Raw genomic sequence first — 230,686 nt, 5'->3', positions numbered from 1 at the left:
TGGCTGCAACGTACTGACAGGCGAAGGGCTGCTGATGTCTGCTGAAGTGGGAGCCGAGCTGTCGGGCATGGAATTCAGTCGCCAATACGCGCCGAGCTTTGCGGATGGAACCGTAACCCGCGGCCGTATGCTGGCGTGGGCAACGCTTTATGATGCGGACGGTCATCCGCTGCATAAAGGGGATCGGACTTTTGGCAGCATTCCTGAAATGATGCTCAAAGGTCCGGTTTATGCTTCGCTCGATATGGCAGATACAGCGGAGAAACAGGATTTTCTGCGAAAAGCGCATCCGATTTTCTTTATGCCGCTGGAGCGGGCGGGGATTGATGCGTTTAAGCAGAAATTCCCGCTCACCCTGCGCTATGAGGGAACCATGCGCGGTACTGGGGGGTTGCGCCTTACGGGCACGGACTGCCGGACGACCGTGCCCGGACTTTATGCGGCCGGAGATGCCGCATCTCGCGAGAAAGTGACCGGCGCCATCTCCGGCGGCGGGGCTTACAACGCTTCCTGGGCCATATGCAGCGGAAGCTGGGCAGGTCAGGGAGCCGCGCAGCATGCGCGGTCCTGCCGAGGGCAGGCGAACAGCCGCAACCTTACCGCAGCGGGACGCTACGGTCTGGCGGCTGGCGCCGACACCTCGGAGACGCTGGAGGTGAAGCCGCTAGTCGCGGCGATCCAGCGTGAAATCTTACCGCTGCAGATTAATTATTTCCGCAGCGAGCCGGGCATTTCTTCAGCCTTGAAGCGGCTGAATGCCTTGATGCCCTTCTTGAACGGGCGGGTCCCCGCCACCGTACAGGGCATCGTGCAAGCGCGTGAAGCCGCGGCTATGCTCGCGTCCGGCAGGTGGATGTACACCGCCGCACTGGCTCGGAAGGAGACGCGCGGCCTGCAAAAGCTCGCGGAATATCCAGAGCTTGATCCGCGTCAAACCCACCGGCTGATTGTATCCGGTATAGAGCAAATAAGCATCGGTACCGAAGCTGTGCCCCATGCTCATGAACTGAATCTACTAAAGGAGGGGCAGGCGATATGATCGAACTAATCAGCTTGGAACGCTGTGTGGGTTGCAAACTGTGTACGAAAGTATGTCCGACAAACGTATTCGAAATGCAGGGGAAGATTCCGGTTATTGCGCGTCAGGAAGATTGCCAGACTTGTTTTATGTGTGAAGCTTATTGCCCTGTAGATGCACTCTATGTAGCACCGCAGGCAGATCAGCTGATCGGTGTAAATGAGGAGGCGCTAATCCAGACAGGGCTGCTAGGGAGCTGGCGGGCTGAGATCGGCTGGGGACCGGGCGCTAATGGCTCAATGGCTGAAAGGGATACTACCCCTTATTTTGAAGTGTTTACCGAGCAGTACCGTACGTGAAAAAACGAATGTTCTACACTAAAAAGCCGCTCAGACTTACAAGTCTGAGCGGCTTTTTTTAATTCGGTATTGTAGCTACACATCTTCTACTAGAAAAATCTATAGCAGTGCTTCGATCGCTGGCTCAATATCCAGCGGATCCACAGTAGATTCGAATCTTGTAATTACATTGCCTTCGCGATCAATTAGAAATTTAGTAAAGTTCCATTTGATTTCGTCATTGTTCAGTGCTTCCGGATCTTTGCTCTCAAGCATGCTTTGAAGCAGCTTTCCTGAAGAATGGTTCATGTCGAAGCCTTCAAATCCAGCCTGCTCCGTAAGGTGAGTGAAGAGGGGGTGTTTATTTTCGCCCTTTACTTCAACCTTCTCAAAGAGAGGGAACGTAACGCCGTAATTGATTTGGCAAAAGACATTCACTTCTTCATTGCTGCCAGGTTCCTGCTCGCCAAATTGATTGGAAGGGAAACCGAGAATTTGGAAGCCACGATCTTCGTATCGTTCATAGAGCTTTTGCAGGTCGGAATATTGATGGGTAAAGCCACATTTACTTGCTGTATTCACAATCAAAAGTACTTTACCTTTGTATTGTTCTAGTTCGATATCTTTTCCACGAATACTGCGTGCCGTATATGGATAAATGCTCATGCTGCTACATCCCTTCAGTTATGTATTGTAAACCCTAAAGCTGCCAGTGAATAAGAACAGGAAAAATTTTCAATGATTTAATTGTAAACAATGAAAATATCACTGTCAACTTCATACCCAGAAAGGGAGTGGAACCTTTAAAGCAGAACTAGAATAGTATGGATATGGGTTATTTCATATTTCAAAGCAGCTGTTATAGGAATAATTCTACCTCATATTGTTTTAATGCGTTAAAGCTACTCTGCGTTCCATTATTATCTTGCATCGAAAACATTTTTTGATTAAGATAGCAGAAACCAGCGCAAAAGACGCGCTGACATAAACAAGGACTATGACGAAGAGAGTAAGCATTATAGCGGATCTTAACAGGGAAGGCGTGCCGGAGACTGAGAGCACCCTTATGAGACGATTAATGCCGAAGTTCACTTCCGAGTCGGCCCCTGAAGTAGTTTGTCACAGGTCGTGACAGGTATGAGTAGGGAGGCCCGCGCCCCGCGTTACCGGGTTTAAGATAGAGTTAATCTTTAGTCAAAGGAATTCGATATTCTATTCCTTTGTGCTAGTATTCGGGTTAATTCTAAATAAGGGTGGTACCACGGCTCCTCGTCCCTTGCGACGGGGGGCCTTTTTGCGTTTCAAATTATAACAAAGAAGAGGGAGTGGAAGGGTAATGAGTAACGTGGAATTGGATGTTCTTAGAGGTCGTCTGGATGAAATCAATGGGCAATTGCTGGAGCTGATCTCCGAGCGGGCTAAGATTGTGCAGGAGATTGGAGTAGTTAAAGAAAAGCAAGGTGTGCCTAAGTTCGATCCAGAACGTGAAAAGAAAATGTTGGATCAGCTCGTAGCGAGCAACAAAGGACCTTTCACTGACGGGACCATCCGCAGCCTCTTCAAACAAATTTTTTCAGCTTCTCTGGACTTACAATCCGATGAACATAAAAAAACCTTACTAGTAGCACGCAAGGGTCACAAAGAAGATACAGTGATTGTTTTGCCGGGAGATGTTACGGTTGGCGGCTCTTCTTCACTGATGGTAGCTGGCCCTTGCTCCGTGGAGAGCGAACTACAGACCCGCACCGTAGCTGCTGCTCTGCAAAAGGCTGGCGTACGTGTTATGCGTGGCGGTGCCTTCAAGCCCCGGACTTCTCCTTATGACTTCCAAGGTCTAGGTATGGACGGACTAAGAATATTACGTGAAGCTGCAAATGACTATGGTCTGCTGACCATTAGTGAAATCGTAGATCCAAGACATATTGAAGAGTCTTTAGATTATGTAGATATCATCCAGATCGGTGCACGGAACATGCATAATTTCGAGCTGCTCAAGGCAGTCGGAGAAGTTAATAAGCCAGTGCTGCTGAAACGCGGATTGGCTGCCACACTTGATGAATTCATACATGCTGCGGAATACATTATGTCTCGTGGTAACACACAAATCATGTTGATTGAACGCGGAATTCGTACCTATGAAAAAGCGACCCGCAACACGCTCGATATCTCAGCAGTGCCTATTCTCAAGCAGGAGTGCCATTTGCCAGTATTGGTCGATGTTACTCACTCTACAGGACGTAAAGACATTCTCATCCCTTGCGCAAAAGCCGCGCTCGCAGCCGGAGCCGATGGGATTATGGTCGAGGTGCATCCTGATCCTGCAACCGCGCTGTCCGATGCCGCACAGCAGCTGAATATTGATGAGTTCAACACCTTCTTTAACGAAGTGAAAGCATCCGGACTGTACCGAATCTAGAAATATAGAATTTGAATGATATTTCAAGGATTGGCTAGAAAATGAGGTGAATAAGCGCTTACAAGTCTAACTAATCTTTTTGTGAAGGTGAAGGCGGGTCGAGTACAATAAGCAACATTAGCGTTGCACCGGCCCCGGGTCTTTTGGAAAAAGGCCTATATACCTTAATAGTCACAGGAGGAAATTAGATTTTGAAGCAGCTTACCTTAAATAATGGGTGGTTTTCTAACACTCGAACCGATATTTTATCGGGGATGACCGTAGCCGTTGCACTGATTCCTGAAGCGATCGCTTTTTCAATCCTGGCGGGAGTAAGTCCGATGGTTGGTTTATACGCCTCTTTCTGTATTGCGATTGTAACAGCACTTGCCGGAGGCAGACCCGGAATGATTTCGGCGGCTACAGGGGCTATGGCTCTGTTAGTCGGAAGTCTTGTACTAGAACACGGAATAGAGTATCTGTTCGCAGCAACTGTACTGGCTGGTGTGTTTCAGATATTGATGGGGATGCTAAAGCTTGGCCGCTTCATCACGTTTTTGCCACAGCCGGTTATGACGGGGTTTGTCAACGCGCTGGCAATACTGATTTTTATGGCGCAGCTTACCCATTTTAATGGACAGGGCTGGGTGATGTACGCCCTGGTAGCTCTGACATTGCTCATTATCTACACGGTTCCTCGGTTTACCAAAGCCGTACCTTCAGCACTTGTAGCGATTGTTATCGTTTCTGTTCTTAGCATCGCTCTTCATCTGGACGTAAGAACCGTAGGCGATATGGGGAATATTACAGCAACTTTGCCACTATTTCATCTTCCGCAAATCCCGTTCACGCTGGATACTCTGCTTATTATTTTGCCATATTCACTCTCACTGGCCGTAGTTGGGCTATTGGAATCACTGATGACTGCCACCTTAATAGACGATATTACGGGCACAGGTAGTGATAAGAACAGAGAGGCGAAGGGACAGGGGCTTGCGAATGTAGTCACTGGTTTTTTCGGAGGGATGGCAGGCTGTGCGATGATCGGTCAGTCAATGGTTAACATGAAGTCTGGAGGACGCACGCGTCTGTCTACGTTTGTGTCAGGGATCTTTTTATTGTTCCTAATTATTGTACTTGGCGATGTAGTTAAGCAGATCCCGATGGGCGTACTGGTCGGCGTAATGATAATGGTCTGTATCAGCACCTTTGAATGGGGCTCGCTTAGATCACTAACCCGTGTTCCGCTAAGTGATGCGCTGGTTATGATTGTGACGGTGGTCACCGTGGTGGCTACGGACAACCTTTCTATTGGTGTTTTGTTTGGAGTTCTGTTAAGTGCTCTAACGTTTGCTTGGAAAATAGCTTCGATCCGCCTAACTGTTCAGGAAGCTGCCTCTTCCAAAACATATGCGGTTTCCGGCCAGCTGTTCTTCGGCACGACAAGCCACTTCATTCATGAATTCGCCTACGATAGCGATCCGGATCATATTATTATCGATTTCTCACACTCCCATGTGTGGGACCAGTCCGCAGTTCATGCCATAGCGAAGACGATGAGCAAATACGCCGAGCGTGGCAAAAAAGTCACCATTACCGGACTTAATGACCAGAGCTCGCAGCTGGTTCAGCGGGTGGGATTATCATTATGAAAAAAGATTGCGCTATATGCGCGATCTTTTTTTTATAGCAGGGATAATCGTAATAGAAGAAGAGTAAGGTTTTACTTTCGGTGAAAATTGATATAAAGTATAAAGTGGATAATGTTTATCCGCTTTATACGCGGGTGGGTAGTCTATAGTTTGTATTAAGCAATTTATGTAGATCGAGGTGCTGTACATGCATATGAAAACAGGGGTAGAACAGTCAGTATATGCACTGGTTCTACTCAACATGCTGCCGGATAAGGCGGTGCTGTCTGGGGAAGCGATTAGCCAGCAGCTCGGAGCATCGGCGACCTATTTTCAGAAACTGTTAAGAAAGCTGGTTACCGCAGACATCATCACATCTGTTCCCGGCATTAAGGGCGGCTTTAAATTAAAGAAGAGACCTGAGGATATTCGTGTATATGACGTTTACCTCGCGGTGGAGGGACAGCAGTCGCTGTATTCATCCAATGGTATTCTGGTAGACATGTTGGATTTAGAAAAAGAAGATAGCTGCTGCCTGCTAACCAATCTGATGGAAGAAGCTGAATCCTCCTGGAAAGCTGTATTAAAGCGGGAGACTATTGCTTCGTTGTCGGAGGAAATGCGCGGTGAACGGTTTAAAGATAAGATAGCAGCCTTAGAGGAATGGATCCGCAATAAAATGGTCATCTAACCAAAGAAGGGATGTATTCGCATGAGATTAAGCGTATTGGATCAGGCACCCGTGACTAGTGGTAACACAGCGGAAGGTGCTTTGAATAAAGCAGAAGAATTGGCTATTTTAGCAGATGAGTTGGGATATAGCAGAATGTGGATGGCTGAGCACCATGGCGGAAATACATTTGCTAGCTCGGCTCCTGAAGTAACGGCAGCGCGTTTAGCCGCCAAGACCAACCGTATTCGAATCGGCACCGGCGGTGTGATGATGATGCATTATTCTCCACTTAAGCTGGCGGAAGTATTTAAAACGTTAAGTGCTTTTTCCCCGGGGAGAATTGATTTCGGTGTAGGAAGAGCGCCTGGCGGCGATACAAGTGCCATGTACGCTCTGTCTGAAGGCCGCGAGTTAATGCTTCATAACATGTATGATAAGCTTGGGATTACTATGCAGCTGCTTAGCGATCAGATTCCGGAAGATGAGCTGTATGCCAAAAATCTCGCTGCTCCAACGAAGGTGGCTCTCCCAGAAGTATGGTTGTTAGGCTCGAGCGGCAACAGTGCGCGAAAAGCTGCGCAAATGGGAGTTGGATACTCTTTTGCGCAATTTTTTAACGGTGCGATGAGTAATGAGATCTTGGACCATTATCGGAATAACTATCAGCCTTCTATCTTCATGGACAAACCTGAGATCAGTGTATCCTATATGGTGACCACAGCAGAAACGAAGGAAGAAGCTGAGTATGAGGCATTACCGCAGGATATTTTCCGCTTGATGATGAGTAAGGGCAGAATTACGCAGGTGCTGACACCAGAAGAAGCTCAGAACATATCGTTATCAGAAATTGACCGGATGGCAATCAAGGAAGGCCGTAAGATTCATTTGGTCGGTGCGGTTAAAGACATCGCCGTACGCCTGCAAGAAGAACAAGCACAATATGGATTCCAGGAAGCGATGATATGCAGCATTCCGCATTCGCAGGAAAAACGGCTAGAGGTTTACCGGTTACTGGCGCGTGAACTGCTAGGTTCTTGATTCTGTAAAGCTAAGAGTGATTGATTATAATAGTAATTTCCTATCTTAACCCGCATTTGATGCGGGTTTTTTGTATGCCCAATTTAGTTTTTTGATCGACGCCTGCCCTCAAGAGACAATAAATTAACCCTCCCGCCCCCTAAAAGTAACATTTGAATATCTAACTTCATCTATGATTAATGAAAGATTTAATTTTAAAAGAGGATAGGAAGTGATCAAGAGATGTTTCCTTTACATAAATCCGTTACGCTGACAGCTTTGCTTCTAATGAATCTGCTGGCGGGTTGCCAACATCAGGCTGATCCAGCCCCCCTTCAATCGGCCAACGACTACCACACATCAAGACCGAAACCAACAGACACCGCTGCTAACCTCATTAAGCTGGAGTGGAAGCTGGTGGATACAATCCCTGTAGTCTCTCAACTAAGTGCTCCACCTACAGGCGCTACTTTGATTACAGAGAAGAAGCTTGATGATTTCGGAGGACTCAAAGTGAGTGTGTATACGATGGCTAGTGACGAAGACTATGTATATGCCAGAGTTTCTACATCCCAAGGACAATACAGTCTAGGGACGATAGGAACTTATAATTATCGTCAGCCGGAGGATATCAAGGTAGAAGTGGTGCGGATTTTTAGCGAAAAGGTGCTGAAAATCACCGGTGGACTAGGAGCAAATAATTCGCTCACTAACTATTATTTAATCGATGAGAGTGGTAACCCCTCGGGATTGCTGCAGATAGATACCGGACATTCCAAAGAGCTGGATGTTGACGGGGATGGATCTATTGAGGGTGTAGCTGCACATGGAAATCCGATGAGTGCCTACATTTACCGCTGGAATGTTGATCACGCTGAGGTAACTTTCGTTAATGATGCTTTAAAGGCAGACTCCGTGGTGCTAACGGATGAAGGAATATATGAAGCTTTAAATATCGGGGACAAGCAGAGCAAAAGATTCCGGTTGACCTTAGAAGGACTGATCCAAGAGCAATAACGTCATGACCAGTGCTGCTGAAATATTTCCTGCGACCAATTCCCTCAAACCTCCGTATAGACGATTAAGCTTAAATGATTATCCATAATCTAGGAGGGGTATTGGATGAATATGTAAATGAATCCGAAATTGAAACAGCTGCGTCCGGGAAAAATAGTTAGCGGTGTTGCAGCAGTGCTCATTGTATTGTTGATTGGCGCAAACTCTTTTGTATCTGTGGAATATGGGCATGTAGGTTTGTACAAAACCTTTGGTAAATTAAATGACAACACGTTGTCACCCGGCATTCATTTTAAAATTCCATTTATTCAGACGGTAATTCAGGTCAATACGCAGGTAACGAAGGCGGAGACCGATACTTCAGCTTCTTCAAAAGATCTTCAGCCTGTATCCACACATGTAGCAGTGAATTATTCCGTAAACAAGGCTTCCGCCTTTAATCTGATGAACAATATCGGAGGTAATTTTGACAATGTAATTATCAATCCGGCCATTCAGGAAATCGTCAAGGAAGTGACGGCAAAATATCCAGCAGAAGATTTGATTACGCGCCGTGATGTAGTGTCTAGTGAGATCAGTGAGCATTTAACTGCTAGGCTGGCAAAATATGACCTGATCGTCAACGATATTAACATCGTTAACTTTAAATTCTCGGAGGCGTTCAATCAGTCCATTGAAGCGAAGCAGGTTGCTCAGCAGCAGGCGCTAAAAGCGGAGAATGATCTTCGTAGGATTGAAATCGAAGCGAAGCAAAAAATCGCCCAGGCGCAAGCAGAGGCTGAATCTCTAAGACTTAAGAAGCAGGAGGTTACACCTGAGCTGGTGCAGCTGAAGCAAATTGAGGTCCAAGAGAAAGCGTTAGAAAAATGGAACGGCGTGCTGCCGTCAGTAACAGGGGGAGCGACTCCATTTGTGGATATTCAATCCCTGACGAAATAATTCATTGTTGGATTTCTGATTTATTTTTCCAATTGCTGTTCTGTTTGAGTTCGTGGCTGTCTGCTTCAACATCTGCTCCTCTGATGGGAAAGCCCTACTTCTATAGAAGTAGGGCTTTTTATACTATTAATATTGATAAAGCATTGTAGGAATTTGCCAGCCAGCGCCGACTGACCAAAAGAAGACATAATCGCCACGTTTGATTCGTCCGTCTTCGACTCCGCGTTGAAAGGCGATAAAAGGACTGCTTGTTGCTGTATACCCGAACTCGTCACCTACGTAGATGAATTTCTCATCAGTAAGTCCAAGACCCTCTTGGATGAGTTCGATATTTTTGAGAGAGAATTGTGAAAGGCAGAAGGCAGATATATCATCTGTAGTCAGGCCGTTTCTTGAGAGAAGCTCCTTCATGTCTGCAACGGCCGCATCTACACATACTGTACCGTCAAAGGGGGTCCAGCGTATCCGAATTTGCTCCGGTGTAATGTCTTCATGATAAATATTCGAAAGACCGCAAGCAGGGAACATAATGTTCTCAGAGCCCTCAGAATCAGTGTAATAAAGGGAGTCAATGAAGCCAGTTTGCTCGCTCCGTTCCAGAATGACAGCTGCTGCGGCATCTCCGAAGTTAGGGTAAGTAATTTCATCATCTGTATTGCAATTTACCGAGCTATAGTCACTGCCCACGACGAGCGCGTACCGAATGCTAGGATTAGCTTGCATATAACGACTTGTCTGCTCCACGGCGGATACCATTCCTGCGCAGTTGGCATTGGAATCTTGTGTAATGGTCCGGTGTTTGCCTTGCAGCATACGGTGTAGCAGAAGTGCGTTGGTAGGGTAGGTATATTCCGGTGTCTGAGAAGCGAACGTAATCATGTCCATATCTTCCCCATGCAAATTGGCTTCATTTAACACTTTTTGGGCGGCTTTGAATCCCATCGTTAGGGCATTCTCATCCTTTTCTTTTACGATGTATCTCCGGTCACGACCCATGACTTCCAGGAATCGCTTGATGTCCTTGCCCATACTCTGGAAATGCCCCAAATAATAATCATTAGTTACGACATGCTCCGGATGGTAATAAGCAGCTTGGCGGATGGTTATATGTCCCAAATGAAACCTCCTATGCTTCAATAATTTCGTAATTCTCTAATTTCGTTGCCCGGGCTACTCGGCTCAGCTGCATTTTTAGGACAGGGCTTTTGGCAATAATGAAGGTCACTTTTTTAAATCCAGATTCTTTATACAGTATGTAGCATTGTTCAAGCATAGGAAGAGTGTCCGGCGAGGATACGTTTAGTGTCTTGCAATCTAAAATGATCTCAAATTGTGTCGGGTCAAAGGTACTTATGATTTGGTTGTACTCCTGAATGAAACGTCCGGCGTCCTCAGGTGACATAGAACCTTCCACTTGTACATTCAGTTTCTGGGCTGCAGCGTTTGAGGCGAAATTAAAGTTTCCCATTTTAAACAGTCTCCTCCTAAGTAAGTTTGAAGAAAAATTTTAATAAATAGGCTAAAAAACCCATTTATATATAACTATTATCGTATTTTTAAATGGGAAAGTTTAGGGAGATTGTTATTTATATTTTAAAAAATACAAGAAGGTATAAATTTAACTTGAAAAGATAATTAAGTTAATAATGACCTGCTCCAAGTATATTTATAATGAGTTAACCGAGATTGGAGTGGGCTTGATTGCCCTGTCGACTTTGCAAAGCAGAGTTCTATTGGTATGATTACAGAGATGAAAAAAATTTACTATCCAAATCATGGAGGAATGACAGAAATGAGCGAAATTACACTATCGGGGATCATTGATCATACACTGCTTAAAGCAGATGCACGGAAAGCAGATATCATTAAATTGGCAGAAGAAGCAAAAGCCTATAAATTTGCTTCGGTCTGCGTAAACCCTGCCTGGGTAGCTACTGCCCATGAAGTATTGAAGGATACGCCTGAAGTTAAAGTATGTACAGTTATCGGCTTCCCACTCGGATCTTCGACAACAGAGACTAAAGTATTCGAGACTACCAATGCTATTGCGAATGGTGCAGGTGAGGTAGACATGGTTATCAATATCGGAGCGCTGAAAGATGGTAACGATGAACTGGTTAAACATGATATTGCATCAGTTGTAGAAGCAGCTCGCGGCAAAGCGCTGACTAAGGTCATTATCGAGGCTTGTTTATTAACGGAAGAAGAAAAAGTACGTGCTTGCAAGCTTTCTGTTGAAGCTGGAGCAGACTTCGTAAAAACATCCACAGGATTCTCTACAGGTGGAGCAACGAAGGAAGATATCGCTCTGATGCGTGCAACAGTTGGACCTAATGTGGGTGTGAAAGCTTCCGGCGGTGTTCGTAGTGCGGAAGACGCTCATGTAATGGTACAAGCAGGCGCAAGTCGTATTGGTACTAGCGGCGGTGTAGCGATTGCTAAGGGAGAAACAAGCCAAAGCAGTTACTAATCAAAGCAGTTACTAATAGAAGATAAGTAAACCAGTAGCGGTGAGATAAGGTGGACAAGCTTTGTCCGCCGCTATTCTGTTTTTTATGCGTAGAAGCTCTCTACTAGATACATAGGGTATACCTGTTTTTTTAGCTTAAAAACTGTTATTGAAAGCGTTATCTGATTTTTATCGAACAGGCTTTCATTCGCAAAATAAAATTGTAATAATTCACACCGGAATAATAAGATTTTTTTCTTTTCAAATGATGTCGTTTATGAGAGAATGAGTACAATTATTATTTGTTAAAGATTTCTATTCTTATTTATAAAGGGAGGAAATACCTATGTCAGAAGACCGTAAGCTGTCATTTGAAACTTTGACTGTTCATGCAGGCCAGGAAATTGATCCAACTACTTTCGCACGTGCTGTACCGCTTTATCAGACCACGTCTTATGGATTCCGTGATGCTGATCATGCAGCGGATCTGTTTGCGCTCAAAGAATTCGGTAATATTTACACTCGGCTGATGAATCCGACTACAGATGTATTTGAACAGCGTTTGGCAGCACTTGAAGGTGGAGCAGGTGCACTTGCTACAGCTTCCGGGGCAGCGGCTATTTCTTTCTCTATTCTAAATATTGCTGGTGCTGGGGATGAAATTGTATCTGCGGCAAGCCTATACGGTGGAACTTATAATTTATTTTCTACAACGCTGCCTAAGCTCGGCATTAAGGTACATTTTGTGGATTCAGACAATCCAGAGAACTTCCGTGCTGCGATTAATGATAAAACCAAAGCTTTGTATGCAGAAACCATTGGTAACCCACAGGGGAATGTATTAGATATTGAAGCCGTTGCAGCAATTGCGCATGAACACGGAATTCCTCTGATTGTGGATAATACGTTCCCAAGTCCATATTTACTGCGTCCGATTGAGCATGGAGCTGACATCGTTGTTCATTCGGCAACTAAATTCATCGGCGGGCATGGTACATCTATCGGTGGAATTATTGTGGATGGTGGTAAGTTCGATTGGAAGGCAAGCGGTAAGTTCCCAGGACTTACAGAGCCTGATCCAAGTTATCATGGTGTTGTTTATACGGAAGCTGTGGGTCCGATTGCTTATATTATTAAAGCCCGTGTTCAACTGCTTCGTGATCTAGGGGCTTCTATTTCACCATTTAACTCTTGGATGCTGCTGCAAGGGCTCGAAACACTCCATTTGCGGATGGAACGTCACAGCCAGAATGCGCTGAAGGTTGCGCAATATTTGGAGGCACACGCAGATGTAGAATGGGTAAGTTATTCTGGACTTCCTACTCATCCATCTCATGAATTAGCGCAAAAGTATTTACCTAAAGGTCAAGGAGCGATCCTTACCTTCGGTATTAAAGGTGGAAGTGCTGCGGGACGCAAGCTGATTGAAAATGTGAAGCTGTTCTCGCATTTGGCGAATGTCGGTGACTCCAAGTCATTGATTATCCATCCTGCAAGCACAACACATGCACAGCTGTCGGATGAAGAGCAAACCACAGCGGGAGTAACTCCGGAATTACTCCGCTTATCGATTGGTACGGAATCTATTGATGATATTATTTATGATCTGGAGCAGGCCATCGCAGCCAGTCAACAATAGAACAATGAAATTCAAGGAAGGCATTTGCTGCTATGCGGCGATGCCTTTTTTTTGTGATTTAATAAGGCTAAATTATTCACATCATTTGGCAACGCTTGCATATTTCATGGGAGGTTCCCGTATTTATAAGTGTGGTAATAAGATGTCGGTGGCATGAAGTTTATTAACTTGGCGTACCGGCAGCAATCCAAAGATAAAGGGTGGGTGCGAAGATGAAGGGTGAACGTCAGCAGGATGGTTTTCGGAGTAGTGAAGAGCGCCCGTTCAAGTTCATGTATAAGGCCGGTGATCGGGCTGTAGGGATGGAAATGAGCCAAGCCGGATCCGTAGCCTCCGCTGCCGCAGAATTTATTACCGGGGTAGAGCAGAAGGATGTTGTAGAACCTTTGAACCGTTCTTATTTTAAACGACCTGGAGAACAGTCGGCCTTCTTAGTATTGCGTGAAGGACGTGAAGAACGAGAAGAGCGTCCGATTACACGGGAAGGCGCAAGGTCCGTTCAAGCCGGTCCTTGTCTGATACGAAGTGAGGAATGGCTGCTTGAACCTGAACTGTTTTGTCTTTATGAGCATTGGTTATCCAGTGAGGATGAGCTGCAGGCTAATCGAATGCTGCAGCGGATCTATTACCGATTGCAAGCAGCCACCACAGCTCTGCTGGAATCACCGGATGGTGAATGGGCAGCAGTCACCCTGCTGCATCCAGAGGAGCTTGCGGCGCAGCCCGCAAAGCTCGCCGCGCTTCAGGACGCGCAGCTCGAAGCGCTTTTTACTGCGGTGGCGGAGAGCCAGCGTCAAGGCGGCGATTGCCGCCTTGATCTGCTGGTCGCCTACACCGCAAGCGGAGCCGAATTCGCGGCAAAGCGCGAATTCATCGAGTTCGTGGCCGATCAGACACTCGGCCACGCTTATGCGGCGGCGTGCCGCATCGGAGCGCTGATCGCGCCCGATGTGGAGCCCTCCGCCGCCGCGGAAATCGCGCGCATCGCCGATTTCCTAGTGCTCGACGGCGCGGCGAGCGAGCTCGCGCCGGAAGGGGCCGCCGCAGAGGGCTTCGCCCTGGCGGCGGGGGAGATCCTTGCCGCCGTGCGGAGCGTGAAGCCGGCGGCGGTAGTGCTCGCCGCGGGGACTCCGGCGGCGTCGGCTTTGGCCGATCTGTATCAGATCGGCCTCAGCGGGATCTTTTGCAGCGCCGGTCAGCGGACCGAAGCGCTGCTTAGAGCAGCCTGTCTGATCTGGATCGCCAGGCAGCAGGAAACATTGGATACTGCCGCCGGTGGAAGGCAGTAACACAGCAACGAAGTGGCTGTTCCATATGCCACTTGCGATTCTAAATGAGACGACAGAGCAGTGATTCTCCCATTATGGAGGATCACTGCTCTTCATTTTGTACGTTTTGACTGCTTCCTTGAAAAGAATGTTCATCATCGCTTTGGGCACACGGACTCAGATGACCCTATTTGTATGATTTATGCTTTTGGAGCACAGTTTCGGACTCCAGAGACATTATTCAATAGAAGTTGTGTCCGTATCGGCTCGCTCACAGCCTTCCTGCTTTATCAACAATGTCTCTCAAACGTATTTATCTGTAGATCAAGTAAGGTCGTCGCCCTGTGACCAGCACATCATTCATGTTGCTGCCTCCCGTCAGAGGCACGTGGAGTGGTGAACGCACAATTTCTTTCAGCACTCTCATTCATTTTACATAAAAAGGATAATTATATTAGCGGATCGAATCTATTAGCATCCTACTGAAAAGAGGCGCTGCACATGTCCGCAAATTTTAGAGTTGCCCTGAAGAAGGTTGTTGACCACTCCTACGACATTGAGATCGGAGAAACTTTATTTAGCACATTAATAGAGGACTTAAAACGAGGTATCGTAGAAAATGTAAGCAAATTTGCGATAATTACGGATTCCAAAGTTGAAGCACTTTATGGACAAGCCTTGCTGGAACAGTTGATTCAGAATGATTTTCATGCGGAGCTTTTTTCTTTCCCCGCCGGAGAGAAATCCAAAACCCGTGAAACGAAGGCGTTGCTGGAGGATCAGCTATTAAGCCGTTCTTATGGACGAGATTGCTGTATTATTGCGATTGGAGGCGGGGCGGTAACAGATTTGGCAGGTTTTCTGGCAGGGACATTTGGCCGGGGAGTGCCGAGTTTGAACTATGCGACCACCTTATTAGCAGCAGCAGATGCATCCATTGGCGGAAAAACAGGCGTAAATACACCGGTCGCTACCAATCTAATCGGTGTATTTCATCAACCCAGAAAGGTGTACATCGACTTAGCGACATGGAGAACACTTCCGATTCGTGAGTTGCGTAGCGGCTTAGCTGAAACGATCAAACATGCCTGCATGGCGGATGCGGTTTTTTTTGAGTATTTGGAGCAGAATTTGGAACAAGTTGTTTCTTTAGAGGGAGAGCTTATATTAAACCGAGAGGTCTGCGAACGGGTTGCACTTTATAATTGTGAGATCAAGTACGGTGTGGTAGAGAAGGACGAATTGGAGAGCAATCTGCGGCAAATTCTTAATCTAGGGCATACTGCGGGTCGAGCGCTGGAGGCTTTAAGCGGTTATGAATTGTTACATGGTGAGGCTATTGCGATAGGTCTTGCTATTCAGGTGCAGTTAGCAGAGCGCTTGGGATATGTAACTCCGAACCAAACTCAGCGGGTGATTGCATTACTACAGAAGGCGGGTCTGCCTACTGAAATTCCAGCAACCATTACAAACCGAATGCTAATCGATAAAATGTATACAGATAAAAAAGTACGCAAAGGGCGCATACGGTTTGTATTCCAAGAGGGGATCGGTTCGATGAAACGTTTTGAGGATGGATCTTATTCGACTCCAGTCGAGGAACATGTCCTAACAGAACTGTTAGATAAAATCCGCCATTAAGCGAGCAGCTAACATATACTCTGAAATTTAGGGCGGTTAGCTGAACAGATAGGCTTTACTTTTTCATTCCTGGTGGTATGATTAAAATATAAGTTGCACTAAGGAAATATAGTTGTACTATTGCAACAATGATTATCATTCTCACTACCTATAGTTATCAATCATGCTGTCCCGGCTAAGCCGGGGCAGCATGTGTCATTTTAGGGGTCTTAATAATGGCTCTCATTCTCACTTGGCTGAAGTTATTCTCCACAAAACAAAGCGTATGCTTACGAAGCAAGTTTTGTTGCGAAGAAGAGTCACTGAAGGAACGCTACACAAAACTTTAAAGGACGGCGATTATTATGCAAGCAACATCAAAACATTTACCTCAGCAATCATCTATTTCCGGCAGTATGAAGAAGCCAGGCGCTCCAAAGCGCCGGTTTGATCCGCGTGCCATGCTTAGCAATTCCGAAATGCAGGCTGCTCTGGGCAGCGGACTGCTTATGCTTTTAGCATGGTCTGTTGGTGGATGGTCAGAAATTCTATCCATAGCGCTCTATGTCATTTCTTATACGATTGGTGGCTGGAACAAGGCAAAAGAAGGCGTAGAAACGCTCGTCAAAGAACGGGATCTCGATGTGAACCTATTAATGATTGCAGCCGCACTAGGCGCAGCTTCCATTGGATACTGGAATGAAGGCGCCATGCTTATTTTCATTTTTGCACTCAGTGGAGCCTTAGAGAGTTATACGATGGAACGCAGCAAAAAGGATATTTCCTCGCTGATGGCACTCAAGCCGGCAACGGCTATGCGTATTGAACAAGGAAGTATGAATGAGGTCCATATCGACCAGTTGGTGATCGGAGATCTGCTGCTTGTACGCCCGGGAGATTTGATTCCGGCAGACGGTAAGGTATATCGGGGGGAGTCGGCAGTAGATCAGGCTTCCATTACGGGAGAATCGGTACCCGTTGAAAAATATGCCGGTAGCGAAGTTTTTGCAGGCACCGTGAATGGAGAAGGTCCCCTTTATATTGAGGTAACGAAAGCAGCTGAGAACACCCTTTTTGCTAAAATCATCAAAATGGTAGAAGAGGCAGAAACGGAAGTTCCCAATTCGCAGCGTTTTATAAAAAGACTCGAAGCCATCTATGCAAGGGTTGTCGTAGCCTCGACCGTGGCACTGATTCTCCTTCCACCATTTTTGCTGGACTGGAGCTGGAGCGCAACTTTCTATAAAGCGATGGTGTTTCTAGTAGTTGCTTCACCTTGCGCTTTGGTTTCCTCTATTATGCCAGCGATGCTGTCGGCGATCTCTAAAAGTGCGCGAAAAGGGGTTCTTTTTAAAGGCGGGGTCCATCTGGAAAATATGGCACGCACAACGGTTGTGGCGTTCGATAAGACAGGGACGCTTACAGAAGGAACTCCACAAGTAACTGATTTTATTGCAGGAGAAGGCTACAGTCGTCAAGAGTTGCTAACGGTTAGTGCATCCATTGAGAATATGTCCCGTCATCCACTGGCGGAAGCGATTGTACGTAAAGCGGAAGAGGAAGGCCTGGAGCTACGGGGAGTGGAAGACAGTAAAACCATCACAGGCTGGGGGATTGAAGGTCAAATCGATGGACATCTCTGGAAAATCGGGAAGTCTAATTTGCTCGATGAGCTGGCTCAGTCTACTATGAATCCTGAACTGGAGCATTGGAAACTTAAGCGGCAGCAGTTGGCTGAAGAAGGGAAGACCGTCTCCATCATTCTGGACGGCGAGCAAATTGCCGGAATGATTGCTTTGCAGGATACGGTTCGTCCACAAGCAGAAGCCGCAGTGCGGAAGCTACAGGAGCTTGGGATTAAAGTGGCAATGCTTACGGGTGACCGTGACGCTACGGCCCAGGTCATTGCAGCTACAACGGGGGTAGATCTAGTGTTTGCTGACCTTTTACCGGAGGATAAAGTGAAGCATATCAAGGCACTGCGTGAAAAGTATGGTCACGTTGTTATGGTAGGGGATGGTGTGAATGACGCACCTGCTTTGGCGACAGCAACCGTTGGCATGGGTATGGGCATGAAAGGGAGCGGCGCTGCACTCGAAATAGCCGATGTAGTGCTTATGAATGATAATATAGAAGAGATCGCTTCAACGATATCATTGGCGCGTCGTTCACAGCGTATTGTGAAGCAAAATATGATTTTTGCTGTGTCTGTGATTGCAGTGCTTATGATCAGCAACTTTGTGCAAGGGATCGCACTTCCTTTTGGCGTAATAGGTCATGAAGGCAGTACGATATTAGTGATTCTCAATGGACTAAGATTATTACGATAATATTTATCAAAATTAAATTGTTCACAAAATAGTTTTGGGGTGAGGGAGTCTGGCATATTGACATATTTGCTTTCAGTTATCATAATTAACACTACATTATAATTATTTTAATTAAGAAGCGACGTCATTGCCGTCTAGCTCAAGGAGGACATAGATATGTATAAATCAATAATTGTTGGAACTGGACCGGCAGGATTAACCGCCGCTATTTATTTGGCTCGTGCCAATTTGAACCCACTAGTAATCGAAGGACCCCAACCCGGTGGACAATTGACCACTACAACAGAAGTGGAGAATTTTCCTGGATTTCCTGAAGGCATCATGGGTCCTGACTTGATGGATAATATGCGTAAACAAGCTGAACGTTTTGGTGCGGAGTTCCGTACGGGCTGGGTGAACAGTGTAGAACTTGGAGAGCGTCCTTTTAAGTTGAATGTTGAAGGAATGGGCGTTCTTACTACAGATACATTGATCATTTCCACAGGCGCTACGGCAAAATACCTCGGTATCCCAGGGGAGCAAGATAATGTGGGACGCGGTGTAAGCACCTGCGCTACCTGTGACGGATTTTTCTTCCGTAATAAAGAGATCGTGGTTGTTGGTGGCGGAGATTCCGCACTTGAGGAAGCTGGCTTCTTGACTCGTTTTGCTTCCAAAGTAACTTTGGTGCATCGTCGTGGAGAATTGCGTGCTTCGAAGATCATGCAGGATCGCGTTCGTGCTAATGTTAAAGTAGACTGGAACCTAAATCGCACTCCACTGGAAGTGACTTCGAGTGACAGAGGCGTCAATGGTCTAAAAGTGCTTAACAATGAGACCGGAGAAGAAGAAATCATCGAAGCAAGCGGCGTGTTTGTTGCGATTGGTCACCACCCGAACACCTCTTTCTTAGGTGGACAGATCACAACCAATGCGGATGGCTATATCATGACGAACCCAGGCACTTCCGAAACCAATATCCCAGGCGTGTTCGCATGTGGTGATGTGCAGGATACTCGTTACAGACAAGCGATTACTGCAGCAGGTAGTGGATGTATGGCAGCTATGGATGCTGAGAAATATATCGAAAGCTTGGAGCACAGTGCAGTCATTCTATAATTTGGTTTGAAAAAAACTCAATGCTACATTAGATATCTTCACTGTATATCTTTTATAGGAGGAGGTCATACCATGGAGAAGGTTATTGTATTTACCTCAACAAATTGCCCGCATTGCCGTCAGGTTAAGAGCTTTCTTAGCGAAAAAGGCGTTTCCTACGAAGAACGCAACGTCGAGCAGAATGATGATTTTGCGCAGCAAGTATGGGACATGGGAATGAGAGCTATTCCTGTAACTGTTATCGGTGAGCATAAAATTGTGGGCATGAACAAAACTCAGTTCGACAAAGCACTGGCGACTGTTTAAGTAAATAAGATTTCCGCAAGGACATTGTAAGGGGCCGTTTCCGATCAGGAGGCGGTCTTTTTTATGATCTTTAAGTATACAAAAAATAGTCTGACGCTTTAGTGCGCAGACTATTTTTATGAAAGTAGATCTAGAAGTAGAGTTAGGTTTGAGTGAAAGATGTAATGATCTGAAATAGTACGTATACAGCAGCGCCGCTGCCAATAAGAATAAATCCTGATTTCTTTTTAGCTTGAAAAAAACGGAGCACACCGAGGCTGATCAAAGGGGCAATAATGAGCAGAAAAAGCAACACAGTGATGAACATCTGTGCCGAGATATCAGACGTATCAACATAGGTCATGGACTCGCTCTCCATTTCAAAAAAGGGGTTGTAGTGATAAATGTCACACTAGCTTAGCCTTTATTATATAGGATTTCTGTTCCTTTTACTGCACTTTTGATTCACTCAAATGCGTCAATTTTACGTCAATTATTTATCTTATGAATTTTTGCCTATAAAGATGTTCAGTGAATGAACACAATTGATCCATCAAACTAATAATTATAGGGTCACTCGAATGTCGCCTAGGAATTGCATAACGGCAGAGAAACCTGCACCGATCATCGTTCCACGGCTGCCGAGCTTAGAGAATGTGATTTCGAGTTGCTGCTTGTGGTAAGGAAGAGTACGTTCAGCTACAACCCGGCGCAGCGGCTCACCAAGCCATTCTTCAGCCTCAGACAATGCTCCACCGATTACAATAAGCTCTGGATTGAAGCTATTGATTAGATTTGTCACCCCGATACCGAGATATTCGCCCATCGTTGAGAAGTGATGAAGGGCGTCTTCTTGTCCCCCAGCCGCATAACGAACCAGCTCTGGCGTAGTATGGGCAGGTAGGGGGAGGTCGGGATTATCATAGGTTTTCTCAGAGGCATATAACTCCCAGCAGCCACGACTGCCGCAACTGCAAGGCTTGCCTTGTGCTTCAATCGTCATATGTCCGGTTTCACCGGCATATCCTCTTGCACCCTTGTATAGCTCCCCACCAATAATAATTCCTGATCCGATCCCTGATCCCGCACTGATGTAAAGCAGATGCCTTACCTCTCTTGCCGCACCAAAGTTGAGTTCTCCCTGTGCGCCTGCGTTCGCTTCGTTATCAATGGTGACTGGGACAGAAAATTCAGCTTCCAGTATCGCCCGCAGGTCGACCATTTCCCAGCCAAGGTTGGGAGCAAAGAGTACAACACCATTTTCATCCACCATGCCGGGGACACCTACTCCGATGCCGACGATGCCATAAGGCGATTCAGGAGCGCTGACAATCAAGCCGGAGATAAGCTTCTTCATTTGTTCCAGTACGTAAGGGAGATCATGATTGTCTAAGGAGAAATCGCTTTCGTAAAGAATGCCCCCACTCAGATCACATAAGACTGCTGTTAGCTGCTTTACCCGCAGTTCTATGCCAATTACACTGCCAGCCATTGTGTTGAAATGCAGCATTAACGGTTTACGGCCGCCGCTTGATTCCCCAGGTCCGACTTCGGTTACCAATTCTTGCGTGCACAGCTCAGCTACCAGATTAGACACAGTAGCTTTATTCAATCCGGTCATCTCTGAAACCTTCGCGCGAGAGAGTGGAGAGTGTCTTCGAATGGTATGTAGTACGATCGATTTATTTATTTTTTTGACCAGCGCTTGGTCTCCAGTAACCTTCACAAATCACACATCCTTCTTAAATTATAAGAAAGTATAAGCTTCACGGTATACTTTCTCCTTAAAATTCTCGCATAAACGCTTACCGTCTTTAAAGGGACGCTAAAGGCGTTTTAGCTTGGCATAGTTCCCATTTGTTGTATGCCACTTAGTCTAGAGTGATGTGCTGGAAATTGCAATACATAGCGTCTAGAGGAAATTTTCCAAGATAGATCTCCTATAATTGGGAAGCGGAGAGAGGAAGCTAGACAGAGCTCCAAAAAATGGACGAAAAAAACTTAAACAAAACTTTGTTTAACCAATATACAAAGTCCGAAAGATGTGTTAAGATGATCCTGTAAACGCTTGCGGGCGAAGTACAATTTGAGGAGGATTACACAATGGCTTATTTTGAGACAGTGAACAAAATCTCTTACGAGGGAAGCCGTTCCACCAACCCTTTTGCATTTAAATTCTACAATCCTAAAGAAGTCGTAGCCGGCAAAACTATGGAAGAACATCTGAAATTTGCAATGGCTTATTGGCATACATTAACTGCTGGCGGTTCCGATCCGTTTGGCGCTGAAACTGCTATTCGTAGCTGGAACAAATTGAACGGTCTGGACAAAGCTAAGGCTCGCGCTGAAGCAGCTTTTGAATTTATGGATAAGATGGACCTGCCTTACTTCTGCTTCCATGATGTGGACATCGCACCAGAAGGCGCATCTTTGCGTGAATTCTACAGCAACATCGACACCATCGTTGATATCCTTGAACAAGGCATGAAGACTTCCGGCAAGAAATTGCTGTGGAATACAGCTAATATGTTCACTAACCCACGTTATATGCACGGTGCAGGCTCCACTCCAAATGCTGATGTATTCGCACATGCAGCAGCACAAGTGAAGAAAGGTCTGGAAGTGGGTAAACGTCTAGGCGCTAGCAACTATGTATTCTGGGGTGGCCGTGAAGGCTACGAAGAGTTGCTGAATACAGATATGGGCCTTGAACAAGATAACATTGCTCGTCTGTTCAGCATGGCTGTAGATTACGCTAAGGAAATCGGCTTTGATGGTCAATTCCTGATCGAGCCTAAACCAAAAGAGCCTACGAAACATCAATATGATTTCGATGCAGCAACAACGATCTCATTCTTGCAAAAATACAACCTCGACAAGCACTTCAAGCTGAACCTTGAAGCTAACCATGCTACACTTGCTGGTCATACTTTTGAACATGAGCTTCGTGTAGCTCGTATCAACGGCATGCTCGGATCGCTTGATGCTAACCAAGGTGATACATTGCTCGGATGGGATACTGATGAATTCCCAGTTAACATCTACGATGCAACACTCACACTGTATGAAGTACTCAAGAATGATGGTCTTGGCAAAGGCGGAATCAACTTTGACTCTAAAGTACGTCGTCCTTCCTTCGAGCCTGAGGATTTGTTCCTAGCACACATCGCTGGTATGGATACTTATGCAAAAGGCTTGAAAGTAGCTGCTAAATTGATCGAAGATCGCGTATTCGAAGATTTTGTTGAAAAACGTTACAGCAGCTTCAATGAAGGTGTTGGCGCGGATATCGTATCCGGCAAAGCAACACTGGCTTCCTTGGCTGAATATGCTTTGAACAATGAGAACCCACGTCCTAACCAATCCGGACGTCAAGAATACTTGAGAGCTACACTTAACCAATACATTTTGGCTGAGTAGGATTTACAGGGAGCTTGAAGCTTAGGCTTTGATTCCAGTTTGAACAAATGCAACGGGGGTTGCTGAAGAGAGCATTCTTCGGCAGCCCCTTTTTTGTACAAAGAAATTCTAGAAACGCTCACAAAACTAAGCAGGATGCTTACGAAGTAAGTTTTATTGCGAAGAGAATCAAGTAGCTAAGCTCCATAAAACTAAGTGGATGCTTACGAAGTAAGTTTTGCTCGAAGTAATTCAATGAAGCCTATGCTCACAAAACTAAGCAGGATGCTTACGAAGTAAGTTTTATTTCGAAGAGAATCAAGTAGCTAAGCTCCATAAAACTAAGTGGATGCTTACGAAGTAAGTTTTGCTCGAAGTAATTCAATGAAGCCTATGCTCACAAAACTTTTAGGAGGTCAAAAATGAAATACGTTATAGGTGTAGATTTGGGCACTAGCGCAGTGAAGACTGTGCTAGTGGACCCACAGGGCAAGGTTGCTTTTGAGCATTCTGAATCCTACCCGCTAAGCAGACCACAGCCGAACTGGAGCGAACAAAATCCAGAGGACTGGGTAAAAGGAACGCTGGTCAGCCTTCGTCGCCTAATCGAAGTATCGGGCATAGATCCATCGCAAGTTGATGGTCTTAGCTTCTCCGGGCAAATGCACGGATTGGTACTAGTGGATAAGGAAGGTCAAGTGCTTCGTCCGGCCATTCTTTGGAATGATACACGTACTACTGCACAGTGCAGAAGAATAGAGAAGACGCTTGGAGCAACGCTTATTGAGGTCGCTAGAAACCGTGCGTTAGAAGGCTTCACGCTTCCTAAAATTCTATGGGTGCAAGAGAATGAGCCAGAGGTATTATCACAAGCGTACCAGTTCCTTTTACCAAAAGATTATGTGCGTCTCCGGTTGACTGGTGATTATGCGATGGATTATTCTGATGCTGCTGGAACGCTTCTATTGGATGTAGGTTCTAAAACGTGGAGTGCTGAAATTGCTGAAGCTTTTGAACTTCCACTTTCCCTTTGTCCTAGACTGGTAGAGTCCTTTGAACAGACAGGAACGTTATTGCCGGATATTGCTGAAGCATCTGGTCTCTTATCATCAACAAAGGTATTTGCTGGTGGTGCGGATAATGCATGTGGAGCACTTGGAGCAGGGGTTCTAGGTGAAGGCCGGACGATGTGCAGTATTGGTACATCTGGCGTGGTTCTTTCCTATGAGAGCAACAAAGATTTAAATCTCGAAGGTAAAGTCCATTTCTTCAACCATGGTGAAAAGGATGCCTACTATATCATGGGTGTTACTCTAGCTGCGGGTCATAGCCTTACATGGTTCAAAGAAACCTTTGCGGCAGACAAGAGCTTTGATGAATTGCTAAATGGAGTCTCTTCCATTCCAGCGGGTAGCGGCGGACTGCTCTTTACACCTTATATAGTAGGAGAACGTACACCACATCCAGATGCGAATATTCGCGGAAGCTTTATTGGTATGGATTCAGGGCATACGTTGACACATTTTACACGTTCCGTATTAGAAGGCATTACCTTTTCGCTACGTGAATCTATCGAGATTGTACGTGATTCAGGCAAAGAAATTACAGAAATCATTGCGATCGGCGGCGGGGCTAAAAATGAGGCATGGCTCCAGATGCAAGCAGATATTTTCAATGCATCCATCGTGAAGCTTGAAAGTGAGCAAGGTCCGGCCATGGGAGCAGCGATGTTGGCAGCTTACGGTAGTGGCTGGTTCACATCACTTAGTGCATGTGCAGAAGCTTTCATCCGTCCTGCGGATGTATATAAACCGGATCCGAAGCAAGCGGCAATCTATGACGGTTTATTCAACCTCTATCAGGAAGTCTACGGTCAGACTCGTGAACTGAATAACAAGCTGGCTGCATACCGCCAATAAAGTGCCATTGTATTTATAACTGATGATAAAGGTCTTTCGCATATGGCGGAGGACCTTTTTATAACCAGCTTAATTATGGAGGAGTGTGTGGATAGGTAATGTTCAAAATTGTTGCCGTTTTCATTATACTTCTGTAAAGTATGGGATATCATCAGGGCAGAGCTAAGCACTGGATGAGATAGTCAAGGTTTCGGGGGGCGGAAGGCCATGTTCCAATGGATGGTAAAGTTGTTGAATGACATCAAAATCCGCAATAAGCTGTTGCTCGCTTTTTTACTCACTACATTACTTCCTGTGTTACTGGTAGGCGGATATCTTACGATTGAAATGAGGACCATGGCGTTCAAGAGTGCATTGGAGCAAGCTTCAATTAACGTAGACAGGGTAAAGAAAAGAACGGAAGAAGTCATTGGTGTATCTCAAGATATCGCCTATCGTTTAAGTTATGATGCACGGTTGAAAAAACTTGCCGTACGTCAGTATGTTAGCACTTATGATGTGGTGGAAGCATACCGGGATTACTCAGATATGCGTGAATACCTAAGGTTATATAAAGAAATATCCAACATTCGCTTGTACACTGATAATGCTACGCTGCTTAACAACTGGGAGCTAATCAATCCAACGGCGGAGATTAGAGAGAGCCAGTGGTATCAAAGAGCACAGCGGTACGATAGTCTTGTCGGTTGGGAATATATTGAAGATGAGCGTGATAAGCGGAATTATTTAAGCCTTGTTCGCAAAATTGAGCTGGAGGGCTCCAGCAAAATAGGTGTACTCGTTATTAATGTGAACAGTCAGCAGCTTGCATCCATTCTAAGCCAAGAATCTTTTGATACTATGATTGTCGATGATCAGGACAATATCATTGCAGCGAACCGCAAAGAGCGGACAGGCAAAACGCTGGCGGACGTTTCCTTTGACACGACCCTCTTGGGTCAAGGAAGCGGAAGCTATGAAGCGGTAGTAGATGGTGAAGCTTCTAAAATTGTGATAGAGGAGCTTAAACCACAAGCCAGCCGAAATGCACTACGAATTATATCTGTTTTTTCGATTGAAAGTATAGTTAAAGAACCCAATCAAGTCATTAAGCTTTCGATTACTGTCATTGCGATAAGTGTTCTATTGGCCTTTTTAATTATATATAGCTTCTCCTCATTGTTTTCACGACGGTTGCTGCATTTAAGCAGACATATTAACCGAGTCAGTACTGGGGATTTTGATACGACATTGAAGATTGATGGCAAGGATGAAATCGCCCTGTTAGCCCGTCAATTCAATTCCATGGTACGCAGCATTAATGATCTGATGTATGAAGTACAGGAATCCAATGCTCAAAACAGTCTGCTAGAGCAGAAGCAAAATGATATACGATTCAAAATGCTGGCGAGTCAGATTAACCCGCATTTTTTGTTCAATGCACTAGAAGCGATTCGGATGGAAGCACATATGAAGGGACAAGTGGAAATTGCCCGTGTGGTGCGTCTTTTAGGTAAAATGATGCGAAGTGTCTTAGAGGTAGGCCGGAGTAATGTTTTGCTGAGTCAGGAATTAGAGGTGGTACGTTGTTACTTGGATATTCAGCAATTCCGTTATGAAGAAAGATTGAAATATCAATTTATTATAGATCCGGCTGTAGAGTCTATCTATATGCCACCACTCCTTATTCAGCCGCTTGTCGAGAATGCAGTCATCCACGGACTGGATAATAAAATGGAAGGTGCATTTGTGACGGTGGAAGTTGTACAAGCTGGAAATCACGCGAAATTTACGATTACAGATAATGGGGTAGGGATATCTCCCGATAAGCTGGAGGAATTACTGAATACACTTGAGCGCCAAGAAGAGCGTGAAGGCGAGCGGATTGGACTTCGCAATGTCCATGACCGGTTAAAGCTATCCTATGGCGCAGAATATGGGCTAACGATTGAGAGTAAACCTAATGTAGGTACGATAATTTTCTTCTGCATACCAATGGAGGACAACAAACTATGATAAAAGTGATGATTGTCGATGATGAACCGAAGCTGCGGGAAGGGCTACGTAGTCTGATCCCGTGGGAGAAGCTCGGTTATACGGTGGTAGCAACAGCAGCTAATGGCTTGCAAGCCATCGAAAAATATCATACCTTCTACCCGGAGCTTATAGTAGCGGATATCCGCATGCCTGGAATGGATGGTCTGGAAATGATCAGTGAGCTTCGTAATGAAGGTTCAGAGAGCCATGTGCTAATCCTAAGTGGACATGCGGATTTTGAATATGCTAAGCGGGCGATTGGTTTTCGGATTGACGGTTATTTACTGAAGCCAGTCGATGAAGATGAGATGATTGTATGTCTGGAGCAGCTCCGCGAAACGATTGAGCAGGAACAGCGGTTTAGTGACTGGAATGAGGAGGAGCCCGCCCGCAATAGGGAAGCATTACTTCGAACGCTGCTGCAGCCGACTTCGGAGGAGGAAACGGACGCGGACCTCAGCAGACATGCGGAGGCGCTAGGACTGGAACAGGGGGATTATGAAGTCATCCTCATTGAGTTAAGAAAGAAAGCTGGTGCCAATGAGGAGGGTCTCCAGCAAATCAAAACAGTGATGGAGCAGCATTTTAGTAAACATCCTAACGCTTCATTCTTTACGTGGTCACAGTATCTGGGCGTTCTAATGAAGGATCCGGACCCGAGTGCTATTAAACGAGAAGAATTATACAATGAATTATCAGATATGATAGTAAAAATGGAATACGACTTCATTGCAGTAGCGGGGGGAGTAGTATCCCGACCTGAACTGGCGGGAGAATCATTGAGTATAGCACGGGAGCTATCAAGACGCGCTTTCTTCTTCAAGAAGGGGACTATCATCAGTGCAGATGCTTCAGGATTTCTGACGGGAATGAAGGAGGAGACAGAAGAGCTGCAAGATACGGAGAGCCGACTTTTGCTTGCAGTAGAAACCGGAAGTCTGAGCGCGATTCGACCGATCGTGCAGACCATCTGTGCTGAGCTTATAGCCGCGGGCAGTGATGAATTGCGAATTAAAGAGACCTTTGTGAGACTCCTTAGTACTGTTTTGGCTCGTCTGGAGCCTACGTATCCGGAAATTCGTACCTATGCAGCAGAGCACTCCCCACCAATAGGGGAACTCTATCAAAGTTATTATTTGTCCGATTTGCAGGATCAGGCTGTCTCATTTCTCGAAGAAATTGCGGGTCAGATGACCAGTGGGCGCGGAAATGAAATTAAGAAGATCACGGAGATCATCAACCGCCGCTACAATGAGAACCTAAAGCTGGAGACCTTATCCGAATTATTCTGCTACAACAGCGCTTATCTAGGTAAGATGTTTAAGAACACCACAGGAGAATACTTTAATACGTACGTGGACAAAGTGCGGATTGAGAAGGCGAAAGAGTTTCTGACGCAAGGAATGAAAGTATATGAGGTAGCCGAGAAGGTTGGGTATATGAACCCCGATTATTTCAACGCTAAGTTCCGTAAATATGTAGGAATCTCACCAACTTCTTATCGTAAAAGCATTTAAGGTTGGTGTGGTGTTCTTGTCTGTTATACCCGTGGCTGAGTTCAGGCGGTTTTCTGAACTTCAGTCCACGGGTCTTTTTTTTGTTTTCCCTACTCCCACCAATTGTACGTGGTGAAGTATTAATGTAGTTAAATAGACACCTGCTTAAGCTTATGCGGGTGGGTGGCTAATGCATTTTCTTTAGAATCAGGGTTCTAAACATCTGCTGGTAAAGGAGCGAAGAGGAATATTTGGAACTGTAGAAGCGGAGCGTTCGCCCGAAAGCTTTTCGTAGAAAAGCTCGCTTCGAAAGCATATGCTATCCTCGGATTTCTACTGCGAGAAGCGGTTCAAATCAGGAAATCTGAGGATTAACAGCGATCGGAAGTTCAAATATTCCTCGTAGTGACTAATATCCAGCAAGCAAAGTGTTTTTAGGAGTTCAATCCAAAGAATAATGCAGACGTCAGCAGCATTAGCCCCCCCTGTGTCGATGAGCCGAAATGAGAATTCACCCTGGACAAAAATCTCTAATTTTCACCTGATTTTAAGTCGAATTTATAGGGTACTGCAATCGCTTACAAAGATTTAGAATGATGACATAGAGAGGAGGGGCTTTATGAAAGCGGACACAGTAACTGCTCAAATCCCGCCGGACACCCGAATGCGCAACAAAAAGCCTGCTTCAGGAGGACGGTTTTGGAGAAGCTTTAAGAATCAAAAGTATTTGTGGATGATGTCGATACCCTTTGTGATCTGGGCATTCGTCTTCAGTTATCTCCCATTATGGGGCTGGACGATGGCGTTTCAAAAGTACAAGCCCGCACGCGGCTTTTTTGAACAAGAATGGGTAGGCTTCGAACATTTTAAGACACTGTTTAGCGATTCGCAATTCCTACTGGCACTACGGAACACGCTGGCGATGAGCGGAATGGGCCTCATCGCAGGTTTTATCTTTCCGATAACATTTGCAATATTGCTCAATGAATTGCGTCTTGGATTTTTTAAACGATTTGCTCAGACCGTCTCGTATTTGCCTCACTTTGTATCATGGGTGGTTGCAGCGGGAATTGTAACTAAAATGTTATCTAGCGAAAATGGTCTTGTAAACGATCTCTTGTTAACAATTGGATTTATAGACTCGCCAATCCAGTTCATGGCTCAGGGCCATCTCTTCTGGGGAATCGTTACATTATCTGATGTTTGGAAAGAAACCGGATGGAATGCGATCATCTACCTTGCGGCCATCTCGGGTATTGGACCTGAACTGTACGAAGCGGCTCGAGTGGACGGTGCCAGCAGGCTCCGCCAGGTATGGCATATTACTCTTCCTGGTATCCGCCCGACGATTACAGTGCTACTCATTATGTCGATCGGTAATTTGCTAAATATCGGCTTTGAGAAGCAATTCTTGCTTGGAAACAACCTCGTTACCGACTATTCTCAAGTGTTGGATCTGTATTCTCTGAAATATGGACTAGGCATGGCGAGATATTCCTACGGTACCGCGATCAATATATTCAACTCAGTGATCAGTGTAATCCTGCTGTTTACGATTAATGGAATCTTCAAACGTACAACTAAAGAGAGCCTTCTGTAACACAGAGGGCCCTTCTAACAATCGTGGCAGCAAAATTGCCCTTTTCTTGAAAGGAGAGCGTTACAGTGGGAAACACAGCTATCACCGGAAAGTCGTGGTCAGACCGGATCTTTGACTTCATTGTTTACTTTGTAATCCTGTTCGTGGTTGTAATCACGATCTACCCGTTTTTGAACGTGCTTGCGATCTCGCTGAATGATTCAGTGGATAGTGTGCGCGGCGGTATCACCATTTATCCTCGAGAATTTACCTGGGACAATTACTTGAAAATCTTCAGTTTCTCAGGACTGATCACCGGGTTCAAAATTTCCGCTTTGCGGACAATCGTCGGTACTTTGTTCGGGCTGATCAGTGCCTCGATGCTGGCGTTTACGATTAGCCGTCCTGATTTTGCAGGCCGCAAGTTCGTCTCCACATTCTTGGCGATGACCATGTATATCTCTGGAGGAATGATTCCAATATACATGCTGATCAAGGATCTCCATATGATGAACAGCTTTGCAGTCTATGTATTACCTGGACTGGTTAGTGCCTTTAACGTCTTCGTTATCCGCTCCTTCATTGATGGTCTGCCTTATGCACTGCAGGAATCAGCGAAGCTGGATGGAGCGAATGACTTTACTATCTACTGGCGTGTCATCCTTCCGCTGATGAAGCCAGCGCTGGCAACGATCGCGCTGTTCCTAGCGGTAGGTCAATGGAATGCATGGTTTGATACGTATTTGTATAATGGTTCAAGTCCACATTTGACTACACTGCAATATGAACTGATGAAGGTTCTGCAGAGTACAACCAGTGGGAATGGTGGAGATTACCGCTCCAACATTGCTTCTCTAGCATCGAATCAGGTTTCGCCAGAGTCTATCAAAATGGCGATTACGATTGTCGTAACCGTGCCAATATTGCTGGTTTATCCGTTCATTCAGAAGTACTTTGTTCAAGGGATGACACTTGGCGCTGTGAAGAGCTAATCACAGCTTATAGGGGAGCATAGTCTCCCCTAAGTTTTAAGAGTATTATGTATCCGTTTTCTTTATACTTGGTAAGTTTTGTAATGAGTATTAACAGGTTTTATCTGTGATACGATAGATAAACAATTTTAAGGAGGGTTTATTAATGGGGAATAATAGAAAAATAAAAGCTAAAGCAACTGCACTTACACTCACTTCTATTATGATGCTCGGTATGCTCGCAGGTTGTGGTGGCAACAACGGGAATAACGCAGCTGGAGATGCAGCTGGAAATGCAACAAATAAGGGGAATTCGTCCAATGCGGCCAATGCGGTTGAAGATACTTCTCCGCTCACGATGACTTTCTTTAGTGCTGACCCTAACCCAAACTGGACGGGTATGCAAGATGAAGTAGGTAAAGTAATCACAGAAAAAACAGGCGTAACCTTGAATGCTGAGTACGCGGTTGGTGACCCTGCTCAAAAAGTAGCGCTGATCGCAGCGAGCGGTGATTATCCGGATCTGATCAGTGCCAAGACTGACGTGAGTAAGCTGGTAGATGCAGGTGCCATGCTAGATCTTACAGATCTGATTGAAAAATATGCTCCGAACATCAAAAAAGTATTGGGCGAAGAAGGTATGAAACGCTCTCGTTATAGTGATGATGACCATGCCATTTATGCAATTCCTACTTATGCAGGTGTAGATAATAAATATTTTGATGCAGGCGGTGGATTCGAGCTACAGCACCGAGCGGTTAAAGAAGCTGGATACCCAGAAATTAAAACCGTTCAAGATTATGAGAATGTAATCAAGTCATACCTTGAAAAACACCCTACAGATGAAAATGGTAACAAAAACATTGGTTTAACGTTGAATGCAGACGATTGGTACATGTACATCACAGTAACCAACCCAGCGTTTATTACTACGGGTTCCCCTGACGATGGTGAATATGCAATTGATATCGATACACAAGAAGTAACATACCACTTCCGTCGTCCTGCTGAAAAAGAATATTTCCGTTGGCTCAACCATATGAACGATATTGGATTGCTTGATCCAGAAAGCTTCGTTCAAAAGTATGACCAATATAAAGCAAAAATCGCTACCGGCCGTGTTATCGGCCTGATTGACCAAGACTGGGGTTATGGCGATGGAGAAAGAGCTTTAAAAGCGGAAGGTAAGCTGGATCAAGGATATGGACACTATCCAGTAACCTTGTCTGAGGAGTACAAAGAAGCTTCCTTCTGGCCAACAGGCTTCATGGGCGGTAGCGGAGTCGGGATCAGTGTAGATGCTAAAGATCCGGTTCGTGCGATTAAGTTCTTGGACTACCTCGCTTCCGATGAGGGTCAAGTATTGATTAACTGGGGTATTGAAGGCAAGCACTACAACGTTGTAGATGGCAAACGCGTCATTCCTGAAGATGTAAACAACCGTAAATATAATGACACAACCAACTTCCAAAAGGAAACTGGTTTAGGTAATGTCGGATCAAACTACGCATTGCTTAGTGCTCACTATGGCGATGGTGTATTAGACCCTACTGGTAACTACTACACAACCCGTTTCCCTGAACAAGTAACCGTAGGTTACAATGCTGTAGAAAAAGAAACACTTGCAGCTTATAAAGCAACAACATGGAAAGATCTTTTCCCAAGCGAAGATGAATTCAAAGTTAAGCCTTGGGGCGCAGCTTGGAACATCACCATTCCTGGGGATAGCGAAATTGTTGTTCTTGACAACAAGCTGAAAGACATCACTTGGAAACGTATTCCTGAAGCCATCTTGTCCAAACCAGCTGATTTCGATAAAGTTTGGGATACTTACATGGCTGAACTGGATAAAGCCGGTGTAACGAAAGCTGAAGATATGCGTGAAGAGCTGGTTAAACAACGCGTGAAGCTTTGGAATGATTAATTGCTAATTCAAGGCTAATACAATAGAAGCAAGTAGATGGCGGGAAGTCCGAACGAAAGTCCGGGCTTCCCGCCGATTTCTTTTCATCTATAATTATAGGATAGGAGGAATGTACGTGGGAGAGAGCAAAAATACTGGAAGGGATGAGCTTTGGTACAAGCAGCCGGCAGCTGTTTGGGAAGAGGCACTGCCCGTGGGTAACGGGAGACTAGGCGGCATGATCTTTGGCGGAGCGGAAGAAGAGCTAATTCAACTTAATGAGGACACCTTATGGTCGGGCTTTCCGCGGGATACAGCAAATTATGAGGCGCTACGTCATTTGGGTCCGGCTAAGCAATTAGTGGCGGAGGGGAAATACAAGGAAGCAGAAGCGCTGATGGAAGCCAAGATGTTAGGCAGACGGACCGAATCCTATCAACCGCTCGGGGATTTGCGAATGAAGTTCAATCTTGCGGGTCCTGTAGAGAATTACCGGAGGGGGCTTGATTTGGTTCAGGGGCTGGCTACTGTATCCTATACGACAGGGGACGTAAGGATTGTGCGAGAAGTGCTGGCCAGCAGGCCGGATGAACTTATAGCTATTCATATTCGTGCAGAAGGGAGAGAAGGGCGGGGAGTTCTACCTGATTTCTCGGTGGAGCTAACTTCGCCGCATCCTTTCTGCTCGGAGCTAACTTCGGACGGCATGCTGATCATGGCTGGCCGTGCCCCATCGCATGTGGCTGATAATTATGCAGGGGATCATCCACGTGCTGTGTTATACGAAGAAGGCCTTGGCATAAGCTTCGCAGCGGGATTGAAAATCCGTACAGATGGCGGTAATTGTGCAGCAGCGAACGGCATGTTGTCGGTTACAGGTGCTCGCTCCATTACCATCCGTCTGGCTGCAGCAACCGATTTTGCCGGGTATGACCGGAAGCCAGGAAGCGGCGGTAAGCTGCCTTCGGAGATGTGCCTAGAACAACTGGCTATATCCTCTACTGAATATGCAGAGCTGAAGCAGCGCCATCTGGAGGACCATCAGTCCTTATTCCGGCGCGTGGAGTTAACGCTTGCACCAGTTTCCTCCGAAATAGAGCTTCCCACGGATGAGCGACTGACACGGTACCGCGAAGGTCAAGCAGATTCTGCGCTAGAAGCGCTGCTGTTCCAGTATGGCCGCTACCTGATGATTGCTGGCTCACGGCCGGGGACGCAAGCTCTGAATCTGCAAGGGATCTGGAATCCCTATCTCCAGCCGCCATGGAACAGCAATTATACGACCAATATAAACACTGAAATGAATTATTGGCCAGCCGAATTATGTGGTTTGGGTGAATGCCATGAACCCTTAATTGATTTTATTATGGAGCTTAGTGTGGCTGGCAGCCGTACAGCAAATATTCATTATGGCGCACGTGGCTGGACGGTGCATCATAATACAGATTTGTGGCGTATGACGTCTCCGTCAGACGGCAAGGCGATGTGGGCATTTTGGCCAATGGGGGGTGTTTGGCTCTCTCGCCATCTATGGGAGCGTTATGCTTTTCGTCCAGATAAGGAATATTTGCGCAACACAGCTTATCCTTTGTTAAAGGGAGCCGCGTTATTTTGTCTGGATTGGCTGGTAGAGCTGCCTGATGGAAGATGGACAACGGGTCTGTCTACCTCACCGGAAAATGTATTCTTGACTGCTGACGGCACGCCATGCAGTGTCTCGGCTGGCTCAGCCATGGACTTATCGCTCATCGCTGAATTGTTTAAACACTGTATTCAGGCTGCTGAGGTTTTGAATACCGATGATGAACTGCGTCAAGAGCTCATGCAGAAGCAAAAGCTGCTTGCCCACCCGGGGATTGCACCGGACGGACGTATTCGTGAATGGAATGAGGATTTTGCTGAACAAGAGCCTGGGCATCGCCATGTCTCTCATTTGTATGATTTATATCCCGGGAATGTAATTAGTCCTTCCTCCACACCGGAGCTAGCGGAGGCCGCATCGTTATCGCTTAAGAAGCGCTTAGAAGGTGGAGGAGGACACACGGGATGGAGTGCAGCCTGGCTACTTAATCTGTATGCGCGTTTGAAGGATGGAGAGAGTGCGTATAGCTGTTTACGTCGTATTTTGCAAGATTCAAGTCTGCCCAATTTATTCGGTAATCACCCTCCATTTCAGATTGACGGTAACTTCGGAACTACAGCCGGGATTGCTGAGATGCTCTTGCAGAGTCATCAGGAAGGGCTTGAATTATTGCCTGCTCTTCCAGAAGGATGGTCTGACGGTAGTGTGAAAGGGTTGGTAGCCCGAGGCGGCTTTATCACAAATATAGAATGGCGTGAGGGGCGCTTAACGAAGGCAGAACTGACCTCGACTCATGGACAACTGTGCAGGATTTATAGTCATCAGCCTTTGCTCATTCAAAGTTCTGATGGTTCACAAGTAGGGCTAGAGATGGAATTTGAAACCGTAATAGGAGAGAGCTATATTATTACACCGCAAAGCGAATAAAACATATCTTTCTAGCATATAGGCTGTTCTCAGAGTAGAATTATTCTACAGGGAGCAGTCTTTTTTTACCTAAACGCTCATTATCTATTAAATGGTAGGGTTCATTATAAGTCTATAGGAGCCGGAGGAACGGAATATATATGTGGAAAAAACGCTTTACACTAGTAAAGATCATTCTGGGAGGAGTGATTATATTCGCTGCTATTCCACCAATGATTTATTGGGGCTGGGGTCATGCTTATGCGGCTTCGAGTTCACCCACCCTTCGTTCTGTAAACGAAGTAGCGCAGAAGCTAACGGGTGCAATGAACAACCGTAGAGAGACCATTACTTTTACTTATGAGAGCAAAGCTTCAAATTTGAAAACGAAAATACAAGCGGCCCTGGATCAAGCGATGGCTAGTGACCCTTATTTGTATTACATTATAGACAGCTACGGATATACTTATCGAGGAAGCTCAAGCTCTGTAAAAGTTACGGTGGAAGTGAAATATTTGGAGACGTTGGAGCAGACGGCTTTTGTGAACAAAGAAGTGAAGGCTGCGCTGAAGAAGATCATAACGCCGGGCATGAACAATCATCAGAAGGTGAAGGCTATCCACGACTGGGTTGTGCTTCATCTGAAGTATGATACCTCATATCGCAAGTACACAGCTTATGAAGGGTTGAAGAGTGGCAGCGCCGTTTGCCAAGGGTATTCGCTGTTGACCTATAAGCTGTTAAAGGAGGCTGGATTCACGAATAAGATCGTTGAGGGTACAGCCAAACAGCCTGGAGGACGCAGCCAGTTGCATGCCTGGAATCTTGTGCTGTTAGATGGACGGTGGTATCATCTCGACACAACTTGGGATGACCCGACACCTGATAAGGCAGGTGTGGTTAGCACAGCATACTACTTGAGAACGGATGCCCAGATGCGTCAGGACCATAGCTGGACAAAGTCTTATCCGGCAGCTTCTGTAGGTTATCATAAGACCTTGACTGCGCTTGTGGAGCGTGGAGGACAGAATGCGGCTGTCTATAAACAGCTTCAGAAGGATCTCAATTATGAGCTATATGCCGAGGAGCTAATTGTACGTTCGGTAGGAGATCTGACTCGGCTAGCGAATAAGGCAATTGCCTCCGGTGAGGTGTCTATATTATTCCGTTATCAAGGGAGTGGGACCAAGCTTAAGAATGATCTGCAGGAGCTATATAAGCTTGGACTAGAGGATGTATCTTACTCCAGTTCTGCTTTTGACAATACGGGTGATCTCAAAGTGTTTGTGACTTGGGAATAGAAGGATAACAAAAAAAGGACATCCCATAAGCCTAAATGGCTACGGGATATTCCTTGACTTTTAATGGTTCTTGTTTGTAAGTCTCTTTGTGTGATACTTCATTAATGCCTACAAACTGGATTACCACCGATTAACAATTAGGGAAAATGTCCCTGAAATTCAGCGATTTCAGCTCTTAAGACTAATAATCAGGGAATTCCTCCCTGAAATTCATCCTATTTGGTGGTAAATATATATAATTGACTCAATTATTAGGGAGTAATTCCCTAATTGCATTCAATTAAAGAGCTTTCCATCTACTTTTAGGGAGATTTTCCCTAATTCCTCTCACCTAGCTTAGCTGCAGGGAAAGCCAAAAATAAAGGAGCTAGGCGTCTACAGACTGCTTAGCTCCTTTATTTGCATTTTAACAATATTTTACCACTCAGGTTGCCTAAAGTTACTTTTGAGACACCCACTTTTACCGGGTCTATTTATTCTGGGTGAGTACTTAGGTCGCATTTATCCAAAGGAATAATATTACTCTTCCGGAACCAGCGATAGCCGACCCAGATCAAGACAAACAGCGGCAAGCTGATATAGGAAACGGCGATACCATACCAGTCGATATTTCCGCCTGAGAAGGCGCCCATATTCTGACCGAGAATAGCTACAATACAAAGTCCTAAGGCAAAGATAGGTCCGAATGGGAACCATCTAGCTCGGTAAGGTAGTTCATCTAGCGAATGCCCTTGTGCTATAAATGCTCGTCTGAAACGGTAATGGCAGACTGCAATACCCAACCAGTTAATAAATCCGCACATACCAGAGGCATTCAGTAGCCAGTTATATACGGCTCCGTCACCAAAGAATGAAGCGAGAAAGGCGAGCATTCCGACAGCCGTAGTTACTAGCAAAGCGCCAACAGGGACACCACGGCGATTGAGCTTGCCCAGTGCGCGTGGAGCCATGCCATCCTTAGCCATTGCATACAGGACACGGGTAGAGGCGTACATCCCGGAGTTCCCGGCTGATAATACGGAGCTTAGAATGACGGCATTCATTACGGATGCAGCAATTGCAAGCCCTGCCTTATTGAACACGATCGTAAACGGACTGACTCCGATATCATCGATACCCCCGCGTAGAAGATCTGGATTCGTATAAGGAATCAACATTCCGATTACAAATATAGCAAGGATATAAAAGATTAATATACGCCAGAATACTTGGCGGATCGCAATTGGAACGTTGCGGCGTGGGTTCTCGCTCTCACCAGCAGCAACACCGATTAGCTCGGTACCCTGGAACGAGAATCCGGCTGCCATAAAGACCCCGACGAAGGCGAAGAAGCCACCATGGAAGGAGCTGCCCCCGATTTGGAAGTTACTGAAGCCTACGGCTTCTCCACCCATAATGCCGAATATCATGAGGACTCCGACAACGAGGAAGGCGATAACGGTAATGATTTTGATAATGGCAAACCAATATTCTGATTCCCCGTAGCCACGAGCAGATAGGAAATTAAGGCCGAACATCAGCAGTAGGAACACCAGACTCCAGAGAAAGGAAGGACTGTCCGGGAACCAATATTTAATGATGACGGTAGCTGCCGATAGCTCTGCTGCAATCGTAACCGCCCAGTTATACCAGAAGTTCCACCCGATGGCGAAGCCAAAGGCGGGACTGACGAAACGAGTACCGTAGGTACTGAAAGACCCGGAGTCCGGTAAATAGGTGGCAAGCTCCCCAAGACTAGTCATGAGAAAATAAACCATTACACCCACAGCCGTATAAGCTAGAAGCGCTCCACCAGGTCCTGCTGAAGCGATCGCACCGCCACTGGCTAGAAACAGACCCGTACCAATAGATCCGCCAAGCGCGATCATGGTCAAATGTCTTGCTTTGAACGATTTTTTTAGCGCAGGCTGATTAATGTTGCCTTGCGCTGGGTTTTGCTGATTGCCCTGCATGAATATGACACTCCTTATGATCTAATCTTACTGTTCATGAACGGGGAGTGCTGAGCTGCTGACTCCCGCAAAACGGGAGGTATACTTCGTGATTTCCAGAAGGTTATGGATGATTGTACGAAACATACAAATTCTGTAAACGCAAAGAAGCCGCAAACTATGTCTGCGGCCTCCATCTATACAGCTCCGCATCATACTCCCTGTGAAGATAGCGCAACACATTGCAGTCTGCTACTTACGCAGGCTCTACAATGTGACAGTTCCGTGCCTTTCGGCAACGGCCCCAGCCTGCACCGCTGTAAGAGCTACAGCGCAAGCTTCGGCAGATATTCCTTTCGGCGTGATTCATAGACGGCTCTAACGTCTCCACACGCGTACTCTTTATATCCGCGACCTCTACCTCATCCTAGTATGACGAGGCTATCTTTACTTCATTCATTTATAAACAACAGGAATTAGTATAAAGCAAGTTTACATCTCAAAGCAATGACAAAATCAGGTACTTCACTGTTAATTGCGGCGGCGTTCTGACATCTGCTGCCAGACGGTGCCCGCTGCAGCTTCACCTGAGGCGATGCGCTCCAAAGCCATCTTGGCCTGAAGTCCAACCTCGAACTCTGGATCATCCGCAGCAAGCGTGAGCGCATCTTGAGCTTCGGATGTGCCGACTTCATAAAGGAAACGAGCCGCGCGCCAGCGGACAAGCTTGCTCTTATCCGTTAGTGCCGCCGTCATCACTGGCGTGGCGGCAGGATCGCCGATGTCGGACAGGGTATCGCCAGCCGTACGTCTTACGGCTGGCGCACTGTCTGCCATTGCCTCATAGAGCAGCTCCATCGCCTCGGGCGTGCGAAGGTCGCCCAGATACACGACCGCAAGCCTGCGAATATGCAGCTTGGGATCGTGTAGCGCCGCCTTAAGCTCCGGCAGGAGCTCCGCCGTCGGCGAAAGATCCTCTAGCGCGGCGTAGCGCACGCGCCAATCCTCATGCTTCAGGTCTCGCAGCAGCTCATCCTGAGTGCGAGTTCGTCTCTGCTCGACGAACTCGCCTTCGGCTCCGTGCGCAATGGCTTGCTGCACGAGGGAGTCGAGGCGTTCCTGCGGATACGCCGCTTCGATCTCTTGCTCGACCTCGCGCGCAATGTCCGCGGGCTCGCCATAACGCACGCCGTAATCGGTGAGCTTGCGCTCTTTGATCATTACGGCGCTGGCTACATCCATAACCGCTTTCGTGAAGCGGTTAGCTAAGGATATGCGCTCCTCATTCGCGCCTGTTTTTACGCGGATTTGCATCGGTATTCCGCGGAACATTTGGACGAAGACTTGTGCTTCCCCAAAATGCGCACCGGCATCCTCGTCAGCTAGGCTCCAATCTCCAGTCAAGCCGTCACTACTCCCGAAGCGGCTTTGAACTTCTCTTAGAATGGCCGCCCAATCAGCGTTGCCTTTGCGCTCAAGTGCTGCGAAGTCAGCAGCATGATAAATGCTAGTAACGCCCGGTATCGTTAACATTTCACGTGCCCAAGCAGGTGCGGAACGCTCGCTTTCTGGCGTATAGGTTCTGCGAATTCCGGGTTCTAAACTTTCGTCCAAATGAAGCTTCATCGTATTTGGACTAGGAGTCGGTTCAATAAATGTAATCTTCATACGTAGCTCCCCCTTGAACGGTATATGGACCGTCATACTTTATACACATATTATCTCATTTCTGGCGTGAAACACAAAATAACACTTCTATTATTTCGCTAAGTTCTGCAATGCGATGAATAAAAGGGCGAACCTTTCTTATGCTATTTGTATATTTTGCAAAATGCGCTGCTGTTCAATATAGTTGTAGTATATTCGCTAAAGCTAGGATTGCGCGGCAAACTCTGTAGAAGAGGTGCTTTATGCCTAAAACTCGTTACCATAATGTCGACAATGTAAGTACAGATAAAACACTAAAAGAATTTCGCCAGTGGCGTGAGGAGCGTCGTCGCAAGAAGAAGGACTATTCATATGTTGTGCCAAATACGCCGCCCAGATTATCTTATCTGTCGGAGAATAGTTTGGAGTCTACCATTACGTGGATTGGGCATTCAACATTCTTCCTTCAATATGAGGGGATGAATATCATTACAGATCCCATCTGGGCAAGAAGGCTAGGCTTTGAGAAAAGATTGGGACAACCTGGGATTGCGATTAGTGAAGTGCCGCCGATTGATCTGATTCTGATTTCGCACTCTCATTATGATCACTTGCACATAGCCTCTATCCGCAAATTATATCGGGCAGGGACGACGCTTGTAGTTCCTGTAGGTCTGAAGCGAAAAATGCTTCGCAAAGGGTTCCGCAACTGTATGGAAATGGAGTGGTGGCAGGAGATTAAGCTAGGAAAAATCAAGCTTACTTTTGTACCTACCCAGCACTGGACGCGGAGAACGCCTTGGGATACGAATACTTCTCATTGGGGTGGGTATATCTTGGAGCCAGCCGAGTCTGAGAACAAGAGGCTTTCTCCGAACCTTTATTTCGCTGGGGACAGCGGGTATTTTCCAGGTTTTAAGGAGATCGGAAACCGTTATAAGATTGATATCACGCTTATGCCGATTGGGGCCTATGAACCGGAGTGGTTCATGACCTCTCAGCATGTGAATCCAGAGGAGGCGATACAAGCCTTCCTAGATGTAGGAGCGGAGACCATGATTCCGATGCATTATGGTACCTTTAGACTTGCTGATGATACCGCCCGGGAAGCATTGGATCGCATGGAAAGCGCCCGAGTTAAACACGGGATTTCTGAGAACCGAATTCGTACGCTCAGTTATGGAGAAACACTGGTTGTACAATCGGAGAATCGCACATCTGGACAATAATTGAAAAATTTCCTCCTGGAAAGTTGTCGCCTTAAAACAGTTGGAATAAGTTTCGTAGGAGAGAGATCAGCTTAAATGCCTATTTCACGGGATTTTTGCACTGATTTTATGCTATAATGAGCCGAAACCCTAAAGTGAAAAGGATGGTAATGCGTAATGATTAGCACAAGCGGCGTAACACTCCGCTACGGAAAACGCGCTCTCTTCGAAGATGTAAACATAAAATTCACCCCTGGTAACTGCTATGGTTTGATTGGTGCCAATGGTGCTGGTAAATCAACCTTTCTGAAAATTCTGTCCGGGGAGATTGAAGCGAACACGGGTGATGTTCATATAACACCAGGTGAACGCCTTGCAGTTCTGAAGCAAAACCATTTCGAGTACGATGAATTCCCAGTACTTGAAACAGTTATTATGGGTCACACTCGTCTTTATGAAATCATGAAAGAAAAGGACGCGCTTTATGCGAAGTCTGATTTCACGGAAGCAGATGGTCTACGTGCCGGTGAGCTAGAAGGCGAATTTGCAGAACTTAATGGCTGGGATGCAGAGCCTGACGCGGCGGCTATGCTGATCGGTCTAGGTATTATGCGTGAACTGCATGATAAGAAAATGGCCGAACTGAGCGGCAATGAGAAGGTACGGGTACTCTTGGCACAAGCCTTGTTTGGCCGTCCAAATAACCTCCTGCTCGATGAGCCTACCAACCACTTGGATCTCGAATCCATAGGCTGGTTAGAGAACTTCCTCATGGATTATGAAGGTACTGTTATCGTCGTATCCCATGACCGTCACTTCTTAAACAAAGTATGTACGCATATTGCGGATATTGATTTTGGAAAAATCCAGATGTACGTTGGTAACTACGACTTCTGGTACGAGTCCAGTCAGCTTGCTCAAGCTTTGCAGCGTGATTCGAACAAGAAGAAGGAAGACAAGATCAAGGAACTGCAAGCCTTTATTCAGCGTTTCTCGGCCAATGCTTCCAAGTCTAAACAGGCAACTTCTCGTAAGAAACAACTCGAAAAAATTACACTGGATGACATTCGTCCATCCAACCGTAAATATCCGTTCCTCAACTTCAAACCTGAACGTGAAGCAGGTAAGCAGCTGCTGACGATCAGCGGATTGACCAAATCGGTTGAAGGTGAGAAGGTTCTTGATGAAATCAGCTTTGTAGTTAACAAAGGCGATAAGATTGCTTTCGTGGGCCCTTACTCTCAGCCTAAATCACTTCTGTTTGATGTGATCATGGGCGAGCAAGAAGCGGATGCGGGTGAATATGCATGGGGAGTCACTACAACTCAAGCTTATTTCCCGAAAGATAACTCCAGCTATTTCGATGGCGTGGACTTGAATCTCGTAGAATGGCTGCGTCAGTATTCTAAAGATCAAGATGAGACGTTCCTGCGTGGATTCCTTGGACGGATGTTGTTTGCCGGAGAAGAAGCACTGAAGAAAGCAAGTGTACTGTCCGGGGGCGAGAAGGTTCGCTGTATGTTGGCGAAGATGATGCTGAACGGTGCGAACGTGCTTGTATTCGATGAACCTACCAATCACTTGGATCTGGAATCCATTACGGCACTGAACAACGGACTGATCGATTTCGACGGGACTATTCTCTTTACTTCCCATGACCATCAGTTCATCCAAACCATTGCTAACCGTATCATCGAAATCACACCTACAGGTGTAATTGATCGCACGATGACTTACGATGAGTATTTGGAGAATCCTGAAATTAAGGAAATGCGCCAACGCATGTATCCTGTAGAAGTATAATATTTGCTTTCCGCTAAGCGGAAGGAACCCGTTAAGCAGCTACTCTAATCCTTATAGGATTAGGGTAGCTGTCTTTATAATTTCAATTTCGAAAAGTTAACGGTAGGTGAAGGCTGTGGACAGAGCAATTTTTATTATGAGGCATGGGGAGACCGAGTTTAATACGCAAGGTCGTTACCAAGGCCAATTGGATTCACCACTGACTGAGCATGGAGTGGAACAAGTCAGACAAATGGCGAGGCTGCTTCGTTATTCCGTAGATCAATCCTCCGAGTGGAGGGTGATTTCAAGTCCGCTTGGGAGAGCGCTGCAAAGTACACAGATTTTGTGTGAAATCTTAGGTTTCGATTTCAATAAAGTAGAAACGGATTCCAGGCTAAGTGAGGTATCCGTCGGATCATGGTCAGGGTTAACGCTCAAAGAGATTGAACAGGACTGGGCCAATAGACTTACTGGAACTACTATGTATGATTGGTACTTTCACTCTCCAGACGGGGAGAGCTACGAGGCGGTTCAAGAGCGTGTCACAGACTGGCTGGATAGCGTGTCTTCTTCTCCGCAGGTCATTGCGGTTACACATGGATTAACAAGTAGAATTCTACGCGGAGTATACGCGGGGCTTGCAAGACAGGAAGCCTTATCACTTGAGGTTTCCCAAAGCGCATGTTTTCAGTTGGCAAATTGTACAATAAAGAGAATTAGTTATGAATTTGATGAGTTCTAGCCCATCCTTTAAGGCAGACGAACGCATAAAAGGCTGCGTTGTCCCTGAGGGATAGGCAGCCTTTTATGTTTATAAGATAGTACTAGGATCCGCCGGTACGACGGCGTTGGTTGTTAGGCTTTTTGTTATTCTGACTTTTTAGCGGTTTGGCGGAGCCGGCCTGAAAAGTTGATCCAGGTTTGGAGGAAGATTGTTGTTTCTTCTGCTCCAGCTTTTGCCGGATAGCTTCAGCTAAATTGATTTTTCCTTTTTCATTGCTTTCGCTCATTATGATAACCTCCTTCGAAGCAAGTCCTTCACTTTATTCTAATTGTTTTTAAATGCTGCTACAAGGGCAAGAATAATTGAAAGAATTCTTTTCTAACCAAACAGAAAACGAGGAGATAGCCAAGATGGTTGATATTTACGAAGATATACGTAAAGGCGAGCGTGGAGCTTGGGTTAGCATAGCGGCTTACCTCATTTTATCGACATTCAAACTGATTAGCGGTTATCTATTCGCCTCTAATGCATTGGTCGCGGACGGGGTCAATAATTTAACTGACATCGTGGCATCGGCAGCCGTATTGGTTGGTCTGCGGATTTCGAGAAAGCCTCCTGACTCTGACCATGCTTATGGACATTTTCGGGCAGAGACAGTAGCTGCATTGTTGGCCTCTTTTATTATGGCGGTAGTAGGTATTCAGGTCATTGTGGAGGCGGTGCGTTCTTTTTTCGATCGTGCAAAAGAAACGCCGCAGCTATGGTCTGCGGGTGTGGCTTTAGTGTGTGCAGTGGCAATGATGGGAGTATACATATACAACAAAAGGCTGGCTAAGCAGATAAATAGTAGCGCACTAATGGCAGCGGCAAAAGATAATTTTTCGGATGCTATGGTTAGTGTAGGGGCTGCTGTTGGAATTGTGGGTGCTCAGTTCGGACTGCCATGGATTGATTCTGCGGCAGCCGTAGTTGTCGGGCTGATTATCTTAAAGACAGCATGGGATATTTTCCGTGACTCAACTTATCGGCTTACGGATGGCTTTGATGAAGATCGGTTGATGGATCTCCGCAGTACGATCGCTCGTACACCGGGAGTAGAAGGAATTAAAGATGTAAAGGCACGGGTGCATGGGAACCATGTGCACGTGGATGTTGTAGTGGAGGTTGACGCAAATATTACAGTGGTAGAGGGGCATAAAATCAGTGATTCCATCGAAGAGAGAATGAGCAAGCTGCATAATATTATGAATGTGCAGGTGCATGTGGAACCTAAAAATTAAACTTAAAATGCTAATTTAAGGAAGAAACAAACATATTTAAGGAGGATTCAAGACTTTAGTCCTGTATTTTACCATAAAGTGGCATGATTATATGTGCAATTTGGAGCATGTTCCAAATCCCGGGCAAGCCTATAATGAGGGCATAAAGGAATGTAGTACACACCTTTGTTGAAATCTCATCATGGTATTGGGGGAACGTATGATTAAATCACATAAGCAATTAACAGCATCCTTGTTGGTTTCAGCTGCAATTGTTGCAGGTTTAGGAGTATCTGCTCCTGGAAATGCAGCAGCAGCCTCAAGTCCATCAAATTCAGTTATGGCGGCAGCAGCCGGTCAAACCGCGGTCATCGAGGCAAGTGTTCGCCTTCGCAGCACACCTTCTACAAGTGGAGAAGTAGTGAAGTATTTGCAAAAGGGCGATCAAGTGCAGATTGTGGCAAAACCGAATAACTATTGGTATCAAGTGAAGACAGCAGATGGATCCGTAGGTTACACAAGCACGGATGATAAGTATATCAGCGTAAATTCATCTTCAGTAGGTACACCAACTGCACCATCAGCACAAACGGGAACTATTAAGTACGGAGTGAATCTTCGAACTACTCCTTCTACAAGCGGAAAAGTACTGAGACTTCTGAAGAAGGGGGAACAAGTACAACTTCTGGCAGAGCCGAACAGCTACTGGTATCAAATTCAAACCTCTGATGGTAGCATTGGATATATAAGTTCAAGTGATCAATATATTTCGTTTGCTGGTAACGGGGGGACTGGGACGGTAACGCCGACACCAACACCATCGGTACCACCAGCACCACCTATTTCGACACCTGGGGCTTCGGCCCAAATCGAGAGTGTAATCTCAGCAGGGATGGGCTATCTTGGTACACCTTATGAGTTTGGATCTAGCAGAAATGATACAAGTACCTTCGATTGTTCTGATTTTATTCGCCAAATTTTCATGGATGCTCTGAATTTGAAACTACCTGCTGATTCTCGTCAACAGGGAGATTGGGTAAAATCAAACAGTACGGTGGTTACGTCTACCTCAGGTTTAAAACGCGGTGATCTAATGTTCTTCATGGATTATAAAGGGAATTCTGCTTCAGCTTATGCAGGGATTGATAAATCCAAGGCTAGAATATCACATGTTGCTATGTATCTGGGAGATGGACAAATTATTCATACGTATTCCGTAGCTTCAGGCGGGGTAAAAGTAGATCAGTTAAGCGCTTCTTGGACGAATCGTTTCCTCTTTGGGGGATCGGTCATCCGATAATTATATAGGTACACAGAAGCGGCAGCATCGCATGTTTGTGACGGGTGAACAAAGGCGGCGTAAGTGCAAAAGATACCCCCTCAGTAGAATCATATCTACTGAGGGGGTATCTTTTGGTAAATATAAGGATTTATACGTTCCGTGCTATAAATTATCCTTATATTTCTCGCATAAACACTTGCCGTCCTTATAGGGACGCCGAAGGCGTTTATGCTTGTTATCAGCTTTTCGGAGCTAATTACATAATTACATTGGCAGCCACAGGAACCTTAACCCACGCTTTTCCTAGCCAAGTATAAATTTCTCTCCATTCATTGCCCCAAGTATCCGTAATCACTTCACCTGTAGTGTCAAGCATTTGAGGGCTAAGCCAGCCTGCGGGAATCATACTGCCGACTGAAAAGTGGAAGGCTGTTTTTTCGGTCAGAACAATTTGTGGTGTTGCTGGAGTAATATCCGATGGCGTAATGATCGTTTCGAAAGTATTAGTGTAAGTGCTTCCATTAACTGTCGTAGCGTCTGTAGTTGTACCTGTTACCTCAGCGGCTGATGCAGTAGCGGCTATTGAAGCCATAAGTCCTAAGGCTAGTGTAATGCTGGCGAATTTTTTCATGTTTAGTTCCTCCTTATTATGAACCAGATTCATAAATTTTTATTATTTTCTCAAGTGACATCTGTGTGCGAATGACCTATACTTTCTGCATGATGAATAAGATATATGGATACTTATGGGAGGAGGCTACATCGATCGACCTCTGCGTCCCGTGAAGAGGGAAACAACAAACAGAACCAAGAAGACGAAGAATAGTATCTTTGCAAGACCTGCAGCGGCTGCTACAAGATTAAAGAAACCAAATATACCAGCGATTACAGCTACAACTAGTAGAATTGCGGACCATTTTAACATTACATATCACCTATCCTTTTTTTGTATTTGTAGTCATTGTATAAACGGGGACTTTGATTCTGAAACAAAGGGGAGAAGGGAGTTTTGACAACGCTCGACAGAATGTTTCGGCCTATGGTACTAGGGGTAACTATGCAGTATACAAGGCTGAAAAGCCGCTATTTATGAGATTTGGAAGGGGTTATGAATATGATTATTGAACTTAGTGTAGCTCTCGTTGCTATCGCATTTGCAATACTTGTTTTCTTTCTAATTAAGACTTTGCAGTCAGCGAAGCAATCTCTCGACAAAGTAAGCCAGACCTTGGTGGAAGTGCAGAAGACGATGGATGAACTGACTTATGAAGTGAAGACTACAGTCAGACATGCCAATGAAATTACCGCTGATGTACAGAATAAAATTCAGAAGATTGATCCTGTCATAGATTCTGTGAAGAATTTGGGAGAAGTTATGAATGAGTTAACCTTAACCGTTAAGCAAGTCTCAGTAACTGTGATTGAGAGATATCGTAAATCGCATGAACTGAGGGAGAAGCGTAAGGGAGTATCCGTAAAAGAAGTTCCACTGACTGCAGCCGAGGAACGTACGGTTAACTCCTATGATGCTGTTAATGCCGAGAAAGCACCGGGGAAAATAGCTACTGTGTTAAAAGGTGTAGATGTAGCTGCAACTCTTTGGAAAAAATTCCGTCATTAAACTTAAGGCAGCAAGTCTTCTGTAAATGGCGGCTGCAGATAAGAAAGGTGGGATAACAACATGAACATTATCATTCTTTTGTTTAGTCTTCTTTCCCCATACTTTGATGCGTCTCCACAGTTGACACCTATCTCAACATTTATTGAACAGCCTAAGTCTGTTCTGGCCTTTGAGCATATTGCAGAATCCAGCCCTTCTATAAATCGGTTTGATTCACTGCAAGGAGTCTCTTTATATGCCACAAAGGAAGAACTGCTTCTGAGCAAGGGGAATCCCCTTACGGTAACAAATGATCCATTGCAAGGGACAGTGGAGTACCACTACGCAGATGTGACAGTCGGTGTTGGCGAGGGCTTTGTATTATATGTGCATGTCTCACCTTCTCAAGCGCAGCAGTTCGGTCTGCAGGTAGATGGGGTAGGAATTGATCCCGTGAAGGATAATGTGCAATCAACCTTGGGGAAACCGTATTTTATAGCTGAAGATGGTGACGTATATATGAGAGGAAATAATGCGCTCAAAATATATCGAAATTTGGCAGGTGAATTCGAAGGTATTGATTTATTTGATAGTATTTCTTCTTAATGTGTTTCACTTTTGATCATTTTGGTTAATAATCAGGGGCTGTCTTTACCATAGAGTAACCTCCCGAACCACTAGGTGTAGTGGTTCGGGAGGTTACTTTGCTGAACACGTAAATGAACCTATTACTATATTTACATATTATAAAAATAGATATAACGGTTTTAAATAGCGTATGATATAGGTAATGAGTCGCAGAATTTTACGGTCGTAATACAATTTGTGTGAGGTGAAGATGATGAGAATCTTAATCGTAGATGACAATCCGACTAATGTTATCATTATCCGTGAAATCCTGAAAAAAGAAGATTACCGAAATTTCGTAACTGCATCCTCTGCAAAAGAGATGCTTACACGGCTGGGAATCGGTACTGTTAGTGAAGATGGGCGTCCTCGGATGTCAGATATCGATCTGATTTTACTGGATATGATGATGCCGGAAATGGATGGAATCGAGGCATGTCGTGTTGTACAGCAATACGAACATCTTAAGGATATTCCAATAATAATGGTTACAGCAGTTGGTGATTCCAAGAAGCTGGCTGAGGCACTGGATGCAGGTGCAGTAGATTATGTTACGAAACCGATTAACAAAGTGGAGCTCATGGCCCGAATTCGGCTTGCGCTCCGGTTGAAGCGAGAGAAAGATTGGCATAAGGAACGGGATCAGCGTATTCAGGAAGAATTGAGACTGGCCGCACTTGTTCAGAATGCTGTGTTGAGCTTACCGCTTCAGGAAGAGAATTTTGAGGTCAATGCCATCTATCAGCCATCCTCTGAGCTTGCCGGTGATTTATACGCATGGTACCCCCTTGGTGATGGCCGATATGGCGTGATCCTGCTGGACATTATGGGACACGGAATATCGTCATCACTTTTTTGTATGTTTCTTGCATCTGTTTTAAAGGACACGGTAACTACGTATGTAGAACCGGAAAAGGTTATTCAGGAGCTCAATCGAAGGTTTAATCAGCTGTATATTGAAAAAAAGTTGATTCAATACTACTTTACGACTATTTATCTCGTGATAGATACCCGTATGAAACGTATTGACTACGTCAACGCCGGGCATCCACCTGCACTGTTTTTCGAAGGTGTGGCTAAGACTCCAGTCATGCTGGAAAGTAACTGCCACCCGGTAGGTCTGTTTGAACGGATTGATATTCAGCCACAGAGCTTAACCTATGAAGATGAAGGGCATCTAGTTCTTTATACAGATGGTCTATTGGAACTGGTTGAGGGCGAACAAGAAGAGCAGTTGAAGTTTATGATTCAACATTTAAATGTTGAACATGAGTGGAATGAAGAAGCTATTCGAGCTGCTTTTTTCAATGTTGAGGTTCCTAAAGAGCGTGATGATGATAAGTGTATTGTGTGGATCTCACTGAAGAAGGGAACAGATAGAGGATGAAGATAAAGGCTAAACTCTTAATTGGCTTCAGTGCCATGTTAGCGATTATGCTTGCACTTACGATGATAGGATACGACCGCTTAAATTATATGAATAACCAACTGGAAGGATATCAGGATAGATATATGAAGGGGCGGTCTTCTTCGGGGATGCGTGGAGAAGTCAATGATATGGCACGAATATTGACCACGACCATGTTAAGTGCCGATGCATCATCGGTAGAATCTCAAAAGAATGAGATTGGTAAAAAGATTACTAAAGCGAATGAGCACTACGAGAAAATAAAAGCGTCGATGACTAGCGCTGAAGAAATGCAAATGGTCAGTCAAATAGATGGTGCGTACACTACTTATTTAAATTATCAGGAAAAGGTATTGAAACTGCTATCGGCTGGTTATTTTCAGAATGCTAGCACGTATTCCAACACAGAGGGACAAGCGATTCAGAATGCCGTGTTAAACGCTCTGAACAGTCTCTCTGATTATAATGCTTTTATTATGAATGAAGAGAGTACGAAGGCCAACGAAGCTTATAAAAGTTCGACTCAGATGGTAGTTCTAATGATGATTATGGGCTTACTTCTCGGACTTGGAGTAGTTCTATGGATCATCCCAAGCATCACTCGGGGGCTTAATGTCGTTTCGATGATGATTACCAGCTTTGGCAACGGTAAGGTGAGGGCCATACGGCGTATAAAGGTTACTACTAAAGATGAAATTGGTGAGGTTGCTCTTGTCTTTAAAAAGATGGCTTTAGATCTTGAACAGAAGCAGCAAATGGAACAGGCCTATGCGCAAGCGCAGAATGACCAATCCTGGCTGAATGCGAATGTTGCTCGGGTGACGGAACTATTGCGAGGTGTTAGCTCCTTAGACCAGGTCTCACAGACCTTCATCAATGAGTTTACCCCTGTGCTGGGAGCACAGTTCGGAGCTGTATATTTAAAAGATGCCAATCGTCCTGATTTTTTACGAAGCAGTGGATATTATGCAGTAGACAATGATAAGAAACCTAAGGACGGTTTTGTGATTGGAGAAGGGCTCGTAGGTCAAAGTGCGCTCGATATGCACCCGATCAGACTGGAGAAGGCCCCGGAAGACTATTCATCTGTTAAGTCCGGATTCGTGGATGCACAGCCTGGATATATTTCTATCCATCCGCTTATATTTGAAGACGAACTGCTTGGCGTAGTAGAATTTGCTTCATTCCAGCCTTTTAGCAGCTTGGAAAATGATTTGCTGCAACAGCTCGCAAATAATTTAAGTATTATTTTTAATAATATTAGCCGCCGTTTGATCGTGGAGAAATTGTTACGTGATTCCCAAGCACTTACGGAAGAGCTACAGTGTCAATCCGAGGAATTACAGACTCAGCAAGAGGAATTGCGCCGTTCCAATGAGAATTTGGAGGAGCAGACAGATGCGCTTAAACGCTCGGAAGAACTGCTTCAGCGTCAGCAGGAAGAACTGGAGCATTATAATACAGAACTTATTGCCAAGACCCGTGCTTTAGAGGAACAGGTACAAGAGGTAGAAGAGAAGAAAGATGAGATTGAGCATGCAAAAATTCAATTAGAGAAACAGGCTAAGCAATTATCCGTTACTAGTAAATATAAATCTGAGTTCTTGGCGAACATGTCCCATGAATTGCGAACTCCGCTCAACAGTCTCTTGATCCTATCCCAGCTACTTACGGAGAATAAGGATGGCAACTTGTCAGAGAAGCAGGTTGAATTTGCGCATACGATCTATATGTCAGGTGCGGACTTGCTGAAGATGATTGACGAGATTTTGGACTTGTCCAAGGTTGATGCAGGCAAAATGGAACTAAACCAAGAAGAAATTAAATTGACTGAGCTGAAGAGCTTTGTGAAGCAGAATTTTGCTCCGCAAGCACTTAAAAAAGGTCTTTCCTTACGGATTACCTTTAACGAGCCGCTGCCAGATAGCGTTATTGCCGATGGTCATCGGTTGAAGCAGGTGCTAAGAAATCTGCTTTCTAATGCTTTTAAGTTTACTATGGAAGGATTTATTGAGTTCTCTGTTAGCCAAGCAGATGATAATCTTATTCCGCTAGATCTGCCAGGAGAAGCTGACTATATTGCTATTGCTGTGAAGGATAGCGGAATTGGTATTCCGGCGGACAAAACCGATATCGTGTTTGAAGCCTTCCAACAGGTGGATGGAACAACCAGTCGTAAGTTTGGGGGGACAGGCTTAGGCTTGTCCATCAGCCGTGAGTTAGCACGTTTAATGGGCGGAGCCATTGTGCTGGAATCCCGTGAGGGCCAAGGTAGTACCTTTACTATGTATTTGCCGGTTAAAGGAAATTATAGTAGGCAACCTGCAGTGATAGAAGCTGCTGCTTCTGTAGAGGATGCACCCTTTGAGGAATATTTCGGAGATAGGCTTCCAACCCTTGTACCCACGCCGGTCCATGCACCGATCCCACAATTGATGATCGATGATGACCGGGATCATTTGACTGCAAATGATAAGGTTCTGCTTATTATTGAAGACGATGAGAGCTTTGCTAAAATATTGCTGGATATGGCTCATGGCCGCAAATTCAAAGGACTGGTAGCCCTCCAAGGCGATACCGGATTGCAGATGGCGAAGACTTATCTGCCGGATGCGATTATTCTAGATATTCAGCTGCCCGTTATGGACGGTTGGACCATCCTTAGAGAGTTAAAAAGTGCATCACAGACCCGCCACATTCCTGTCCATGTCATCTCTGTGAATGATGAAGTGAAGCAGGGGCTTATGATGGGGGCTATGGCTTATTTAAGAAAACCATCTTCTAGAGAGGCTCTAGAGCGGGCGTTCTCGCAAATCGAGAACTATACCTCCAGTACGTTGAAGTACTTGCTGATTGTTGAGGATGATGAAATTCAACGTCGTTCTATCATGGAATTGATCGGTCACGACGATGTGGCCATAACCGCAGTTTCAACTGGCGGGGAGGCACTGAGTGAGCTACGGAAGCAGAGATATGATTGTATGGTTCTGGATCTGATGCTTGAGGATATGACAGGTTTCGATCTGCTGGATCAGATTCGTGATGATGAGGAATTAAATGATCTTCCTATTATTATTTATACAGGTAAGGATTTGGATGGTAAAGAAGAGACACAGCTACGCAAGTATGCGGAATCAATCATTATCAAGGATGTACGTTCGCCAGAACGGTTATTGGATGAGACTACATTGTTCTTACACCGGGTAGAAGCCAATCTTCCGGAAGATAAACGTAAGATTCTGCAGAAGCTTCATAATAAAGAAGAATTGTTTGAAGGAAAGAAGATCCTGCTCGTTGATGACGATATTCGTAATGTCTTTGCGCTCTCCAGCGTACTCGAAGAGTATCATATGGAAGTGAAGTTTGCCGAGAATGGACGCGAAGCGCTGGAAATGCTGGTAGAGCAAGAAGATTTCGATCTTGTGCTTATGGATATGATGATGCCGGAGATGGACGGATATGAGGCTATGCGCCGGATCCGCGAGATGCCGCAGTATCAGAAGCTGCCAATTATTGCACTTACCGCCAAAGCGATGAAAGAGGATCGTGCCAAATGTATTGAAGCTGGAGCCTCTGACTATATGAAGAAGCCAATCGCTACAGGTCAACTTCTATCTTTAATGCGAGTTTGGCTGTATTCGTAACCTCAATATTGGGGTAATACTTTAAAAGAACTAACAAAAAGCCATTCTTCAAAAGTACGGCGTGTTGATAAGGGAGTCGGGATAACAATGAAAGCAATAGAACACGGATATGAGGAGCAGCCCGTTCTGGCGGGAAGTGAAGAACTGGAGCAAATTGAGATTGAGCTGCTTCTTGATGGGGTACACCGTTTATATGGCTATGATTTCCGGAATTATGCGTTACCTTCATTGAAACGACGTATCTGGCATCATGTTCATGCGGAGAATGTCCTCAGTATATCCGCGCTGCAAGAGAAAGTGCTGCATGATCGCGCTTGTTTTGAACGATTTGTCTACAGTCTCTCTATTCCTGTTACTGAAATGTTCAGGGATCCGGGATTATTTCTAACTTTTCGCCAGAAGGTAGTTCCTTTGTTAAGAACCTATCCCTATATTCGTATCTGGCATGCCGGATGTTCCACTGGGGAGGAAGTTTATTCTATGGCCATCCTGCTACATGAAGAAGGGCTTTATGATAAGGCTCGGATTTATGCCACAGATATGAATGAGCGTTCTTTACAGCAGGCTAAGGAAGGCGTTTATGATATTAGCAGAATGAAGCAATACACAAAGAATTATTTGGAGGCAGGAGGTACTCGGGCATTCTCCGAATACTATACTGCGAAGTATAACTCCGTTATTTTACAACCTTATTTACGCAAAAATATTATTTTTGCTGAGCATAACTTAGCTACAGACACTTCTTTTAATGAGTTTAATGTTATTTTCTGCCGAAATGTAATGATCTATTTCAATGATGAGCTTCGTGATCATGTGCACGGGTTGTTTCATGAAAGTCTGAGTCGCTTTGGAATCCTAGTTTTGGGCTCCAAAGAGTCCATTCACTTTACGAAATATAGCGATTGCTATGAATCTTTAGACAGAGTGGAGAAAATATACCGTAACATAAAATAACGCATGTAGGAGGGTGGTCCTATGGGGTTTCAAGAACCAATTCATATACTACTAGTAGACGACCGTCCTGAAAATTTGCTGGCGCTGGAGGCGGTGCTTGAGAGCCAGCATTACGAGCTAATTAAAGCTACCTCCGGTGAAGAAGCGTTGCGCTGTTTGTTAAGGTATGATTTTGCTGTCATTGTACTAGATGTACAGATGCCGGGTATGGATGGAATTGAAACTGCAAAATTGATCAAGGCCAGAGAGAAAACGAAAGAAATTCCGATTATTTTTATCTCTGCCAATAGCAAAGAAGCGGAGCATTTATTCGCGGGCTATTCGGCAGGGGCTATTGATTATATGGTCAAGCCTTTCATTCCACAAATCTTGAACTCTAAGATACAAGGCTTTGTCGAAATGTACATCACGAGCAAGAAGCATCAGACTCAAACCATGCTGCTGCAGCAAAAGACGAAAGAACTGGAAATCATTAATAGTGAGCTTATCAAGGCAAAAGAAGAGGCGGAGATTGCCTCCAAAGCAAAGTCGGAATTTCTAGCTATGATGAGTCATGAGATTCGTACACCTATGAACGGCGTAGTTGGCATGATTGATCTATTAATGGAGACGGATCTTACGCCAGAGCAAAAGGAATACTCGGAGATTATTCGGAAAAGTGCTGACACATTGATTACAGTTATTAACGATATTCTTGATTTTACTAAAATGGAATCCGGAAAAATGGAAGTCGAAGAGCATTTGTTTGAACTCCGAAATTGTATTCAAGAGGTGTTCAGCCTCTTTTCGATTGAAGCGGGAAAGAAGAACCTGGAACTCGCGTATTTTATTGATCAGAAATTGCCTAGACTTTTATATGGAGATATGGCTCGCTTACGCCAAGTTTTAATTAATCTAATCGCTAATGCCGTTAAATTCACAAATCAAGGTGGGGTGTATCTAGTCGCCTCGATTAAGAGCATTGTTGATCATAAGATGGAAGTTGAATTCACGATCATGGATACAGGAATTGGGATTTCTCCGGAGAAATGTGACCGATTATTTGAACCCTTCTCGCAGCTTGATTCTTCTATGACACGGAAATATGGGGGAACAGGTCTGGGACTAGCTATATGTAAATCTCTTGTCGGAATGATGGGCGGAGAAATCCGGGTAGAATCGATGGAGGAAAAGGGAGCTACCTTTATCTTTACGATTCAGGCTTCTATGCCAGGAGAAGATTTGATAGGCGGTTATCAAGAAGAGGAATCCATGCAACCTGTTCCCAATCAAGAGGGGAGAAGCAGAATCCTTGTTGTAGATGACCATCCGATTAATCAGCGTCTAATGGTCAGTATGCTGGATAAGCTGGGCTATGCGGCGGATATGGCTGAAGATGGACAACAGGCTGTGGAAATGGCGATTAAGCATCCTTATGATTTTATCTTTATGGATCTTCAAATGCCAGTGATGGATGGCTTGGAGGCGACCGCTCAAATTCGGCGAGAGGGTGGTCCTGCTGCCAAGAAGACCGTTATTATTGCAATGACGGCGAACGTCATGGAGGGAATTCAGAATCGCTGTAAGGCCTCAGGAATGGATGATTACATCAGCAAACCGCTGAAGATGAGTAGTATAAAACAAATGATTTCTCGATATTCTAGCAATGACAATGTAATAGTTGAACCTGATATATCTATTTTCCAGGCGTAATCTAGTATTTACCAATTGGTTTTTTTAACGTTATTTGATTCAAAGGTATATCATTAAGGTTATTAATATAGAAAATATTTGTTCAGGAGAGATCGTCTAATGAATACGCATAAAAGTAACAAGTTCCATGCGAAGACAGAAACTAAAGGGAATGTATGCACCGTTTTCCTGAGTGGTGAACTTGATTTATCAGTTGCTTCCGATTTCCGCCTGGTGATGGAGCCGCTTGTAGGAGATACCAAACTAGATTTAGTTATTAATCTTAAGGAATTAAAATACATCGATAGCACAGGGATTGGTATTCTACTTTCGATCTTGAAGTCAAGACAAGGAATGGACGTTAAGTTTATGGTTGAGGATGTTCCTCCACAAATTCAGAAGCTGTTTGATATGACTGGTATTTCCAAGTTTTTTGCCTCCCAAGAGAATTCCCACTAGGAAAGGATAGAACAAAGAATGAGTGATGATGTGCAAAAAGTAATTCTTCAGTTGCCTGCTAGCGCAGAGTATGTGGATATTGTTAGGTTGAATTTATACGGCATTGCCTCGAAAATGGGTTTCACCTATGAGGATATCGAAGACATGAAAGTGGCTGTATCCGAAGCGTGTAACAACTCCGTATTGTACGCTTACGGCCAAAAAGACGGAATGGTAGATGTAATCTTTGAGGTAGAAGAAAGCTCCTTATCCATTACAGTCAAAGACGAAGGGGAGAGCTTTGACGGATTGGACAATTCTAATGAACGTATGACACTGCATGATAAGGAATTAAGTGACGTTCAAGTTGGTGGGTTAGGGTTCTACTTGATGCAAGCGTTGATGGACGACGTAAGCGTCGTAAGTGAAGCCGGAAAAGGGACGGTGGTAACTTTGAAGAAGCACCTTAATTTTAGCGAGGAGAAAGTATGAGTGACAAAGTGACTCCCCCCGAGTCCATGAATGAAGCAGTCACCCAAATTTGGGAGTATCAGCAGTCCAAGGATAACGATCAGGCGACGTTGCTGATTCAGAAATATGAGCCTATGGTAAAAATGGCTGCTGGGAAAATTTCCCGTAATCGCCCCGATCTGTATGAGGATTTATATCAGGTCGGGCAAATGGCGCTCATCCGGTTACTGCAGCAATATGATATCAGTCTCGGAATCCCTTTTGAGCCCTATGCGATGAAAAGCATGATTGGACATATGAAGAATTATCTTCGTGATAAATCTTGGTACATACAGGTTCCTAGACGGATTAAAGAAAAGGGAGCGCTTGTTCAACACGCGATTGATGAACTAACAGTTAAGCTCGAACGTTCACCTGCAGTCGATGAGATTGCTCATTATCTTGATCTGTCTGTTGAAGAAACTGTAGAAGTACTGGCAGGTAGAGAATGTTACCATTACGTATCTCTTGATTCACCGCTTTCCCAAGAGGAGACCGGAGCTACGCTAGGAGAGCTTATCAGCTCTGATGCGAACGATTACGAGACTGTAGAGAAACGAATGGATCTTCAGCAAGCACTAGGGCAATTGAAGGAGCAAGAGCAGCAAGTGTTGCTTCTAGCCTTCCAAGATGGTCAATCCCAGCGGGCAATCGCTCAGAAGCTGGGGGTTTCACAGATGAGCGTTTCACGGATACAGAAGCGGGCCACTGAGAAGTTAAAGCAGATTATGGCCAACTCATCCTATTGAGCTCCTTTATGTGTAATAAACATTACTTTGATTTGAACGCCACTTTTCGACGATAAGGACATGCCTCTCTCCGTACCTGGAGAATAGCATGTCCTTTATTTGTGTTTTATGTTTTTACAAAGCTCTTCCCCCGCTTGACCGTCTAACCCTAAAGGATAGACGGTCAAGCGGGGGAAGAGAGAGAGGTGATAGATGGGCGATAGATAACCCATCTGTTAGCTATTTGCATCGATGTATTTTTTGATCTCGCCAAGGTACTCACCGATCACAGGAACATCAAGAAACAGGCTAAGAATATAGCCTAGTACACCAAGGACTACGAATGTTCCGAGCGACAGTCCGAGACCTCGGGAGATGCCGGCCATCAAGTTTGTGATGATTCTTTTTTTGGGATCGGAGTAATTATCGAGAATATCTTTGAATTCTGATTTTTCCAGTGATTCAGCAATCTTATCGAGGCGATGGTTTAGGCGTTTTACTTCATGTCGTAGCTCAAAAGGATGTTCATCAATTTCATATGCTTTTGTTTGGCTATTTGATTCTCCCATGCAGCATCCCTGCTTTCTGTGGCCCAAATGGGCATTCATTAAGTATTAGTTGAACCGCTGAAACGTTATTAAAGGTATAACTAAACAACAGCCAGCTGCGGACAGCTGGCTGTTGTTTGATAAAGCTGTGTAATGGCCGCAGTTTAATAACTGGATTTATAAGAAGATTTAACATCCTCTTTCGCATCTTTAGCCTCATCAGCAATTTCTTTAGAGGATGCTTTGGCTTCGTCAGCCACTTCTTTAGAAGCATCTTTAACATCAGAGGCTACATTATTTGAGGCTTCACTTACAGTGTCACCAATTTTGCTGCCTGCTTCTTGAAGGGTGGCGGCAATTTGCTGTTTGCTGTCACTGACCGTAGTGTAGATATCCGTGGCTTTAACTGAAACTGTACTAGCCAGGTCGGTTGCCTTTTCACCTACTGTTGTGGCAATGGCTTTGGTTTTGTCAGTTACTACACCGGCAACTTCTTTTGTTTTGTCAGTAGCAAGTGTAAGTTTGTCAGACAGATCACTGCGCATTTCACGACCGGGTTTTGGTGCAAATAATAGAGCAGCTGCAGCGCCTATTAAACTACCAATAAAGATGCCCTTGAAAAAGTTGCTTCCGTTTTCTACTTCATGCTCTACTTTATGTTCTACGTTACTCATCACCAATCACTCCTTATAAGTTATCTTACTTCGTATATAAACTATGGAGTATAGGCTGAAACAATGGATAAGCAAGGCGTAGATTGCGAGAGACGCTTATTATGGACTAATGATGAACCGCTTGGAGCACTGCGTAGCCGAATTCAGGCAGATTCAAATAGAGACATGAGGTGATAGTTTCTGTACGTTTCTGCGTCTCTAGGTTTACCCATATAGAGTGCACCACAGGGCAGGGAATCTTGGCGTCGACTATCAAGTCTTCATTGTTGAGCACGATTAAGAAACGGCCATGTTCGTCCCAACGCTCATATACAAGCAGCCTTGGGTGATCAGGGATGTCCAGCGATTTAAAGCCGCTATTCCGGAATGCTGTATGTGATTTACGAAGTTCAATCGTCCAGCGGTAGAATTTGAATAGTTCTTTATTCTGTTTCTGGGGGTCCCACTCCATACATTTTCGGTTATCTGGGTCATAACTACCTTCCATACCGATTTCATCGCCATAGTAAATGCATGGTGCTCCTTGAAAGGTCATCTGGAACAAAACAGCCAGCTTTAATCTTCGGACATCACCGCCGCAAAGGGTCAGGAAACGAGTTGTATCATGACTGTCTAATAGATTGAAGGTAGCCTCTGTAATGTGCTGAGGGTAATTCGCTAGCATAGTAGCAATCGATAGAGAGAATTGTGCAGCATTGATTTGTCCGTGAGCGAAGAAATTAATCTGAATATTGGTTAGCGGGTAATTCATTACAGCGTCGAATTGATCACCAAGAAGCCACGGCAAGGAATCATGCATAATTTCTCCTACAAGATAGGCTTCTGGATTAATGCTTTTGATCGTATTACGGAATTGTCGCCAGAATGTATGCGAGACTTCATTCGCGACATCAAGCCGCCAGCCATCTATACCAATTTCCTCAATCCAATAGCGACCAACATTCAGAAGATATTCAATGACCTCAGGATTCTCAGTATTGAGTTTTGGCATGATAGGCTCAAAAGCAAACGTGTCATAGGTAGGAACTTTGTCGACAACCTGTGGTGGCCACTCCCGTACATGAAACCAGTCAGCGTAACGAGAAGATTGCCCATTGGCGAGCAGATCAGCAAATGGAGGGAAGGTATGGCCGCAATGATTAAAGACACCGTCTAGAATGACGCGAATGCCTTTGGAATGACAGGCGTCTACAAGTTCTTTTAGCAATGCGTTGGTTCCCAGGTGAGGGTCCACCAAGAAATAATCCTTTGTGTCATATTTATGATTGGTAGTTGCCTCAAATATAGGATTGAAATATATAGCAGTGATGCCCAGTTCACAGAGATAATCTAAATGATCTAGCACACCTTGCAAGTCGCCTCCGAAGAAATTCCGCGGACTCGGCGTGCCACCCCATTCCAGCACATCTGCCGGATCATTGGTAGGGTCACCATTTGCGAAACGCTCCGGGAATATTTGATAAAATACTGCATCCTTCACCCATGCTGGAGGGGAGTGTACATCTTCACGGTTTAAAAAAGGAAAGTCGAATAGGCCTTCATATATAATTACTGGAGGTTCTAAGAAGAAGCCTTTTTCCAAATAATAAAGGACCTTATCTCCATCATAAAGTCCAAAGTAATAAGTGAGTCTGCGATAAATAGGACGGACCGCAGCCTGCCAATAATCGAATAAGCTATCAGAAGCAAGGATCTGCATAGGAATGATCTCATGGGTTTTATCCCACCCGTATTTATCTCCGCAGAAAAGATCGATCCGGGACACATTATCACGTTTAGTTCTAATGCGAATATGCAGTGTAGACTCATTGTAGGCATAAGACCAATTTTGCCCCATACGATGATAAACGGCTTCTGGTTGAATCATATTCAATTTCCATCCCTTCGCGGCAAGTAAACGCAAAAAAGGGTTCAACCTCATGATTTTCAGAGGTTGAACCCTTGGCGGTTTCATTGCCTTTAAATTTTGTCTGAATCTTATCATATCCCTCAAGATCAAAGCAAGAGATAATTTCACATAAATCCACGATATGGAATATTAAGTATGCAGTTGAAATAAAGAGAAAATATAAGGAAGAACCTGAAAAACATTATTAAATCGTCCCGTTTGGGTCTATATTCTTATTGCAATCCAAATTATGGGTATTATAGAATGAGGGCGAATGAACTTGATTTTTCATAACACGCATACAAATTAAAGGCAATGTTACCTGACAGGGTACAACCTCGGCACTTTGTGCAAATGAGGTTGTACCTTTTTTGTATGCTTCTTTTTTCTATGTGTGTTAGGTCTGATCACTCAAGAATAAAGGGGAGATGAGCAAATGAAGAAGAGTAGACGTTCTAAAATGCAAACGGTGTCATTTAGTTTGGTCCTGAGTCTGCTGTTAGCTTTGACGGTTACGGCTTGCAGTTCAGGCAATGGCAACTCTACGGCAGAGCCGAACTCAAGCCCGAATTCTGCAGTAAACGAGCCGGGGGGAACCACAAATCAGACAGATCCCGCCGAAGAGGAGTTGAAACCGGAAGCGGGGGCCAAATTGATGGTCTGGGAAGCCAAGGAGCAGGTTGAATACATGAAGCAGTTGGCCGCTGATTTCGAAAAAAAATACGGCGTTCCAGTCACGGTTGAAGAGTTGGCGGGTGGAGATCAGGGTGCAAGGCTGGCAACGGACGGCCCGTCCAAACTAGCTGCCGATGTGCTGACTCTTCCGCATGACCAGATCGGTCAGGCTGTAAAAGCGGGGCTACTGTTGCCTAATGATGTGTTTGAGGAAGAGACGAAATCAACGATGGTGGAGACAGCGATTCAAGCATCGACTTATGACGGCATCCTGTACGGCTATCCTAAATCGGTAGAGACCTATGCACTTTTCTACAACAAGGACCTGATCCCTGAGGCTCCAAAAACCTGGGATGATGTGGTTGCTTTTGCCAACACGTATAACAAGCCGAAGGAGAACAAATTTGCGATCATGTGGGAATTCGTAGGGTATTACAGTTATCCATTCATCGGCAGCTTCGGCGGATACATCTACGGTGATAACAATACAAATACCAAGGATATCGGATTAAATAACGAAGGTACTGTCAAAGGATTTACCTTTCTTCAGAGCTTAAAAGGAATTCTGCCATTGAATGCGGGGGACATCACCTATGACGTTAAAACCCAATTGTTTCAGGAAGGTAAGCTGGCGATGAACATTGACGGGCCTTGGTCCATATCGGCATTCAAGGATCATGTGAACCTGGGTGTGGCGCCACTTCCAAAGGGACCTGACGGACAGGACAGCATTTCTTTTTCTGGGGTCAAATCGTATTATGTTAATTCCTATACGGCTTATCCAATCGCTGGCCGCTTGTTCGCAAATTTTGCGAGCAGCAAGGAGAATCAGCTCAAAAACTTTGAAATGACGGGGGCCATTCCAGCGAGCATTGAAGCTGGAGAAGCGCCGCAAATCAAAAATGATCCAATTATCAGTGGAATCTTCGAGCAGTTCCAACACTCTGTGCCGATGCCTTCCATTTCGGAAATCAAATCTGTCTGGGACCCGCTAAAGGCAGCATTTGTATCCCTGTGGAACGACCCAAGTCTTGATGTCAAGAAGACACTAGATCAGACGGTTTCAACGATTCAAGCTGATCTGGCGTCGAAGTAAAGGACGGGTGATTTGACCTATGCACAAAAAAACAGGCGCAGCGTTACTCTCGGTAGTCGTTCCGGGACTGGGCCAGTTCTATAACCGCCAGTGGCTAAAAGGATTGGTATTTCTGCTGGTGGGGTCTATCGGGATTTATTTTATCTTTCATGATCTGATTGGTTATTTACGTGGTTTGAGCACACTTGGTGAATTTCCTAGCCGTATGGTGAAGGTTGGGAAGCTGACCCGGATGGTGGAAGGTGATCACTCCATTTTTATGATGATTGACGGTTTGATAGCTTTATTGGCATTGCTCTTTTACTCAGCCTTTCATGTCCTGAATATTAGAGATGCCTTCCTGGTTGGAGCTGCGCGGGAAGGGAAGGAGCCTATTCATTCATTTGTTGAGTCGCTCAGACATATGGGCCGCAGGAATTTCGCATATCTCGTACTCGCGATACCTTTTGTAGCTGTAGTTTTTCTGACAATATTACCGCTAGTTTTTTCAGTGCTCTTGGCATTTACGAACTATGCTGACCCGATTCTTCCGCCCGCGCATCTGGTGGATTGGGTAGGATTCGGAAATTTTAAGAAGATGCTTAGTCTGGATGTTTGGAGTTCTACCTTTAGCGGCGTGCTAACTTGGACACTGATCTGGGCGGTAATTGCCACCGTGACGACTTACATTGGGGGAGTGCTCGTTGCTGTGCTTATTCACCAACCCCGTGTTCGGTGTAAAAAGCTTTGGCGCACTCTTCTGATCGTTCCCTTCGCCATCCCTAATATGATTTCTCTGCTCGTTATGCGCAATATGTTCAATAATCAGTTTGGACCGATTAATAGTTATTTAAGAGCTATGGGACTGGACGGGGTGGCATGGCTGACCGATCCGTTCTGGGCCAAGGTTACAGTTATTCTGGCTAATATGTGGATCGGGATTCCCGTTACCATGATTTTAGCCTTTGGGGTACTGACAACGATTCCAAGAGATATGTACGAAGCGGCTGAAGTGGATGGCGCTGGGGCATTCTACAAATTTCGCATGGTCACACTACCCATGGTGTTGTTCGCTACCGCCCCTATCCTGATCATGCAGTTTGCCGGTAACATTAACAGCTTTAACGTCATTTATCTAATGACAAATGGAGAACCGGTTAATCCTAATTACCAGTACGCGGGCCATACCGATCTACTGGTGACTTGGCTCTACAAACTGGCGCTTAACCAGTCACAGTACAGCTTTGCCTCTGTCATCGGAATTGTCATCTTCCTGCTGGTCGCGACCTTCTCCATTTGGAGCTACCGCCGAACGCGATCCTACAAAGAGGAGGATATGATTGCATGAAGCCAAAACTGTCGGAAGCGTTAAAAACGATTGGAACCCATTTGCTGCTAATTGTACTTAGTTTTATTAGTCTTTTCCCGGCTTTCTGGATTATTATGTCTTCTTTCAAGACAGGAAACAGCCTGTTCAGTGACTCTTTGATTCCTAAACAATTTACCATCATTCATTACAAGGAACTGTTTGAACAGACTAAATATTTGATATGGTTCATGAATACGCTAAAGGTTGCAGTGCTGTCTACGCTACTTGGTACCTTTCTGCTGCTGTTAACTTCGTATGCCATCTCTCGTTATCGATTCACGGGCAGAAAAACGACACTGACCGCGCTCCTAGTTCTACAAATGTTTCCGGGATTTATGGCTATGATTGCAGTTTACGTGCTGCTGAATACACTTGGGCTGCTGAATTCCCACTGGGCGCTTGTGCTTGTATACAGCAGCGGGGCCATTATCACGAATGTATTTGTGGCTAAAGGTTTTTTTGATACCATTCCAAAAAGTCTGGAAGATGCTGCGCGGATGGACGGGGCGAGCCATATGAAAGTTTTTCTCTCTATAATGATCCCGCTGTCCAAACCAATGCTTACCTATGCCAGTCTAATGATATTTAACGGCTGCTTTGTGGATTTCATTTTCGCTGACCTTGTATTACGTACGGAAGAGACGAGGACGCTAGCTGTCGGGCTTTTCCGGATGGTGAATCAAAGCAACTCGACCGAATTCACGTTGTTCGCCGCTGGAGCGGTGCTGGTTGCTCTGCCGGTCACGCTGCTGTTCATTTTCCTTCAGCGTTTTTTGGTGGATGGTCTGACCGCGGGTGCAAGCAAGGGATAGATCGATTTGTGCTCCTCTTTACAGCAGTACTGAATTCCATGAAAACCACTTCCTTTTCAGAAGAGTAAGAATCTGAGGAGGGAGTGGTTTTTTAATTTTGAAAGCTGCATGCTGTGTACCTGTCATTAGAATTTATTGCTTATGGAATTGATTTTGGGTGGTTACTAAAATCTTCTTAGTGTGGAGAGGATTGAAGAATGATGAAAATAGGAGTAGAATTCCTCATGGAACTAACACTTAAGGGAGTATGTCTGTACAAATAAATCCCCGGAGCACGGGGTTATTTTCTAGCATTAATTAATGTAGAATCCTGATAAATCCTTGTGAGTTATAGAGCACCATGAGAAAAGAGGAGAAATATAATGGAAACAGTATTAGTACGAGAATATCGGTCAGATTTGCTGGAATGTGTTCATAGTGGACATATTGCCATCGTAGGAGAAAATGGTGATGTGAAGGGATATGCAGGTGATCCTGAGTTTGTATCCTTTACTCGTTCAGCGGCCAAACCACTTCAGGCTATTCCAGGCATACGTGGAGGAATCGCGGAGCATTATGGTTTTACACCCGCTGAGATTGCCCTAATGACTGCTTCGCACCGTGGAGAGAGCTATCATGTTGCTGCGCTTGAGAGCATTTCCACCAAGATTGGCATCGATGAGCAACAAATGATATGTGCCACAAGCTATCCTCTGGATTATACGAGTAGAGAGAATGCCATTCGCGGCGCGGGCAAAAGAAAGTTCTATCATAACTGTGCAGGTAAGCATATGGGGATTTTATCGTATAGTAAGCTCAAAGGGCTGCCGCTTGAGGAATACTCACAGCCGGAGCAAACGGTTCAGCGTGAGATTATAGATACCATTGCTTATATGGCTGGCGTAGCCCCAGATAGTATTGGCCTAGGTACGGACGGATGCGGTCTGCCGGTATTTGCTATGCCTTTGACAGCTTTGGCGACCGCGTATTTGAAATTAGCCAATCCTCATTTAATTGCTGACGAGGCTACCCGCAAGGCGGTTTCTACGATCACGGCGGCGATGAATGCACATCCGGAAATGGTTTCTGGTCACGGACGACTCGATTCAATTCTTTTAGAAGATGACAATATTATTGCTAAGGGTGGATTTAAGGGCGTATATTGCTTCGGCTTGCGCCGTGAACGACTGGGTATTGCCTTTAAGATTCTGGATGGATCAGAAGAAGAGTGGGGACTTATTGTACAGGGGATTCTAAATCAGATTGGATACAGTCAGAAAAATACTTTGGAAAAGCTGCGTCATGCATTTTCAGGTGTGATCTACAATGACGGTGGTACACGGGTAGGCCATGCCGATACAGAATTCCAGCTTCATTTCATAAAATAAGCGCATAGGGAAAGAGCCTCTCGACTACGTATCCATCCTCTGGATACGTAAGCGAGAGGCTCTTTTTTTACCTGCAGAACAATTATTTCTGACGTAGGCGTCCGAGTTCAGAGACGAGCGCTTCCACCTGAGAAATACTGAGTCTATCGCTGCTCATGGCTACCTCATAGACATCGAAGATATCCTCATATTTATCTACTGAAAAAGCAGAGGCTTGCATCGCTGCAGCACTAGCCATTTTCAGCTTGTTCTTGATGGCCTCGATCATATATTCAACATTTTCCTGACTAGGTTGTGTTAAATCCATTGGTTATTAACATCCTCTCTGTATACTGATCCATGTATTTTACCATGATTGTGAGCTTGATCACCATTTTTTTGTCGAGCCCACAGAAATCATGTTAAATTAAAGGCATGAAATCAAAAATATCATCGAAGGGAGGAAAGGGATTGGCAATTAGAGAACAAGGAAGCGGAAAACGAAGCAAATTGGACGATGTAGGATTAGTGTCCTTTTTTATGGAAATTGCTGCACTGCATTCCGCTGAGAAAGTCACATTTCTGTGTATCGGAACGGATCGTTCTACAGGTGATGCCCTCGGTCCGTTAACAGGGAGCAAACTTCTGGAATATGGCTTTCCACACGTAATCGGTACGTTGCCATCTCCTTGCGATGCAGATAACTTGATGGCCAGAGTAGCTGAGATTCCATCGGAGCATATCATTATTGCTGTGGATGCCTGCCTAGGACCACCAGTAGCTCTCGGTTATTTCTTCGTTTCGAATGAGCCGCTTCAGCCAGCACAATCAGTGGGGGCTTGCCTTCCCGCAGTGGGGCATTATAGCTTGGCGGCGATTGTAGATATCAACGGTCCAAAACCCTATCGGACGCTGCAGACGACTCCACTACATAGAGTTATGGTTATGGCTGAACAAATTGCCGCCGCAGCAGCAAAAGGGTTTGGAATTGGGTATTAAGAATACGATGCCGGTTTCAAGGAGAGCTGTTTTGCTTAATAATAGATATTAGTTAATATATCTTAGTATTTTGGAAAGAGGGAAGCAGCCATGGAAAGAGTACGTTGTGACGGAAGCAATATTTGCTATAGCGATCAGGGGAAAGGCGAGGTTATTGTATTACTGCATGGCTTTTGTGGAAGTGCTGAATACTGGGAACAAGTCATTCCCATCTTAAGCAGCGACTACCGAGTGATTGCTCCCGATTTACGTGGTCATGGACCTTCTGAGGCTCCACTAGGCCCCTATACTATTGAACAAATGGCAGACGATGTTCTGGGCTTGTTAGATACACTGGAAATTTCTGAATGCACCATGCTGGGACATTCACTTGGTGGATATATTACACTTTCGTTCGCGCAGCGGTATGCCTCTCGATTGAAGGGCTTCGGATTAATCCATTCTACGGCATATCCGGATAGTGAAGAAGCTCGGGAGAATCGATTGAAAAGTGTCAGCAGGATTCAAAATGAAGGTATTACTCCTTTTGTGGACAGCTTTGTCCCGGGGATTTTTGCTAAAGCAACCGCTTCTACATCACCGCACTTGCTGGAGCGAGCAAAAGAAATTGGTTACAAAACACCTCCACAAGGAGCAGCGGGAGCTGCACTGGCGATGCGCGAGCGTCCGGATCGACGTGATGTGATCACAGCTACCACGTTGCCGGTACTACTTGTTGCTGGCGAGCAGGATGAACTGATTCCTGCGGAGCGCACCTTCACTTCGGATAAACCAAATATAACGCAAGCTACGATTTCTGGAGCAGGCCACATGAGCCTGTTTGAAGCTCCTGAACGGCTAGCTGAGGTTATCAAGGAATTCACCCAAGCTACGGGTAGTATTAACAGTCATTCGTGATCGCTGAAATAATAATTCAAAAAGAGGCAGCTCCGCGTCAAAGTAACTGGCGTGGGCTGCCTCTTTTTCTGAAAAATAATTTATTATATCTCTAAAGTACGACAACGTCGTTTCATCTTGGGAGACTATTGAAATTTGCGGATGGAGGGAACGCTTAACACCACCCCAATACATGTCATTCCTAGTCCGGCAAAGATAGCTATGGTTGTTACGCCTCCAATGAGGTCAGCCAACCAACCTACAAGGATATACCCAATGGGCAGCAACGCGAAGGAGCCTAGCAGATCTAGACTAGCAACACGGCCGAATGCTTCCTGAGGTACGAGCTCTTGCAGACTAATCTCCCAAATGAGCCCAAAGATCATTAGACCGAAGCCTTCGAGAGCAAATAGGGCAATTGCGCTAATGGCGTTCGGAGCAAAGGGGAGAAGTAGTAGCGCCAGACCGCTTAGGAAAGCACCTCCGTAAGCCATGAACCCTCGATGATTCCACTTGGGTCTCATGCCGAACAGCAGTCCTCCAATAATCGCACCTACTCCTGAGAAAGTGACTGCAAGTCCATAAATATAGGGCTCCCAGCCATGATGCACTTTAAAAAGCCAAGGTACAAGAATACTTGTAATACCGGCATAACAAATGTTGATGAATGAAAAAGCCAAAATCGTAATCCACAACCAAGGCTGACTCCGCAATACCGCGATCCCCTCCATGAAATCCTGTTTCCAATTCGGAGAAGATTCCAAGGGCTGTGCAATAGATGATGTAGGGGGCTTAGCTATTTCAGAATTTGATTTGTTTAGTAGTACTTTTCGTAAATAAATCAGACAGACTAGGGACATTAAGTAAGTAAAAGCATCCATCCCAAATCCTACACCTGCCGATAAATGAGTAATCAATATCCCGCCAAGGGCAGGACCAATAAGGCGTACGGTCTGAGTAGTCATTTGAGTTAGCGCATTAGCGGCAACACGAATATTTGGCGTGAAGATTGTTGCACGGACTGCTGCATAAGCAGGTTGAAACAGACCATCAAGCAAACCATAAAAGCCTACCAATACAAGTAGAAGCGGGATTGTCAAAACCCCGATCAAAGAAAGAGCGGCAGTTGCCAGCATGATTAAGAACCGAGCAATATCAGCCAGCATCATAATCTTTACACGGTCATAGCGGTCTACGATATGGCCAGAGATAGGAAGCATTATTATATTTGGCAGCATGTAGACGGCCATTACGATGCCCATAATCGTTGTAGATCCAGTTAAGGAATAGACTAAGACAGGTAAAATAACCATCGTAACTGAACTTCCTAGAAATGAAATCAAGTGACCTAGCCATAGAAAAGGGAAAGCACGTGATTCGGCAAATGGAGCAGCGAATCCCCGGAATGGGTTACGGCTTTTAGATTCAGTAGTATTTGCAGAGATCATGAATAGGTATTGCCTCCTATGTATTCATCCTTGATTGGTGGGGTCAAGTATATTTTAACTTGGCATTTTGTGTAAATAAGAAGAAGGGTCTTGATCATTCCTTTTCTTATAATTGCTTTAGTGGCATAGCGTAGTGCAATGGTTTAAGATAAATGAATAGAACATATATAATAGCCGGATACACAAGCTTTACAGTTACAGTATGGAAAAGGGGGAAGTTCATGTTCCGAAGAGACTATATTGTCCGGATGATCGAAGATATGACGGCGATGGTTGCAAAGGTTCTAACGCTGAAGCAGGAGCGGAAGACAACGGAAGCCTTATGGGAAATTGATGAGCTGTTGAACCGACATTTTCCACTGAACTCACGTCTTTTAAACTCACTATCTGTAGAAGATATCATAGATATGTTCCGTTTTAACGGGGTGTTGGAGTCAGATAAGCTTCAAGGTGTTGCCAAACTGCTTAAGGAAGAGGGCAGCATTTATGCTGCTAGCGGTGATCATGATGCAGCGCTATTCAGAAGCATGAGGGCACTGCATTTATACTTGTACGCAGATTTGCACGGCGCTGATCGAGAACTGCTGCAGATGACAGCTGATATCGATGAACTCCTGGAGGAAGTCAAAGCATATCGTCTCCCGGCCAAGACGGAACGGCTGCTGCTAGTTTATATGGAGTCGATCGGGCATTACAGCAGAGCGGAGGACAGTCTGTACCGACTATGGGAGCAGGGGGAGAATGTCTCGCTGGAAGGCGATCAATTGTACAGACGTCTGCTGCTTAAATCACCGGAAGAATTGGAACAAGGCTCGCTTCCTATACTTGAAGTGGAACAAGGATGGAAAGAGTGGAACCGGATCACAGAAGTTCGGAGGGAGTCGGAAGCCTAGTGAATACACCTTTATTTATTATCGATGCCTTTGCAGGAAAAGCTTATTCAGGAAACCCGGCGGCAGTATGCTTGCTGAAGCATCCAGTTGATGAGGTATTCATGCTGAAGACAGCAGCAGAAATGAATTTGTCAGAGACGGCCTTTCTCTGGCCAGAGAATGATGGATATCGCCTGCGTTGGTTCACGCCCAAGACTGAGGTTAATTTATGTGGTCATGCTACTCTAGCTAGTGCACATGTATTGTGGGGAGCGGGATTGCTGGACCCCGATGTGGAGGCTAGATTCTATACACGCAGCGGGTTGCTTAGAGCTTCTCGTGCAGGTGATCTGATCTCACTGTACTTTCCGCCTTATGAGCTTAAGTCTTCTCCTACAATTCCAGGTCTTACAGAAGCACTTGGTATTACAGAGGAAAATATAGTGGAAACTATGTTATATGCTGACAATGTGCTTGTGCGACTCGATCAGGAATCCCTAGTTCGCGAACTTAGCCCCGACTTCGGGGCTTTATCCCGACTTGAAGGGAGAGCCTTCGCGGTAACTGCAGTTAGCTCCACGGAAGGCATAGATTGTGTGTCACGGTTCTTTGCACCGAAGATGGGGGTAAATGAGGATCCGGTCACAGGCTCAGCGCATACTGCGCTGGCACCTTTTTGGGCTACTCGACTCAACAGTACGCAGTTGACCGCCTATCAGGCTTCCGAACGGGGAGGTTTGCTTCAACTTGAGGTAAGCAAAGATCAGATTAAGATGTCTGGCCGTGCAATAACTATCGTTAGTGGAGAGCTGCATGTGAAGCCCTGCTAGGATACCTCTTGTAGAGCCGTGATATAATGAAACGATGATGGTTAGGAGACATAGATTCTCCATTTTTAATCCCGAAAGTGAGATGTGCGTTGTGGAATCTTTAACAGCTCTTATTGAACAACTGATAAGTGACCGTACTTTGATTATGGCAACCCTAAGTCAAGTACGTTATAAAGGGGAGACTTGTACGAAAGTACAGGTTAAACCTATTGAACTAAAGGGTAAGCTGCATTATCAGTTTGCATCTTATATTGGTACAAAGGTTGAACATCGTAACGTACCGGCTGAATTAGCGGCGGAGGAAATGACTCTTCTATTCAGAGAGACATTCCGCCAAGGTCTGCTATGTACAGTAGAAGCGGATTATCAGGTACTGATTAGCAAGAAATTTAAAGTATCGATCCTTACCAAGTCTCCCACTAAAAAAGAAGAGCCGGATCTAGCGCATAATCGCCGTAAGCGTTATGTGCTGGAAGATGGGGACCCTGTACCCTTTCTCGTGGAGCTCGGCATTATGAATAGAGAAGGTAAAGTGCTTGCTAAACGATATGATAAGTTTCGGCAGATCAACCGATTCTTGGAGATGGTCGAGGATGTACTTACCGATCTTCCAACTGGGCGACCATTGACGATCGTTGATTTTGGCTGTGGTAAATCGTATTTGACCTTTGCGCTTTATCACTATCTGACCGTTCGCAAGAAGCGGGATCTCAATATTATAGGACTAGATTTGAAAGCTGATGTCATTGAGCATTGCAACGAGCTTGCTGCGAAGATCGGTTACGATCACTTGAAGTTCCTTGTGGGTGACATTGCCGAGTACAATGAGCTGGATCGGGTAGATATGGTTATAACGCTTCATGCTTGTGACACTGCTACAGATGCTGCACTCGAAAAAGCAGTACGCTGGGGGGCCTCCGTCATCCTGTCTGTCCCTTGCTGCCAGCACGAATTATTCGCACAGATTGAGAATGAAGTAATGAGTCCTATGTTGTCGCATGGGATACTGAAGGAGCGTTTCTCCGCCTTGGCTACGGATGCCATCCGTGCCAAATTACTCGATATGATGGGCTATAGCAGCCAGCTGCTGGAATTCATCGACCTGGAGAATACACCTAAGAACATTTTGATCCGCGCCGTTAAGAGCTCAGGCGGTGATAACTCCGTCAAATGGCGTGAATATACCGCATTCCGTGACTTTATAGGGGCGAAGCCTTATCTTGAGCGCGTATGCGCTGACCTGCTTCCGGGTGAAAGTTCGGTGGAGGGGTAACACGACATTTTAGGAGCGGTAAATTGGTTTAGTTGTATTTTATGCAGCTAGATAAGCTCTGAAGGTGCTTTACTATGAATTAGTTGCACTCTGTACACTTAAAAACGGATAATTGTCCTCATCTGGCAGGATTCTCGAAAAATAGTTGTATATTATGCAATTAAACTAGGAAGCCGTAGCGAATATCAGAGGTCAGTTGTATTTTTTGCAACTTAATAGTTTTTTTAATGAGAATTGGAATCGTAAAAGATAGTGGGCTGTTAAGGCGAGGTAATTTAGTTGTATTTTGTGCAACAGAATATGCTTTGAAGCTACTTTTTAAGGATTTAATTGCACTTTGTACACTCTAAAACGAATAATACTCCGTATTTGGCGGTATTTTCGCGAAACGGTTGCACATAATACAATTAAAATGAAACTAGGCAGCGAATTAAACAGATCTATTGTACTTTTTACAACTAAATAGCTCATGTTGAGCATTAGGGCGGTGCAGCTCCTTCGTGGAGAGGTATCGTCCTTTTTGTATTCTAGTTTTGCAAAGGGGAAATGTGGAAAGGATAAAGATAACTTAACGATTACAGGGGTATCTATATGTGGAACGTTAACAAAGCGCGGAGTCTGGATTCATTAATCATATATTTTAGTGCAGCCTTAGTAATCGCAGCCGGAGTAGGAGCTTGTTTGCTGCGGGGATTTTTTTTTACGGAGGAGATGTATCCCTTTCTGGTCCTATGGTTTGTGATGTGCTCTGCGATTTTGCTTTATTTGTACATTGGAGTGGGGAAGTGGAGAGGCAGCGTGTGGGGAATAAGTGGGGTACCCATAGTTGTGAGAATAATTCTGATCGTACCTTTGCTAGTTCTATCACTCTATCTGATTCATTGGCTAGGAGAACCTCTTTCGGCACAGGGAACAATGAATGAAATGTTACGTTGGGGCTTGTATGCCAGCTTTGCATTTTTGGTTTGTTTTTGCGCGTTGAATCGGGTGGGGCGTCAGCTTATCATTGCGTCTTGGTCCATTTTGGGTATGTTCTTAAGCATGAGTGCTCTGCTGGCAGTGTGCGGGGTGGTAGAGTTACCTTTTGCTGTAGCCTATAGTAATTCATCGGAAGTAAGCATCACAGGTGCCAGATTAGCAGGGGTGATGGAATATCCTAATGCTTTTGGAGCTGTGATGGCTATCTTTCTACTGGAGCGGCTGTTTGCTGCCGCTGCTTATTATGTAACTCCGCAGAAGAGTGCGAAGAAGCGGGTAGCAGGAGAGCGGGTGATTGGGCGAGAGTGTAAACAGACAGGGCAAGAGTATGCTGGGGAAGGACTACGGAGTAACGAGACAGGTTCAAAGTGCGTAGAGGTGGAACGTAGGAGCGAAAAGAAATGGTCAAAGTGCGAAACGGTAAGCGTGAACGTAGGGGATGGACGCGTAGGTGTGGAGCAGCTAGAAACGGTAAGCACGGCCGCCGCGCTGCTGCGCTTGCTGCCGCTGTTCCCGTACGCCGCCGCGCTGCTCCTCAGCGAGTCGCGCGGCGCGTGGCTGACGGCGGCTTGCGCCTGCGCCGCCGTCTTGCTCTTGAAGCGGCAGCTCATTGCGCCGCTTCTTGCCGCTGGCGCCGCGCCTATGGTCGCCGCGGCGCTGCTCTACCGCCAACTGGCCCGTGCCGGGTTGGCGGTAGAGCCTTTGCCCGGCCTGCTGTTGCTGGCCGGGCTTTGGGCCGGCGCGCTGCTAGCCGGCCTATGGCTGTACCGCCGCCAGCGCAGTGCGGCGGGCAGTGCCCGAGCCGCCATGCTGGCATTGGCGGCGGCAGGTTGGACGGCGGCGGGCACCGCCGTCCTCTTGCACGTGCGCGAGCGGATCACCGGACCGTCATCGACGGTATCCGCGCGTGGTCTGTTCTACCGCGACGCCTGGCGGCTGGCGGCAGAGGCACCTTGGCTGGGGCGCGGGGGCGAGACTTGGCGGAGCTCATACCTCGCCGCCCAGTCTCGCCCCTATGTAGGCAGCCAGGTGCATAGCGGTTATCTCGACATCCTGTTGAACCTAGGATTTGTCGGCCTTGCAGCCATACTGCTTATGCTGCTAGCAGCAGGCTGGCTGCTGGCTAAGAGCGTGCCGCGGCTGCTGCCGCCATTTTTGGTTATCGTTCTACACAGCGCAGTCGATTTTGACTGGAGCTACGGATTAATCTGGCTGCTGCTTTTTTGGCTGCCAGCACTTGCGCTAGCTGAATATAAGCAGGAATATCAATCAGCGACAACCCGCTTTATAACCAAAAGTTCACTCATAACTCATTCCGCATCCGCGACCCTGCCGCCAGCTCACTCGCCTTCCGCGAACTTGCAGACCATGCATTCTACGTCCGTGAATATGCAGACCATGGATTCCGCATTCGCGAACCGGCTTAATTCCGTCTACCCATATTTTCGCGGGCTACTCATTACTGTAGCCGGTTCCTTTTGTCTCGTGCTATTCGTGTTGTCCTTTCAGGCCGCCCAAGGAGAGAGGTACTACCGGCAAGCAGTTCAGACGGTTGATTCCTTGGAGAAGGTTAGTTTGCTGCAACAATCACTAGCGTGGAATCCTCGGTCTTCTAGAACAGCTATAGTATTATCTAGGCTGCTTACGGGCGAAAAGAGCGTGAGAATACTCCGGCAGAGCTTGCAATACTCTCCAGAGAATCCAGGTTTGAGCTGGGAAATGGCTGGACGGTGGATGTACAGTGATGATCCGGTAGCTGCACTATATTGGGTACGCCGAAGTCTTCGACTAGATAAATACAACAATGCGAAGTGGGTCAAAGGGATTGAAGGCATGCTTATGATGGGCCGGAAAAAGTTAGCGGAAGGGAATCGAAAGGAAGCTATGAACTGTATTGCCTCGGGGAATGAGCTTTTGCGGCAGTATAGAGTGTTGGTGGAATTCGAGGCTAGCAAAGGGGAGCAGCATAATGATCGAAAGTTCCATATGACAGAACAAGCCGACGACCTTAGTCGGCGGCTTAGTGTATTAGCTTCAAGATTTTAACTGACGCGAGATGATCCAGGAATACAGGACAGGGACAATAATAGCAAGCACAAGTGCTGTAATAATAAGAGCCTGAGACAAGACTCCGCTCAAGAAGGCTCCCCCAAAAATAAGCAACCCACCGACCATCCACATTCTCCCGGAAAGGCGATGTGTTTTTCGCCACACCTCTGGGCTGGAGAGCGTCCAGGCTGTACGAACACCGAATAAATAATTATCTTTTACCTGTGGCATGTAGTTGCCGAGCGCAATAAACATCACTCCGACAGCTCCTATAGCAATTTTGCCCACATTAATATCTTTACCCAGACCGTAAGCAACCGTGAGCACGAGCATTAGATTAAAAAGCACACCAATAGCAAGTCTGCTCATGGCATAGGCATTTTCGAACTTCTTGTAATTTTCCCGTTTAGGATCGATGCTGCGGGTGAACTGCATGATCAGCGGAAGCACAATGCCTAAAATACCCCACAAGGGAATAGCTATACTTTTATCCCAGTACCGGTTGACCTTACCCGTAATTCCCCACTGCGCGGGCAGCTCCTGTGGGAGCTTGCCGTAATTGATTAAAGCGTAAGACAGTGAAGCTAAACCTAAGACTACGATCAGCGTATCTTGCCATCTCCATTTAAAATCCTTCATCGTCAATCAGCCTCCTTCTCAGAATCAGTATTCTGACGACTTTGCTTTCCCGTACCTGTTAGCTCAAGCATCCAGCCAAGAACCTCTTCGAGAACCGTCGTATTTAATGAATACATAATGAATTGACCTTTTCTTTCATCCTGTACGAGATCGGCATGCTTCAGTGCATTCAGATGGTGAGAAATGCTTGGCTTAGACATGTTGAAAAAATCGGCAATTTCACCTGCGGTTCGGTCTTTCTCCTTTAGTAACCGAATGATTTGGCGACGGGTAGGGTCAGCTAGTGCTTTGAAAGATTCATTCATGTTCCACCCAGCCTTTCGATATTTAGGTAATTATCTAAATATATAATAACCATTTATTATATGATGTGTCAATGTGTATTCGCCTCCTTATAACTGCAAACAAAAGTGTCATCGAATCTTAGAAATTATCGGCGTTTGAACCTCTGTCCATGCTAATACTAACTGTGGGCATGTACTCGATAAATAGATCGAATCAAACAAGAGGTGGAGTGGACACATGATGCTGGATGGACCGCTTATTAACAAGGTAATGTTTTTTCTTGAAATTCTAATAATTGTTAGCTCTTAGATTTTAGCTGAAAAGGTGTCCATTTCCATCTTTATTGGTGGAAGTGCACACCTTTTTGGGTTATACGTGTTGCTCCAACTCTTTTTAAGAGAGGATCGAAATAGGGTGACGGCCTTGCCGCTGTAAGTAGATGTGATAAGGTTGCTTGTGCTAGAATAGGCTAAGAGAAACTGGAAAATAGAGCAGAGCGGCAGAGCTTTTGAAAATATAAGAAAGCATAAGTTTAGCATCAATACTTTATATTCTTATATTTCTCGTTTAAACGCTTAGCGTCTTAATATAGATGCCGAAGATGTTTACGCTTGATACATAGCCATATTCTGCGGAAAAGGGAGGAGGAGTACGGTTGCATTTTATTTCTGATCTGATCTCGACATTGTTTGAATGGATTCAGAGTCTTGGGTATTTTGGGATTATGATCGGACTTATGATTGAAGTCATTCCGAGTGAAATTGTACTGGCTTTCGGTGGTTTTTTAGTATGGAGTGGAGATATTAACTTTTTTGGTGCCGTTTTATTCGGTACGATTGGCGGAGTCATCGCACAGATTTTTGTATATTGGATTGGTCGTTATGGTGGCAGACCTGTTCTGGAGAAATACGGGAAATATATTTTTATTCAGAAGAAGCATATTGACCATTCAGAAGAGTGGTTCAATAAATACGGGACTGGCGTAATCTTTACAGCACGTTTTATTCCCGTTGTTCGCCATGCCATTTCCGTTCCAGCCGGGATATCGAAAATGCCTTTAGGTAAGTTCACTTTGCTGACTACGCTTGCTGTTATTCCATGGAGTGCGTTATTTGTATATTTGGGTATGACCTTAGGGAATAAGTGGGAAGATATTGACAAAGTAGCAGCTAAGTATACCAACGAAATTATACTTGTAGCGATCGCTCTGATCATCATTTACTTTGTGTTTAAATGGTACAAATCCAAGAAAAAGGGGACTACAAAATGAAGCGGAATGTAGCTCATAAGTTTGGAAAAGGCCTAACACCGCGCCAATTCGTAGAAAGTATGACGAAGAATCAACAGGCTTTTGAATCCTGGTATGAGAAGTTTAATTGGGAAGATGAGAGCGATAAGGAATTTTTCGAAAGTCTGAACCATCGCGACGATTTGCGGGTACTTATTCTTGCAGCGGATTGGTGTGGAGACGTAGTTCGCAACGTTCCTGCTGTATTCCGTATTCTGGAGACCGCAGGAATGAAGACAGAGGTATTCATTTTGGAAGAGAACCCGGAGCTTATGGATGATTTCTTGACCATGGGTGGAAGATCTGTCCCTGTTGTGATTTTTGCGGACACCGGCGGATATGTGCTCGGACATTGGGGTCCTAGACCAGAGCATGTGCAGAGTATTATGAGAGAGTTCAAACGTGACAATCCTGATCGTGAGGCCGCTGATTACGACAGCAAAATCGCAGAAGCACGTAAGGCCATGGGGCAAGCCTATGGGGAAGGAACGGAATATCAGACAGTTATCGCAAAAGAACTGCGTAGTCTGATTTCCGGATTCTAGACCGATGTTAAATATACGTTCATTTAATCTAGGTCCGCTTCAGACGAATGCCTATTTGCTGACAGGTGCGGATCCTACGAAGGGTATCATTATAGATCCCGGTATGAATCCAGCTGCATTAGTGCGGAGTATCGAAGGGATGGAAATCGAAGCTATTTTGTTGACACATGCGCATTTTGACCATATGGGCGGTGTAGACGAAATTCGTAAAGCTAAGAAATGCCCTGTTTATTTACATCCACTTGAAAGTGAATGGCTAAGCAGCCCCAAGCTGAACGGTTCACTAATGTGGCCGGAAGTGTCATCTCCTTTAACTACAGATCCTGCGGAATATGATCTGGCAGAAGGACAAGTTCTGCAGTTCATCGGACACACCTTCCGTGTGTACCATACACCTGGTCACTCTCCAGGCAGTGTAAGTTTCCTTTGTGGAAATGATCTGTTCTCCGGTGATGTACTGTTTAAAATGGGGGTTGGACGCACAGATTTACCCGGTGGTCGGGAACGAGATCTGTTCGATTCTATTCGCGGCAAGCTATACAAAATGGATGATGAAGTGAAGGTTTATCCAGGGCATGGCCCACGGACAACTATTGGCTTTGAAAAGATTCGCAACCCTTATGTTCCTCAATAGACGTTGGTTCTAGTAGAACCGACAAAAACCGAGGAAGTTATGATAGACAAAAGACTACAAAAGGACTACAATGAGGTTAATTAAATGTAACATTTACCTCGCGAAGCACGCAGACTGCGGAATTAATCCCGGTTTGCGTTCTTTTTTTGTCTTCATATAGGCTTAAAAGCATGGAGGGAAGTAGAATGGAGAAGAATATATACTACCCGTTGGACTGCGGTTGGTATGATTCCATAGTTAATTATGGTGAATCCTTGCTCCAAGAGGGCAGTGTGGATTACATGGAAGTACAAGTGAATTCAAGGGGCGAGTGCAGAAGTGCGTCGCTTTTTTGGCGTTTTCCGGCAAGGGATGGGATCATTCAGCCCTGGCGGCGCAAGTTGTGGGATCTCAAAAAATAATTATTAAGCAAAGTGAACGATTCACAATACATATTCGTACTACAAATATAGGAACGAAATCTTGAATGGAGGGGCAGATGAGCGATCAGTCGCTGGAGAGAATCAGACGGGCACAGCAGGGAGATACTTCAGCACTGTCTTCACTGCTGCAAGAACACTATACTTTTTTATTTAAATATTTAATCAAGGTGACTATGGACCCGTTGCTGGCAGAGGATCTTGTACAGGACACTATGGTCAGATGTATGGAAAAAATCAACACCTATAACGGAACCTCTTCGTTTTCCTCATGGTTAATCACAATAGCTACCAGAATATTCATTGATCGAAAGCGACGCTGGAAGCGTGAGGCGGAGTGGAAGCAGCGCGAGCAACAGGAACAGGGGATACGTTCGATTCGGTGGCGGTTTGAGAGCAGGGGGGAGGAATGGAGTGGAGTGCTGGATGCCCTCTCCAGATTGCCTTCTGCACAAAGGGTAGCTGTGTTACTGAAGCATTATTATGGCTATAGCTACGATGAAATCGGTGAAATCATGCGAATTCCTTCAGGCACAGTCAAGTCGCGTGTATCGCTTGGTCTTAACCAACTACGAAAGGAGCTGAATGAGGATGGAGAAGGATAAAGATAAGGAGCCTGAGTTGTATTTGCATAAGCTTGCAGATGAGCTTGACCGGTTAGATGCACAATATAATGACATCACACCACCTTCATTACAGGAACTGGAGAGGTTAATGGTTGATGCCTCTGTGCATAGAAAGAGCATGGAACGTAAAGAGCTGCTGCTATTCTGGGGGATATCGTTGATTCTGATCAGCGTATTTCTATCCATTCTCGGTTCTGCTCCGATGATCTACTGGATTATTCAAGCGATCATTCCTATTGCGGGACTCAGTGCTCTAGGGATAGCGAGGATCAGGAGGAATAGAGAAGGTGCACAGGAATGAATGAACTGCAAGATGTACCTCTATGGTTATGGTTATTGATTGCTGTTCTTTTAATGCTGCAAGGCACGTTTTTGTTCCGGGACGCAAGACGACGCGGAAGAAAAGCTTGGTTCTGGGGACTATGGGCTATTACTACAGTACCGTCTCCCGCTCTGGTCTATTTACTTGTTGTCATTCTACCGGAAAGACGTAGGAGGAAGAAATTATAAGAGTCTAGAATATGAGCTCGTTCCTTTCATAACACTAAAGGAGTGGTACTTCATGGAAGATGTAAATTGGGGTTTAATTATGCCGTTGATCATTTTACAGGCTTTACTGGCAATTATCGGTTTGATTTCATTAGCCAAAGCCGATAGCGTGCGTGGCCCAAAATGGATGTGGATCATCATTATTATTTTTGGAAATATGCTAGGCAGCATAGCTTACTTTACGATAGGAAGGAAAGATGTCTAATGTCACTCCTTCAAGTTACAAATTTACGCAAAAGCTTTGGGGCGTTTATTTCCGTAAAGGATATAAGCTTTGAGATTGAAAAAGGACGGTGTGTAGCTTTGCTGGGGCCTAATGGTGCTGGAAAGACGACCACACTACGTATGCTGGCTGGACTTTTAGAACCTACCTCTGGAATAATTTCTTTTGAGGGGAGCCGTCCTGGATCAGAATATCGCAAGGGATTAGGGTATGTTCCGCAGTCACCGGCCTTTTACGGGTGGATGACTGGACAGGAATATGTAGTATTTGCTGCAAAGCTTAGTGGGATGGGCACTAAAGAAGCGACAACCAGCGCATTAGAATCGCTTAAGCGTGTAGGCCTCAAAGACGATGCTCGTCGCAAGATTGGTGGCTATTCCGGTGGGATGAAGCAGCGGCTGGGTCTCGCACAGGCGCTTGTGCATCGCCCTCGACTTCTTTTGCTTGATGAGCCTGTATCTGCACTTGATCCGATTGGCCGCAGGGAAGTAATGGAATTGCTACGAGAAATACGTGAAGAGACAACGGTAGTCTTCTCCACACATGTGCTGCATGATGCAGAAGAGATTTGTGATGATATTATTTTAATGAATCATGGACTCATCGCTGAGCAGGGGTCTTTATCGCAGCTTCGTTCACAATACAGTCTTCCTGTTATTCGTTTACGTACCGAGAAGCACAAAGAAGCCATTCAGTGGCTGGAATCTCTTGCCTCCAAGCCATTTGTACTGGAGTCTCAGTTGTTCGGAGATCATGCCGTCTTTAATGTGAACGATGTAGAAATGGCTCGCCGGACGATTTTGCACGAAGCGGCGCAGCTCGAAGTTCCATTGCTGCAATTTGAAGCAGGTTCTTCCACATTAGAGGATTTATTTATGAAGGTGGTGGGCGTATGAGCAGCACATGGATCCTTTATCGAAAAGAAATGCTCGAGATGGCTCGTAATTATAAGCTAATCTGGATACCTGTCGTGTTCATCATCTTAGGTATTATGCAGCCCTTAAGTACTTATTATTTGCCAGAAATATTAAAAGCCTCAGGTGATGTGCCCCCGGGTCTGTTGGAGGGTTATGAAATACCGAGTGCCGCAATTGTGATGGCGCAAGCTCTAGGACAGTATGGAACGATTGGGATGCTCGTGTTGGCGCTTGGCTCTATGAACACTTTAGCGGGTGAGCGTTATAGCGGAACTATGGAGTTAATTCTAGTAAGACCCGTTTCTCCGGCAGCAATTGTGTTCGCTAAATGGGCAGCCCAATTGACCTTGCTTGTTGTTGCTCTTGGACTGGGTGCAGCGGGTGCTGGATACTACACGGAACAGCTAATTGGCTCACTATCATGGGGCAATGTTATCGTAGCTTCTGGAGTGTATGGTTTGTGGCTATTATGTGTTGTCTCGACTACTTTGTTGTTTAGTGCCTTTTTAAGACCTCCAGTAGCCGCATTTCTAGCATTGGCGTTAATGGCTGGATTTTCACTAGGTTTAAGTTTATTGCCTACATGGTTTGACTGGACACCCGCCGGGCTTTCCGGACTGTCAGCAGGAATTCTAACAGATGGAGAAGGTTTTAGAGCAGGTCCATATCTGTCTGCCAGTATATTGATCATGATTTGCCTTGCTGTGGCCTCATTTTTGACAAGGAAGAACAACTTTCCCGACTGATTATTAAGCTGTGGGGTATCGAATATAGTATATTTTAAAATATAAGAAAGTATAAGTTTCACACTATACATTATCCTTGTATTTCTCGCATAAACGCATATCGTCCTTAGGGGACGCCGAAGGCGTTATTGCTTGGTAGAATTTTCAGGATCACCCGGACTACTGCTAGACAGTTCTATCTTTTTTTAGTAGACTGTTGAAACAAGCAAAATCATGATAGATTTTGGGGTCAGGAGGTAGGGCGATGCTGCGTTTAGGAGAAAAGATTGTCATTGTTGCGGACGCTTTTGAGCAGAGTCTTCCTATCGGGGAATACGGCTACCTAATTGCTTACGACCGCAATCCCGATAATGCGTTTGACTATGTTATACGTGTACCGGAAGCCAACAGGAACTTTTATGTTCCGGCTGAAGACATTGAGGCGGAAGAACATTTATTAGTAGCTGAGGCTGAAAGAGCAACGCATGAAGCGTTAATTGATTATGCTTTGTCCACGTACAATGAGAAGCTGTTCCATCATTTGATGAACGGTGAAGATATGGATACAGAAGAGACGGAAACAACGTCAACTGAAAGCATGTCCCAAGCAGATTTCATTAAACAAGTGAATCTTAGAGCTTGGATTTAAGGAAGGCCGGCGCAAGCCGGCTTTTTTGTTTTGATATAAGAAAGCACCATACTTTATGTCCTATATTTCTCCCTTAAACGCTTAGCGTCCTTATATGGACCCCGAAGGCGTTTTTACTTGTGTCATAAAGAGAATTCCACCTCATCATAACCCCCCTGAATGGACACATCACTTTCAAAAACTTTTTTAATTCCTTCTTTATAATTTTCGAACGCTCATTTTTATTTTTTCGGGGTACAACCAACTGCCAATTTTATGTATCTAAATTATTGAGAGCCGAATACGAGAATGCAGATCTGCGGTATAGGCGCTTTAACCTATATAAAGGAGAACCTCTAGTGAAGATGATAACCGCTGTTCAAAAAGCGAGAAAAGGCGATAAGGAAGCTTTTATTCAGCTGTGCCGGCAGATTGAACCTGAAATGTATGGCATGGCCCGATCTATTTTGGGCAGGGATCAGGATTGCGCAGATGCCATGCAGGAAGCCACATTAAAGGCTTATCGGTCTATCCAAGGCTTACGACAGCCGGAATTTTTCAAGACATGGATGATTCGAATTCTTATAAATGAGTGTCACAAGCTTCAGCGCAAACAGACAAATATCGTGGGAGTTGGAGATACCATTACGGCTCTGGAATGCCATTCCTCCGATGCAGAATACGAAAAAATCGAGTTGCGAGAAGCAGTGGAGCGGCTAGATACTCCGCTGCAGACCGTGATTTCGCTGCATTATTTTCAGGATATGCCTATTCGGCAGATTGCAGATCTTCTGAATATTTCCGAAACGGCAGTTAAATCGCGTCTCTATAGGGCAAGAAAAAGCTTATTGAATGGATTCTAATGATATTTAGAAGGGAAGAAACACATGAAGAAGAGAACATCGGAACAGCTTGAGTTGCTTTTGAAAAATATGAATCTTCTCCCGGCAAATGAGCTACCGACTGTGATTCGCCAACGCCAAGAGGAAACGTATGCGATGTTGGATGAAATAACGAAGCCTATGTACAAATTTAATATTTTGAAGCGGACAGCGATTGGATTTGGGGTAGCTCTAGTTTTAGGAGTTATCGTGCTTGGAAGCGGCTTTGCTTCTCCTGCTCTCGCTAGGTCGCTCGAACGTATCCCCTTAGTAAATAGTATTTTTGAGTTTGCTGGTGATATGGGGCTTCAAGCAGCGAGTCGCCAAGGCTTAACGACCTCAATTAATAAAAGCGACGAAGTTCAAGGTGTTACTATCCGTGCTAGTGAAGTTATATATGATGGTACACGGCTTTCTGTAGCGCTGACACGTGAAGGTGAAGAGGGAGCATTCACTGAATCTGTTCAGGATCTTCGGGTATTCATTGATGGACAACCTCTAAACGCTGGGGAAGAAATAGAGAATTCTTTTAAACACAATATTGGGATTATTATTTCTCCCGGGACTGATGAGCAATCGTTAATTTTGCAATTCTCAGAGAAATCCTATGATGAGGGGGGAACTACTTTACCGGATCAGTTCCAAATGACAGTGAAAGGCCGGCTGTCCGGAATGGAGGATGATTTTCAAATTGAAATCCCTGTAAAGAAGGATACGAGTCATAATATTGTTCAGCAGCCCGGAATCAGTCGAACCTATAATCATGTAACGACCATTATCGAAAAGATTACTCAGACTCCGGCAACCACACAAATACAAATGAGTACTCAAGCCGTGGGTGATATTCCTGATACTTACCTAACAGATACAAACAACCTGGCAATCTATTATGAATTCTACGATGATAAAGGCAACTTGTTGAAATATGTGAATGGTAGCAATGGTTGGTCAGATTCGAAGAAGGTAGATGATGCAATCCATTATAGTCTTAAAGAGGATATTAATATTGTGCCGTTGCCAAGGGATGTAAAAGCACTAACTGTCAAACCATATCTCTACAAATATATTGGTGAGGGAAGCGATAAACGAAATTTACTGGACAGTAACGGTTACCCGGCAATCGAATATATTCTACAGCTGGAAATGACAATCCCTATACGATAATGAATGAAACGCTCCTTTAAAAAGTGTTGGAATCCCCTTCACTTGGATAAAGGAGCGTTTGTTTTACAGCCCATCATTGAATTGTCCAAGTTTCTACAATATAATTAAAAACGTTATCCGGGCGCTTTAGCCCTTTAAACAGGAGGGATTTAACTTATGAGCATTACCGTTAAAGATGTGCAGCATGTGGCCAAGCTGGCTCGTCTGCAATTGAGCCCGGAAGAAGAGGCAACCTTTACAGAACAAATGAATGCTATTTTACAATATGCTGAGAAGTTGAATGAGCTAGATACGGAGAATGTGAAGCCAACCACGCATGTACTGCAGGTCAGTAATGTGATGCGGGATGATGTTGTGAAGGAAAGCTTAACGCAAGAGGAAGCACTTCTTAACGCGCCGGATGATGAAGACGGACATTTCAAGGTTCCAGCTGTTTTGGAATAACTACATAATTAGAAAGGGGGAAGAATCTTGAGCCTGTTTCAAAATCGATTGCCAGAAGTACATCGTATGTTGACTGCTAAAGAAGTATCAGTCAGTGAACTGACTGAAGAATCGCTAGCGATTATCTCTGAACGGGATAAGAAAGTAAATGCATTTTTGACCTTGAACGAGGAGGGCGCTCGTAGCACTGCACGCGCTTTGGACGACAAACTGGCATCTGGAGCAGCACGTGGGCTGCTGTTTGGTCTTCCTGCCGGAATCAAGGACAATATTGTAACTAAAGGATTGCGCACGACTTGTGCCAGCCAATTTTTGAATAATTTTCAGCCGATTTATAACGCAACTGTAGCATCTAAACTGCAACAGGCAGATGCTGTAACGATCGGTAAATTGAATATGGATGAATTCGCGATGGGCGGATCTAACGAGAACTCCAGCTTTGGACCTGTGCGTAACCCTTGGGATCTTGAACGTGTTCCTGGAGGTTCTAGTGGTGGATCTGCTGCAGCTGTAGCTGCAGGTGAAGTGTTCTTCTCACTTGGTTCGGATACTGGGGGTTCCATCCGTCAGCCTGCTTCTTATTGCGGCGTCGTAGGTCTCAAACCTACATACGGTCTTGTATCACGTTATGGACTGGTGGCTTTTGCCTCCTCTCTTGATCAGATTGGCCCGCTTACACGTAATGTAGAAGATTCTGCATATGTGCTTCAAGCTATTGCTGGTTATGATGCACAGGATTCTACTTCAGCTAAGGTAGAAATTCCTGATTATTTGAGTTCACTGACTGGTGATGTTTCCGGTCTTCGTATCGCTGTACCTAAGGAATACTTGGGAGCTGGTGTCGATGCTTCTGTTCGTGAGACGGTCTTGTCGGCGCTTAAGGTGCTGGAGGGAATGGGTGCTGTCTGGGAGGAAGTTTCATTACCACATACGGAATACGCAGTAGCGGCTTATTATTTGCTATCTTCCTCGGAAGCTTCGTCTAACCTTGCACGGTTTGACGGTGTGCGTTATGGCGTACGTGTAGATGAAGGTGGAGGATTGCTCGATCTGTACCAAAACTCCCGCAGTCGCGGCTTTGGCCCTGAGGTGAAACGCCGTATTATGCTAGGGACTTATGCGCTGAGCTCCGGGTATTATGATGCTTATTATTTAAAAGCACAAAAAGTCCGTACTTTGATTAAACAGGATTTTGATGACATCTTTAAAAAATATGATGTGGTTATCGGCCCAACAGCGCCTACGACAGCATTCAAATTAGGTTCACAGACTGAAGATCCGCTGACCATGTATCTGAACGATATTCTCACGATTCCTGTGAGCTTGGCAGGCATTCCTGCCGTTAGCGTTCCATGCGGCTTTGCAGAAGGTATGCCAGTTGGTCTACAAATTATCGGTAAAGAATTTGACGAGAGCACGATTCTGCGTGTTGCTCATGCTTTTGAACAAAATACAGATCATCACAAGCAGCGTCCACAGCTGTAGTAAAGGAGGGAATGGAATTACTTATGTCTAAATACGAAACGGTCATCGGCTTAGAGGTTCACGTAGAGCTTCATACCAACTCCAAAATCTTTTGCGGATGCTCCACTGAATTTGGAGCCCCGCCTAACACGCATACCTGTCCCGTCTGCCTGGGTCACCCCGGCGTATTGCCAGTACTCAACAAACAAGCGGTAAATTACGCTATGAAAGCAGCAATGGCGCTGAATTGCACCATCGGTGATGTTAGTAAATTCGACCGTAAGAATTATTTTTACCCGGATTCTCCGAAAGCCTATCAGATTTCGCAGTTCGATCAGCCTATCGGTTTGAACGGCTGGATCGACATTGAAGTGAATGGAGAAACAAAACGGATTGGTATTACTCGTCTTCATTTGGAAGAGGATGCAGGTAAGCTGACGCACGTAGATGGTGGGTTTGCGTCGCTCGTCGATTTCAACCGGGTGGGAACGCCGCTTATCGAAATCGTATCCGAGCCAGACTTACGCTCCCCAGAAGAAGCCCGTGCTTATCTGGAGAAAATCCGTGCGATCATGCAGTATTGTGATGTGTCTGATGTCAAGATGGAAGAAGGCTCGATGCGCTGTGACGCGAACATCAGTCTACGCCCAGAAGGACAAGAGGAATTCGGCATTAGAGCAGAGCTTAAGAACATGAACTCCTTCCGTGGTGTGCTGCGTGGACTGGAGTATGAACAATATCGTCAGGCTGAGATCCTGGATGATGGTGGAGTAGTTGTGCAAGAGACTCGTCGCTGGGATGAAGCGCAAGGAAAAACTTTATCTATGCGTGGTAAAGAAGAAGCACACGATTATCGTTATTTCCCAGATCCGGATTTGATCGTACTACATATTGACGATGCCTGGAAAGAATCCATTCGCTCGACGATCCCGGAACTGCCGGACGCAAGACAAGCTCGCTATAGTGAAGAACTGGGCCTTACAGCTTATGATGCTGGCGTGATTACGTCCTCTAAACCGTTAGCGGACTTTTTCGAAGGTTGCCTTGCTTATACGCAGGATGCCAAGGCTGTTGCAAACTGGATCATGGGTGATCTGCTGGCTTATTTGAATAGTAATAACCTGGAATTGTCTCAGGTCAAGATTACGCCGCAAGGGCTCGGGGAAATGATTGGCCTTATTGCAGGCGGAACCATCAGCAGTAAGATCGCTAAAACGGTATTTAAAGAAATGCTAGAGAGCGGTAAGTTGCCTGCGGCAATCGTTGAGGAGAAGGGTCTGGTACAAATCAGCGATGAAGGTGCCATTAAAGGAATTGTGGAAGCTGTCGTAGCTGCTAACCCGCAATCTGTTGAGGATTATAAAGCAGGAAAACAGAAAGCCATTGGCTTCCTTGTAGGACAAGTAATGAAGGAAAGTAAAGGCAAGGCTAATCCAGGTCTAGCGAATAAACTTCTGATCGAGGTATTGGGCAACTAAGCCTTTATCAGAAATATAAGAAAGTATAAGTTTAACACTATACTTTATCCTTATATTTTACGAGAAACGCTTGCCGTCCATAAAAGGACGCTGAGGGCGTTTATATTCGGGGTAATATACTTATGTAATAAGCAAAGGGCTTGTCGGCAACGGCAGGCCTTTCGCGGCATATAAGGGGACTGGTAGGGATGAATACAATTATTAAGCTTAATCTGCAGGATGATAATACCGTTAATGAACTATGGAGCCTCCAGCACAAGGCCTACCGACTGGAAGCGGAGTTAATAGGGTTTCGTGAGATCCCCCCACTTATGGAGACGAGAGAGATGCTCAGCCACTCTAAAGAGGGCTTTTATGGCTGCTTCGATGAAGAGGAAGAGCTGATGGGTGCGATTGCTATAGAGGAGGAATCCCCAGGCAAACTCACGATTACACGAATGATGGTAGGTCCGGACTTTTTTCGTAGAGGTATTGCTAGCAGACTCTTGGAATATGTATTCGAACATTTTTCAGGGATGGAGCAATTCATCGTATCTACGGGAAAACTAAACTTGCCTGCCGTTTCTTTGTACAGAAAGCATGGATTTGTGCCTACTGGGTCGCAGGAGGTTGCCCCCGGCGTGGAATTGATTGACTTTTACCGGAGTGGTTTACTTTGAAGAAGCGTATGCACAGACAAGTATTTACGAAAGGAGGAGTCCAGAATATGACGAATGACTCTGCAACGTTCGCGGCGCAGGAAGAGCAGGAGGGTTCTGTCGACCTAGAGACTACGGAGAATGAGATACAGAAGAAGATCATTCCTCCGCGTCCGAAACGGCGTCCCCGCAAACGCAAATTTATCGCTGGACTATTGGCAGCTCTCATCCCAGGAACAGGACATTTGTACTTTGGGCTTCTCCGCAAAGGAATAACCTTTATCTTCTTGATTCTATTGGATATTTCGGCGTTACTGTATTTTTCATCCATAGGAATGCAGATTAATGTACCGTTACTTATTTTACTTGCACTAATTATTCCGGCGATATATTTCTACAATGTATATGATGTGCTTCAATCAGCGGACAAGATTATTCGTTACCCTGAAGATCAAGAGCTTGATGATCCTGCGGCAACAGTAACTACATCTCCAAAGCGTCGCAGTATCGTCACAGAACCTGGCATATCCTTTGGATTTCTGCTTCTCTTAGGGGGAGCGTTACTTATTCTGTTTCGCCAAAAGCCAGCTTGGCTGCAGTTCTTTATTGAGCATTACTCCGAAGTGACCGTAGCTGCCGTTTTATTATGTGGTGGTCTATATATAGGAACGAGAGAGATTGTTAGAGGAATCGTTTGGCGCAAAAAAAATGAGCCTCATAACCGGCGTGTAGGAAGGTATACGGCATCGGTCTTGCTGATTGCTATTGCCATCCCGTTGTTTCTGGATTGGAGAGACGGAACCGATTATATGCTTCTGCTCCTGAAGTGGTGGCCAGTCATCCCAGTGTTATGGGGGATTGAGTTCTTGATCATGTATTTCTTCTCTGGTCGTTCAGGCTCAGTACAAAAGGGAACAAGAATCAGATTGGACTTACGCGGTCTTTTGTCTGCTATAGTGCTTGCTGTTAGTGTGTTTATCGTTGCGGAACAAGAGCATTACTTATATCTCTGGAAAAATGTCAGTCTTAACTTTACTGCAGCAGCAGTGGACTATGGCGAGGCTAAGGGCAGCAAATTTCAGAAGGCTCCGATTATAGTTCCCGTCGAATTAAATACGGCCAAAATATCCATTGATGGTATTAATGGTGATGTTTTATTGCATCGTGCTCCGGTAGATAACATTCAAATTACAACTACAATCTGGATAGATCAATTGGAGGGGCCGATGGCTGAAGCCATTTCGGAACAATCCTTTGTGGATGTTGTTGAAGGACCGACCATAAAAATCACTTCGAATAGTAAGGCGTATGGAGAATCCGGCAAACGTCAGCCGCGAATGGATCTAGACATTACCTTGCCGGAAGATCGTCGGTTTAACCTTGATGTTCGTACAATGAATGGCGGGATCACCTTGCAGAACATAGAAGCGATTGAAGATATTTCACTTGAAACAGGAAATGGAGAACTTATTCTTCATCGTGTCTTTGGTAATGTGAAGGGGAAAACACTGAATGGAGCTGTGCGTGCCAGATCTGTCCAGGGCAGCGTTGATTTATCGACGAGCGGTGGCAACATGAATGCTTGGAACGTTACAGGGGCTTTGAAATTATCAACGGCAGTTGGCAATATCGGTGCAATCGGAAATGAAGCCGAGATTGATATTTCCAGCAAAAATGGTAATTTAGAGATTGATGGAGCCAGATCGAAGCTGCATGCAGAATCCCTGAATGGCATCATAGATGTTCGTTCACAGGAAGTCGGAGGAGACTGGGATATTTATAGCGCAGTTGGCGATATCCATTTGTATTTGCCGCTTTTAGGGAACTATAAGTTGAATGGCTCTAGTGGATATGGTGATATCACTTCGGATTTACCTAGCTTAACCATTGATAAGAAGAAGATATCTGGTGAAGTGGGCACAGGTGAATTCAAAGTTCAGGTTGAGGGAAACAGCAACTTAAATGTTAGAGGTTATTGAAAAAAGTAATTTTTCTTATATAATAATGAATATAATTTATCGACTCCGTTGACAAGATTAAAAACCCAGTCTTACAATTATAAGAAATATTTCTTTTATTTTTAAATTCAAAAGGCGGTGACAGTCATGGGGAGTGGCGTACAACATGCATTGGAACAATTAAAAACAACAGGTGTCCGTATAACGCCCCAGCGTCATGCGATTCTTACGTATTTGATGGAAGCAATGAATCATCCTACAGCTGACGATATATATCGGGCATTAGAGCCTAAATTTCCGAGCATGAGCGTAGCAACCGTATATAATAATCTCAAGATGTTTATGGAAGCAGGTATGGTTCGTGAGTTGACCTATGGGGATAGCTCCAGTCGTTTTGATGCTAATGTGTCTGATCATTATCATGTTATATGTCAGCAATGCGGTAAGATTGAGGATTTCAGTTATCCTTCACTTAGGGATGTAGAGCTGCATGCTGAGCAAGCTACAGGCTTTAAGATTACAGGATTGCGTATGGAGCTGCATGGAATTTGCGAATGTTGTAGAGAGAAGCAGCATTAGGACTAGAATAGAATGTGTCAAGGCAATATTGCCAAGTTACCACAATAAACGTGAGAAATCCGAAAGCGGAGGACTCACGTTTTTATTTTTTGAAAATATAAGAACATATAAGTTTCACACTATGCATTATCCTTTTATTTCTCTACGAGAAACGCTTGTCATCTATTAAGGACGACAACGTCATTTCTTCTTGGATATAACATTTTATAGGAATAATGACTTTTTTATACTGGTTATACGAAACCAAGTGGATGTTATAATCGTAATGTTAGACTCTATTAAAAATTATTTCATTATCTGGAGGATATATTTTGGACATAAGACAGGGACATAGACGCGTTAAAAAGCGCGGAGGTTTTTTTAGACGCTTGTTTGGACTTTTAATTATTGCAGCTGCAGCTTACTGGATAGTATTTTATGTATTGCCAAATCGTCAGCACATAGATGTGGACTGGAAAGCTCAAGAGCATCCCATATTTGTAAAAGGAGAGCACACAGGTTATTCTGCCAGTGGGACTGGGGATAGCATGTTGTTACCATTACCGTTGTTGCAAGAGTATGTGGATCCGTCCATTCGTTATGAAGAGAAGACGAAATCGGTCATATTATCAACGGATAGCGAGCTGCTATACATGCAGGAGAGTAATACTGATGCCAGTCTGAACAATCGTCCATTACAGCTGCGGTTAGCGCCTGAAGTGAAGGAGAAAGTAACCTACCTTCCCGCGGATGTATTAGAAGATCTGTATGGGTTTGAAATTCAGGAGGATACAAATACTGGCGCAATACTACTTATGACGGCAGGAGAGACTGTCTCGCTTGGGAAAGTTAAAGGTGAAGAAGGAGGCAAGTCAGTAGCTCTTCGAAATGAGGCATCTATTCACGCACCTATCGTTGCGGATATGTCTCCTGGGGCAGTCGTGAATATTTGGAATGAGGAAAATAAGGACTGGCTGTTTGTACAATTAAGCAGCGGGTATGCAGGTTATGCCAAGGCAAGTGACATTATTCCGGATGGTCAAAAGACAGTGGAACCAAAAAAATCCACGCCAACACGCGCTGAACGTAACTGGAAAGGGAAGTCAGTGAATTTGTATTGGGAGGCTGTTTACCAACGCAAACCTAACCCAGAAACCTTCGGTGAGCTACCAGGCGTCAATGTGGCTAGCCCAACCTGGTTCAGTATTATCGATGGTGATGGCAATGTGCGCAGTCAGGCCGACAGTGCATATGTGCAGTGGGCACATGAGCGCGGGTTAGAGGTATGGGGACTGCTCAGCAATAGCTTCGATCCAGACATGACTACTGAGGCATTGTCTACCTATGAAAAACGGATGAATGCAATCGTTCAGATCTTAGAATATTCGGATTTATATAATTTGGATGGAATTAATATCGATTTTGAGAATGTGTATACGAAAGACGGAGAGAATGTCACTCAATTTATGAGAGAGTTAAAGCCTATGGCTCAGGCTAAGAATCTAATCGTCTCCATAGACGTGACACCTAAATCCAATAGCGAGATGTGGTCTGCGTTCCTTGATCGCAAGGCTCTTGGGACATTAGTCGATTATCTGATAGTGATGGCATATGATGAACATTGGGCGGCTAGCCCTATCGCGGGCTCTGTTGCCTCCTTACCTTGGGTAGAGAATTCAATAAGCCGGATCATAGAGGAGGACAATGTGCCGCCTGAGAAGGTGACTCTGGGGATCCCATTGTACACCCGCATCTGGACTGAGGCTCAAGTAGATGGCAAGACAAAGGTAAGCTCTAAATCGGTTAGTATGAATGCCGTTGAAAAAATTATTAAAGAGAAGAAGCTAACCCCGACATTTGATAAGGATGCTGGGCAGAATTACGTAGAATACAAGGAAGATGGCGCTCTTAAGAAAATATGGATAGAAGATGAGGTGAGCTTAAAATCAAGAGTTGAGCTTGCTAAGTCCATGGGGCTTGGAGGCATTGGGTCATGGAATCGCAGCTTTAGTAATCCATCCGCATGGGAAGCATTACAAGGAATCCATGAATAATTTTTTATCTTAGATAATAACGAAAAGGGCCCCGAATGGGGCCCTTTTTTGTTCTAAGTAATGCTTGGTGAAACATTAATAGAGTACATATACTTGGCTAGTAATGAACTTGTGTAAGATGTGTTTAGTGGTTAAGTTGCTGCTGCTCAAGCTGTTCTGCTGTAATATTGGCCTCTGCCGGATCCATAGTAAGGATGGTGTGGCAGAACATACAGCGGTCTGTTTTGCCGAGCATCTTGGTTAGCTTGTGACATTCTGGGCACTCTAGCTGAACTGCGCTCGTTGACAGCATGCCAGCCCAGAAATAGATCGCAAGACTTGACATCATGGAAATTAAACCGATTACAAGTCCGATTCCAGCGAATACTTTTCCGGTTGATCCCCAGAATACTATGCCTGCTGTACCCAAAACCATAAGTCCCATTCCGAGCATTGTGAGCAGTAATCCCCATGTGCGAAAAGCGTTGATCTTAGCCGTTTTAAACTTCATGAGTGTTTGCTCCTAACTAAATATAGTTGGGTTGTCCAGAAGGAACTGTCTTTCATATGTAGAATAATAATTATAACTGAATTATAACTGACTGGACGCAAATTCGCCAAATTTAATGGAGGGAAGCATGGAATTGTCATTGTCCAATGTAACTTTGTTGAGTGGAGAAACGTTTGAAGAGAATGTTTTAGGAGCTGTCGCTTTGCGGCAGGAAGGAAGTACTCCATTTCAAAGCGCGCTACTTCACGATTTTGATATGGTTGTGTTAGTTTTGCACGAGGAACAGGATTTAGAACATATTGTTCGCCACACCATTGCCGGTGACAAACGGACACAGTCAGTCCATATCGGCCTTTCCGCTTTGGAGCGGGCTGTCATGGCGGGCGATAATAACGAACTCCTTACTAGTTTGATGATTGGGGAAGTGATCTGGGATCCCAAAGGAATATTAGGGGATATGCGCCGGGAGATTTTGCAATTTGAAGGCCCTCTAAAGGAACGAGTCGAGTTCATGGAGTTTGCGCGTTTCTTGCATTTGTATGTGAAATCTAAAAGGTATATAGAAGCCGGCTGTATTATGGATGCGTATAACTGTGTATTGATGGCTTTATATCATTGGGCAAGAATAGAAGTGAGTGAAGCTGGTTTATTTCCAGAGCCGGCTGTTTGGGAGCAAGTTAAAAGTTTGAATACTTCGGTCCATAAATTATATGAGGAACTAACCATAAGTACTGAGACCTTAGAGCAAAGAGTTGAGCTTGTTCTTCTAGCATGTGAATTTGGAATTATGTCCAAAATGACGGATTGTTGTGCGTTGCTCTTTAATATTTTGAATAGCCGCAAGGAAGCGTGGAGCATAAAAGAATTGCTTCAGCATTCTGGACTATGTCAATTAGAGGCTGAGTTGCCATTGGTATTACGAAAGCTTGTTTCTCGTTCATTAATCCGTGAGATTACTTTATGGACTGCTGGATACGGGGGAGAGGGTCATGCGATCCGATATACCTTATAGAGAAGAATTAGATGCAGGGTTTCACGGTAATCTATAGATAAAGTAAGTAGGGATAGGGAGAGGCTAAGCACTCTCTTTTTTGTTTGCTCACTATTAGGATGGGCTCATATTTATTCTAATAAATTTATGGTTGACTCATTCCTTGTTCATGTGTTAAATTATAACTCGTCCCTCTGACACAGAGATGTGCTTTCGAAAACATTCGAAAGACAACCGAAAAAAAGAAATTAAAAAAAGGTTGACTAAAACGAGGACGCTGTGATATATTATAAAGGTCGCTGCTGAACAACAACAACGACGAAATAAAGAACTTGATCTTTGAAAACTGAACAACGAGTGAGTAGGAAATCACGAAAGTGAAATCCAAATTAGAGAATTAATTTTCTCGTCAGATGTTTCAAAATGAGCATATCGCTCTTTTCAATACTAATTGGAGAGTTTGATCCTGGCTCAGGACGAACGCTGGCGGCGTGCCTAATACATGCAAGTCGAGCGGAGTCATTTTGAAAGCTTGCTTTCAAAATGACTTAGCGGCGGACGGGTGAGTAACACGTAGGCAACCTGCCCCTTAGACTGGGATAACTACCGGAAACGGTAGCTAATACCGGATAATTTCTTTTTTCTCCTGAAGGAAGAATGAAAGACGGAGCAATCTGTCACTGAGGGATGGGCCTGCGGCGCATTAGCTAGTTGGTGGGGTAACGGCCCACCAAGGCGACGATGCGTAGCCGACCTGAGAGGGTGAACGGCCACACTGGGACTGAGACACGGCCCAGACTCCTACGGGAGGCAGCAGTAGGGAATCTTCCGCAATGGACGAAAGTCTGACGGAGCAACGCCGCGTGAGTGATGAAGGTTTTCGGATCGTAAAGCTCTGTTGCCAGGGAAGAACGTCCGGTAGAGTAACTGCTATCGGAGTGACGGTACCTGAGAAGAAAGCCCCGGCTAACTACGTGCCAGCAGCCGCGGTAATACGTAGGGGGCAAGCGTTGTCCGGAATTATTGGGCGTAAAGCGCGCGCAGGCGGTCATTTAAGTCTGGTGTTTAAACCTTGGGCTCAACCTAAGGTCGCACTGGAAACTGGGTGACTTGAGTACAGAAGAGGAAAGTGGAATTCCACGTGTAGCGGTGAAATGCGTAGATATGTGGAGGAACACCAGTGGCGAAGGCGACTTTCTGGGCTGTAACTGACGCTGAGGCGCGAAAGCGTGGGGAGCAAACAGGATTAGATACCCTGGTAGTCCACGCCGTAAACGATGAGTGCTAGGTGTTAGGGGTTTCGATACCCTTGGTGCCGAAGTTAACACAGTAAGCACTCCGCCTGGGGAGTACGGTCGCAAGACTGAAACTCAAAGGAATTGACGGGGACCCGCACAAGCAGTGGAGTATGTGGTTTAATTCGAAGCAACGCGAAGAACCTTACCAGGTCTTGACATCCCTCTGAATCCACTAGAGATAGTGGCGGCCTTCGGGACAGAGGAGACAGGTGGTGCATGGTTGTCGTCAGCTCGTGTCGTGAGATGTTGGGTTAAGTCCCGCAACGAGCGCAACCCTTAACTTTAGTTGCCAGCAAGTAATGTTGGGCACTCTAGAGTGACTGCCGGTGACAAACCGGAGGAAGGTGGGGATGACGTCAAATCATCATGCCCCTTATGACCTGGGCTACACACGTACTACAATGGCCGGTACAACGGGAAGCGAAGCCGCGAGGTGGAGCCAATCCCATCAAAGCCGGTCTCAGTTCGGATTGCAGGCTGCAACTCGCCTGCATGAAGTCGGAATTGCTAGTAATCGCGGATCAGCATGCCGCGGTGAATACGTTCCCGGGTCTTGTACACACCGCCCGTCACACCACGAGAGTTTACAACACCCGAAGTCGGTGGGGTAACCCGCAAGGGAGCCAGCCGCCGAAGGTGGGGTAGATGATTGGGGTGAAGTCGTAACAAGGTAGCCGTATCGGAAGGTGCGGCTGGATCACCTCCTTTCTATGGAGAATCGTCTTCTGCAATGAAGACATTCAAATCGGAAGTTAAACTTCCACAATCTCAGGTCTAGGCCTGTTACTCACTCGTTGCTCAGTTTTGAGAGTTTAAGCTCTCAAGTAAGACTTGATCCTTGAAAACTGGATACCGAAACGAATTTGCGTTTTAGAACATCTTTTAGCAACTTGTGTAAACAAGTAAATGTTATTAGTGAGATGATTCCAAGAGAGATATCGTATGATATTTTCCTGCGGAAAAATCAAGGTTAAGCTAATAAGAGCACACGGAGGATGCCTAGGCGCCAGGAGCCGACGAAGGACGTGGCGAACAACGAAACTGCCTCGGGGAGCTGTAAGCAAGCTTTGATCCGGGGGTGTCCGAATGGGGAAACCCAGCTGTGGTAATTCGCAGTTACTCACATCTGAATACATAGGGTGTGTAGAGGCAGACCAGGGGAACTGAAACATCTAAGTACCCTGAGGAAGAGAAAACAATAGTGATTCCGTCAGTAGCGGCGAGCGAACGCGGAACAGCCTAAACCTAAGAGCTTGCTCTTAGGGGTTGTGGGACGTCTCACATGGAGTTACAAAGGAATATGGTAGGTGAAGAGGTCTGGAAAGGCCCGCGATAGAGGTAAAAGCCCTGTAACCTAAACTGTGTTCTCTCCGAGACGGATCCCGAGTAGTGCGGGGCACGTGAAACCCCGTATGAATCCAGCAGGACCATCTGCTAAGGCTAAATACTACCTGGCGACCGATAGTGAAACAGTACCGTGAGGGAAAGGTGAAAAGCACCCCGGAAGGGGAGTGAAATAGAACCTGAAACCGTGTGCTTACAAAAAGTCAGAGCCCTATCTATGGGTGATGGCGTGCCTTTTGTAGAATGAACCGGCGAGTTACGTTTAACATGCAAGGTTAAGTCGAGAAGACGGAGCCGCAGCGAAAGCGAGTCTGAATAGGGCGATTTAGTATGTGGACGTAGACCCGAAACCGTGTGATCTACCCCTGTCCAGGGTGAAGGTGCGGTAACACGCACTGGAGGCCCGAACCCACGCACGTTGAAAAGTGCGGGGATGAGGTGGGGGTAGCGGAGAAATTCCAATCGAACTCGGAGATAGCTGGTTCTCCCCGAAATAGCTTTAGGGCTAGCCTCGGTATAAGAGTAGTGGAGGTAGAGCACTGATTGGGTGCGGGGTCCGCAAGGATTACCAAGCTCAGTCAAACTCCGAATGCCATATACTTATTGCCGGGAGTCAGACAGTGAGTGCTAAGATCCATTGTCAAAAGGGAAACAGCCCAGACCATCAGCTAAGGTCCCCAAGTGTGTGTTAAGTGGGAAAGGATGTGGAGTTGCACAGACAACCAGGATGTTGGCTTAGAAGCAGCCACCATTGAAAGAGTGCGTAATAGCTCACTGGTCGAGTGACTCTGCGCCGAAAATGTAACGGGGCTAAACACACCACCGAAGCTATGGCTAGATACGTATGTATCTGGGGTAGGGGAGCGTTGTATGTGGGTTGAAGGTGTACCGTAAGGAGCGCTTGACAGCATACAAGTGAGAATGCCGGTATGAGTAACGAAAAGATCAGTGAGAATCTGATCCGCCGAAAGCCCAAGGTTTCCTGAGGAAGGCTCGTCCGCTCAGGGTAAGTCGGGACCTAAGGCGAGGCCGAAAGGCGTAGTCGAAGGACAACAGTTTGAAATTACTGTACCACCGTAATCCGCTATGAGCGATGGGGTGACGCAGGAGGGTAGTGACGCGGACTGATGGATATGTCCGTCTAAGCAGTGAGGCTGATGTGTAGGCAAATCCGCACATCATTAAGGCTGGGCTGTGATGGGGAGCGAAAATTGTAGTAGCGAAGGTCATGATCTCACACTGCCAAGAAAAGCCTCTAGCCAGGAGAAGGTGCCCGTACCGCAAACCGACACAGGTAGGCGAGAAGAGAATTCTAAGGCGCGCGGAAGAACTCTCGTTAAGGAACTCGGCAAAATGACCCCGTAACTTCGGGAGAAGGGGTGCCCCGGTAGTGTGAATAGCACGAGGGGGCCGCAGTGAAAAGGCCCAAGCGACTGTTTAGCAAAAACACAGGTCTGTGCGAAGCCGCAAGGCGAAGTATACGGGCTGACGCCTGCCCGGTGCTGGAAGGTTAAGGGGAGTGGTTAGGGGTAACCCGAAGCTATGAACCGAAGCCCCAGTAAACGGCGGCCGTAACTATAACGGTCCTAAGGTAGCGAAATTCCTTGTCAGGTAAATTCTGACCCGCACGAATGGCGTAACGACTTGGGCGCTGTCTCAACGAGAGATCCGGTGAAATTTTAATACCTGTGAAGATGCAGGTTACCCGCGACAAGACGGAAAGACCCCATGGAGCTTTACTGCAGCTTGATATTGAATTTGGGTACGATCTGTACAGGATAGGTGGGAGCCGTAGAAATCGGAGCGCAAGCTTCGGTGGAGGCGCCGTTGGGATACCACCCTGATCGTATCTAGGTTCTAACCTAGTGCCCTTACCGGGTACGGGGACCGTGTCAGGCGGGCAGTTTGACTGGGGCGGTCGCCTCCTAAAGAGTAACGGAGGCGTTCCAAGGTTCCCTCAGAATGGTTGGAAATCATTCGAAGAGTGCAAAGGCATAAGGGAGCTTGACTGCGAGACCTACAAGTCGAGCAGGGACGAAAGTCGGACTTAGTGATCCGGTGGTACCGCATGGAAGGGCCATCGCTCAACGGATAAAAGCTACCCTGGGGATAACAGGCTTATCTCCCCCAAGAGTCCACATCGACGGGGAGGTTTGGCACCTCGATGTCGGCTCATCGCATCCTGGGGCTGAAGTAGGTCCCAAGGGTTGGGCTGTTCGCCCATTAAAGCGGTACGCGAGCTGGGTTCAGAACGTCGTGAGACAGTTCGGTCCCTATCTGTCGTGGGCGCAGGAAATTTGAGAGGAGCTGTCCTTAGTACGAGAGGACCGGGATGGACGTACCGCTGGTGCACCAGTTGTTTCGCCAGAAGCATGGCTGGGTAGCTACGTACGGACGGGATAAGCGCTGAAAGCATCTAAGCGTGAAGCCCCCCTCAAGATGAGATTTCCCAATTAGTAAGACCCCTTGAAGACGACGAGGTAGATAGGTTGGAGGTGGAAGTGCAGTAATGCATGGAGCTGACCAATACTAATCGGTCGAGGGCTTATCCTATACTTAAAATGCAAATTCAATTCGGATTCAGTTTTCAGGCATCAAGCCTGGTATGAATATTCCCTGATAGCTCAGTTGGTAGAGCACTCGACTGTTAATCGAGTTGTCACAGGTTCGAGTCCTGTTCGGGGAGCCATATGGAGAGGTGTCCGAGTTTGGCCGAAGGAGCACGATTGGAAATCGTGTAGGCGCCACAAGCGTCTCGAGGGTTCGAATCCCTCTCTCTCCGCCACAAATTTTTAATTAGTATGGCCCGTTGGTCAAGGGGTTAAGACACCTCCCTTTCACGGAGGTAACATGGGTTCGAATCCCATACGGGTCACCAAATTTTCACTTGATTTTACATAGTGGACTTTGGTACAATAACAATTGTTGTTTACGGAGGCTTAGCTCAGCTGGGAGAGCATCTGCCTTACAAGCAGAGGGTCGGGGGTTCGATCCCCTCAGCCTCCACCATATTCATTTAAGAACGACGCGGGGTGGAGCAGCCCGGTAGCTCGTCGGGCTCATAACCCGAAGGCCGCAGGTTCAAATCCTGCCCCCGCAACCAATTTTCATCAAGTAATTATATCTTTTGGAACCGTGGTGTAGTTGGCCTAACATGCCTGCCTGTCACGCAGGAGATCGCGAGTTCGAATCTCGTCGGTTCCGCCATTTTCTTGGCTCGATAGCTCAGTCGGTAGAGCAGAGGACTGAAAATCCTCGTGTCGGCGGTTCGAATCCGTCTCGAGCCACCATGTAGTATACAACTTAATATGCCGGTGTAGCTCAATTGGTAGAGCAACTGACTTGTAATCAGTAGGTTGGGGGTTCAAGTCCTCTCGCCGGCACCATCTTTGGGGGATTAGCGAAGTGGCCAAACGCATCAGACTGTAAATCTGCTCACGTACGTGTTCGGTGGTTCGAATCCATCATCCCCCACCATTTTTTTAGGGGCATAGTTTAAAGGTAGAACAACGGTCTCCAAAACCGTTGGTGTGGGTTCAATTCCTGCTGCCCCTGCCAATCTTTATCCAGAGTCTTTCTCTAAAGTTTAATATGGCGGTCGTGGCGAAGGGGTTAACGCACCGGTTTGTGGATCCGGCATTCGTGGGTTCAAGTCCCATCGGTCGCCCCATTTACTTTAAGAAGAACAGCAACAAATTCAGTTTAATATGGCGACTGTGGCGAAGGGGTTAACGCACCGGATTGTGGTTCCGGCATTCGTGGGTTCGAGACCCATCAGTCGCCCCATTTTACTTTAAAATGTTATTGGGGATTAGCCAAGCGGTAAGGCAACGGACTTTGACTCCGTCATGCATAGGTTCAAATCCTATATCCCCAGCCATTTTATGCGGACGTGGCTCAGCGGTAGAGCATCGCCTTGCCAAGGCGAGGGTCGCGGGTTCGATTCCCGTCGTCCGCTCCAATGTTTTCATATGGCGCCATAGCCAAGTGGTAAGGCAAAGCTCTGCAAAAGCTTTATCCCCAGTTCAAATCTGGGTGGCGCCTCCATTAATTTCATATGTGCCGGCGTGGCGGAATGGCAGACGCGCTCGACTCAAAATCGAGAGGGAAACCGTGGAGGTTCGAGTCCTCTCGCCGGTATATCAAAAAGGTTTGTAAAGTCGCTTGTATAAGCAACTCTACAAACCTTTTTTCTTTGTCTATGAACTTTTATTCTTAAGCCGTTGTATTAGAGACACTTCTAATTCAACGGCTTTTTTATGTGAAGCGGAGTGAATTGAATTGTAATTTCATTGACTGCTTAGTCGGAATGCCCGCGGCGTGAGACCAACTTCACGTTTAAACATATTGCAGAATTGAGCATCATTGACAAACCCAGCAGCAGCGGATACTTCTGAGATATGCATTTGGGTATGTTGTAAGAGAGACTTTGCATAATCCAGACGTTTCAATAGTAGATAGCGAAGAGGTGAAGAACCGAATCGCTCTTTAAATAAATGGCGGAAACGATCATAGCTGTATCCAGACATCTCAGAGAGTGTTGCGACCGATAGCTTATGGCGGTAATGCTCATTCATATAGTTTAGAACATATTGGACTCTGTCTTCCGTTGGCGATTGAAACCCAGAGGCGCTAAGAAGCCGTATCAGATGAACAGTGATTTCGCTCATTTGAAGGTTCAATAGTTCAGAGAATCCATCTTGTTTGCGCGTAAACTCTGCTTTCATTCGAAGCAAGATCTGTAGAACAGTATGGTCTTTATCATCTTCATATACGCCTTGCAAATTCTCCATATTTGGGTGATTTGAATGGAAGCCTACAAATAGTATAGTAGCGTCTTCGCGATGATTCTCGTCATGTTTATGATTGGGTGGTATTAGCGCGAATGAAGAAGAACGAAAATGATAACTTCGCGAACCTACATTGGTAGTTCCTAATCCGTTTAAATAATAGACTAGTTCATAACATTCATGCTGGTGTGGTGGAATATAGGTATTAACCTCATGTGCTGCATTTACAATATATAGAACACGATCCATGATGAGCCTCCAATAATTATGTTTTAGCCGAATCGTACAAAATTATGACCGAAATCATATAATTATTTTCATTAATATTTGATATGATCGTATCAAGAAATCCGAAGATTAGCAACCTGACTGGCCATCTCGTTCGGAAATTAGTCGGATTATTCGTAAAAATTATAATTTTCTCTCTATTTTTGAGTGTATTCGTTAAAATCATTAAAATTTTGACAATGTTACATGAAATATGAGAGTTTCCATCTAAATCGTGAAATATACAACAGACCAAGATGGAGAACCTCTCAAATTACTAACCAACTATATATAGGGGTGGAATAGAAAAATGAAAAAGAAAGTTCTTTCTTTGTTGCTGCTAGTAGTAATGGTAATGGTCACAGCCTGTGGAAATAATACGTCGAGTAATGGATCTTCCGCGAATGCAGGATCTAATGCGGCTGAAGGTGGAGAAACAAGTTCAGGAGATAAACTCAAAGTTGTACTTCTGATTCCAGGAACGCTTGGAGATAAATCTTTCTTTGACTCTGCGAATAGCGGTCTGCAAAAGGTTAAGGATGAACTGGGTGCAGAAACAAAGGTTGTAGAAATGGGCGTCGATAAAACGAAATGGGAGCCTACGTTTAACGATATCGCCGCTGAGGATTGGGATGTTATTATTTCTGGCGGATCGGAAATTACAGAGATGTTTAATGCAACGGCTGAATTATATCCAGACAAAAAATTCATTAACTATGATACCGATATAGATGAAGCACCAGAGAACATGTACAACATGTCTTATGCGACTAATGAAGTATCTTTTCTGGCAGGTGCTGTAGCGGCGCTAGCTACACAATCAGATATGCCTAATGCTAATCCTGAGAATGTGATCGGATTTGTAGGCGGTATGGATATTCCAGGGATTAACGCTTTCTTGGTTGGCTACATTCAGGGCGCTCAATATGTTGATCCTGATGTGAAGGTAGCTGTATCGTATGCTGGTGATTTCGTTAACCCCGCTAAAGGTAAGGAGCTTTCACTGATTCAATATAACTCCGGTGTGGATGTTATTTTTAACGTAGCTGGGGGTACAGGTCTTGGGATCTTTGATGCAGCTAAAGAGAAGAAGAAATACGCTATTGGCGTAGACTCTGATCAGGCGATGTTACTTAATGAAACAGATAGCGAAAAAGCAAACTTGATCGTTACTTCTTCTATTAAAAAGATTGATAGTGCTATTCTAGGTGCCGTGAAGAAATTACAAGAGGGTACGCTGGAAATGGGTAAACGTGATGTATTGAGCTTCGTTGATGATGGTGTAGGCATTGCAGAGAATGAGATCTATAAAAATGTCTTCCCGGCCGATCTTCAGGCTAAAGTTGAAGAAGTGAAGCAAAAGCTGATCAATAAAGAAATTACAGTAGATAACGCGATGGGAATGGAAACCTCAGAAGTAGAAGCCATTCGTAACGCAGTTAAGCCTTAAGTATAGCTATAAAGCGATAAACCTACAGTTGGAGATTCTTCTATTAGAAGAATTCCAGCTGTATATTTTTGCAGACCTCCAAGTGGAAAGGCGTTGAGACCGATGAACAAAGCTCTGTTGGAAATGCGGGGAATTACGAAGGTGTATCCCAATGGCGTCGTTGCAAATAAAGACGTGCATTTTTCTTTACGTGAGGGAGAAATTCACGCGATTGCGGGCGAGAACGGCGCGGGTAAATCAACTTTAATGAAGATCATGTTCGGCATGGAAGAGCCTAGTGAAGGTGAGATCTATATCAAGGGAGAAAAAGTGAAGCTGCAATCGGCTCAGGATGCCATTGATAGAGGGATCGGTATGGTTCACCAGCATTTTATGCTGGTTCCTTCTTTTACGGTAGCAGAGAACATGGTGCTGGGCATGGAGCCCCGTAAGGGAGTCGGCATCAATTATGCTGAAGCCGTGCGCATGACCGAAGAGACTGCGAAAAAATACAATCTGGCAGTGGATCCAAAAGCAAAAGTGGAGGATCTTACGGTTGGTATGAAGCAAAAGGTTGAGATCCTGAAGGCGTTGCTGCGTGGTGCGAAAATCCTAGTTCTAGATGAGCCGACCGCGGTGTTAACCCCACAGGAAACAGAAGAATTGTTCCGTGAGCTTAAGCAATTAAGAGAGCAGGGACATACGATTGTGTTTATTTCACACAAGTTGAAAGAAGTGAAAGCGATCTGCGACAGAATTACGATTATGCGTAGTGGACGTAGTGAAGGTGTCTTCCAAACGAAGGATGTCACGGAGCAAGAAATTTCCCGACTCATGGTGGGTAGAGATGTTGTGTTGAAATATGACAAGGAGATTCTGTCTATTGGTGAGGCGGTGCTCACTGTGCAAGGTCTAGGTGTAAATGATGCACACGACAAAGCGTTGCTATCAGATATTAATTTTGCGGTACGCGGAGGACAGATCGTCGGGATTGCTGGTGTAGAAGGAAACGGGCAGACACAGCTCATTGAGGCTCTTACAGGGAGCTTAAGAGGGGTTTCAAGCCAGGGTTCTGTGCTAGTGAAGGGAAAGGATATTCGAGAATCGGATATTTTGGATATTCGTAAGTTGGGTGTTTCTTATATCCCAGAGGATCGGATGCATCAAGGGATAGCTAGTGATGCGAGCATAGCGGATAATCTGCTGTCCACTCAGTATCGTACAAAGGAAATGAATAAAGGTCCTTTTTTGAATGGATCACGAATTGCTAAGCTAGCCGTATCACTTGTAGAGGAATTTAAAGTCCGCTGTTCTGGACCTTCTCAGCCAATAGGTATGTTATCAGGTGGTAACATGCAGAAAGTTGTCGTAGCTAGAGAATGTTCTACTGAACCGCAACTGCTTATTGCAGAGCAGCCGACACGGGGTGTGGATATAGGCGCAGCTCAGTTCATACATCAGAAGCTTTTGGAGCTACGCTCAGACGATTGTGCGATTTTGCTAGTGTCAGCAGATTTAAATGAGATCTTAGAGATCAGCGATAGTCTACTAGTGATGTATGAAGGAAAGATTGTTGCCTTTTTTGAGGAGCCTTCTAAGGTTAGTGAAGAAGAATTAGGGCTTTATATGCTAGGGATTCATCGACAGGACGAGGAGCACATCAGGAGGGCCGTAAATCATGTTTAAAGTAAAATATTTTGAATACATTCGAACATCGGCGGTAATCGTTATTGCACTCGCCATTGCTTTTCTGATCATCTCATTGGTCAGTAATCAGCCGGTGAAGACGATTGGTATATTCCTATTTGAGCCGTTATCCAGTAAAGGTCATATCGGTAACGTCATTGAGATGGCTATTCCGCTCATGTTCACAGGGCTAGCGGTTTCCTTGTTATTCCGAGCAAATATGTTCAACTTGGGTGCTGAAGGGATTTTCTATTTCTCCGGTGTTGTAACCTCCGTGTTGGCGATTCATTTAACGCTGGACGGCTGGCTGCATCCGATCGTAGCTATTGCTGCGGGTTCTATTGTAGGGGCGCTGCTCTCTGCAATCCCCGGGATCCTCAAAGCCAAATGGAATGCCAATGAGCTGGTTACATCCTTGATGTTCAATAATATTTTGTTTGGAGTAGGTTTATATCTACTGAACTATCATTTACGTGATGCAAAAGCGTTCGCCAATGTATCGTACAAATTCGAGAAAACGGCACTGCTGAGTAAGATGGTACCTGGCACTCGTATTCATACCGGATTGATCATCGTTATCGTGCTTATTATTGCAGCGCATCTATTTCTATACAAGACTAAATGGGGATACGAGCTGCGTATGACAGGCATCAACCGGAACTTTGCACGTTATTCAGGCATGAAGACCGCGAAGGTTATTATACTGGTTCACTTGATTGCTGGTTTTATTGCGGGGATGGGTGGTTCCGTAGAAGTGCTAGGGATGTATAACCGATTCCAATGGACTTCGTTACCAGGCTATGGCTTAGACGGTGCTCTTGTAGCGATGTTAGCCAAGAATAATCCGCTATCCGTAATCGGTGCTGCATTGTTCCTTGCGTATATCCGAATCGGAGCCGATATGATGGCACGTCTGTCTGATGTACCTTCTGAGATGATTTCTATCATACAGGCAATTATCATTCTTCTGATTTCGGCTGAGCAATTCCTGAAGTTCTGGAAAAATCGGATGCTCTTGAAGGAGGCGAAGGAAGCATGAACAGTTTGTTTGATGTGATTTTTACGACTGACTTTGCTTTCTCTGTCCTTCGAGTGACAACACCGATTCTATTCGCTGCGCTTGGAGCGTTAATCTCTAATAGAGCGGGTATCATCAACATCGGTATGGAAGGCATCATGCTTGTCGCGGCTTTAGCTGGCGTCATTGTAAGCAGCTACACGCATAGCGCGTGGGTAGGTTTACTTGGGGCTGTGATGTCCGGTACATTGATCGCTGGAATATTAGCTTTTTTCACACTGAAATTCAAAACACATATCATTCTCGGCGGCGTAGCTATTAATATGTTCGCTTCGGGAGGAACCGTGTTTATTCTTTATCTGCTTAGTGGAGACAAGGGTTCTTCTACTTCTCTGGCAAGTAAAGTACTACCTAGTGTAGAGATTCCTTTGCTGAAGGATATTCCGGTGCTTGGGCCTATTCTATCAGGTCATCACATTTTGACGTATGTATCTATTATTGCTGTGTTTGTTGTCTACTATCTCTTAAACCGTACACCGCTTGGTCTGCGCATTCGTTCAGTGGGTGAAAATCCACATGCTGCTCAATCTGTAGGCGTAAGTGTTGTGAAAATACAGTATATGGCTTTGCTGCTTAGTGGATTTTTCGCTGGTTTGGGCGGGGCTTACATGTCAATGGGTTACCTGTCACTGTTCACTCGCGATATGATCGCTGGTCGGGGCTGGATTGCGATTGCCGCAGAGTCTATGGGTAGAAGTACGACAGTAGGCACGGCGCTAACCTCTCTATTATTTGGTACGGCAGACGCCTTGTCGAATGCGCTACAGGTCCTGAAGATTCCTGCAGAACTGATCGCGACGCTTCCTTATGTAGCAACGGTAATTGGACTAGTGATCTATGCTGTATCTGAGACACGGAAGAAGAACAAAAAGCTAAAGAGCCCGCTAGTGAAATAGCGATAGGAGTAAAGAGGATTTATACAACTAAGGAGTGAATGACTATGCGAACACCTATTATTATTGACTGCGATCCAGGGCATGATGACGCTATCGCAATCCTGCTTGCAATAGCAAATTCGGAGAGGCTGGATCTGCGCGGGATTACAACGGTTGGAGGAAACCAGATCCTTGATAAAATCACAGAAAACGCACTTAAAGTGATCAGTTTCGTGAATGCGGATATTCCTGTAGCCAAAGGGGCTGCGGGTCCGCTGTTCGGCAAGCTTGTTACAGGTGAGGAAGCGCATGGTGAATCTGGCATGGACGGCCCACTATTGCCGCCAAGTAAATTCCGCCCTGTAGAAGAAGGCGCTGTGGAATTTATGCTGAATATTATCCGTTCTTCGGAGGAGAAAATTACGCTCGTACCGATGGCTCCTTTAACGAATATTGCGCTATTAATTACAGCATATCCGGAGATTAAAGAAAGAATTGAAAAGATCTCATTAATGGGCGGAGGAATTTCTTATGGAAATGTAACCTCTACTGCGGAGTTTAACATCTATGTAGATCCTGAAGCCGCTCGTATCGTGTTTGAATCTGGTATACCGATTACGATGAGTGGTTTGGATGTGACCGATAAGGCAGCGATTTTCGAAGATGAGATCGTAGCATTGAAAGAGCGTGGGCCAGTGTCCACTATGGTCGGAGAGCTGCTAGATTTCTATTCGATTTACGGAAAGAAAATGGGCTATGTTGGCAGTGCACTGCATGATCCATGTGCAGTAGCTTGGCTCTTGCACCCTGAACTGTTTGTATCCGAGCATCTGTATGTAACGGTGGAGACAGAAGGCAAGCTAACACGTGGAATGACGGTTGCAGACAAACGAAAGAAGACAGATCGTCCAGCAAATGTAGAAGTTCTGGTGGGAGTAGACCGGGAAGCATTTATGAAACTGATCTTTGATTCACTGGAAAAGCTAGATCAAGAGCTGCTTGCGGCTGAAGGGAATTAACCTATGGCAGGATGGGAGAGACTTCAGGAGACGGTTCAGTTTGAATTGGTTCAGCGTGGAGAAGAAGGCTGCAAGATTGACGGCTTCGCGGATAAACTAGCTGCTGCAGGTGCCGATGAGATTAAGCTGATGCAAGTATACAACGAGTTGATGGAGCTCACGGTTGCTGAGGACTTTCCTTATGAAGAGCCCTCTTCACTGGAAGAGATTCGTCGTCTACGTCCAGAAGGTCCACGTAAGCTGCATCCAGAATGGAGCGAGGCGGAGTGGAGAGACAAGTTCTATGGTGCTTGGCTGGGTAGAAGTGTTGGCTGTGCACTCGGAAAACCACTGGAGTATTGGGACTACCTCTACGGTAAAGATGGACGCCCGGGCTGGGAGAATATTGAGCTGTGGTTCCGAGGTGCGGATGCATGGCCAATTACCGGCTATACGCCTGGTCATTCACGGGCAGAGGCAGAATATGGTCTTGGTTTAAGTGATTGGACTTATGCTAGTACCCAAGAGACAATCAAGTTTATGGAAAGCGATGACGATATTCGTTACACGGTTTTGGGCCTTATGCTGCTGGAGCAGAAAGGACTGGATTGGGATTCTTGGGATATCGGAAAGCTCTGGCATAAACATCTGACATATGCTCAGGTATGTACGGCTGAGACACAGTCGTATATGAATTTTGCGCAGGAGACATCTCATTTACATGGTGAGAAGCCTGCGGATTGGCTGGCGCGGCAGGAAAGAGTGCGGATGCACTTAAATCCATACCGGGAGTGGATTGGTGCGGCTATACGCGCAGACGGACTGGCGTATGGCGCGGCAGGCCATCCGGAGCTTGCGGCGGAGCTAGGCTGGCGCGATGCTTCTTTTTCACATGTGAAGAACGGGATCTATGGCGAGATGTTTAATGCAGCGATGATTTCGGCGGCTTTTGCTGAAAAAGATAACGAGCGTATCCTAGAGATTGGTCTTAGTGAGATCCCTAGTACTAGTCGACTGGCAAGTGATGTACTACGAGGCATAGATATTGCGCACAAGGCTAAGAGTGAGCGTGAGTTGGTGAGTAAGATTTGGGATACATTCAGCCACTATGATGCGGTGCATACCAATAATAATGCTGCCCTTGTAGCTGCTTCGCTGGTCTATGGCGGGAATGATTTCGAAAAAGCGGTCGTTACTTCTGTATACGGAGGAATGGATACAGACTGTAATGGAGCTACAGTGGGGTCGATTATGGGAGCGAAGCTTGGAGCAAATGTATTGCCGGCTTCATGGGTTGAACCGCTCCATGATACACTATATGCAGATCTACCCGGGTTTCATCCGATAGCGATTTCGGAATGCGCGGAACGCAGCTATCAGGTGTTCTTGAAGATTCGCAAGGAGCTTGGCGGAAAGTTTTAGATCAGGGATACGCAAAATAATTAAGGGATGACTTAAGCCACCGTGCTTAAGCATCCTTTTTTTCGTGCTGACCTAGTTCTTGAAATAGATGCAACAGGGGTTTAGGAGTTAGGTAACAGGAGAATCCTGATTTGAAGAGGGATTAAGTTTAGTCATTTATTTGGGAGTTAAACACGTAAAAATAGCATGGTGCAAAGGGATTTTATACGGTAATCCTTTTTTACTGATATATCATTTAAATAAAAATGGTGACACAGAACATAAAATGCCTTATTATTTAAAGAGATTTTTAGTAAAACAGTTTTTAAATAATTATAGTACAAACCTTGGCTTAGAGGGTTTCAGAATAAATGGAAAGGAAGGGGGAGTTTGCAATCCTATCGCTGAGTGGGGTGAGTAAAGGATTCAAGCTGAAGGACGGCATGTATCAGGCTGTGGATGATGTATCGCTTGATGTGAAGAAAGGATCGATTCACGGTATCATTGGTGAAAGCGGGGCAGGGAAATCCACGCTGCTGCGATTGATTAATCTGCTGGAAAAGCCAGATCAAGGGACAGTTACCGTAGAAGGGCATAATTTAACCGAAATGCCGAGTAAACAACTACGGAAAGCTAGGGAAAAGATTGGGATGATTTTTCAGCAATTTAATCTGGTCAATAACGTCACGGTAAGCCGCAATATTTCGATTCCATTGGAATTGGCAGGGGTGCCGAAGCGTGAACGGATGAAACGGGTAAAGGAATGTCTTGATTTTGTCGGATTGGCAGATAAGGCAGCGCAATATCCTGCACAGCTAAGCGGAGGACAACGACAACGTGTGGCGATCGCCCGGGCGCTTTCGAACAGTCCAGGACTATTGCTATGTGACGAACCCACCTCCTCCCTTGATCCAGGAACAACTGCGGATATTCTGGACGTCCTGAAGCATATTAATTCAAGCCTCGGGGTTACAGTAGTGATTGTTACGCATGAGATGGATGTTGTCAAAAGTATATGCACTCACGTATCCGTGATGGAAAATGGTCGAATCGTAGATTCCTTCTCTCGCGAAGACGGTGATTTCCGACCTGCTGCAGTTCGTACTGGCTCGTACCGGGATCAAATTCTGGGTAAAGCGGGGGAAATACATGTTTGATAGTGTACTTCAATATCAGGCACAGATGTGGGAATCGATCGGGGAAACCTTTGTCATGGTCGGTATTTCTGTCGGTGCCGCATTGCTGCTTGGCCTTCCGCTCGGGACGTTGTTGTTTTTTTGCCGAAAAGGTCAGCTCTACGAGAATAAAGCATTGTCTCTGGTGCTCAACAGCATCGTTAATATTATCCGTTCGTTTCCATTCCTGCTGCTTGTCGTTGCACTCATTCCGGTCACTCGTTTCCTAGTCGGAACTGCGATTGGAACCATGGCAGCCACGGTTCCGTTATCCATTGTTGCCATTGCTTATTACTCCCGTCTGGTGGAGCAGTCTTTGTTGGAGGTTCCTAAAGGAGTCATAGAGGCGGCCTTGTCTATGGGAGCTTCGAAGCTAGGGTTGATCTTTAAATTCCTGTATGTTGAGGCACGTTCGGGGCTAGTGCTCGGACTCACTACCTCTACGATTAGTTTTATCTCTTACTCAACTGTAATGGGGGTTGTCGGAGGGGGCGGGGTTGGTGATTTTGCGATCCGGTATGGATATCAGCGTTTTGAGACTGAAGTGATGATCTATGCGATTATCGTGATGATTATATTGGTTCAGTTGGTTCAATTCACAGGAGGTACGATCTCACGGCTGTTAGATAAGCGTTAATCGTTCAACCCGTATATCAAATTTTGTAATACAAAATGATTGAATATATAAACTGGGGGTTAGTTGTAGTAATGAAAAAATCAATGATAGTTGTGCTTATGTTAATGGTATTGGTCGTAGCGGGTTGTGGCTCTAATAAAGCAGCAGAGAACAATTCTGCAAAAGGTAGCGATGAGCTAACGAAATTAAAGATTGCTACTTTGATTCCACCAATGACGGAAATTCTGGATATTGTGAAGCCACTTCTGAAGGAAGATGGCATTGATCTTGAAATCGTTGTGCTGTCTGACAATGTACAGCCTAATGAGGCTTTGGCGAATAAAGAGGTAGATGCTAACTTTTTTCAACACGTTCCTTATATGAAGCAATTTAATGAGAGCAAAGGCTCAAATCTGGTAGAGGTACAGCCTGTATATGACGCTATTTACGGTGGTTACTCCAAGCGTTACAAGAATGTAGCTGATCTTCCTGAAGGTGCAACGTTAGTAATGGCTAATGATCCATCGAATATTGGTCGTTCTTTACAAATGTTCGCTGCAGCTGATCTTATTAAGCTAAAAGAGGGCGTGGGTATTCAAGCTACACAAGCAGACATTACTGAAAATCCAAAAAACTTTAAGTTTGAAGAAGTAGATTTATTGATGTTGGCTCGTATGCTGGATGATGGCGATCTAGTGGCAATGACTCCGGCTTATGCTAGCCCGCTTGGTTTGACACCGAAGAAAGATGCACTGATTACTGAAGGTGCCGATTCTGAATTCACAATCACCTTGGTTGCGCGTGAAGACAACAAGGACTCTGATGCGATTCAGAAGCTAGCTAAACGGATTAGCGGCCCTGAAGTGAAGAAATTCCTTGAAGATAATTATGCGGATATCGCATTGCCTGCTTTTAAATAAGCTTAAATAGTTAAATTAGTAATTCAATGAGACTTGTCCATTATGGGCAAGTCTTTTTTTGCATTCAGAAAGCATATATTGGGGGCCCTCACAAAGTACCTGAGGTTGCATCGAAGCAAAGCCCCACTTTGTGGGGATATTTTAGTGTGTCACTAGAATGTAAGAACTGCTAGATATAATGGGTTGTAGAATAACAAAGCGGAATGGAGATGTGAATATGGCAGTACTTAGCGCGATTAATCTCACGAAACATTACGGTAAGGGAACTAACTTGGTTAAGGCATTGGATGGAATTAACGTGGAAGTTAATAACGGTGAATTTATAGCGATTGTCGGGACATCAGGAAGCGGGAAATCAACGCTATTACATATGTTTGGCGGACTTGATCGAGCAACTGATGGACAGGTGATCATAGATGGTAAAAATATTTTCGGAATGAAGGATGACGAGTTGACGGTATTTAGAAGAAGAAAGATCGGATTTGTATTTCAGAACTATAATCTGGTGCCGATTCTGAATGTATACGAGAATATTGTGTTGCCTATTGAACTGGATGGAAACAAGATAGATAAGGAATTCGTGGATCATATTGTGAATACGTTAGGACTCTCGCAAAAGTTGGACAACCTCCCCGGTCAGCTTTCAGGGGGTCAGCAGCAAAGAGTAGCTATAGCACGGGCCTTGGCTGCAAAACCTTCCATTATCCTAGCCGATGAACCTACAGGAAACTTGGACAGCATCACCAGCCAGGAGGTCATTGGATTACTCAAAGTAACGAGCAGACAGTTTAATCAGACGATTCTAATGATTACTCATAATGAAGAGATTGCTCAGCTTGCAGACCGGACCATCCGGATAGAGGACGGTAAAATTACTGGAGGGACATTGTGATGATGTTTCCAAACAGCAATAAGCCTATTGTTAAAAAGCTGACGAGTAGAAGTCTAAAAGCCAATCGGACTCGAAATCGTTTTGTGATTCTGGCGATAATTCTCACCACTTGGCTCATTACTTCTTTTTTTAGTATTGGGCTGAGCAACTACAAAACCTTCGAAATGCAGGAATTAAAAATAACCGGGACGATGGCCAATGCCTACTTAACCTCCCCGTCAGAACAACAAATAAACAAGTTAAAGGAACTTTCCTATATTAAGTCCATCGGACTTCAGTCCAGAGTAGGTAATGTGATCCATACGCCAGAAATAGGAGATCTTAATTTAGCTCTGCTCTGGTATGACTCTACTGAATGGACGGACATGCGTAAGCCTGTAATCGATGGTCTAGAGGGGACATATCCAGAGAAGGAAAATGAAATCGCTGTTCCTTTATGGATATTACAGTCGATGGGGATAGATGCTCCAAAGATTGGTATGAGCTTGCCGTTAACTTACTCCGTTACCCGCGATGGGGTGAAATTGGAAGAGAGCAACACCTTCATACTAAGTGGATGGTTTACCGATTACAGTCATGTCCGTACCGGAAATACTGGAGCGCTACTGGTATCGGGGGCTTTTGCTACATCTCATGGTGTAGATCTTAAGAATCCCAAAAATGCCACTATTCTTTTTCATGAGAAAAATACGGATGAACTCCTCTCACGTTTGCAACAGGATATCACTTTGGGAGAAAGTCAGAAACTTGAACCAGTCTCTTACAGGTCTACTACCTCTTCGGACAGAACAGCGACTTTGATTGGATACGCCGGAATAATACTATTTGTTATGCTGAGCGGTTATTTATTGATTTATAATGTGCTTTACATTTCTGTCTCACGGGATACAAGGTTCTACGGTCTGCTTAGAACGCTAGGAACTACACAGCGGCAGATTAAAAAAATAGTCAGAGCTCAAGCCTCAAGGTTAGCACTTATAGCAATTCCACTGGGACTTGCCGCAGGAGCTGTAACTTCTTTCGTACTTGTTCCGCTGGCTATGAGTACCGCTGAATTGGATACGGGTGTGGAGATTTCGTTTCACCCATTAATCTTTATTGGAGCTGCGTTGTTTGCTTGGCTGACCACCATGTTCAGTGCTATTAAACCTGCCTCCATCGCTGGTAAAGTCTCTCCAATAGAAGCAGTAAGATATACAGGGACGATGGTTAAAGCTAAGAAGAAGCGTGGAACTGGCGGTTCTAAGTTGCATCGACTGGCCTGGCGAAATATTTTCAGAGTGAAGATACGGGCAATGGTTGTATTTCTCTCTTTATTTCTTGGGCTGACGACTTTTCTGGTAATCAATACACTTGTGCTTAGTATGAGTACAGATCATTTTATATCGGAATATATGGATAATGACTTCACGCTGTCGAATCAGACGATGTCCTTTGGATTTGAGGGGGAAGAGAAGGCCAAGATCTCAGAGGATATGATCAAGGAAATTCAGGATATGAAGGGAGTAAAAGAGGTCTTCAAGGCTTATATTGGAATGGCTGAGATGAAATATGACCCTAAGGTATTCGGAAAGTATGTAGATGAATTTGCGAGGTCATATCACACAGAACGCCCTGCTGATGAACAATTGGCTAAGGGGCAAGGGATGTTCTCAATGACCCGTGTTACCGGGTTAGACTCAGATCAGGTCAGAAAGTTGGAGGAGAAATTAGGGTTTACTGTAGATATGGAACGTTTTGAAAAAGGTGAGATTGCCTTGCTGGACAATTTTAGTCTCGGTGGTCTTAAGGTTGGAGATCCATTTCAAATCAGTCCTATAAAAAGCGAGGCCGCACAATCTTTCGAAATTGGAGGGCTTGGTGATTTCAGCTCACTGGGATCTTCACATTTTGTGGCTCCGAATGTCTATATCAGCCAAACTGCTATAAAGAAATTCATGAGTAACCCGCTTATAAGTAAAGTGTATATTAATGCTGATCCAAAAGACTGGAAGCAGATTACCGATCAATTGGAAGGACTCATCGGCGGAGATGGTGAGCTGAAGCTGGAGTCGAAGCTGTATATGGAAAAGTTCATGGAATCGGCTAAGCTAACCTTTTACATTATGGGTGGCGGAATTGCGCTCATTCTAGCTCTGATTGGAATTTTGAATTACGTAAATATTATGTATACAGGTGTTGTAGCTCGGAAGCTGGAATTCGCAGTGATGGAGAGTATCGGGATGACCTCTAAGCAGATGAGAAAGCTGTTGCTGTATGAAGGGGCAGGTTATGCGATCCTATCGACGTTGCTAATCTCAACAATAGGCACATTAATCAGTTACGGTGCTTATAGCCTGTTTAGCCAAGAAGCTACTTATGCTGTGTTTAGCTTCCCAACCCTTCCGCTTTCTATTGCAATTGTACTCGTTTTTGCGGTTTGCCTGAGTGTTCCGCTAATTGCTTACAAGCAAATTAAAAAGGACAGCATTGTGGAACGTCTGCGGCAAATGGAATAGTGTCAAAAGAAAATAAAGTTCTAGACTGAAAAATAAAGTGTTAGACTCTAAAAATAAAGTTATAGACTAAGAAAATAAATAATTAGACTGGTAACGTCCCATTACGCTAACGGGCAGTTATCTATAAGACGATTGATTCATTCGGGGGATTGCGGGAATTTCAAAAGTGGAATATTATTTAATTATGATTAACGTATTTGCTTACTAATTAATTCTTATATTAATTTTATCGGAGTTGATGTATTATGTATCCCCATCATCAAGCTGCCATTGATGCCATCACCAACAAGCTTAAAGCCAGACCCGACGTACAAGGGATCATCATCGGAGGTTCCGTGGCGCATGGCTTTGCCAACGAAACCTCTGATATCGACATTATGATCGTCCTTTCTGAAGAGGATTACAAAAAAGCTTGTTCCATCCATAATCTTGGGTATTTCGAAACGGAATCCTGTTCTTATGAAGGCGGTTACGTGGACGGGAAAGTTGTATCCGCTTCCTACATCAAGCAAGTGGCCGAATCCGGCAGCGATCCTGCTAAGTTCGCATTCCAGGATGCGTTCGTCACCTATTCCAATATCGAGGGGTTGGAACAGTTGGTCCAATACGCTCCCCGATATCCGGTGGAGAAAAAGGCAGAGAACATGCAGAAGTTCTATGCACAATTCGAAACCTGGAAATGGTATTATTACGAAGGACTGAAACGCAACAATCGTTTATTAATCGACTACTGTTTGACCCACTATGCCTTTTTCGCAGGTAGGTTGATTTTGGTACACAACGAAACGCTGTTCCCTTCTTATAAGTGGTTCTTAAAGGTTCTGGAAGGGGTTGAAAAGAAGCCGGAGAATTTGTTGGCGGACGTCCATCGGGTACTGGAAGAACGAACGCCGGAAGCCGTCGAGAATCTGTATGAGAGTATTGTGGAATTTAATAACTGGTATCAGGCAGAGCATCATTGGTCGGTTCAGTTTATGATGGATAGCCAGCTGAACTGGATGGACGGACCGGTTCCGGTTCTCGATTTATAAACTGTTCCGCTAACGGGACACGTTTGTTCAATAAAACAGCGACAGTCTAGAACTTTATTTTCTTGTCCTTGGCTGTCGCTGTTTCAATTTCAACGCTCAGTCTATAACTTATTTTATGGAGTCTAACGGTATGACAATTAGAAAACCCAAGTGGAATAAAGCCATCCCGTCTAATACTTTATTTTCTGCTGACAAATAGAGCTAATTAATTTACAGCGTAGCCTTCCTCTGCTTGTTACAATGATAGGTATAGAGGTGAATTTCAATGACAACCATTCTAATTGTAGAGGATGACCGTCTCTTAAACGAGGGGCTAAAGTTCATGCTTGAAAAAGAATACTTTAATATTATTCAAGCCTACTCTTATCAACAAGCAGCTTCTAAAATTCAGGATCAGACCCTCGGTCTGGTCCTTTTGGACATTAATCTTCCAGACGGGAGTGGTCTTGCACTGTGTCAGGAAATTCGGCGAATGAGCTCCATCCCGGTAATCTTTCTGACTGCCAACGATACTGAGCAGGATATGGTCACTGGATTTGGGCTCGGTGCAGATGATTATATTGCAAAGCCGTTTAGTATGGTCGTACTTTTGCAACGTGTGAAGGCTGTACTTCGACGAACAGGTACTGATGGAAGCTCGGAGCTGTTTCAGTATAAGGATATTACAATTAACTCAGCCAAAATGAAGGTTTACAAATATGGGCAGGAGATCAAACTAACCACCAATGAGTATCGTCTACTTGCCATCTTAACCGAGAATAGGGGGCAGGTTCTTACCCGGAGGTTAATGCTGGAGAAGCTATGGGATATAGAAGGTAATTTCGTGGATGAGAATACGCTAAGCGTAAACATTCGTAGGCTGCGCGCCAAAATTGAGGATGATCATAAAGATTGTCAATACATTAAAACCGTATTCGGCATTGGCTACACATGGGGAGATTAAGGATGAAGAACCCTTTTTCAAAAATTATTTGGAGCTCTTTCGTCCTTTTTGCTGTTATTGTGGCTTTGTTCGGCTCTTTGCTTATCTATTATAAGCCTGAGCGATCTGTAATTATAGGAGCTATGGTGTTTGTTGGCATGATGGCTTTGCTGTTTATAAGTTTTGTGCTCGCACTTCGTAAAGAAATGCTAAACACGCTATCATCATTGTCGGGATTGATTCAAGAGCTTATCAATGGACAAATGACTCAAATGTTCCCGGTGCAGGAGGATACACTACTCTCCAAATTACAGCATCAGGTCATTCAGCTATCTGAGCTGTTGTCTTCGCAGAAGCAGCGTTACCGTGAAGAGAGTCAGGAGGTCAAAACATTAATTTCTGATATTTCTCATCAACTCAAGACCCCTTTAGCTAATTTAGGAATGTATAACAGTCTTCTGATGGATGAAGGGCTCCCCGCTGAAAAACGCAGTGAATTTACTCGCCATATGGGAAGCCAGATTGAGAAGTTATCTTGGCTCATGGAGAATCTGATCAAGTTATCACGGCTCGAATCCGGTATTATAGAGCTCCATGCGGAGAAGCTTAATCTTGAGAACACCGTGCTGTCAGCCATCAAACAGGCATTTCCAGCAGCTGAACAAAAGAATATAGAGATTTTACTGGAAGCGGATCAGGGGATTGCGCTGCAACATGACCCAAAATGGATGGGGGAGGCTATCTATAACATCATCGATAATGCTCTGAAATATACACTTGGGCCCGGCAGTATTAGGATTACACTTCAGCGGTATGATCTGTTTGCAAGGATTGATGTTGCCGATGGTGGAATCGGAATTCCTTCCGCTGAGATCAATGACATTTTTAAACGGTTTTATCGAGGAGCGGGTTCCAATGGAACTGAAGGTGTTGGCATTGGGCTTTATTTAGCCCGCAAAATTGTTGCTGAGCAGGGTGGATATATAAAGGTGAAATCAGAGCTAAGTAAAGGGAGTGTTTTTTCTATATTTTTGCCGATACGTTGATTCTGAATGTACTCGAAGGCTTAGCCCCCGAAATTGGGGCTTTTTCTCATTAAAGTTGCGATTTCATTGAGGAAAAGTGCTTTGCTAGCCCTGTAGTGGTCTGCAGTCGCACAGCTACCTCGACTAAGGTCCAGTACCAAAAACCGTCGTTGGTCTGTTTTGAAAGTCTGCGAATTGCTCTAGAATAAGGCTATAAGGTTAAGGACAACGAAAGGCGGTGAGAAAATAATGCAAAGAAGACAAGGAAACGGATTGGCGGTTGTACTGATTGTGATTGGTGCGGTAATGCTGCTCGGTTTAGCGCTTCCTCTGATTCACGGTATTTTCAGACTACTGTTCCCAGTATTGCTGGTTGTTCTCGGGTACTATGGGATTAAGAGCGGACGCAAGATTATCGGTTGGGTATTAATGTTCATTGGTGTCATGACCTTGATCGCGAAGCTTTCCTGGATCATCGGACCACTGCTAGGTGTGGCGTTGATCGTATGGGGCGTGTATGCCTTAAAGGGTAGAAGAAATGGTACTTATTAAGAAGGATTGTACTTAAATAAGAAGCAGGGAGGGAGCAGGAGATTATGAGTGTTTTTCGTCGCATGAGGGATATTACCGTAGCTAATTTAAATGAACGTCTGGAGCAAAGCCAAGATCCTGTGAAGCTGATTGATCAATTTCTACATTCAACTCGTGAGGAAATCAGTGAAGCTGAAAGATTGTATCAGCAATACGCTTCCCATACGAAGCAACTGCAGCAGCAAGTGAATCAAGCGACTGCCATGCGAAACAAACGTGAGGAACAGGCGCTACTCGCACTAAAAGCGGGCGAAGATCATCTGGCAAAGCTGGCTTTACAAGAAAAAATTATCCACGAGGAAAAGTTGGAGCAGTACAGCGGGCTACTTGAACAAAGTAAGCAATCCTTGTTTGAACTTGAAGGACAGCTGAATGAGCTGAAAATAGAGTATCAGACGGTGTACAGCAAACGTCAGTATTATGCAGCACGGATGGAGTCGCTGAGACTACAGCAACGTATGAATCAAAGAGCAAGTGCTTATGGCAACGGTGGTGATGTTCCCAAAATGTTCGGACGTCTGGAAGATCGGATGTCAGATTGGGAATTAGAAGCGAAGAGCCTCCGCGATGTGCGGCGCATGGGACAGGAATATGCTGTGCAAGCAGGTGAGACTGTAGCAACCGTACTCGAAAGAGAAATGGCTCGCTTAAAGGAGAAACTGAACAATGGTGGAAAGGAGTAGCGCTATGAGTCGATTGTATCGTTCAACTAGAGATAAAGTGATGACGGGTCTTGCAGGTGGATTATCTGAGACACTCGGTATTGATTCCACGCTATTCCGGATTCTGTTACTGGTCAGCATTCCGTTTACAGGAGGCGCCGTGATTCCAGTGTATTTCATTGCAGCATTGGTTATTCCGAAGGAGCCTACGCATTATAATCCTTTCGGACCAGGCCCTGGTGCACCTGGTGGTCCATTCGATGGTCCTTACTCAGGTAGACCCGAACATGGACACGGACCGCATGGCGGACATGGATCTTATGGACGCCAACCTAACTACAATCCTAATTTTGAGAAGAATAACGCATATTCCGCTCCGGATTCCGGTTTGGATGCGATGATGAAGGATATCGAGAAGAAGGCTCTGCAAAAAGAAGTAGAAGAACTAAAACAAAAACTGTCTAAATATGAGAAAGGGGAATTGTAATCATGGGAGTATTTCAAAGAATTAAAGATATGACTAAGGCGTCGGTAAATGACTTGTTGGATAAGGTAGAGGACCCAATCGTAATGCTTAACCAATATCTGCGCGATATGGAGGCTGAAATTCACGAAGCTGAAGTTACAGTTGCTAAACAAATGGCGAACGAACGCCGCATGAAGCAACGCGTGGAAGAAGCAGCAAAAATGTCTGCACAACGCGGAGCACAAGCTGAACTGGCATTGAAAAACGGCCAAGAAGAAGTGACTCGCAAACTGTTGGAGGAAAAAATCTACTTCGATCAAAAACAAGCGGAATACAGCGATCTTCACGCTCAAGCTGAAGTGCAAGCGAAGGAATTGGTAGGACAGCTGCACGATATGAAGGATGAATTCTACAAGCTGCGCAACAAGCGTAACGAGCTCGTATCCCGTGCTCAAATGGCTAAAGCGAAGAAACAAATGTCGCAAATCAGCAGTGTACATTCCATCGAAAGTGGCAGTGCCTCACTCGGATTCCACCGGATGGAAGAAAAAATTATGCAGCTTGAAGCAGAAGCAGATGTACTGCGTGCACCTTACAGCCCATCCGCGGCTTACACTAAACCAGTGGATGTTGAGAAGCAACTGAAAGTGGATGAGCAACTGGCTGCATTGAAAAGCAAGCTGAATGATACACCAGCGGCTCCTTCTTTAAACAAAAAAGAAGAATAAATCCTGTTCCTAAAACTTAAGTAGATATGATATGCTGGACAAGAAGAAGCCATACGGTATGGATCTCCATACCGATATGGCTTTTATAGCGGCTGGCTATAATATATTACTGAGTATGTTTTTCGAAGCAAAACTTTAACTTTAATCCGGTGAATAGTCAGGGAGAGGAAGTTTGGAACTGTAGGAGCAACAGCGAACGAAAGTCCAAACATTCCTCGGAGTGACTATTAGTTCACGGATACTATTGAAGAAAGTTTTGCTTAGCAAAACTTTTGGGAGGTGCGAAATGGATAAACGAAACCGTTTGATTGCCATCGGACTGATCGGTGTTGGCTGCATGATGATTTTTGGTAGATGGCTCGGCTTTTTCTCCATTGTCGCGCTTCTATTCCTGCTTCTAGGGGTCTACCGTACAACGTCAGGCAAGGTGAAGCAGGGTTATAAGCTGCTCGGAATTGGCGCTATACTGCTTTTGCTGGATCATTTAGTGCTCGTACTGGGGATTTGTTTGATCTCTTTGGGAATGTTTTTTACTAAATCCAAAAGAGTTCAGCGTAAGGAAGGGTTTATGCAGAAGCAGAACTTCTCGTCTAGATTTGACTGGGATCGCTCACCTTGGGTGATGCACAGTCTTAGTTCATGGCATATCCTCGGGGAAGCTGATCTTGATCTTTCGCTGGCTATGGCGGAGCAAAAAGAAACAGTTATGCTGTTTCAAGGGATCTTTGGTGATATGGACATTCAATTGTCGGATGATTATGGTGTGGAAATTGAAGCCTTTGTGCTTTTTGGATCGATTGAATTCGGTAATGGGCGCGATACAGGTATGCTGAACCGTCTGAATTGGAAATCCCCTAACTATGATAGCAGTGAATATAAGGTGAAGTTTAGTGTGTCTTATTTGATGGGAGATTTGGATGTGCGATTATCCTGATTAGTTTGATACAGAAGGGAGGGTCCCCATATGGAAAAAAAGAACAAAAACATGATGTCACGCAGTATGGGTGAGGGGGCTCTGTTCTCTTTTGTCATGCTGCTTGTGATATTGTACACCATGTATACATATGGCTATTTGAAGCCTTTTGAAAGCTGGATGATTGGATTACGCACGGCATTCACACTAATTCTGTTACCCATGGGGTTCGGAGTTGGCTTTGGGTTCTATCAGAGCTTTCGTGTAAAGCGAAAGTTGGAACGCTTGAGAGAAACCCTCGTATTGTGGGAGAAGGGCAACCTAACGCTATCTATGCCTGACTTGGGTGACGATGAGCTGGGAAGGCTCGGAGAACAATTGGGCCGAATCAGCGGAAAATGGGAAAACCAAGTGACAACGCTACAGCGCTTGTCTACAAATAACGCAAAGCTCGCGGAACAGGCCAGAGTATCTGCTATTATGGAGGAGCGTCAGCGGCTTGCGCGTGAATTGCATGATGCTGTCTCCCAGCAGCTGTTCGCGATTTCTATGACCGCCACGGCTGTAGGCCGGACGCTGGAGAAGGATTTTGACAAGGCGCAAAGGCAAATTGCACTTATTGAAGAAATGTCTGCTGTAGCGCAATCAGAGATGAGAGCACTATTGCTGCATTTGAGACCTGTTTATTTGGAAGGTAAGGGATTAGCGCAGGGGCTGCAGGAGTTGATCAAGGAGCTTAAGGTTAAGGTTCCGATTGAAATCGTGTTCGAGATGGATCCTGATGTACAATTGTTAAAAGGGGTAGAGAATCACTTATTCCGAATTGTGCAGGAGGCAATCTCCAATACGCTTCGTCATGCGAAAGCAGAGAAGATGGAAATCAGACTGCATCGGCGAGGAGATACGGTTCGTTTGACGCTCCGTGATGATGGGATTGGTTTTGAATTGGATGAGAGTAAACAAACTTCCTACGGTTTGTCGAACATGCAGGAGCGGATGAATGAAATCGGGGGTTCCATTCAGTTTATTACCGCTCCGGGTAAAGGAATGCGGATTGAAATAACCGTTCCGTTAGTCAATGAATAATAGGAGGAAAGAGTGACCATGGAGATGGAGGAAGCCATTAAGGTATTACTTGTAGATGATCATGAAATGGTACGGATCGGACTAGCTGCTGTACTTGGGACTGAAGACGGGATTGAAGTTGTAGGTGAAGCTGGAAGTGGAGAAGAAGGTATCCGCCTGGCACAAGAGTACAATCCGGATGTAGTCCTGATGGATCTCGTAATGGACGGGATGGATGGGATTGAAACGACAAAACAATTAATGAAGCAATATCCCGAAATCAAAGTGATTGTGTTAACAAGCTATCTGGATGATGAAAAAATGTATCCGGTGATTGAGGCGGGTGCGTTTAGTTATCTATTAAAGACCTCGCGAGCTAGTGAAGTTGCGGATGCCATACGCGCTGCGGCAAGAGGGCAGTCTGTACTCGAGTCACAAGTCGCCTCAAAAATGATGAATCGTTTTCGAAACAATGCCAAGGGTGAATCCCCTGCTTATAAAGAGCTTACCGAGCGCGAGATGGAAGTATTACGTCTGCTGGCGCAAGGTAAATCGAATCAGGATATCGCTGATCAACTAATTATTGGGATCAAAACTGTGAAATTTCATGTAACGAATATTCTCGCGAAGCTGGGTGTGGAAGATCGAACCCAAGCAGCAATTTATGCATATAAAAATGGACTAGCTGAATAATTGGATATCCCAATTGGTGTGAGTACAAGAACTGGCCAGAGTAAGAAGGGCTGGTTTTTTTGTGTGCACGAGTATATGAAAATACTTGTCTCCGTATAAAATCTTGTAAAGTGGACATCCTGTTTAGTAGATTAATAGACCGGATTGAGAGGGTGTTGGATTGTGGGGTATGTGGAAGAAAGTAAGGGAAAGAGACACGATGCAGGCCGAAAAAGCGGTATTAAAGGAATGTTGCTGGTATTTATTCTATGCTGTACTGCGTTACTTTTGGCAGGTTTTCGGGGCGAAGGTGAAAAAGAGAGCAGCCAGATCGCCCAATTGAAAAAGTCACTTCCTCTCCTGACCTCCCTTGGTAAAAGTGTTACAGTACCCGGATCCCCTCTTCGTTTAGTTTTAAAATGGCAGGGAGAATTCAATGGTGATGGTCTAGAGGCTGGTGTCACTGCAACTAACCTATCCGATGATCTTGGGTTGGGAGAAACAAGCCGGGAAGACGGGGGGGAACATCTTACTTACCGTTCGTCTGCCGACAGAGCCGGTTTGCAAACCACCATGTTCTGGAGTGAGCTGGGAAACGGACGTAGTTATGTGATTGTAACCCTGGAGACACCTGATTTGTTAAATACTCCGGATCTGCAAGCTGAAGCAGAAGAGGCTGGCGCGAAACTACAGAAGGTCGGCATCACAGCGGAATGGAATACCTCGCTTCAGGGGGCTGCGAAGGAGCAGGAGCATCCTCAGAAGGCTCTACTGTTAACGGAGCAGAATATGTACGCACAGCTGCCCGATCTTAAAGTACAGGAAAGCTACGAAGACGAAACAACAGCCAGCCATACTTATAGCACATCGGCATTGTTGCATTCCGTAATCAGCGGAAACCACGAGGTAGTCCTACAGGCAGCTATTCATCAGGATGCAAAAGAGGGCAGCAGCCGCGTTACGATTGGATTACCATTAATAACAATAGAATATTGAAAAGACCAATCAAGGATCTATTGTAGAATGCCCGTACTTACAATTTTAACATCAACCTTGGTATGGAATTTTACTTTCCGGTAATCCTCAGACCAATTTTTGTTGCTCCAGACATTGTGATGATAAGCAATAAGTTTTCTTCCTACACCAAAGATATCACAGTTTGCCTTTTGGATTTCATTAACAACTGTCTTGGCTTCCTTTGTAAGTAAATCTGAAAGATCTTGACTGACTTTTTTAAGTTCTTTCTCGTCGAGTACATCGGTAAACTCTTCTACGACGGCTTGCAGCTCCAAGCCCAAATTTACATCAATGCTTTCATCATCAGCAATGGTTACCTTGAATTGCCGCTTTATTTTTTTTGAACCCACATTAATAGTAATGAAATTCCGAATATCATCGGAATGTCCCAAATCAAGTTTCTTAGTGAAGCGGGCATTTTTCCCCTGTTGTCCCATCAGCAGAACCATCATGATTGACTGATCGGGGTTCAACATTCCGCTGTAATTCTGGTCATGAAAGAGAGCTACCCCTTTCGTGATTATTTCGCCCCCATCTCTGCCTAGATATGGAAGAGCAAAGTCATGCCCTGGATCCATCAGGGATCGGAACACGGTATCTGCCGTTTCTTTTGGAAAAATACTCATTTCTTCCAGACTATCGATCTTTTGCTTAATGAATTCACCGATCTTTAATTCCCCAACCTTTTTTTGTTCAAGAATTTGGGCAGCTTCTCCTTCCGTAATAATTAGCCGAACGTTGGATGTTGGATTGCTTGGATCCCTGTAATTCACATCCAGAATAGGGTACAGGCCACGCTCAGCCGTAGTCCTTCCCATAAGCTCAAACCCATATTTAATAAATCTAATGTTTCCCCTAACTTTATTTCGCAATTGATTGCTCGCATTGCGCACAGTCGATCCGATACTCGAATGGATTTCATTCTTGGTAGCTTTCTGCTCAATATCGGGGGGAATGATTAATTCGATGGTTTCTTTGATCTCTCCGTTCTCTGTATAATCAATTGCAGCACAATAAGCCAGATGCAGGTCTTTCAAATATTCCCGGTCCCAACATCCAGTAAGACAGATGGAAACAAGGGCAATTAAAAGTAAATGCGACTTGAATTTCATGTCAAACTTCATGCAAGACCACCTGGCTTTCTCTTCATAAATAGGGAAATCATCAGCAATAACATCGATAATCCGGCAATAAACACATAGGCCGCATAGTTAGCGGCCGTATCAAAAAGATGTACACCTGCAGGAGTTACAGGTGCAAGTGCGATCATAAAAGAAATGATTTTTACAAACGGAGCAAAATGTTTATGGCTTTTTCGACTAAATAAAACACTGAGTCCAATGGATGCTGCATAGCAGTAGCTAACAATAGAACAAACAAGCGTGATGGCCCAAATCGGCAGAAACAGGATATCTGCACGATCCACGATATAAAAGTTAAGAGATTTTACTAAGTAAATGACGGGTTCGGGCATGATTTTGATTTGCTCAGAGTTAAATACCATCAGACAGGTGGATACCACAAAGACATAGAGCAGGGTTACGAACCAACTGGCTAGACTAATGGTCATTAATTTTTGTTTATTTGTACCTTCGGAAAGCGGATAGACGATCATCATCATTTCGAAACCATACATAGATTTAGTTGATTCCTGTGCTCCCTTCACGACATTCCAGAACCCATTCTCCAGAAGGGGGAGCATAAATTCAAAATGAGCTTGAGTTAAACCATAGCTGACAAATAGTATAAGCGGAACAAAAAGAAATGTTGCCAATGTATAGAATCTGGCCAACACTGTAAGCTTTTCTCTTGCCAAATAGAGAGTCATGATCGAGAAAAGGGTTAATATAGCCCATCTTGGTGTGGATTGCAGAATCCACCTCTGCAGCACCTCCACCGCACTGAACATAATATTGGAGCCAAGCAGAACAAAGTAACTGATGTAAGCGATTATAAGTATTCTACCTATAATTGGACCTCCGAGCTTTAAACATATAGAAAATAAGTTGAGTCCGGGGAAATTTTTCAGCAGAACCCATAGAAGAATGATAACAAGTTGGGTAATGATGCCCGCAATCAAAACAGAGAGCGCTCCTCCACCCTTGGCCGCTTCGTTAAGCTTGAAGGGAAGAGACAGAATGCCAACCCCGATTTGGGCTTGAATCATAAAGCAGAAAAGCTGCCCCCTCGTTATCATTTTTTCTTTTTGAGTCATTCTTATAACTCCTGTCGTTCAGAGTAAATGATTATTCTTCTTCTGCCTCTGATTTGCTTGTATTCTTGCGGATGGACCATATCGGAAGGCGCAAAAAGGTGTCTTTCAAGCTTTGAATATTTACCGGGCTTAGAGGCGTAAGGTAAGGTTGTCCAAAAGATTCAAGCTTACACAAATGTATAAAAATAAGTGTCAACCCAAATGATATGCCAATATATCCGAACAAAGAGGCAGCAACCATAAGTGGAAACCGCATAAATCGGATCGCGGAGCTCATCTCGTTGGAAGGGATGAGAAAGGATGATATGGCAGTCAATGCGACAACGATGATCATTGAGTAAGAGACCAATCCAGCTTTAACAATGGCATCCCCGATGACCAAACCACCTACAATCCCAATGGTTTGACCTACACGGCTGGGCAGACGGAGCCCTGCCTCCCGCAGCAGTTCGAATATGAGTTCAAGCAGCATCGCTTCTACCAATGGAGGGAATGGGATCCGGGTCAGTGAACCTTGAATTGTGAAGAACAATTGCAAGGGAAGGACGCTGGAGTGAAAAGAAACGGTGGCAATATAGAGCGCGGGCAGTTGGAATGCTGTTACAAAACCAATCAGACGGATAAAACGGACAAAGGAAGCAATCAGCCATCGATTGCTATAGTCATCCGGCGTCTGATAGAAGGTGAAGAAGCTGGCAGGTACAATCAGAGCTGTGGGATCTCCATCCAGCAGGATTGTGACGTATCCTTTCAGCAAGTAGAAGGAGGTATGGTCTGGGCGCTCTGTATTGATATGTTGTGGAAATATAGAGTACGAATTATCCTCCGTTAATTCCTGAATAAAGCCGGTGGAGAGTACCGAATCAAGAATGATTTTTTGTATTCTAGATTCTACTTTTTTTACTAATTCAGGTTTGGCAAGGTTCTCCATATAGATTAAAGCTACCTTTTTGGGAGCGATTTTCCCAAGGGTAAAGTAGCGAACAGTAAGGTTTGGAGTGGTGATTTGTTTACGTATCAGGTATAAGTTAACCGTCATATCTTCAATAAAACCGTTATGCGGCCCCCGAATAACTGCTTCATTAAGAGGTTCGGCTATGGTTCGTTCGTGTTTGGCAGGAGTAGAGAGGATATAAAATTCAGATATTCCTTCAACAAAGTAGAGGCAGCCTCCGTTAATAAGTCCCTGAATACCTTTATTTAGTTCTGTTTCCACATCGAAGCTGAGCGTTGTAAATAGTTTGGAAAGCTCTTTTTTTTTGCTATTGTAAAAAGGAGCAATCACATTCTGCTCAACCAGTTCCGTGTCTGCCATGGACTCTAGATAAAAGAGAATTCCTTCAGTTTCGTTAAAGGATATTCTTCTTTTTTTAAGATCATTTGAATAGAACAAAGCTGCTTCGATGAAATCGGCGTTTTGATCTACAGTAGTGAATGAGATCTGTGTTTGGTCAGTCATTAAGGGTGCTCGACTTTCGAGTTATTTTCCTTTAACGTTCCCGAATGATTTGCAGAATATTCCTGAATGAAAGTAACTATTAATGGATAAAGTGACAAACACTTCGTCAATATAGATAGTTTTATAAGGTGAAGTATAATTAGTAATAAGAAATTTTAATTGAAATTTGCGAAATCCCGAGAGTATTTGTCAGGAACCTGATAGCATCCTTTTTAGGAATATGCTAAAATGACATAACGTCGTTTTCTCGACGCTGAGAATGTCAATAAACTATATTACATACAGAAAGATGAGGAGCCATGGCTGAAAATCAAACCCTTGATGCACTGCACACACCCGGTGCTGTCTTTTTTATCTTTGGGGCAACCGGAGATTTAGCCCGGCGTAAGCTTTTCCCGGCGATTTACAGCTTGTACCGTGAAGGTAAGCTGGCACATGATTTTGCGGTAATTGGCGTGGCGCGGCGCCCGCGTACTCAGGAAGAATTTAGAAGTGATGTGAAGGAATCCATCCTTGAATTCTGCCGTTATAAAGCGGGAGAAGAGAGCGAATGGAATGAGTTTGTACAGCATTTTGAATACAAATCTCTGGACATCAACGATATTGATGGCTTCCGTGAATTAAGAGCTCAAACAGAAGCGCTTGAAGAGAAGTTTAGAATTCCGGGCAATCGGATGTTCTATCTTGCGCTGGCACCTGAATTGTTCGGCAGTGTCTCGTACAACCTTAAGGCTGGTGGCATGCTGGATAGCACAGGTTGGAATCGCCTCGTCATCGAGAAGCCTTTTGGATATAATCTGGAGTCAGCTGAGCAGCTGAACGAGCAGATTCGTGAGGTATTCAAGGAAGAGGAAATCTACCGGATCGATCATTATCTTGGTAAAGAAATGGTTCAGAATATTGAAGTCATTCGTTTTGCCAATGCTTTTTTCGAACCGCTTTGGAATAATAAGCATATTGCCAATATTCAAATTACACTTGGCGAAACCGTAGGTGTTGAAGAGCGTGGTGGTTATTATGACCATGCTGGAGCGTTACGGGATATGGGCCAGAATCATATATTGCAACTGCTGACTATGATCGCAATGGAACCACCAAGCCGTCTGCTTGCAGAGGATATTCGTGACGAGAAGGTGAAGGTACTTCGTTCCCTTCGTCCTTATGGTACATCTGACGAGGTTCGTGAGAACGTCGTGAGAGCACAGTATATTCAAGGCTTGCATGGTGGCAAGACCCATCCTGCTTATCGTCAGGAAGATAAGGTTGATCCTGAATCGAGTACCGAGACGTATTTTGCTGCCCGTGTGTTTGTAGATAACTTCCGCTGGGCTGGAGTTCCTTTCTATATTCGTACAGGTAAACGTCTACCGGTGAAGACAACGGAAGTGGTAGTTGAGTTCAAGGGCATGCCAACCAATGTTTATTTGGGACAAAAGCATACGCTGGAGCCTAACCTGCTTGTTATCCGTGTGAACCCTATGGAAGGCATTTATGTGAAGATTAATGCCAAGAAGCCAGGTTCTGAGTCTGAAATTCAACCGCTCGCTATGGACTTCTGTCAAAGCTGCTTGGTTGGAATCAATTCTCCGGAAGCTTACGAGCGCTTGCTTCATGATGCGGGACGCGGAGATTCAACTTATTTCACGCGTTGGGATGAGGTATCGTCGGCATGGTCGTTCGTGGATCGTATTGCGAAGGCTTGGAAGGAAGAGTCGAGTGATCTATCGTCTTATCCTGCTGGCACTTGGGGTCCGGTTGAAGCGGATCAACTGCTTGCTCAGGATGGCTTCCATTGGTGGCCGGTAAACGGTCAGGAAGAAGATAATGTAGTATGGTTGAAGAATAACTAAACTTTGAGTTAATGCTATCTCCCTGCAGAGGATGCAGGGAGATTTTTTGTAATGCTGAGATTAACACTCAGCTTCACAAGGCCACTCTGGCTCCAAATGCCGCTCGGGCGACAGAAGCATTTTTCAAATAACTGCACTTTGTACAATTAAAATCACATATTGGGTGGAGATTAGTGTTTTAAGTGTATTTTCTGCAACTATTTTCTCCGTATAAGGCCGAAAAGCTAGCACATTGATTTTTTAATTGCATCAAATACAACTAAAGGCGATTGGAAATGCTAATACTTCAAATAAGTGTAGGAAATACAACTATTTACTATAAGAGACTGCGGAGAAATGTGAAACGAATTCAAGGGAGGGGTCTGTATTCAACGGGTGGCCATGGGGAGCCCTGTTTCCAATTAATACACACCTCTTTGGGACGGAACGAGCGGACCTTTTCCTCCGAAATGCATGTTTTAGTCGAGCTTACGGACAAATGTTGCAGAAAAACCGAATACAATGCGCCGCCAGTAACGTAATCGAGCCAAATGTATGCGAAAAACCGAATACAATGCGCCGCCAGTAACGTAATCGAGCCAATTGTATGCGAAAAACCGAATACAATGTGCCTCCGGTAACATAAACGAGCCAAATGTATGCGAAAAACCGAATACAATGCGCCGCCAGTAACGTAAATGAGCCAGATGTATGCGAAAAACCGAATACAATGTGCCTCTGGTAGCGTAAACGAGCTAGCGCTGTTATCCGCCCTGAATCACCCAGGAATGGACTTGTTATTAGGGAACAAGTGCCGTAAGGTCCGTAAGCGAAATCTAACTACGAAGGTGCTTATGGATACGAGTATGGAACGGATGTACTCAGCTTGTAACGCTACCTCCAAGGACGCCGACAGGCGTTTTTCTTATTGAGCTATGGGAACTGCTGAACAGGATACAGACCTGATTTGGGAGATATTTTGCTGTAATAGCTTTTTAGTAGATAATGTCTGTCGGATTTTGATATACTTTAGAGGATGCTTTCACTTGAAGCGGACTGGAGCTAGACCTAAGATAGCTATTCATTCAGAAATGAAGGGGTATGAACAATGAGCAGAGCACCGATTTGAAGATAACCCCAGTGTAATTGAAGCAGAAGTAGGAATTTTATATATGAAGGGATATGTGTAATGAACAAAGCAATAGATCAGAAGCTGCAAAAGGAAGTGGACAGACGCAGAACCTTTGCGATCATTTCCCACCCGGATGCGGGTAAAACAACTTTAACGGAAAAACTACTGTTATTCGGTGGCGCTATCCGTCTGGCGGGAACCGTTAAGGCCCGTAAGGCAAACAAGCACGCCACGAGTGACTGGATGGAAATTGAAAAGCAACGGGGGATTTCTGTTACTTCCTCTGTCATGCAGTTTGATTACTTGAATCACCGTGTGAATATTTTGGATACTCCGGGTCACCAAGACTTTAGTGAGGACACCTACCGTACACTAACTGCAGCGGATAGTGCGGTCATGCTTATCGACGTGGCAAAAGGTGTGGAAACCCAAACGACTAAACTGTTTCAGGTCTGTGCGAAACGTGGGATTCCGATCTTTACATTTATTAATAAGCTAGACCGTGAAGGACGCAGCCCGTTTGATCTGATGGAAGAGCTGGAGCAGGTACTGGGTATTCGCTCTGTGCCAATGAACTGGCCGATCGGCAGTGGCCGTGAATTATGTGGTGTATATGACCGGATGAAGAATCAGGTAGAGTTATTCCAAGGTGACGATCACTCCGTAATCAAGGTTCAGAAGGTTGATGGATATCGTGATCCAATCATTCGTGAAATGGCTGGAGAATATCTGCATGATCAATTGTGTCAGGATCTGGAGCTGCTGGATGTAGCAGGTGACGCTTTTGACTATGAAAAAGTATTAAGTGGTGAACTCACACCTGTGTTCTTTGGTAGTGCGATCAACAATTTCGGCGTACAGACTTTCCTCGATAATTTCTTGGATCTGGCACCGAAGCCTGAACCACGCCGTAGTACTACAGGTTTGGTAGAACCAATGAATGAGAAATTCACTGGTTATGTGTTCAAAATCCAAGCCAATATGAACCCGGCTCACCGTGACCGGATTGCTTTCCTACGTATTGTATCCGGGAAGTTCGAACGTGGGATGAGCGTAAAGCATGTGCGTGCGGGTAAGGACATTAAGCTGGCCCAGCCGCAACAATTCTTGGCGCAAGACCGTGATATCGTAGAGGAAGCTTATCCGGGAGATATTATCGGGCTGTTTGATCCAGGTATTTTTAGAATTGGAGATACACTGAGTCAGGCCGGAGATTTGGAATTCGATGAGCTGCCAACATTCTCACCAGAGATTTTTGCTAAAGTGAGTATTAAAAATGCTTTGAAATCGAAGCAATTCCAAAAGGGTGTCGATCAGCTGACTGAAGAGGGTATGATTCAAGTATTCCGTACGGTTAACTTTGACGATATTCTGCTCGGCGTAGTTGGACAGCTGCAGTTTGAGGTGTTCGAGTACCGCATGAAAGGTGAATATGGTGTAGATGTTCAGTTACAGCGTATGCCATACCAGTTCGCGCGTTGGATCGTAGATGATGCTAAACCGGATGCGAGTAAGTTCCGTATTAACTCTACGCTCGTTACAGATAAGAAGGGCAATTTTGTCGTGTTGTTCGAGAATGAATATGCTATGCGGACAGCGATGGATAAGAACCCGACAGCTACGTTCCTGGAGATGGCTCCAAAAACATTGCTATAGTAAGGAAGCTATAACTTCCTGATGGTTAATAAAAACCTCCGCCTCCATAGGTGAGTTTCACTATGGTAAGACGGAGGTTTTTGGCTAATTACGTCTAGTTATGAAGTGATATTGCCAGGGGTAATTGTCTCCAAGTGATCATGCAGCATAGAGACCAAATTATCTTGTTTAGCGGTGTCCAGGTCTTTCCATATCATTTCAAACACGGCGCCAAGTCCCGGGAGTGCTGCTTCCGGTCCGTCTACCGAGCCTTCAATCATATGCCGCAAATCCTCTTCAGATTGACCATGCACTTTATGAATAATCGCCTGACGTAAGTCAATGGTAACTGGCATGAAAAAGTACCTCCTTTTTGGAATGTAGTGATATTCACTTCGTTTTAATGTACCCTGTATGGGTGCTGGAAATTCAAGTTTTTGCTACGAGAAACGGTTGTCATCCATAAAGGACCACAATGACGTTTCTTCTTGGCTTATGCTATACTATTTGAGATATAGAATGCTACGGGAGGTACATATAGACATGGCCAAAAAACAATATGCTATTATTGGCATGGGGCGTTTCGGATCCAGTGTTGCTAGAGCGCTCAGCGGTATGGGGTATGATGTACTTGCGATTGATGCGGACGAGCAGCGAACACAGGAGATTTCAAATATAGTAACACACGCCGTATCTGCAGATTCTACGGATGAGGAAGCGTTACGCGCACTTGGTATTCGCAATTTTGATGTAGTCGTTGTAGCCATTGGTGAGGACATCCAAGCTAGCATTCTGACAACTTTAATCCTGAAGGATCTTGGAGTGCCAGCAATTATTGCAAAAGCCAAAAGTGAACTGCACGGCAAAGTATTAGGTAAAATTGGTGCGGACAAGGTGATTTATCCTGAACGGGATATGGGAATGCGGGTTGCGCATCATTTGGCTTCGCCTAATATATTGGATTATATCGAGCTGTCGCCTGATTATAGTATTTTGGACATGAAGGTATCCGGATCGATGATCGGAAAAAATCTACAAGAGCTCGATATCCGCGCAAAATATGGCTGTAACGTAATGGCTATTCGCCAAGGTGAAGAGATGAACATCTCCCCTCGCGCAGAGGATCGCTTGATCGACGGGGATATTCTTGTAATCGTTGGGCATAAGGATAATCTGACGAAGCTTGAGATCGCGTATCAGTAGGTGGGGCGATTCTGATGATAAGCGTTATTCCGAGGAAAGTCGGAGTTCCGGTCGCTGTTGTCTCCAGATTTTTTTGATTTGAACCGCTTGCTGCGGATAAAATCCCGAGACTGCTTATGCTTTCGAAGTGAGCTTTACTACGTAAAGCTTTCGGGCGAACGCTTACGCTCCTACAGTTCCAAATTTCCTCTCCATAACGTAATCATCAGGTTTATAGGGGAGTAGAAGAGAAGAAGAACAAAGATAAAGATAAAAAACAAAGATAAAGATAAAGATAAAGAACAAAGATATAAGAACAAGAATAAATGGCAAGGCATAAGAAAGGAAGACTTTATGGAAATCATGTCTCCGCAAAATACGCGGGTTAAAGAGTGGGCCGGGCTGCAGGAGAAAAAGCACCGTGACAAGGCTCGTAAATATATCGTAGAAGGCGTTCATCTGGTACAGGAAGCGCTGCTGGCTGAAGCAGATGTGGAATGTTTGGCCTATGACCTCGACAAAGGAATGCCTGCTGAACTCAAGGGGCTTCTTCAGTCCGTTCAGGGTATGGATGTGATTGGCGTGTCAGCGGCCATTATCTCGAAATGCAGCAGCACTAATACACCGCAGCCAGTGTTCGCCATCGTGCGGAAGGAACAGCAGGCAGTAGAGGCTATCCTAGCGAAGAAGAATAGTCTGGTGGTTGTCCTGGACGGTGTACAGGACCCCGGCAATGTCGGCACCATCATCCGCAGTGCGGATGCTGCGGGAGCAGACGGAGTGATCCTCGGTCAAGGCTGTGCCGACCTCTATAATCCGAAGACTATCCGTTCCACGATGGGCTCAATGTTCCATCTTCCTGTGGTGGAGGGAGATTTAAGTGAGATTTTGCCACAGGCCCGGGAACGCGGGGCATTGCTGGTGAGTACTTCGCTGCAGGGAGAAGAATCGTGCTATCAGCATGATTTTCACGGCAGTCAGTGGCTGTTGATTGGCAGTGAGGGCAAAGGCATTTCGCCGGAAACTGCGCGACTCGTGGACAAGAGTATCATCATCCCGATGGTAGGCCGCGCTGAATCACTAAATGCAGCGATGGCAGCGACGATTTTGCTGTTTGAGGGGATGCGGCAGCGGGAGGCATAAGCTGCTTCTAAAAAAGGAACGGACGATAAAAAACTGCAAGCTCATGATTGAGTTGCAGTTTTTTTGTCGTTTTTAAGAAGCCTGCTCAAATTGGCTATTGTAGAGCTCTGCATAGAATCCGTTCTGAGCCAGCAATTCTGCGTGGCTGCCGCTTTCCAAGATATCGCCGTCCTTCAGGACCAGAATCACATCGGCATTCTTGATCGTTGAGAGTCGGTGTGCGATAACGAAAGAGGTTCTGCCTTCCATAAGCTTATCCATCGCCTGCTGAATCAGCAGCTCTGTACGGGTATCCACCGAGCTTGTAGCTTCATCAAGAATGAGCATCGGCGCATCCTTTAGCATCGCGCGAGCGATGGTCAGCTGCTGCTTTTGGCCGGCGGATAAATTGACCTTATCATTAAGGATAGTATTGTAACCATCACTTAAGGTTTGAATGAAGCGGTGCAGGCCAACAGCCTTGCAGGCTTCTTCAAGCTTCTCGTCTGTTATATTCTGCTGATTGTAAATCAGGTTCTCTTTGATGGTACCCTCAAACAGCCAGGTATCCTGCAGGACCATACAGAATAGATCATGAATGTTCTCTCTCGTAAGGCTGCTGATCGGCGTATCATCAATGTAAATTTCTCCGCCTGTTAATTCGTTGAAGCGGATGAGCAGATTAACGAGAGTGGTCTTCCCTGCACCGGTAGGTCCTACTATGGCAACTTTTTGCCCGGGCTTTACGTCTGCCGAGAAGTTTTTGATAATCAGCTTCTCTGAAGTCTCATATGCAAATTGTACTTGATCAAAACGTACTTTGCCTTCAGCAGTTGCCAGCGTGCGTTCTTTCAAGCTCTCGTCTTCCATTTCTTCAGCCTCTAGGAATTCAAATACACGCCCTCCAGCGGCGGATGCCGATTGCAAATTCTGTGCGGCTTGGGCGATCTGAGATAACGGCTGGGTAAAGTAACGTACATACATGATGAAAGCGACAATGACCCCGAATGAAATCGTACCATTCATGGCTAATACAGCACCCACGACACAGACGGCGACAAAGCCTAGATTACCAATGAAGCCCATAAGCGGTGGCATCAGTCCAGAGAGGAATTGCGCTTTGAAGGCGCTGTTCTTCAGCCCTTGATTCAATTCCTGGAAGGTAGTGCGCATCTGCGCTTCCCCGTTATATGCTTTTACAACGTTATGCCCTGTGTACACTTCTTCAACATGACCGTTGATTTTACCCAAATATTCCTGCTGACTGGCAAAATACTTTTGCGATTTCTTCATGATGATCGCCATAAGACCGAAGCCGATGATAGTTGCAACGACAGCGGTGATGGTCATGATCACATTGGTCCGGAGCATCATGATAATGGAACCGATGAACATGGCGACAGCGGTCACTACAGTACCGATGCTCTGATTGAGAGCCTGACCGATGGTATCCACATCGTTGGTAACCCGGGAGAGAATGTCCCCGGTTGCCGACTTGTTGTAGTAGGAGATCGGAAGTCTGTTCATTTTATGAGCCAGGTCGGTTCTTAATTTCTTGGAGACTTTTTGGGTAATATTCGACATGATCAACCCTTGTGAGAGTGACAACAACGCACCGACGCCGTAGATCACGACGAGGGTAATGCCAATGGCAGTAATGCCGTCCATATCGATGCCGCTGACGAGGCCGGCTGTAATCATGTCGGTGATCTCGGAGAGCTTATCCGGACCGAATAACGTGAGTACCGTTCCAGCCGCCGCGCAGATTAGCGCAATTACGATCACTGGAACATACTTGCGGCAGTAACGGAGCAGCTTGCTCCATGTATTCTGACTCTTATTCTTAATCTTCATTAGGCAAGCTCCTCCTTGGTCAGCTGTGAGTAGGCAATTTCCTGATATACGCTGCAGGTTTGCATTAATTGGTCATGTGTTCCGATACCGGCGATTTGTCCGGCTTCCAGAACAATGATTTTATCGGCGTCTTTGATTGTACCGATACGCTGAGCTACGATCAGCATTGTTGAGTCATGCGCGTCTTTTTTTAGCTCACTGCGTAATTTGCGGTCGGTCTTATAGTCAAGCGCCGAGAAAGAATCGTCAAAGATTAATATTTCTGGACGTCGTGCAATCGCCCTGGCAATCGACAGCCGTTGTTTCTGCCCGCCAGAGAGATTTGATCCGCCTTGGGCGATATGGGCATCATAGTTCCCCTCTAGCTTTTCTACAAATTCAGAGGATTGGGAAGTGTACACCGCATCTACAATATCTGAACTGAGGACCTGACCGGAGCCGTTCTCACCAAATGCAATATTGGAGGACACTGTTCCTCCAAACAAAACAGCCTTCTGGGAGACGTAGCCCATTTTATTCCGTAGCGCTTGCTGGTCGTATTCTTTAACATTGATGCCATTTACCAGCACTTCACCTTCTGTAGCATCATAGAAACGGGGAATGAGATTAACAAGTGTACTTTTTCCGCAGCCTGTTGATCCGATAAAAGCAATCGTTTCTCCCTGTTTTGCCGTGAAGCTGATGTTCTCCAACACATATTCCTCTGCATCTGGATATTTGAAGCTAACCCCCCTGAATTCAATTTCATCTTCTCGCTTCACAGGGAATTGAGTTACTGATCCATTCTTCAAGCTAGGTACTGTTTCTAGTACTTCATTGATACGCTTAGCCGACACTTGAGCGCGGGGCAGTAAGATAAAGATCATAATCAACATCATAAAGGCCATAACTACTTGCATGGCATAAGATGAGAATACGATCATATCTGAGAACAAGCCCATCTTGGCTGTCCCCTCGGCTGCTTGAATGAGCACGGCACCGATCCAATAGATGGAGAGGCTTAACCCACTCATAATCAAAGTAATACTTGGCATCAACATGGTCATAACATTGTTGGCAAATAGATTGGTACTGGTAAGCTCGTTGTTGGCTACAGCGAACTTCTTTTCCTGATATTGTTCGGCATTGTAAGCCCGGATGACACGAAGACCGTTAAGATTCTCTCTGGACACACGATTCAGATTATCTGTAAGCAACTGCAGCTTTTTAAATTTAGGCAGGACAAGCACGATACAGATCGCGACAATAATTACGAGGAGTGCGACCGCGACACCTGTAGAAAGGGTCCACTGCCAGCTTTTGCCGGAAATCTTGAGTAACGCCCACACTGCAAGGATTGGAGCTTTCACAAGCAGTTGTAAGCCGATCACAATCAGCATTTGTACTTGCGTGATGTCATTCGTGGAACGGGTAATTAGACTTGCTGTTGAGAAGTTGCTGATTTCCTCCATGGAGAAGGACTGCACCTTATCAAACAAATTGGAACGCAATCTTGCAGACAAGTCGGCCGCTATTCTCGCAGCAATGCCTGCTACAACCACCGAGGTCGCCAGACTGCCAAGAGCACAGATCAGCATCCAGCCTCCTGCCACAATGATCTCATTCATTTCGCTTCCTGGTGTCTGGATCAGCCGGGTAATATCACTCATGTAGTCAGGCAGTTCTAAATCCAGCCAAACTTGAGCGATAATGAACATGAGGCTGATGCCGAATAAGAACCATTCTTTGGGTTCCAGATTCTTGAGTAATTTCAACATAAGAATGACTCCTTTGCATTATCGTTGCTATGATCGTAACGGAGAATGATAAACTGAAAATTAACTTTTGCTATGAAATGAAAGAAGAGACCATCCCTTAAGCCATAGAATGACTGCTTGGGATAGCCTCTTATGTTTGAGCAGGATATACGTGAACACCTTAACATTTTATAAAAAATACACATAATCTATGAATTCTTCAATAAAATCTGCGCCGTTCTCATTTCTCCTTTTTTGATACATTGTGAATCCAACACTTTCATACATCCGTTGAGCAGGGTTTAGATCGTTGTTCGTGGTCACAATAATTTTTTTTACATCATTCTGGCTGATTCTATTAACCGCCTCTTGAAGCTGGATTTTACCATAACCATTGCCTTTATGTTTCGAAGCAATGCAATTATGCCCGATTTCTGCATACTCAGGCATGTTTCTAGGGTCCCACACCACAAATCCGATGGGTTCATCATTTACAGTTGTGATAAAAGCATATTTATCAGCAATTTGTAAATGGTCAAAGAAAAAGTTGTCACAATCCTGCCAATCAGAAATAGAGCTTTGTTCATATCTTCGATCAAATGAATACGCATCTGTCAATAATTCAAAGAGAATTCCCCGATTAAAGCTGCTAAGTTTTTTGAATTTTACACTCATTTATTTGTAGCCCCCATTTCTTTTCTTACCTTTTTAAAATCGGGGAGCAGTACAGTGAAAGTGGTTCCTTGCATTGGAACACTGTCGCAGGTGATGGTTCCATCGTGCAGCTCAATGATTTTTTGGACAATCGTAAGCCCCAAGCCATTACCGGCAGTAGAGTGAGAGGTATCCTGTTGATAGAACTTGTCGAAGACCTTGGGGAGTGCATTTGGACTAATGCCTACTCCATTATCACGGAACGTAATTTCGACCTGATCCTTCAACCGCCTCATGGTAACTTCGATTTCGCCGTGCTCGGGCGTGAATTTGATCGCATTGTCTAATAAATTTAGCCAGACCTGGCTCAACATCTCTTTATTCCCGGGTACCTCATAATCCTGCACGTTGGCTTTGAAGGAAATATGCTTTTTCGTAAGTTTAGTATGCTGTAGCAGGACGCATTGGCGAATTTGTTCTCCAACATTGAAGGGTTGTCGATCGCTTAATATCGCTTGTGCTTCCACTTTGGAGAGGTTCAGGACATTTGAGGCCAGAGCGGCCAGGCGGGTAGATTCTTCGATAACAATATCCAGATATTCATTCCGTTCGTCCTTGCTCAGCTCATCATCCTTCAGGATTTCAGCGAACCCTTTAATCGATACAATCGGAGTACGGAATTCATGGGAGAAATTGTTTACAAAGTCTGTACGCAGAATTTCGATGCCACCCAGCTCCTCAGCCATCCGGTTAATATTCTCGGAGAGAATCTTGAATTCCGGAGGGTGTTTGAGCTGTAGCCGCATGGAGAAGTCCCCTCCGGCTAACTTGTCAATGGCATCAATAAAGGTATGGATTGATTTCAGCATTCTACGACTGGTAATGATCGATATGACGGTACCGATAATGGTGCAGGCAATCAATATAATCAAGGTGAGAATTTTTTTGTCCTGGAGAATCCGCTCATCGAGCAGACCGAAGACTAGGGACAGATAGGTCAGGATTCCGGTGATCAGCATTGTAATGAGGAAAATGATGAATACACCAATCGAGAAGTAGATCGGCAGACTGATTTTGCTACTTAGCTTTTTGATCATGTTCTCACCGCCTTGTATCCGAGACCGCGGACGGACACAAGTTCGAACTCCGGATAGTTTTCAAACCGTTTTCGCAAGCGATTGATGTGCACATTAACCGTAGTGTCCGTGGTTTCGCTGTCCATCCCCCAGATTTCGTCCATCAGCTGGATGCGAGTGAAAATGCGCTCCGGATAGGATAAAAGCTTATAGAGGAGATGGAATTCCTTTTGGGGAAGCGTCTGTTTTTCATTGTCTCGAGTTACTGTTAACGCATCGAAATCAAGAATGACTTTACCGACAACAAGCTTACGGGCGCTTACAATCTGTGAGCGGCGCAAAAGGGCTTGAATTCTCAACAGCATTTCTTCTGTATCCACAGGTTTGGTCATGTAATCGTCCGTTCCGAGGCGGAATCCTTTTTTCTTATCTTCTGGAAGCTGCTTGGCCGTGGCCATGAGGATCGGAATTGTGTTGTTCGCATTTCTTAGCTCTTCGGCAAATTCGTAACCATCCATCCCCGGCATCATGATATCGAGGATAATTAGATCGATATGCTGGACTTCAAGAACTTCCAGTGCCTGGATGCCATTCTCAGCTGTTAACACTTTATAACCTTCCCGTTTTAGGACAGCGTTCATTAGTTTTCTGACATGCTTATCGTCTTCCACAACGAGGATATTAATCATGGTTTCACTCCAATAGGTTCCGGATTTAACCGCTTATCCCCATAATTCTAAAGGATAAAAGTGCTAAAGACAAAATCTTTAGCGGTTCTTTAGATTCCATTGCGTTCTTCCTAAACTCCCTCGGTGTAAGTATCCGATCGGGCACTTTTATGCTTAGTGGTATTAATCTTCTTTAAGGGGCAATCTCAGTTGAAATGTGAAGACATCATTAGTATGTTTAAGTGTTAAGGTTCCCTCGTGCAACTCAGCAATATTTCTAGCAATGGAAAGGCCAAGTCCAGCTCCTGTTTGAATTCCTTCGCTATTTCTTGAATGGTCAACCTTATAAAATCGGTCAAATAGTCTTTTCTCTTGATCTCGTGTAAGAGGAGTCCCTTTATTTTCAATTTCTATGGAAATGTGTTCACAATTTGTTGTCATCCGTATGTAAATGCTTCCAGGCTTGTAGGAATATTTTAATGCATTCATGAGAAGATTATCGATAGCTCTTGCCACTTTTTCGCTGTCAATTAAAGTGAATACTGGTAAATCGGAGAATCCTTTCACGAGATGTACACTATTTTCTTGAGCAATCGGTTCGAATTCAAATAACAACTGATTTAAAAGCTGAGATAAATCGATTTTTTCTAGTTTTATCCTGGATTCAACTGAAGTAAGCCTGGTATATTCGAATAAATCATCAAGTAACTTCTTCAAATGAACCGCTTTGTTGTAGGTGTTTTGAATGAAACGTGTGTATTCTTCTTTATCTTGAAACGAACCTGTTCGTAAGAGCTCAATGTATCCAATAATGCTTGTAAGAGGTGTACGTAAGTCATGTGAAATCCCCGTGATCATCTCCATCTTCGATTTTTCAATTTCACGTTCCTTGATGATCTGTTTTTCTAGTTGCTCTGCCATCCGATTGATGTTTAACGCCACCGATCCTAGTTCATCTTGTCGTTCAACAGCTACCCGGTAACTTAAATTACCTTCGGAAATAATTTGAAGTCCATGCTCCAATGCAATTAAATCTTTGACGATTCGTCGGGTCAAGGAAAAAAATGTAATCACAAAAATAACTAAAAACATTGGTGTAAGAAGATAGGCCAGAAAATTGAACAACCATTCCCATTTTGTTACATTGGCAAAGTGAAAGAATAGGAGGCTAAGTGAGGTATTAATTGCTATGGTAATGATTAAACTCAACACCATCCTGATTAAAATATTGGTTTGAATTCGTTTGTTTTTTTCTGGTTTTCGCTTAATTCTAGTCAATTTTATAGCCAACTCCCCAAACAGTCTTAATATACAAAGGTTCTCTTGGGTTCTCTTCTAATTTTTCTCTTAAGTTACGAATATGGACCATTACGGTATTGTCAGAATATCCATAAGGTTCTTTCCATACATTCTCGTAAATTTGCTCCGAACTAAAAACTTGCCCAGGCCGACTTGCAAGCAAAGTCAAAATCGCAAATTCAAGTGGAGTCAATGAAACATCGGCTCCCTTAATCTTCACAGAATGTTTATTTTTATCTATTATCAGGTCTTTGATTATAAGTAGTGAATTGAATTCTTCCTTCCCAATTAAGGACTGACGCCGTAATTGGGCTTTCACACGAGCCAGTAGTTCCAGAGGATTAAAGGGTTTGATCATGTAATCATCTGCCCCAGTAGTTAAACCTGTGATTTTATCAATGTCTTCCTGCTTGGCTGACAACATAATAATAGGAATATTCGATATTTCTCTTATTTTCAGACAGGCTATAATACCATCCATTCGCGGCATCATAACATCCAGGATAACCAATTGAATGGGTGTTGTTTGTATTGCTATCAGGGCCTCCTGACCATCTGCTGCTTCAAGCACATGGTAGCCTTCATTTCGTAAATAAACATGAATCACATCTCGAATTTCAGAATCATCATCCGCAATAAGGATTGTATTCATTAACTACAACGACCCTTCTTCATTTATTTATAATAGTTCCCTTTTTACGACAGACATAGACTATAGCAGGGGGAAGATTAAAAGGCACGAATTCTATTTTTTCAATACTAAAATATTCGGATAATTGCTTCTTCATCTGAAGTGAATATTGAAATGCGACAAATAATCCTCCTGGCTTGAGCGCTTGATAAATCTGTTCCACTAAGGTATCTCTCAGTTCACGTTCAAAATTAAAAAAGGGCAACCCACTAAAAATACAGTCTAGCTGATGAATATCTAAATCCTTCATTCTTTCTACTAAATGAGAAGCATCTGAATAACAGGAGAAGTCAGGGTATTCTGTTTTTAGATTATTTCTCATGGTCTCATCCATTTCAAACAATAATACTTTTGTTGTTTTATTTATCTTAGTACTAATTGCACGAGTGATTGCACCTGTCCCTGATCCAAGTTCAGCAACGGCCTTAACCTCGGGCCATTTCGCTTGTTTAACCATGGAATCTGCGAGAAACCGTGAACTTGGTATAACACTACCAACCCGTTTTGGATGTTGAATAAAACTTCGTAAAAATAAAATGTTTTCATTGAAGCTCACTTAGTTTCCCTCCATTAATTTAAGATTTAATTGAAATTAGGGATTGAATAAATTTGATAGAATGTGATCCCCGAAGTACGTACCTGCCGAGAAAAACATTAAGGTCCAACCTAAAGCACTGGTATAAGAAATAAGAGCAAATCGTCTATAACTTGTACCGCTTAGTCCGATTAATAGAGGGATGATATATCGTACAACTGGGATAAACATGCCAATGTACATAGCCATATTTCCGTATTTTTTCAAGATCTGCTCTGCTTTTTGAAAATGTCTATTCTGCTGGAATCTGTTCTTCAGTTTTTGACCGGAGAATTTACCTGCAAAATAAGCAAGTGTAAAGGCTGTTAATAGCCCTGACAAAATGCAGAAGTAAGTCATCCATGAATTAATTACCTCCATATGGCTCAGGGTTGCTCCGGTGAGGATTGTAATTTCATTAGGGATTGGAATTCCAAAAGGTCCTAGAGTGAAAGCAAGATAAAAAATCAGATATCCATACTGATTGATTAGCTCTAAGATCGTATTACTGGCCAATATGACACCTCTTTCGCTCAGTTCAATACAGAAATCTTAACGAAAAATTCTGAGGATTTAGTGGTGAGAATTCTAAAGAAATCCTGAAGAGGTGTATGGGAATCCTATGAAGATGATGTTTATCCGGGATAAGCAAAGCGAAGTGTTCCTAGATCATAAAAATGTCTCGTCTGGATTATCAAGGTGAATAATTCTCAGTAGATGGATGGTGAGAGTAGATATTCAAAATATTAGTATTAATACAAAAAAGTCCTGATGATCAAGAAACTTTTGATCAATCAGGACTTTTTTATTTTCATACACCCGGGTAATACTATAACAATGGGCAAACTAGGTTGTCTCCCGCTGAATTAGTTGAAACGACAGTGGCTGCAGCTCCATCTCCCGCCCAAGTAGCACTGGAGCCAGCAGAAGAAAAGCGTTCTCTGCCTGTCCCGCAATCGGATTCAGAATGGTGGTGATTTCAAGGGTTCGCGACAGCTCTGAATGATCAAAACCAACGATGGCGAGATCCCCGGGCACGTCCAATTTCTGCCTGCGTGCTTCGCTGAGAATGCCCGCCGCGACCAAATCATTGGAGCACAAAATCGCGTCCGGCCGGTCTGTTTCATCCATAAGGGTGCGCAGTAACTGCTCTCCATCGTGGATGCTGTAAATCGTAGAGTAATACCATTTCTCGACAACGGGAAGATTATATTTGGTCATGATTTGCTCATAGGCCAGGCGTCTGCTTTGGGTATTAATGCTGCTGGGACGACCGAAAGCATTAGCGATGCGCTTATAACCCCGCGCTATCAAATGCTCCAAAGCGAGTGCGTATCCATCATATTGGTTCATGGCAACGGACGGTATATCAGGATGGTCCATGCGCTGCCAGGATACGATGGGTCCGTATTTGCAGTAGGAAGAGATAACATTCTGTTCGTTAACGGAGGTCAGGATGAGCAGGGCATCGACTCGTTTCATTTTGAGATCCTCAAAAGCCTGAAGCTCCTTTTGCTTATCCCCGCCGGTAGTATAAATAATCGTCTGGTATCCGTAACGACCGGAGATTTCGACGAAGCTGTTCATAAAGCTCAGAATAAGCTCATTTAAGTCCATGGTGATCATGCCGATTTGCTGCGTCTGACCTTTGGATAAAGAAATGGCATTTCGGTTAGGAACATAATCCGTTTCCTTCATAATGGCGAGAATTTTCTCACGGGTATCCTTGCTAACATGTGGCGATTGGTTCAGGACGCGGGACACCGTGGCTTTGGAAAAGCCCGACAGTTTAGCAATTTCATCTAGAGTGGACATCGGTTTGTTCTCCTTCCCATGATTAGTACTTGACATGTAACGCGTTCCAAGGTTTAGGATTCGAATTAGAGCAGTAATCCTATACTATCACAATAGCAAAGGCGGGAAAAAATATGAGTTTGCAATTTCCACAAGGATTCTTATGGGGCGGTGCTGTAGCGGCGAACCAGCTTGAAGGGGCATATCAGCAAGATGGTAAAGGGTGGTCTACCCAAGATGTTATGCCGAAGGGAATTAAGTCTGCTCCTACAGAGGTTCCTACCGACGATAATATGAAATTGATAGGTATCGACTTCTATCACCGATATAAAGAAGATATTAAGCTGTTCGCGGAAATGGGCTTTAAAGTGTTCCGGACGTCTATTGCCTGGTCCCGAATTTTTCCGAAAGGGGACGAGCTGGAGCCCAATGAAAAGGGTCTGCAGTTCTACGACGACCTGTTCGATGAGTGTCATAAATACGGCATCGAGCCGCTGGTGACTATTTCCCATTATGAAACTCCACTGCATCTGGCACGAGAATATGATGGATGGGTTAACCGTAAGATGGTAGATTTTTACGAGCGCTATGTGAGAACGATATATAATCGTTACAAAAATAAGGTTAAATATTGGCTGACCTTTAACGAGATTAACTCCATTCTTGAGTTCCCATTTATGAGTGGCGGGATCAATACGCCGTTAGAGAAATTGAGTAAGCAGGATCTGTATCAAGCTATTCATCATGAGTTCGTAGCAAGTGCTCTGGCTGTGAAGATCGGACATGAGATTAATCCAGACTTCCAAATAGGGTGTATGGTGCTTAGCATGCCGATTTATCCGCTCACTCCGCATCCGGACGATTTGATCAAGGCAATGCAAAGTGATCACAAAAATATGTTCTTTGCGGATGTGCATGCTAGAGGGTATTACCCTGGCTATATGAAGCGGTTCTTCAAAGAAAATGGGATTCACATTCATTTTGAACCAGAGGACGAAGAGATTCTGAAGCATACTGTGGATTTCATATCGTTCAGTTACTATATGAGCACTTGTGAAACGGCTGATCCAGAGAAACAGATCAGAGGAGAAGGGAACCTGCTGGGTGGGGTGCCTAATCCGTATCTGGAAGCGAGCGAATGGGGCTGGCAGATCGACCCACAAGGCTTGCGTTATGTTATGAATATGTTCTACGACCGATATCAGAAACCGCTGTTTATCGTGGAAAATGGTCTTGGCGCTGTCGATCAGCTGGTAGTAGATGGGAACGGCGAAAAGGTAATAAACGACGACTATCGGATCAATTATTTACGAGATCATCTGGTTCAGGTCGCGGAGGCTATTGCCGACGGAGTGGAAGTCATGGGCTATACAAGCTGGGGCTGCATCGACTTGGTTAGCGCAACGAGCGCCGAACTAAAGAAACGTTATGGCTTCATTTATGTGGACCGTCATGATGATGGTTCAGGTACTCTTGAACGATACCGGAAGAAGTCCTTCCACTGGTACAAAGAAGTGATTGAATCAAATGGACAGAACCTGTTCTAGGATGTCGGTTGACATCATGAATTGAACATGTTAATTTGTAAATAACAATTAATCGGATATCAGGATTGCTACTGCATAGCAGGCAAAACCTAAGTTTCATTTATGTTTACGGGAGATTTCTCTCTCGTGCATAAATGTGATTTAGGTTTTTTTGCGTTCATTCCTTCTCGATTGATTAATATATCGGTTACCAAAGGGGTGTAGGATAATGAGTTATGAACAGCTGGGTAAAGACATCATTCAATCTGTCGGTGGAGAGAAAAATATTAACAACGTAATTCACTGTGCTACTCGACTAAGATTCACGCTTAATAATGAACAGAAAGTTGATAAAGAAAAGCTGGATAAAATGGAAGGGATTATTGGTGCAGTTAGCAAAGGGGGACAATTCCAAGTTATTGTGGGTACCCATGTTGCTGATGTTTATAAAGAGATAAGCAAATCCATATCCCCTAATAGTAATTCTGGCGATAATACGGTTAAGAAACCTATAGGAACTTTGATTTTTGATGTGATTTCTAGAAGCTTCTCACCTTTAATTGGTGCCTTAGCGGGTGCGGGTATGTTGAAAGCGCTATTAACCGTACTGACTTCGTTAAATGTTTTAGCGGCGGATGGTGAGACTTACAAAGTACTAGCCGGCGCTAGTAATGCCGTGTTTTACTTTCTGCCAATTTTCCTAGGCATTACGTTATCGATTAGACTTGGTGTAAATGCTTACGTAGGGGGCGCTATCGGTGCGGCTTTACTCGAACCAAATATTACGGGATTAGCCAGTGTTGAATCTCCACATTTTCTAGGTATTCCTTTAGTAATGTCGGATTATTCATCGAGCGTTTTTCCGATTTTCATCGCCATCTGTATATATGCTTTACTAGATAAGCAACTAAGAAAGTTTATACACAAGGATTTACAATTGTTCTTGGTACCTATGCTTTGTTTGATGGTGATTGTTCCTTTGACGATTTTGGTTTTCGGACCATTTGGAGTAAATGTAGGGAACTTAATCGGGGACGCTATTGTGTTCTTAAGTAGTAAGAGTGGCATTATTACGGGTGCAATCGTGGGGATTTCCTGGACGTACCTGACTGTACTCGGTTTGCATTGGGGACTCGTTCCGATTATTCTTGAAAACATTGCTAAGGGCGGAGATCCAATCTATGCAATGGCAGGCATGGCTATTTTCGCTCAACTTGGTGTTGCCTTAGGTATTTTCTTAAAAACAAAAGACAAAAAGCTGAAAACATTAGCCGGAAGTACCTTTTTACCAGGAGCGCTCTCAGGCGTAACTGAACCTATTATTTACGGATTGTTGACACGTTACAAACGGACTTTTATTTATGTATCCATTGCCGGTGGTCTAGGTGGAGCAATGTCGGGTCTTGCTGGTGTAAAAATGGATGTATTCGCATTTGTGAGCGTATTAAGTCTTCCGGCATTCTCTCCTTTGGCTATTCAAGCGATCATAGCTCTTGGGACGATTATATTGGCTATGGTGATTACGATGTTCTTTGGTTTTGAAGACAAAAAGAAAGTGATCGCTGAGGAAGAAACAACGAGTTCTGAGAACAATGAGGTTATTCTGCCTCACGCTGTGAAAAGTACAACGGTTGCAAGCCCTCTTGCCGGTAACGTAATCCCTTTATCCTCCGTAGATGATGCTGCATTTGCTTCTGAAGCAATGGGCAAGGGAATGGCAATTGAACCTTCAGAAGGTAAGCTGTACTCCCCAGTAAGCGGGGTTGTATCCACCATTTTTAGAACAGGTCATTGTATTGCAGTCGTATCGGATGATGGCGTTGAAGTTCTGATTCATATCGGTATAGAAACTGTGAAGTTAAAGGGTAAATACTTTGATGTGAAGGTGGAAGAAGGAGCAACAGTTAAACAGGGTGACCTACTGATTGAATTCGATCTCGAGCAAATTAAAAATGAAGGCTATCAAAGTACAACACCGATCATTATTACCAATACAGCTAACTATAGTGACGTTATTGGCACTAAAAAAGCAGCGATCACACCGGGCGAAGATTTGTTGACGATAGTAGTTTGATTTAGTGGCAGGTCATAAGAATTAAAACGAAATCGATCTCTTAGTATGGATGCTGAGAGGTCGATTTTTTTATGAAAAACATAATAAAAATATAGCTAGTTGCGCATAATGGAAAGGATTGCTAGATGCTTGTCGATTAAATAAGTCCATGGTATGATTTTTATAAATTAATAATTGTGGATTGTTACTGGTCGTGCAGGCAAAACCCGAAGTTAAGCCATTTGTTTAATGGTTACTTTTGGTTTTGCCTTTTTTAATTTTTGGTACAAGGAGTTGTAGCATGCAGATTGAAAAAATATTAAACAATAATGTAGTTACCGTCATAGATGATCAAAATATTGAATTGGTAATCATGGGGAGAGGCCTTGCTTTTAAGAAAAAACGAGGAGACATCTTAGAAGAAGACAAAATTGAAAAAATATTTACGTTAAACAATCAAAAACTATCAGATAAGCTAAAAACGCTTCTTTCCGAGATTCCAATAGAGCATATGGAGCTTTCAGAAGAGATTATCAACTTTGCCAAACTGCAACTCGGTAAAATGTTGGACGATAGCATCTATGTTAGTCTGACCGATCATATCAGCTTTGCTTTGGAGCGATTCTCAAAAGGAATGAAGATTAAAAACGCTATGCTTTGGGAAATTAAAAAGTTCTATAAGGAAGAATACGAGGTTGGGAAAGCTGCACTTCAAATTATTCACTCAAAGTTCGGCATTATGCTTCCCGAGGATGAGGCAGGACATATTGCTCTCCATCTGGTGAATGCTGAATTAAATGAAGAGATGCCCAATATGGTGAATATTACGAAGATAATGAATGATATATTAAATATAGTGAAGCATCATTTTAGACTAGAGTATGATGAGGAGTCCCTCGCTTATTATCGGTTTATCACTCACTTGAAATTTTTTGCCCAACGTCTCATCAACGGCACTCCACCGCCGGATAATGAGAATGGCCTATTTAATTTAGTGAAGGAGCAATACAAAGAAGCTTTCGCCAGCGTTGAGAAAATAAAAATCTATATTGATAAAACATACAATCGTGAATTAACAAATGATGAAATGCTGTATCTCACCATACACATTGAAAGAATTACAAACCAAAAAATGGAGTAGAAAACATCCTAATGATCAAGGAAGCCCTTGATTTATTAGGATTTTTTTTAGTGAATATTAAATTTTAACTTTGACTTTCAGCGGAATCACGTATAAGATAACTATTATGTTCTCTATGATAATCATTATCAATAGGATGATAACAATTATCATAGAATATAACTTCGAGCGGTACATACAGGGGGATAAAGAGAATGCACAAAAGGTTAATTAGTTTATTTATGGTTATCGCTATCATATTGGTAGTATCTGGATGTGGTACTAACCAAAAGAATAATTCAACATCGACCGCGGGAGCAAATGACAAACCAGCCTCTGAAAATGCAAGTAGTGAATCTACAAGCGGTCCGATCGTATTAAAAGATTCTAAAGGCGAGGTTAAGTTGGATAAACCAGCACAAAAGGTTGTAGTTCTGGAGTGGACATTTACAGAAGATATTATTGCGCTCGGAATGCAGCCGGTGGGGAACGCCGATAACGAAAACTACAAGTTATATGTAACTTCTGAGGTACCACTCGATGCAAGCGTAACGGATGTTGGTTCACGCGACGAGCCGGATCTAGAGACCATTGCTTCATTAAAACCAGATTTGATTATTGCGAATACGGGTGGACACGAAGGAATTTATGATCAATTAAAAGGCATCGCTCCAACACTGATTTTCGGTCTGTACCCGGAAGAAGGACAAGGCAATCAGTATACGTTGATGGAAGATACTTTCAAAACGATTGCAGCGGCTGTAGGTAAAACCGCGGAGGGTGACAACGTTCTTGCTGACCTGGATGCACATTATGCGGAAGCGAAGGCAAAGCTGGCTGAAGCAGGTAAAGAAGGCTTGAATTACGTGCTGACGCAAGCTTACAGCTACCAGAATGCAGCAACATTGCGTCTTTTTACAGATAACTCACTTGCTGTACAAACATTGGAGCGGATTGGTTTGAAGAACGACTGGAAACCCGAAAAATTCGAAGCTTACGGCTTCACTACATCAACGGTTGAAGCATTGCCGGCTGTTCAGGATACTAACCTGATGTATATCGTCCAGAAGGATGATAATATTTTCACGAAAGAGCTGAAGGATAATTCCGTGTGGAACGGCCTTAACTTTGTGAAAGAGAATCGTACTTTCGGATTGAGCAGTACTACTTGGGTTTTCGGCGGTCCGATCTCCTCCAAAGTTATCGTGGATGAAGTTATAAATACATTAACGAAATGAGTGCTTTTATGAACGGGAAGAGCAGAAAAGAAGCCTCAAGTGGAATGATCTGGCGTATCATTGTAATATTTGGGGGCGGCCTTGCCGCCCTCTTTGTTCTGTCCATTCTAAGCCTAGGCTTCGGTGAAGCCAAAATCCCTGCAGCTACGGTGTTGGAGGGATTGCTGAATCGCCAGGATGTGATGGAACATAATCTGCTCTGGGATATCCGGATGCCGCGTACGGTGATAGGCCTACTGGCTGGGGCCGCCCTGGCTGCGGCTGGAGCATTACTGCAAACGATAACGAAGAATCCGCTCGCTTCCTCAGATACATTAGGGATTAATGCCGGAGCTTATTTTATGGTTGTCCTTGGAATGGTTACTTTTCCAGCTTTGCAGCATCAGTTCCCATTCTTGCTTGCAGTAGCAGGGGGACTGCTTGCCGCATTAGCCGCTTATTTGTTGAGCGGTGGCAAAGGGGCTACGCCTGTCCGATTGGCATTATCAGGTATGATTGTGTCTATGGTTCTCGGAGCTTTTACATCGGCCCTACATATTTTTAACAAGAACGAAACACAAAACCTATTCTTATGGGGCTCAGGCTCATTGATACAGCTAGATTGGGACGGTGTTAAGTATGCCTGGCCGTTTGTAATTCCATTGCTTATAGCAGCTATGCTCGCAGGTAGACAATTTGATGCGCTGGAGCTTGATGAATCCACTGCCCGCTCGCTTGGGCAACGTGTTGGATTGGCACGGGGTTTAGGTCTAGGTTTATCTGTATTATTGGCTGCGGTCGTGGTCAGCGTGGTCGGTCCGATCGGATTTGTTGGTCTAGTGGCTCCTCATCTGGTTCGGCTTAGTGGTATTCGAAAGCACCACCTGCTCATTCCTGCAAGTGCGTTGTGGGGAGCCCTGCTCATTACGGCAGCGGATACGCTTGCGCGCGTGGTTCGTAGCAGTGTAGGGGAGATGCCAGTTGGGGCAGTTATGGCGATCATTGGAGCGCCTTGGCTCATTTGGCTAGTCCTCACCAAGATGAAAAATATCTCAGGTTCAGGCTCTGGTCAGTCATCTATGAATATAGGCGGAACAGCGCTTCGGATGCGCTTTGTTCCGACGGTCATATTTATGACCGTCCTGCTCATTGTTGTTATCCTTGTGAGTTTGTCACTTGGGGGAACGAGAATACCGATCAGGGATTTGTTGAGCAGTCTTGTCCACAGCGGAGATGGATCGTATTCCGTCCTGTTGAATTTACGACTTCCGCGTACACTTGTTGCGGCTGGCGGCGGTATAGCGCTTGCCATTAGCGGTGTCTTGATTCAAAGCGCTGTCCGAAATCCGCTGGCTGATGCCTCCATTATTGGTGTGACCTCGGGTGCTGGATTGGGGGCGCTAACTGTGATGATCGCTTTTCCGGCACTGACGGTAATAGCGGTCCCCATTGCAGCAATTGCGGGTGGTGCTCTAGCTGCAGCCTTTGTGTTTGTTATGGCATGGCGTAGAGCCTTGAATCCATCTGTCCTTATTCTGCTTGGAATCGCTGTATCAGCCATTGCCTCTGCGGGAATACAGGTTATGATCGTTAAGGGAAGTTTATGGAGCAGCAGCTCCTTAATTTGGTTAACGGGTTCGACTTACGGACGAAGCTGGAATCAATTTAATAGCTTGTTTATCTTTTTGATTGTACTTGTTCCAATGGCTTATTATTTAGGACGCAGATTCGATTTATTAGCATTTGGAGATGAGAGTTCAACAGGTTTGGGTCTGCCCGTTCGCGGAACTCGACTTTGGGCGATGATTATCGGTGTGATGCTTGCAGCGGGAGCCGTTGCAAGTGTAGGAACCATTGGGTTCCTCGGACTTATGGCGCCGCATGCGGTACGGATGATGATTGGGCATCACACAAGACGATCTATTGTTCTGTCAGGATTACTTGGCGGATTGATGCTCGTGATTGCGGATACGCTGGGAAGAACCATAATGGCACCGAAAGAAATCCCATCAGGCCTTATTATTATGTTGATCGGAGCTCCGTATTTCCTATTTCTAATGTATAGATCACAGGTTAGAAAAGTGTAAATCTTCGCCAAGCTAAATAATTTGAGTACTGGAAGGAGAGAGAGTGGTAATACCGCTCTCTCTTTTTTCTCTGAGCGCATACCCCGTCTTCCATCATGGACTGATGGGGAAGATTATTTTTTTGTAACCTATAAATCATGAAACTTTTATATACTTAGAGGCGTCAAATAAGTAGGTAAAAAATGTATTCGTCATTCCAGGAGGGTGGATTTGTGAAAAAGTTATGGATTTCAATTTTAGTGGTTTTAGTAGCCTTTCCGATGATGTTTCAATCTTCAGTGAAGGCTGCTACTCCGATCAGTATTATTATTGACGGTGTTCGATTGTCTACAGATCAAGCACCGGTAATGGTGAACGGGCGGACGATGGTACCGCTGCGGGCTATTTTTGAGGCCTTTAATGCCTCCATCAAGTGGGATCAAAAGGCACAAACTGTAACTGCGACTAAAGATAATACAACGATTATGTTAAAGATTGGCTCAAAGACAGCCACCATTAACAATAAGGCTGTAACGCTAGACGTGCCTGGTTTAAATCTGAAGGGGAGAACGATGGTCCCAACAAGGTTCGTCAGTGAAGCGCTGGGCCATGAAGTGGGATGGAACCCTAAGACGCAAGTTGTAACTATAACGACTTCTGCCTCGAATGTTGGAAACGCTGGACCAGTATCTAACATAGTAGCGCAGGATGTGAGTGATTATGGTGACGGTCGGGATCTTCAGGTTAGCTTCACACGAGCAGTTAATGAATCTCTAGTAGATCATTACCGTGTTCTGATTGTGAAGTCAGGGAATATTCTCAACCTGTCATCCGCACAAGCGGTAGCCTCTTACAATTATTCTACGGTATTACCGACAGGCACAAATCCTTCGATTAAATTAACATCCATTTCGAGGACTGTTGATGGTGATTCAATTAAGAATAATCAAGCGTATGTGGCGTATGTCTTGACGGTTGGCAAAGGAAGTAATACCAGTGCACTTTCTATTGGGTCCTCCTCTATAACACTAGTGAATAAGACTGTAACAGCAATAAATAATGTACAAGTAAATGATATAAGTGATTATGGGGATGGAAGAGATTTATCGGTCAGCTTCAATAAGCTGTCAGATGAGTCGAAGATAAGTTCTTATCGGATATTCGTTGTTAAAGGTAATAATTATTCGAATTTTAATTTAACCACAGCCAATAATGTATCTAGTGCGAACAGCACGCTAGTCAGTAAGACAGGGAATAATATCACTCAAATTTTATCTTCAGCATCCAGAGATACAGACGGAGCACTTCTTAAAACAGGCGTAAGCTATAGAGTGTTTGTTATGGCGATGGATAACAGCAATGCAGCTAATAATGTATTGTCTTCTGTTTCCTCTGCAATAACACTGACCAACATAGGTGTCTCTAACTTAACTGTCAGCGACGTTAGCAACTATAATGATGGCCGAGATTTAAGGGTGTCATTTACTCATGCGACGGACGAAACCTATATTAGCCAGTACCGGATCATGGTGGTTCCAACGTCATATTACAGCAGCTTTAGTTTAGCCGAAGCCAATAATGTAACAAATGCCAACTATACAGCGGCTAGTACAAATGGTACTTCAACCAGCCTAACATTGAGCTCGTCAGCCAGAGATGTACGTGGAGCTTTGATAAAGAATGGAGTCAGCTACAAAGTATATATCTTATCTATTGGAAGCGGAAGTAATTCAGGAGGGAATGTTCTTTCGAATGCTTCATCAGTAATTACATTAATTTATGATTCCAGTGTGAGCACAGTCTATAACCTCAGTGTCAGCGATGTTTATGATTATGGAGATGGCCGAGATTTGAGAGTGTCATTTACTCATGCAACGGACGAAACCTATATCAGTCAGTACCGAATTATGGTAGTTCCAACGTCATATTATGGCAGTTTTGATTTATACGCAGCTAATAATGTAGTAAGTGGCAACTATACAGCTGTTAGTACAAGTGGGTCTTCTACAAATCAGGTCTTGTATTCGTCAACTAGAGATGTTCTCGGTGATCTGATTAAGAGTGGGAGTAGCTATAGAGTGTATGTGTTATCTGTTGGAAGCGGAGGTTATTCGGATTCTAATGAGCTCTCTTCCGCTTCACCGATAGTTACATTGTTTAATAATTCCAGCCTAAAGGCTGTTACAAACTTGAATGTTAGCGATGTTAATGACTACGGCGACGGCCGGGATTTGCAGGTATCGTTTAACCACGCCACAGATGAAACTTACATCAACCAATACCGGATTATGGTGGTACCTACGTCTGATTACAGCAGTTTTAGCCTGTCTGATGCAAATAATGTATCCAGTGCTAATTACACCTCGGTAAGCACATCGGGCAGCAGTACCAGTCAAGTATTAGATTCTTCCGCCAGAGACGTACGTGGTAATTTAATAAAGGCTGGAATTAGTTATAAAGTGTATGTATTATCTGCCGGCAACGGAAATTATGCGGGTCCAAATGCAATTTCCGGGGAATCATCAGCCATTACGTTATCTGCGAATAAAAGTCCGGTGATCTCTGTAACAAATGTAACGTATAGAGAAGACAATGGTAGAATCCTGATCAGTTTCGACAAATCAGCCAATGAATCCAACATCTCAGAATACCGAGTATTGGTGGTTCCGTCTAAACAAGGGTTTGGTACGGCGGATGCACTTGCGGTGAATTCCTCTTATTATTCGTCGGTAACCCCTAACGGGACGAATCCTTCAACATTCACTGCGATAAGGGATGTTAACGGCAATTCAATTGTTAAAGGTATTAAGTATAAGGTGTATGTTCTTGCTGTAGCCAATAATAGCGGTATGCAGAATGGCGGTCTTTCAAATTCAACGGAGGAGTTTGAATTAAGCTCAGGGCGTGACGGAAGAGATTAAACGTACGATATGGAATTGGAATGAGACTTTTAGCTCTTTTAGCCTGGCCACTAATGGTCAGGCTTTTGTTTTATGTACATAATTTCCTTGAGTTTCATGATATAGTAGTAACCGAGAAGTTTGTGCTATTTTTCACAATTAATTATGTTACGATCCTGAAATCTTGTACCTCATATGACTAAAAAGGAGCAAAGAAAAATGAAAATTGGTGAATTCTCCAAAAAGAATAACGTGACGCAAGATACCATTCGCCATTATATAGATATGGGCCTTCTAGTTGCTGAAAAACAGGGCTGGCAGTATAAATTTAGTGAAGAAGATAGCTGTGATATCGAAAAAATTACGATGCTGAAGCAGTTGGATTTTTCGCTGACTGAAATTCAGGAGATTTTATGCTTCAATCGCATTGGCGGTGAAAAGACAGATGAGTTCAGAGATTTCTATTTATCCTTACTGGAGCGAAAAAAAGAGCAGAATCTGAAAGAACAGCAAAGATGTAAAGAGATTGACTTCCTCCTGAAAGATCGAATCAATGAGTTGAAAAGGTATGGAATCAGTGAAAAGAAAAGACTGGGATTTCCTCTGTCCTCTACAGGATTATTATATTGCCCTTGTTGCAAGCAAGCTTTGGAGATCAGTGACGGGATTGTAGAAAAAAGTATGCTGATCGAAGCTACTGTTCATTGTGAATGCGGTTACATTGCTGTGATAGAGGATGGAATCTACATCGATAAGAAGGCGGTAAGGAAAAAGATTGAGATCCCTTCGAAGAAAAAATTCCTCGAGGTGACTTCGCCGAAGTTTGTGAATTTTATGTATAACGGAACTCATACGATCATCGACTATATTTTAAACCACGGAAATAGCCCTAAATATATCATGGAGTTAGATAATTGTGTGGGTAGATTTCTAATGCAGTATATTGATTACCTGCCTAAAGGCTGCACTTATGTGCTTATTTGTCATGACAAGGACAGAATAACGAGTGTGAAGGATAATTTAGTGCAACAGCATGAGCATAGTAACTTCATCTTTTTCTGCTGTGCCATGGATCAATTACCGATTGCAGAATCCTCTATGGATATCATCATCGATCATTGGATGAGCAGAATATACGCTAAATCAACGAATAAATCCTTATTAGATATTGTATCGCCGTTTTTAAAAGAAGAGGGTCTTCTCACGGGTGCCTATCCTCATATCGGAACGAAAAGCAAGGACTTCATAAACATTCCGCTTGAATTAAGAGATTACTTTAATAAAAATAGAATATTGGAAAGATTGGATGCTTTGTATTTTTCACAGCTAGAGGTTGCAGAAATCGGTCCGGTTCTTGAGAATAACCCCTATATTGATATGAATGATAAAGAACAATATCTAATGCTGTATGCGGGCAGGAAAAAAAGTCAGATCGATAACATTTCAACTGCGAACGAATTTGAGCGGAAAAGAAGACAAAATTTGATTTCCTAAAATATTGGGTTAACCCCATACTTTTCTTTTTTTCGCGCTTTTTAATGTGCTTTTTTTCACAAAGTTCCCTTGACGTGGTGATGACCCCAGAATTTACACTCAGGGTAGTAATCATTACGTGCTTATAGATCAAGGGGGAACAAGAATGAAAAGGAATTTGAAAAGGAATTTGAAAAGGGTAAGTTTGTTGTTATTAGGTCTTGTATTGCTGTTAAGTTTAGCGGCGTGTTCACTATCTGCTTCAGAGACTGCCACTAGTGCCAAGTCAGATACTGCCTCAGCTTCTGCTATGTATAAAGCAGGGACATATACGGCGACAGCCGCTGGTAACAATGGCGATGTGACGGTTGAAGTAGTGTTCGACGAGCAATCGATCGTCTCAGTTGTAGTGAAGGAACAAAGTGAAACCAAAGGTCTTAGTGATACGCCGTTCGAACGTATTCCGCAGCAAATTGTTGAGAGACAGACATTGGCTGTTGATGCTGTATCTGGTGCAACGAACTCCTCGAAGGCAATTCTTACTGCAGTGGAGGATTGCGTCAAACAAGCGGGTGGAGATGTAGAGGCGCTTAAGGTGGCAGCTGTAACGGATGCTAAGGAGCAAAAGGCAACGGAGTTAACCACTGATGTTGTCATTATTGGTGGAGGCGGTACAGGGCTTGCTGCGGCTGGATCCGCTTTTGAGAATGGTGCCAAAGTTATCGTATTAGAAAAATTAGCAACGCTAGGTGGTTCAACAGCTTTGTCTGGTGGAGCAATCGGGGCAACGGGCACTCGTTTTCAAAAAGAGCAAGGCATTGAAGACTCACCAGAGTCATGGTTAGAGCTGTGGAAGGAACGTCAAAGCACAAGTAATCCGGAGAGTAAGTATCCAGATTACGATCGGGTGCGTACTTTTATGGATGCTGCTGTAGATACGACAGAATGGTTAGTAGATACCATGAATCATAAATATGCAAGTGTACAAGGTTATGGCGTTGATCCTGTAGCTCGCCTGCATTTTCCTGAAGCAGGTGGAGCAAGCTTAATCGCAAATATGGAAAAGACACTTAGGGATAAAGGAAACGACATCCTTACGGAGACCAAAGCTACCGAGCTAATCACGAATGATAAAGGCGATGTGATCGGAGTTACGGCTGAGAATGCTGAAAGCAAGCTGATCGTTCATGCTAAAAAGGTGATCATTGCTTCGGGTGGTTTTGCTAAGAGTGAGGAATTAATGAAGGAGTTCTTGCCAGAATTTGTTGAGAACATGGATATCAGTGCAGCAGGTGCAGGTAGTACAGGGGATGGAATTCTTATGGCAGAGAAATTAGGAGCTGCTCTTTATGAAGACCCATGGATCATCGGTTTAGGGATGACTGCTCGTATTCCTGGCTTGAGTGCCCTAGAGTGGGATACAACGAAGGTATATGTGAATGAAAAGGGCGAGCGTTACATGAATGAAAATAGCCATTACGCCCTTGTAACAAATAAGGCAGCTAAGAATGAACAAGTGTGGGTGGTTCTCGATTCTAGTGTTGCTAATGCGGAAGTGATTAAAACACTGGAAGCTAAGCTTCCAAGTGATGAGATTGCTACTGGAAATACTATTGCAGAATTATCTTCTGCCATGCAGCTACCTGGAGATGCACTAGTAACAACAATGGATACTTTCAATGCAGGCGTCACTTCAGGCAAAGATGCTTTTGGAAAAGAAGCGGCAACGCTTGTTGCAGTGAACAAAGGACCTTTCTATGCGATTAAGAATTACCCTAGAACGATGGGGACTTTTGGCGGCTTGAAAATTGACGAGAACTATAGGGTTGTAAAAGAAGATGGATCTATCATTAACAATCTTTACGCAGGCGGAGAAGCAGCCAATCGCTATTTGTACAATCAAGTGTACATGACCGGTAGTGCTGTGCAATATGCCTTAACTAGCGGTCGACTGAGCGGAGAACATGCTGCCAAAGCAGTTGTCGATGGAAAATGAATCTTGTGCAGATAAATAGAATTCAATAAACAATAAGGCAAAAAACCTTCATGGAGCAAAGGGCTTGATGAAGTGGTTTTTGCCTTTTTATTGTTACACCTTTAATGATATAGCTGGACTAGGCTGGGCACAACATAGTATTCAAGCTCTTGCCGCCAGAGAAATCCTGCTGGGCATAGGAGATCATACCTTCGGGCCACAGTTGGATGTAACTCGGGCACAGTTCCTGAAGATGTTGATGCTTGCTCTAGAACTGGATGATGTCAACGCAGTAAGTACATTCCAGGATGTTGGGCTGAATGACTGGTACTATAGCTCCGTTGCTGCCGCCGCGAAGCTCGGTATTGTTCAGGGCAGACCGGATGGAACCTTTGGCGCCAATGAATCCATCAGCCGTGAGGAAATGGCATTGATGGCTTATCGTGCGGCACAATTCGCCAAGCTTCCGGTAACAGGATGGGGAGAGCCAGCTCTTTTCACAGATGCATCTGGTATTTCGGGCTATGCGCTAGAGGCTGTTCAATCTATGAGTGGTGCAAACATCATTCAAGGGGTTGGCAAGGACAGCTTTGCACCTAAAGCACATGCTACTCGGGCTCAGGCAGCAGTAATTGTGTATCGGTTGTTTCAGTTAATGTAAACATTTCAAGTTGACACCCTGTGTGATTTATCATATTATAATTCGTGTTGTTATAAGTAAATAAACCAAACTCTATCCAGTGGATGGAGTGGCGGAATTTTGTCAAAGATGTATTCTTTGGTTTCAGTCGCCCCTTGTCATTTCGATGACAAGGGGCTTTATTATGTGATTTGGACGGTCCAATAGGAAGGTTCAACAGAAAGGAAAGAAGATTACGATGAATATGAAGTTACTCAAATATGCTTTACTAGTATTTGTAGGTGCATGTAGTTATGGATCGCTCTCCACGATCGTTAAGCTTGGAATGAATGATGGCTTTAGAATGCAGCAACTGGTTGGGTCGCAATACTTTTTTGGATGGTGCATGCTGCTCTTGTTAGTTGTGTTATTTTCCCGAAAAAAACTCGGGTTAAAGGTAGGTGCTTCGTTATTAGGCGCGGGGATTACCATTAGTATGACGGGTATTTTCTATGGGTTTGCCGTTGAACAATTACCTGCTTCGATTGCGATCGTGCTCTTATTCCAATTTACTTGGATTGGTGTGATTCTGGAGGCGATTGTAGATAGAAAGTGGCCTAGTCGAGAGAAAATAATTTCGATGGTTATCCTTCTGATAGGAACCATACTAGCTGGGGGGATTCTAGAACCTAGTGTAGGCGAAATGACTACGAGTGGTATTGTTTTCGGTCTGATGTCTGCGGTGTCTTTTGCTTTCTATATTTTTGTTAGTGGTAGAGTGGCTACGCAGGTACCTGCAGTGAATAAAAGCTTGTATATGACTACAAGTGCAATGATTATTATTATGGTTGTTTTTTCGCCTTCCTTTATTTATGACGGAGCACTTACAGATGGTCTTTGGAAGTATGGTCTTCCTTTAGGGCTGCTTGGTATAGTTATTCCTGTACTCTTCTTTTCTATTGGTGTTCCGAAACTGGGTTCAGGCCTGGGAACGATTCTTGGTGCGGCGGAGTTGCCGGCAGCTGTAGTCGCCTCCGTATTAGTTTTGCAAGAAGATGTATCTTTGCTTCGCTGGGTTGGAATTTTCGTCGTTCTAATTGGAATTGCGGCACCACAAATCATCCCGATGCGAATAGGGAAAAAGTCACCCAAACCATCCCCTAAACAACCACTACGTAAAATAGAGCTTTAAGTGCAAACTGGCATCGAGGTATGAGTCATGTCCTTACAGGATGAGATCATTCCTCGGTGCTTTTTTTAAAAATATAAGTGTGTATATCACCGAAAGCGTTTATGCTTGTACAAAAAAAGATTGGTGTTAATTTTTCTGGTATGACGGATCAATGCCTATTATATAGTGGTGCTATTCTATTTAATGGAGATGACCACTGATGAACAGAATTGACTATGACTATTTTAAATCTCTGCACAATCAACAGAAACCGCTAATGCTATATAACTGTTGGGATGTAGCTTCGGCCAAAGCGATAGCAAAAGCAGGTTCAAAGGCTATAGCCACAAGCAGCTTCGCAATGGCGGATGCATGGGGGTATTCGGATGGCGAACAGCTCTCATTTGAGCAGCTTCTGTGGTCTGTTTCTAGAATAGCAGAACATGTATCTGTACCATTGACGGTAGATATTGAGGGTGGGTATGCTGTAGATGAAGAGTCCTTAGCCAATAACATGGAACAATTATTCCAATTAGGCATCTGCGGGATCAATTTCGAGGATCAAAAGGTGAATCATCCGGACGATGAATTATGGGCAATCAAGGAGCAGAGTCAGCGAATTCAAACGATACAGCAAGTAGCAGCCAAGCTTCAGAAGAACGTGTTTATTAACGCCAGAACCGATCTCTTTTTCAAAAAAACGAAGCATTCGCTGGGTCTAGTAAATGAAGCTATAGAACGTACCTATGCTTATGCTGAGGCTGGGGCAGACGCGATTTTTATTCCGGGGTTGACTGAGCAAAGTTTGATAGAACAATTTGTGCAAAAGTCGCCACTGCCTGTAAATGTTATGGTGATGGATGGTATGATTTCTAATGCTGAATTGCAGGAGCTTGGCGTAAAAAGAATTAGCTATGGTCCATATAGTTACTTTCAAGCAATGCATCATCTTCAAGACGATGCCCGGTCCATTCTGCAGCCACCCGCACATTATTCAGAAATGAGCTAACGACACTATGATCACGAATAAACAGCAAATCGATAAATATTATGAGATGTTAGTCGAAAAAAACTCCAATTATGAAGGTGTATTTTTTGTCGGCGTAAAAACAACAGGCATCATGTGCAGGCCAACTTGTCCGGCTAAAAAGCCTTATAAAGAAAATTGTGAGTTTTTCGCAACAGCCAAAGAAGCCTTGTTAGCTTCATATAGACCGTGTAAAAGATGCCAGCCTTTGTCCAATCCCACGAAAATGTCCTCAGAAGTAAAGCTTCTTGTTGAAGCTATAGAGCGTAACCCGGAAAGGAAATGGACAGATAAAGATTTTGATGAGCTGTCAATTAGTGCAAATACTGCACGCAGACAATTTAAGAAGCAATTCGGAATGACCTTTATTGAATATGCACGTTCTAGACGTTTAGGACTGGCATTCAAACATATCAGGAATGGGGATTCTATCATTAACGCACAACTGGATAGCGGGTACGATTCGAGTAATGGATTTAGGGATGCCTTTTCACGAACGATGGGCACCGTCCCGAATCACTCCAAGCAGATTAAAGTGCTGCACTGTACCTGGATAGAAACGATATTAGGGTCTATGCTTGCGATCGCAGAGGAAGAGTACCTTTTACTGCTGGAGTTTGTAGACCGAAAGGGACTTGAGAATGAAATCAAGAAATTACGCACCCGCTTAAATGCAACGATTTTGCCTGAAAAGGTTGCTGTGCTAGAGCAAATTGAAGAGGAATTAAATCTTTATTTCGAAGGAAAACTTATAGAATTCAGAACGCCGATTCGTTATCTTGGATCTGATTTTCAGCAAAATGTATGGAATCAACTACGAGGAATTCCTATAGGTCAAACGGTTTCGTACAAGGAGCTTGCAGAGAATATAAATCACCCTTCGGCTTGCCGCGCTGTAGCAAGGGCTAATGGAGCGAATCAATTATCGATCTTGGTTCCATGTCATCGAGTGATCAATAGTAACGGTGAATTAGGAGGCTATGGCGGCGGTATTGCAAGAAAAGAATGGTTAATCAAACATGAGAAAACCATTAGTTTGTAGGGCGTATATCAACTAAAAATGGATTGAATTCGATGTGTCTGAAAGTCTGGATACATCGTTTTTTATTGTTTTATTAAGTGAAAAAAGCACTAGTTCAAGCAAAAGAAGGAAAATTTATGCTATCACAACAATATCCAATTGTGATAGCATAATATATATTTTCATAAGAAAGCACAGCCTTATCTTAAGGAGATTGGAGCGAACATCATGCTGAAGGTTATGATCGTGGATGATGAGCCCTGGGTACTTGAAGGGCTGAGAACGATGATTGATTGGGAAAAATACGGCTTTGAAGTGTGCGGGGAAGCCCGTAATGGTTCAGAAGCGATGAGACTTATTCAAGAATATAAACCGGAATTGGTCTTAACGGACATTAATATGCCGGTTATTAATGGTCTCGAGCTTATCACAAAGCTGAATGAATTGATGCCTAAGCCTCCAAAATTTGTGGTATTGACCGGATATAATGATTTTAAATATGCACACACGGCATTGCAACAACGAGTGAACGACTATTTATTAAAGCCTATTGATGATGAAGAAATAGAGTCATTATTAAGCAGGATTACGCCTATGATTCGAAATGAAATCGCTTCCAATGAAGAGCTTGATAAGAAGCAATTTTTTATCGTAAACAATATTATCAACCGTCTAATTCAAGGTGAGTGCAACGAAAATTTAGAGCTTCTAACCCAGAGCACGTTGAAGCTTCAAGCGAATGCAGAATTAATGTGTATTCTTATCGAACCAGCCACATCTTTGAATCCATTTCTTCCACGAACTGTCGACTACTTTCCTCAGGAAAGTATACATTTCTTTCAAGATCGATCGGGAAGAACAGGGATTATTCTTGAGTCTGCTTCTATTGGGAATGAGAGTCTGGATGCTATCGTCAACCAGATTCGTTCGGATTTTGCTGAACAATCACATGAGCCGGTACTCCTGGCGATTAGCACTAGGGGGGTAGGCGTGTGTTCGATTCGAGAAATTTATATGCAGGCGCTTGATGTATGGAAACGCAAGACACATCAGCAGAAGAAGGGGGTTTTTTATTATTGTGAGCTTAGGGCTTTAAAGAAGAATGAACACCATGAGGATCACTTCAAACTGCTGCTGGATAAGGTCCTGGCAAACGATATAGAACAGATACAGCCATGTGTAAAAGAAACGTTTGCTGTTTTCGTAGAGAATCTATTGACGATTGAAATCGTGCAAGCCCAAGTGGCTCATTTGGAGCTTACAATTTGTACACTTATAGCCCAAATGAATGGTACTCCAGATACGATGATGATAAAGATTCAGCAAGAATATGGAAATTTAGGGGAGTTAAATGATTATTTTGCATTAAGCCGCTATGTTCAAAGTCTTTCTATGCTGGCGACGGTCTATTTATCTGAATTAGAGCAGCAGAATGAACAAAATACGATTTACAAGGTGATTCAGTATGTGGATCGTGAATTTCGGAATAAATTGAAGCTTCAGGATTTAGCACGGCAATTTCATATCAATTCTACCTATTTGGGACAGCTTTTCAGGAAACAAACGGGTCAGGGCTTTAGTGAATATTTAAATGCCAAAAGGATTGAGGAAGCCAAAAGTCTGCTTAAGCGAACGCAGCTGAAAATATCGGATATTGCGGTGCAGGTGGGATTTTCAAATACAGACTATTTTATAGACAAGTTCAAGCTGATTGTAGGGGTAGTCCCATCCGTCTATAAAAAAGAAAATAAAAACCAATAGCTCTAAGGGAAGCAAGGTGTTTCGTATGGAGAGAAAAAAATTCAGATTTAGAAAAGTAGTCAATGACATTCCACTGAACTATAAATTTTCCCTCATTTATATTATAGGTGTGCTTCTCCCTATCATTATTATCAACCTTGTTTTTTTGGATCGGATTTCCGATTTGATCAAATCCAGAGAACAGCAAAACTTAGAAATCTCTTTAGAGAGGGCCAGAAAGGATATTCAGGATTTCATTGAGGGTGGAGTAGCAGTTAGCTATACGCTGTCCTCCGATAAGAATCTGTATGAATTGCTAGAGCGGAGGTATGGGAGCTTGATCGAATTTTATGACACCTTCGACGAACAACTTCGAGATCGGATGAACAGTTATATGCCAGTTAACAATCAGCTTGAACGAATTACTGTATTTACGAATAATGACTCCATTTTTTCTGGTAGTAACTATCAGGTCATCACGGACAAGGTAAGGGAAAGTGAGTGGTATAAGCAGTTCAGTACTGCGAATAAACATATGTTTCTTGCTGCTTATCAAATGAGCGCAGCGCCTAATGTGGCTTCTAATGCCCCCTATTTAAGTGTAATTGAACGAATGGATGTATACAGCTCACTAAATACCTATGAGAAGCTGCTTAGAATTGACCTGGATCTCAGTAAAATATATGACATTATAATTAGAGAAAAGGATTATTTGAGTCTTTACCTGGTTAACGGGCAGGATGAAATCATTATGTCTGCTCAGAGCGGTTATCAGAGAGGTGCGAAGGATCCTTATCCTGTATTCGAGCTTCAGGATGATGAGCGCAAGGAAGACATACATATTGTACCCGTTGGCGGAGCTAGTTATATAAAAAGCTGGCGAATTATAGGGGTTACGCAGGGGGAGCGTATTGCTCAGGCGATTCTGGAGATTCGAATTTATGCGGGTATTTTGGCGTCCATTGTCACCTTGCTCACAACCGCCTTTTTATATGTGATGTTAAGATCCTACAATTATCGGGTGAAACGGTTGTCTAGGCATATGCAGAAAGTAACGAATGAGAAATTCGATCTTATTCAAATCGATGAAGGACAAGATGAGATTGGTGACTTGATTCACAACTTTAATAGAATGACCACTAAAATTAATTCTCTAATTAACGACGTATACAAACTAGAGATTCAAAAGAATAACCTGGAGATGGAAAGAGTAAGGGCTGAACTGAATTTTTTGCAAAGTCAGATGAATCCCCATTTTCTCTTCAATACTTTAAATGCCATTTTAGTGGTCTGTACCAAAAATAATTATTCGGACGTTACAGACATCATTAAGAGTTTATCCAAGTTGCTCAGAAGACTACTTAGCTGGAAAGAAGATCTCGTTACATTGGAAGAAGAAATGACGTTCATTGAGATGTATCTGAAAATAGAAAAATTCCGGTTCAGAGATAAATTTGACTATCAATTTGAGATCGATGAGCAGTCGCTGCAATATAAAATTCCAAAGCTAAGCATGCAGCCGTTAGTAGAAAATTCCTGTAAGCATGGTCTGCAGGCCATAGAAGGACTCGGTATCATTAAAGTAAAGACGGAAATCGAGGATAGTCGTTTGCAAGTTACGATTTCAGATAACGGTAAAGGGATCGAACCAAGCCAGCTTAAAGAAATTTTATTTAATGTTCAAAATGAAGAAGCCTCCTCAGGAACGAATATCGGAATCCGCAACGTGTATCGCAGACTGGAGCTATATTATGAAGATCAGGTTCGCTTTGAAATCAGCAGTGTCCCAAATGAAGGGACCGTTGTCACGTTTGGCATTCCGCTAAAGCTCCTGGAACGAAAAAATAGCTAGAAGGTGAGGGAGCCTATGAAATACAAAGTATTGTTGATCGATGATGAGCCTAGTGCTCTTGAGGGGATGCAGCTATGGATAGACTGGCAGGCGCTTGGCTTTGAAGTATGTGGAACCTCCAGTAATGGCAAAGAGGGCTTACAGTTAATAAAGCAGCTACTGCCGGATCTTGTCATTACCGATGTAAATATGCCGCTAATGAATGGTCTGGAAATGGTTTCCGCCTGGCAGCAAGAGGAGACTAAACCGATTAAGTTTGCCATACTAAGCGGTTATAGTGAGTTTGAATATGCTAAGACAGCTATACGTTATGGCATTAACCATTATCTGATGAAGCCGCTATTCGAAGAAGAGGCGTCAGAAGAATTGAAGGAGATATATCGGGAATTAGAACAGGAAACTCAGAAGCGAAGCTTAAATCAAATGGCAAACTCAGAGGAGGTTGTCTCTCTTCTTAAGAGCATATTGAATGAGAAGGCAGAAGATAAGTCAGACTTTACAGTACTTACACGTCTATCGGAAGACAAAAGCCTTTGGAATATTTGTTTACTACAGACAGACCCAACGATGTATACGGAAATCAGAGAGAAAGCAGTAGCTCTCCTAACGAATACGGAATCGATGTTTCTGATCGATCTGGAGGCTTATTGCTTTGGAATCGTATACGGCTATCCTTCGGAGTCTGATGAGGGTGCTGCAATATATCATGCAGTAGCTCCCTTGCTGAATGAACACCCTAAGCAAGCCATGTATATTGCAGTAGGGGATAGCGTGGGCTCTTTGCTTCAAATAGCGAATAGCTACCGAACGGCGAAAGAAGCGCTAATGTATTATTTTTATAATTCGGATCATTCAGGATTCTTGACCTATCAAGGAACCAAAGATAGTCAGTTCAGCTATCACTATGATCAAATTCAACTGATGGATGACTTAATGAGACCCATTAACACACTGGACATAAAAGGCTTTAAACAAGCTGTGGGCTTAGCCTCTCGCAGTTTTCGTGAGATGCGCATTGCTCCTGAGGTTGTGAAGAAGATCGTTATTCATATTATGTATAAGATCGTTGAGTTTACTTCGAAAGCTAGTGAAGTTCAAGTATCCTCCCTGTTAACCCAAATAACAATCCCCGAAATGCGGGACTCGATGATGAAGTTGAACGATTTAATGCGTAATCTTTTATCATGTGGTGAGGCAAGTATTGATATTCTTCTAAAAGAACAAAGCCAAAAATCACAGGGGATTGTACAGGAAATCAACAACTATATTGAAGCGCATTATCACGAAAATCTTACAATTAAAAAGCTGTCGGAGGTATTCTTCCTGCATCCAGTGTATCTGGGACAATTATTGATCAAGAAGAATGGCATTCATTTTAATGAGCAGTTGCATGACCTCCGGATTAAGGAATCTGCACGTTTACTTCAACACAATAAGCTCAAAAACAGTGAGATCGCCGAGAAAGTAGGATATTCCAATTACAGTCAGTTTCTCAAACAATTTGAAAAAAAGATGAAGATGAGCCCTAATGAATTTAAACATGCGAATACCTAAACTTTTTGGGGGTATACCTTTAGTTCTGGCGTATTATCAATGGCATCATCACCTCTATAATTTAACTTGTAAGGGCTTACAATATGGTTTCACCAACAAAATATGGAGGTGCTTTATGGGGGGCAAGTCAATATCAAAGTTCAAACTTAGTCTGATTGCTGTGTTATCCCTAAGTTTTGCTCTAGCAGGGTGCGGTGGAAATAACAGCGGTAATACTGCTAAGGGGGAAAACAAACCAGCAGAAACAACAGCTGCAACTGCAGCTGGAACCGATGACAAGAAGGTAGAGCCTTTTGAAGTTAGTATCTTTCTTGGAGAAGCAGGTCAGCAACCCACACCAGATAACAAAATTTACAAGATGATCAAAGAAAAAACAGGTGCATCATTCAGTTTCGAATTCTTGGCAGGAGATCTTAAACAGAAGCTTGGTGTTATGATTGCCGGTTCGGATTATCCGGATCTGATGAGTTCTAATACCCAACTGACGGCAGCAGGCGCATTTATTCCTCTTGAGGACTTGATTGAAGAACACGCTCCGAATTTGAAAGCGCATTACGCAGCTTACTGGAACATGATGAAGGATCCAAATGATGGACACATTTATACACTTCCAAACTATGGTGCGTATAACGGTGAGATGAATACAACTTATTACTCGGGCCCAGCTTTCTGGATTCAGAAAGCCGTACTTAAAGATGCCGGTTATCCAACCGTTAAAACTTTGGACGAGTATTTCGATCTTATCGTGAAATATAAAGAGAAAAATCCAACCATTGATGGTCAACCAACAATTGGGTTTGAGATTCATAACAAAGACTGGAGAAACTGGGGATTGTTCAACGCTCCTCAGCATCTGATCGGGCATCCTAATGATGGCGGAGTAGTAGTTAAGGATAACGTAGCAGAAATCTTTGCGGATAAAGACTATGCTAAGCAGTACTATAAAAAGCTTAATGATATGAATGCGTTGGGTATTATTGACAAAGAAGCATTTGTAATGGATTATGACCAATATTTAGCTAAATTGTCTAGCGGAGCCGTACTGGGAATGTTTGATCAGCACTGGAACTTCCAGAAAGCAGAAGATTCACTCAAAACACAAGGGAAAGATATGAGCACTTATGTAGGTTTGCCTCTTGTATATGATACTAACACCAAAGATTATTATCTGGATCGCCCTGCTCTTAACTTGAATAATGGATTCGGGATCACTGTCAATGCTAAGGATCCAGTGAGAATCCTTAAACTTATGGACACATTAATTCAAGAAGATTGGCAAAAAACCCTCACTTGGGGGATTGAAGGCGAAGATTATCAAGTGGAAGACGGTCGCTTTATAAGAACCCAAGAACAACGGGACAACGCAGTTGATGCAACATGGAAGCTAAGTAACAAAGCAGAAGCTTGGTATGCTACTGCTCCTAAAATGCAAGGATACTTTGCAGACGGTAACTCAACGGATGCGGCAGCCCAACCGGAAGAATATAAAGCAGGGTTGGAAGCGTATGACAAGGAAGTCCTTGACGCATATGGATTCGACAGTTATGTAGATTTCTTCAGTAAGCCTGGACCGAACCCAGTGGCTTACCCAGCTTGGTCGATAGATCTAGTTGAAAATTCTCCAGCAAAAATTGCTGATACGAAGATGGGAGAAGTTAAAACCAAGTACCTGCCAAAAGCAATCTTGGCTAGCCCTTCCGATTTCGATAAAGTTTGGACTGAATTTGTTGGAGAACTTCATAAAGCGGATATCAAAGCCTACGAAGATAGAATCAACGAACAGCTTAAATGGAGATTTGATACTTGGAGTGTAAAATAATTTAAGTTTGCTTAAAATCAGAAAGTGGTGGCTTATTAGCCAACCACTTTCTGAAATATATGGATGATGTGGGGAGAAGACTATATGGATGAGACCTTAACGGGAAAAACAGTAAAGCGGCATCCTAAAAGAAAAAAGAAGCAACCTATTACTTGGTCTTTGATTAAGAATCAGAATCAACTAATTTGGATGTCCGTTCCATTGCTACTTTATATTGTACTATTTGCGTACGTACCTGTTTGGGGATGGACCATGGCTTTTCAGGATTATAAACCAGCTAAGGCATTTGGCGAACAAACGTGGGTTGGCTTGAAGCACTTCAAGGCAATATTTACGGACGATACCTTTCTAAGGGTATTTAGAAATACATTGGCAATGGGTTTAATTAATTTCATTCTAGGATTTATTACTGCGATAGGATTAGCCTTACTTCTTAATGAAATCAAAAATGTATTTTGGAAAAGAACCGTGCAGACTATATCCTACTTGCCGCACTTTCTCTCTTGGATCATTGTAACAGGGATTGTAGGTGTCTCCCTTTCGGTTGGTAACGACGGGATTATCAACATCTTACTCATGAAATTAAATCTTATTGACTCACCAATCCTTTGGCTCAGTGAAGGAAAATATTTCTGGGGTATTGTGGGTGCTTCAACCGTCTGGAAAGAGGTGGGATGGGGTACAATCATCTACTTGGCTGCTATTGCTTCTATAGATCCAGCTTTATATGAGGCTGCTGAGATCGATGGGGCAAACCGGTACAGAAAAATGTTCAATGTAACATTACCTGGAATTAAACCAACCATTGTAATCCTGATGATCATGTCCATAGGACATGTACTGGATGTCGGATTTGAGGTTCCGTTCTTGTTAGGGAACGGTCTTACTGCAGACTGGTCGGATACGATAGATATATTTGTATTGAAATACGGAATTGGGCAAGGGAATTATTCCTTAGCCACTGCAGGTGGTATATTTAAAACAGTCGTAAGTGTAACGTTGCTGCTATTAGCTAACTGGACCTCGACGCGGCTAGGGGAAGAGAGGCTGTTATAATCATGGAGAAAACTCAATTAATACCTCAGAAATCTCCAAAAAGTAATGTCGGAAGACGCATGAGAAATATAGGTCTTGAACCAGTATTGTTCGGTACCTTTAATACTGTATTTATGGTGTGTATAGTTATAGTTACCTTATATCCTTTTTTAAATACTATAGCAGTTTCATTGAATGCGGGGAACGATACGATCCGTGGCGGCATTTATCTGTTGCCTAGAGAGTGGACCATACAAAACTATAAAGCTGTTTTTGCCTCAGGTACCATTATTCCTGCTTTTTGGATTTCGGTAGCACGAACACTGTTATCTACGGTCCTGAATCTATTCCTAACCACAATGCTTGCTTATGCTTTAAGCCGGAAAGAATATGTTTTCCGCAAACCGATTACCATTATTTTCGTCCTTACCATGTATTTTAATGCGGGTCTGATACCAAACTATTTCCTTATTAAGGAGCTTCATCTGCTCAACTCGTTTTGGGTATATATAATACCGTCCATGCTAAGTGCATTTAATATGATCGTTATTCGTACTTATATTGGTAGCTTGCATGAAAGCCTTATGGAATCCGCGAGAATTGACGGTGCCGGGGAGTTCAAAATCTTTATGAAAGTAGTCTTCCCTTTATGTAAACCTGTTCTTGCTACCATCGCCCTCTTTGTTGCAGTAGGTGCATGGAACGCATGGTTTGATGCTTTTATCTACACCTCTTCCCGCCAGCACCTCAGCACATTGCAGTATGAATTAATGAAACTAATACAATCTAGTATGAATGCGAACAGTAACGCAAGTGTAGCTAACGGTCAAGGGGTGACTGCGGAGTCAGCAGGATCAATGGTTACTCCAAAGTCCATTCGTGCAGCAGTTACTATCGTTGCCTCCGTTCCAATTTTGCTAGTGTATCCATTCATGCAGAAGCATTTTGTAGTTGGAATGAACGTGGGAAGCGTGAAGGAATAAGCAGCTTACAATCACTATTAAGGTATAGGAAGGTTGTTTGTTAAACTATGAACCAATCCCTAATCACATACACAAATCCAATACTTCCAGGCTTTTATCCAGATCCGAGTATTACACGGGCTGGAGACGACTTCTATTTGGTTTGTAGCTCCTTCGAATATTTTCCTGGGGTACCTATCTTTCACAGCCAGGACTTAATTCATTGGACACAAATTGGTCATGTGCTCAATCGTGAAAGTCAGCTAGATACACGTAAGAGCAAAAGCTCTGGAGGTATATTTGCACCAACGATCCGGTATCATGAAGGAACGTTTTACATGATAACGACCGAAATACACGGGAAGGGGAATTTCTATGTTACGGCTACGGACCCAGCGGGTCCGTGGTCAGACCCGATTAGTATTCCTTATGGAGGAATTGACCCTTCCCTAATGTTTGATGAGGATGGAAAGGTATATGTAACTACCCAGCAGGGAGCAGATTATGATTCCCACGCTATTCAATATGAGATAGACATTGCTACAGGAGCAGCATTAACAGAACCTGTTGTCATCTGGACTGGGGATGGTGGACCTTGGACGGAAGGACCACATTTGTACAAAATTAACGGAATGTATTATATCATGTCTGCTTCAGGCGGCACGGCAAAGGAACACCGAGAAATTATCGGTCGTTCTTCCTCCCCTTACGGTCCTTTTGAAAGATTAGAGCAACCGATATTGACCCATCGCGGGACTGATAGTCCCATTCAGTATCTAGGACATGCTGATCTGATTGAGGATCGTAATGGGGATTGGTGGGCTGTATTCCTAGGTGTCAGACTAGTAGATTCAAAATATACTGTCCTAGGGAGAGAGACCTTCCTTGCTCCTGTAAGCTGGGATGATGACGGCTGGCCTATGATCGATAATAATGAGGACACTGTCGGGCTGGAGATGAAGGTTCCGCGTGTACCGGGTCATTCGCCAAAACCTGAGACTAGCGGAAGATATGATTTTGATGACCCTGTATTGCCATTGGGATTATCCTTTCTGCGGAATCCGGCAGAGGGAAGCTGGTCACTAAGCCAACGTCCGGGTTTTCTAGCTCTTCGAGGGCAATCGAAAGACCTTAATGAAGTGGGTCAGGTAGCCTTTATAGGCAGAAGACAGCAGCATACTTCAGCTGAATGGAGTACATTACTGGATTTTAACCCTACCGTGGACGGTGAAGAGGCTGGACTCTGTGCTAGATTGGACGAGAATGCACATTATGAAATTGCACTATCGCAAAGAAATGGACATAGAGTGATTACAGCTTATTTAACTGTTGATGGAACAACACATGTGGCTGCAGAGATTCCAACCATTGCTGGGTGTTTATATCTGAAAATTCGGGCGGAGCTAACGGAATACACTTTACTTTATTCTTTGGATGGTCAGGAATGGATCGAGCTATCTAGGGCTCTAGCCTATCCATTATCCCCTCAAGCTGTCAAAGGAAACGGATTTACCGGTGTTCTTGTTGGCTTATATGCGACAGGACATGGCAAAGTGGCGGGGGTTCCTGCTTACTTTGATTGGTTCGACTATCGATCATCATGAGTAGAATGCTAAATATGTACGCTTTTGTAGGGAGGGAAATTGATGAGACAAGCTAGCGATTACTCAGAGCCTGCACTAAAGACAGTGTTCTCGGAGGATTTCAAGATTGGCGCAGCGGTCAACCCATTTACGATACAATCACAGGAGCACTTGCTTGCTTATCATTTCAACAGTATAACTGCTGAGAATGAGATGAAATTTGAAAGTCTACATCCACTTGAGGATATTTATAACTTTAGGGCAGCAGACCAGCTAGTTGCCTTCGCCCGAAAACATAAGATGGCGATGCGCGGACATACCTTGGTCTGGCACAATCAGACTACGGATTGGTTGTTTGAGGATAAGAACGGAGGACCTGTAAGCAGAGAGATTTTGCTTGCACGAGTCAAATCACATATTCAAACCGTTGTAGGACGTTATAAGGAAGATATTTATGCTTGGGATGTTGTGAATGAAGTTATTGCCGATGAAGGAGAAGAGCTTCTTCGCCATTCGAAGTGGCTCGACATTGTTGGCCCGGATTTTATAGCTAAAGCGTTTGAATTCGCCCATGAAGCTGATCCTAAGGCATTATTATTCTACAATGACTATAATGAATCCCATCCCTTAAAGCGTGACAAAATCTATGAACTGGTGAAGTCGCTATTGGATCAAGAGGTGCCGATCCATGGCGTCGGATTGCAGGCACACTGGAATCTATACGATCCGAATCTTGATGATATTCGTGCTGCGATTGAGAAATATGCCTCGTTAGGACTTCAGCTTCAATTGACTGAGCTGGATGTATCCATGTTCCGTTTTGAAGACAAACGAATGGACTTAAAGACAGTACCTGCTGATCTGCTCGAACTTCAAGCAGATCGATATGAAGCGATGTTCGCACTGCTGAGAGAATACCGCGACGTGATTAGTTCAGTCACGTTCTGGGGAGCAGCGGATGACTATACCTGGCTAGATGATTTCCCTGTTCGTGGCCGGAAGAACTGGCCCTTCTTATTCGATGAAGAGCATCATCCGAAGCCAGCCTTTCACCGTATTATCGGCTCTGCCCCAAAATTATAGAGCGGGTAAGCTGCTCAAGTAGTAAAATAACCCGTCCTTATATTAAATAAGGGCGGGTTATTTGTTTGTAGATCAGAAGAATGAAACTCAAAGGGAGGGTTACGGTGAACATTACGATAAGAACAATACTGGAAGATTTAATGGGAACTGAGGAACAGATAGAGGGGACTGTGGATACACTTAAGCCAGGAAATCCAGAAACGGTGGTTACAGGGATAGTTACAGCATTTTGCGCTACGCAATATGTTGTGGAACGAGCGATGGCTATGAACGCCAATTTGCTGATCACACATGAAGGTGTGTATTACAGTCACCATGATACAAGTGAGTGGTTAAAGGATGACGCTGTTTATCTCACGAAACTGAGTTTGATCAAACGTTCTGAAATGGCTATTTTTCGTTATCATGATTATTGTCATCGTCATAAACCGGATGGGATCATGGTCGGCTTGCTGCGAGAGCTTGAGTGGTCAGCTTATGTGAATGAGCAGCAACCCGCTGCTACAATCCTAACGATTCCTGCCATGACAGTAAGTGAAGCGGCTCAGTACATAAAAAGAAAACTAGGAATCCCCTATGTACGTGTTGCCGGTGACCTATCCCAGGTATGCAGACATGTGGGGATATCAGTGGGTTACAGAGGAGGCGGGACAATGGCTATCCCTCTTTTTAATCAGCACAATCTTGATTTACTGATTGCTGGCGAAGGGCCAGAGTGGGAAACTCCGGAATATGTGAGGGATGCAGTACATCAAGGTAGATCGAATGCGCTGATTATGTTAGGTCATGCGGAGAGTGAAGCCCCGGGAATGAAATATTTAGCTGAAGTTTTGGCAGAGAAATACCCAACGATTCCTACTTATTTTATTGCAGAACAACCGATCTATCAGCTGGTTTAATCCTTATAAATCGAAATGAAGAATAAATTTGCATATTATGGAGAAAATGATTGGAAACCAGGTCACTGAGAGAGGAGTGTTTCAATGGAAATTCCTTTGGAGGCTGATGAAGTGTTAAGTCGTATCAAAAAGCTTCAAACTGACGGAAGCTCGATCAGTAAAAAACAAGTGAAGCAAAGCGATCCTGATCTTATGAGAAGTGCGCTGTTCTTTTTTCCGAGCTGGGAGCATGCATTGAAAAACGCCGATCTGTTGTAGCCGAATGATTGTATAAAGAAGCCGAGTGGTTCAGGGATTGATCTCTGATGACCGCTCGGCTTTTTCTTAATAAACCGAGTAAACAAGAGCAATAGAAAGAGAAAACGAAGAGTATGCTCAATATGAAATGAAAAGCATGGCTTTCATCATTATTTTGCCCAGGGCTCAACTTTACAAGAAACCTTACACGGAGTATGATTCATCACATAACTGACAATTACATAAGAAGTCCGCTTAATTTCCGTTAAGGAAAGCGGGGGAACCAACAACTGGAAATCGATATGACAGTCGGTACTAGTTATGGGGTGAATCCTGTTACAGATGCTGAATAGTGCATCCATACAGGTAGGGCAACTCTCACTGCCCGAATCCGACAGCTAACCTCGTAAGCGTATGGAGAGAGGATGAATGGCGTATTTGATGATGAATAGCCACAGAGAATCCCTCTGTGGTTTTTTGCTGCGTTTATAAGCACATATAGATATAGAACCTACCTGTGAAAGAGGTGTTAATTTTGCCTATTGCTAAACTGAATGGAACTTCGCTCTATTACGAAATCATTGGAACAGGGACTCCGGTTGTGTTTATCCATGGACATGGATTAACACATAGCATGTTTAAACCACAATTAGAGTATTTTTCTGATAAATATAAAGTGATTCTGTGCGATTTACGGGGGAATGGCAAATCAGGTGAATTGCTGCAGGCTCCAAACGAGATTATTGAAACGCAATGCCTAGATATAATTATGCTATTGAATGATTTGGGCATTCGTGAGGCGGTTTTTGTCGGGAGCGCCTATGGGGGGCTCGTCGTTCAACATATTGCGAAACAATACCCGGAACGGGTAAAGGCGATTGTTGTTGCCGATAGCTTTTGTAGAAGTCATGCATCAACAATAGTAGGTAAAATTCAGCTTATGGCTGCATATTGTAGTTGGTTAATGTATTACGCTCCTAGTGAGCTTGTACTGCCTTCGATTCGTATGATGTATCGCGAACGCTGGAACCTGGCCTATAACGAGATTAGAAGAGGACTTCTCGACAAACGTCCGCGGGAATTGTATCGCCAAAGGCTGGCTACTAGTCATGTGGATTACACTAGATGCTTAAAATCTTTTAACCGTCCCGCGTTATGTATAGTCGGTGACTTTAGTGAATTTGGAGTCAACTGTATGAAGGATATGGTGTCTCAGCTGCCGCATGCTCAGTTAGCGATCATTCCTAACGCATTAGATCCTAGTAATCTGTGTCAGCCGGAGAAATTTAATGCTATTCTTCAGCGTTTTTTGGAGAAACATCAGGATGCTCAGCAGATCAGTTGATCCTAGTGGAGAAAGCACCTTAGATTGCATAAACCTCTTCAGAGTCTTAATGGTCGGCTAACGTTTAAGCAAGAAATGAGGGCGTTCTATAGCTGGGAGTATGAACTGGCTGCGGGACGTTCTTTTGTATAGTATTTTAGGGAAAACCTCCCTAAAGTACAGAGTATCGAACTAAAGGCTGGCCCAAAGTAGCGAAATCTACGAATGAGCCAGCCTTTAGCATACTATTAATCGAAAGAATACCACTCATAGCACTTCTCAAAGAACAGAATAATGAAATCCAATCGGTAGCTATGCATTTTGTACATTGCTGTCTACTGATGTAAGATTAAAGATATTCGATATTAACTATCTAAAGGAGCTGAGTCATGATGTCTCAAGCCGAAACTATAAAATTGACTTCATTATCTTCAAAAGGAGGCTGCGGCTGCAAAATCGGTCCCGCCGATCTCATGCAGGTTATTCGCAGTCTGCCACCAACCGTTCCTAATCCGGATCTACTTGTAGGTTTGGATACTAGTGATGATGCAGGCGTGTATCGTTTAAGCGATGAACTCGCGTTAGTGCAAACTGTTGATTTTTTCACACCGATCGTGGACGACCCTTATTCCTTTGGGCAAATTGCAGCAGCCAATGCGTTAAGTGACATTTATGCTATGGGTGGTAAGCCGCTTACAGTGCTTAATATTGTAGCTTTTCCTATCTCTGTTCTGGATAAAAGCATTCTCGGTGACATTTTGCGCGGTGCAGCGGACAAGGTGCAGGAAGCAGGAGCGACGCTTGTAGGTGGACATTCTATCGACGATAAAGAGCCTAAATTCGGATTGGCTGTTACGGGGCTGGTGCATCCGGACAAAGTAAGAACGAATGCAGGCGCGCAGGTGGGGGATAAGCTGATACTAACGAAACCTATCGGTGTGGGCATCTTAACAACTTCTATTAAGAAGGATCAACTATCACCAGAAGAAACCACACGCCTCACCACAGTGATGTCTACATTGAATAAAAAAGCGGCTGAAATCATGGAGCCGTATGATGTGCACGCTTGTACGGATGTTACTGGATTTGGGCTGTTGGGACATGCCTCGGAAATGGCTAAGGGAAGTAACCACGGACTGATTATTCGTCAAGGCGATGTACCAATGCTGCCAAGAGTAAGAGATCTGGCGGAGCAGGGATTTGTTCCAGGTGGAACTAAGAATAACTTTGCCCATTTGGAGGGCAGCATTCTTTATCCGGAAGAGATGGACCAATTAAGCCGTTATATTCTGTGTGATGCTGTAACTTCTGGCGGATTGTTGATTTCTGTTGCTCCTGAACAAAGTGAAGCCTTGCTACAAGAGCTGGTAGCTGCAGGTGTAGAAGCGGCATTGATCGGAGAAGTAACAGAAGAACATCCGGGTCAGATTACGGTAATAGCTGCGCAATAATGATAGAGTCAGCTTAGAGGCAATCTAAGAAGTTAGCCACCAGAGGAGAGAGTGCATTGTTTCAGGATATTACACTGGAAGAATTAAGAATGCTAAAAAATAAGAAGCAGATCACTGTGATCGACGTTCGATCTCCTTCTGAATATAAAGATTCGACATTACCGGATAGTCTGAACATTCCTTTTTTTGATGATGAGGAACGGGCTGAAGTAGGCACTTTGTATAAACAGTCTAGTGTGCAGGCGGCGAAAGAACGCGGTTTGGAGATTGCTGCGGCGAAGCTGCCTACCTTTGTCAAAGAATTCGCAGCGATTCAAGGGGACAAAGCTGTATTCTGCTGGAGAGGAGGTATGCGCAGCCGTACTACGGCAACCGTACTTTCTTTAATGGATATTCACGCTTACCGGCTGATTGGCGGCTATAAAGCTTACCGTAAATGGGTACTCGACGAACTGGAGACTTATGAATTCAAGGCAAAGCCTTATGTAATTCACGGAAATACGGGTACAGGCAAAACAAACCTACTGCACCGCCTGAAAGCACAAGGTTATCCTGTTCTGGATTTGGAGGGGATGGCGGGTCACCGGGGTTCTATCTTTGGAGAGATCGGACTTCATGCAAATAATCAGAAAACGTTCGATAGTCTTCTTTTGGAGGAATTAATTAAGCTTGGGGATTCTTCTTATGTACTGTTTGAAGCGGAGAGTAAAAAAATCGGGAAAATCGTCATGCCCCCATTCATGGCGGAGCAGAAAGAGATCGGAACACAGATTTGGATTGAGATGCCATTGCAAGCTAGGGTGCAGCAAATCCTTGAGGACTACCGACCAGAAGCATACAAGGAGCAGTGTATTTCAGCTTTTCGGAGTATTAAATCCCGAATTCATATCCCCGTTGCCGCAGAAATCGAGCGATGCTTGCAAGCTGATTTGTTCGGAGAGGCTGTAGCGCTTTTGCTAGAATACTATTATGATCCTAGATACGATTATACGTCCACTCAGTATGAAGGCGTTGAGAGAGTTACGTTTAAGGTGAATAATTTGGATGAAGCTGAGACAGCGGTGCGCTCTTTTTTGAAAAATCAGGAAGTATAAGCTTTAGGAATCGTAAGGATGAGGGGCTAGAGGAGGCACAGCGTAACAAATGATCTATTTAGACTATAATGCTACAACACCTGTAGATAAGGAAGTCGCAGAGGCTATGATTCCGTATCTTTATGGTCATTTTGGCAATCCTTCAAGCAGTCATTTTTTGGGGCAAGAAGCTAAACTCGGAATCGAGCAAGGAAGAACGCAGGTGGCTAATTTCCTGAATTGCGCGCCGGGTGAGGTGCTTTTTACAAGCGGGGGCAGCGAATCGAATAATACCGTCATCAAGGGCGTCGCTCAAACGTATCGACATAAAGGCAATCATATGATTGTGTCTGCTGTGGAGCATCCTGCTGTCATTAAACCGTGTCAGTATCTGGAGCAGTTGGGCTATACGATTACTTATGTACCTGTTGACTCGTATGGAATGGTACAAGTAGACGATGTGAAAAAGCAGCTTACCGACCAAACCATACTAGTCTCCATTATGCATTCTAACAACGAAACGGGAACGATCCAGCCGATCAAAGAAATAGCTGAGGCCTGCCACGAACGTGGTGTTCTTGTACATACCGATGCTTCGCAGTCCGCTGGAAAAGTAGTGCTCGATGTGGCTGAGCTAGGGGTGGATTTTCTAACGCTGGCAGGTCATAAATTGTATGCGCCAAAAGGGATTGGAGCATTGTACATCCGAGAGGGCATTCACATCGAACCTTTAATTCACGGAGCGGGGCATGAAAATGGTAGACGAGCAGGTACCGAGAACACACCATATATTATTGGATTAGGAAAAGCCTGTGAGCTTGCTTCAGACTCCACCTCCAGAGCGCGTGTAAAAGAAGTTGCAGATTATTTCTATGACAGATTACAGGAGGCTTTTGGCGATAAGATTCACCTGAACGGTCATAGGGATAAGCGATTGCCTAACACGCTTAACGTTAGTTTTCTTGGAGCGGTGGGTCATGAAGTGATTGCTTCGCTAGAAGATGTGGCTGCCTCAACAGGCTCAGCTTGTCATTCTGGAGAAACATTGATCTCGCCTGTTCTAAAGGCAATGAATGTCTCACCAAGTATCGGGCAGGGAGCAGTTCGTTTTAGTGTGGGACGGTATACAACTATGGCAGAGATCGATGAGGTTATCGGTAAGTTGAAAGAGTATTTGCTGTGAGTAGATTGTCAGAGATTGAGTAGCTGATGACGGCCTAGTATGATTCCCGGGGAATAGACTGTTATAGGACTCAGGCGCTCTTAGTTGCACAAAAAAGATGAAGTTGACCTCCTGTTTTGCTCAATAGCGTCTCTCCGGTCCGAAAGATTAAGAAATTGCAATCGCATATTACAACAAAAGCATCTGTCACTCCTTTAGCAGGGAGGGCAGATGCTTTTGTTTGTATTAGTATTAGTGATTATACAATAGTGAAGCCTGCACTTGCATAACCAGTGACTGTATTTACAAGGCTGAGTCCTGAAGCGGTGGCTGAAAAGACCATAAGAAGGCGAGTTTGCGCTGTTACAGGGAAATCAACACCGAATGTTGCTCCACTGACAAAAGTTCCTAGATTAACTGCGCCTGTGATAGATGGCAGTGGTACTATAGCCCCTGGAATAGGAGTAAATGTGTTATTTGGTAAGGTAGACTGGAATAATTGTGCTGTCACAGTTACCGTACTACCAATAAGTGATAAAGCTACGGTATTACTAAAGTAAGCGGCAACAGATGTTATGACTCCCGAACGAGGAACTGACATTGCAAAGTTGATAAGAGGTCCAAGAACTGTACCTGTCAGATCAATATTTCCACCAACAAGAGAAATACCTGTGGCTGAACTCCCGAAGCCTATAAGGCTTGTTGTTCCAACTAAACCGCCTAAAATCGTAGTCATAATAATAGGCCCACCGGATGCCAGCGGAATGATTGCACCCCCACCGGTTGCACCAGTAACGCCTGTAACTCCGGTAACACCCGTAGCTCCAGCAAGCCCGGCGGTACCCGTAGCGCCTGTCGGCCCAGCAAGCCCGGCGGTACCCGTAGCGCCTGTCGGCCCAGCAAGCCCGGCGGTACCCGTAGCGCCTGTCGGCCCAGCAAGCCCGGCAGTACCCGTAGCGCCTGTCGGCCCAGCAAGCCCGGCTGTACCCGTAGCACCTGTCGGCCCAGCAAGCCCGGCAGTACCCGTAGCGCCTGTCGGCCCGGCAAGCCCGGCGGTACCCGTAGCGCCTGTCGGCCCAGCAAGCCCGGCGGTACCTGTAGCACCTGTCGGTCCAGCAAGTCCGGCTGTACCCGTAGCGCCTGTCGGCCCAGCAAGCCCGGCAGTACCCGTAGCGCCTGTCGGCCCAGCAAGCCCGGCAGCACCCGTAGCGCCTGTCGGCCCAGCAAGCCCGGCAGCACCCGTAGCGCCTGTTGGTCCAGCAAGCCCGGCAGCACCCGTAGCACCTGTTGGCCCCGTTGCCCCTGCTCCAGGACCTGGCGGTCCCTGTATACCTGGCGGTCCCTGTATACCTTGCGCACCAGTCGCACCAGTCGCGCCTGTCCCACCAACACCATATTCCCCTTGAGGCCCTTGAGGCCCTTGCGCTCCTTGAGGTCCTTGAGGTCCCTGAGGCCCTTGAGGTCCTTGCGCTCCAGTCGCGCCTGTCGCTCCACCAGCAATCAGTAAATAATCTGATGAAGTACCGGGGATTCCTTTGGGTCCAGCAACAGTAGCTATATAGGTGCTGCCATTAAAGGTTACAACTTGACCCGCTGGATATAACGGGCTTTGCGCGGGATTAAAGACTACAATACCTTGCAGCCCTGCACCAGTGGATCCCTTAGGTCCTTGAGGTCCCTGAGGTCCTTGAGGCCCCTGCGGCCCAGTGGCACCTTTAACGGGGAGGCCAAGTGCTTGTGAAATAGAAGCCTGAATATGCCTGATTTGAATAACCAACTGATCTTTGCAATGAGGGTCAATCTTTGTGGCAAGAACAAAAGACAATAACTCAGCTAATAGTTGTTGAAGATTGGTACCCACGCTTACGACGGAGAAGGGACTGACCTCTGTAGATACAATGGTTATTTCTACTACAGAAAGAAGCTCCGTTCTAGAAGGGCTGCATATCTTAGCTTCATGCAAGAATTCCATGAGTTCTCTTAACACTCTTTGAAGATTAGTAATATGAAGTATTGTGGGATTCGTAAGTGCGGGCGGTACCACTGTAGCGAGCTCAGTGACTATTTTTAATAGAGCAGTACACTCCCTTTTTCTCACAGGACTGCTTATTCTTCCTTGCTTGTTAAGGATAGCGTCACCTTTGAATGGTCTATGACTATGATCCGACATATTTCTGTATCTCCTCCTTGAGCTTCTCCTCTTCATTCCTTTAAAAATTGGGAACCTGCCCAATCAGCATATTCTGAGAAGCGGAAGTTGTTACAATCGTCGCGTTGAAAGTCAGTATTACCGGTGGCCTGCCTTATTGATAGAGTAGTTAAGTAGAAGTAGTATCACCCTTCATAAGAGTTATATCTAAAGTAGTGTTGTAAATCAGCATTTAGTTCTATAAACGGGTATTAGAGCGACGGTATTCTATTGGCGTGATGCTGAAATTGCGCTTGAACATTCGATGAAGATAAGAACTGCTGGTGAAGCCAGTCATTTCAGCAATATCTGAAACGGATAGATCGCTGTCTGTCAGAAGGCGGCAGACTTCCTGCATCCGTACATCCATGATGACATCCACAATGGCTGTCATTGTTTGTTGCTTATAAAGGCGGCTGACATATATAGGTGACAGGTTAAGCTCATCAGCAATCTGGTTCAAGCTCAGGCCGGGATCCATGTAAGATTGATTAATTTTTTGATTAATCTGCCGGATCAGATCACTTTGCTTAGAGCTACGCTTATCGGCTTGTAATTCCTGAATATTATCGAAGAGGTTATAAAAAGCTTCTTCAAGCTCCTCCATCGTTTCGTAATTTTCAAGTGAAGGCATCTTGAGCATGTCATCCATTGTAGTAGCGCTGAGCTTTTTGATATTATCAAAGATTCTCTTAATGGTTAGAGTCACCCTAGAGAGTGTCAGTTCTAGGACATGATAGGGATATTGCTCCATTTCGCGCAAGATGCCGGAGAAATGGCTGCGTGCCTCATCCGTCCTACCACTGGTAAGCGCATCGACCAGCTTCTTCTCGCTATCTGCCGGATAAGAGTATAGGTTATACTGCAATTCGTTGATCTTCTCGGCGTTGATCAGGCATCCATGCCCATAAAACAGTCTATGTTTGGAAGCTTCTTTAGCCTGACTGTAGATTCGGTTTAGTAGCTCCGGATTATCACTAACGGGACTGTACACGAGCGACAGTCCGATTCTCAGATAATCGCAGCAAGCCACACGGATTTGTCGCAGCAGTACTTCGATCAACTCTGTATCCAGAGGTTCAGCGGACGTCATACTGCTTAGTAGCATAACTACACTATCGTCGTTCATATCGACGCTCTCTACTTGGTAAGTTTGACCGCATATTTCCGAGGCAATATTCATGATGGCGAATTTGTACGGAAGTAGATAAGAACCTCTCTCTTGTCGCAAGGTGGTATATTCGTCAATACGGAGTAGTACCAGCCGGTAACTCCCGTTTAAGCTGAAAGCAATACTTAACTGCTCCATATCACTTGGTCGGCTGTTATGAGGGGATCTAATACCGAGAACAAGATTACGTAAAGAATTCTGTCTAATCGTAAACATGCTGTTGCGCTTGTCAGCTTCCAGACTATTCATTCGGCTTACGATGGAATCAATAGGAAGGTAGAGGCGTTTGGAAAGTATTCTAGAGATGATAAGTCCGAATATTAGAATAATCAAAGAAATTAATAATGTTGTATTACGGATTTGGTTGGTTTGTTCTGTGATTACATCATAAGGAGTAATGCGAACATACTGCCAGCCAAGGGAATCAGGTGAAGTATAGGATACTAGTGATTTCTGATTTTTATATGGAGCGGTGAAATAGCCTGCAGAGCGGTCTTTCACTTGATGCTCTATCCAGATGCGCTCATCTGCCGAGAGTTTTTCCAATGTTAGCTTGTTCCCCGAAAGAAAACGATCTTGGTCATCTAGGAGGTAGGTATTGCCACTACCGGTTGTATTACTGTTAGCTAGCTCCTTATTTATCCAAGCTGCTGATATATTAACAATAACAGCAGAGTTGATGGTGCGGTCCCAATTGATTGCATCATAGCAGAGATAAGTATAGACGGAGATAGCTTCTGATTTGGGTTCACCGATGGAGTAGGTACGCGGGATGGGAGTGAATGTTTTGTAATCCTGATAATGATTTAACATCTGTATGATTTCAGTGTCCTCTAATTCTCGTGTGGTGTACACACCGTTCTGCCCTTGCGCAGCGGAGATATATACCGTGTCGTTATTCGGATTATATACATAGATGGATTCAATGTACGGCATAGAATTCAGATAGTTACCGAGATCTGACATCGCAGCCGTAACCTCATAAATGGAGGGTTTGTTATAGAACAACAGGTGGGATATCGTGCTAGTTCGATATAGCTGAAATGAAAGCGTTTGCGCCACTTCAGCCATGTTGACTACCTTCTTGCCGGTCTGAGTCAGATCTCTTAGATCCGAGCGGAAGGTCTGTGTTTTCTCGACCCCGATGTAGTATGTATAGTATACAAATGTAGAGACCAGAAGCGTTAACGAAATACACAGTGTTATCGTTGTTAGCAGCTTGCCATACAGCAGTCTTTTTCTCCGTATATCATTATTCTTCATAGTCGCCCTCCCCTGAAATTGCTGCGGTTTATTAGACAAGGCTCTGGATGAACTTTAGATAGGAAGTCCTCTTATTATAATTCCCCTAGAGTGAACAGAACAGTGGAGTAACCTTAAAATCCTGTAAATTACCACTATTACCGCTATGAATAAAATAAGTATTTGTGCACATATCATCATTTTTTTCGGGATATTCTGCTGCGTCCCCCTATGTACACTGGTAATCCCTCGATTCATCGCTTCTCCATAAACATTTCAATTGTTCAATTGCAGATTCTCCAGTTTGTGAAGGAAAGCTATGAAGCTTCACTTCTGTGTTCACAAGAATCGCCCTATAGTGGAATTATGAAGCTTCTACATTAAAGGGAGTGAGAGACCTTGAGCCAAACCTCATCCAAAGGAATCTCAACCGTCGAACTTGGCATCCAGGCCGATGGAAGAGCACGCTTACGGACGACAAGGAAGAAGAAGGGATTTATTTATGAACTGCTGCACAATCGGGTAATGTTTCTGATGCTGCTGCCCACCTTGATCTTTTTCTTGGTGAACTCCTATTTTCCAATGGTAGGTATTTATTATGCGTTCACTCAATTTGACTTCAACAGCAGTATGTTCAATTCCAAGTTTGTCGGGTTGCAGAATTTCGAGTTTCTCTGGAGATCCGGTACGCTGGTGAAGCTGACAATGAACACGATAGGTTATAACATTGCTTTTATTGTACTTGGTAATGTGTTGGCGATTGCTTGTGCGATCCTCTTAAGTGAACTGAATGGGAAATGGTTTAAAAAGATTAGTCAATCGATAATGTTTCTGCCATACTTTGTATCCTTCGTCATTCTAAGTGTTATTGTCTACAACCTGTTCAATTATGACAGCGGTTTCTTGAATACAATGCTTACGCAGTTCGGACTCGATCCGGTGGATGTCTACAGTAAACCCTGGGCTTGGATCTTTCTAATTATTATCTTCTATCTATGGAAGAATCTCGGCTATAGCATGGTCATCTATCTAGCAGCGATTACGGGCATCAGTGATGAATATTATGAAGCGGCTAAGATTGATGGCGCTAATATTTTTCAGCGGATTTGGTATATTACAGTGCCGATGCTGAAATCAACCTTTGTGGTGCTGCTGCTCTTTGCGCTCGGAAGTATCATGAAGGGGCAGTTTGATCTGTTCTATCAATTAATAGGTAATAACGGGCTGCTCTACAATACGACAGATATTCTTGATACTTACGTATACCGTTCGCTTAAAGTAACCTTCGATGTGGGTATGGCGACAGCAGCTGGAGTCTATCAATCCTTGTTCGGCTTTGTCCTCATCATGACGGTTAACTATATTATCCGCAAAATAAACGACGACTACGCCCTGTTCTAGGAGGACAAGAAATGCAAATTCAAAAGGACAAATATACTCGGATGCTTCATGCCATCGCCTATGTGGTCATCCTTGGGCTGTCGGTTGCGTGCCTGCTGCCTTTTCTGCTAATTATATCTGCATCATTAACCAGCAATGAATCCATTATCCGGGACGGCTATCATCTGATTCCGGGGCAATTCTCTCTTGAAGGCTACAAGACGGTCTTCATATTCCCGGATGAAGTGCTGCGTGCTTACACGGTCACCATTGTTACCACTGTAGTGGGAACGGCATTAGGACTCTTCTTCATGACGATGTCGGGTTACGTGCTGGCTCGCAAGGATTTTAAATACCGTAATACATTCTCCTTTTATATTTATTTTACAACCTTGTTTGGTGGAGGACTTGTTCCGTGGTACATCATGATTACTAAATACCTCGGTCTGTTGGATTCCTATGCTGTATTGGTGCTACCAGGCCTGATGACACCGTTCTTAATTATTTTAATGAAAAACTTCGTGAAATCAGCAGTCCCCGAGGAGTTGTTTGATTCCGGGAAAATGGACGGGGCCGGTGATTTCCGGATTTACTGGCAGATCGTGCTGAAGCTATCCATGCCGGGGATTGCTACTGTCGGCTTGTTCCTTGCTTTGTATTATTGGAATGACTGGTTCACCTCTTCCCTGTTTATCAACGATACCCATAAATATCAGCTGCAGTTCTATCTGTACAATGTTATCAATTCGGCACAGTTTATTGCGCAGATGGGTGCTGGAACCGGGGTGTCATTGGCTACGGAAGTCCCTGCGGAATCTACCAAAATGGCCATGGCGATTGTTGTGACTGGGCCGATTCTATTTCTGTATCCATTCGTTCAGCGTTACTTCGTCAAGGGGTTGACCATCGGAGCTGTAAAAGGTTAGAACCGCAACTTGGTCCCTATGAGGATTAGGGGATAGTCGGCTAACATAGAATCATAGTGAAAAGGGAGGATTCAGATGAACAAACTACGGGGCAAAAGCAGCTCTATTCTGCTAATGTCAGTACTCAGCTTGGCTCTACTGGCAGGCTGTGGGGGGAACTCCAATTCCGCGAACAAGGAAAATGCAGCAGTAAAAGAGAGCAACAACGGGGGGGATACAGCTCAGAGTACCAACGCCGGAACAGAGGAGAAGACGGGGCTGGATACATCTAAGAAGGTTGAACTGCAATTTTATATGCTGGGTGATGCTCCGAAGGATCTTTCAAGTATTGAGTCGCAAATTAACAAGATGGCTGAAGAAGATTTGAATGCGACCGTTAAATTCAACTATACAACTTGGACAGACTGGGATCAGAAGTACAAATTGCTGCTATCTTCTGGTCAATCGATTGATTTGATATTCACTGCAGACTGGACACAGTATCAAGCTTACGCTAAAAAAGGGGCCTTTTTGGCTATAGATGATCTGCTGCCGAAGGCTGCTCCAGCCCTCCAGCAATTTGTACCGCAAGACATGTGGGAAGCCGTTAAGATTGATGGGAAGATCTACACTGTACCTGCGACTTATAAGGAGTATGTAACGAATGGTTTCGTATGGCGTGAGGATTTGCGCAAGAAATACAACCTGCCTCAGCCGACAGACTTGGCCAGTTACGAAGCATATATGGAAGGTATTAAGAAGAATGAACCGAAGATGTCGCCAGCATCCTTTAACAGTGATGTGAGGGGGAATCTGCATGATGTCTACACCACACTTAACGCGATGGTTGGAAGCCCGCTGCCTTACGGTATTGGAATTAAGTACAGCGATCCTGCGAAGGCTTATCTTTACTGGGGCTCGGAGGAACATAAAGAAGAACTGCTGACCATGAGACGCTGGCAGGAAAAAGGCTTAATCTCCAAAAATGTATTGAACGTGAAGGATACTATTCAGGCTCCGATTATTGCTGGAAAAGCAGCAAGTATTTTCGGAGATAACCCGACCCGCTTCAACGATACGCTGATGAAAGTTAAAGCGGCCCATCCAGATTGGGAGCTGGGTTACTACCCTTATGGTAAAACTATTGGTTACGCAACACCAGTGCATCCTATTCATAATGGGTTCGCGATCCCGAAGGGCAGCAAGAACCCGGAACGCGCACTAGCCTTCTATGAGAAGATGGTTTTGGATAAACGTTACAATCAGCTGACACAATACGGTGTTGAGGGGAAAAACTATAAGATTGATGCAAACGGTTATTATGAGCTTATTGGAGACGCTTCTACGAACGGTTTCACTCGTGAAGGGATGAATGGCTGGGCATGGCGGAACCCGGAATTTATGATATTCGACAAATCCTATGATGGTGTGAAGGAAATCTTTGCTGATCTCGACAAGATTCAGAAACCGGATATCTTCACAGGCTTTGCAGAAGATTACACCTCTTATCAGGCTGAAAAAGCGGCATTGGAGCAGGTAGAGAAGCAATACCTGTATCCGCTGCAAGCCGGATTGGTAGAGGATGTTGATGCGGGTCTAGTTACCTTCATGGAGAAGGCTAAGCAGGCTGGTCTTGAGAAGATCCAGGCGGAATATATCAAGCAATGGGATGCTTACGCACAGGAGAAGGGTTTGTAAAACAGAAGAGTAAAGGATGTTCCTTAAGCCATGGAGGCGGGGGGAACATCCTTTTTTTTGTGTTCTAGGAGACTACGAGAAGCGCTGGCGGAACTCCCGCGGAGTGGTTCCCTCAATGCGGACGAAGCTGGAGCTGAAGTAAGGGGCTTGATTGAAGCCGACTTCCTCAGCGATCCGGGCAATCGTATAACTGGTCTGCATCAGCAGTAGCTTACTCTGCTGAATCCGGTAGTGCAGCAGATAATCCATCGGTGCACAGCCATACTCCTTTTTCATGCAGCGAGCGATATATACCGGATGAAAGTTTAAGCTTTCTCCTAACTGCTGTGCAGTGATGTGTTCACGGAAATGACTTCGCAGATAGGAGGCAGCTTGCTCTGCACACAGTTTGGAGGGAGAGGGGCGCTCATGGCTCAGAGAGGCGGATAATTGCTGGAGAACCTCTTGGAACAGCAACTGCTGCTGAAATGGAGTATCGCTCAAATGGGAATTAGGCGCTAATTGATTCAGCTGCGAGAGCAGTTCTTCCATCTTGGATGGTTGCAGCAGCGTGGTATATTGAGGCAGCTGTAAGGTGAAAGTGCGTATATTAAATTCGTCAGAATGAAGAGAATGCTCCACTCTGGTGTGTTCTGTGTCTGGAGTTGCAGCTGTAGCCTCGGAAATATTCCAATCGCCGACGGTCTGAAAATGAAGCCAATAATAAGAGGTGTACTCCTTACAGCTGTCCGTACTGAAATGATGGCTATCTGGACGAAGAAGCAGTGCCTGACCTGCGCGTACCTGAAAGGTGAGGCCTCCTTCATTCATATATAGGCAGCCCTGTTTAACTACAAGCAAGTCAAATACATTGATATTGTGGCGGCTCATGTGGTAATGCCCTGGTGAGAAGGTGTGCAATCCACTTACGATATAGTAGAGCATTGGCGGGACGGTAAAATTAAAAATGTTCATGGAGAGATCTCCTTTTATGAGGTTGGAATAATGTAATTATTGGTTTGAAATCTGTACCATCACCAAAAGTATATCATCTATAATTTAGTCTGACCTAAAGAAAAAATATGCTGTTTCTCAGGTCCAGTATGCATGTTTGGTTTAAGGGGAGGTTTGTTTAGTGAAAAAAGAAAGACAGGGCTTTGGACTATGGGTATTGGCTTGGCCTATATTTATAGAGGTGTTTCTTCAGACCCTGCTAGGTACGGTGGATACGCTAATGGTCAGCCGTATTTCTGATGATGCAGTCGCCGTAGTCGGCATTTCCAATCAATTGTTCGGTGCGTTGACCACACTTTTTACCACCTTTGCGGGCGGGGCGGGTATCCTGATCGCGCAAAGAATGGGTTCAAAACGTTTCAGCGAAGCGCGTACGATCGCAATTATGGGCGTATCGGTTAGTCTCATCCTTGGTATTGTCGTGAGCATCATCTTGTTCTTCTATGCGGGTCCAATAGCAGGGATTCTAAATATATCGCCTGAGCTATTATCACTGTCTAATGTCTATATCGCGTATGTCGGCGGCGGACTATTTTTGGTGGGGATGATTGCATCCCTTGGTACAGCGATTCGAAATACAGGAAATACCAGAGGGCCAATGTACACAGGGATCATCATAAATGTCATCCATATTATTCTGAACTATATCTTTATATTCGGGATGTTCGGTCTGCCACAGCTAGGGCTTGCGGGAATTGCGATCTCAAGTATTATCAGTAGACTGGTCGGAGTGATCATGCTGTATACCATGTTTAGAGGTTCCTTCGAGATTAAGATAAGACTTAGAGATTTCCGAATATTCAACGGCAAGCTATTCAAGGAAATTATAAAGATTGCTTGGCCACTTGGAATTAATTCTTCCTGCTGGGTGTTCTCTCAGCTAATTGTATATTCCTTTCTAGCCGCACTTGGAGCTGAAGCGTTAGCAGCACGGACTTATCTTAACACCTTAGAGTCCTTTTGCTTCACGTTAGGATATGCAATCGCTCTAGCCGGACAGATACAGATCGCGCATTTGTTCGGGGCAGGCAAATTGAAAGAGGCTTACCGTAGTGCGTATCGCACACTGTATATCGGGTTAGCCATTGTAACAGCCAATATGTTATTGCTATTTCTTTTCGGAAGGAATCTGCTAGGTTATTTCACTTCCGACCCGCGGATTATTGCTATTGGGATTTCCCTGCTGGCTCTAAATCTCTTACTGCAGCCTTGCAAAATGTTGAATATGGCCATGGGTAATGCATTGAACGCCATCGGTGATACCCGATATACGATGTATACTTCTATCGTTTCTATGTCCATTATTGGAGTGGGTTGTTCCTACTGGTTTGGCATTAGCTTAGGCTGGGGGCTCACGGGGATCTACTGCTGTATGATTGCTGATGAATTTGTGCGGGGGATGCTTGTTCTTATGCGCTGGAAAGGGAGAAAAGTTCTTCGTCAGGCGGATATTTTAAAAAGCGAAGAGAATGCCTCTATTCACAGCGGAAGTAAAAGAAGAGCCTTTCTTAGCATTTAAGGAGTAAATAGAATACAGGCAGCGATTTGTCCGTGCTTTTTTGGAGAAAGAGGTGATTCCATGAGTAGAGCTTATTACTTTGAGATCACCTCTTTTTTTCGCGAATAAATAGATGTTCATTCATATTAAGTTTGATTCGAACGGATAAATGAGTTAGCCTTTAGAGCATGGGTAGCTGTTTTATAAATACATACTACTGAAGGGTTTGAGGAAAATGCCGTTAAAATGGAGAGGCTTGACGATCCTAGCACTGCTCTTAATGATGATACTAATATCGGGATGCTCTAATGGTACCGTTCACGTTACGGTGAATAAGAATCAAAGCGTAGATTTAGCAATGAACGTGAAATTGGATTCCCGTACAGAAGCGTTGATCAGCGATAAAATGGAGAAGAGTCTGACAGATAAATTGAAGGAGGAAGGGATTCAGTTAGAAAAACGACAAGAAGGTAAGTCTACAGTCTATGAAATTCAGAAAAATTACCCTTCATTTGAGGATATAGGTTCAACCTCTATGGGGCTGGATATTGTGGATCTACAGCTCGTTACTAAAAAGAATTTGTTATATACCACGTATGATGTTGAGGCACAGCCTCAATTTAATAGCTATATGGATACCATCATGGATAATATGGGGACATTGAGTTTATCGAAGCCGATTATTCGGGCGGTGCTGAAGAACTTGGCATTTGATTTTAAATTAACGTTGCCAATAGATCTAGTTGGTGATAATAATGCAACTGTTGATGAAGGCAGAACACTTACCTGGAATGTTACGCTGGGGGATACGGAGCCGATCAAAATGCAGCTTTATGTGCCGAATGTATGGAATATAGTGATCATGTTAATCATCCTAGTGGTGGTGATCATTGCTGCAATTCTATTTTTCGTCAGAAAAAGAAAACACCGTAAAGTAAATCGTGCTTAAGTGGTTCGAGATATGTATAGAAAGTGCCGGGAAGCCATGCTGCTTTACCGGCTTTCTTTACTTTAGAGCAGGTGTAGAGTTATAATTAGTACCAAGTACTAATATCAGATACTAAATGAAGAGGTGATTGGAATGACAGGTGCAAAAATTACAGCTATCGGAACTTATGTCCCGGCAAAAAGACTGACGAATGCTGATCTTGAGCAGATGGTGGATACTAATAATGAGTGGATTGTGGGACGGACTGGAATCCGTGAACGCAGAATTAGTCGGCAGGATGAATACACAAGCGATTTATGTGTAGCTGCAGTAAAGGATTTAATGAAACGTTATGGAAAAAACGTTGAGGATGTGGATATGGTCCTTGTAGCTACTAGTACACCTGATTTTTCCTTTCCCTCAGTAGCTTCTTTGATTCAAGACCGCTTAAATATTCCGCAGACTGCTGGAGCAATGGATTTGAGCGCAGCGTGTGCGGGTTTTGTATATGCACTTCATACGGCTCATAGCTATGTTGCTTCAGGGATGCACCGTAAGGTTCTAGTGATTGGTGCGGATACAATCTCCAAGATTACAGATTATACTGATCGCAGTACATGTATCCTTTTTGGTGATGGGGCTGGTGCAGTACTTGTGGAGAGTGATAAGCAATCAACGGGCTTTTTGGGCTTTCAGCTAGCCAGTGATGGCGGTGGTGCGCATCATGTATATCGCACGGGTCTAGCCCATACGGTGAACCATATTGAACTAGTAGATACACAGATGCTGGTACAGAACGGGCGCGAGGTATTTCGCTGGGCGGTCAGAACCGTTCCTCTCGGTGTACAGCAGTTGCTTGAAAAAGCAGAAGTAGCTCTGGAGCAAGTTGATTGGTTTATTCCGCACAGCGCCAATATGCGAATGATTGAGCCGATTTGCGAACGATTGAACTATCCGATGGAGCAGGTGCTGCACAGTCTTGTGAATTTTGGCAATACTTCTGCCGCAACGATTCCCTTAGCTCTTGATTTGGGTATACGTGAAGGTAAAGTAAAGAACGGGCAAAAGATTTTGATGTATGGCTTTGGTGCGGGGCTGACACAGGCCGGCCAACTGGTAGAACTAAACCTGGATGAACGGGTAGGGGAGCCGACTTTATTGTAAGTTGTTTAAGTAAATATAAATAAGAAGAGATTTGTTAACGCTGCGACCGTTTCCCGGTGCTTTTCCGGGAGTAAACTGTACCCGTGAAGATAACATTACCGATTCTGAATGGAACCAATCCAGCGTTAGCCAGTATTTATCGTATTGAGGAAAATGGTAGCTTTACTTATCTAGGGGGACGATGAATCCGTCCAAAACCAGTCTTACCATAGATTTGAACCATTTTAGCCAATACGTTGTTCTTTCGTTCCAAAGCAGCTATCGTGATGTACCTGAGAGTCACTGGGCATACAAGACTATTCAAGAATTATCTGCTAAACAAATCGTGAAGGGACAATCTGAAGCTATGTTTAACCCATCGGGTTCCATCACAAGAGCAGAATATGCAGCTCTCCTCAGCAGAGCGCTTTTCTTAACTGCGAGTCGTCCGACTTCATTCAAAGATGTAGTCACTGGATCGTGGTATGAAGAGGCGGTCAATGCAACCTTTGAAGCAGGCATTATTCAAGGCGTATCCGAGGATCGTTTTGACCCGAATCAACAGATTACCCGCGAGGAAATGGCGACTATGCTGGTAAGAGCTTATGCATATCGTACGGGCGTTAAGCCGGAAGCAAGCACATTCCATGTGACTAATGACAGCTCTAAAGTTAGTTCTTGGGCAGTAACCTATGTACAAGGTGCGCTAGAAGCTAAGCTTCTGTCGGGTCATCAGGATAGTAACTTCCTTCCACAGGCGATGACAACCCGTGCCGAGGCAGCTCAGAGTATTTCAAATCTACTAGCAAAATTCTAGAACAGGATTTAAAGCTTTCCGCATGAAAAATCCCCTCAAGTTAGACAATGCCTTAGACTTCTTATCGAGGTCAAAGGTACTGTAAACTTTGAGGGGATTTATTCGTGTTATATGTTAAGATTTCATTTGGCTTCCGCAGGACTCGCGCACAACAAGTACTGGCTCCACAACAAATGAACCGCCACCTGACTGATTGTTAATCAAGTCATAGAGCATATGGGCAGCGAGGATACCAAGTCGTTGTTTGTTCTGACGGATGGTAGACAGTCTTGGTGTAGTATATTTGCAGGCTTCGATGTCATCACAGCCGATGATGGCGATGTCCTCAGGGACACGGAGGTCATGTTCTTTTAATGCACGGATGGCTCCTAAAGCCAGCAAATCAGAGGCAGCAAAAATGGCCTTTGGTAAACTGCCACTTTGTATTAATTGTTGCATAGCATCATAACCGCTGGGCTCAAAGAAATCGTCGCCATGTACAAACCAACGCCGGTTCAAGGGGAGACCGAAACTTTCGATAGCTTTGGTATATCCTGCTTCTCGTAGATTAGAAATTTCTGAATCCGCGGCACTTCCTATAAAACCAAGCTCCCTATAACCCAGAAGGTAAAAATGCTCCACGACCTTAGAGGATATTTGGAAGTTATCTGACATAACAAAGCCTGATTTCTTCCCTTTTAGTTCGAGATCTACCCCGATACAAGGAATACTGCTCATATCCAGATCGTGGATCGTCGGCTCCATCTTCTGTCCGGATATAATGACACAGCCATCTACATTAAAATGAACAGCACGCGCGAAGTAATCTCCGCTGCTAATAAATTTTTCGTTGGAAAAGAATATGAGATCGTATCCTAGTACACCCATTTGTTTCTTGAAGGAATTTAATACCTCAACGAAAAAAGGATGCGTAAATTCTACATTAAGCTCACCAGCGAAAATCACACCGATCAGATTCGATTTCTTGGTTGCAAGTGTTTTGGCGGAGTTGGATGGTGAATATCCTGTTTGCTCGATGATCTCCAGGACTCGTTGTTTGGTCTTTTCCGAAACATCGCTGTAATTATTCATAATTTTCGAAACAGTCGAGACAGAAACGCCTGCCATTTCGGCAATCATTTTGATATTCATATGTAGTATAAGCCACCCTCCGCTTAATAGTTGGAATATGGGGGAAAGACTGTAGTAGAGCGGTTATTTATGAGTTTTTTTGAATGGAATGAAGAGTAAAACAGTTATTTTAAGTCTATTCTTATTGCCGAAACAAGTCAAACGGATATTTTAATACTGAGATATATTCCGAAAAAATAATGTAAAAAAATTCAAATTATATCTTTACAAATATGGAAATCTAAGCAACAATAACATTGTCGAAACCGATTTCGATTCTTCGCTTGAATTACGAATATTACGAAATTCGAGGAGTGATGTTTAGGATGAAGAGGAATTTCACGGCAGCATTAGCTGCTATGCTCCTTGTCACCGGGCTGCTATCACCGGTTGGGAGCATGACTGCTTCAGCGGCAGAGGCATTAAGGGCAAACTCACCTGATTCAGCGGCAACGAAAGTGGGAAGTACAGCAATCGATGTGTTGAAAGCGTTTACGGATGTATCTCCAAGCCATTGGGCTGCAGGTCCATTACAGCGTTGGAGCGCAAATGGGATTATAAGTGGATATGACGATGGGTCGTTTCGACCGGGTAAGGAAGTCACAAAGGCAGAGTTCGCGGCTATTATGAATCGTATATTTAATTATCAGGAGCAATCGGATAAGCTTCCAGCGGATGTGCTGGCTACAGACTGGTATAAGAGTGATATTGCCAAAGGGATTACAGCTGGATATTTAAGCAGTGATAAGAATAACAATATTTATCCTTCACATGCGCTTTCGCGTGCTGAGGCGGCACTATCCTTGGAGAAAGTGTTTCGTTTCAATACGGACAAAAGTAGCACAGCAGCATTCACTGATTTGAACGGAGTCAGTGATGAAACTGCGAAAGCGATAGCAGCGCTATCTAGTGCTGGCTTTATTAAAGGTTATCCTGGAGGTTTGTTTAAGCCTGAGGGCGGAATTACACGTGCAGAGCTTGCTCAGCTTGCTGATCGAATGGTTTCGGGACTCATCTTAAAATCTGGAGAGACTTCGCTTGGAACAGTAAAGGGCAATGTAATCATTAATCATGCCGATGTGGTTCTTAAAGATACTGTCATCCAAGGCAATCTTTATTTAACGGAGGGGATTGCCGAAGGGAATGCGAAGCTTGAAGGTGTAAAGGTAACAGGAGCTACGTTTGTACGAGGTGGCGGCGAGCAGAGTATTGGTTTACACAATACTTCTCTTGGACCGCTCCAAGTAGCCAAGCCTAATGACAAGGTGCGAATTTATGCCAGCGGGTCAACAACTGTGGGTACTGTGCAGCTGCAATCCGGAGCTATCTTGGAAGAGAGCAGCGATCTTACGGGGGCAGGCTTTGGAGATCTTGTAATAAACGCTGTCCCTCACAATATCGTACTTCGCGGGGGATTTGCCACGGTTCGCTCGGGAGACTCAGCAGTCAGCGGTTCTTTGCTAAGAATCTCAGGAACTGTTGCCAGTCTTACGGTGGGCAGTTCAACGCAATTGACTCTGGAGAACAATGCACAGGTGGCCGCTTTAATCCTGACTGCGAGTGCTGGAGGCACTGCGATTCAAGGCAGCGGAAGCGTAACCTCAATAGATAACAAGGCCGATGGAGTAACGATTGGCGGTTCGCCAGTGAAAAAAGGAAACACTGGTAAAACGACGCTGCCAGTAGCAACTTCAAGCAGTTCTGGTAATGGAGGTCCAGCACCAAATAACGATCCATGGACGCTGGTTTGGGGAGATGAATTCAATGAAGGGACCATTGATCCTACGAAATGGACCTATGACCTTGGAGACGGCTCACAATTTAACAATCCAGGTTGGGGCAACAACGAGAAGCAATGGTATACAAGTGATGAGAAGAACGCAAAGGTACAGGATGGTAATCTAGTGATTACCGCACGTAAAGAAGCAGTAAGTGGCAAGGAGTACACTTCTTCGCGACTTAAAACGAAAGGCTTGTTCAGCAAGAAATATGGTAAATTTGAGATTCGGGCAAAAGCACCTACCGGAAAAGGATACTGGCCGGCGATTTGGATGCTGCCGGAGAACTACGAATACGGGACTTGGGCTTCCTCTGGAGAGCTTGATATTATGGAGGGTTGGGGCAGCCGTCCTAATACGGTAGCAGGCACTATTCATTACGGCGGCGAATGGCCTAACAATGTGTACTCTGGTAAAGAGTATGTATTCCCGGAAGGCTCCACGATAGAACAATTCCATACGTACTCCATTGAGTGGGAACCGGGAGAAATTCGCTGGTATGTAGATGGTGAGCTGTTCTTGACCAAAAATGACTGGTACAGCATCAGCAATGGCCAGCCTGCGAATAATGCTTATCCAGCACCGTTCAATCAGGAGTTCCACCTGCTGTTAAATCTGGCTGTTGGCGGCAACTTTGATGGTGATCCAACATCAGAAACCGTGTTTCCAAAATCAATGCAGGTTGATTATGTCAGAGTCTATGAACTGACAGGCCGTGAGTATCGTGAGCCGGTGCCAATAACACTGGACAAGGAACCTTACTTGGAAGGCTCAAAGCTAGCACTTCCTGACGGCAACCTTGTCTATAACAACAACTTCACGGAGCAGGTTCCAGGAGATGATGGGATGGGCATACCGAATACTTCACACTGGGTTTTGTTTAAAGAACCTGGTGCTGATGCTACAGTCTCCACGGTACCGATAGGGGGACAAAACTTCGTAAAGGTAAATATCAATAATGCTGGAGGAAATGCCTACTCCGTACAACCTCAAGCAATCGTATCCGTTGCTAAAGGCAGATTCTATAAGCTCAGCTTTGATGCGAAAACTGACGTATCACGTAATATTAGCGTTAAATTAACGGGGGGAGAATCACGTGGCTTTGCCGCTTATTCTCCAGCGCTTAAGGCAGAGCTGACTTCTGAAATGACTCATTACGAAACAATGTTTCAGATGAAGGAAAACTCTGATATTGCAGCACGAATAGAGTTCAACATGGGTACTAACGCTTCACCCGTTTGGTTAGGGAATGTTCGTCTGGAAGAAGTAGATAGTATTCCTTTTGATCATGATGGTGTGAAGACACCGCTCGGTAGCGGTAATCATCTGTACAATGGTACTTTTGATCTTGGAGAGGTAAATCGGATGAGCTATTGGCACGTAGAAACAGTCAATGGTGCAACGGCTAATGCTAATGTAAATGACAAAGGCAAGCTGAAACTACAGATTGGCGGTAGTGAAAGTGGTGAAGTTCGATTGCTTCAGAAGGGAATCCAGCTCATACAAGGTCAAGATTATGAACTTACTTTTAATGCTGGTGTATCCTCCGCTCGTACAGCCACAGTTCAGCTACTTGGAAAAGACGGCAGCGTACATGCGCAGCAATCGGTTAGCTTAGATCAAGGTGAACAAGAAATTAAAGCTGTCTTCACTAATCTTGCAGGTACAACAGACCATGAGGGACAATTCGTATTACTTCTGAATGGTGCTGCGGATACAGTCATCTTGGATAACTTCAAATTGCTGCGCACGAGCTTTTATTATGATCCATCGCTTGTCTACTACCCGCTGGTGAATGGGGATTTCAACGCCGGATTTAATGCCTGGGACCGGCTATTGACAGAACAGGGTGGACAGAGCAATGCTACCGCGGCAGAGGGTACAGCGAAATTTAACATTACGAATACGGGTAGTCAGCCATACTCCGTGATGTTATTTCAAAATAATTTGAAAGCTGCCAGTGGAATAGATTATGTGCTAGAGTTTGACGCCAGCTCAACTGTAGCCCGGAAAATCCAAGTGAATGTTGAGAATGCGTCTTATCAGGCTTCGTTTTCAAAAATTGTAGATCTTACAGCAGCAACGAATCATTACAGATTCGAATTCCGTCAAGGCAGCAAGGACACCCTGTCTCTAAAATTTCTGCTTGGTAAAGTGGAGGGTGTTAGTATTGCCCAAAGCCATGATATTATCATCGATAATGTGAAATTTGAAATTAAGAATGCACCTGCCAAACCTCAGGAATTAAGTAGCGACAGTACGAATAATAGAGTGTCGCAGCCGATTGAGCTAACCTTCATAGACCATGAGGATTGGAGAAAGAAAATTGTTGCAGTGAAGGTTAATGGTGTAACTCTTGAACCTGAACAATACACCATCGAGCCTGGGAAAATCACCATCGATGCAGCAGTATTTCCAGACGAGGGCAGCTATCCAATCACTGTAGAAGCTGACCATTACGCAAATGGATTTGTGCTTCAGACAATACTTGCTAACGATAACAATCTAGTCATAAATGGCTCGTTCGGCAGTGGGAAGACGGGTTGGTCTACATGGTCTGGAGAAGGTGGTGTTTCTGCTTTTGATGTGAAGGATGGCGTGGCAGAAATCTTGATTACGTCGGCAGGATGGGAGGCGTGGCATACACAATTTTACCAAGAGGGTATCCCACTGGAAGGAGGAAAAACGTATGAGGTGAGCTTTAAGGCGAAATCAACGGTTCCGCGGCAGATCATCCTAGAATACTCCAAAACTTCTGCAGCTTCCGTTCAGGCTAAGTTTGATATTACTGCCGATTGGGCCACTTATACAGCACAATTCACGGTATCGAACAGCAATCCGTTGCAGCTGAATTATCTGATCGGCAAAACGCTGGGCGCTGATCCTGCGGCTAACACTACGCCCCACACGATTTCTTTTGACGATATAGTGGTACGGGAGGTACAAGGTGGTCCGCCGGTGACGCCGCCAAGCGGCAAGCTGGACAATGGAAACTTTGGTGTGGATTCCAAAGGGTGGAGCCAGTATTTTGATGGAACTGGATCTGCTACTGTAAAAGAAGGGGAATTTGCAATAGACCTGACAGGCACAGGGCAAGCTGCCTATAGCGCACAAGTGGATTACGAAAATCTGAAGCTTGTTCAGGGAAAGACGTACACCTTGAAGTTTAAGGCCCGTTCTAGTGTAAACCGCAATATTCAGGTAGCTGTGGAGCATAAAGGCGGGGACTACACTAAATATATGGAAGCGGAGCTTATAGCTCTGACTCAGAACATGAAAGAATTCAGCTATACATTTACCATGAACGGTTCGACAGACGCAGGGGCTCATCTGGTATTTTTACTTGGGCTTATTGACGGGAACAGTTCGGAGACGAATAGTGAAATTAGTGCGGGCAGCACGATTTATTTGGATGATGTAAGCTTAATCGAAGGTTAAACGAAAAAAAACGGCAGTGTTTTCCTTTTTACAGGAGCACTGTCGTTTTTTTGCATGGAATTAAGATTCTTCTTTAGGGATAAATTCGAAGATCTTACCATTCTCAAAGGATTCAATTAATTTTAGCAACCAGCGGTAGTAATTAATGGATTCGGTAATCTTCTCTTCATCTGTATTTAAGAGCTGCATAAGTTTACTATCGTCACTATATTCTTTTTTCATATCGCTAATTTCTGCAAGTGATTTCGCTAGTGAGATCATATTTCCTTCAACGGCTTTTCTCCATTTAATAGAGAAGTAATCACTGAAGTTCTGATGCCAGTCAGGCACAGTGGTAAACAGGTCTTTGCGAGTCCCTCTCCCCCAAACTTTGTCGATCATTTTCAGATCTAGGAGGGTACGGACTCCCGTACTCATGGACGTCTTACTCATTCCCATTGTTTTGCTTAGTTCATCTAGTGTCACTGGACCTTGATTAAAATACATATAACCGTATAAATGCCCAATAGATAAAGTTATGCCGTATAGGTCCATATTTTTACCGATAGAGTCTATCACACGTTCACGTGTCTTACTAATCTTCTCTATTTGTTCGGGTGTTAACCCTTCTAAATCGTTCATGATGTCCCTCCTGAGGAATAGGTCGATAGACTGCTGCAACCTTATACAATGTATTGTAATCAAATCCCCCTCCATAAGTAAAGAAATCATGAAGAAAGGAATTTGGTGTAAAACAGAGTATGCTATACGTAAAGTACGTAAAGTTAAAACTGTACACTAAATTTTATCCGAATATGGTGTTTGCATGAATTTTCAATAGTCCGGTACACTACTATAAGTGAACTAAACCCGGATATATCTTCGGGAGAAGGAGGACAGCATGGCTATTATAGAGGTGAAAAAGCTAACCAAAGTATTCGGTCATGATGCGGGACGGGCGATTCCATTATTAGAGCAAGGGTGGTCGAAGGAAAAGATCGCTCAGGAATTGAAGTTGACGGTCGGAGTCAACAAAGCCGAATTCAGCATTGAAGAAGGAGAAATATTCGTAATTATGGGGTTGTCCGGCAGCGGTAAGTCAACGTTGGTTCGTTTGTTGAACCGTTTGATTGAGCCTACAGGGGGACAAGTTCTTTTTAAAGGAAAAGACGTCGTTAAAATGAACCCGGAGGAGCTGCGTCAATTTCGGCGCAAGAACATCGGCATGGTGTTTCAGAAGTTCGCATTGTTTCCACATCGGACGGTACTGGAGAATGCGGAATACGGACTTGAGGTTCAGGGCGTAGATAAAAAGAAGAGAACTGAACGGGCCATGGAGGCATTGCATTTAGTTGGTCTGAAGGGCTGGGAGAATCATCGCCCGGATCAACTTAGCGGAGGAATGCAGCAACGTGTGGGACTAGCTAGAGGACTGGCTAATGACCCTGATATCCTGCTCATGGATGAAGCATTTAGTGCACTGGATCCGCTTATTCGAAAAGACATGCAGCAGGAGCTGTTGGAATTGCAGTCCAGAGTGAAGAAGACGATTGTATTCATCACTCATGATCTAGACGAAGCTTTGCGGATTGGTGATCGGATTGCACTGATGAAGGACGGAGTTATCGTTCAGATTGGTACACCGGAAGAGATTCTCATCCAACCTGCCAATAAATATGTAGAGCGTTTCGTGGAGGATGTGGACTTGTCCAAGGTGTTGACTGCAGCGCATGTGATGCGGCAACCGGAAACGGTTAGACCTGAGCGCGGACCTCGTGTAGCACTTCAATTGATGCGAGACAGCGGCATATTCAGCCTGTATGTGGTAGACAAAGAAAATAAGCTCCTGGGAGTTATTACAGCTGAGGATGCGGCACAGGCACTAAAAGATAATAAGTCCATCTTAGAGGTTACGCGGCGGGAGATTCCTCGTGTACATCCAGAAACGCTGCTTAATGATTTCTTTGAGCTAATATCTGAAACACATTTGCCTGTAGCCGTCGTAGATGAAGCGGATAGATTAAAAGGCATTGTGATTAAGGGAGCCGTTCTTTCCGCACTCGCGGGTAACGCGGTACCGGAAGGAGAAGGATCATAATGGACATTCCAAAACTGCCTTTAGGAAAGGCACTCGAGTGGTTGGAAAACTGGCTAACGACGTATTGCGGTCCCTTGTTCGATTTTATCGCTACGATTATTGGCGGGATGGTTTCTGCGATTGAAGGTGCGCTCACGTTCCTGCCTGCATTAGTGCTTATCGTACTTATTGCAGCGTTGTCTTATTGGATTGGGAAATGGCGCATGGCTTTATTTGCGGTAATTGGACTGCTCTTAATCGATAATCTCGGATTATGGGGACCATCGATGCAGTCTTTAGCCCTTGTTCTAACCGCCTCGATATTGGCTGTGTTGATTGGCGTACCGATTGGTATTTTATGTGCGCAGCGGAATGCAGTTAGAAACACAGTTACGCCAATTTTGGACTTTATGCAGACGATGCCGGCGTTTGTGTATTTATTACCAGCGGTATCGTTTTTCTCGCTTGGCGTAGTTCCAGGTGTAATTGCATCGATCATCTTTGCGATCCCACCGACAATTCGTTTAACCAATCTCGGTATTCGTCAGGTTTCAGAGGAGCTAGTAGAAGCAGCGGATGCTTTCGGTTCAACACCTACTCAGAAACTGGTTAAATTGCAGCTGCCGATCGCGCTGCCAACGATTATGGCAGGTGTCAATCAGACGATTATGTTGTCACTCTCGATGGTTGTCATCTCATCTATGATTGGTGCGCAAGGTGTAGGTGCTTATGTATACCGTGCGGTATCGCAGGCTAAGACAGGAGATGGGTTCGAGGCGGGGATTGCTATCGTTATTATAGCTATTCTACTCGACCGCTTAACGCAAAACGCACTAAAACCAAAACAGAGATAGGGGTTTTGAATAAATATGAAGAAAAAAAATATAGGTATATTCCTGTTAGTGGTCATGATGATCACTGTTATTGCTGGATGTTCATCCACTAGTAAAGAGAAGGTAAAACTGGCTTATGTGGCATGGGATTCAGAAATCGCAAGTACTTATGTAGTGAAAGAAGTACTTGAAACTAAGCTTGGAGCTACTGTTGAAATGCTGCAGGTGGATGCTGGCCCAATGTGGGCAGGGGTTGCTGACGGTAGTGCGGATGCGATGGTTGCTGCTTGGCTACCAAGCACACATGCAGCATATTTAGAGAAGTATGGTTCGAAAATCGAAGATTTAGGTGCTAATTTGAACGGCACTAAAGTGGGTTTGGCTGTTCCGGCGTACATGGATATCAATTCTATTGAAGACTTGAAGAACAGTGAGCTGGCAGGTAAACTGAACAATCGAATTATTGGGATTGAGCCGGGTGCGGGTATTATGACGACAACTGAAAAGGCCATAGCGGAATATGGTCTTAGTGATTACACGCTCCTAGAAAGTTCATCTGCAGCGATGGCTCAGGAGCTACAAAAAGCCTATGACAATAACGAGCCTATTGTTGTAACGGGTTGGACACCACACTGGATGTTCGCCAATATGGATCTGAAATATCTGGAAGATCCAAAAGGCGTATATGGTGCGGATGAGCAAATTCATACGATGGTTCGCCAAGGTCTGAAAGATGACATGCCGAATGTCTATAAGTTCTTGGATCAATTCGAGTGGACTGCTGAAGATATGGCAAAAGTAATGGTTGAGGTACAAGGCGGAAAGTCACCAGAGGAAGCTGCTAAGACTTGGGTGGAGAACAACCCAGATAAAGTGAATGCATGGATTCAAGGTGTGGAATTGTAAGTAGATAGAATTCTGTGGTATGATGTGAAGAATCAATGGATTACAAAAGTGTAACTTGTACGCTAACCACTGTTCTTTACAAATGCACTTCATAAGCAAACTCATTCAATAAAACACCCCGGAAGGGGTGTTTTTCTTGAGAATATAAGGAAAGTAATATATATATTTTTCTTATATTTTAATGCTTACACTTATGCTTTAGCGAAGTAAATCAGGAGGCAGCTGCTGCAAGGAGTCAAGAGAGGAGACTGCTTCATGACAGAGACCATAAATACCTGGATAGATTGGCTGTTGCAAACACTTGGCCTTAGTGGACCCTCTATTTTATTTGTGACGGTTCCGTTGGCGCTTTTGCAGAGTATATTAGGATTCTTTCCATTCGTAATTTTGATTGTCCTCCATGTGTCTGTCTTTAACGTTGTTGGAGGCATGTTAATCAGTTGGCTGGCTTGTAACTTAGGTGGTATACTGATGTACTTCCTTATTCGGCGTTACCTGTACAATTGGTTTGATCGAAAATGGAGATCTAAGCTGAAACGTTATGACAAATGGCAACGGTACTTGGATCGTTATGGAATCTGGACTTTGGTGCTTCTACGTACGATTCCCATTATTCCGAACAATGTGATCAATTTTATGTCGGCTGTTTCACCGATTAAAGCATCATCTTTTATTTGGGGAACAGTGCTTGGAAATCTGTCTTACATTTGGCTATTCGGTACGATTGGATCAAGCTTAATTGTCCCTAGGGAAGAATGGAACGGTTATCTTACTTGGTATGCCGTGTTTATCGCTGTTCTAATCGGTATCTTTGTACGGCGGCACTGGGATCATCTGCAGGAAGATAAGCGGAGTAGAATGCACTAATTTTATATGTTCAATTTATCTTCAAATGAACGAAGAACGTTTCTTTGGCATTGTCCGCCGGAGGGAACGTTCTTCTTTTTTGTCTTCTTTCCGAATACCTTAAACTAAGTGGAGGTGGCTTGACCTCTACGTAAGGTGGGAGGGACTATCGCAATGGGGAGATTAAGAAAATGGGGGAACCGAGGGCTAAGATTACCTGATCTAGGTCAGCTTCGGCTGCCAAAAATAAATGGGGGCGGGGCGCCGAGGTTCTCTGGAAGAAGCTCCGCGTTCAAGTCAAAACCTAGTAGGGCAGCGGCAAGACCACAGAGTTCACGCTTTGAAGCTAAACGAAGTAGAAGTCATATGAGATCGTCCAGTAGGTCAGAGAGAAAGATGACCGTTTCTGGTGGAAACACGCGTAAGCCAAGAAGCCGGCGCAAATTTTGGTTGATTGCATCCTTGGTATTGATTGTGCTTGTACTACAAGCACTGCGATACGTGGAACTGCACATGAAGCCACCTATCTTGCATTTAGCGCAAATTCGTGTGAAGCAAATCGCAACAGAGTCGATAAATAAGGCGATTACTTCACAAGTAGCGAATGGAGGAAATGCGGAGGAACTGATTGATTGGAAGACCGATAAGAACGGGAAAATATCAGGCTTTATGCTGAACTATGCGGAGCATATGCGTATTACTTCGCAAGCGGCAGAGGTAATCCAGACCACGTTGCAGGATTTGCATAATCAGACAGAATATATTCCGCTCGGTCAGGCACTAGGTAGTCCTCTCATCGCCTCTTATGGACCTGATATCCCGATCAAGATTGAACCGCAAGGTGCTGTGAAGGTTGAACTCAGCACTCGCCAGCAAAATGCCGGAATCAATATGATTTTAGTCGAGGTCTATATCCATATTGTTACGGAGGTCGCGGTGGTTATTCCTTTTGATATGGAACCCCAAGTGGTGGATACGGAAATTCCTGTGTCTTATCTGATGGTCGTCGGAGACGTGCCAATGTATTACTACGATAATCAGGGTCAGCCAGTCGGAGCTAATGGCAGCAGTGCCCCGGGAATTGCTATTCCCGCACCCTCTGTAAGCGGAGATAAAAATGGAGTATCAGATCAGAGCACGGATGCCACTGGGAATAGTAAAGAGAATAGCAATCCATCGCCAGCTTCATCCAATTCCTCGAATACGGGTGGAACTCATACAGAAGAAGGCGACAAAGGTGTAAACGCAGGAAATTAAGGGATATCGTGCTTCACGGCTCATAGACTATAGGTAGAGTAGCTTTAAATAAATGGAGTGTGAGTCCTGATGTCACATGAATCGCTGAATGTGGAACGCTTGGCGGGGAGATATGGTTTCCTAGAACGTGCCGGACTTCTCCCCTTGCCTAGTCATGACGGGATTTCTATTGTAGTTGAGCTTAGCCGTATGGAATGTGCCACGGTCTGTTTGCCCTTGCTGCTGCTTCATTCAGGAGCCGATGTGCGTATTATTGCTGTTTCAATGACCCCCGATTTCCCCATGGAGGTATTAGCAGGACAGTTCTCACCGGAGGAGCCAGTGATCTTCCTACCCTATGAGAAGGAGGAGTATATGCCTAACCTAGCTCTGGCCCATATCGAGACCGATTTTGCTGTTCTGGTTGAAGATTCGATAATGGTATCTCCGGGCTGGTTAAGTGAGTTACTGTGGACTCACTTTGATGATGCTTCTGTTAGAGTCATTGCTCCGCGTTCTTCTACCGAGAGGGGGGAAGGGAAGAAACGGCTTCACTTTGGTACTCATCATGAATTTGCCGAGCATGTAAGCTACAGTCTTGGGCGGTATCAAGGAGAATGGCGCGAGATGGAAGTGCTAACCGGATCTTGTCTTCTATTCACTAAGGAATTGATTCAGCGAATTGGCGGCTTTGACACTTCGCTTCAAGCGCGGCATCTCATGATAGCTGACTGGTGTCTTAGAGCGCGGCAGATTGGAGCGAAACTGGCTCTGAGTGAAGCTGTGTATGTTCATGCTATTCAGTCACTGGATAGATACCTGAGAAATAAGGACGAATCTAAACAGACGGATGGCTGGCAGACATACTACAAGAAATGGGCACTTGAAAGCGGGGGAGAGAACGAAGGACATTTAGTACCGCCTGCTGAATCCTTAAAAATTCCTCAGCCGGTTATACCATTGGGCAGGCTACCCTTAGCTTCTCCTTTGGTAACGGCCATAGTGTATGGTGATGAAGCTTGGGATTTTGATGAGCTGAAGGAGCAATGGATAGCTGCACGGGAGCAGCAGAGCTACAAGCATATTCGCTGGATTTGGATCAGAGACACTTTGGTGGACGCTGCTCCTGAGTTTCCGGCTAGTGAACATGATGTAGTGATTACAGTTCGCGGTGAGGACGCATGGCTACGGGCATTAAAGAACGCAGCTGCATTATATGAGAGTGAGATCATTCTGTATTTGTCCACTTCTATCCATTATGAGAAACGTTATATTGAGCGGGTGGTGAAGGCCATAACCCAAGGCTCCGCTGATCTGATCGTAAGTTTATCGACTGAAATGGAGGAAGCTGGGGTTCATTTGCTTGCAGGGGGAGATTCGGCGCTCACTCTACCACTTGAACGTGTTGCTTACAAAGGAGGGATTGTGCCAGGGATGATTAGCAATAGGAAGTTTACTTCCCGTCAATTGCTGCTTCACCCTAATGCCTCTCTGGTAACAGGCTATATTGGGGATTTGTCCGATTCCAAGGAGGCACACCCATGAAATATCTAATTCTAAGCGGAGGTTCTTGGGAGGATTACGAATATAAAAGATTGCTAGAGCTTCTTCCCGACCGGGAAGAGGTCTGCTTTGTTGGACGGATGACTCTTGAGCAGCAGACTAATAGCCAGATCCGGGCAGTTGCAGCTGTAAATATTTATTCTCTGAACATGAAGCATTACACGATTCTTGTCTCTTCTCCTTATTGGCTTTCAGAGGTTCTCTCCTTGCAGGCAGCCTATGTAGTGGCCCTTCTAGAACGTTGTCCGGAAGAAGAAAATAAGTGGTTATGGGAAAAATACAGCGGTTTGCTAGGCGCAAAGGCCGACCTTGCAGCCACCCGATCCGAGCGAATATATCTAGAGCAGAGCCTACGCAGGGAAGGTGTAATCTATCTCGGCGGGGATCAACAGGAATCCTACGGAGTTACCTTTCAGGGAGATCGGCTGTATTTTCTCACGGATTATGAGGTGCTGTGGAGGAAGGCCATAGTGAACTTGTGGCAGGATTCATCTATGTCATCTGCTGATTGGATTACTATGCAGCTTGAGTTGCGGGCGGACTATTACATTTCCATGTGTGCTAAGTTACCCAGTCAACCTGTTGTACATTACTTGGCAGCTTCCTATCTCTACTTGTTGGGGGATGCCGCAGCTAACCGTTATCTGGCGCAGTCCTTTGAGCTCATGGTGTTATATGAATATTTAGATTGTCTTCATTCGCATTTCCGTTTTTTTTCGGCTATAGAGGGTAAGACGGGGGATTTGGAAACAGCCGTTCAACAGTACACGATTACTGCGTTTACTGCTGAGGAGAAGCTGGAGGCGGAAAGGCTGCTGGGCTGGCTTCACTCTGGGCAGTACGAACTTGTTCGAGCAGAGCTGTTCCGCTTGAATGAGGATGAGGCTGCGGCAATACGGATTTTAAGCTCGCTTCCTACCTCAGAGGCAAAGCTGTTATTGATTCGAAATTATATTCGGACCTTCCAATGGGAAAAAGCACTAGAGCTTCAGCAAGAATTAGAGGGAAGTGTTGATGGGGTTATAGATGGCACAATACACTTGCTACATGGCAGAAGACATGAGGCTATACGCAGCTTCTTGAATGCGGCAGGGAAAGACAATCAGGCATGGCCGCTGTTATCAGAGATGGCGGATCTAGAAGAGGCTATAAGACGATTGAAAAGGAGAGTGGAGGGATGAGTCATAGATGGCCTCTCCGCAAAACAGCAGGTAACCGCTTGACGGCTATGATGCAGGTTCGAAATGAAGCAGGCAGATATCTGGAGCAGGTGCTTGAAGAACTAAGCGAGTTCGTGGATGATATTGTGATTGTAGATGATGGAAGTACAGATAATACAGCACAGCTTTGTCGTTCTTTTGCCAAGGTTACGAAGCTTGTGACACTGGAGACCTCCTTATTTAATCGTGAGTGGCAGTTAAGGCAGACGTTATGGAATTTAGCAGTATCTACGAATCCGGATTGGCTCCTGTCTGTGGACGCTGATGAATTCTATGAAGAGGCAGCCAAACGGGAGATGAGACGGCTGATTGATCAGGATGTGTATGACTGGGTATCTTTCCGGCTATTTGATTTCTGGGGGGGCACCACCCATTATCGTGAAGATGAACATTGGAATATCCATACGAAGCATACTCGTACACTTGTCCGATATTTGCCGAATTTTCATTACTTTTTCCCTAAAATGGATCATCATGTGCCTAGGCTCCCGCTTTCCTACTCTGTATTGCCGGGCTTTCTTGCCGAATTACGTGTGAAGCATTATGGGTGGGCTGTTTCGCCGGAAGAGCTTCATCGTAAATATTCGCGTTATCTGGAGCTTGATCCAGAAGGGCGTTGGGGGAGTCTGGAGCAATACCAGTCCATTCTAGATGAGCAGCCCCATTTGGTTGAATGGAAGGAAGAGCTCTGAAATCCGAATCTGCCAGTTGATTAAATCTGACTGGCAGATCTGACAAGGAGCCCCCATGGGATTTGACCTGTAGTTATTCCATGGGGATAAGCTTTTGCCGCGAGTATGAGCTTGTAGTAGGAGAGACCCACTGCAGCGGTAGTTCCCCCGATCTTGCGCAAAGCCATTTCATCTAATAGGGCGATCTTTGGCGTTTCCCCACAGGAGCAAGCTATTGCCATGTATAATAGCCATTCGGCGCAGTCCGTCGAGGTATTATATTGAGGGTTTTGACTAACGTAGATGGAGCACCACTGTTTCTTTACGGGGATAGGAGCTTCAAGCAATCCATAGTATAGGGGCTGCGGCAGCTTGCACCATTGAAAGGAAGAACTGCCTGATTGTCGATAAAGCGTTAATACACTATCCCAAGCGCCGACCTGAAGCAGCAATTGTATAGCATAGCTCAGTTCAGGAAGAGAGGGCTTAATGCCAGAAAGACCTGTTAAAAAATGATGAATCGATAACATCTCCGGTCTGTATGGCAATATGGAGACAAGCCACTGCATGGCTGATTCAGTATCTCCAGCACGGCAAGACAAGGCCCAGAGATAACCGAGTATAGATGAACGTTCGGATAGGACAGATGGATCGTGAAGCAGCTGTTCCAGCGGTGCGAGTGTGTGATAGCCGTCTTGCTGTTGTGTACATACAAGGTAAGTTTGCACAATGGTTTGAACGGCAAGCGGTAGCTGTGAAGCAATAGAGAGCGTGTTCAACCATTCAAAGTCACGAGCATTGAGCGCTGCAGGCACAAGGTAACCTAAGGTAATCGGTGATAGGGCATGAATATGACAGCGGGTCAATGCGATCAAACTTAACCGCTCTCCAGAGAGCAGACTTAGCGGGACAAGCTGTTTCCACGCATCCGTATAATTTGGTTTGAATTGTATAGCGGCCTCGTAGTGTTTCCGCGCGTTTAAATATAGAAATAACTTCTCGCACACTCTGCCTGCCAGTAGTTCTGTTCGATATGTTCCGCTTCCCGAAGAAGAAGGATATCGATATGCTGTATCTCCGCTCTTCAGGGCTTGCTGCAGGAAGTGTCTAGCTTTACCGAGCTGATTTTGTTCGAGTAACAAAGCGGCATAGCCTTCTAATAAATCAGTGAAGCCGGGAAACAATAAGCTCCCCGCATGAAAGATCTCTTCAGATTCCTGCTGCCTGTTACATCGTTGTAACGCATAGGCAGTCTTTAGATAAATATCGGAGGCATACCCGGATTGGGTCGGAACATCAGCAAGCAATGGGAGAAGTACATCTGCCGCTGCATGATATTGTTCCTGTTGATAATACTCTGCCCCTAGTGCATAACGAAGAATTAGATGGTTCGGTTGAAGCTGCAGACCACTGTTGATGAGAGCTAAATTACGCTGGTATTTTTTTTTGCGCTGTAATTCATCCTCTAAATAACCATAGTGATAAATATGCAATTCAGCAAAAGCTATCTCCCCCTCAGAAAGCTCCCAAATGCTGCTAGCTGTTTCCTCATGAATGATTCCACGAAAGATGATTCTTTTATCGTTTCTGAACAAGCGACAGACATGATCGGTAACAAAATCCGCTTCAGGGGCATCACCGATATAGTGGATAATGGGCAGCCAATAACCGTGAATATGCGCTGCGCCCAGCAGGTGCTGGAGCTGCTCCTTGTTCCAATGACCTACAGCCTCATCTGCATCAAGTACCAGAATCCAGGGGGAAGTTGCATGCTTCAGACTTAGATTTCGTGCTTTCGAAAAATCATTCTCCCAAGGCATATCGATAAGCTTTGCACCAAACTTAAGCGCGATGTCTTTGCTATTATCCTCAGACCCGGTATCCACGATGATAATTTCGGACACGATCCCTTGCACAGAGGACAGGCATTTCTCCAGATAGTTCGCCTCATTCTTAACGATCATACAAAGTGTAATATCGGGGGTGGTCATGGGAAACATCCCTCCTATTCTGAAACTTTGGGAAACGGAAGAGCGAGGCGTACTCTTTTGACCGCTGGAGAGTAGATAGCTGAAGAGGACAGTGAAGCAAGCAGACGATCCGCTGACAAAATCTGTGAACGTCCCTGTTGAGAAGCTTGAGTAAAGGCCGCTTCTTTAGCTATGGGTTGCTCCATGGTATTTATCAGCTGTGCGGCTGCTTCGTTACATCCCTCACTCTGTAACAATTCTAGGAGAATCCTGTTCTTAGTCAGTGTGTAATCTGTTAGATGAGCGTGGAACCAACCATAGATCTCACTGTCGCGACCTGCACACTTCATGGCTCTCAGCAGCCGTGCAATGACGGGAGTCGGTTCGGGATGAAGCTGTGCGGTTTTGGTGTAACAAGCAATGGCTTCGGTCTCATCACCCATCTCTTCACATAATTGACCCAGCATATAATAGGTTAAATATGAACCGAATCCAGCCTCAGTATGGTAGCCGGGAGGAGCAGCTCCGATGACCAGCGCTTGTAGCAACGCTACTTTGGCTTCTGCAAAGGCACCTAATTGTAAGAGTAGAGCCCCTTTGATATGAGCTAAGTCTGGATAATCTGGATGTGCGTTAATTCCACGATCACAGGCTGCAAGTGCCCCAGGGTAATCTTTTAATTCTGCAAGCGAGCGAATTTCATATTTGTGCAGCAGGTGGATGTAACTTGTATCAGGCGGTGCCTCTTCTAGTGCTTGTTGGATATGTTTTAGAGCAGGTTGATACTCTCCAAGACGCATATACTCCACGGCCATATTAAAATGGTGAAAAGGATCCTTAGGATTTAGCCTTAGCTGTTCTTGTAGCAGCTCGACATTTCGTTTGATTTTATCCTTTTTGACCACTACCCCTTCTGCGTAACCATAATGATGGATGATTATGGTGGTCAAATGCATCGGTGCCTGGGGGGTAGCTGTTATGATGGCCTCAGCAATCTGTTCGTGGATGATCCCGCTAAAACGGTACTTAGGGCGATTACGGAACATCCGAATAATCGGGTTGACGGTGATCGTCTGTGAAGCGGCGGTTAGCCCTTTATGATTATGAATGCGTAGAAAAAACGCTTCGTACTCCATATGCTCAGCGCAAAGCAGCAGTTCTCCTTTGCTCTCCTCACTCAGTTCCTCATCTCCGTCTAGAACGAGAATCCATTGTCCATGGGCCTGCTGAAGACCTGCGTTGCGGGCAGCGGCAAAGTCGCCGCTCCAAGGGTGGTGTATGACGTTAGCACCGAAGCTAAGAGCAATTTGAACGGTAGAGTCGGTGGATCCGGTATCGACTACAATGATCTCATCAACGACTCCGCGTACGCTTTTTAAACATTGACTCAAGTGGTCTCCTTCGTTCTTAACGATCATACATAAGGAAATTAACGGCTTTTTTCTTGAACGGTTCATAAGGATGACCTCCCTTCGCACTGACGGAAGCTCCACTTTGTGTGCCAAGGTGTACGATTCAGCAAGGAAATGGATTTACGAATAGCTCTGATATCTTCCTGCAACGGGCCATGAACAGGGGGATCGTTTAAGCTTTGTAGAGCATCCTCCATACTCAGCTTCGCTTGCTGAAGGTAACAGAGGGATAAGCCGATCCTTGCGGATTCATGCTCAGGCTCTTGTTCCAGTGCTTGCTGAAACCATTCACTGGCTTCGGAATAATGCCCTTTGTCAAAGATCATCTCACCAATATAAAAAAGCACGCTTGCATCGGCGGTCTTATCACGAACAAGTACAATAAATTCCTCTCCTGCGGCCTGCCAATTCCCTTCTTTATATAATGCTGTGGCAAATTCAGATCGATAAGCAGGGAACAGGTCTACTAAAGTATGACTAAGTGTGAGCTGATGCAGCTTTACGGATTGCCCGATGAGGTCTGAAAGGAGTGAGGCATATAAGTGATCTACCTCTATTTCTATTGGACATGCCTCTTGTTGTCGTTGGCATCGTGCAATGTATTCCAGTCCAGAACGAAGTTCACCTGATGTATGAATGAGCAGGTCGTTTTTGAATTCCCCAAATTGCTCCCATTGGCAAATGGCCCAAAGGGTATACCACTGCTTTTGATACTCTGAACTATGGTTACCTTGGGAAGCAAGTGAGATCATCTGTCTTATAGCCGTACATGCTTCTTCCAGTTTACCGGTGATGATGAGTGAAGAGATGATCCCTTTTGCAGTATCCAATTCCAATGGAAAAACATCTCGGGATAAGGTGCTAATAGTCTCATAAGCATTTATCTGATATAAACTGTCGATGATCGCGGATCTACTGGTTGGAGTTGTTGGCGGGACGAGTTGGATCAGTAATGTGGCTATTTCCTCATCGGGTACAGCTAGGTGTTGAAAAGCAGCAGCTATCCCCTGCAAGGCGGGCGTATATAAAGCATGGTGTTGAAGTGCACGATGAAAAAACCTCGCAGCATCTTCCTGAAGTCCAAGCCGCTGTGAAATTAAACCCATATGGTATAGCGGACGAAAGGTGCTCATTCCTTGCTCACATACATATTTTTCGCTAAGTCCCTCATGTTCAGGAATGGACTCTGCACGTTGATAGGCTAATAGCGCACGCTCCAAAAGTCCCTGGCGCTCCAAAGATTGACCTAACAAAAAATGCAGATCAGGATAGTCGTCATAACGCTCCAGTTCCACCATGAGTAAGGGATCAATCGCATTTGTTTTTCCTTGAGCATGATAAATTTTACAGAGATCTCTAATCATCGTAGGTCGATAGAAGGCTTCAAGTTCTACATGCTGGAGCGTTTGACGAAGCAAGGTCTCCGCTTCCTGAAGTTGACCGTCCTGGCAGTAGTTTACTGACAAATTGTAGGAGTGGAATGGGTCTGCTGGATATTCGGATAAAGCTAATTGCAGCAGGTGCCTATTTCGGTTGATTTTATCTTTTCGTGCCATGATTTCAGGCAAATATCCAAAATGAATAATTTCAAGCTGACTGTGTTCAATCGCTGAGAGGTTATGTTTGCTTAGGATTGAAGTATCAATGCCCTCATGAATTCTTCCACTATAACGATAACCCTGTCCATTTCGGAATAAGCGAACAGCACTGTGCTTTACCTTATCTTCGGGTAGTACGCCTACCCAACTATCAATGTTTACTGTAAAAGCCTGAGCTTGTGTGTTCTGCAGGAGGCTGCGAAGTTCTGTAAGTGGGTTTCGCAGGCACTCATCGGCATCTAGGACTAGAATCCAATTCGTTGAGGCATGAACGAGCCCTTCATTACGAGCTGCAGCAAAATCATCTGTCCAATCGCGTTGGAAGACTCTAGCCCCGTGTGCTTCGGCTATAGCTATGGATTCGTCGGTAGAACCCGTATCGATCATCACAATTTCGTCAACACCAGCTACGCTTGCGAGACAGTGGGGCAGGAGATCAGCTTCATCTTTTACGATGAGGTGGACGCCAAGCGTAATATTATTCACGGTTGTTCCTCCTTGGAAGGCATTATGTGTTTGTTGCACATATGTAGATCTGCTGTAATATAAACGATTTTCGGCGTCCTTATAGTCAAAGAAAAAGTACATGGATATCCATGTACTTTTTCTTGTTACAACATATGATGGTCATCTGGATTACGTGCCCTGAGCATTGAAACTTACATTGATCGTGGATGCAGAGCCTGAATTCGCTGATTGGTAGGATAGGCGGGTATATTTCAGGAATCTGGCTGGTACTATGACATCGACAGAACCTGCTGCTAAAGGATTATCTCCCGTTGTATCGACGAAATAATTTGTTCCATCCGCACTGATTTCTACACGTGTGTTGACTGGATTTGCCCCAGTATTATTGATGAAGAAGGAATACGTTCCTAGCACACTCGTAGTAACAGCTGGCAAAGGCGTATAGGTATTAGCAGTCGTAATGCCTGTAGTCGACTGTTCAATAAAGCTGCGTTGTGAAATAGAGGTGACACTACTTAGTGTACCGGCAGTAATCGTAGCGCCAAGCACGCTGGTGATGGTACCGTTGAGGATGTTGGTAACTGTACCTGCGGAGGACAAAGTACCCGCAGTGATCGTAGCGCCGAGCACGCTAGTAATAGTCCCGTTAAGGATGTTGGTAACTGTACCTGCGGAGGACAAAGTACCCGCAGTGATTGTAGCACCAAGCACACTGGTGATGGTACCGTTAAGGATGTTGGTAACTGTACCTGCGGAGGATAAAGTACCCGCAGTGATCGTAGCGCCGAGCACGCTAGTAATAGTCCCGTTAAGGATGTTGGTAACTGTACCTGCGGAGGACAAAGTACCCGCAGTGATCGTAGCGCCGAGCACGCTAGTAATAGTCCCGTTAAGGATGTTGGTAACTGTACCTGCGGAGGACAAAGTACCCGCAGTGATTGTAGCACCAAGCACACTGGTGATTGTACCCGCAGTGATTGTAGCGCCGAGTACACTGGTGATGGTGCCTTCGAGAATGTTAGTAATTGTACCTGCGGAGGATAAAGTACCCGCAGTAATTGTAGCACCAAGTACACTGGTGATGGTGCCTTCGAGAATGTTAGTAATTGTACCTGCGGAGGATAAAGTACCCGCAGTAATTGTAGCACCAAGTACACTGGTGATGGTGCCTTCGAGAATGTTAGTAATTGTACCTGCGGAGGACAAAGTACCCGCAGTGATTGTAGCACCAAGCACACTGGTGATGGTACCGTTGAGGATGTTGGTAACTGTACCTGCGGAGGATAACGTACCTGCCGTTATGGTCGCCCCAAGCACGTTAGTAATAGTGCCCTCAAGGATGTTAGTAATTGTACCTGCGGAGGATAAAGTACCCGCAGTAATCGTAGCGCCGAGCACGCTGGTGATAGTGCCGTTTAAGATGTTTGTAACTGTACCTGCGGATGATAACGTACCTGCTGTTATGGTCGCCCCAAGCACACTAGTGATTGTACCCGCAGTGATTGTAGCGCCAAGCACGTTAGTAATAGTGCCCTCAAGGATGTTAGTAATTGTACCTGCGGAGGACAAAGTACCCGCAGTGATCGTAGCCCCAAGCACGCTAGTAATAGTCCCGTTAAGGATGTTAGTAACTGTACCTGCGGAGGACAAAGTACCCGCAGTGATTGTGGCCCCAAGCACGCTAGTAATAGTCCCGTTAAGGATGTTGGTAACTGTACCTGCGGAGGACAAAGTACCCGCGGTGATCGTAGCGCCAAGCACGCTGGAAATCGTACCATCTAAGATAATCGTTGTTAGATTTCCGCTTGGATCTGTAGTGAGCGGATGATCAATCAGCGAAGCATCCCGTCCGAATATAAGCGTTCGTAGATTATCAGGATTCGCTTGAAAAGAGCTATAGTTAGGCAAAGTTCCTCGTCCCTTCCTTGTAAATGATTAAGTTATACCTAAAGACTGGGCTTGGACGTATACACACAATATTGCTTGCCAATACCCTTTGAATGTAGCGTGGAGGCGGAGATTCGAGTTATTACTTTTAGAATCGGTTCAGCACTAGCACTCTCATTTTTTTTGAAGCCGCAGTCTCTGCTAAATCTATAAAACAATCAAAACGATTCGGGCGGTTCTTCAGACCGACACTAGCAGGGTGATCTCCCTGATTCTTAACTGCATAAGAGATCATCGTTTTAGTTCCGTCTTTTTCTATTTTATTTTGCTGCACTTTTTAAGCTCCGGGCTGTTATGGACTTCATTTCACCTCCAATGGGTATCCTGGAACTCTATCCATAAAAAGGCCCAAACCGTCGTTTGAACCTTGAGCCTAAAAAACGCAGCCTAATAAGCCGCAAACCGATAGGGACAATCCTTAGCCATTCGAATGGTGTGATATTAATATATGGTGGGAAATAGGGGGTGATTGGGCTGGAAAAGCAAAAAAACGCACATTCCCACAACCTGTTACAGAGAGCGGCATAAAATGAGAGTAAGCTTAAGTACGGGGAGGATATCTCATGCCGAACGACTCAGTATTCAATCAGAGCAGCCAGCCGCTTTTTACAGAACAAGTCAACACGTATGTCGCACCTGGTATAGATTCAGCTCCTGAGGGGGGAGCAGCTAAAGCAGGGTTATTGTTTGGAATCCCATTTACTTCTACGGTAACAACGGCTGCGCCGTTAGTTATTCAGATTAGTAATCCGGGAGGAAGCGGACGCACATTGTATGTATCACGTGTTACTGCTAGCTCAGCGACGGCGGCTGTTACTTTATCACTACTTCGGAACGCTACGGTCACCGGAACTACCGTCACGCCGATTAATTATAATTTTGGCAGTGCGTTAACTAGTGTTATGACTGCTAGAACCTCAGCTGCTGCGCCTACTGGAAGTCCGGCCACGCTAGTATCTCTATTGCTCGCGGTCGGTCCGGTCATTATTGATTTTACAGGACAAATTGTTGTTCCTCCCGGAAATTCCATCACTACTTCCATAACGATTGCATCGGGGTCTTCAGCAGCGACGACATCTATCAGCTGGTGGGAATATTAGAAACAGGAGGGGATAATTATGCCTAATCAATTTGTATTTAATGACAACGATCAACCTCTTTTTGTAGATATGGTGAATACCTTCCAATCTCCAGACATTAGCGCACCGCCTGAAATAAGCGCTTCGCAGGCTGCCGTCTTGTATTCTACCAACGCCTCCGCTTCAAGCTTGGTCGTGCTTAGTCTTATTTCTGCAATCACCTCTATTCGGATTAGTAATGCTGTCGGCAGTGGGAAAACTGTTTATATCTCACGTATAAGCGGCAGTATCGGCGGTTCTTCTCTGCTATCGGCAATGTCGGGAAGCTTTACAATTGTAAAAGGTGGGACGGTAACTTCCCCTACAACCTTGACGCCAACGAATAATAATTTGGGCAGCGTAGCCACGAGTGCGATGACCGTTCAGTCTTCCACGGCAGCTATTAGCGGGGGGACGACGCTTTTCAATTATCAATTGGCACCGGGGGCGTTTACACAGAACTTTACGGGCAGCATCATTGTTCCACCGGGGACTGCTATTTGTGCTAACGTAACCTCATCCAGCTCCGCTGTAGGTTTAACGATTACCTCAGTACTGGGTCTTCTTTGGTGGGAACAATAGAGTTCTTGCTTTGAGCCTTTGACAGAGCTGAACCTTGACATCACTAGGTTAAGGTTTTACATAAATATATGGAATGTATAGAAAATTAAGGGGATTGGCATTATACAATAAAACTGTAATTCAGATTGGAATGTGAAAAGAGGGACAATTATGGAAAGTTGTTTATTTATTCATGGCTTTACCGGAGGTGAGCATGAAATCTCTCCCTTGTCCCAGTTTATGGAGCAGCATAATTACCGTTCCAGAACATTTACCCTGAAAGGGCATGGAGGGAGCAGGAATGATCTTCTGCATTCAGATCGACATGATTGGCAGCAGAGTGCTGAAGATGAATTGACAGAGCTGCTAAAGACGGATGAGGGCGTTCATCTGATCGGATTTTCAACCGGTGCGCTTATTGCTTCTCATCTTTCTGTACGGTATAAACCCTGGATCAAATCTCTTACTTTATTGTCCACTCCCGTATTTCCGCTCAATCCCGTGGAGATCCTTAAGACGCTTGCGAGCTTTTCCATGCTAAAAACGTATATTAATAAATTCACTTCAACGCCCCCAAAGGCGACGAGAGAGTTTCAACGACTGGTCCGAGAGAGTTTTTCAATCTATCCGCATATTGAGACTCCAACTCTAATTGTGCAGGGAAAACGAGATCATCTGGTGAAGACTAGAAGCGCAGACTATTTGCAGCATACAATCCCTACCACTCAAAAACAGGTACTGATGGTGGATAACAGTGGTCATATGGTTTGTCATTGTGAAGATAAGGACCGGATCATGAACGAAGTACTACATTTTATACAAAGTGTGGGAAGCTGAGCATAAAACATGAATAATTAATCCTAAAGAGCCCCGATTAAGGAGGCTCTTTTTCTTGTGAAATTTAAATTTTTATAGCTTGACAACGTATTCACAATCATGGTAATTTTTAGTTGGGAAACCGGTTTCCCTAAAATTATTTGTTTTTTGTGTTAAAGACGTTAAAAACATTAGAGACATCACTGGGCGGGCTTGGTTTTAATCAAGGTTGTAGGTTTTAGAGTGTTATGAATACGCTTTAATAAGAGAGGGAGATGCACGCAATGAAACGTAGGTTATGGTATGTACCCGTTCTAATTACATCTATTCTTCTTTCTACCGTGATTAACTTGTTTGTCTTAACACCGCAAAAGGCTGAAGCGGCCAGCATCGGCACAATTAATGAGAATGACACGATTTATCAGATTATGGTTGACCGATTTAATGATGGAGACACTTCCAACAATGCTACTGGTGCGGCAATTCGCTATGGAGAAAACTCTGAGGAAGATTTCCGTTATATGAAAGGCGGAGACTGGCAGGGGATTATCGACAAGCTATCATATATTAAAAATATGGGTTATACCGCGATCTGGATTTCCCCAGTGGCTGAGCCACAGATGACTAATCGGGAAAACAACGGTACCGGTAAAAATACAGCCTATCACGGATACAACGTTAAGAACCCTAACGCTGCCAATCCGTACTTCGGTACTAAGGAGAAGCTGAAGGAGCTTGTGGATTCCGCACATGCACTTGGCATCAAAGTAGTAATTGACGTTGTGCCAAACCACGTAGGCGATTATATGCTTGGTACCCAAGCCTATTATGATATCCCATCATTGCAGCCGGTAGCTCCGTTCAATAATCCAGCATGGTACCACCATAATGGAGATATTAACTGGTCTCTAGCGGATGGGAGATATGATCAGTGGGCACAGGATTACTTAGAGAATCATGATTTGGGCGGGTTAGATGACATTGATTTCGATGTTCCTGCGGCTAAGCAGGCGATATTCGATTCAATCAAAGGCTGGTTTGATTATACGGGCGCTGACGGTGCGCGTGTGGATGCTGCCAAGCTGATGAAGCCAACAGATATTGGTGAACTACAAAATTATCTGGGTGTTAATACCTTTGGCGAGAATTTCGACGGAAATGCTGAATTTGTTTCACGTTGGGTTGGAAACAACAAGGAATGGGGCATGCTCGATTTCCCAATGTTCTTCTCCGTGCTTAACAGCTTTGCTTATGGACAGTCTTTTGAGTCCAATATCAAAAGCACCTTGGCACAGGATTCCTACTACAACGGGAATGCCAATCACATGGTAACCTTTATCGACAATCATGACCGCAATCGTTTTCTAACGGAAGCTGGTGGAAGCGTTGATAAGCTGCAGAATGCTTTAACCTTTATTTTTACAGTTCGTGGAACACCGGTTGTCTTCCAAGGAACAGAGCAGAACAAAGGCAATGGCAACAGTCAGATTATGACGGGTGGTATTGCTGATACTTGGAACCGCTGGTCTATGGTGAAACGGGATGCAAGCGGAAACGTGATTGAGAACTATTTTAATGAAAATGCCAGCACCTACAAGCACGTAGCCAAACTTAATGAGATTCGTAAAAATAACCCAGCACTACGTACAGGTACACAACGTGAAATGTGGGCTGCACAGAACTTATATGCCTTCTCACGCCGCATCGACACTGGAACGAATCAAGGCCAAGAAGCAATCTCCGTATTCAGTAATCAATCAAACGGTGCGCAAACAGTAACTATTCCATTGCGCGCTGAGAGCTCATTAACCGTAGGTACAGTTTTATATAACCAATTGAATACTGCAGATACAGTGACTGTACAATCAGGCGGAGTAACTGGAAAGCAAATTACTGTAACTGTAGGTGCCAATTCAGCCAAAATCTATGCGAAACAACAACAACCATCAGAAACAGTTCCTCCAACTACTCCAACCAACGTAACCGCAACGGTTCAGAATGCATCTAGCGCTTTGATCAGCTGGACAGCTTCTACCGATAATGTGGGCGTAACTGGATATGAAGTTTATCGTAACGGTGTCAAGGTAGGCACAACGGCAACTACTTCCTATACGGATAATGGTTTATCCGCTAGCACTACCTATAACTACACGGTAAAAGCATTTGATGCCGCAGGCAATCTATCTCTTCTTAGTGCGATTGCGTCTATTACAACACCGGCAGGGAATAGTGTCACGATTTACTATAAGCAAGGTTATACCTCGCCTTATATTCATTATCGCCCAGTAGGAGGTACATGGACGACATCTCCGGGTGTGGCTATACCTGTATCTGATGTAGCCGGATACAACAAAATAACGATTAATATCGGCTCCGCCAGCCAGCTTGAAGCATGCTTTAACAACGGCAGTGGCACATGGGACAGTAACGGGGGCAGCAACTATCTATTCGGTACAGGAACCTGGACTTATACGCCGACTGGAAGTATCACGTCGGGTGGACCAGTAACGCCAACACCAACGCCAACACCAACACCGACACCAACACCAACGCCAACACCAACACCAACACCAACGGTAACACCGACACCAACACCAACACCAACGCCGACACCAACGGTAACACCAACACCAACAGTGACACCAACGCCGACACCGACAGTCACTCCAACGCCAACGGCAACACCGACTGGTAACACCGCAACGATCTATTATAAGAATACGGCATATAGCAGCTCGTACATTCATTACAAGCTAGATGGAGCGACAGTCTGGACGACGGCACCTGGTGAACAGCTTCAAGCTTCTTCTTTCCCAGGATACAAGTCGATCACAATTCAGCTAGGCACTGCAGCCGGGCTGACCGCAGCCTTTAATAATGGCAGTGGTACATGGGATAACAATGGCAGCAGTAATTATCATTTTGCTGCTGGAACCTGGAGTCTGGTGAACGGAAGTATCAGCGCAGGGGAACCTCAAGCAGACAGTGTGACGTTCCGTGTAAATGTTCCAGCGTCTACTCCGGCGAGCGGACCTGTGTACCTCACCGGTACCTTCAACAGCTGGAATGCGGCGGATCCAGCTTATCAACTGACCAAAGGTAGTGATGGGGTATACTCCATCACGCTGAGCTTGCCAGCAGGAACAGCGGTGCAATATAAGTTTACGCGGGGCGCTTGGACTAATGTGGAGGTAAACTCGAACGGCTCGGACATTTCCAACCGAGCACTTACTCCTGCAGGCGGCGCACAAACAGTGAATCTAACCGTGCAGCGTTGGAAAGATCTATAAGCTGCTAGTCAACTGAATCATAATACCTTTCACAAGCTAAGGAGCGGCCCCTCACGGGAGCCGCTCCTTAGTAAGCAGATGAAGCTCTTTCATTGCAAATAGTGCAATAGAATCTCTCTATTAGAACTGGAAGAATGAATCTACTGTACTATGTGCAATAAAATTCAGGTGGATCGCTGTTTTTAGACGATTTACTGAGAGTTGACTGCACATAGTGCAATAGAATTGAATCTGATCCGTTTTACAACGAATTCTATTGCATCAAATGCAATCAACCCTATTCAAGTCCCATTAAATTCAATTGTATTGCATTAAGTTCCGGTGATTCGGTCTCGAACGAGTTTAATCCATCGATTCATTCTCTCTAAGCAGAATAATTACGAAGTACCTCCAGAGAATTTGATTCTCATCGTTGATTCACGAGGGATTAGTTCTGGCTCTAGTAGCGAATGCTTGTGGGGCATATCATTGCTCCGAATGCGCTCCATCAGCAGCTGGCCTGAAGATACACCCAGCTTGAACGTATCAATATTAAGGGAAGTTAAAGGAGGTGTTGTATAACGGGAGAGCGGATATTCATCGAAAGCGGCGATGCCGAGTTCTGATGGAACATCAATTCCGAGTGCTTTTGCGGCTTGAAGCACCCCAAAGGCTACATAGCTGTTCATACACACTACAGAGTCTGGCCGTTCCTCACGCTGCAGAAGCTCAAGCGCAGCATGATAGCTGTCATGTTCATCAGCCTTGCAGTTGATGATCCATTTCTGGTGAACGGTAAGGTCTGTCTGCTGTAACGCTCTTAAGTATCCACCTAGGCGATGGGTATAAATTTTTTCCTGCTGCTGTCCGCCTATGAAGGCTATTTTTGAATAACCCTGTTCTACGAGATGCTCCGTCAGCATGCTGCCGCCTGCTTCATTATCAAAATCAACCCAGCTTCCGGGGGCTATAATCTCTCCAATGGAGATGTAAGGAAACTCCAGTCGATTCAGTTCTTCAGATAGTGCTTCTGTCAGTACAGAATTGTTGGCAATAATTCCGTCGACACGTTTACTAAACACAAGCCTATTTAGAAAATGGCCTTCTGGACTGCTATGTTGCACGTTGGAAATGGTCAGCTCGTATTTTAAAGGTGCAATTACGCTCTCGATTCCACCAATAATGTTGTAAAAAAATTGGTTTAGAAACTCACTTTCTTTAGACATATCGACCAGTAGGCCAATATTGTAGCTGCTTTGTCTGGCTAATCCAGTAGCGATACTGCTAGGTGTGTAGTTCATTTGCTTCATAATCTCTCGTACCTTGTGTTTCGTTTCCTGTGATATTTTCGGGGAATCATTTAGTACTTTAGATACAGTCGATTTGGCCACATTGGCTGCTTTGGCAATATCAGAGATTGTTACTTTCATCGTCGTCCCTCATAACTTGAAAACGGTATTTGTAACCATAATAACACAAATTTAGCAGTCTCTCTAATGATGAATGAACCGATAGATAGAACGATAAAAGTATAGAAGGAGTTTATAAGTTATGCCTCAATCATGGTTTATATATCATACAAGTGAAGATCCATTTGCCTACCCTGTAGGTACAGGGACCCTTAAGCTCAGACTATTTACGCAAGCTGGACAGCAATTATCCTGTACCGTAATCCACTCGGATCGTTATGATTCTCCGGGACAAGAAGTTCCTTTGCAGATGGAGCGGATTGGGTCGGCTGGTATTTATGATATTCATGAAGCAATAATTCACACTAGCACTAGAAGATGCAGATATCTATTTCATATAGCGAATGCAGCAGGGCAGTATGTTTGGTATGGAGAGAGGGTGGCGTCGGAGAATCGGGAGCGTGCAGGCTCTTTTCAATATGCATACCTTCACCGTTCTGAGGCTTTGAAGTTACCTTCATGGAGTAAGGATGCGGTGACCTATCAAATTTATCCTAATAGCTATAATGGTGGAACTCTAAAGGGCATTTCGGACAAAATACCCTATCTGCAGCAACTTGGTGTAAATACTATTTACATGACGCCTGTATTTGAGTCTCCTTCAGAGCATAAATATAACACCTCTGACTACTATAAAATCGACCCTGCATTTGGGGATACAGACGGATTAAAGGCGCTGGTCAGTGAGGCGCATCGTCATGGAATTAAGGTCATTCTAGATGCTGTGTTTAATCACTCGGGAGATCAATTTTTTGCTTTTAAGGATGTAATGGAAAAAGGCGAGCAGTCCCTGTATAAAGACTGGTTCTTTATTCGTTCCTATCCAGTTGTACAGACGCCCGCACCGAATTATGAGACATTCGCCAAAGCTGAAGCGCATATGCCAAAGCTGAATATGGATCATCCCGAGACGGCTGATTATATGATTAATGTTGCTAAGTATTGGATTCGTGAAACAGAGATCGACGGCTGGCGTTTAGATGTAGCGAACGAGGTCAACCCGGCTTTTTGGTCTCGCTTCCGGCAAGAGCTCAAGTCTGAATATCCTGAAATCCTACTCATCGGAGAGATCATGCATGCTTCTGGGCCTTGGCTTAGAGGAGATCAATTTGATGGTGGCATGAATTATGTTCTTCGGGATGCCGTGCTTGAATTTTTTGCAGAGCAGACAACGGGGCCAGATCGCTTTATGGAGCAATTACTCCATCAGGAGGCGTTGTATAATGACCAGGCGAATTCAGCTATGTTTCAGTTGCTTGGCAGTCATGATACACTTCGCTTTCTTACAGCATGTAAGGAAGGGGGACGTGGCTGGGATCGGGTGGGTACCGCAATTCAACGAATGAGGTTGGCAGTTTTTTTTCAGATGACCTATATCGGTATTCCGATGATCTATTATGGGGATGAGGTTGGAATGGAAGGAGCTACGGACCCTCACTGTAGAAAAGCTATGGTATGGCAAGAGCAAACTCAGGATACAGCGCTTTTGAAATGGTATCAAGAACTGATTTTTTTAAGAAAAAGCTGTGATATTCTAAGAAGAGGCACGTTCCGTCCTTGGTTCACAGATGAAGTTCGTAATGTCCTCGGTTATATCCGGGGTGTGGGTCAAGAGAAAATAGGGTTAATTATCAATAATTCTCCAAATGCGTTTGAGCTTGAGCTTAGTGCATATCGTTCGGATAAAAATGTGTTAACTGATCTATTGTCAGGAGCTACTTTTAAAAATACTAACAAGCTTACAGTGAGCATTGAACCGTTTGGCTGTTTAATGTTGTATTAAAATAGTATAAGGCCTCTTCCAAAGAAGGGGCCTTATTGTTCATTAAGAAACGGATGTCACCTCAAAAGGATGTCGAAGCCGTTTCTATATAAAAATATAAGAAAGTATAAGCTTCACGCTATACATTATCCTTATATTTCTCGAATAACGCCTACCGTCCTTTAGGGACGCTGAAGGCGTTATTCCTTGTGTGTGGCACTTTTTTTATTTTTGTTCTTTAGGTCTCTATACTCCTGATTTTCCCATTGTTTTAACAACGGAAAAGGGTCAAAAGCCCATTCAGTAATCCCACGGTCACGGTAGATACCAAAATGTAGATGTGGCGGGAATTTCCCTTGTGTTCCTGGATTACCGTAGCCTGAGCTGCCTACCCAGCCAATGATTTCCCCCGGTGAGACAATATCTCCACGTGAAATGGATTTGTTGTATCCGGATAAGTGAGCGTAATAATGGTAACGATTTTCGATATCGCGAATTCCAATTCGCCAGCCACCATAGCGGTTCCAGCCTTTAGTTTCCACTAAGCCAAAGCAGGTGCTGCGTACCGGCATGCCTTGTGGTGCAAAGAGGTCAGTCCCCTCGTGGATGCGTGCTCCCCCCCAGCTTCTTCCAGTTCCCCAAGTGCTACGGTAAGAATAGGAATTACTTAAGGGAAGCGGAAAAGCATTACCTGACAGGTCAAGCCGCCCAAAATGCTCATAGAGCTTGGCGAACTGAGCTATGCGCTGAGAGGCACGGCCATTGTGATAATACTCCCAAATACCGATACTGAAATCACTAGCTGAATCACCATATTTCTGTAAGTGTTTAGCCATACTATAAAGAACATCAGCATCATTCTTTGGATCAGCGATTCCGTCTCCTGAGCCATCACGTCCAAAGCCGTTAAAGAAGGTAATGGATTCCGGGGAAGTATCCTCTTGATCCGGGTTGAGTGGGCCGGACCATACGGGTGCTGGAATCATGATTCCTGTAAGACGGTTAGTGACGGGCTTGTCCGAGGACCCTTTTTTGGCGATGGTGCGTTCATATTGATCAATGGCGGCGAATCTAAACCAAGGAATTCCAGTGGCTGCACTCATTTGATCATAAATCCCTCTACGTGCAGTCCAGATGGATTCCTTGCTAGCATTAACGGGATCGCCGCTGCTTTCCACCGGTTGGACTGTAGCCTGTACTGCAGCTGCCGGAACGGGAAGGCCTAAACCACCCCAAAGGATAGCGGCCGCGGACAGACACAACATCGTTCTCCGGTTATTAGTATTCTTAAATAGGGCCAGCAAGATAACAGCCTCCTTTTGTCCGGGCGTAGAATTGAATGTAGGCACTTCGGATAAAGCTTTTATTATAGATTGAAGCAAAAAGCTACTTTTTATCCGTTCTTGTCTAAAGGTACCAGTAAATACTCTGCCGGAATCGAAGTTGATATGCCCTGCATATTTCACAAAAACAGGCAATTGTAAAGCGCACATGGTATAATATGAGGCAGCATCTTTCATCTGCAGCATCACATTCAGGAGGAAGCGGGGTTTATTATTTTGACGAACAAAACAGCAAAGCAGCCTAAGCCGGATTGGATTAGAATCAAGCTAACTACCGGTGATAACTATCAGGAAATCAAGAGCATGATGCGTTCTAAAACTTTACATACCGTATGTGAAGAAGCTAGATGTCCGAACATTTATGAATGCTGGGCCAATCGAACGGCTACCTTTATGATTCTTGGTGATATATGTACTCGCGCATGCCGTTTCTGCGCTGTGAATACAGGGCTGCCGACAGAGCTGGACCTTCAGGAGCCTGAACGTGTAGCAGAAGCTGCAGAGGGAATGAACCTTCGCCATTGCGTGGTGACCAGTGTAGCCCGTGATGATCTTGCGGATGGTGGCGCCCAGATTTTTGCTGAAACGGTAGCGGCA

Annotated in this window: 188 protein-coding genes, 16 tRNA genes, 2 rRNA genes and 2 riboswitches (2 of these 208 only partly in view); of the genes, 161 read left to right on the top strand and 45 right to left on the bottom strand. The window is 44.6% G+C overall.

All coding sequences use genetic code 11. From position 1 onward, the window contains the following. Together ACN6MV_RS27565 and ACN6MV_RS27560 are read left to right on the top strand one after the other, a co-directional pair. Nucleotides 1-1,039, top strand: the 3' portion of a protein-coding gene (locus ACN6MV_RS27565; protein WP_419885274.1) for an FAD-binding protein. 572 nt of this gene lie to the left of the window's left edge; the window shows 1,039 of its 1,611 coding nt (coding positions 573-1,611); its start codon lies off the left edge, out of view; the stop codon is at nucleotides 1,037-1,039. Beyond that, nucleotides 1,036-1,377, top strand: coding sequence for a 4Fe-4S binding protein (locus ACN6MV_RS27560; protein WP_042131086.1), 342 nt, complete (start codon nucleotides 1,036-1,038; stop codon nucleotides 1,375-1,377). The genes ACN6MV_RS27565 and ACN6MV_RS27560 overlap by 4 nt, the downstream gene beginning before the upstream one ends. A 99-nt stretch (nucleotides 1,378-1,476) precedes the next feature. Here ACN6MV_RS27560 and ACN6MV_RS27555 read toward each other — a convergent pair whose 3' ends face one another. Then, nucleotides 1,477-2,022 carry a glutathione peroxidase gene (locus tag ACN6MV_RS27555; protein ID WP_042131085.1) on the bottom strand — a complete coding sequence of 182 codons (546 nt, stop codon included), beginning with the start codon at nucleotides 2,020-2,022 and terminating at the stop codon, nucleotides 1,477-1,479. 670 nt (nucleotides 2,023-2,692) lie between these two features. Between ACN6MV_RS27555 and ACN6MV_RS27550 the strand changes: the two genes are divergently transcribed. The 6 genes from ACN6MV_RS27550 to ACN6MV_RS27525 all read left to right on the top strand — a co-directional run bounded on the left by ACN6MV_RS27550 (nucleotide 2,693) and on the right by ACN6MV_RS27525 (nucleotide 9,028). Beyond that, nucleotides 2,693-3,772, top strand: a complete 1,080-nt coding sequence (locus ACN6MV_RS27550) for a bifunctional 3-deoxy-7-phosphoheptulonate synthase/chorismate mutase (RefSeq protein WP_042131084.1) — start codon at nucleotides 2,693-2,695, stop codon at nucleotides 3,770-3,772. 188 nt (nucleotides 3,773-3,960) lie between these two features. Further along, a complete protein-coding gene (locus tag ACN6MV_RS27545) occupies nucleotides 3,961-5,403 on the top strand; it encodes a SulP family inorganic anion transporter (RefSeq protein WP_419886823.1) in 1,443 nt (480 codons plus the stop codon). A 187-nt stretch (nucleotides 5,404-5,590) separates the two neighbouring features. After that, the gene (locus ACN6MV_RS27540) at nucleotides 5,591-6,073 is read left to right on the top strand and encodes an RrF2 family transcriptional regulator (protein WP_042131082.1); all 483 of its coding nucleotides are present in this window, start codon (nucleotides 5,591-5,593) and stop codon (nucleotides 6,071-6,073) included. A gap of 21 nt (nucleotides 6,074-6,094) precedes the next feature. Continuing rightward, entirely contained in the window at nucleotides 6,095-7,093 is a 999-nt protein-coding gene (locus tag ACN6MV_RS27535; RefSeq protein WP_419885273.1) for an LLM class flavin-dependent oxidoreductase, read from the top strand. Between the two features lie 222 nt (nucleotides 7,094-7,315). Next, a complete protein-coding gene (locus ACN6MV_RS27530) occupies nucleotides 7,316-8,089 on the top strand; it encodes a hypothetical protein (RefSeq protein ID WP_419885272.1) in 774 nt (257 codons plus the stop codon). Between the two features lie 117 nt (nucleotides 8,090-8,206). Continuing rightward, nucleotides 8,207-9,028, top strand: a complete 822-nt coding sequence (locus tag ACN6MV_RS27525) for a prohibitin family protein (protein WP_052414820.1) — start codon at nucleotides 8,207-8,209, stop codon at nucleotides 9,026-9,028. Between the two features lie 126 nt (nucleotides 9,029-9,154). Here the strand turns inward: ACN6MV_RS27525 and ACN6MV_RS27520 are convergent, their stop codons facing one another. Both ACN6MV_RS27520 and ACN6MV_RS27515 read right to left on the bottom strand, forming a co-directional pair. Beyond that, entirely contained in the window at nucleotides 9,155-10,144 is a 990-nt protein-coding gene (locus ACN6MV_RS27520; RefSeq protein WP_042131078.1) for a ketoacyl-ACP synthase III, read from the bottom strand. A gap of 10 nt (nucleotides 10,145-10,154) precedes the next feature. After that, nucleotides 10,155-10,496: a hypothetical protein gene (locus ACN6MV_RS27515; protein WP_042131077.1), complete on the bottom strand. Its 342-nt coding sequence runs from the start codon at nucleotides 10,494-10,496 to the stop codon at nucleotides 10,155-10,157. 324 nt (nucleotides 10,497-10,820) lie between these two features. Here ACN6MV_RS27515 and deoC point away from each other — a divergent pair, with 324 nt between their 5' ends. The 7 genes from deoC (at nucleotide 10,821) to ACN6MV_RS27480 (ending at nucleotide 19,738) form a co-directional block, all read left to right on the top strand. Then, entirely contained in the window at nucleotides 10,821-11,498 is a 678-nt protein-coding gene (deoC, locus tag ACN6MV_RS27510) for a deoxyribose-phosphate aldolase (protein WP_042132492.1), read from the top strand. 325 nt (nucleotides 11,499-11,823) lie between these two features. Then, on the top strand, nucleotides 11,824-13,116 hold the full coding sequence (locus ACN6MV_RS27505) for a homocysteine synthase (RefSeq protein ID WP_042131076.1): 1,293 nt from the start codon (nucleotides 11,824-11,826) through the stop codon (nucleotides 13,114-13,116). Between the two features lie 212 nt (nucleotides 13,117-13,328). Beyond that, nucleotides 13,329-14,405, top strand: coding sequence for a hypothetical protein (locus ACN6MV_RS27500; RefSeq protein ID WP_419885271.1), 1,077 nt, complete (start codon nucleotides 13,329-13,331; stop codon nucleotides 14,403-14,405). A gap of 480 nt (nucleotides 14,406-14,885) precedes the next feature. Further along, nucleotides 14,886-16,025, top strand: a complete 1,140-nt coding sequence (gene aroB, locus ACN6MV_RS27495; protein ID WP_419885270.1) for a 3-dehydroquinate synthase — start codon at nucleotides 14,886-14,888, stop codon at nucleotides 16,023-16,025. Between the two features lie 344 nt (nucleotides 16,026-16,369). Then, the gene (locus ACN6MV_RS27490; RefSeq protein ID WP_419885269.1) at nucleotides 16,370-18,334 is read left to right on the top strand and encodes a heavy metal translocating P-type ATPase; all 1,965 of its coding nucleotides are present in this window, start codon (nucleotides 16,370-16,372) and stop codon (nucleotides 18,332-18,334) included. Between the two features lie 156 nt (nucleotides 18,335-18,490). After that, nucleotides 18,491-19,432, top strand: coding sequence for a thioredoxin-disulfide reductase (gene trxB, locus ACN6MV_RS27485; RefSeq protein ID WP_042131072.1), 942 nt, complete (start codon nucleotides 18,491-18,493; stop codon nucleotides 19,430-19,432). A gap of 72 nt (nucleotides 19,433-19,504) precedes the next feature. Continuing rightward, on the top strand, nucleotides 19,505-19,738 hold the full coding sequence (locus ACN6MV_RS27480; protein ID WP_419885268.1) for a glutaredoxin family protein: 234 nt from the start codon (nucleotides 19,505-19,507) through the stop codon (nucleotides 19,736-19,738). A 142-nt stretch (nucleotides 19,739-19,880) separates the two neighbouring features. Here the strand turns inward: ACN6MV_RS27480 and ACN6MV_RS27475 are convergent, their stop codons facing one another. After that, on the bottom strand, nucleotides 19,881-20,081 hold the full coding sequence (locus ACN6MV_RS27475) for a hypothetical protein (protein ID WP_042131070.1): 201 nt from the start codon (nucleotides 20,079-20,081) through the stop codon (nucleotides 19,881-19,883). Nucleotides 20,082-20,282: 201 nt separating this feature from the next. Beyond that, entirely contained in the window at nucleotides 20,283-21,443 is a 1,161-nt protein-coding gene (locus ACN6MV_RS27470; RefSeq protein WP_339288165.1) for an ROK family transcriptional regulator, read from the bottom strand. Nucleotides 21,444-21,820: 377 nt separating this feature from the next. On the opposite strand from ACN6MV_RS27470, the gene xylA reads away from it, so the two are divergent. The 9 genes from xylA to ACN6MV_RS27425 all read left to right on the top strand — a co-directional run bounded on the left by xylA (nucleotide 21,821) and on the right by ACN6MV_RS27425 (nucleotide 36,789). After that, the gene (gene xylA / locus ACN6MV_RS27465) at nucleotides 21,821-23,137 is read left to right on the top strand and encodes a xylose isomerase (RefSeq protein WP_042131068.1); all 1,317 of its coding nucleotides are present in this window, start codon (nucleotides 21,821-21,823) and stop codon (nucleotides 23,135-23,137) included. Between the two features lie 401 nt (nucleotides 23,138-23,538). Continuing rightward, the gene (gene xylB, locus ACN6MV_RS27460; protein ID WP_419885267.1) at nucleotides 23,539-25,035 is read left to right on the top strand and encodes a xylulokinase; all 1,497 of its coding nucleotides are present in this window, start codon (nucleotides 23,539-23,541) and stop codon (nucleotides 25,033-25,035) included. 207 nt (nucleotides 25,036-25,242) lie between these two features. Further along, nucleotides 25,243-27,030 carry a sensor histidine kinase gene (locus ACN6MV_RS27455; protein WP_339288162.1) on the top strand — a complete coding sequence of 596 codons (1,788 nt, stop codon included), beginning with the start codon at nucleotides 25,243-25,245 and terminating at the stop codon, nucleotides 27,028-27,030. Beyond that, entirely contained in the window at nucleotides 27,027-28,568 is a 1,542-nt protein-coding gene (locus ACN6MV_RS27450) for a response regulator transcription factor (protein WP_419885266.1), read from the top strand. The genes ACN6MV_RS27455 and ACN6MV_RS27450 overlap by 4 nt, the downstream gene beginning before the upstream one ends. Before the next feature lie 643 nt (nucleotides 28,569-29,211). Next, a complete protein-coding gene (locus ACN6MV_RS27445; protein WP_231574304.1) occupies nucleotides 29,212-30,147 on the top strand; it encodes an ABC transporter permease in 936 nt (311 codons plus the stop codon). A gap of 65 nt (nucleotides 30,148-30,212) precedes the next feature. Further along, on the top strand, nucleotides 30,213-31,118 hold the full coding sequence (locus ACN6MV_RS27440) for a carbohydrate ABC transporter permease (protein ID WP_339288159.1): 906 nt from the start codon (nucleotides 30,213-30,215) through the stop codon (nucleotides 31,116-31,118). Between the two features lie 145 nt (nucleotides 31,119-31,263). After that, nucleotides 31,264-33,021: an ABC transporter substrate-binding protein gene (locus ACN6MV_RS27435; protein ID WP_339288158.1), complete on the top strand. Its 1,758-nt coding sequence runs from the start codon at nucleotides 31,264-31,266 to the stop codon at nucleotides 33,019-33,021. 109 nt (nucleotides 33,022-33,130) lie between these two features. Beyond that, entirely contained in the window at nucleotides 33,131-35,509 is a 2,379-nt protein-coding gene (locus tag ACN6MV_RS27430) for a glycosyl hydrolase family 95 catalytic domain-containing protein (protein WP_419885265.1), read from the top strand. Nucleotides 35,510-35,649: 140 nt separating this feature from the next. Then, nucleotides 35,650-36,789, top strand: a complete 1,140-nt coding sequence (locus ACN6MV_RS27425) for a transglutaminase domain-containing protein (protein WP_042131060.1) — start codon at nucleotides 35,650-35,652, stop codon at nucleotides 36,787-36,789. Nucleotides 36,790-37,262: 473 nt separating this feature from the next. On the opposite strand, the gene ACN6MV_RS27420 is transcribed toward ACN6MV_RS27425, so the two are convergent. Continuing rightward, nucleotides 37,263-38,741, bottom strand: coding sequence for an amino acid permease (locus ACN6MV_RS27420; RefSeq protein WP_042131059.1), 1,479 nt, complete (start codon nucleotides 38,739-38,741; stop codon nucleotides 37,263-37,265). 201 nt (nucleotides 38,742-38,942) lie between these two features. Next, a riboswitch (Lysine riboswitch) is annotated at nucleotides 38,943-39,148 on the bottom strand. Between the two features lie 103 nt (nucleotides 39,149-39,251). After that, entirely contained in the window at nucleotides 39,252-40,388 is a 1,137-nt protein-coding gene (locus tag ACN6MV_RS27415; RefSeq protein WP_339288154.1) for a virulence factor, read from the bottom strand. A gap of 242 nt (nucleotides 40,389-40,630) precedes the next feature. On the opposite strand from ACN6MV_RS27415, the gene ACN6MV_RS27410 reads away from it, so the two are divergent. The 3 genes from ACN6MV_RS27410 (at nucleotide 40,631) to ACN6MV_RS27400 (ending at nucleotide 44,102) form a co-directional block, all read left to right on the top strand. After that, the gene (locus ACN6MV_RS27410) at nucleotides 40,631-41,596 is read left to right on the top strand and encodes an MBL fold metallo-hydrolase (RefSeq protein ID WP_419885264.1); all 966 of its coding nucleotides are present in this window, start codon (nucleotides 40,631-40,633) and stop codon (nucleotides 41,594-41,596) included. Nucleotides 41,597-41,752: 156 nt separating this feature from the next. Next, nucleotides 41,753-43,378 carry an ABC-F family ATP-binding cassette domain-containing protein gene (locus ACN6MV_RS27405; protein WP_042131056.1) on the top strand — a complete coding sequence of 542 codons (1,626 nt, stop codon included), beginning with the start codon at nucleotides 41,753-41,755 and terminating at the stop codon, nucleotides 43,376-43,378. A gap of 115 nt (nucleotides 43,379-43,493) precedes the next feature. Further along, a complete protein-coding gene (locus ACN6MV_RS27400; protein ID WP_419885263.1) occupies nucleotides 43,494-44,102 on the top strand; it encodes a histidine phosphatase family protein in 609 nt (202 codons plus the stop codon). A gap of 82 nt (nucleotides 44,103-44,184) precedes the next feature. On the opposite strand, the gene ACN6MV_RS27395 is transcribed toward ACN6MV_RS27400, so the two are convergent. After that, entirely contained in the window at nucleotides 44,185-44,370 is a 186-nt protein-coding gene (locus ACN6MV_RS27395) for a hypothetical protein (protein ID WP_042131054.1), read from the bottom strand. 124 nt (nucleotides 44,371-44,494) lie between these two features. On the opposite strand from ACN6MV_RS27395, the gene ACN6MV_RS27390 reads away from it, so the two are divergent. Both ACN6MV_RS27390 and ACN6MV_RS27385 read left to right on the top strand, forming a co-directional pair. Continuing rightward, nucleotides 44,495-45,364 carry a cation diffusion facilitator family transporter gene (locus ACN6MV_RS27390; protein WP_419885262.1) on the top strand — a complete coding sequence of 290 codons (870 nt, stop codon included), beginning with the start codon at nucleotides 44,495-44,497 and terminating at the stop codon, nucleotides 45,362-45,364. A 199-nt stretch (nucleotides 45,365-45,563) separates the two neighbouring features. Further along, nucleotides 45,564-46,643 (top strand): SH3 domain-containing C40 family peptidase, encoded by a 1,080-nt coding sequence (locus tag ACN6MV_RS27385; RefSeq protein ID WP_042131052.1) that lies wholly within the window; start codon nucleotides 45,564-45,566, stop codon nucleotides 46,641-46,643. Nucleotides 46,644-46,881: 238 nt separating this feature from the next. On the opposite strand, the gene ACN6MV_RS27380 is transcribed toward ACN6MV_RS27385, so the two are convergent. Both ACN6MV_RS27380 and ACN6MV_RS27375 read right to left on the bottom strand, forming a co-directional pair. Then, a complete protein-coding gene (locus tag ACN6MV_RS27380) occupies nucleotides 46,882-47,256 on the bottom strand; it encodes a hypothetical protein (protein WP_042131051.1) in 375 nt (124 codons plus the stop codon). A gap of 126 nt (nucleotides 47,257-47,382) precedes the next feature. Next, the gene (locus tag ACN6MV_RS27375; RefSeq protein ID WP_042131050.1) at nucleotides 47,383-47,550 is read right to left on the bottom strand and encodes a DUF1328 family protein; all 168 of its coding nucleotides are present in this window, start codon (nucleotides 47,548-47,550) and stop codon (nucleotides 47,383-47,385) included. Nucleotides 47,551-47,739: 189 nt separating this feature from the next. On the opposite strand from ACN6MV_RS27375, the gene ACN6MV_RS27370 reads away from it, so the two are divergent. The 9 genes from ACN6MV_RS27370 (at nucleotide 47,740) to ACN6MV_RS27330 (ending at nucleotide 58,226) form a co-directional block, all read left to right on the top strand. Beyond that, nucleotides 47,740-48,246: a DUF948 domain-containing protein gene (locus tag ACN6MV_RS27370; RefSeq protein ID WP_042131049.1), complete on the top strand. Its 507-nt coding sequence runs from the start codon at nucleotides 47,740-47,742 to the stop codon at nucleotides 48,244-48,246. A gap of 60 nt (nucleotides 48,247-48,306) precedes the next feature. Beyond that, nucleotides 48,307-48,831, top strand: coding sequence for a hypothetical protein (locus ACN6MV_RS27365; RefSeq protein ID WP_076120277.1), 525 nt, complete (start codon nucleotides 48,307-48,309; stop codon nucleotides 48,829-48,831). Between the two features lie 235 nt (nucleotides 48,832-49,066). Continuing rightward, complete coding sequence (locus ACN6MV_RS27360) at nucleotides 49,067-50,239, top strand: SpoIIE family protein phosphatase (protein ID WP_042131048.1); 1,173 nt, start codon at nucleotides 49,067-49,069, stop codon at nucleotides 50,237-50,239. Continuing rightward, nucleotides 50,236-53,904, top strand: coding sequence for a response regulator (locus ACN6MV_RS27355; RefSeq protein ID WP_042131047.1), 3,669 nt, complete (start codon nucleotides 50,236-50,238; stop codon nucleotides 53,902-53,904). The genes ACN6MV_RS27360 and ACN6MV_RS27355 overlap by 4 nt, the downstream gene beginning before the upstream one ends. A gap of 87 nt (nucleotides 53,905-53,991) precedes the next feature. Further along, on the top strand, nucleotides 53,992-54,858 hold the full coding sequence (locus ACN6MV_RS27350; protein ID WP_042131046.1) for a CheR family methyltransferase: 867 nt from the start codon (nucleotides 53,992-53,994) through the stop codon (nucleotides 54,856-54,858). 21 nt (nucleotides 54,859-54,879) lie between these two features. Further along, nucleotides 54,880-56,550, top strand: coding sequence for a response regulator (locus ACN6MV_RS27345; protein WP_419885261.1), 1,671 nt, complete (start codon nucleotides 54,880-54,882; stop codon nucleotides 56,548-56,550). A 99-nt stretch (nucleotides 56,551-56,649) separates the two neighbouring features. Continuing rightward, nucleotides 56,650-56,988: an STAS domain-containing protein gene (locus ACN6MV_RS27340; protein WP_042131044.1), complete on the top strand. Its 339-nt coding sequence runs from the start codon at nucleotides 56,650-56,652 to the stop codon at nucleotides 56,986-56,988. 18 nt (nucleotides 56,989-57,006) lie between these two features. Continuing rightward, entirely contained in the window at nucleotides 57,007-57,459 is a 453-nt protein-coding gene (rsbW, locus tag ACN6MV_RS27335; RefSeq protein WP_076120275.1) for an anti-sigma B factor RsbW, read from the top strand. Beyond that, entirely contained in the window at nucleotides 57,456-58,226 is a 771-nt protein-coding gene (locus ACN6MV_RS27330) for a sigma-70 family RNA polymerase sigma factor (RefSeq protein WP_076120274.1), read from the top strand. The genes rsbW and ACN6MV_RS27330 overlap by 4 nt, the downstream gene beginning before the upstream one ends. A gap of 215 nt (nucleotides 58,227-58,441) precedes the next feature. Here ACN6MV_RS27330 and ACN6MV_RS27325 read toward each other — a convergent pair whose 3' ends face one another. The 3 genes from ACN6MV_RS27325 to ACN6MV_RS27315 all read right to left on the bottom strand — a co-directional run bounded on the left by ACN6MV_RS27325 (nucleotide 58,442) and on the right by ACN6MV_RS27315 (nucleotide 61,294). Next, the gene (locus tag ACN6MV_RS27325; RefSeq protein WP_076120273.1) at nucleotides 58,442-58,774 is read right to left on the bottom strand and encodes a DUF5665 domain-containing protein; all 333 of its coding nucleotides are present in this window, start codon (nucleotides 58,772-58,774) and stop codon (nucleotides 58,442-58,444) included. Nucleotides 58,775-58,917: 143 nt separating this feature from the next. Next, nucleotides 58,918-59,427, bottom strand: coding sequence for a YtxH domain-containing protein (locus ACN6MV_RS27320; protein ID WP_076120272.1), 510 nt, complete (start codon nucleotides 59,425-59,427; stop codon nucleotides 58,918-58,920). Between the two features lie 106 nt (nucleotides 59,428-59,533). Beyond that, nucleotides 59,534-61,294, bottom strand: coding sequence for a glycoside hydrolase family 13 protein (locus tag ACN6MV_RS27315; protein WP_419885260.1), 1,761 nt, complete (start codon nucleotides 61,292-61,294; stop codon nucleotides 59,534-59,536). A gap of 457 nt (nucleotides 61,295-61,751) precedes the next feature. Between ACN6MV_RS27315 and ACN6MV_RS27310 the strand changes: the two genes are divergently transcribed. From ACN6MV_RS27310 to ACN6MV_RS27295, 4 genes are all read left to right on the top strand, one after another. Further along, nucleotides 61,752-63,086: a maltose ABC transporter substrate-binding protein gene (locus ACN6MV_RS27310; protein WP_339288147.1), complete on the top strand. Its 1,335-nt coding sequence runs from the start codon at nucleotides 61,752-61,754 to the stop codon at nucleotides 63,084-63,086. Between the two features lie 19 nt (nucleotides 63,087-63,105). Next, a complete protein-coding gene (locus ACN6MV_RS27305) occupies nucleotides 63,106-64,413 on the top strand; it encodes an ABC transporter permease subunit (protein ID WP_419885259.1) in 1,308 nt (435 codons plus the stop codon). Next, complete coding sequence (locus ACN6MV_RS27300) at nucleotides 64,410-65,246, top strand: sugar ABC transporter permease (RefSeq protein WP_076120269.1); 837 nt, start codon at nucleotides 64,410-64,412, stop codon at nucleotides 65,244-65,246. Before ACN6MV_RS27305 ends, ACN6MV_RS27300 begins: the two co-directional genes overlap by 4 nt. A gap of 362 nt (nucleotides 65,247-65,608) precedes the next feature. Next, nucleotides 65,609-66,613, top strand: a complete 1,005-nt coding sequence (locus ACN6MV_RS27295; protein WP_042131037.1) for an asparaginase — start codon at nucleotides 65,609-65,611, stop codon at nucleotides 66,611-66,613. Nucleotides 66,614-66,695: 82 nt separating this feature from the next. Here ACN6MV_RS27295 and ACN6MV_RS27290 read toward each other — a convergent pair whose 3' ends face one another. After that, nucleotides 66,696-66,920 carry a DUF1128 domain-containing protein gene (locus ACN6MV_RS27290; protein WP_042131036.1) on the bottom strand — a complete coding sequence of 75 codons (225 nt, stop codon included), beginning with the start codon at nucleotides 66,918-66,920 and terminating at the stop codon, nucleotides 66,696-66,698. Between the two features lie 143 nt (nucleotides 66,921-67,063). Between ACN6MV_RS27290 and yyaC the strand changes: the two genes are divergently transcribed. Then, nucleotides 67,064-67,591, top strand: coding sequence for a spore protease YyaC (yyaC, locus tag ACN6MV_RS27285; protein ID WP_042131035.1), 528 nt, complete (start codon nucleotides 67,064-67,066; stop codon nucleotides 67,589-67,591). Nucleotides 67,592-67,681: 90 nt separating this feature from the next. Further along, on the top strand, nucleotides 67,682-68,488 hold the full coding sequence (locus ACN6MV_RS27280; RefSeq protein WP_419885258.1) for an alpha/beta fold hydrolase: 807 nt from the start codon (nucleotides 67,682-67,684) through the stop codon (nucleotides 68,486-68,488). Nucleotides 68,489-68,613: 125 nt separating this feature from the next. Here ACN6MV_RS27280 and ACN6MV_RS27275 read toward each other — a convergent pair whose 3' ends face one another. Then, nucleotides 68,614-69,915, bottom strand: a complete 1,302-nt coding sequence (locus tag ACN6MV_RS27275) for an MFS transporter (protein WP_042131033.1) — start codon at nucleotides 69,913-69,915, stop codon at nucleotides 68,614-68,616. A 221-nt stretch (nucleotides 69,916-70,136) separates the two neighbouring features. On the opposite strand from ACN6MV_RS27275, the gene ACN6MV_RS27270 reads away from it, so the two are divergent. The 4 genes from ACN6MV_RS27270 to ACN6MV_RS27255 all read left to right on the top strand — a co-directional run bounded on the left by ACN6MV_RS27270 (nucleotide 70,137) and on the right by ACN6MV_RS27255 (nucleotide 75,914). Continuing rightward, nucleotides 70,137-70,808 carry a DUF6483 family protein gene (locus ACN6MV_RS27270; RefSeq protein ID WP_419885257.1) on the top strand — a complete coding sequence of 224 codons (672 nt, stop codon included), beginning with the start codon at nucleotides 70,137-70,139 and terminating at the stop codon, nucleotides 70,806-70,808. Next, complete coding sequence (locus tag ACN6MV_RS27265; protein WP_419885256.1) at nucleotides 70,808-71,617, top strand: PhzF family phenazine biosynthesis protein; 810 nt, start codon at nucleotides 70,808-70,810, stop codon at nucleotides 71,615-71,617. Before ACN6MV_RS27270 ends, ACN6MV_RS27265 begins: the two co-directional genes overlap by 1 nt. An 82-nt stretch (nucleotides 71,618-71,699) precedes the next feature. Next, nucleotides 71,700-72,890, top strand: a complete 1,191-nt coding sequence (locus ACN6MV_RS27260) for a class I SAM-dependent methyltransferase (RefSeq protein ID WP_419886822.1) — start codon at nucleotides 71,700-71,702, stop codon at nucleotides 72,888-72,890. Nucleotides 72,891-73,481: 591 nt separating this feature from the next. Beyond that, the gene (locus ACN6MV_RS27255; protein ID WP_419885255.1) at nucleotides 73,482-75,914 is read left to right on the top strand and encodes an O-antigen ligase family protein; all 2,433 of its coding nucleotides are present in this window, start codon (nucleotides 73,482-73,484) and stop codon (nucleotides 75,912-75,914) included. Here ACN6MV_RS27255 and ACN6MV_RS27250 read toward each other — a convergent pair. Next, the gene (locus ACN6MV_RS27250) at nucleotides 75,903-76,556 is read right to left on the bottom strand and encodes an SdpI family protein (RefSeq protein WP_419885254.1); all 654 of its coding nucleotides are present in this window, start codon (nucleotides 76,554-76,556) and stop codon (nucleotides 75,903-75,905) included. The genes ACN6MV_RS27255 and ACN6MV_RS27250 overlap by 12 nt on opposite strands. A gap of 2 nt (nucleotides 76,557-76,558) precedes the next feature. Further along, nucleotides 76,559-76,861, bottom strand: a complete 303-nt coding sequence (locus tag ACN6MV_RS27245) for an autorepressor SdpR family transcription factor (RefSeq protein ID WP_042131028.1) — start codon at nucleotides 76,859-76,861, stop codon at nucleotides 76,559-76,561. Nucleotides 76,862-77,496: 635 nt separating this feature from the next. Between ACN6MV_RS27245 and ACN6MV_RS27240 the strand changes: the two genes are divergently transcribed. The 20 genes from ACN6MV_RS27240 to ACN6MV_RS27145 all read left to right on the top strand — a co-directional run bounded on the left by ACN6MV_RS27240 (nucleotide 77,497) and on the right by ACN6MV_RS27145 (nucleotide 94,034). Then, nucleotides 77,497-78,111, top strand: a complete 615-nt coding sequence (locus ACN6MV_RS27240) for a DedA family protein (RefSeq protein ID WP_042131027.1) — start codon at nucleotides 77,497-77,499, stop codon at nucleotides 78,109-78,111. Next, on the top strand, nucleotides 78,108-78,674 hold the full coding sequence (locus ACN6MV_RS27235) for a thioredoxin family protein (RefSeq protein WP_419885253.1): 567 nt from the start codon (nucleotides 78,108-78,110) through the stop codon (nucleotides 78,672-78,674). Before ACN6MV_RS27240 ends, ACN6MV_RS27235 begins: the two co-directional genes overlap by 4 nt. A gap of 4 nt (nucleotides 78,675-78,678) precedes the next feature. Further along, nucleotides 78,679-79,308 (top strand): MBL fold metallo-hydrolase, encoded by a 630-nt coding sequence (locus ACN6MV_RS27230; RefSeq protein WP_042131025.1) that lies wholly within the window; start codon nucleotides 78,679-78,681, stop codon nucleotides 79,306-79,308. 185 nt (nucleotides 79,309-79,493) lie between these two features. Continuing rightward, nucleotides 79,494-79,709 (top strand): hypothetical protein, encoded by a 216-nt coding sequence (locus ACN6MV_RS27225; RefSeq protein WP_042131024.1) that lies wholly within the window; start codon nucleotides 79,494-79,496, stop codon nucleotides 79,707-79,709. Nucleotides 79,710-79,786: 77 nt separating this feature from the next. Continuing rightward, nucleotides 79,787-80,332 carry an RNA polymerase sigma factor SigY gene (sigY, locus tag ACN6MV_RS27220; protein WP_042131023.1) on the top strand — a complete coding sequence of 182 codons (546 nt, stop codon included), beginning with the start codon at nucleotides 79,787-79,789 and terminating at the stop codon, nucleotides 80,330-80,332. After that, nucleotides 80,319-80,654, top strand: a complete 336-nt coding sequence (locus tag ACN6MV_RS27215) for a YxlC family protein (RefSeq protein WP_042131022.1) — start codon at nucleotides 80,319-80,321, stop codon at nucleotides 80,652-80,654. The genes sigY and ACN6MV_RS27215 overlap by 14 nt, the downstream gene beginning before the upstream one ends. Beyond that, nucleotides 80,651-80,863: a hypothetical protein gene (locus tag ACN6MV_RS27210; RefSeq protein ID WP_042131021.1), complete on the top strand. Its 213-nt coding sequence runs from the start codon at nucleotides 80,651-80,653 to the stop codon at nucleotides 80,861-80,863. Before ACN6MV_RS27215 ends, ACN6MV_RS27210 begins: the two co-directional genes overlap by 4 nt. Nucleotides 80,864-80,915: 52 nt before the next feature. Then, on the top strand, nucleotides 80,916-81,107 hold the full coding sequence (locus ACN6MV_RS27205) for a PLDc N-terminal domain-containing protein (RefSeq protein ID WP_042131020.1): 192 nt from the start codon (nucleotides 80,916-80,918) through the stop codon (nucleotides 81,105-81,107). Continuing rightward, entirely contained in the window at nucleotides 81,107-82,021 is a 915-nt protein-coding gene (locus tag ACN6MV_RS27200) for an ABC transporter ATP-binding protein (protein WP_042131019.1), read from the top strand. Before ACN6MV_RS27205 ends, ACN6MV_RS27200 begins: the two co-directional genes overlap by 1 nt. Continuing rightward, nucleotides 82,018-82,788, top strand: a complete 771-nt coding sequence (locus ACN6MV_RS27195) for an ABC transporter permease subunit (RefSeq protein WP_042131018.1) — start codon at nucleotides 82,018-82,020, stop codon at nucleotides 82,786-82,788. Before ACN6MV_RS27200 ends, ACN6MV_RS27195 begins: the two co-directional genes overlap by 4 nt. Nucleotides 82,789-83,032: 244 nt before the next feature. Beyond that, nucleotides 83,033-83,416: a hypothetical protein gene (locus ACN6MV_RS27190; protein WP_042131017.1), complete on the top strand. Its 384-nt coding sequence runs from the start codon at nucleotides 83,033-83,035 to the stop codon at nucleotides 83,414-83,416. A gap of 338 nt (nucleotides 83,417-83,754) precedes the next feature. Beyond that, nucleotides 83,755-84,258: a sigma-70 family RNA polymerase sigma factor gene (locus ACN6MV_RS27185; protein WP_419885252.1), complete on the top strand. Its 504-nt coding sequence runs from the start codon at nucleotides 83,755-83,757 to the stop codon at nucleotides 84,256-84,258. Nucleotides 84,259-84,282: 24 nt separating this feature from the next. After that, nucleotides 84,283-85,440 carry a DUF4179 domain-containing protein gene (locus tag ACN6MV_RS27180; RefSeq protein WP_419885251.1) on the top strand — a complete coding sequence of 386 codons (1,158 nt, stop codon included), beginning with the start codon at nucleotides 84,283-84,285 and terminating at the stop codon, nucleotides 85,438-85,440. 156 nt (nucleotides 85,441-85,596) lie between these two features. Continuing rightward, nucleotides 85,597-85,884, top strand: coding sequence for an Asp-tRNA(Asn)/Glu-tRNA(Gln) amidotransferase subunit GatC (gatC, locus tag ACN6MV_RS27175; RefSeq protein ID WP_042131015.1), 288 nt, complete (start codon nucleotides 85,597-85,599; stop codon nucleotides 85,882-85,884). A gap of 27 nt (nucleotides 85,885-85,911) precedes the next feature. Further along, nucleotides 85,912-87,369, top strand: a complete 1,458-nt coding sequence (gatA, locus tag ACN6MV_RS27170; RefSeq protein WP_042131014.1) for an Asp-tRNA(Asn)/Glu-tRNA(Gln) amidotransferase subunit GatA — start codon at nucleotides 85,912-85,914, stop codon at nucleotides 87,367-87,369. 11 nt (nucleotides 87,370-87,380) lie between these two features. After that, the gene (gene gatB, locus ACN6MV_RS27165) at nucleotides 87,381-88,826 is read left to right on the top strand and encodes an Asp-tRNA(Asn)/Glu-tRNA(Gln) amidotransferase subunit GatB (RefSeq protein ID WP_042131013.1); all 1,446 of its coding nucleotides are present in this window, start codon (nucleotides 87,381-87,383) and stop codon (nucleotides 88,824-88,826) included. Nucleotides 88,827-89,014: 188 nt separating this feature from the next. Continuing rightward, entirely contained in the window at nucleotides 89,015-89,485 is a 471-nt protein-coding gene (locus ACN6MV_RS27160; RefSeq protein ID WP_339288116.1) for a GNAT family N-acetyltransferase, read from the top strand. Nucleotides 89,486-89,532: 47 nt separating this feature from the next. Next, a complete protein-coding gene (locus ACN6MV_RS27155) occupies nucleotides 89,533-91,443 on the top strand; it encodes a DUF4097 family beta strand repeat-containing protein (RefSeq protein ID WP_419885250.1) in 1,911 nt (636 codons plus the stop codon). Nucleotides 91,444-91,569: 126 nt separating this feature from the next. Next, nucleotides 91,570-92,001 carry a Fur family transcriptional regulator gene (locus ACN6MV_RS27150; RefSeq protein WP_042131011.1) on the top strand — a complete coding sequence of 144 codons (432 nt, stop codon included), beginning with the start codon at nucleotides 91,570-91,572 and terminating at the stop codon, nucleotides 91,999-92,001. 317 nt (nucleotides 92,002-92,318) lie between these two features. Continuing rightward, complete coding sequence (locus ACN6MV_RS27145; RefSeq protein ID WP_419886821.1) at nucleotides 92,319-94,034, top strand: glycosyl hydrolase family 18 protein; 1,716 nt, start codon at nucleotides 92,319-92,321, stop codon at nucleotides 94,032-94,034. 124 nt (nucleotides 94,035-94,158) lie between these two features. Here ACN6MV_RS27145 and ACN6MV_RS27140 read toward each other — a convergent pair whose 3' ends face one another. Continuing rightward, entirely contained in the window at nucleotides 94,159-94,524 is a 366-nt protein-coding gene (locus ACN6MV_RS27140) for a DUF2614 family zinc ribbon-containing protein (RefSeq protein WP_042131010.1), read from the bottom strand. 127 nt (nucleotides 94,525-94,651) lie between these two features. On the opposite strand from ACN6MV_RS27140, the gene ACN6MV_RS27135 reads away from it, so the two are divergent. From ACN6MV_RS27135 to ACN6MV_RS27045, 19 genes are all read left to right on the top strand, one after another. Beyond that, nucleotides 94,652-95,536 (top strand): nucleotidyltransferase-like protein, encoded by an 885-nt coding sequence (locus tag ACN6MV_RS27135; RefSeq protein ID WP_052414741.1) that lies wholly within the window; start codon nucleotides 94,652-94,654, stop codon nucleotides 95,534-95,536. A gap of 427 nt (nucleotides 95,537-95,963) precedes the next feature. Next, nucleotides 95,964-97,521 (top strand): 16S ribosomal RNA (locus tag ACN6MV_RS27130). 260 nt (nucleotides 97,522-97,781) lie between these two features. Further along, nucleotides 97,782-100,710 (top strand): 23S ribosomal RNA (locus ACN6MV_RS27125). The 16S and 23S rRNA genes sit together here with 16 tRNA genes alongside, the layout of an rRNA operon. A gap of 60 nt (nucleotides 100,711-100,770) precedes the next feature. Continuing rightward, nucleotides 100,771-100,846: transfer RNA gene (locus tag ACN6MV_RS27120), tRNA-Asn, on the top strand. Between the two features lie 3 nt (nucleotides 100,847-100,849). Next, a tRNA-Ser gene (locus ACN6MV_RS27115) sits at nucleotides 100,850-100,942 on the top strand. Nucleotides 100,943-100,960: 18 nt separating this feature from the next. Beyond that, a tRNA-Glu gene (locus ACN6MV_RS27110) sits at nucleotides 100,961-101,035 on the top strand. Between the two features lie 55 nt (nucleotides 101,036-101,090). Beyond that, nucleotides 101,091-101,166, top strand: a tRNA-Val gene (locus tag ACN6MV_RS27105). A gap of 17 nt (nucleotides 101,167-101,183) precedes the next feature. Beyond that, nucleotides 101,184-101,260, top strand: a tRNA-Met gene (locus ACN6MV_RS27100). A 26-nt stretch (nucleotides 101,261-101,286) separates the two neighbouring features. After that, nucleotides 101,287-101,364 (top strand) — tRNA-Asp (locus ACN6MV_RS27095). A 7-nt stretch (nucleotides 101,365-101,371) separates the two neighbouring features. After that, nucleotides 101,372-101,447 (top strand) — tRNA-Phe (locus ACN6MV_RS27090). Nucleotides 101,448-101,467: 20 nt separating this feature from the next. Then, nucleotides 101,468-101,543: transfer RNA gene (locus ACN6MV_RS27085), tRNA-Thr, on the top strand. 5 nt (nucleotides 101,544-101,548) lie between these two features. Further along, nucleotides 101,549-101,634: transfer RNA gene (locus ACN6MV_RS27080), tRNA-Tyr, on the top strand. 7 nt (nucleotides 101,635-101,641) lie between these two features. Further along, nucleotides 101,642-101,715 (top strand) — tRNA-Trp (locus ACN6MV_RS27075). Nucleotides 101,716-101,751: 36 nt separating this feature from the next. Then, nucleotides 101,752-101,827: transfer RNA gene (locus ACN6MV_RS27070), tRNA-His, on the top strand. A 40-nt stretch (nucleotides 101,828-101,867) separates the two neighbouring features. Next, a tRNA-His gene (locus tag ACN6MV_RS27065) sits at nucleotides 101,868-101,943 on the top strand. Nucleotides 101,944-101,962: 19 nt separating this feature from the next. Continuing rightward, nucleotides 101,963-102,037 (top strand) — tRNA-Gln (locus tag ACN6MV_RS27060). A gap of 6 nt (nucleotides 102,038-102,043) precedes the next feature. After that, nucleotides 102,044-102,118: transfer RNA gene (locus ACN6MV_RS27055), tRNA-Gly, on the top strand. 12 nt (nucleotides 102,119-102,130) lie between these two features. After that, a tRNA-Cys gene (locus tag ACN6MV_RS27050) sits at nucleotides 102,131-102,204 on the top strand. 14 nt (nucleotides 102,205-102,218) lie between these two features. Continuing rightward, nucleotides 102,219-102,297, top strand: a tRNA-Leu gene (locus ACN6MV_RS27045). A 149-nt stretch (nucleotides 102,298-102,446) separates the two neighbouring features. Here ACN6MV_RS27045 and ACN6MV_RS27040 read toward each other — a convergent pair. Next, nucleotides 102,447-103,196, bottom strand: a complete 750-nt coding sequence (locus tag ACN6MV_RS27040; protein ID WP_042131009.1) for an AraC family transcriptional regulator — start codon at nucleotides 103,194-103,196, stop codon at nucleotides 102,447-102,449. 328 nt (nucleotides 103,197-103,524) lie between these two features. Between ACN6MV_RS27040 and ACN6MV_RS27035 the strand changes: the two genes are divergently transcribed. The 22 genes from ACN6MV_RS27035 (at nucleotide 103,525) to ACN6MV_RS26930 (ending at nucleotide 125,853) form a co-directional block, all read left to right on the top strand. After that, on the top strand, nucleotides 103,525-104,664 hold the full coding sequence (locus ACN6MV_RS27035) for a BMP family ABC transporter substrate-binding protein (RefSeq protein ID WP_419885249.1): 1,140 nt from the start codon (nucleotides 103,525-103,527) through the stop codon (nucleotides 104,662-104,664). Between the two features lie 102 nt (nucleotides 104,665-104,766). Further along, nucleotides 104,767-106,329, top strand: a complete 1,563-nt coding sequence (locus tag ACN6MV_RS27030) for an ABC transporter ATP-binding protein (protein ID WP_419885248.1) — start codon at nucleotides 104,767-104,769, stop codon at nucleotides 106,327-106,329. Further along, entirely contained in the window at nucleotides 106,322-107,368 is a 1,047-nt protein-coding gene (locus tag ACN6MV_RS27025; RefSeq protein WP_042131006.1) for an ABC transporter permease, read from the top strand. Before ACN6MV_RS27030 ends, ACN6MV_RS27025 begins: the two co-directional genes overlap by 8 nt. Further along, entirely contained in the window at nucleotides 107,365-108,303 is a 939-nt protein-coding gene (locus ACN6MV_RS27020; protein WP_042131005.1) for an ABC transporter permease, read from the top strand. The genes ACN6MV_RS27025 and ACN6MV_RS27020 overlap by 4 nt, the downstream gene beginning before the upstream one ends. A gap of 44 nt (nucleotides 108,304-108,347) precedes the next feature. Continuing rightward, complete coding sequence (locus ACN6MV_RS27015) at nucleotides 108,348-109,301, top strand: nucleoside hydrolase (protein ID WP_419885247.1); 954 nt, start codon at nucleotides 108,348-108,350, stop codon at nucleotides 109,299-109,301. A 3-nt stretch (nucleotides 109,302-109,304) separates the two neighbouring features. After that, entirely contained in the window at nucleotides 109,305-110,702 is a 1,398-nt protein-coding gene (locus ACN6MV_RS27010) for an ADP-ribosylglycohydrolase family protein (protein WP_419885246.1), read from the top strand. Between the two features lie 374 nt (nucleotides 110,703-111,076). Beyond that, nucleotides 111,077-111,838, top strand: a complete 762-nt coding sequence (locus ACN6MV_RS27005) for a methionine ABC transporter ATP-binding protein (protein ID WP_339291469.1) — start codon at nucleotides 111,077-111,079, stop codon at nucleotides 111,836-111,838. After that, the gene (locus ACN6MV_RS27000) at nucleotides 111,831-112,493 is read left to right on the top strand and encodes a methionine ABC transporter permease (protein WP_339288104.1); all 663 of its coding nucleotides are present in this window, start codon (nucleotides 111,831-111,833) and stop codon (nucleotides 112,491-112,493) included. Before ACN6MV_RS27005 ends, ACN6MV_RS27000 begins: the two co-directional genes overlap by 8 nt. A 71-nt stretch (nucleotides 112,494-112,564) precedes the next feature. Then, nucleotides 112,565-113,392 (top strand): MetQ/NlpA family ABC transporter substrate-binding protein, encoded by an 828-nt coding sequence (locus ACN6MV_RS26995; RefSeq protein WP_339288101.1) that lies wholly within the window; start codon nucleotides 112,565-112,567, stop codon nucleotides 113,390-113,392. A 217-nt stretch (nucleotides 113,393-113,609) separates the two neighbouring features. Then, a complete protein-coding gene (locus tag ACN6MV_RS26990; RefSeq protein ID WP_042131000.1) occupies nucleotides 113,610-114,284 on the top strand; it encodes an ABC transporter ATP-binding protein in 675 nt (224 codons plus the stop codon). Further along, nucleotides 114,284-116,782: an ABC transporter permease gene (locus tag ACN6MV_RS26985; protein WP_419885245.1), complete on the top strand. Its 2,499-nt coding sequence runs from the start codon at nucleotides 114,284-114,286 to the stop codon at nucleotides 116,780-116,782. Before ACN6MV_RS26990 ends, ACN6MV_RS26985 begins: the two co-directional genes overlap by 1 nt. Before the next feature lie 245 nt (nucleotides 116,783-117,027). Beyond that, nucleotides 117,028-117,813 (top strand): nucleotidyltransferase domain-containing protein, encoded by a 786-nt coding sequence (locus ACN6MV_RS26980; RefSeq protein WP_042130998.1) that lies wholly within the window; start codon nucleotides 117,028-117,030, stop codon nucleotides 117,811-117,813. A 265-nt stretch (nucleotides 117,814-118,078) separates the two neighbouring features. Further along, nucleotides 118,079-118,756, top strand: a complete 678-nt coding sequence (locus tag ACN6MV_RS26975) for a response regulator transcription factor (RefSeq protein WP_419885244.1) — start codon at nucleotides 118,079-118,081, stop codon at nucleotides 118,754-118,756. A gap of 2 nt (nucleotides 118,757-118,758) precedes the next feature. Further along, on the top strand, nucleotides 118,759-119,781 hold the full coding sequence (locus ACN6MV_RS26970; protein ID WP_042130996.1) for a sensor histidine kinase: 1,023 nt from the start codon (nucleotides 118,759-118,761) through the stop codon (nucleotides 119,779-119,781). Nucleotides 119,782-120,009: 228 nt separating this feature from the next. Next, nucleotides 120,010-120,312, top strand: a complete 303-nt coding sequence (locus ACN6MV_RS26965; protein ID WP_042130995.1) for a LiaF transmembrane domain-containing protein — start codon at nucleotides 120,010-120,012, stop codon at nucleotides 120,310-120,312. Between the two features lie 44 nt (nucleotides 120,313-120,356). After that, nucleotides 120,357-121,034, top strand: a complete 678-nt coding sequence (locus ACN6MV_RS26960) for a PspA/IM30 family protein (protein WP_042130994.1) — start codon at nucleotides 120,357-120,359, stop codon at nucleotides 121,032-121,034. A 4-nt stretch (nucleotides 121,035-121,038) separates the two neighbouring features. Beyond that, nucleotides 121,039-121,500, top strand: a complete 462-nt coding sequence (locus ACN6MV_RS26955; protein WP_042132480.1) for a PspC domain-containing protein — start codon at nucleotides 121,039-121,041, stop codon at nucleotides 121,498-121,500. 2 nt (nucleotides 121,501-121,502) lie between these two features. Next, nucleotides 121,503-122,207: a PspA/IM30 family protein gene (locus ACN6MV_RS26950; protein WP_042130993.1), complete on the top strand. Its 705-nt coding sequence runs from the start codon at nucleotides 121,503-121,505 to the stop codon at nucleotides 122,205-122,207. Nucleotides 122,208-122,493: 286 nt separating this feature from the next. Further along, on the top strand, nucleotides 122,494-123,141 hold the full coding sequence (gene liaF, locus ACN6MV_RS26945) for a cell wall-active antibiotics response protein LiaF (RefSeq protein WP_042130992.1): 648 nt from the start codon (nucleotides 122,494-122,496) through the stop codon (nucleotides 123,139-123,141). 30 nt (nucleotides 123,142-123,171) lie between these two features. Next, nucleotides 123,172-124,206, top strand: coding sequence for a sensor histidine kinase (locus ACN6MV_RS26940; protein WP_042130991.1), 1,035 nt, complete (start codon nucleotides 123,172-123,174; stop codon nucleotides 124,204-124,206). Nucleotides 124,207-124,224: 18 nt separating this feature from the next. After that, nucleotides 124,225-124,878 (top strand): response regulator, encoded by a 654-nt coding sequence (locus ACN6MV_RS26935; protein WP_036685532.1) that lies wholly within the window; start codon nucleotides 124,225-124,227, stop codon nucleotides 124,876-124,878. A 162-nt stretch (nucleotides 124,879-125,040) separates the two neighbouring features. After that, entirely contained in the window at nucleotides 125,041-125,853 is an 813-nt protein-coding gene (locus ACN6MV_RS26930) for a YwmB family TATA-box binding protein (RefSeq protein WP_042130990.1), read from the top strand. 17 nt (nucleotides 125,854-125,870) lie between these two features. On the opposite strand, the gene ACN6MV_RS26925 is transcribed toward ACN6MV_RS26930, so the two are convergent. From ACN6MV_RS26925 to ACN6MV_RS26915, 3 genes are read right to left on the bottom strand one after another with little or no spacing between them, the layout of a single operon-like run. Beyond that, nucleotides 125,871-126,998, bottom strand: a complete 1,128-nt coding sequence (locus ACN6MV_RS26925; RefSeq protein ID WP_052414739.1) for a Ger(x)C family spore germination protein — start codon at nucleotides 126,996-126,998, stop codon at nucleotides 125,871-125,873. Continuing rightward, nucleotides 126,995-128,089 carry a GerAB/ArcD/ProY family transporter gene (locus ACN6MV_RS26920; RefSeq protein ID WP_042130989.1) on the bottom strand — a complete coding sequence of 365 codons (1,095 nt, stop codon included), beginning with the start codon at nucleotides 128,087-128,089 and terminating at the stop codon, nucleotides 126,995-126,997. Before ACN6MV_RS26920 ends, ACN6MV_RS26925 begins: the two co-directional genes overlap by 4 nt. A 31-nt stretch (nucleotides 128,090-128,120) precedes the next feature. Then, nucleotides 128,121-129,548 carry a spore germination protein gene (locus ACN6MV_RS26915; RefSeq protein ID WP_042130988.1) on the bottom strand — a complete coding sequence of 476 codons (1,428 nt, stop codon included), beginning with the start codon at nucleotides 129,546-129,548 and terminating at the stop codon, nucleotides 128,121-128,123. Nucleotides 129,549-129,847: 299 nt separating this feature from the next. On the opposite strand from ACN6MV_RS26915, the gene zwf reads away from it, so the two are divergent. Together zwf and ACN6MV_RS26905 are read left to right on the top strand one after the other, a co-directional pair. Then, entirely contained in the window at nucleotides 129,848-131,398 is a 1,551-nt protein-coding gene (gene zwf / locus ACN6MV_RS26910; RefSeq protein WP_419885243.1) for a glucose-6-phosphate dehydrogenase, read from the top strand. 1,168 nt (nucleotides 131,399-132,566) lie between these two features. Continuing rightward, entirely contained in the window at nucleotides 132,567-134,165 is a 1,599-nt protein-coding gene (locus tag ACN6MV_RS26905; protein WP_076120940.1) for a peptide chain release factor 3, read from the top strand. Nucleotides 134,166-134,263: 98 nt separating this feature from the next. Here the strand turns inward: ACN6MV_RS26905 and ACN6MV_RS26900 are convergent, their stop codons facing one another. Beyond that, nucleotides 134,264-134,500: a small acid-soluble spore protein SspI gene (locus ACN6MV_RS26900; RefSeq protein ID WP_042130985.1), complete on the bottom strand. Its 237-nt coding sequence runs from the start codon at nucleotides 134,498-134,500 to the stop codon at nucleotides 134,264-134,266. 163 nt (nucleotides 134,501-134,663) lie between these two features. On the opposite strand from ACN6MV_RS26900, the gene ACN6MV_RS26895 reads away from it, so the two are divergent. Further along, a complete protein-coding gene (locus tag ACN6MV_RS26895; protein WP_331281342.1) occupies nucleotides 134,664-135,347 on the top strand; it encodes a potassium channel family protein in 684 nt (227 codons plus the stop codon). Between the two features lie 333 nt (nucleotides 135,348-135,680). Next, nucleotides 135,681-136,469, top strand: a complete 789-nt coding sequence (locus ACN6MV_RS26890) for a TrmH family RNA methyltransferase (RefSeq protein WP_419885242.1) — start codon at nucleotides 135,681-135,683, stop codon at nucleotides 136,467-136,469. Nucleotides 136,470-136,541: 72 nt separating this feature from the next. On the opposite strand, the gene ACN6MV_RS26885 is transcribed toward ACN6MV_RS26890, so the two are convergent. The 10 genes from ACN6MV_RS26885 to ACN6MV_RS26840 form a co-directional block, all read right to left on the bottom strand. After that, entirely contained in the window at nucleotides 136,542-138,302 is a 1,761-nt protein-coding gene (locus ACN6MV_RS26885) for an ABC transporter ATP-binding protein (protein ID WP_042130982.1), read from the bottom strand. Next, the gene (locus ACN6MV_RS26880; RefSeq protein ID WP_042130981.1) at nucleotides 138,302-140,059 is read right to left on the bottom strand and encodes an ABC transporter ATP-binding protein; all 1,758 of its coding nucleotides are present in this window, start codon (nucleotides 140,057-140,059) and stop codon (nucleotides 138,302-138,304) included. Before ACN6MV_RS26880 ends, ACN6MV_RS26885 begins: the two co-directional genes overlap by 1 nt. 168 nt (nucleotides 140,060-140,227) lie before the next feature. After that, nucleotides 140,228-140,713, bottom strand: coding sequence for a GNAT family N-acetyltransferase (locus ACN6MV_RS26875; protein WP_419885241.1), 486 nt, complete (start codon nucleotides 140,711-140,713; stop codon nucleotides 140,228-140,230). After that, nucleotides 140,710-141,789 carry a sensor histidine kinase gene (locus ACN6MV_RS26870; RefSeq protein WP_042130980.1) on the bottom strand — a complete coding sequence of 360 codons (1,080 nt, stop codon included), beginning with the start codon at nucleotides 141,787-141,789 and terminating at the stop codon, nucleotides 140,710-140,712. The genes ACN6MV_RS26875 and ACN6MV_RS26870 overlap by 4 nt, the downstream gene beginning before the upstream one ends. After that, nucleotides 141,786-142,457, bottom strand: coding sequence for a response regulator transcription factor (locus tag ACN6MV_RS26865; protein ID WP_076120943.1), 672 nt, complete (start codon nucleotides 142,455-142,457; stop codon nucleotides 141,786-141,788). Before ACN6MV_RS26865 ends, ACN6MV_RS26870 begins: the two co-directional genes overlap by 4 nt. 162 nt (nucleotides 142,458-142,619) lie before the next feature. After that, nucleotides 142,620-143,714 (bottom strand): sensor histidine kinase, encoded by a 1,095-nt coding sequence (locus ACN6MV_RS26860; RefSeq protein WP_042130978.1) that lies wholly within the window; start codon nucleotides 143,712-143,714, stop codon nucleotides 142,620-142,622. Then, nucleotides 143,707-144,387 (bottom strand): response regulator transcription factor, encoded by a 681-nt coding sequence (locus ACN6MV_RS26855; RefSeq protein WP_042130977.1) that lies wholly within the window; start codon nucleotides 144,385-144,387, stop codon nucleotides 143,707-143,709. Before ACN6MV_RS26855 ends, ACN6MV_RS26860 begins: the two co-directional genes overlap by 8 nt. A gap of 19 nt (nucleotides 144,388-144,406) precedes the next feature. Further along, entirely contained in the window at nucleotides 144,407-144,982 is a 576-nt protein-coding gene (locus ACN6MV_RS26850) for a class I SAM-dependent methyltransferase (RefSeq protein ID WP_419885240.1), read from the bottom strand. 36 nt (nucleotides 144,983-145,018) lie between these two features. Beyond that, nucleotides 145,019-145,516 carry a DedA family protein gene (locus ACN6MV_RS26845; protein WP_339288080.1) on the bottom strand — a complete coding sequence of 166 codons (498 nt, stop codon included), beginning with the start codon at nucleotides 145,514-145,516 and terminating at the stop codon, nucleotides 145,019-145,021. Between the two features lie 330 nt (nucleotides 145,517-145,846). Further along, nucleotides 145,847-146,815 (bottom strand): LacI family DNA-binding transcriptional regulator, encoded by a 969-nt coding sequence (locus ACN6MV_RS26840; protein ID WP_419885239.1) that lies wholly within the window; start codon nucleotides 146,813-146,815, stop codon nucleotides 145,847-145,849. Nucleotides 146,816-146,928: 113 nt separating this feature from the next. Here ACN6MV_RS26840 and ACN6MV_RS26835 point away from each other — a divergent pair, with 113 nt between their 5' ends. From ACN6MV_RS26835 to ACN6MV_RS26710, 26 genes are all read left to right on the top strand, one after another. Continuing rightward, a complete protein-coding gene (locus ACN6MV_RS26835) occupies nucleotides 146,929-148,341 on the top strand; it encodes a glycoside hydrolase family 1 protein (protein WP_419885238.1) in 1,413 nt (470 codons plus the stop codon). A 208-nt stretch (nucleotides 148,342-148,549) separates the two neighbouring features. Then, complete coding sequence (locus ACN6MV_RS26830) at nucleotides 148,550-150,394, top strand: beta-glucoside-specific PTS transporter subunit IIABC (RefSeq protein ID WP_419885237.1); 1,845 nt, start codon at nucleotides 148,550-148,552, stop codon at nucleotides 150,392-150,394. Nucleotides 150,395-150,674: 280 nt separating this feature from the next. Next, nucleotides 150,675-151,514 carry a BglG family transcription antiterminator LicT gene (gene licT, locus ACN6MV_RS26825; RefSeq protein WP_419885236.1) on the top strand — a complete coding sequence of 280 codons (840 nt, stop codon included), beginning with the start codon at nucleotides 150,675-150,677 and terminating at the stop codon, nucleotides 151,512-151,514. Between the two features lie 194 nt (nucleotides 151,515-151,708). Beyond that, nucleotides 151,709-152,731 (top strand): ABC transporter substrate-binding protein, encoded by a 1,023-nt coding sequence (locus ACN6MV_RS26820; protein ID WP_419885235.1) that lies wholly within the window; start codon nucleotides 151,709-151,711, stop codon nucleotides 152,729-152,731. Nucleotides 152,732-152,739: 8 nt separating this feature from the next. Further along, nucleotides 152,740-154,797, top strand: coding sequence for an iron ABC transporter permease (locus ACN6MV_RS26815; protein ID WP_419885234.1), 2,058 nt, complete (start codon nucleotides 152,740-152,742; stop codon nucleotides 154,795-154,797). A gap of 212 nt (nucleotides 154,798-155,009) precedes the next feature. Beyond that, nucleotides 155,010-157,697 (top strand): stalk domain-containing protein, encoded by a 2,688-nt coding sequence (locus ACN6MV_RS26810; protein WP_419885233.1) that lies wholly within the window; start codon nucleotides 155,010-155,012, stop codon nucleotides 157,695-157,697. Between the two features lie 198 nt (nucleotides 157,698-157,895). Beyond that, nucleotides 157,896-159,170 carry a MerR family transcriptional regulator gene (locus ACN6MV_RS26805; RefSeq protein WP_419885232.1) on the top strand — a complete coding sequence of 425 codons (1,275 nt, stop codon included), beginning with the start codon at nucleotides 157,896-157,898 and terminating at the stop codon, nucleotides 159,168-159,170. Nucleotides 159,171-159,315: 145 nt separating this feature from the next. After that, a complete protein-coding gene (locus ACN6MV_RS26800) occupies nucleotides 159,316-161,145 on the top strand; it encodes an FAD-dependent oxidoreductase (protein WP_419885231.1) in 1,830 nt (609 codons plus the stop codon). 67 nt (nucleotides 161,146-161,212) lie between these two features. Next, the gene (locus ACN6MV_RS26795) at nucleotides 161,213-161,785 is read left to right on the top strand and encodes an S-layer homology domain-containing protein (RefSeq protein ID WP_042130967.1); all 573 of its coding nucleotides are present in this window, start codon (nucleotides 161,213-161,215) and stop codon (nucleotides 161,783-161,785) included. Nucleotides 161,786-162,008: 223 nt separating this feature from the next. Continuing rightward, nucleotides 162,009-162,935, top strand: a complete 927-nt coding sequence (locus tag ACN6MV_RS26790; protein ID WP_419886820.1) for an EamA family transporter — start codon at nucleotides 162,009-162,011, stop codon at nucleotides 162,933-162,935. Nucleotides 162,936-163,134: 199 nt separating this feature from the next. Further along, nucleotides 163,135-163,923: an isocitrate lyase/PEP mutase family protein gene (locus ACN6MV_RS26785; protein ID WP_419885230.1), complete on the top strand. Its 789-nt coding sequence runs from the start codon at nucleotides 163,135-163,137 to the stop codon at nucleotides 163,921-163,923. A 7-nt stretch (nucleotides 163,924-163,930) separates the two neighbouring features. Next, the gene (locus ACN6MV_RS26780) at nucleotides 163,931-164,983 is read left to right on the top strand and encodes a bifunctional transcriptional activator/DNA repair enzyme AdaA (RefSeq protein WP_042130965.1); all 1,053 of its coding nucleotides are present in this window, start codon (nucleotides 163,931-163,933) and stop codon (nucleotides 164,981-164,983) included. 207 nt (nucleotides 164,984-165,190) lie between these two features. Further along, nucleotides 165,191-166,723 (top strand): response regulator transcription factor, encoded by a 1,533-nt coding sequence (locus ACN6MV_RS26775; RefSeq protein ID WP_419885229.1) that lies wholly within the window; start codon nucleotides 165,191-165,193, stop codon nucleotides 166,721-166,723. Nucleotides 166,724-166,748: 25 nt separating this feature from the next. After that, nucleotides 166,749-168,554, top strand: coding sequence for a sensor histidine kinase (locus ACN6MV_RS26770; RefSeq protein WP_375103979.1), 1,806 nt, complete (start codon nucleotides 166,749-166,751; stop codon nucleotides 168,552-168,554). Nucleotides 168,555-168,569: 15 nt separating this feature from the next. Then, a complete protein-coding gene (locus ACN6MV_RS26765) occupies nucleotides 168,570-170,108 on the top strand; it encodes a response regulator (protein WP_042130963.1) in 1,539 nt (512 codons plus the stop codon). A gap of 115 nt (nucleotides 170,109-170,223) precedes the next feature. Further along, nucleotides 170,224-171,927, top strand: a complete 1,704-nt coding sequence (locus tag ACN6MV_RS26760; protein ID WP_042130962.1) for a sugar ABC transporter substrate-binding protein — start codon at nucleotides 170,224-170,226, stop codon at nucleotides 171,925-171,927. A gap of 84 nt (nucleotides 171,928-172,011) precedes the next feature. Then, complete coding sequence (locus ACN6MV_RS26755; protein ID WP_042130961.1) at nucleotides 172,012-172,983, top strand: ABC transporter permease; 972 nt, start codon at nucleotides 172,012-172,014, stop codon at nucleotides 172,981-172,983. Nucleotides 172,984-173,042: 59 nt separating this feature from the next. Further along, nucleotides 173,043-173,945, top strand: a complete 903-nt coding sequence (locus ACN6MV_RS26750) for a carbohydrate ABC transporter permease (protein WP_419886819.1) — start codon at nucleotides 173,043-173,045, stop codon at nucleotides 173,943-173,945. 47 nt (nucleotides 173,946-173,992) lie between these two features. After that, the gene (locus ACN6MV_RS26745) at nucleotides 173,993-175,528 is read left to right on the top strand and encodes a glycoside hydrolase family 43 protein (RefSeq protein ID WP_419885228.1); all 1,536 of its coding nucleotides are present in this window, start codon (nucleotides 173,993-173,995) and stop codon (nucleotides 175,526-175,528) included. Nucleotides 175,529-175,570: 42 nt separating this feature from the next. Continuing rightward, nucleotides 175,571-176,590 (top strand): endo-1,4-beta-xylanase, encoded by a 1,020-nt coding sequence (locus ACN6MV_RS26740; protein WP_042130959.1) that lies wholly within the window; start codon nucleotides 175,571-175,573, stop codon nucleotides 176,588-176,590. 104 nt (nucleotides 176,591-176,694) lie between these two features. Continuing rightward, a complete protein-coding gene (locus ACN6MV_RS26735) occupies nucleotides 176,695-177,489 on the top strand; it encodes a Nif3-like dinuclear metal center hexameric protein (protein WP_419885227.1) in 795 nt (264 codons plus the stop codon). Between the two features lie 84 nt (nucleotides 177,490-177,573). Beyond that, nucleotides 177,574-177,747: a hypothetical protein gene (locus tag ACN6MV_RS26730; RefSeq protein WP_170880375.1), complete on the top strand. Its 174-nt coding sequence runs from the start codon at nucleotides 177,574-177,576 to the stop codon at nucleotides 177,745-177,747. Nucleotides 177,748-177,968: 221 nt separating this feature from the next. Then, nucleotides 177,969-178,155, top strand: a riboswitch (cyclic di-AMP (ydaO/yuaA leader). Nucleotides 178,156-178,261: 106 nt separating this feature from the next. Beyond that, a complete protein-coding gene (locus ACN6MV_RS26725) occupies nucleotides 178,262-179,071 on the top strand; it encodes an alpha/beta fold hydrolase (protein WP_076121243.1) in 810 nt (269 codons plus the stop codon). A gap of 368 nt (nucleotides 179,072-179,439) precedes the next feature. Continuing rightward, nucleotides 179,440-180,501, top strand: a complete 1,062-nt coding sequence (selD, locus tag ACN6MV_RS26720; protein ID WP_375103977.1) for a selenide, water dikinase SelD — start codon at nucleotides 179,440-179,442, stop codon at nucleotides 180,499-180,501. Between the two features lie 56 nt (nucleotides 180,502-180,557). Next, nucleotides 180,558-181,595, top strand: a complete 1,038-nt coding sequence (mnmH, locus tag ACN6MV_RS26715) for a tRNA 2-selenouridine(34) synthase MnmH (RefSeq protein WP_375103976.1) — start codon at nucleotides 180,558-180,560, stop codon at nucleotides 181,593-181,595. A gap of 49 nt (nucleotides 181,596-181,644) precedes the next feature. After that, nucleotides 181,645-182,757, top strand: coding sequence for a cysteine desulfurase family protein (locus ACN6MV_RS26710; protein WP_419885226.1), 1,113 nt, complete (start codon nucleotides 181,645-181,647; stop codon nucleotides 182,755-182,757). Nucleotides 182,758-182,995: 238 nt separating this feature from the next. On the opposite strand, the gene ACN6MV_RS26705 is transcribed toward ACN6MV_RS26710, so the two are convergent. Then, nucleotides 182,996-184,906, bottom strand: coding sequence for an exosporium glycoprotein BclB-related protein (locus tag ACN6MV_RS26705; protein ID WP_419885225.1), 1,911 nt, complete (start codon nucleotides 184,904-184,906; stop codon nucleotides 182,996-182,998). Nucleotides 184,907-185,123: 217 nt separating this feature from the next. Further along, nucleotides 185,124-187,358, bottom strand: coding sequence for an AraC family transcriptional regulator (locus tag ACN6MV_RS26700; protein ID WP_042130954.1), 2,235 nt, complete (start codon nucleotides 187,356-187,358; stop codon nucleotides 185,124-185,126). A gap of 504 nt (nucleotides 187,359-187,862) precedes the next feature. Between ACN6MV_RS26700 and ACN6MV_RS26695 the strand changes: the two genes are divergently transcribed. The 3 genes from ACN6MV_RS26695 (at nucleotide 187,863) to ACN6MV_RS26685 (ending at nucleotide 191,320) form a co-directional block, all read left to right on the top strand. Next, entirely contained in the window at nucleotides 187,863-188,738 is an 876-nt protein-coding gene (locus ACN6MV_RS26695; protein ID WP_139328631.1) for an ABC transporter permease, read from the top strand. A gap of 11 nt (nucleotides 188,739-188,749) precedes the next feature. Further along, nucleotides 188,750-189,643: a carbohydrate ABC transporter permease gene (locus ACN6MV_RS26690; protein WP_076121232.1), complete on the top strand. Its 894-nt coding sequence runs from the start codon at nucleotides 188,750-188,752 to the stop codon at nucleotides 189,641-189,643. A gap of 69 nt (nucleotides 189,644-189,712) precedes the next feature. Next, nucleotides 189,713-191,320: an extracellular solute-binding protein gene (locus ACN6MV_RS26685; RefSeq protein ID WP_375105300.1), complete on the top strand. Its 1,608-nt coding sequence runs from the start codon at nucleotides 189,713-189,715 to the stop codon at nucleotides 191,318-191,320. A 72-nt stretch (nucleotides 191,321-191,392) separates the two neighbouring features. On the opposite strand, the gene ACN6MV_RS26680 is transcribed toward ACN6MV_RS26685, so the two are convergent. Further along, complete coding sequence (locus tag ACN6MV_RS26680) at nucleotides 191,393-192,274, bottom strand: helix-turn-helix transcriptional regulator (protein WP_042130951.1); 882 nt, start codon at nucleotides 192,272-192,274, stop codon at nucleotides 191,393-191,395. Nucleotides 192,275-192,434: 160 nt separating this feature from the next. Here ACN6MV_RS26680 and ACN6MV_RS26675 point away from each other — a divergent pair, with 160 nt between their 5' ends. From ACN6MV_RS26675 to ACN6MV_RS26660, 4 genes are all read left to right on the top strand, one after another. Then, nucleotides 192,435-193,832: an MATE family efflux transporter gene (locus ACN6MV_RS26675; protein ID WP_375103973.1), complete on the top strand. Its 1,398-nt coding sequence runs from the start codon at nucleotides 192,435-192,437 to the stop codon at nucleotides 193,830-193,832. Nucleotides 193,833-194,046: 214 nt separating this feature from the next. Next, nucleotides 194,047-194,760, top strand: coding sequence for a DUF3153 domain-containing protein (locus tag ACN6MV_RS26670; protein WP_042130949.1), 714 nt, complete (start codon nucleotides 194,047-194,049; stop codon nucleotides 194,758-194,760). Nucleotides 194,761-194,892: 132 nt separating this feature from the next. After that, entirely contained in the window at nucleotides 194,893-195,903 is a 1,011-nt protein-coding gene (locus ACN6MV_RS26665) for a ketoacyl-ACP synthase III (RefSeq protein ID WP_419885224.1), read from the top strand. Nucleotides 195,904-196,084: 181 nt separating this feature from the next. Continuing rightward, a complete protein-coding gene (locus tag ACN6MV_RS26660) occupies nucleotides 196,085-196,699 on the top strand; it encodes an S-layer homology domain-containing protein (RefSeq protein ID WP_042130947.1) in 615 nt (204 codons plus the stop codon). A 114-nt stretch (nucleotides 196,700-196,813) separates the two neighbouring features. Here ACN6MV_RS26660 and ACN6MV_RS26655 read toward each other — a convergent pair whose 3' ends face one another. Continuing rightward, a complete protein-coding gene (locus tag ACN6MV_RS26655; RefSeq protein WP_042130946.1) occupies nucleotides 196,814-197,830 on the bottom strand; it encodes a LacI family DNA-binding transcriptional regulator in 1,017 nt (338 codons plus the stop codon). A gap of 305 nt (nucleotides 197,831-198,135) precedes the next feature. Between ACN6MV_RS26655 and ACN6MV_RS26650 the strand changes: the two genes are divergently transcribed. After that, nucleotides 198,136-203,025 (top strand): carbohydrate binding domain-containing protein, encoded by a 4,890-nt coding sequence (locus ACN6MV_RS26650; protein ID WP_419885223.1) that lies wholly within the window; start codon nucleotides 198,136-198,138, stop codon nucleotides 203,023-203,025. Between the two features lie 60 nt (nucleotides 203,026-203,085). Here ACN6MV_RS26650 and ACN6MV_RS26645 read toward each other — a convergent pair whose 3' ends face one another. After that, nucleotides 203,086-203,646, bottom strand: coding sequence for a GbsR/MarR family transcriptional regulator (locus tag ACN6MV_RS26645; RefSeq protein WP_042130945.1), 561 nt, complete (start codon nucleotides 203,644-203,646; stop codon nucleotides 203,086-203,088). A gap of 259 nt (nucleotides 203,647-203,905) precedes the next feature. Here ACN6MV_RS26645 and ACN6MV_RS26640 point away from each other — a divergent pair, with 259 nt between their 5' ends. The 8 genes from ACN6MV_RS26640 to ACN6MV_RS26605 all read left to right on the top strand — a co-directional run bounded on the left by ACN6MV_RS26640 (nucleotide 203,906) and on the right by ACN6MV_RS26605 (nucleotide 212,377). Then, nucleotides 203,906-205,102 (top strand): quaternary amine ABC transporter ATP-binding protein, encoded by a 1,197-nt coding sequence (locus ACN6MV_RS26640; protein WP_042130944.1) that lies wholly within the window; start codon nucleotides 203,906-203,908, stop codon nucleotides 205,100-205,102. Continuing rightward, a complete protein-coding gene (locus ACN6MV_RS26635; RefSeq protein WP_042130943.1) occupies nucleotides 205,102-205,935 on the top strand; it encodes an ABC transporter permease in 834 nt (277 codons plus the stop codon). The genes ACN6MV_RS26640 and ACN6MV_RS26635 overlap by 1 nt, the downstream gene beginning before the upstream one ends. Nucleotides 205,936-205,950: 15 nt before the next feature. Continuing rightward, nucleotides 205,951-206,820, top strand: a complete 870-nt coding sequence (locus ACN6MV_RS26630; protein WP_042130942.1) for a glycine betaine ABC transporter substrate-binding protein — start codon at nucleotides 205,951-205,953, stop codon at nucleotides 206,818-206,820. Between the two features lie 255 nt (nucleotides 206,821-207,075). Beyond that, nucleotides 207,076-207,687, top strand: a complete 612-nt coding sequence (locus ACN6MV_RS26625) for a TVP38/TMEM64 family protein (RefSeq protein WP_042130941.1) — start codon at nucleotides 207,076-207,078, stop codon at nucleotides 207,685-207,687. A 153-nt stretch (nucleotides 207,688-207,840) separates the two neighbouring features. After that, on the top strand, nucleotides 207,841-208,923 hold the full coding sequence (gene yunB / locus ACN6MV_RS26620) for a sporulation protein YunB (RefSeq protein ID WP_419885222.1): 1,083 nt from the start codon (nucleotides 207,841-207,843) through the stop codon (nucleotides 208,921-208,923). Between the two features lie 69 nt (nucleotides 208,924-208,992). Beyond that, nucleotides 208,993-210,447, top strand: a complete 1,455-nt coding sequence (locus ACN6MV_RS26615; protein ID WP_042130939.1) for a glycosyltransferase family 2 protein — start codon at nucleotides 208,993-208,995, stop codon at nucleotides 210,445-210,447. Beyond that, on the top strand, nucleotides 210,444-211,646 hold the full coding sequence (locus ACN6MV_RS26610; protein ID WP_419885221.1) for a hypothetical protein: 1,203 nt from the start codon (nucleotides 210,444-210,446) through the stop codon (nucleotides 211,644-211,646). Before ACN6MV_RS26615 ends, ACN6MV_RS26610 begins: the two co-directional genes overlap by 4 nt. Then, on the top strand, nucleotides 211,643-212,377 hold the full coding sequence (locus ACN6MV_RS26605; protein WP_042130937.1) for a glycosyltransferase: 735 nt from the start codon (nucleotides 211,643-211,645) through the stop codon (nucleotides 212,375-212,377). Before ACN6MV_RS26610 ends, ACN6MV_RS26605 begins: the two co-directional genes overlap by 4 nt. Nucleotides 212,378-212,397: 20 nt before the next feature. On the opposite strand, the gene ACN6MV_RS26600 is transcribed toward ACN6MV_RS26605, so the two are convergent. From ACN6MV_RS26600 to ACN6MV_RS26580, 5 genes are all read right to left on the bottom strand, one after another. Beyond that, nucleotides 212,398-214,347, bottom strand: a complete 1,950-nt coding sequence (locus ACN6MV_RS26600; RefSeq protein ID WP_419885220.1) for a glycosyltransferase — start codon at nucleotides 214,345-214,347, stop codon at nucleotides 212,398-212,400. Between the two features lie 14 nt (nucleotides 214,348-214,361). Further along, nucleotides 214,362-215,783 carry a glycosyltransferase gene (locus ACN6MV_RS26595; protein ID WP_042130936.1) on the bottom strand — a complete coding sequence of 474 codons (1,422 nt, stop codon included), beginning with the start codon at nucleotides 215,781-215,783 and terminating at the stop codon, nucleotides 214,362-214,364. Beyond that, entirely contained in the window at nucleotides 215,780-217,822 is a 2,043-nt protein-coding gene (locus tag ACN6MV_RS26590; RefSeq protein ID WP_419885219.1) for a glycosyltransferase, read from the bottom strand. The genes ACN6MV_RS26595 and ACN6MV_RS26590 overlap by 4 nt, the downstream gene beginning before the upstream one ends. Before the next feature lie 150 nt (nucleotides 217,823-217,972). After that, a complete protein-coding gene (locus tag ACN6MV_RS26585) occupies nucleotides 217,973-219,712 on the bottom strand; it encodes a DUF6385 domain-containing protein (RefSeq protein ID WP_419885218.1) in 1,740 nt (579 codons plus the stop codon). Between the two features lie 127 nt (nucleotides 219,713-219,839). Further along, nucleotides 219,840-220,025 (bottom strand): DUF6385 domain-containing protein, encoded by a 186-nt coding sequence (locus tag ACN6MV_RS26580; RefSeq protein WP_419885217.1) that lies wholly within the window; start codon nucleotides 220,023-220,025, stop codon nucleotides 219,840-219,842. Between the two features lie 289 nt (nucleotides 220,026-220,314). On the opposite strand from ACN6MV_RS26580, the gene ACN6MV_RS26575 reads away from it, so the two are divergent. The 4 genes from ACN6MV_RS26575 (at nucleotide 220,315) to ACN6MV_RS26560 (ending at nucleotide 225,536) form a co-directional block, all read left to right on the top strand. Continuing rightward, on the top strand, nucleotides 220,315-220,851 hold the full coding sequence (locus tag ACN6MV_RS26575) for a hypothetical protein (RefSeq protein WP_375103960.1): 537 nt from the start codon (nucleotides 220,315-220,317) through the stop codon (nucleotides 220,849-220,851). Between the two features lie 18 nt (nucleotides 220,852-220,869). After that, complete coding sequence (locus tag ACN6MV_RS26570; RefSeq protein ID WP_042130932.1) at nucleotides 220,870-221,451, top strand: hypothetical protein; 582 nt, start codon at nucleotides 220,870-220,872, stop codon at nucleotides 221,449-221,451. Nucleotides 221,452-221,601: 150 nt separating this feature from the next. After that, entirely contained in the window at nucleotides 221,602-222,267 is a 666-nt protein-coding gene (locus ACN6MV_RS26565; RefSeq protein WP_042130931.1) for an alpha/beta hydrolase, read from the top strand. A gap of 263 nt (nucleotides 222,268-222,530) precedes the next feature. Next, the gene (locus ACN6MV_RS26560) at nucleotides 222,531-225,536 is read left to right on the top strand and encodes a carbohydrate binding domain-containing protein (RefSeq protein ID WP_419885216.1); all 3,006 of its coding nucleotides are present in this window, start codon (nucleotides 222,531-222,533) and stop codon (nucleotides 225,534-225,536) included. Nucleotides 225,537-225,913: 377 nt separating this feature from the next. Here the strand turns inward: ACN6MV_RS26560 and ACN6MV_RS26555 are convergent, their stop codons facing one another. Beyond that, entirely contained in the window at nucleotides 225,914-226,945 is a 1,032-nt protein-coding gene (locus ACN6MV_RS26555; RefSeq protein ID WP_042130929.1) for a LacI family DNA-binding transcriptional regulator, read from the bottom strand. 121 nt (nucleotides 226,946-227,066) lie between these two features. Here ACN6MV_RS26555 and ACN6MV_RS26550 point away from each other — a divergent pair, with 121 nt between their 5' ends. Beyond that, the gene (locus tag ACN6MV_RS26550) at nucleotides 227,067-228,767 is read left to right on the top strand and encodes an alpha-glycosidase (RefSeq protein ID WP_419885215.1); all 1,701 of its coding nucleotides are present in this window, start codon (nucleotides 227,067-227,069) and stop codon (nucleotides 228,765-228,767) included. 179 nt (nucleotides 228,768-228,946) lie between these two features. Here the strand turns inward: ACN6MV_RS26550 and ACN6MV_RS26545 are convergent, their stop codons facing one another. Further along, on the bottom strand, nucleotides 228,947-230,011 hold the full coding sequence (locus ACN6MV_RS26545) for a M23 family metallopeptidase (RefSeq protein ID WP_042132464.1): 1,065 nt from the start codon (nucleotides 230,009-230,011) through the stop codon (nucleotides 228,947-228,949). Between the two features lie 294 nt (nucleotides 230,012-230,305). Between ACN6MV_RS26545 and lipA the strand changes: the two genes are divergently transcribed. After that, nucleotides 230,306-230,686: the beginning of a lipoyl synthase gene (lipA, locus tag ACN6MV_RS26540; protein WP_076121202.1), read on the top strand. The gene runs 525 nt beyond the window's last position; 381 of the gene's 906 nt are visible here — the first part of the coding sequence; its start codon is at nucleotides 230,306-230,308; its stop codon lies off the right edge, out of view.

It is taken from the genome of Paenibacillus sp. B-A-8 (genome assembly GCF_048572915.1).
Classification (GTDB): Bacteria; Bacillota; Bacilli; order Paenibacillales; family Paenibacillaceae; genus Paenibacillus_AQ.
The sequence above is the reverse complement of the archived record's forward strand: the minus strand, read 5'-3'. Positions and strand labels throughout refer to the sequence as shown.

Coding starts and splice junctions, on each gene's coding strand:
- ACN6MV_RS26875 (WP_419885241.1), bottom strand. CDS start 140,713: ATGAGTGTAAAATTCAAAAAACTTAGCAGCTTTAATCGGGGAATTCTC.
- ACN6MV_RS26870 (WP_042130980.1), bottom strand. CDS start 141,789: ATGATCAAAAAGCTAAGTAGCAAAATCAGTCTGCCGATCTACTTCTCG.
- ACN6MV_RS27390 (WP_419885262.1), top strand. CDS start 44,495: ATGGTTGATATTTACGAAGATATACGTAAAGGCGAGCGTGGAGCTTGG.
- ACN6MV_RS27250 (WP_419885254.1), bottom strand. CDS start 76,556: ATGAAGGATTTTAAATGGAGATGGCAAGATACGCTGATCGTAGTCTTA.
- ACN6MV_RS26995 (WP_339288101.1), top strand. CDS start 112,565: ATGAAAAAATCAATGATAGTTGTGCTTATGTTAATGGTATTGGTCGTA.
- ACN6MV_RS26615 (WP_042130939.1), top strand. CDS start 208,993: ATGTCACATGAATCGCTGAATGTGGAACGCTTGGCGGGGAGATATGGT.
- ACN6MV_RS26555 (WP_042130929.1), bottom strand. CDS start 226,945: ATGAAAGTAACAATCTCTGATATTGCCAAAGCAGCCAATGTGGCCAAA.
- ACN6MV_RS27330 (WP_076120274.1), top strand. CDS start 57,456: ATGAGTGACAAAGTGACTCCCCCCGAGTCCATGAATGAAGCAGTCACC.
- ACN6MV_RS26565 (WP_042130931.1), top strand. CDS start 221,602: ATGGAAAGTTGTTTATTTATTCATGGCTTTACCGGAGGTGAGCATGAA.
- ACN6MV_RS27180 (WP_419885251.1), top strand. CDS start 84,283: ATGAAGAAGAGAACATCGGAACAGCTTGAGTTGCTTTTGAAAAATATG.
- ACN6MV_RS26635 (WP_042130943.1), top strand. CDS start 205,102: ATGGACATTCCAAAACTGCCTTTAGGAAAGGCACTCGAGTGGTTGGAA.
- ACN6MV_RS27260 (WP_419886822.1), top strand. CDS start 71,700: ATGTGCGTTGTGGAATCTTTAACAGCTCTTATTGAACAACTGATAAGT.
- ACN6MV_RS27020 (WP_042131005.1), top strand. CDS start 107,365: ATGAACAGTTTGTTTGATGTGATTTTTACGACTGACTTTGCTTTCTCT.
- ACN6MV_RS26755 (WP_042130961.1), top strand. CDS start 172,012: ATGGATGAGACCTTAACGGGAAAAACAGTAAAGCGGCATCCTAAAAGA.
- ACN6MV_RS26885 (WP_042130982.1), bottom strand. CDS start 138,302: ATGAAGATTAAGAATAAGAGTCAGAATACATGGAGCAAGCTGCTCCGT.
- ACN6MV_RS26840 (WP_419885239.1), bottom strand. CDS start 146,815: ATGTCCACTCTAGATGAAATTGCTAAACTGTCGGGCTTTTCCAAAGCC.
- ACN6MV_RS27345 (WP_419885261.1), top strand. CDS start 54,880: ATGGGGTTTCAAGAACCAATTCATATACTACTAGTAGACGACCGTCCT.
- ACN6MV_RS27305 (WP_419885259.1), top strand. CDS start 63,106: ATGCACAAAAAAACAGGCGCAGCGTTACTCTCGGTAGTCGTTCCGGGA.
- ACN6MV_RS26550 (WP_419885215.1), top strand. CDS start 227,067: ATGCCTCAATCATGGTTTATATATCATACAAGTGAAGATCCATTTGCC.
- ACN6MV_RS27275 (WP_042131033.1), bottom strand. CDS start 69,915: ATGATCTCTGCAAATACTACTGAATCTAAAAGCCGTAACCCATTCCGG.
- ACN6MV_RS26650 (WP_419885223.1), top strand. CDS start 198,136: ATGAAGAGGAATTTCACGGCAGCATTAGCTGCTATGCTCCTTGTCACC.
- ACN6MV_RS26745 (WP_419885228.1), top strand. CDS start 173,993: ATGAACCAATCCCTAATCACATACACAAATCCAATACTTCCAGGCTTT.
- ACN6MV_RS27035 (WP_419885249.1), top strand. CDS start 103,525: ATGAAAAAGAAAGTTCTTTCTTTGTTGCTGCTAGTAGTAATGGTAATG.
- ACN6MV_RS27280 (WP_419885258.1), top strand. CDS start 67,682: ATGGAAAGAGTACGTTGTGACGGAAGCAATATTTGCTATAGCGATCAG.
- ACN6MV_RS26610 (WP_419885221.1), top strand. CDS start 210,444: ATGAAATATCTAATTCTAAGCGGAGGTTCTTGGGAGGATTACGAATAT.
- ACN6MV_RS26815 (WP_419885234.1), top strand. CDS start 152,740: ATGAACGGGAAGAGCAGAAAAGAAGCCTCAAGTGGAATGATCTGGCGT.
- ACN6MV_RS27205 (WP_042131020.1), top strand. CDS start 80,916: ATGGAAGATGTAAATTGGGGTTTAATTATGCCGTTGATCATTTTACAG.
- ACN6MV_RS27475 (WP_042131070.1), bottom strand. CDS start 20,081: ATGACCTATGTTGATACGTCTGATATCTCGGCACAGATGTTCATCACT.
- ACN6MV_RS27405 (WP_042131056.1), top strand. CDS start 41,753: ATGATTAGCACAAGCGGCGTAACACTCCGCTACGGAAAACGCGCTCTC.
- ACN6MV_RS26740 (WP_042130959.1), top strand. CDS start 175,571: ATGAGACAAGCTAGCGATTACTCAGAGCCTGCACTAAAGACAGTGTTC.
- ACN6MV_RS27140 (WP_042131010.1), bottom strand. CDS start 94,524: ATGAAGTTTAAAACGGCTAAGATCAACGCTTTTCGCACATGGGGATTA.
- ACN6MV_RS27525 (WP_052414820.1), top strand. CDS start 8,207: ATGAATCCGAAATTGAAACAGCTGCGTCCGGGAAAAATAGTTAGCGGT.
- ACN6MV_RS26975 (WP_419885244.1), top strand. CDS start 118,079: ATGACAACCATTCTAATTGTAGAGGATGACCGTCTCTTAAACGAGGGG.
- ACN6MV_RS26645 (WP_042130945.1), bottom strand. CDS start 203,646: ATGAACGATTTAGAAGGGTTAACACCCGAACAAATAGAGAAGATTAGT.
- ACN6MV_RS27315 (WP_419885260.1), bottom strand. CDS start 61,294: ATGATTCAACCAGAAGCCGTTTATCATCGTATGGGGCAAAATTGGTCT.
- ACN6MV_RS26790 (WP_419886820.1), top strand. CDS start 162,009: ATGAAGTTACTCAAATATGCTTTACTAGTATTTGTAGGTGCATGTAGT.
- ACN6MV_RS27365 (WP_076120277.1), top strand. CDS start 48,307: ATGAACATTATCATTCTTTTGTTTAGTCTTCTTTCCCCATACTTTGAT.
- ACN6MV_RS27560 (WP_042131086.1), top strand. CDS start 1,036: ATGATCGAACTAATCAGCTTGGAACGCTGTGTGGGTTGCAAACTGTGT.
- ACN6MV_RS27160 (WP_339288116.1), top strand. CDS start 89,015: ATGAATACAATTATTAAGCTTAATCTGCAGGATGATAATACCGTTAAT.
- liaF (WP_042130992.1), top strand. CDS start 122,494: ATGGATAAACGAAACCGTTTGATTGCCATCGGACTGATCGGTGTTGGC.
- ACN6MV_RS26830 (WP_419885237.1), top strand. CDS start 148,550: ATGAGTTATGAACAGCTGGGTAAAGACATCATTCAATCTGTCGGTGGA.
- ACN6MV_RS26960 (WP_042130994.1), top strand. CDS start 120,357: ATGAGTGTTTTTCGTCGCATGAGGGATATTACCGTAGCTAATTTAAAT.
- ACN6MV_RS27490 (WP_419885269.1), top strand. CDS start 16,370: ATGCAAGCAACATCAAAACATTTACCTCAGCAATCATCTATTTCCGGC.
- deoC (WP_042132492.1), top strand. CDS start 10,821: ATGAGCGAAATTACACTATCGGGGATCATTGATCATACACTGCTTAAA.
- ACN6MV_RS26895 (WP_331281342.1), top strand. CDS start 134,664: ATGCTACGGGAGGTACATATAGACATGGCCAAAAAACAATATGCTATT.
- ACN6MV_RS27030 (WP_419885248.1), top strand. CDS start 104,767: ATGAACAAAGCTCTGTTGGAAATGCGGGGAATTACGAAGGTGTATCCC.
- ACN6MV_RS26880 (WP_042130981.1), bottom strand. CDS start 140,059: ATGTTGAAATTACTCAAGAATCTGGAACCCAAAGAATGGTTCTTATTC.
- selD (WP_375103977.1), top strand. CDS start 179,440: ATGATGTCTCAAGCCGAAACTATAAAATTGACTTCATTATCTTCAAAA.
- ACN6MV_RS26835 (WP_419885238.1), top strand. CDS start 146,929: ATGAGTTTGCAATTTCCACAAGGATTCTTATGGGGCGGTGCTGTAGCG.
- ACN6MV_RS27210 (WP_042131021.1), top strand. CDS start 80,651: ATGAATGAACTGCAAGATGTACCTCTATGGTTATGGTTATTGATTGCT.
- ACN6MV_RS26560 (WP_419885216.1), top strand. CDS start 222,531: ATGAAACGTAGGTTATGGTATGTACCCGTTCTAATTACATCTATTCTT.
- ACN6MV_RS26970 (WP_042130996.1), top strand. CDS start 118,759: ATGAAGAACCCTTTTTCAAAAATTATTTGGAGCTCTTTCGTCCTTTTT.
- ACN6MV_RS27500 (WP_419885271.1), top strand. CDS start 13,329: ATGAAGGGTGAACGTCAGCAGGATGGTTTTCGGAGTAGTGAAGAGCGC.
- ACN6MV_RS27300 (WP_076120269.1), top strand. CDS start 64,410: ATGAAGCCAAAACTGTCGGAAGCGTTAAAAACGATTGGAACCCATTTG.
- xylB (WP_419885267.1), top strand. CDS start 23,539: ATGAAATACGTTATAGGTGTAGATTTGGGCACTAGCGCAGTGAAGACT.
- ACN6MV_RS26760 (WP_042130962.1), top strand. CDS start 170,224: ATGGGGGGCAAGTCAATATCAAAGTTCAAACTTAGTCTGATTGCTGTG.
- ACN6MV_RS26710 (WP_419885226.1), top strand. CDS start 181,645: ATGATCTATTTAGACTATAATGCTACAACACCTGTAGATAAGGAAGTC.
- ACN6MV_RS26785 (WP_419885230.1), top strand. CDS start 163,135: ATGAACAGAATTGACTATGACTATTTTAAATCTCTGCACAATCAACAG.
- ACN6MV_RS27410 (WP_419885264.1), top strand. CDS start 40,631: ATGCCTAAAACTCGTTACCATAATGTCGACAATGTAAGTACAGATAAA.
- ACN6MV_RS26730 (WP_170880375.1), top strand. CDS start 177,574: ATGGAAATTCCTTTGGAGGCTGATGAAGTGTTAAGTCGTATCAAAAAG.
- ACN6MV_RS26695 (WP_139328631.1), top strand. CDS start 187,863: ATGTTTCTGATGCTGCTGCCCACCTTGATCTTTTTCTTGGTGAACTCC.
- ACN6MV_RS27420 (WP_042131059.1), bottom strand. CDS start 38,741: ATGCAGGGCAATCAGCAAAACCCAGCGCAAGGCAACATTAATCAGCCT.
- ACN6MV_RS27000 (WP_339288104.1), top strand. CDS start 111,831: ATGTTTGATAGTGTACTTCAATATCAGGCACAGATGTGGGAATCGATC.
- ACN6MV_RS26765 (WP_042130963.1), top strand. CDS start 168,570: ATGAAATACAAAGTATTGTTGATCGATGATGAGCCTAGTGCTCTTGAG.
- ACN6MV_RS26900 (WP_042130985.1), bottom strand. CDS start 134,500: ATGCCAGTTACCATTGACTTACGTCAGGCGATTATTCATAAAGTGCAT.
- ACN6MV_RS27505 (WP_042131076.1), top strand. CDS start 11,824: ATGTCAGAAGACCGTAAGCTGTCATTTGAAACTTTGACTGTTCATGCA.
- ACN6MV_RS26905 (WP_076120940.1), top strand. CDS start 132,567: ATGAACAAAGCAATAGATCAGAAGCTGCAAAAGGAAGTGGACAGACGC.
- ACN6MV_RS27010 (WP_419885246.1), top strand. CDS start 109,305: ATGGCAGGATGGGAGAGACTTCAGGAGACGGTTCAGTTTGAATTGGTT.
- ACN6MV_RS26925 (WP_052414739.1), bottom strand. CDS start 126,998: ATGAAGTTTGACATGAAATTCAAGTCGCATTTACTTTTAATTGCCCTT.
- ACN6MV_RS27370 (WP_042131049.1), top strand. CDS start 47,740: ATGATTATTGAACTTAGTGTAGCTCTCGTTGCTATCGCATTTGCAATA.
- ACN6MV_RS27155 (WP_419885250.1), top strand. CDS start 89,533: ATGACGAATGACTCTGCAACGTTCGCGGCGCAGGAAGAGCAGGAGGGT.
- ACN6MV_RS26990 (WP_042131000.1), top strand. CDS start 113,610: ATGGCAGTACTTAGCGCGATTAATCTCACGAAACATTACGGTAAGGGA.
- ACN6MV_RS26950 (WP_042130993.1), top strand. CDS start 121,503: ATGGGAGTATTTCAAAGAATTAAAGATATGACTAAGGCGTCGGTAAAT.
- ACN6MV_RS26605 (WP_042130937.1), top strand. CDS start 211,643: ATGAGTCATAGATGGCCTCTCCGCAAAACAGCAGGTAACCGCTTGACG.
- ACN6MV_RS26575 (WP_375103960.1), top strand. CDS start 220,315: ATGCCGAACGACTCAGTATTCAATCAGAGCAGCCAGCCGCTTTTTACA.
- ACN6MV_RS26890 (WP_419885242.1), top strand. CDS start 135,681: ATGGAAATCATGTCTCCGCAAAATACGCGGGTTAAAGAGTGGGCCGGG.
- ACN6MV_RS26800 (WP_419885231.1), top strand. CDS start 159,316: ATGAAAAGGAATTTGAAAAGGAATTTGAAAAGGGTAAGTTTGTTGTTA.
- ACN6MV_RS27320 (WP_076120272.1), bottom strand. CDS start 59,427: ATGAGTAACGTAGAACATAAAGTAGAGCATGAAGTAGAAAACGGAAGC.
- ACN6MV_RS27245 (WP_042131028.1), bottom strand. CDS start 76,861: ATGAATGAATCTTTCAAAGCACTAGCTGACCCTACCCGTCGCCAAATC.
- ACN6MV_RS27540 (WP_042131082.1), top strand. CDS start 5,591: ATGCATATGAAAACAGGGGTAGAACAGTCAGTATATGCACTGGTTCTA.
- ACN6MV_RS27225 (WP_042131024.1), top strand. CDS start 79,494: ATGGAGAAGAATATATACTACCCGTTGGACTGCGGTTGGTATGATTCC.
- ACN6MV_RS27025 (WP_042131006.1), top strand. CDS start 106,322: ATGTTTAAAGTAAAATATTTTGAATACATTCGAACATCGGCGGTAATC.
- ACN6MV_RS26795 (WP_042130967.1), top strand. CDS start 161,213: ATGAAGTGGTTTTTGCCTTTTTATTGTTACACCTTTAATGATATAGCT.
- ACN6MV_RS27135 (WP_052414741.1), top strand. CDS start 94,652: ATGGAATTGTCATTGTCCAATGTAACTTTGTTGAGTGGAGAAACGTTT.
- ACN6MV_RS27340 (WP_042131044.1), top strand. CDS start 56,650: ATGAATACGCATAAAAGTAACAAGTTCCATGCGAAGACAGAAACTAAA.
- ACN6MV_RS27385 (WP_042131052.1), top strand. CDS start 45,564: ATGATTAAATCACATAAGCAATTAACAGCATCCTTGTTGGTTTCAGCT.
- ACN6MV_RS26700 (WP_042130954.1), bottom strand. CDS start 187,358: ATGAAGAATAATGATATACGGAGAAAAAGACTGCTGTATGGCAAGCTG.
- ACN6MV_RS26670 (WP_042130949.1), top strand. CDS start 194,047: ATGCCGTTAAAATGGAGAGGCTTGACGATCCTAGCACTGCTCTTAATG.
- ACN6MV_RS27455 (WP_339288162.1), top strand. CDS start 25,243: ATGTTCCAATGGATGGTAAAGTTGTTGAATGACATCAAAATCCGCAAT.
- gatC (WP_042131015.1), top strand. CDS start 85,597: ATGAGCATTACCGTTAAAGATGTGCAGCATGTGGCCAAGCTGGCTCGT.
- ACN6MV_RS27310 (WP_339288147.1), top strand. CDS start 61,752: ATGAAGAAGAGTAGACGTTCTAAAATGCAAACGGTGTCATTTAGTTTG.
- ACN6MV_RS26705 (WP_419885225.1), bottom strand. CDS start 184,906: ATGTCGGATCATAGTCATAGACCATTCAAAGGTGACGCTATCCTTAAC.
- ACN6MV_RS26660 (WP_042130947.1), top strand. CDS start 196,085: ATGAATCCGTCCAAAACCAGTCTTACCATAGATTTGAACCATTTTAGC.
- ACN6MV_RS27150 (WP_042131011.1), top strand. CDS start 91,570: ATGGGGAGTGGCGTACAACATGCATTGGAACAATTAAAAACAACAGGT.
- ACN6MV_RS26680 (WP_042130951.1), bottom strand. CDS start 192,274: ATGAACATTTTTAATTTTACCGTCCCGCCAATGCTCTACTATATCGTA.
- ACN6MV_RS26600 (WP_419885220.1), bottom strand. CDS start 214,347: ATGACCACCCCCGATATTACACTTTGTATGATCGTTAAGAATGAGGCG.
- ACN6MV_RS27040 (WP_042131009.1), bottom strand. CDS start 103,196: ATGGATCGTGTTCTATATATTGTAAATGCAGCACATGAGGTTAATACC.
- ACN6MV_RS27555 (WP_042131085.1), bottom strand. CDS start 2,022: ATGAGCATTTATCCATATACGGCACGCAGTATTCGTGGAAAAGATATC.
- ACN6MV_RS26855 (WP_042130977.1), bottom strand. CDS start 144,387: ATGAATACAATCCTTATTGCGGATGATGATTCTGAAATTCGAGATGTG.
- ACN6MV_RS26545 (WP_042132464.1), bottom strand. CDS start 230,011: ATGTTGTGTCTGTCCGCGGCCGCTATCCTTTGGGGTGGTTTAGGCCTT.
- xylA (WP_042131068.1), top strand. CDS start 21,821: ATGGCTTATTTTGAGACAGTGAACAAAATCTCTTACGAGGGAAGCCGT.
- gatB (WP_042131013.1), top strand. CDS start 87,381: ATGGAATTACTTATGTCTAAATACGAAACGGTCATCGGCTTAGAGGTT.
- ACN6MV_RS27195 (WP_042131018.1), top strand. CDS start 82,018: ATGAGCAGCACATGGATCCTTTATCGAAAAGAAATGCTCGAGATGGCT.
- ACN6MV_RS27535 (WP_419885273.1), top strand. CDS start 6,095: ATGAGATTAAGCGTATTGGATCAGGCACCCGTGACTAGTGGTAACACA.
- ACN6MV_RS26920 (WP_042130989.1), bottom strand. CDS start 128,089: ATGACTCAAAAAGAAAAAATGATAACGAGGGGGCAGCTTTTCTGCTTT.
- ACN6MV_RS26690 (WP_076121232.1), top strand. CDS start 188,750: ATGCAAATTCAAAAGGACAAATATACTCGGATGCTTCATGCCATCGCC.
- ACN6MV_RS27190 (WP_042131017.1), top strand. CDS start 83,033: ATGCTGCGTTTAGGAGAAAAGATTGTCATTGTTGCGGACGCTTTTGAG.
- yunB (WP_419885222.1), top strand. CDS start 207,841: ATGGGGAGATTAAGAAAATGGGGGAACCGAGGGCTAAGATTACCTGAT.
- ACN6MV_RS26980 (WP_042130998.1), top strand. CDS start 117,028: ATGTATCCCCATCATCAAGCTGCCATTGATGCCATCACCAACAAGCTT.
- ACN6MV_RS27550 (WP_042131084.1), top strand. CDS start 2,693: ATGAGTAACGTGGAATTGGATGTTCTTAGAGGTCGTCTGGATGAAATC.
- ACN6MV_RS26595 (WP_042130936.1), bottom strand. CDS start 215,783: ATGAACCGTTCAAGAAAAAAGCCGTTAATTTCCTTATGTATGATCGTT.
- rsbW (WP_076120275.1), top strand. CDS start 57,007: ATGAGTGATGATGTGCAAAAAGTAATTCTTCAGTTGCCTGCTAGCGCA.
- ACN6MV_RS27015 (WP_419885247.1), top strand. CDS start 108,348: ATGCGAACACCTATTATTATTGACTGCGATCCAGGGCATGATGACGCT.
- ACN6MV_RS26570 (WP_042130932.1), top strand. CDS start 220,870: ATGCCTAATCAATTTGTATTTAATGACAACGATCAACCTCTTTTTGTA.
- ACN6MV_RS27435 (WP_339288158.1), top strand. CDS start 31,264: ATGGGGAATAATAGAAAAATAAAAGCTAAAGCAACTGCACTTACACTC.
- ACN6MV_RS27325 (WP_076120273.1), bottom strand. CDS start 58,774: ATGGGAGAATCAAATAGCCAAACAAAAGCATATGAAATTGATGAACAT.
- ACN6MV_RS26625 (WP_042130941.1), top strand. CDS start 207,076: ATGACAGAGACCATAAATACCTGGATAGATTGGCTGTTGCAAACACTT.
- ACN6MV_RS26940 (WP_042130991.1), top strand. CDS start 123,172: ATGGAAAAAAAGAACAAAAACATGATGTCACGCAGTATGGGTGAGGGG.
- ACN6MV_RS27230 (WP_042131025.1), top strand. CDS start 78,679: ATGTTAAATATACGTTCATTTAATCTAGGTCCGCTTCAGACGAATGCC.
- ACN6MV_RS27290 (WP_042131036.1), bottom strand. CDS start 66,920: ATGGATTTAACACAACCTAGTCAGGAAAATGTTGAATATATGATCGAG.
- ACN6MV_RS27355 (WP_042131047.1), top strand. CDS start 50,236: ATGAAGATAAAGGCTAAACTCTTAATTGGCTTCAGTGCCATGTTAGCG.
- ACN6MV_RS27270 (WP_419885257.1), top strand. CDS start 70,137: ATGTTCCGAAGAGACTATATTGTCCGGATGATCGAAGATATGACGGCG.
- ACN6MV_RS26820 (WP_419885235.1), top strand. CDS start 151,709: ATGCACAAAAGGTTAATTAGTTTATTTATGGTTATCGCTATCATATTG.
- aroB (WP_419885270.1), top strand. CDS start 14,886: ATGTCCGCAAATTTTAGAGTTGCCCTGAAGAAGGTTGTTGACCACTCC.
- ACN6MV_RS26750 (WP_419886819.1), top strand. CDS start 173,043: ATGAGAAATATAGGTCTTGAACCAGTATTGTTCGGTACCTTTAATACT.
- ACN6MV_RS26865 (WP_076120943.1), bottom strand. CDS start 142,457: ATGATTAATATCCTCGTTGTGGAAGACGATAAGCATGTCAGAAAACTA.
- ACN6MV_RS27215 (WP_042131022.1), top strand. CDS start 80,319: ATGGAGAAGGATAAAGATAAGGAGCCTGAGTTGTATTTGCATAAGCTT.
- ACN6MV_RS27360 (WP_042131048.1), top strand. CDS start 49,067: ATGAGAATCTTAATCGTAGATGACAATCCGACTAATGTTATCATTATC.
- ACN6MV_RS26805 (WP_419885232.1), top strand. CDS start 157,896: ATGAAAATTGGTGAATTCTCCAAAAAGAATAACGTGACGCAAGATACC.
- ACN6MV_RS26780 (WP_042130965.1), top strand. CDS start 163,931: ATGATCACGAATAAACAGCAAATCGATAAATATTATGAGATGTTAGTC.
- trxB (WP_042131072.1), top strand. CDS start 18,491: ATGTATAAATCAATAATTGTTGGAACTGGACCGGCAGGATTAACCGCC.
- ACN6MV_RS27480 (WP_419885268.1), top strand. CDS start 19,505: ATGGAGAAGGTTATTGTATTTACCTCAACAAATTGCCCGCATTGCCGT.
- ACN6MV_RS26665 (WP_419885224.1), top strand. CDS start 194,893: ATGACAGGTGCAAAAATTACAGCTATCGGAACTTATGTCCCGGCAAAA.
- ACN6MV_RS26775 (WP_419885229.1), top strand. CDS start 165,191: ATGCTGAAGGTTATGATCGTGGATGATGAGCCCTGGGTACTTGAAGGG.
- ACN6MV_RS27235 (WP_419885253.1), top strand. CDS start 78,108: ATGAAGCGGAATGTAGCTCATAAGTTTGGAAAAGGCCTAACACCGCGC.
- ACN6MV_RS27380 (WP_042131051.1), bottom strand. CDS start 47,256: ATGAAAAAATTCGCCAGCATTACACTAGCCTTAGGACTTATGGCTTCA.
- ACN6MV_RS27375 (WP_042131050.1), bottom strand. CDS start 47,550: ATGTTAAAATGGTCCGCAATTCTACTAGTTGTAGCTGTAATCGCTGGT.
- ACN6MV_RS27415 (WP_339288154.1), bottom strand. CDS start 40,388: ATGAAGATTACATTTATTGAACCGACTCCTAGTCCAAATACGATGAAG.
- ACN6MV_RS27350 (WP_042131046.1), top strand. CDS start 53,992: ATGAAAGCAATAGAACACGGATATGAGGAGCAGCCCGTTCTGGCGGGA.
- ACN6MV_RS26955 (WP_042132480.1), top strand. CDS start 121,039: ATGAGTCGATTGTATCGTTCAACTAGAGATAAAGTGATGACGGGTCTT.
- ACN6MV_RS26935 (WP_036685532.1), top strand. CDS start 124,225: ATGGAGATGGAGGAAGCCATTAAGGTATTACTTGTAGATGATCATGAA.
- ACN6MV_RS27450 (WP_419885266.1), top strand. CDS start 27,027: ATGATAAAAGTGATGATTGTCGATGATGAACCGAAGCTGCGGGAAGGG.
- ACN6MV_RS27515 (WP_042131077.1), bottom strand. CDS start 10,496: ATGGGAAACTTTAATTTCGCCTCAAACGCTGCAGCCCAGAAACTGAAT.
- ACN6MV_RS26915 (WP_042130988.1), bottom strand. CDS start 129,548: ATGACTGACCAAACACAGATCTCATTCACTACTGTAGATCAAAACGCC.
- zwf (WP_419885243.1), top strand. CDS start 129,848: ATGGCTGAAAATCAAACCCTTGATGCACTGCACACACCCGGTGCTGTC.
- ACN6MV_RS26965 (WP_042130995.1), top strand. CDS start 120,010: ATGCAAAGAAGACAAGGAAACGGATTGGCGGTTGTACTGATTGTGATT.
- ACN6MV_RS26640 (WP_042130944.1), top strand. CDS start 203,906: ATGGCTATTATAGAGGTGAAAAAGCTAACCAAAGTATTCGGTCATGAT.
- ACN6MV_RS27255 (WP_419885255.1), top strand. CDS start 73,482: ATGTGGAACGTTAACAAAGCGCGGAGTCTGGATTCATTAATCATATAT.
- sigY (WP_042131023.1), top strand. CDS start 79,787: ATGAGCGATCAGTCGCTGGAGAGAATCAGACGGGCACAGCAGGGAGAT.
- ACN6MV_RS27445 (WP_231574304.1), top strand. CDS start 29,212: ATGCGCAACAAAAAGCCTGCTTCAGGAGGACGGTTTTGGAGAAGCTTT.
- ACN6MV_RS27530 (WP_419885272.1), top strand. CDS start 7,316: ATGTTTCCTTTACATAAATCCGTTACGCTGACAGCTTTGCTTCTAATG.
- ACN6MV_RS26655 (WP_042130946.1), bottom strand. CDS start 197,830: ATGAATATCAAAATGATTGCCGAAATGGCAGGCGTTTCTGTCTCGACT.
- ACN6MV_RS26985 (WP_419885245.1), top strand. CDS start 114,284: ATGATGTTTCCAAACAGCAATAAGCCTATTGTTAAAAAGCTGACGAGT.
- ACN6MV_RS27425 (WP_042131060.1), top strand. CDS start 35,650: ATGTGGAAAAAACGCTTTACACTAGTAAAGATCATTCTGGGAGGAGTG.
- ACN6MV_RS26770 (WP_375103979.1), top strand. CDS start 166,749: ATGGAGAGAAAAAAATTCAGATTTAGAAAAGTAGTCAATGACATTCCA.
- ACN6MV_RS27430 (WP_419885265.1), top strand. CDS start 33,131: ATGTACGTGGGAGAGAGCAAAAATACTGGAAGGGATGAGCTTTGGTAC.
- ACN6MV_RS27395 (WP_042131054.1), bottom strand. CDS start 44,370: ATGAGCGAAAGCAATGAAAAAGGAAAAATCAATTTAGCTGAAGCTATC.
- ACN6MV_RS27295 (WP_042131037.1), top strand. CDS start 65,609: ATGGAAACAGTATTAGTACGAGAATATCGGTCAGATTTGCTGGAATGT.
- ACN6MV_RS27200 (WP_042131019.1), top strand. CDS start 81,107: ATGTCACTCCTTCAAGTTACAAATTTACGCAAAAGCTTTGGGGCGTTT.
- licT (WP_419885236.1), top strand. CDS start 150,675: ATGCAGATTGAAAAAATATTAAACAATAATGTAGTTACCGTCATAGAT.
- ACN6MV_RS26630 (WP_042130942.1), top strand. CDS start 205,951: ATGAAGAAAAAAAATATAGGTATATTCCTGTTAGTGGTCATGATGATC.